Source organism: Amycolatopsis sp. cmx-8-4 (assembly GCF_046548675.1).
Classification (GTDB): Bacteria; Actinomycetota; Actinomycetes; order Mycobacteriales; family Pseudonocardiaceae; genus Amycolatopsis.
Map to the genome: position 1 here is coordinate 55,780 of NZ_JAEBDZ010000010.1, position 224,704 is coordinate 280,483.

The 224,704-nt window shown below is 71.4% G+C and carries 214 protein-coding genes and 1 pseudogene (2 of these 215 running past the window's edge); 99 read left to right on the forward strand and 116 right to left on the reverse strand.

Going from position 1 to position 224,704, the window contains the following annotated elements; translation table 11 throughout:
* The 4 genes from ACLJQZ_RS22425 to ACLJQZ_RS22440 form a co-directional block, all read right to left on the reverse strand.
* A protein-coding gene (locus ACLJQZ_RS22425; protein WP_410621864.1) for a phosphodiester glycosidase family protein crosses the window boundary here: on the reverse strand, positions 1-2,468 show its 5' portion. It extends 880 nt beyond the left edge of the window; only the first 2,468 of its 3,348 coding nucleotides appear in the window; the start codon lies at positions 2,466-2,468; its stop codon lies beyond the left edge, outside the window.
* A gap of 111 nt (positions 2,469-2,579) precedes the next feature.
* The gene (locus tag ACLJQZ_RS22430) at positions 2,580-3,311 is read right to left on the reverse strand and encodes a maleylpyruvate isomerase family mycothiol-dependent enzyme (protein WP_410621865.1); all 732 of its coding nucleotides are present in this window, start codon (positions 3,309-3,311) and stop codon (positions 2,580-2,582) included.
* Between the two features lie 49 nt (positions 3,312-3,360).
* Positions 3,361-3,771 carry a nucleoside-diphosphate kinase gene (ndk, locus tag ACLJQZ_RS22435; RefSeq protein ID WP_247055230.1) on the reverse strand — a complete coding sequence of 137 codons (411 nt, stop codon included), beginning with the start codon at positions 3,769-3,771 and terminating at the stop codon, positions 3,361-3,363.
* Between the two features lie 162 nt (positions 3,772-3,933).
* Positions 3,934-5,481, reverse strand: coding sequence for an alkaline phosphatase D family protein (locus ACLJQZ_RS22440; RefSeq protein ID WP_410621866.1), 1,548 nt, complete (start codon positions 5,479-5,481; stop codon positions 3,934-3,936).
* Positions 5,482-5,604: 123 nt separating this feature from the next.
* Here ACLJQZ_RS22440 and ACLJQZ_RS22445 point away from each other — a divergent pair, with 123 nt between their 5' ends.
* Positions 5,605-7,965 carry a penicillin acylase family protein gene (locus ACLJQZ_RS22445; protein ID WP_410621867.1) on the forward strand — a complete coding sequence of 787 codons (2,361 nt, stop codon included), beginning with the start codon at positions 5,605-5,607 and terminating at the stop codon, positions 7,963-7,965.
* Between the two features lies 1 nt (position 7,966).
* Here the strand turns inward: ACLJQZ_RS22445 and ACLJQZ_RS22450 are convergent, their stop codons facing one another.
* Both ACLJQZ_RS22450 and folC read right to left on the reverse strand, forming a co-directional pair.
* Complete coding sequence (locus ACLJQZ_RS22450) at positions 7,967-8,326, reverse strand: DUF4233 domain-containing protein (protein ID WP_247064493.1); 360 nt, start codon at positions 8,324-8,326, stop codon at positions 7,967-7,969.
* A gap of 47 nt (positions 8,327-8,373) precedes the next feature.
* Positions 8,374-10,029, reverse strand: coding sequence for a bifunctional tetrahydrofolate synthase/dihydrofolate synthase (gene folC / locus ACLJQZ_RS22455; protein ID WP_410621868.1), 1,656 nt, complete (start codon positions 10,027-10,029; stop codon positions 8,374-8,376).
* A 73-nt stretch (positions 10,030-10,102) separates the two neighbouring features.
* Between folC and ACLJQZ_RS22460 the strand changes: the two genes are divergently transcribed.
* Both ACLJQZ_RS22460 and ACLJQZ_RS22465 read left to right on the forward strand, forming a co-directional pair.
* The gene (locus ACLJQZ_RS22460) at positions 10,103-10,732 is read left to right on the forward strand and encodes a class I SAM-dependent methyltransferase (RefSeq protein ID WP_410621869.1); all 630 of its coding nucleotides are present in this window, start codon (positions 10,103-10,105) and stop codon (positions 10,730-10,732) included.
* 85 nt (positions 10,733-10,817) lie between these two features.
* Positions 10,818-11,702 (forward strand): SGNH/GDSL hydrolase family protein, encoded by an 885-nt coding sequence (locus ACLJQZ_RS22465; RefSeq protein ID WP_410621870.1) that lies wholly within the window; start codon positions 10,818-10,820, stop codon positions 11,700-11,702.
* Between the two features lie 64 nt (positions 11,703-11,766).
* Here ACLJQZ_RS22465 and ACLJQZ_RS22470 read toward each other — a convergent pair whose 3' ends face one another.
* Together ACLJQZ_RS22470 and ACLJQZ_RS22475 are read right to left on the reverse strand one after the other, a co-directional pair.
* Positions 11,767-12,570, reverse strand: coding sequence for an alpha/beta fold hydrolase (locus tag ACLJQZ_RS22470; protein ID WP_410621871.1), 804 nt, complete (start codon positions 12,568-12,570; stop codon positions 11,767-11,769).
* Positions 12,571-12,586: 16 nt separating this feature from the next.
* Positions 12,587-13,363 (reverse strand): alpha/beta fold hydrolase, encoded by a 777-nt coding sequence (locus ACLJQZ_RS22475; RefSeq protein ID WP_410621872.1) that lies wholly within the window; start codon positions 13,361-13,363, stop codon positions 12,587-12,589.
* Positions 13,364-13,467: 104 nt separating this feature from the next.
* Here ACLJQZ_RS22475 and ACLJQZ_RS22480 point away from each other — a divergent pair, with 104 nt between their 5' ends.
* Positions 13,468-14,355 (forward strand): LysR family transcriptional regulator, encoded by an 888-nt coding sequence (locus tag ACLJQZ_RS22480; protein ID WP_410621873.1) that lies wholly within the window; start codon positions 13,468-13,470, stop codon positions 14,353-14,355.
* A gap of 456 nt (positions 14,356-14,811) precedes the next feature.
* Here the strand turns inward: ACLJQZ_RS22480 and ACLJQZ_RS22485 are convergent, their stop codons facing one another.
* Positions 14,812-17,436, reverse strand: coding sequence for a valine--tRNA ligase (locus ACLJQZ_RS22485; protein ID WP_410621874.1), 2,625 nt, complete (start codon positions 17,434-17,436; stop codon positions 14,812-14,814).
* A 56-nt stretch (positions 17,437-17,492) separates the two neighbouring features.
* On the opposite strand from ACLJQZ_RS22485, the gene ACLJQZ_RS22490 reads away from it, so the two are divergent.
* From ACLJQZ_RS22490 to ACLJQZ_RS22510, 5 genes are all read left to right on the forward strand, one after another.
* Positions 17,493-17,813, forward strand: a complete 321-nt coding sequence (locus tag ACLJQZ_RS22490; RefSeq protein WP_410621875.1) for a hypothetical protein — start codon at positions 17,493-17,495, stop codon at positions 17,811-17,813.
* Positions 17,814-17,832: 19 nt separating this feature from the next.
* Entirely contained in the window at positions 17,833-18,888 is a 1,056-nt protein-coding gene (locus ACLJQZ_RS22495) for a hypothetical protein (protein ID WP_410621876.1), read from the forward strand.
* Positions 18,889-18,962: 74 nt separating this feature from the next.
* Entirely contained in the window at positions 18,963-19,400 is a 438-nt protein-coding gene (locus tag ACLJQZ_RS22500; protein ID WP_410621877.1) for a MarR family winged helix-turn-helix transcriptional regulator, read from the forward strand.
* A gap of 69 nt (positions 19,401-19,469) precedes the next feature.
* A complete protein-coding gene (locus ACLJQZ_RS22505) occupies positions 19,470-20,789 on the forward strand; it encodes an MFS transporter (RefSeq protein ID WP_410621878.1) in 1,320 nt (439 codons plus the stop codon).
* A gap of 133 nt (positions 20,790-20,922) precedes the next feature.
* Complete coding sequence (locus ACLJQZ_RS22510) at positions 20,923-23,229, forward strand: FdhF/YdeP family oxidoreductase (protein ID WP_410621879.1); 2,307 nt, start codon at positions 20,923-20,925, stop codon at positions 23,227-23,229.
* A gap of 3 nt (positions 23,230-23,232) precedes the next feature.
* On the opposite strand, the gene ACLJQZ_RS22515 is transcribed toward ACLJQZ_RS22510, so the two are convergent.
* From ACLJQZ_RS22515 to ACLJQZ_RS22540, 6 genes are all read right to left on the reverse strand, one after another.
* The gene (locus ACLJQZ_RS22515) at positions 23,233-23,808 is read right to left on the reverse strand and encodes a hypothetical protein (protein WP_410621880.1); all 576 of its coding nucleotides are present in this window, start codon (positions 23,806-23,808) and stop codon (positions 23,233-23,235) included.
* Positions 23,809-24,087: 279 nt separating this feature from the next.
* Entirely contained in the window at positions 24,088-25,476 is a 1,389-nt protein-coding gene (locus ACLJQZ_RS22520; RefSeq protein WP_410621881.1) for an LCP family protein, read from the reverse strand.
* Positions 25,477-25,524: 48 nt separating this feature from the next.
* Entirely contained in the window at positions 25,525-26,286 is a 762-nt protein-coding gene (locus ACLJQZ_RS22525) for an SDR family NAD(P)-dependent oxidoreductase (RefSeq protein WP_410621882.1), read from the reverse strand.
* Positions 26,283-26,702: a VOC family protein gene (locus tag ACLJQZ_RS22530; RefSeq protein WP_410621883.1), complete on the reverse strand. Its 420-nt coding sequence runs from the start codon at positions 26,700-26,702 to the stop codon at positions 26,283-26,285. The genes ACLJQZ_RS22525 and ACLJQZ_RS22530 overlap by 4 nt, the downstream gene beginning before the upstream one ends.
* Before the next feature lie 115 nt (positions 26,703-26,817).
* Positions 26,818-26,943, reverse strand: a complete 126-nt coding sequence (locus ACLJQZ_RS22535; protein WP_410621884.1) for a hypothetical protein — start codon at positions 26,941-26,943, stop codon at positions 26,818-26,820.
* Positions 26,943-28,298, reverse strand: coding sequence for an OFA family MFS transporter (locus ACLJQZ_RS22540; RefSeq protein ID WP_410621885.1), 1,356 nt, complete (start codon positions 28,296-28,298; stop codon positions 26,943-26,945). Before ACLJQZ_RS22540 ends, ACLJQZ_RS22535 begins: the two co-directional genes overlap by 1 nt.
* A 104-nt stretch (positions 28,299-28,402) precedes the next feature.
* On the opposite strand from ACLJQZ_RS22540, the gene fdhD reads away from it, so the two are divergent.
* Positions 28,403-29,227, forward strand: coding sequence for a formate dehydrogenase accessory sulfurtransferase FdhD (gene fdhD, locus ACLJQZ_RS22545; RefSeq protein ID WP_410621886.1), 825 nt, complete (start codon positions 28,403-28,405; stop codon positions 29,225-29,227).
* Here fdhD and ACLJQZ_RS22550 read toward each other — a convergent pair.
* Both ACLJQZ_RS22550 and ACLJQZ_RS22555 read right to left on the reverse strand, forming a co-directional pair.
* Positions 29,224-30,357: an alpha/beta hydrolase family protein gene (locus ACLJQZ_RS22550; protein WP_410621887.1), complete on the reverse strand. Its 1,134-nt coding sequence runs from the start codon at positions 30,355-30,357 to the stop codon at positions 29,224-29,226. The genes fdhD and ACLJQZ_RS22550 overlap by 4 nt on opposite strands.
* Positions 30,358-30,456: 99 nt before the next feature.
* Positions 30,457-31,899, reverse strand: coding sequence for a carotenoid oxygenase family protein (locus ACLJQZ_RS22555; protein WP_410621888.1), 1,443 nt, complete (start codon positions 31,897-31,899; stop codon positions 30,457-30,459).
* A gap of 73 nt (positions 31,900-31,972) precedes the next feature.
* Between ACLJQZ_RS22555 and ACLJQZ_RS22560 the strand changes: the two genes are divergently transcribed.
* Together ACLJQZ_RS22560 and ACLJQZ_RS22565 are read left to right on the forward strand one after the other, a co-directional pair.
* Positions 31,973-32,764 (forward strand): TetR/AcrR family transcriptional regulator, encoded by a 792-nt coding sequence (locus ACLJQZ_RS22560; protein WP_410621889.1) that lies wholly within the window; start codon positions 31,973-31,975, stop codon positions 32,762-32,764.
* A gap of 230 nt (positions 32,765-32,994) precedes the next feature.
* Positions 32,995-33,915 carry an alpha/beta hydrolase gene (locus ACLJQZ_RS22565; protein ID WP_410622072.1) on the forward strand — a complete coding sequence of 307 codons (921 nt, stop codon included), beginning with the start codon at positions 32,995-32,997 and terminating at the stop codon, positions 33,913-33,915.
* Between the two features lie 173 nt (positions 33,916-34,088).
* Here the strand turns inward: ACLJQZ_RS22565 and ACLJQZ_RS22570 are convergent, their stop codons facing one another.
* From ACLJQZ_RS22570 to ACLJQZ_RS22600, 7 genes are all read right to left on the reverse strand, one after another.
* Positions 34,089-35,006 (reverse strand): anti-sigma factor RsbA family regulatory protein, encoded by a 918-nt coding sequence (locus tag ACLJQZ_RS22570; RefSeq protein WP_410621890.1) that lies wholly within the window; start codon positions 35,004-35,006, stop codon positions 34,089-34,091.
* Between the two features lie 56 nt (positions 35,007-35,062).
* On the reverse strand, positions 35,063-35,431 hold the full coding sequence (locus tag ACLJQZ_RS22575; RefSeq protein ID WP_410621891.1) for a hypothetical protein: 369 nt from the start codon (positions 35,429-35,431) through the stop codon (positions 35,063-35,065).
* A 99-nt stretch (positions 35,432-35,530) separates the two neighbouring features.
* Positions 35,531-36,826: an ATP-dependent Clp protease ATP-binding subunit ClpX gene (gene clpX / locus ACLJQZ_RS22580; RefSeq protein WP_247055283.1), complete on the reverse strand. Its 1,296-nt coding sequence runs from the start codon at positions 36,824-36,826 to the stop codon at positions 35,531-35,533.
* Between the two features lie 231 nt (positions 36,827-37,057).
* Positions 37,058-37,711, reverse strand: coding sequence for an ATP-dependent Clp protease proteolytic subunit (locus ACLJQZ_RS22585; protein WP_326943370.1), 654 nt, complete (start codon positions 37,709-37,711; stop codon positions 37,058-37,060).
* Positions 37,712-37,739: 28 nt separating this feature from the next.
* Complete coding sequence (locus ACLJQZ_RS22590) at positions 37,740-38,345, reverse strand: ATP-dependent Clp protease proteolytic subunit (protein ID WP_326943371.1); 606 nt, start codon at positions 38,343-38,345, stop codon at positions 37,740-37,742.
* Between the two features lie 138 nt (positions 38,346-38,483).
* Positions 38,484-39,875, reverse strand: a complete 1,392-nt coding sequence (tig, locus tag ACLJQZ_RS22595) for a trigger factor (RefSeq protein ID WP_326943372.1) — start codon at positions 39,873-39,875, stop codon at positions 38,484-38,486.
* A gap of 129 nt (positions 39,876-40,004) precedes the next feature.
* Positions 40,005-40,595, reverse strand: a complete 591-nt coding sequence (locus ACLJQZ_RS22600; protein ID WP_410621892.1) for a TetR family transcriptional regulator — start codon at positions 40,593-40,595, stop codon at positions 40,005-40,007.
* A 138-nt stretch (positions 40,596-40,733) separates the two neighbouring features.
* Here ACLJQZ_RS22600 and ACLJQZ_RS22605 point away from each other — a divergent pair, with 138 nt between their 5' ends.
* Complete coding sequence (locus ACLJQZ_RS22605; protein WP_410621893.1) at positions 40,734-42,824, forward strand: fatty acid desaturase; 2,091 nt, start codon at positions 40,734-40,736, stop codon at positions 42,822-42,824.
* Positions 42,825-42,839: 15 nt separating this feature from the next.
* On the opposite strand, the gene ACLJQZ_RS22610 is transcribed toward ACLJQZ_RS22605, so the two are convergent.
* Entirely contained in the window at positions 42,840-43,445 is a 606-nt protein-coding gene (locus tag ACLJQZ_RS22610; RefSeq protein WP_410621894.1) for a hypothetical protein, read from the reverse strand.
* Between the two features lie 189 nt (positions 43,446-43,634).
* Here ACLJQZ_RS22610 and ACLJQZ_RS22615 point away from each other — a divergent pair, with 189 nt between their 5' ends.
* The 3 genes from ACLJQZ_RS22615 to ACLJQZ_RS22625 all read left to right on the forward strand — a co-directional run bounded on the left by ACLJQZ_RS22615 (position 43,635) and on the right by ACLJQZ_RS22625 (position 47,797).
* The gene (locus tag ACLJQZ_RS22615; protein WP_410621895.1) at positions 43,635-45,200 is read left to right on the forward strand and encodes a sensor histidine kinase; all 1,566 of its coding nucleotides are present in this window, start codon (positions 43,635-43,637) and stop codon (positions 45,198-45,200) included.
* Positions 45,201-45,204: 4 nt separating this feature from the next.
* The gene (locus ACLJQZ_RS22620; protein ID WP_410621896.1) at positions 45,205-47,139 is read left to right on the forward strand and encodes a glycosyltransferase family 39 protein; all 1,935 of its coding nucleotides are present in this window, start codon (positions 45,205-45,207) and stop codon (positions 47,137-47,139) included.
* A 100-nt stretch (positions 47,140-47,239) separates the two neighbouring features.
* The gene (locus ACLJQZ_RS22625; protein ID WP_410621897.1) at positions 47,240-47,797 is read left to right on the forward strand and encodes a GNAT family N-acetyltransferase; all 558 of its coding nucleotides are present in this window, start codon (positions 47,240-47,242) and stop codon (positions 47,795-47,797) included.
* Here the strand turns inward: ACLJQZ_RS22625 and ACLJQZ_RS22630 are convergent.
* Positions 47,742-48,908: a hypothetical protein gene (locus tag ACLJQZ_RS22630; RefSeq protein ID WP_410621898.1), complete on the reverse strand. Its 1,167-nt coding sequence runs from the start codon at positions 48,906-48,908 to the stop codon at positions 47,742-47,744. The genes ACLJQZ_RS22625 and ACLJQZ_RS22630 overlap by 56 nt on opposite strands.
* Complete coding sequence (locus ACLJQZ_RS22635; protein ID WP_410621899.1) at positions 48,905-49,975, reverse strand: helix-turn-helix domain-containing protein; 1,071 nt, start codon at positions 49,973-49,975, stop codon at positions 48,905-48,907. The genes ACLJQZ_RS22630 and ACLJQZ_RS22635 overlap by 4 nt, the downstream gene beginning before the upstream one ends.
* A 237-nt stretch (positions 49,976-50,212) precedes the next feature.
* Between ACLJQZ_RS22635 and ACLJQZ_RS22640 the strand changes: the two genes are divergently transcribed.
* The 6 genes from ACLJQZ_RS22640 (at position 50,213) to ACLJQZ_RS22665 (ending at position 56,261) form a co-directional block, all read left to right on the forward strand.
* Positions 50,213-50,830, forward strand: a complete 618-nt coding sequence (locus ACLJQZ_RS22640; RefSeq protein WP_410621900.1) for a hypothetical protein — start codon at positions 50,213-50,215, stop codon at positions 50,828-50,830.
* A 27-nt stretch (positions 50,831-50,857) separates the two neighbouring features.
* Positions 50,858-51,520 (forward strand): Crp/Fnr family transcriptional regulator, encoded by a 663-nt coding sequence (locus ACLJQZ_RS22645; protein WP_410621901.1) that lies wholly within the window; start codon positions 50,858-50,860, stop codon positions 51,518-51,520.
* 79 nt (positions 51,521-51,599) lie between these two features.
* Positions 51,600-51,866 (forward strand): hypothetical protein, encoded by a 267-nt coding sequence (locus ACLJQZ_RS22650; RefSeq protein ID WP_410621902.1) that lies wholly within the window; start codon positions 51,600-51,602, stop codon positions 51,864-51,866.
* Entirely contained in the window at positions 51,863-52,489 is a 627-nt protein-coding gene (locus tag ACLJQZ_RS22655) for a hypothetical protein (RefSeq protein ID WP_410621903.1), read from the forward strand. The genes ACLJQZ_RS22650 and ACLJQZ_RS22655 overlap by 4 nt, the downstream gene beginning before the upstream one ends.
* A 674-nt stretch (positions 52,490-53,163) precedes the next feature.
* Complete coding sequence (locus ACLJQZ_RS22660) at positions 53,164-54,420, forward strand: glycosyltransferase (protein WP_410621904.1); 1,257 nt, start codon at positions 53,164-53,166, stop codon at positions 54,418-54,420.
* Positions 54,420-56,261, forward strand: coding sequence for an ArnT family glycosyltransferase (locus ACLJQZ_RS22665; protein ID WP_410621905.1), 1,842 nt, complete (start codon positions 54,420-54,422; stop codon positions 56,259-56,261). The genes ACLJQZ_RS22660 and ACLJQZ_RS22665 overlap by 1 nt, the downstream gene beginning before the upstream one ends.
* Before the next feature lie 51 nt (positions 56,262-56,312).
* Here the strand turns inward: ACLJQZ_RS22665 and ACLJQZ_RS22670 are convergent, their stop codons facing one another.
* Positions 56,313-56,741, reverse strand: coding sequence for a nuclear transport factor 2 family protein (locus ACLJQZ_RS22670; protein ID WP_410621906.1), 429 nt, complete (start codon positions 56,739-56,741; stop codon positions 56,313-56,315).
* A gap of 81 nt (positions 56,742-56,822) precedes the next feature.
* On the opposite strand from ACLJQZ_RS22670, the gene ACLJQZ_RS22675 reads away from it, so the two are divergent.
* On the forward strand, positions 56,823-57,569 hold the full coding sequence (locus ACLJQZ_RS22675) for a hypothetical protein (protein WP_410621907.1): 747 nt from the start codon (positions 56,823-56,825) through the stop codon (positions 57,567-57,569).
* Here the strand turns inward: ACLJQZ_RS22675 and ACLJQZ_RS22680 are convergent.
* Entirely contained in the window at positions 57,548-58,279 is a 732-nt protein-coding gene (locus ACLJQZ_RS22680; protein WP_410621908.1) for an AfsR/SARP family transcriptional regulator, read from the reverse strand. The genes ACLJQZ_RS22675 and ACLJQZ_RS22680 overlap by 22 nt on opposite strands.
* Before the next feature lie 112 nt (positions 58,280-58,391).
* Between ACLJQZ_RS22680 and ACLJQZ_RS22685 the strand changes: the two genes are divergently transcribed.
* The gene (locus ACLJQZ_RS22685; protein ID WP_410621909.1) at positions 58,392-59,099 is read left to right on the forward strand and encodes a PP2C family protein-serine/threonine phosphatase; all 708 of its coding nucleotides are present in this window, start codon (positions 58,392-58,394) and stop codon (positions 59,097-59,099) included.
* A 167-nt stretch (positions 59,100-59,266) separates the two neighbouring features.
* Here ACLJQZ_RS22685 and ACLJQZ_RS22690 read toward each other — a convergent pair whose 3' ends face one another.
* A complete protein-coding gene (locus ACLJQZ_RS22690; RefSeq protein WP_410621910.1) occupies positions 59,267-59,752 on the reverse strand; it encodes a DUF2127 domain-containing protein in 486 nt (161 codons plus the stop codon).
* Between the two features lie 95 nt (positions 59,753-59,847).
* A complete protein-coding gene (locus ACLJQZ_RS22695; RefSeq protein WP_410621911.1) occupies positions 59,848-60,420 on the reverse strand; it encodes a TetR/AcrR family transcriptional regulator in 573 nt (190 codons plus the stop codon).
* A 48-nt stretch (positions 60,421-60,468) separates the two neighbouring features.
* Here ACLJQZ_RS22695 and ACLJQZ_RS22700 point away from each other — a divergent pair, with 48 nt between their 5' ends.
* Together ACLJQZ_RS22700 and ACLJQZ_RS22705 are read left to right on the forward strand one after the other, a co-directional pair.
* Positions 60,469-60,828, forward strand: a complete 360-nt coding sequence (locus ACLJQZ_RS22700) for an MFS transporter (protein ID WP_410621912.1) — start codon at positions 60,469-60,471, stop codon at positions 60,826-60,828.
* Positions 60,825-61,856 carry an MFS transporter gene (locus tag ACLJQZ_RS22705; protein WP_410621913.1) on the forward strand — a complete coding sequence of 344 codons (1,032 nt, stop codon included), beginning with the start codon at positions 60,825-60,827 and terminating at the stop codon, positions 61,854-61,856. The genes ACLJQZ_RS22700 and ACLJQZ_RS22705 overlap by 4 nt, the downstream gene beginning before the upstream one ends.
* A gap of 62 nt (positions 61,857-61,918) precedes the next feature.
* Here ACLJQZ_RS22705 and ACLJQZ_RS22710 read toward each other — a convergent pair whose 3' ends face one another.
* Positions 61,919-64,258, reverse strand: a complete 2,340-nt coding sequence (locus ACLJQZ_RS22710; protein ID WP_410621914.1) for a GH92 family glycosyl hydrolase — start codon at positions 64,256-64,258, stop codon at positions 61,919-61,921.
* Positions 64,259-64,708: 450 nt separating this feature from the next.
* On the opposite strand from ACLJQZ_RS22710, the gene ACLJQZ_RS22715 reads away from it, so the two are divergent.
* On the forward strand, positions 64,709-65,494 hold the full coding sequence (locus ACLJQZ_RS22715) for a hypothetical protein (RefSeq protein ID WP_410622073.1): 786 nt from the start codon (positions 64,709-64,711) through the stop codon (positions 65,492-65,494).
* Between the two features lie 115 nt (positions 65,495-65,609).
* On the opposite strand, the gene ACLJQZ_RS22720 is transcribed toward ACLJQZ_RS22715, so the two are convergent.
* The 4 genes from ACLJQZ_RS22720 to ACLJQZ_RS22735 all read right to left on the reverse strand — a co-directional run bounded on the left by ACLJQZ_RS22720 (position 65,610) and on the right by ACLJQZ_RS22735 (position 70,413).
* Positions 65,610-67,067 (reverse strand): amidohydrolase, encoded by a 1,458-nt coding sequence (locus ACLJQZ_RS22720; protein ID WP_410621915.1) that lies wholly within the window; start codon positions 67,065-67,067, stop codon positions 65,610-65,612.
* Positions 67,068-67,301: 234 nt separating this feature from the next.
* Positions 67,302-68,876: an ABC transporter permease gene (locus ACLJQZ_RS22725; RefSeq protein WP_410621916.1), complete on the reverse strand. Its 1,575-nt coding sequence runs from the start codon at positions 68,874-68,876 to the stop codon at positions 67,302-67,304.
* Positions 68,873-69,781 carry an ATP-binding cassette domain-containing protein gene (locus ACLJQZ_RS22730; protein WP_410621917.1) on the reverse strand — a complete coding sequence of 303 codons (909 nt, stop codon included), beginning with the start codon at positions 69,779-69,781 and terminating at the stop codon, positions 68,873-68,875. The genes ACLJQZ_RS22725 and ACLJQZ_RS22730 overlap by 4 nt, the downstream gene beginning before the upstream one ends.
* Positions 69,782-69,783: 2 nt before the next feature.
* Positions 69,784-70,413 (reverse strand): TetR/AcrR family transcriptional regulator, encoded by a 630-nt coding sequence (locus ACLJQZ_RS22735; protein ID WP_410621918.1) that lies wholly within the window; start codon positions 70,411-70,413, stop codon positions 69,784-69,786.
* 236 nt (positions 70,414-70,649) lie between these two features.
* Between ACLJQZ_RS22735 and ACLJQZ_RS22740 the strand changes: the two genes are divergently transcribed.
* Both ACLJQZ_RS22740 and ACLJQZ_RS22745 read left to right on the forward strand, forming a co-directional pair.
* Entirely contained in the window at positions 70,650-73,886 is a 3,237-nt protein-coding gene (locus tag ACLJQZ_RS22740; RefSeq protein ID WP_410621919.1) for a S8 family serine peptidase, read from the forward strand.
* Between the two features lie 184 nt (positions 73,887-74,070).
* Complete coding sequence (locus tag ACLJQZ_RS22745; RefSeq protein WP_410621920.1) at positions 74,071-75,468, forward strand: discoidin domain-containing protein; 1,398 nt, start codon at positions 74,071-74,073, stop codon at positions 75,466-75,468.
* Here the strand turns inward: ACLJQZ_RS22745 and ACLJQZ_RS22750 are convergent.
* Positions 75,456-76,619, reverse strand: coding sequence for an ROK family protein (locus ACLJQZ_RS22750; protein ID WP_410621921.1), 1,164 nt, complete (start codon positions 76,617-76,619; stop codon positions 75,456-75,458). The genes ACLJQZ_RS22745 and ACLJQZ_RS22750 overlap by 13 nt on opposite strands.
* Positions 76,620-76,717: 98 nt before the next feature.
* On the opposite strand from ACLJQZ_RS22750, the gene xylA reads away from it, so the two are divergent.
* Together xylA and ACLJQZ_RS22760 are read left to right on the forward strand one after the other, a co-directional pair.
* Positions 76,718-77,866: a xylose isomerase gene (xylA, locus tag ACLJQZ_RS22755; protein ID WP_410621922.1), complete on the forward strand. Its 1,149-nt coding sequence runs from the start codon at positions 76,718-76,720 to the stop codon at positions 77,864-77,866.
* Between the two features lie 104 nt (positions 77,867-77,970).
* A complete protein-coding gene (locus tag ACLJQZ_RS22760) occupies positions 77,971-78,702 on the forward strand; it encodes an SDR family oxidoreductase (RefSeq protein ID WP_410621923.1) in 732 nt (243 codons plus the stop codon).
* A gap of 67 nt (positions 78,703-78,769) precedes the next feature.
* Here the strand turns inward: ACLJQZ_RS22760 and ACLJQZ_RS22765 are convergent, their stop codons facing one another.
* The 16 genes from ACLJQZ_RS22765 to rfbB form a co-directional block, all read right to left on the reverse strand.
* The gene (locus tag ACLJQZ_RS22765) at positions 78,770-82,660 is read right to left on the reverse strand and encodes a carbohydrate-binding protein (RefSeq protein ID WP_410621924.1); all 3,891 of its coding nucleotides are present in this window, start codon (positions 82,658-82,660) and stop codon (positions 78,770-78,772) included.
* 257 nt (positions 82,661-82,917) lie between these two features.
* The gene (locus ACLJQZ_RS22770; RefSeq protein WP_410621925.1) at positions 82,918-83,919 is read right to left on the reverse strand and encodes a sugar phosphate isomerase/epimerase family protein; all 1,002 of its coding nucleotides are present in this window, start codon (positions 83,917-83,919) and stop codon (positions 82,918-82,920) included.
* Positions 83,920-83,938: 19 nt separating this feature from the next.
* The gene (locus ACLJQZ_RS22775) at positions 83,939-85,306 is read right to left on the reverse strand and encodes an alkaline phosphatase family protein (protein WP_410621926.1); all 1,368 of its coding nucleotides are present in this window, start codon (positions 85,304-85,306) and stop codon (positions 83,939-83,941) included.
* Entirely contained in the window at positions 85,306-86,430 is a 1,125-nt protein-coding gene (eboE, locus tag ACLJQZ_RS22780; protein ID WP_410621927.1) for a metabolite traffic protein EboE, read from the reverse strand. The genes ACLJQZ_RS22775 and eboE overlap by 1 nt, the downstream gene beginning before the upstream one ends.
* Entirely contained in the window at positions 86,427-87,278 is an 852-nt protein-coding gene (locus ACLJQZ_RS22785) for a TatD family hydrolase (protein ID WP_410621928.1), read from the reverse strand. Before ACLJQZ_RS22785 ends, eboE begins: the two co-directional genes overlap by 4 nt.
* The gene (locus ACLJQZ_RS22790) at positions 87,278-87,823 is read right to left on the reverse strand and encodes an EboA domain-containing protein (RefSeq protein ID WP_410621929.1); all 546 of its coding nucleotides are present in this window, start codon (positions 87,821-87,823) and stop codon (positions 87,278-87,280) included. The genes ACLJQZ_RS22785 and ACLJQZ_RS22790 overlap by 1 nt, the downstream gene beginning before the upstream one ends.
* Positions 87,820-88,641: a sugar phosphate isomerase/epimerase family protein gene (locus ACLJQZ_RS22795; protein ID WP_410621930.1), complete on the reverse strand. Its 822-nt coding sequence runs from the start codon at positions 88,639-88,641 to the stop codon at positions 87,820-87,822. Before ACLJQZ_RS22795 ends, ACLJQZ_RS22790 begins: the two co-directional genes overlap by 4 nt.
* Complete coding sequence (locus ACLJQZ_RS22800) at positions 88,638-89,465, reverse strand: SCO3242 family prenyltransferase (protein WP_410622074.1); 828 nt, start codon at positions 89,463-89,465, stop codon at positions 88,638-88,640. The genes ACLJQZ_RS22795 and ACLJQZ_RS22800 overlap by 4 nt, the downstream gene beginning before the upstream one ends.
* Positions 89,462-90,583: an inositol-3-phosphate synthase gene (locus ACLJQZ_RS22805; RefSeq protein WP_410621931.1), complete on the reverse strand. Its 1,122-nt coding sequence runs from the start codon at positions 90,581-90,583 to the stop codon at positions 89,462-89,464. The genes ACLJQZ_RS22800 and ACLJQZ_RS22805 overlap by 4 nt, the downstream gene beginning before the upstream one ends.
* A gap of 18 nt (positions 90,584-90,601) precedes the next feature.
* Entirely contained in the window at positions 90,602-91,765 is a 1,164-nt protein-coding gene (locus ACLJQZ_RS22810; protein ID WP_410621932.1) for a Gfo/Idh/MocA family protein, read from the reverse strand.
* Entirely contained in the window at positions 91,762-92,787 is a 1,026-nt protein-coding gene (locus ACLJQZ_RS22815) for a substrate-binding domain-containing protein (RefSeq protein WP_410621933.1), read from the reverse strand. Before ACLJQZ_RS22815 ends, ACLJQZ_RS22810 begins: the two co-directional genes overlap by 4 nt.
* Positions 92,784-93,788 carry an ABC transporter permease gene (locus tag ACLJQZ_RS22820; protein ID WP_410621934.1) on the reverse strand — a complete coding sequence of 335 codons (1,005 nt, stop codon included), beginning with the start codon at positions 93,786-93,788 and terminating at the stop codon, positions 92,784-92,786. Before ACLJQZ_RS22820 ends, ACLJQZ_RS22815 begins: the two co-directional genes overlap by 4 nt.
* Positions 93,781-95,286, reverse strand: coding sequence for a sugar ABC transporter ATP-binding protein (locus ACLJQZ_RS22825; RefSeq protein ID WP_410621935.1), 1,506 nt, complete (start codon positions 95,284-95,286; stop codon positions 93,781-93,783). Before ACLJQZ_RS22825 ends, ACLJQZ_RS22820 begins: the two co-directional genes overlap by 8 nt.
* On the reverse strand, positions 95,283-96,554 hold the full coding sequence (locus tag ACLJQZ_RS22830; protein ID WP_410621936.1) for an ROK family protein: 1,272 nt from the start codon (positions 96,552-96,554) through the stop codon (positions 95,283-95,285). The genes ACLJQZ_RS22825 and ACLJQZ_RS22830 overlap by 4 nt, the downstream gene beginning before the upstream one ends.
* 431 nt (positions 96,555-96,985) lie before the next feature.
* Positions 96,986-97,879, reverse strand: coding sequence for a dTDP-4-dehydrorhamnose reductase (rfbD, locus tag ACLJQZ_RS22835; protein ID WP_410621937.1), 894 nt, complete (start codon positions 97,877-97,879; stop codon positions 96,986-96,988).
* Between the two features lie 5 nt (positions 97,880-97,884).
* On the reverse strand, positions 97,885-98,874 hold the full coding sequence (gene rfbB, locus ACLJQZ_RS22840) for a dTDP-glucose 4,6-dehydratase (protein ID WP_410621938.1): 990 nt from the start codon (positions 98,872-98,874) through the stop codon (positions 97,885-97,887).
* 136 nt (positions 98,875-99,010) lie between these two features.
* Between rfbB and ACLJQZ_RS22845 the strand changes: the two genes are divergently transcribed.
* Both ACLJQZ_RS22845 and ACLJQZ_RS22850 read left to right on the forward strand, forming a co-directional pair.
* Positions 99,011-100,543, forward strand: a complete 1,533-nt coding sequence (locus ACLJQZ_RS22845) for an LCP family protein (RefSeq protein WP_410621939.1) — start codon at positions 99,011-99,013, stop codon at positions 100,541-100,543.
* Positions 100,544-100,581: 38 nt separating this feature from the next.
* The gene (locus tag ACLJQZ_RS22850; protein ID WP_410621940.1) at positions 100,582-101,835 is read left to right on the forward strand and encodes an LCP family protein; all 1,254 of its coding nucleotides are present in this window, start codon (positions 100,582-100,584) and stop codon (positions 101,833-101,835) included.
* 84 nt (positions 101,836-101,919) lie between these two features.
* On the opposite strand, the gene ACLJQZ_RS22855 is transcribed toward ACLJQZ_RS22850, so the two are convergent.
* Positions 101,920-102,756 carry an NAD(P)H-binding protein gene (locus ACLJQZ_RS22855; RefSeq protein ID WP_410621941.1) on the reverse strand — a complete coding sequence of 279 codons (837 nt, stop codon included), beginning with the start codon at positions 102,754-102,756 and terminating at the stop codon, positions 101,920-101,922.
* Positions 102,757-102,863: 107 nt separating this feature from the next.
* Between ACLJQZ_RS22855 and ACLJQZ_RS22860 the strand changes: the two genes are divergently transcribed.
* The gene (locus ACLJQZ_RS22860) at positions 102,864-103,574 is read left to right on the forward strand and encodes a TIGR03089 family protein (protein ID WP_410621942.1); all 711 of its coding nucleotides are present in this window, start codon (positions 102,864-102,866) and stop codon (positions 103,572-103,574) included.
* Between the two features lie 64 nt (positions 103,575-103,638).
* Here ACLJQZ_RS22860 and ACLJQZ_RS22865 read toward each other — a convergent pair whose 3' ends face one another.
* Positions 103,639-104,079 (reverse strand): DoxX family protein, encoded by a 441-nt coding sequence (locus ACLJQZ_RS22865; RefSeq protein WP_247060946.1) that lies wholly within the window; start codon positions 104,077-104,079, stop codon positions 103,639-103,641.
* A gap of 255 nt (positions 104,080-104,334) precedes the next feature.
* Here ACLJQZ_RS22865 and ACLJQZ_RS22870 point away from each other — a divergent pair, with 255 nt between their 5' ends.
* Positions 104,335-106,191, forward strand: a complete 1,857-nt coding sequence (locus ACLJQZ_RS22870; protein ID WP_410621943.1) for a GTP-binding protein — start codon at positions 104,335-104,337, stop codon at positions 106,189-106,191.
* On the opposite strand, the gene ACLJQZ_RS22875 is transcribed toward ACLJQZ_RS22870, so the two are convergent.
* From ACLJQZ_RS22875 to ACLJQZ_RS22885, 3 genes and pseudogenes are all read right to left on the reverse strand, one after another.
* Positions 106,188-107,003, reverse strand: a complete 816-nt coding sequence (locus tag ACLJQZ_RS22875; RefSeq protein WP_410621944.1) for a DUF1206 domain-containing protein — start codon at positions 107,001-107,003, stop codon at positions 106,188-106,190. The genes ACLJQZ_RS22870 and ACLJQZ_RS22875 overlap by 4 nt on opposite strands.
* A gap of 75 nt (positions 107,004-107,078) precedes the next feature.
* Positions 107,079-107,505 (reverse strand): annotated as a pseudogene (locus ACLJQZ_RS22880) (hypothetical protein).
* A gap of 67 nt (positions 107,506-107,572) precedes the next feature.
* The gene (locus ACLJQZ_RS22885) at positions 107,573-108,502 is read right to left on the reverse strand and encodes an esterase/lipase family protein (RefSeq protein ID WP_410621945.1); all 930 of its coding nucleotides are present in this window, start codon (positions 108,500-108,502) and stop codon (positions 107,573-107,575) included.
* Positions 108,503-108,656: 154 nt separating this feature from the next.
* Here ACLJQZ_RS22885 and ACLJQZ_RS22890 point away from each other — a divergent pair, with 154 nt between their 5' ends.
* Positions 108,657-108,893, forward strand: coding sequence for a hypothetical protein (locus ACLJQZ_RS22890; protein ID WP_410621946.1), 237 nt, complete (start codon positions 108,657-108,659; stop codon positions 108,891-108,893).
* Positions 108,894-109,689: 796 nt separating this feature from the next.
* On the opposite strand, the gene ACLJQZ_RS22895 is transcribed toward ACLJQZ_RS22890, so the two are convergent.
* Positions 109,690-110,847 (reverse strand): acyl-CoA dehydrogenase family protein, encoded by a 1,158-nt coding sequence (locus ACLJQZ_RS22895; RefSeq protein WP_410621947.1) that lies wholly within the window; start codon positions 110,845-110,847, stop codon positions 109,690-109,692.
* Between the two features lie 116 nt (positions 110,848-110,963).
* Between ACLJQZ_RS22895 and ACLJQZ_RS22900 the strand changes: the two genes are divergently transcribed.
* Positions 110,964-112,637 carry a class I adenylate-forming enzyme family protein gene (locus tag ACLJQZ_RS22900; RefSeq protein ID WP_410621948.1) on the forward strand — a complete coding sequence of 558 codons (1,674 nt, stop codon included), beginning with the start codon at positions 110,964-110,966 and terminating at the stop codon, positions 112,635-112,637.
* 9 nt (positions 112,638-112,646) lie between these two features.
* On the opposite strand, the gene ACLJQZ_RS22905 is transcribed toward ACLJQZ_RS22900, so the two are convergent.
* Entirely contained in the window at positions 112,647-113,657 is a 1,011-nt protein-coding gene (locus ACLJQZ_RS22905) for an Lrp/AsnC family transcriptional regulator (protein WP_410621949.1), read from the reverse strand.
* A 101-nt stretch (positions 113,658-113,758) separates the two neighbouring features.
* On the opposite strand from ACLJQZ_RS22905, the gene ACLJQZ_RS22910 reads away from it, so the two are divergent.
* Positions 113,759-114,454, forward strand: a complete 696-nt coding sequence (locus ACLJQZ_RS22910; RefSeq protein ID WP_410621950.1) for an SDR family NAD(P)-dependent oxidoreductase — start codon at positions 113,759-113,761, stop codon at positions 114,452-114,454.
* Positions 114,455-114,469: 15 nt separating this feature from the next.
* On the opposite strand, the gene purE is transcribed toward ACLJQZ_RS22910, so the two are convergent.
* From purE to ACLJQZ_RS22935, 5 genes are all read right to left on the reverse strand, one after another.
* The gene (purE, locus tag ACLJQZ_RS22915) at positions 114,470-114,967 is read right to left on the reverse strand and encodes a 5-(carboxyamino)imidazole ribonucleotide mutase (protein ID WP_247060933.1); all 498 of its coding nucleotides are present in this window, start codon (positions 114,965-114,967) and stop codon (positions 114,470-114,472) included.
* Positions 114,968-114,977: 10 nt separating this feature from the next.
* Positions 114,978-116,162: a 5-(carboxyamino)imidazole ribonucleotide synthase gene (locus ACLJQZ_RS22920; RefSeq protein ID WP_410621951.1), complete on the reverse strand. Its 1,185-nt coding sequence runs from the start codon at positions 116,160-116,162 to the stop codon at positions 114,978-114,980.
* Between the two features lie 12 nt (positions 116,163-116,174).
* Positions 116,175-117,371: a glycosyltransferase 87 family protein gene (locus ACLJQZ_RS22925; protein WP_410621952.1), complete on the reverse strand. Its 1,197-nt coding sequence runs from the start codon at positions 117,369-117,371 to the stop codon at positions 116,175-116,177.
* Positions 117,346-118,698: a glycosyltransferase 87 family protein gene (locus tag ACLJQZ_RS22930; protein WP_326946244.1), complete on the reverse strand. Its 1,353-nt coding sequence runs from the start codon at positions 118,696-118,698 to the stop codon at positions 117,346-117,348. The genes ACLJQZ_RS22925 and ACLJQZ_RS22930 overlap by 26 nt, the downstream gene beginning before the upstream one ends.
* 71 nt (positions 118,699-118,769) lie before the next feature.
* Complete coding sequence (locus tag ACLJQZ_RS22935) at positions 118,770-119,618, reverse strand: GGDEF domain-containing protein (protein ID WP_410621953.1); 849 nt, start codon at positions 119,616-119,618, stop codon at positions 118,770-118,772.
* Between the two features lie 268 nt (positions 119,619-119,886).
* Between ACLJQZ_RS22935 and ACLJQZ_RS22940 the strand changes: the two genes are divergently transcribed.
* The 8 genes from ACLJQZ_RS22940 (at position 119,887) to ACLJQZ_RS22975 (ending at position 127,437) form a co-directional block, all read left to right on the forward strand.
* A complete protein-coding gene (locus ACLJQZ_RS22940; RefSeq protein ID WP_410621954.1) occupies positions 119,887-122,112 on the forward strand; it encodes a sigma-70 family RNA polymerase sigma factor in 2,226 nt (741 codons plus the stop codon).
* Between the two features lie 10 nt (positions 122,113-122,122).
* Positions 122,123-122,632, forward strand: a complete 510-nt coding sequence (locus ACLJQZ_RS22945) for a GtrA family protein (protein ID WP_326946241.1) — start codon at positions 122,123-122,125, stop codon at positions 122,630-122,632.
* 38 nt (positions 122,633-122,670) lie between these two features.
* Positions 122,671-123,198, forward strand: a complete 528-nt coding sequence (locus ACLJQZ_RS22950) for a GtrA family protein (protein WP_410621955.1) — start codon at positions 122,671-122,673, stop codon at positions 123,196-123,198.
* Positions 123,199-123,437: 239 nt separating this feature from the next.
* Positions 123,438-124,781, forward strand: a complete 1,344-nt coding sequence (locus ACLJQZ_RS22955) for an MFS transporter (protein WP_410621956.1) — start codon at positions 123,438-123,440, stop codon at positions 124,779-124,781.
* Entirely contained in the window at positions 124,778-125,632 is an 855-nt protein-coding gene (locus tag ACLJQZ_RS22960) for an NAD(P)H-binding protein (protein ID WP_410621957.1), read from the forward strand. The genes ACLJQZ_RS22955 and ACLJQZ_RS22960 overlap by 4 nt, the downstream gene beginning before the upstream one ends.
* 20 nt (positions 125,633-125,652) lie before the next feature.
* On the forward strand, positions 125,653-126,303 hold the full coding sequence (locus ACLJQZ_RS22965) for a response regulator (RefSeq protein WP_410621958.1): 651 nt from the start codon (positions 125,653-125,655) through the stop codon (positions 126,301-126,303).
* A gap of 93 nt (positions 126,304-126,396) precedes the next feature.
* Entirely contained in the window at positions 126,397-127,029 is a 633-nt protein-coding gene (locus ACLJQZ_RS22970) for a response regulator transcription factor (protein ID WP_410621959.1), read from the forward strand.
* Between the two features lie 3 nt (positions 127,030-127,032).
* Positions 127,033-127,437: a hypothetical protein gene (locus ACLJQZ_RS22975; RefSeq protein WP_410621960.1), complete on the forward strand. Its 405-nt coding sequence runs from the start codon at positions 127,033-127,035 to the stop codon at positions 127,435-127,437.
* Here the strand turns inward: ACLJQZ_RS22975 and ACLJQZ_RS22980 are convergent.
* Complete coding sequence (locus ACLJQZ_RS22980) at positions 127,434-128,717, reverse strand: ATP-binding protein (protein ID WP_326946236.1); 1,284 nt, start codon at positions 128,715-128,717, stop codon at positions 127,434-127,436. The two genes, ACLJQZ_RS22975 and ACLJQZ_RS22980, sit on opposite strands and share 4 nt — an antisense overlap.
* A 3-nt stretch (positions 128,718-128,720) precedes the next feature.
* Positions 128,721-129,416 carry a response regulator transcription factor gene (locus tag ACLJQZ_RS22985; protein ID WP_247063947.1) on the reverse strand — a complete coding sequence of 232 codons (696 nt, stop codon included), beginning with the start codon at positions 129,414-129,416 and terminating at the stop codon, positions 128,721-128,723.
* A gap of 42 nt (positions 129,417-129,458) precedes the next feature.
* Between ACLJQZ_RS22985 and hisN the strand changes: the two genes are divergently transcribed.
* Entirely contained in the window at positions 129,459-130,244 is a 786-nt protein-coding gene (hisN, locus tag ACLJQZ_RS22990) for a histidinol-phosphatase (RefSeq protein WP_410621961.1), read from the forward strand.
* Between the two features lie 363 nt (positions 130,245-130,607).
* Positions 130,608-133,856 carry a GH92 family glycosyl hydrolase gene (locus ACLJQZ_RS22995; protein WP_410621962.1) on the forward strand — a complete coding sequence of 1,083 codons (3,249 nt, stop codon included), beginning with the start codon at positions 130,608-130,610 and terminating at the stop codon, positions 133,854-133,856.
* A gap of 58 nt (positions 133,857-133,914) precedes the next feature.
* Here the strand turns inward: ACLJQZ_RS22995 and ACLJQZ_RS23000 are convergent, their stop codons facing one another.
* From ACLJQZ_RS23000 to ACLJQZ_RS23020, 5 genes are all read right to left on the reverse strand, one after another.
* Positions 133,915-134,175, reverse strand: coding sequence for a hypothetical protein (locus ACLJQZ_RS23000; RefSeq protein WP_247060908.1), 261 nt, complete (start codon positions 134,173-134,175; stop codon positions 133,915-133,917).
* Positions 134,172-135,131: a TNT domain-containing protein gene (locus tag ACLJQZ_RS23005; protein WP_410621963.1), complete on the reverse strand. Its 960-nt coding sequence runs from the start codon at positions 135,129-135,131 to the stop codon at positions 134,172-134,174. The genes ACLJQZ_RS23000 and ACLJQZ_RS23005 overlap by 4 nt, the downstream gene beginning before the upstream one ends.
* Positions 135,132-135,241: 110 nt before the next feature.
* Positions 135,242-136,171 (reverse strand): hydroxymethylglutaryl-CoA lyase, encoded by a 930-nt coding sequence (locus tag ACLJQZ_RS23010; RefSeq protein WP_410621964.1) that lies wholly within the window; start codon positions 136,169-136,171, stop codon positions 135,242-135,244.
* Entirely contained in the window at positions 136,171-136,737 is a 567-nt protein-coding gene (locus tag ACLJQZ_RS23015) for a PH domain-containing protein (protein WP_328613747.1), read from the reverse strand. Before ACLJQZ_RS23015 ends, ACLJQZ_RS23010 begins: the two co-directional genes overlap by 1 nt.
* 85 nt (positions 136,738-136,822) lie before the next feature.
* Positions 136,823-137,623 (reverse strand): biotin--[acetyl-CoA-carboxylase] ligase, encoded by an 801-nt coding sequence (locus ACLJQZ_RS23020; RefSeq protein WP_410621965.1) that lies wholly within the window; start codon positions 137,621-137,623, stop codon positions 136,823-136,825.
* Between the two features lie 81 nt (positions 137,624-137,704).
* Between ACLJQZ_RS23020 and ACLJQZ_RS23025 the strand changes: the two genes are divergently transcribed.
* The gene (locus tag ACLJQZ_RS23025) at positions 137,705-138,778 is read left to right on the forward strand and encodes a C40 family peptidase (protein ID WP_410621966.1); all 1,074 of its coding nucleotides are present in this window, start codon (positions 137,705-137,707) and stop codon (positions 138,776-138,778) included.
* A gap of 1 nt (position 138,779) precedes the next feature.
* On the opposite strand, the gene ACLJQZ_RS23030 is transcribed toward ACLJQZ_RS23025, so the two are convergent.
* Entirely contained in the window at positions 138,780-139,208 is a 429-nt protein-coding gene (locus ACLJQZ_RS23030) for a hypothetical protein (protein WP_410621967.1), read from the reverse strand.
* A 104-nt stretch (positions 139,209-139,312) separates the two neighbouring features.
* Here ACLJQZ_RS23030 and ACLJQZ_RS23035 point away from each other — a divergent pair, with 104 nt between their 5' ends.
* Positions 139,313-139,651 carry a VOC family protein gene (locus tag ACLJQZ_RS23035; protein ID WP_410621968.1) on the forward strand — a complete coding sequence of 113 codons (339 nt, stop codon included), beginning with the start codon at positions 139,313-139,315 and terminating at the stop codon, positions 139,649-139,651.
* On the opposite strand, the gene ACLJQZ_RS23040 is transcribed toward ACLJQZ_RS23035, so the two are convergent.
* On the reverse strand, positions 139,652-140,677 hold the full coding sequence (locus tag ACLJQZ_RS23040) for an alkene reductase (protein WP_410621969.1): 1,026 nt from the start codon (positions 140,675-140,677) through the stop codon (positions 139,652-139,654). It lies immediately after the preceding gene.
* A gap of 64 nt (positions 140,678-140,741) precedes the next feature.
* Here ACLJQZ_RS23040 and ACLJQZ_RS23045 point away from each other — a divergent pair, with 64 nt between their 5' ends.
* Positions 140,742-141,629, forward strand: a complete 888-nt coding sequence (locus ACLJQZ_RS23045; RefSeq protein WP_410621970.1) for a sigma-70 family RNA polymerase sigma factor — start codon at positions 140,742-140,744, stop codon at positions 141,627-141,629.
* Here the strand turns inward: ACLJQZ_RS23045 and ACLJQZ_RS23050 are convergent.
* A complete protein-coding gene (locus ACLJQZ_RS23050; protein ID WP_410621971.1) occupies positions 141,586-141,876 on the reverse strand; it encodes a hypothetical protein in 291 nt (96 codons plus the stop codon). The genes ACLJQZ_RS23045 and ACLJQZ_RS23050 overlap by 44 nt on opposite strands.
* Before the next feature lie 51 nt (positions 141,877-141,927).
* On the opposite strand from ACLJQZ_RS23050, the gene ACLJQZ_RS23055 reads away from it, so the two are divergent.
* Entirely contained in the window at positions 141,928-142,068 is a 141-nt protein-coding gene (locus ACLJQZ_RS23055; protein ID WP_410621972.1) for a hypothetical protein, read from the forward strand.
* 34 nt (positions 142,069-142,102) lie between these two features.
* Here the strand turns inward: ACLJQZ_RS23055 and ACLJQZ_RS23060 are convergent, their stop codons facing one another.
* Entirely contained in the window at positions 142,103-143,044 is a 942-nt protein-coding gene (locus ACLJQZ_RS23060; protein WP_410622075.1) for a GlxA family transcriptional regulator, read from the reverse strand.
* A gap of 197 nt (positions 143,045-143,241) precedes the next feature.
* Here ACLJQZ_RS23060 and ACLJQZ_RS23065 point away from each other — a divergent pair, with 197 nt between their 5' ends.
* Positions 143,242-144,009 (forward strand): NAD(P)H-dependent oxidoreductase, encoded by a 768-nt coding sequence (locus ACLJQZ_RS23065; RefSeq protein WP_410621973.1) that lies wholly within the window; start codon positions 143,242-143,244, stop codon positions 144,007-144,009.
* Between the two features lie 58 nt (positions 144,010-144,067).
* On the opposite strand, the gene ACLJQZ_RS23070 is transcribed toward ACLJQZ_RS23065, so the two are convergent.
* Positions 144,068-144,817 (reverse strand): SDR family oxidoreductase, encoded by a 750-nt coding sequence (locus ACLJQZ_RS23070; RefSeq protein ID WP_410621974.1) that lies wholly within the window; start codon positions 144,815-144,817, stop codon positions 144,068-144,070.
* On the reverse strand, positions 144,814-145,749 hold the full coding sequence (locus ACLJQZ_RS23075; protein WP_410621975.1) for an NAD(P)-dependent oxidoreductase: 936 nt from the start codon (positions 145,747-145,749) through the stop codon (positions 144,814-144,816). The genes ACLJQZ_RS23070 and ACLJQZ_RS23075 overlap by 4 nt, the downstream gene beginning before the upstream one ends.
* Here ACLJQZ_RS23075 and ACLJQZ_RS23080 point away from each other — a divergent pair.
* Entirely contained in the window at positions 145,748-146,107 is a 360-nt protein-coding gene (locus ACLJQZ_RS23080) for a winged helix-turn-helix transcriptional regulator (protein ID WP_410621976.1), read from the forward strand. The two genes, ACLJQZ_RS23075 and ACLJQZ_RS23080, sit on opposite strands and share 2 nt — an antisense overlap.
* On the opposite strand, the gene ACLJQZ_RS23085 is transcribed toward ACLJQZ_RS23080, so the two are convergent.
* Positions 146,079-147,269: an FAD-dependent monooxygenase gene (locus tag ACLJQZ_RS23085; RefSeq protein ID WP_410621977.1), complete on the reverse strand. Its 1,191-nt coding sequence runs from the start codon at positions 147,267-147,269 to the stop codon at positions 146,079-146,081. The genes ACLJQZ_RS23080 and ACLJQZ_RS23085 overlap by 29 nt on opposite strands.
* A 73-nt stretch (positions 147,270-147,342) precedes the next feature.
* On the opposite strand from ACLJQZ_RS23085, the gene ACLJQZ_RS23090 reads away from it, so the two are divergent.
* Complete coding sequence (locus ACLJQZ_RS23090) at positions 147,343-147,915, forward strand: TetR/AcrR family transcriptional regulator (RefSeq protein ID WP_410621978.1); 573 nt, start codon at positions 147,343-147,345, stop codon at positions 147,913-147,915.
* Here the strand turns inward: ACLJQZ_RS23090 and ACLJQZ_RS23095 are convergent.
* Positions 147,912-148,475 carry a flavodoxin family protein gene (locus tag ACLJQZ_RS23095; protein WP_410621979.1) on the reverse strand — a complete coding sequence of 188 codons (564 nt, stop codon included), beginning with the start codon at positions 148,473-148,475 and terminating at the stop codon, positions 147,912-147,914. The genes ACLJQZ_RS23090 and ACLJQZ_RS23095 overlap by 4 nt on opposite strands.
* 80 nt (positions 148,476-148,555) lie before the next feature.
* Here ACLJQZ_RS23095 and ACLJQZ_RS23100 point away from each other — a divergent pair, with 80 nt between their 5' ends.
* Genes ACLJQZ_RS23100 through ACLJQZ_RS23120 form a run of 5 tightly spaced genes read left to right on the forward strand, consistent with a single transcriptional unit; the run spans position 148,556 to position 152,813 of the window.
* Positions 148,556-148,972: a MarR family winged helix-turn-helix transcriptional regulator gene (locus tag ACLJQZ_RS23100; RefSeq protein ID WP_410621980.1), complete on the forward strand. Its 417-nt coding sequence runs from the start codon at positions 148,556-148,558 to the stop codon at positions 148,970-148,972.
* A gap of 56 nt (positions 148,973-149,028) precedes the next feature.
* On the forward strand, positions 149,029-149,820 hold the full coding sequence (locus tag ACLJQZ_RS23105) for an SRPBCC family protein (RefSeq protein ID WP_410621981.1): 792 nt from the start codon (positions 149,029-149,031) through the stop codon (positions 149,818-149,820).
* Positions 149,821-149,854: 34 nt separating this feature from the next.
* The gene (locus ACLJQZ_RS23110) at positions 149,855-150,946 is read left to right on the forward strand and encodes a sensor histidine kinase (RefSeq protein ID WP_410621982.1); all 1,092 of its coding nucleotides are present in this window, start codon (positions 149,855-149,857) and stop codon (positions 150,944-150,946) included.
* A complete protein-coding gene (locus ACLJQZ_RS23115; protein ID WP_410621983.1) occupies positions 150,943-151,584 on the forward strand; it encodes a response regulator in 642 nt (213 codons plus the stop codon). Before ACLJQZ_RS23110 ends, ACLJQZ_RS23115 begins: the two co-directional genes overlap by 4 nt.
* A 29-nt stretch (positions 151,585-151,613) precedes the next feature.
* The gene (locus ACLJQZ_RS23120) at positions 151,614-152,813 is read left to right on the forward strand and encodes an FAD-dependent monooxygenase (protein WP_410621984.1); all 1,200 of its coding nucleotides are present in this window, start codon (positions 151,614-151,616) and stop codon (positions 152,811-152,813) included.
* 1 nt (position 152,814) lies between these two features.
* Here ACLJQZ_RS23120 and ACLJQZ_RS23125 read toward each other — a convergent pair whose 3' ends face one another.
* Positions 152,815-153,612 carry a GNAT family N-acetyltransferase gene (locus ACLJQZ_RS23125; RefSeq protein WP_410621985.1) on the reverse strand — a complete coding sequence of 266 codons (798 nt, stop codon included), beginning with the start codon at positions 153,610-153,612 and terminating at the stop codon, positions 152,815-152,817.
* A 55-nt stretch (positions 153,613-153,667) separates the two neighbouring features.
* On the opposite strand from ACLJQZ_RS23125, the gene ACLJQZ_RS23130 reads away from it, so the two are divergent.
* Both ACLJQZ_RS23130 and ACLJQZ_RS23135 read left to right on the forward strand, forming a co-directional pair.
* Positions 153,668-155,305 (forward strand): acyl-CoA carboxylase subunit beta, encoded by a 1,638-nt coding sequence (locus ACLJQZ_RS23130; protein ID WP_410621986.1) that lies wholly within the window; start codon positions 153,668-153,670, stop codon positions 155,303-155,305.
* A complete protein-coding gene (locus tag ACLJQZ_RS23135) occupies positions 155,302-155,526 on the forward strand; it encodes an acyl-CoA carboxylase subunit epsilon (protein WP_410621987.1) in 225 nt (74 codons plus the stop codon). The genes ACLJQZ_RS23130 and ACLJQZ_RS23135 overlap by 4 nt, the downstream gene beginning before the upstream one ends.
* Here ACLJQZ_RS23135 and ACLJQZ_RS23140 read toward each other — a convergent pair.
* From ACLJQZ_RS23140 to ACLJQZ_RS23150, 3 genes are all read right to left on the reverse strand, one after another.
* Positions 155,519-156,904 (reverse strand): hypothetical protein, encoded by a 1,386-nt coding sequence (locus ACLJQZ_RS23140; RefSeq protein ID WP_410621988.1) that lies wholly within the window; start codon positions 156,902-156,904, stop codon positions 155,519-155,521. The two genes, ACLJQZ_RS23135 and ACLJQZ_RS23140, sit on opposite strands and share 8 nt — an antisense overlap.
* A gap of 140 nt (positions 156,905-157,044) precedes the next feature.
* Complete coding sequence (locus ACLJQZ_RS23145; RefSeq protein ID WP_410621989.1) at positions 157,045-157,485, reverse strand: MarR family winged helix-turn-helix transcriptional regulator; 441 nt, start codon at positions 157,483-157,485, stop codon at positions 157,045-157,047.
* Between the two features lie 9 nt (positions 157,486-157,494).
* Positions 157,495-158,388: an LLM class flavin-dependent oxidoreductase gene (locus ACLJQZ_RS23150; RefSeq protein WP_410621990.1), complete on the reverse strand. Its 894-nt coding sequence runs from the start codon at positions 158,386-158,388 to the stop codon at positions 157,495-157,497.
* A 98-nt stretch (positions 158,389-158,486) separates the two neighbouring features.
* On the opposite strand from ACLJQZ_RS23150, the gene ACLJQZ_RS23155 reads away from it, so the two are divergent.
* On the forward strand, positions 158,487-158,987 hold the full coding sequence (locus ACLJQZ_RS23155; RefSeq protein ID WP_410621991.1) for a DinB family protein: 501 nt from the start codon (positions 158,487-158,489) through the stop codon (positions 158,985-158,987).
* Here the strand turns inward: ACLJQZ_RS23155 and ACLJQZ_RS23160 are convergent.
* Together ACLJQZ_RS23160 and ACLJQZ_RS23165 are read right to left on the reverse strand one after the other, a co-directional pair.
* The gene (locus ACLJQZ_RS23160; protein ID WP_410621992.1) at positions 158,968-159,303 is read right to left on the reverse strand and encodes a hypothetical protein; all 336 of its coding nucleotides are present in this window, start codon (positions 159,301-159,303) and stop codon (positions 158,968-158,970) included. The genes ACLJQZ_RS23155 and ACLJQZ_RS23160 overlap by 20 nt on opposite strands.
* Before the next feature lie 23 nt (positions 159,304-159,326).
* Positions 159,327-159,950 carry a nucleotidyltransferase domain-containing protein gene (locus ACLJQZ_RS23165; RefSeq protein WP_410621993.1) on the reverse strand — a complete coding sequence of 208 codons (624 nt, stop codon included), beginning with the start codon at positions 159,948-159,950 and terminating at the stop codon, positions 159,327-159,329.
* A gap of 173 nt (positions 159,951-160,123) precedes the next feature.
* On the opposite strand from ACLJQZ_RS23165, the gene ACLJQZ_RS23170 reads away from it, so the two are divergent.
* The gene (locus ACLJQZ_RS23170) at positions 160,124-160,750 is read left to right on the forward strand and encodes a PadR family transcriptional regulator (RefSeq protein WP_247060859.1); all 627 of its coding nucleotides are present in this window, start codon (positions 160,124-160,126) and stop codon (positions 160,748-160,750) included.
* Positions 160,731-162,347: a DHA2 family efflux MFS transporter permease subunit gene (locus ACLJQZ_RS23175; protein ID WP_410621994.1), complete on the forward strand. Its 1,617-nt coding sequence runs from the start codon at positions 160,731-160,733 to the stop codon at positions 162,345-162,347. Before ACLJQZ_RS23170 ends, ACLJQZ_RS23175 begins: the two co-directional genes overlap by 20 nt.
* 321 nt (positions 162,348-162,668) lie before the next feature.
* Here ACLJQZ_RS23175 and ACLJQZ_RS23180 read toward each other — a convergent pair whose 3' ends face one another.
* Complete coding sequence (locus tag ACLJQZ_RS23180; protein WP_410621995.1) at positions 162,669-162,803, reverse strand: hypothetical protein; 135 nt, start codon at positions 162,801-162,803, stop codon at positions 162,669-162,671.
* A gap of 105 nt (positions 162,804-162,908) precedes the next feature.
* Here ACLJQZ_RS23180 and ACLJQZ_RS23185 point away from each other — a divergent pair, with 105 nt between their 5' ends.
* Positions 162,909-163,541, forward strand: a complete 633-nt coding sequence (locus ACLJQZ_RS23185) for a Maf family protein (RefSeq protein WP_410621996.1) — start codon at positions 162,909-162,911, stop codon at positions 163,539-163,541.
* Between the two features lie 99 nt (positions 163,542-163,640).
* Entirely contained in the window at positions 163,641-164,993 is a 1,353-nt protein-coding gene (locus ACLJQZ_RS23190) for a dicarboxylate/amino acid:cation symporter (RefSeq protein WP_410621997.1), read from the forward strand.
* Between the two features lie 106 nt (positions 164,994-165,099).
* Here the strand turns inward: ACLJQZ_RS23190 and ACLJQZ_RS23195 are convergent, their stop codons facing one another.
* Positions 165,100-165,822 (reverse strand): hypothetical protein, encoded by a 723-nt coding sequence (locus tag ACLJQZ_RS23195; RefSeq protein ID WP_410621998.1) that lies wholly within the window; start codon positions 165,820-165,822, stop codon positions 165,100-165,102.
* A gap of 158 nt (positions 165,823-165,980) precedes the next feature.
* Between ACLJQZ_RS23195 and ACLJQZ_RS23200 the strand changes: the two genes are divergently transcribed.
* The 9 genes from ACLJQZ_RS23200 (at position 165,981) to ACLJQZ_RS23240 (ending at position 173,787) form a co-directional block, all read left to right on the forward strand.
* Positions 165,981-166,265 carry an SAV_915 family protein gene (locus tag ACLJQZ_RS23200; RefSeq protein ID WP_247060851.1) on the forward strand — a complete coding sequence of 95 codons (285 nt, stop codon included), beginning with the start codon at positions 165,981-165,983 and terminating at the stop codon, positions 166,263-166,265.
* Positions 166,266-166,371: 106 nt separating this feature from the next.
* On the forward strand, positions 166,372-168,168 hold the full coding sequence (locus ACLJQZ_RS23205) for an acetyl/propionyl/methylcrotonyl-CoA carboxylase subunit alpha (protein ID WP_410621999.1): 1,797 nt from the start codon (positions 166,372-166,374) through the stop codon (positions 168,166-168,168).
* Positions 168,169-168,226: 58 nt separating this feature from the next.
* Positions 168,227-168,769, forward strand: a complete 543-nt coding sequence (locus tag ACLJQZ_RS23210; RefSeq protein ID WP_410622000.1) for a DUF1707 domain-containing protein — start codon at positions 168,227-168,229, stop codon at positions 168,767-168,769.
* A 7-nt stretch (positions 168,770-168,776) separates the two neighbouring features.
* Entirely contained in the window at positions 168,777-169,166 is a 390-nt protein-coding gene (locus tag ACLJQZ_RS23215; RefSeq protein WP_410622001.1) for a DUF1707 domain-containing protein, read from the forward strand.
* An 18-nt stretch (positions 169,167-169,184) separates the two neighbouring features.
* The gene (locus tag ACLJQZ_RS23220; RefSeq protein ID WP_410622002.1) at positions 169,185-170,372 is read left to right on the forward strand and encodes a sensor histidine kinase; all 1,188 of its coding nucleotides are present in this window, start codon (positions 169,185-169,187) and stop codon (positions 170,370-170,372) included.
* On the forward strand, positions 170,369-170,980 hold the full coding sequence (locus ACLJQZ_RS23225; RefSeq protein ID WP_410622003.1) for a response regulator: 612 nt from the start codon (positions 170,369-170,371) through the stop codon (positions 170,978-170,980). Before ACLJQZ_RS23220 ends, ACLJQZ_RS23225 begins: the two co-directional genes overlap by 4 nt.
* Before the next feature lie 65 nt (positions 170,981-171,045).
* The gene (locus ACLJQZ_RS23230) at positions 171,046-172,068 is read left to right on the forward strand and encodes a hypothetical protein (RefSeq protein ID WP_410622004.1); all 1,023 of its coding nucleotides are present in this window, start codon (positions 171,046-171,048) and stop codon (positions 172,066-172,068) included.
* 90 nt (positions 172,069-172,158) lie between these two features.
* On the forward strand, positions 172,159-173,175 hold the full coding sequence (locus tag ACLJQZ_RS23235) for a hypothetical protein (protein ID WP_410622005.1): 1,017 nt from the start codon (positions 172,159-172,161) through the stop codon (positions 173,173-173,175).
* An 81-nt stretch (positions 173,176-173,256) separates the two neighbouring features.
* The gene (locus ACLJQZ_RS23240; protein WP_410622006.1) at positions 173,257-173,787 is read left to right on the forward strand and encodes a GNAT family N-acetyltransferase; all 531 of its coding nucleotides are present in this window, start codon (positions 173,257-173,259) and stop codon (positions 173,785-173,787) included.
* A 228-nt stretch (positions 173,788-174,015) separates the two neighbouring features.
* On the opposite strand, the gene ACLJQZ_RS23245 is transcribed toward ACLJQZ_RS23240, so the two are convergent.
* Positions 174,016-175,755 carry a glycerol-3-phosphate dehydrogenase/oxidase gene (locus ACLJQZ_RS23245; protein ID WP_410622007.1) on the reverse strand — a complete coding sequence of 580 codons (1,740 nt, stop codon included), beginning with the start codon at positions 175,753-175,755 and terminating at the stop codon, positions 174,016-174,018.
* 244 nt (positions 175,756-175,999) lie between these two features.
* Here ACLJQZ_RS23245 and ACLJQZ_RS23250 point away from each other — a divergent pair, with 244 nt between their 5' ends.
* Together ACLJQZ_RS23250 and glpK are read left to right on the forward strand one after the other, a co-directional pair.
* On the forward strand, positions 176,000-176,752 hold the full coding sequence (locus tag ACLJQZ_RS23250; protein ID WP_247060835.1) for an MIP/aquaporin family protein: 753 nt from the start codon (positions 176,000-176,002) through the stop codon (positions 176,750-176,752).
* Positions 176,753-176,784: 32 nt separating this feature from the next.
* Complete coding sequence (gene glpK / locus ACLJQZ_RS23255; RefSeq protein WP_410622008.1) at positions 176,785-178,299, forward strand: glycerol kinase GlpK; 1,515 nt, start codon at positions 176,785-176,787, stop codon at positions 178,297-178,299.
* 49 nt (positions 178,300-178,348) lie between these two features.
* Here glpK and ACLJQZ_RS23260 read toward each other — a convergent pair whose 3' ends face one another.
* The 5 genes from ACLJQZ_RS23260 to ACLJQZ_RS23280 all read right to left on the reverse strand — a co-directional run bounded on the left by ACLJQZ_RS23260 (position 178,349) and on the right by ACLJQZ_RS23280 (position 182,780).
* On the reverse strand, positions 178,349-179,152 hold the full coding sequence (locus tag ACLJQZ_RS23260) for a VOC family protein (protein ID WP_410622009.1): 804 nt from the start codon (positions 179,150-179,152) through the stop codon (positions 178,349-178,351).
* Between the two features lie 80 nt (positions 179,153-179,232).
* Positions 179,233-179,880 (reverse strand): class F sortase, encoded by a 648-nt coding sequence (locus tag ACLJQZ_RS23265; RefSeq protein WP_410622010.1) that lies wholly within the window; start codon positions 179,878-179,880, stop codon positions 179,233-179,235.
* A gap of 280 nt (positions 179,881-180,160) precedes the next feature.
* Positions 180,161-180,685, reverse strand: coding sequence for a hypothetical protein (locus ACLJQZ_RS23270; protein WP_410622011.1), 525 nt, complete (start codon positions 180,683-180,685; stop codon positions 180,161-180,163).
* A gap of 163 nt (positions 180,686-180,848) precedes the next feature.
* The gene (locus ACLJQZ_RS23275; protein WP_410622012.1) at positions 180,849-181,304 is read right to left on the reverse strand and encodes a hypothetical protein; all 456 of its coding nucleotides are present in this window, start codon (positions 181,302-181,304) and stop codon (positions 180,849-180,851) included.
* Positions 181,305-181,376: 72 nt separating this feature from the next.
* Positions 181,377-182,780 carry an NAD(P)H-quinone dehydrogenase gene (locus ACLJQZ_RS23280; RefSeq protein ID WP_326946189.1) on the reverse strand — a complete coding sequence of 468 codons (1,404 nt, stop codon included), beginning with the start codon at positions 182,778-182,780 and terminating at the stop codon, positions 181,377-181,379.
* Between the two features lie 128 nt (positions 182,781-182,908).
* Here ACLJQZ_RS23280 and ACLJQZ_RS23285 point away from each other — a divergent pair, with 128 nt between their 5' ends.
* Entirely contained in the window at positions 182,909-183,361 is a 453-nt protein-coding gene (locus tag ACLJQZ_RS23285; protein ID WP_247060826.1) for a gamma-glutamylcyclotransferase, read from the forward strand.
* Between the two features lie 62 nt (positions 183,362-183,423).
* Here the strand turns inward: ACLJQZ_RS23285 and ACLJQZ_RS23290 are convergent, their stop codons facing one another.
* From ACLJQZ_RS23290 to ACLJQZ_RS23315, 6 genes are all read right to left on the reverse strand, one after another.
* Positions 183,424-184,266, reverse strand: coding sequence for a DUF559 domain-containing protein (locus ACLJQZ_RS23290; RefSeq protein ID WP_410622076.1), 843 nt, complete (start codon positions 184,264-184,266; stop codon positions 183,424-183,426).
* Between the two features lie 220 nt (positions 184,267-184,486).
* Positions 184,487-185,788, reverse strand: coding sequence for an amidohydrolase (locus tag ACLJQZ_RS23295; RefSeq protein ID WP_410622013.1), 1,302 nt, complete (start codon positions 185,786-185,788; stop codon positions 184,487-184,489).
* Positions 185,789-186,014: 226 nt separating this feature from the next.
* Positions 186,015-186,317 (reverse strand): hypothetical protein, encoded by a 303-nt coding sequence (locus ACLJQZ_RS23300; protein ID WP_410622014.1) that lies wholly within the window; start codon positions 186,315-186,317, stop codon positions 186,015-186,017.
* 59 nt (positions 186,318-186,376) lie between these two features.
* The gene (meaB, locus tag ACLJQZ_RS23305; protein WP_410622015.1) at positions 186,377-187,372 is read right to left on the reverse strand and encodes a methylmalonyl Co-A mutase-associated GTPase MeaB; all 996 of its coding nucleotides are present in this window, start codon (positions 187,370-187,372) and stop codon (positions 186,377-186,379) included.
* A gap of 3 nt (positions 187,373-187,375) precedes the next feature.
* Positions 187,376-189,556, reverse strand: a complete 2,181-nt coding sequence (scpA, locus tag ACLJQZ_RS23310) for a methylmalonyl-CoA mutase (protein ID WP_410622016.1) — start codon at positions 189,554-189,556, stop codon at positions 187,376-187,378.
* Positions 189,553-191,388 carry a methylmalonyl-CoA mutase family protein gene (locus tag ACLJQZ_RS23315; RefSeq protein WP_410622017.1) on the reverse strand — a complete coding sequence of 612 codons (1,836 nt, stop codon included), beginning with the start codon at positions 191,386-191,388 and terminating at the stop codon, positions 189,553-189,555. Before ACLJQZ_RS23315 ends, scpA begins: the two co-directional genes overlap by 4 nt.
* A 97-nt stretch (positions 191,389-191,485) precedes the next feature.
* Here ACLJQZ_RS23315 and ACLJQZ_RS23320 point away from each other — a divergent pair, with 97 nt between their 5' ends.
* Both ACLJQZ_RS23320 and ACLJQZ_RS23325 read left to right on the forward strand, forming a co-directional pair.
* Entirely contained in the window at positions 191,486-193,222 is a 1,737-nt protein-coding gene (locus ACLJQZ_RS23320; protein WP_410622018.1) for a serine/threonine-protein kinase, read from the forward strand.
* Positions 193,222-194,229 carry a ketopantoate reductase family protein gene (locus ACLJQZ_RS23325; protein ID WP_410622019.1) on the forward strand — a complete coding sequence of 336 codons (1,008 nt, stop codon included), beginning with the start codon at positions 193,222-193,224 and terminating at the stop codon, positions 194,227-194,229. The genes ACLJQZ_RS23320 and ACLJQZ_RS23325 overlap by 1 nt, the downstream gene beginning before the upstream one ends.
* On the opposite strand, the gene ACLJQZ_RS23330 is transcribed toward ACLJQZ_RS23325, so the two are convergent.
* The gene (locus tag ACLJQZ_RS23330; protein WP_410622020.1) at positions 194,226-194,855 is read right to left on the reverse strand and encodes a MerR family transcriptional regulator; all 630 of its coding nucleotides are present in this window, start codon (positions 194,853-194,855) and stop codon (positions 194,226-194,228) included. The genes ACLJQZ_RS23325 and ACLJQZ_RS23330 overlap by 4 nt on opposite strands.
* A gap of 130 nt (positions 194,856-194,985) precedes the next feature.
* On the opposite strand from ACLJQZ_RS23330, the gene ACLJQZ_RS23335 reads away from it, so the two are divergent.
* From ACLJQZ_RS23335 to ACLJQZ_RS23345, 3 genes are read left to right on the forward strand one after another with little or no spacing between them, the layout of a single operon-like run.
* Positions 194,986-195,942, forward strand: a complete 957-nt coding sequence (locus tag ACLJQZ_RS23335) for a hypothetical protein (RefSeq protein ID WP_410622021.1) — start codon at positions 194,986-194,988, stop codon at positions 195,940-195,942.
* Positions 195,942-196,361 carry an ABA4-like family protein gene (locus ACLJQZ_RS23340; RefSeq protein ID WP_410622022.1) on the forward strand — a complete coding sequence of 140 codons (420 nt, stop codon included), beginning with the start codon at positions 195,942-195,944 and terminating at the stop codon, positions 196,359-196,361. Before ACLJQZ_RS23335 ends, ACLJQZ_RS23340 begins: the two co-directional genes overlap by 1 nt.
* Positions 196,358-197,137 (forward strand): purine-nucleoside phosphorylase, encoded by a 780-nt coding sequence (locus tag ACLJQZ_RS23345; protein ID WP_410622023.1) that lies wholly within the window; start codon positions 196,358-196,360, stop codon positions 197,135-197,137. The genes ACLJQZ_RS23340 and ACLJQZ_RS23345 overlap by 4 nt, the downstream gene beginning before the upstream one ends.
* Positions 197,138-197,220: 83 nt before the next feature.
* On the opposite strand, the gene ACLJQZ_RS23350 is transcribed toward ACLJQZ_RS23345, so the two are convergent.
* Complete coding sequence (locus ACLJQZ_RS23350) at positions 197,221-198,396, reverse strand: glycosyltransferase (RefSeq protein WP_410622024.1); 1,176 nt, start codon at positions 198,394-198,396, stop codon at positions 197,221-197,223.
* Positions 198,397-198,425: 29 nt separating this feature from the next.
* Here ACLJQZ_RS23350 and ACLJQZ_RS23355 point away from each other — a divergent pair, with 29 nt between their 5' ends.
* The 9 genes from ACLJQZ_RS23355 to ACLJQZ_RS23395 all read left to right on the forward strand — a co-directional run bounded on the left by ACLJQZ_RS23355 (position 198,426) and on the right by ACLJQZ_RS23395 (position 207,553).
* Positions 198,426-200,060 carry a phospho-sugar mutase gene (locus ACLJQZ_RS23355; protein ID WP_410622025.1) on the forward strand — a complete coding sequence of 545 codons (1,635 nt, stop codon included), beginning with the start codon at positions 198,426-198,428 and terminating at the stop codon, positions 200,058-200,060.
* Complete coding sequence (locus tag ACLJQZ_RS23360; protein ID WP_410622026.1) at positions 200,060-200,512, forward strand: flavodoxin family protein; 453 nt, start codon at positions 200,060-200,062, stop codon at positions 200,510-200,512. The genes ACLJQZ_RS23355 and ACLJQZ_RS23360 overlap by 1 nt, the downstream gene beginning before the upstream one ends.
* Positions 200,513-200,812: 300 nt before the next feature.
* Positions 200,813-201,220, forward strand: coding sequence for an XRE family transcriptional regulator (locus tag ACLJQZ_RS23365; RefSeq protein ID WP_410622027.1), 408 nt, complete (start codon positions 200,813-200,815; stop codon positions 201,218-201,220).
* Entirely contained in the window at positions 201,217-201,738 is a 522-nt protein-coding gene (locus ACLJQZ_RS23370; protein ID WP_410622028.1) for a hypothetical protein, read from the forward strand. The genes ACLJQZ_RS23365 and ACLJQZ_RS23370 overlap by 4 nt, the downstream gene beginning before the upstream one ends.
* Complete coding sequence (locus ACLJQZ_RS23375) at positions 201,735-202,850, forward strand: MAB_1171c family putative transporter (RefSeq protein ID WP_410622029.1); 1,116 nt, start codon at positions 201,735-201,737, stop codon at positions 202,848-202,850. The genes ACLJQZ_RS23370 and ACLJQZ_RS23375 overlap by 4 nt, the downstream gene beginning before the upstream one ends.
* A gap of 1 nt (position 202,851) precedes the next feature.
* A complete protein-coding gene (locus ACLJQZ_RS23380; RefSeq protein ID WP_410622030.1) occupies positions 202,852-204,018 on the forward strand; it encodes an amidohydrolase family protein in 1,167 nt (388 codons plus the stop codon).
* Positions 204,019-204,500: 482 nt separating this feature from the next.
* Positions 204,501-204,890 (forward strand): hypothetical protein, encoded by a 390-nt coding sequence (locus ACLJQZ_RS23385; protein WP_410622031.1) that lies wholly within the window; start codon positions 204,501-204,503, stop codon positions 204,888-204,890.
* Positions 204,891-204,915: 25 nt separating this feature from the next.
* The gene (gene hisS, locus ACLJQZ_RS23390) at positions 204,916-206,205 is read left to right on the forward strand and encodes a histidine--tRNA ligase (protein ID WP_410622032.1); all 1,290 of its coding nucleotides are present in this window, start codon (positions 204,916-204,918) and stop codon (positions 206,203-206,205) included.
* 58 nt (positions 206,206-206,263) lie between these two features.
* A complete protein-coding gene (locus ACLJQZ_RS23395) occupies positions 206,264-207,553 on the forward strand; it encodes a hypothetical protein (RefSeq protein ID WP_410622033.1) in 1,290 nt (429 codons plus the stop codon).
* Between the two features lie 134 nt (positions 207,554-207,687).
* Here the strand turns inward: ACLJQZ_RS23395 and ACLJQZ_RS23400 are convergent, their stop codons facing one another.
* The 6 genes from ACLJQZ_RS23400 to ACLJQZ_RS23425 form a co-directional block, all read right to left on the reverse strand.
* Complete coding sequence (locus ACLJQZ_RS23400; protein ID WP_410622034.1) at positions 207,688-208,896, reverse strand: sensor histidine kinase; 1,209 nt, start codon at positions 208,894-208,896, stop codon at positions 207,688-207,690.
* Entirely contained in the window at positions 208,893-209,540 is a 648-nt protein-coding gene (locus tag ACLJQZ_RS23405; protein ID WP_247063938.1) for a response regulator transcription factor, read from the reverse strand. Before ACLJQZ_RS23405 ends, ACLJQZ_RS23400 begins: the two co-directional genes overlap by 4 nt.
* Before the next feature lie 64 nt (positions 209,541-209,604).
* Positions 209,605-210,885: a cation:proton antiporter gene (locus ACLJQZ_RS23410; RefSeq protein ID WP_410622035.1), complete on the reverse strand. Its 1,281-nt coding sequence runs from the start codon at positions 210,883-210,885 to the stop codon at positions 209,605-209,607.
* Entirely contained in the window at positions 210,882-212,207 is a 1,326-nt protein-coding gene (locus ACLJQZ_RS23415) for a cytochrome P450 (protein ID WP_410622036.1), read from the reverse strand. Before ACLJQZ_RS23415 ends, ACLJQZ_RS23410 begins: the two co-directional genes overlap by 4 nt.
* Positions 212,204-213,274 carry an alpha-hydroxy acid oxidase gene (locus ACLJQZ_RS23420; protein WP_410622037.1) on the reverse strand — a complete coding sequence of 357 codons (1,071 nt, stop codon included), beginning with the start codon at positions 213,272-213,274 and terminating at the stop codon, positions 212,204-212,206. The genes ACLJQZ_RS23415 and ACLJQZ_RS23420 overlap by 4 nt, the downstream gene beginning before the upstream one ends.
* Positions 213,274-214,839, reverse strand: a complete 1,566-nt coding sequence (locus tag ACLJQZ_RS23425; RefSeq protein ID WP_410622077.1) for an NAD(P)-binding domain-containing protein — start codon at positions 214,837-214,839, stop codon at positions 213,274-213,276. The genes ACLJQZ_RS23420 and ACLJQZ_RS23425 overlap by 1 nt, the downstream gene beginning before the upstream one ends.
* A 170-nt stretch (positions 214,840-215,009) precedes the next feature.
* Here ACLJQZ_RS23425 and ACLJQZ_RS23430 point away from each other — a divergent pair, with 170 nt between their 5' ends.
* Positions 215,010-215,774, forward strand: a complete 765-nt coding sequence (locus tag ACLJQZ_RS23430) for a DddA-like double-stranded DNA deaminase toxin (protein ID WP_410622038.1) — start codon at positions 215,010-215,012, stop codon at positions 215,772-215,774.
* The gene (locus ACLJQZ_RS23435; protein WP_410622039.1) at positions 215,771-216,181 is read left to right on the forward strand and encodes an Imm1 family immunity protein; all 411 of its coding nucleotides are present in this window, start codon (positions 215,771-215,773) and stop codon (positions 216,179-216,181) included. The genes ACLJQZ_RS23430 and ACLJQZ_RS23435 overlap by 4 nt, the downstream gene beginning before the upstream one ends.
* Positions 216,182-216,217: 36 nt before the next feature.
* On the opposite strand, the gene ACLJQZ_RS23440 is transcribed toward ACLJQZ_RS23435, so the two are convergent.
* Entirely contained in the window at positions 216,218-217,141 is a 924-nt protein-coding gene (locus ACLJQZ_RS23440; RefSeq protein WP_410622078.1) for an aldo/keto reductase, read from the reverse strand.
* Between the two features lie 50 nt (positions 217,142-217,191).
* Positions 217,192-217,593: a MerR family transcriptional regulator gene (locus ACLJQZ_RS23445; RefSeq protein WP_247060795.1), complete on the reverse strand. Its 402-nt coding sequence runs from the start codon at positions 217,591-217,593 to the stop codon at positions 217,192-217,194.
* Between the two features lie 84 nt (positions 217,594-217,677).
* On the opposite strand from ACLJQZ_RS23445, the gene ACLJQZ_RS23450 reads away from it, so the two are divergent.
* Positions 217,678-218,292 carry a TetR/AcrR family transcriptional regulator gene (locus ACLJQZ_RS23450; RefSeq protein WP_410622040.1) on the forward strand — a complete coding sequence of 205 codons (615 nt, stop codon included), beginning with the start codon at positions 217,678-217,680 and terminating at the stop codon, positions 218,290-218,292.
* Here ACLJQZ_RS23450 and ACLJQZ_RS23455 read toward each other — a convergent pair.
* Genes ACLJQZ_RS23455 through ACLJQZ_RS23475 form a run of 5 tightly spaced genes read right to left on the reverse strand, consistent with a single transcriptional unit; the run spans position 218,265 to position 222,118 of the window.
* Positions 218,265-219,506: a hypothetical protein gene (locus ACLJQZ_RS23455; RefSeq protein WP_410622041.1), complete on the reverse strand. Its 1,242-nt coding sequence runs from the start codon at positions 219,504-219,506 to the stop codon at positions 218,265-218,267. The two genes, ACLJQZ_RS23450 and ACLJQZ_RS23455, sit on opposite strands and share 28 nt — an antisense overlap.
* On the reverse strand, positions 219,503-220,078 hold the full coding sequence (locus ACLJQZ_RS23460; RefSeq protein ID WP_410622042.1) for an RNA polymerase sigma factor: 576 nt from the start codon (positions 220,076-220,078) through the stop codon (positions 219,503-219,505). Before ACLJQZ_RS23460 ends, ACLJQZ_RS23455 begins: the two co-directional genes overlap by 4 nt.
* On the reverse strand, positions 220,075-221,049 hold the full coding sequence (locus ACLJQZ_RS23465) for a pentapeptide repeat-containing protein (protein ID WP_410622043.1): 975 nt from the start codon (positions 221,047-221,049) through the stop codon (positions 220,075-220,077). Before ACLJQZ_RS23465 ends, ACLJQZ_RS23460 begins: the two co-directional genes overlap by 4 nt.
* Before the next feature lie 2 nt (positions 221,050-221,051).
* Positions 221,052-221,675 (reverse strand): uracil phosphoribosyltransferase, encoded by a 624-nt coding sequence (upp, locus tag ACLJQZ_RS23470; protein WP_247060790.1) that lies wholly within the window; start codon positions 221,673-221,675, stop codon positions 221,052-221,054.
* 5 nt (positions 221,676-221,680) lie between these two features.
* Entirely contained in the window at positions 221,681-222,118 is a 438-nt protein-coding gene (locus ACLJQZ_RS23475; RefSeq protein WP_326946155.1) for a protein-tyrosine phosphatase family protein, read from the reverse strand.
* Between the two features lie 93 nt (positions 222,119-222,211).
* Here ACLJQZ_RS23475 and ACLJQZ_RS23480 point away from each other — a divergent pair, with 93 nt between their 5' ends.
* Entirely contained in the window at positions 222,212-222,826 is a 615-nt protein-coding gene (locus ACLJQZ_RS23480; RefSeq protein ID WP_410622079.1) for a DUF1707 domain-containing protein, read from the forward strand.
* Between the two features lies 1 nt (position 222,827).
* Here ACLJQZ_RS23480 and ACLJQZ_RS23485 read toward each other — a convergent pair whose 3' ends face one another.
* The gene (locus ACLJQZ_RS23485) at positions 222,828-223,400 is read right to left on the reverse strand and encodes a Uma2 family endonuclease (protein ID WP_410622044.1); all 573 of its coding nucleotides are present in this window, start codon (positions 223,398-223,400) and stop codon (positions 222,828-222,830) included.
* Between the two features lie 168 nt (positions 223,401-223,568).
* Between ACLJQZ_RS23485 and deoC the strand changes: the two genes are divergently transcribed.
* Positions 223,569-224,543, forward strand: a complete 975-nt coding sequence (gene deoC, locus ACLJQZ_RS23490; protein ID WP_410622045.1) for a deoxyribose-phosphate aldolase — start codon at positions 223,569-223,571, stop codon at positions 224,541-224,543.
* Between the two features lie 92 nt (positions 224,544-224,635).
* A protein-coding gene (locus tag ACLJQZ_RS23495; protein ID WP_410622046.1) for an aldehyde dehydrogenase family protein crosses the window boundary here: on the forward strand, positions 224,636-224,704 show its 5' portion. It continues 1,365 nt past the right edge of the window; 69 of the gene's 1,434 nt are visible here — the first part of the coding sequence; it begins with the start codon at positions 224,636-224,638; its stop codon lies beyond the right edge, outside the window.

Below are 224,704 nucleotides of genomic sequence, written 5' to 3' on the forward strand. Positions count from 1 at the left end.
AGCGTGAAGTCGGGCGGGGTGCCGCGGTCGACGAAGTCGCCGTTGAGCAGCACCAGGTCCGGCTTCGCCGCGACGGCCTCGCGCAGCGCCCGCCGCGCCTGGGCGACCAGCGGGCCCGTGGGGTCGTCGGCGGTGAACTGCGCGTCGCTGACGACCGCGACGCGCAGGCCGCCGGCGAGCGTGCCGTCGGTGACCAGCGCCGGGTCGTGCGGCGCCGGGTCCGCGGGCACCGTCGCCGACGGCGCCACCTCGAACGTCAGGTCGTCGAACACCAGGTGACCTTCGTACTGCTGGTCCGGCACGTTTTCGACGGCGTAGAACCGCGCCAGCCGCTGCCCCGCGGGCAGCCCGGCCGGCACCGCGGCGGTGACGTAGCGCCAGCCCGTCCAGTCCACGCTCAGCGACAAGTCCACAATGGACGCGACGTTCGCGGCGTCGCGCAGTTCGGCCCGCAGCCAGGCGCCCTTGCCGTCACCGTTCACCCACAGGCCGACCTTCTGCGTGCCCGTCGGTACCGGCAGCGACGCCGAAGGCGTGACGTACGCGGCGCGCGTCGCGGTCGTGCCGGTCAGCCGGTAGTCCAGCGCGAGACCGGCGCCGCCGTCCCGCCCCGGCGCCGCGGACAGCGCCGCGCCGACGACCGCCGGGAACACCGTGGCGGTCCAGCCCGCCGGGCCGTCCAGCGGCGCCGCGACCTGCGCGACCGTGCCCACGGATACGGCCAGGTGGGTGGTCAGGCCGGCTGCCGTCGCGGTGATCGCGGACGCGCCGGACGCGGTCAGCGCCGTCACCGAGAACCCGTCGCCCGCGGGGATGACCTTCACGACGGAGTGGTCGTAGCCGAGCTTGACGTCGTCGGGCTCCAGCCAGGTGCCGTAACCGTCGGCGTCGTAGCCGTAGACCTTGAACGTGCTGGTCGCGCCGGCCGCCGACAGCGCGACCTGCTCGGTGCTGGTGCCGAGCCGGACCGGCTTGCCCAGCACCGAAAGCGCCGTCTTCCCGGCCGCCCGGCCGGACTTCGCGACGACGTCGACCCCGCCCGGACCGTGCCCGGTGACGACCCCGTGCGTCACGGAGGCCCGCCGGGGGTCGGACGTCGTCCAGCGCGGGTCGGCGGCGACCGCGGCGCCGGTCTCGTCGTGCCCGTCGGCGACCAGGTGCCGGGTCAGGCCGGTCAGGACGCGGGTCGCGTCGGCCGTCGCCACCGCGGGCGCCGGCGCGAACGCCGTCAGCCGGCCGCTGCCGGGCACCGTGCCGAAGCCGATCCCGTTGGGCACCAGGCGTTCCCCGCCGTCGGACGGCGCGTTGCGGATGCTCGGCGCGGCCTCGCCCTCGGTGCGCGCCAGCAGCGTCGACGAGCCGCCGCCGTCGAGGTTGATCGCGTCGTCGGCGCCGAGGCTCTTCAGGTGCCGCGCCAGTTCCAGCTCGGTCATGCCGCGGCTGTCGACCTGCCGTCCGTCCACAGTGGCCAGCCACAGTTTCGTGCCGTCGGCGGAGAAGCCGACCGCGGTCCGCGGGTGCATCGCCACGTTGTCGACGGGCTGCACGACGCCGTCGCGCAGCAGGACTTCGTTGCCGCCCACCGCGACCGCGATCTTCCCGGCGTCGGAGCGCGGCGCGTACGTGACGCCGACCGCGTCACCCGGCTTCAGCGCGGCGAGTGCGTCCGCGCCGGCTTCACGGGCCAGGAGCACGGTCGTCCCGGCCGCGATCGGGCCGTCCGCCGGCGCGGTGCGCACCTGGGTGACGACGCCGTCGCGCAGCTCCACCTCGAGGACCCGCGCGGCTCCGGCCACCGACGTCGCGCGGCCGGAGCGGCCCCACAACGGCGTGTAGACGCCGATCGCGTCGCGGTCCAGGACCGGGCTGTTGAAGTTCGTGGCCTTGACGGCGCCGCCGGGCAGCGTGACCGTCGCTTCGAGGAAGACCGAAGCCAGCCGGGCCTTGCCTTCGTCGGTAATGGCGGCGGTCAGGTTGTGCCCGGCCGCGGGCGCCGTCTGCAGCTGGCCGTGGTCGACGCCGACGCCGATCGGCGCGCCGGTGGCGTTGATGTCGAAGAAGTCGCCGTTCACGCCGGCGACCGCGCCGGCGCGCGCGACCTGCTGCGAGAGCGGTGTGCGCGCGGAAACCGTGCCCGGGCTGAGGTACGTCGGCCGGAGCACCTTGCTGCCCAGGTCGACGGCGAGGGTGTCGCCGCGGATCCAGCCCGCCGGGTCGTACCGATCGAACTGGGTGAGGTCCAGGCCGGGCGCGACCTCGGTGGTCGCGCTGCCGGTGACGAGGCCGTCGTCGGGGTCCGCGGCGGCGGACGTCGCCGGGCCCTCGTGGGCCGACGACGCGGCGGGCGCGCCCTCGATCGGCGGCGTCCCCAGCGGCGCCGCGAGCGGGTCGGCGTGGGCCGGGACGACGAGACCGGACGTGAACAGCGCCAAGAGCGCGCCGGAGAGCACAAAACGTGACTTCTTCACCGGGTACCCCAGTATCGAGTGAGCGTGAACCGGACCAGCACAGCGCAGCGGCACGGCCACGGGAAGGCTTCGCGGTGAACGCCGCCTGAATGGTCTAGAACAGCTACCGGGTCAGGGCGTGAAAGGGGCGTCGAGGAACGCCTGCGCGACGTCCGCCGAACCGGTGACGCGAGGTGGGGTGCCGGATCGCTTCCACAGGCGCAGCAGCAGGTCCTGCGCGGTCGCCTCGGCGGTCGCGGCGGCTTCGGCGGCCGGGCCGAGCGCGGGCGGCTCGCCCGGGTGCAGCGTCCAGGCGTCGCCGGTGTCGGTGGCGCGCAGGGTGAGCGGCGCGGCGAGCGGCGGCGGGGCGTACCAGCGCGTGACGCGCGGGAGCAGGGCGGTGAAGACCTCGTCGACGCCGTCCGCGGCGACGGCCGGGTCGAGTGCGAGGGACGAACCCGCGGCGGCGTGCGCGTCGGCCAGGTGGACGGCGGTTTCGTGGACCTGGCGGCGGAACCAGAAGGCCTTGACCTTCTCCGTGCCCGCGAAGTGCCAGCAGCGGTCCTCGGGGCTGACGGCCTCGAGCGCGTCCAGGAGCTGCTTCGCACTGTCGGCGTACCAGGACGCGAGGTCGGCGCCCGGGCCGTCGTCGAAGCTCTGCCGTTGCGACTCCCCGGAGATGACGACGGAGGTGGCCCAGCGGTGCACGTTGCCCAGGTGCGTGCCGAGGTCGCGCAGAGTCCAGCCGCCGCAGTCCGGCACGGACGCGGCGGGGTCGGCGGTGCGCAGGACGTCGGCGAACCCGTCGGTCAGCTCCCGCAGCACGGGGAGGTAGTCGCGGGCCGGGAACGGCATCGTCGTCATCGGGTCTCCGGGGCGGGCCGGGGCCACCCGCGGGTGGCCCCGGTGCCGATCACAGGTCGGGGAACCAGAGCTTCAGCTCACGCTCGGCCGACTCCGCGGAGTCCGAGCCGTGGACCAGGTTGTACTGGGTCTCCAGCGCGAAGTCGCCGCGGATGGTGCCCGGGGTGGCCTTCTCGACCGGGTCGGTGCCGCCGGCCAGCTGGCGGAACGCCGGGATCGCGCGCGGGCCTTCGACGGCGAGCGCGACCAGCGGGCCCGAGGTGATGAACTCCAGCAGCTCGCCGAAGAACGAACGCTCCTTGTGCTCGGCGTAGTGTTCCTCGGCCAGGGCCTGGGGCACGGTCCGCAGTTCGACGGCGACGAGCTTGAGGCCCTTGCGCTCGATCCGCGAGATGACCTCGCCGACGAGGCCGCGCGCGACGCCATCGGGCTTGACCAGGACCAGCGTGCGTTCAGTCACGACGGTGTTTCTCCTTGTTGCGGTTAAGTGTCGGTGCGCGGAGCCTAGCCGACGGTCTTCCGGCCCTTCGTAGTCGACGTCACAAACCGGCCTGAAAGCCGTGAAGGCCTCCTTCCCGGCTCTTATGGCCGGGAAGGAGGCCTTCACGGCTTTGGACTCACTTCAGCGGCCTTGCGGGTGCAGCTTCTTCGACCACAGCGACGCGCCCGTGGCGTCGCGCAGGTCCACCGTCAGGTCGCCACTGGCGCCGTCGATGTTCAGCTCGCCGAAGTGCTGGAAGCCGTCGATCGGGGCCGTGTTCGCGACCGGCGGGGCGTGCACGAACACGGCCTCCGGACCGAACGTCGGATCCAGCGTGTTCGGGCCGAACGCGCCCGCGTTCAACGGCCCGGACACGAACTCCCAGAACGGGTCGAAGTCCTGGAACGCCGCGCGGTCCGGCGAATAGTGGTGCGCCGCCGTGTAGTGGACGTCCGCCGTCAGCCAGACGACGTTGCGGACGCGACGGCGCTGGATCTCGCGCAGCACCCAGGCCAGCTCCGTCTCGCGGCCGCCGGGCGCGCCGGGCAGGTTGTTCGCCACGGCCTCGATCGCGGTGCCGTCCGGGACGACCAGGCCCAGCGGCATGTCCGCCTGGACGATCTTCCACGTCGCCGTGCTGCGGCCGAGCGCGTCGGCCAGCCAGCGGGCCTGGCGGTCGCCGAGGATGTAGCCCGGCTTCGTCTGGTCGGCCGTGTTGGCGTTGCGGTAGGTCCGCATGTCCAGCACGAAGATCTCGGCTCGCGTGCCGTACTGGAAGCTCCGGTAGACGCGGCCGTCGACGGCCCGGCGCGAGTCGATCGGGTGCCATTCGTGGAACGCCTGGTAGGCCCGCGGCGCGAGGACGTCGACGCGCTTCTCGGTGTACGCCGGGTTGTCGAGGATCTTGCCCGGGTACCAGTTGTTCAAGACCTCATGATCATCCCACTGGACGTAGCTGGGCACCTGCGCGGCGAAGCGGCGGAAGTGCTCGTCGAGGCGGTTGTACGCGTGCTGGCCGCGGAACTCCGCCAGCGTCTCGGCGACCTTCGCCTTCTCCGCGGTGACGACGTTGCGCCAGGTGCGGCCGCCGGGCAGGGCGACGGTCTCGGTCAGCGGGCCGTCGGAGTAGACCGTGTCGCCGCTGTGCAGGAACAGGTCCGGGCGGCGGGCGGCCATCGCCGAGAAGATCGTCATGCCGCCCAGGTCCGGGTTGATGCCCCAGTTCTGGCCGACGACGTCGCCCGACCACAGGATCCGGGCGCTGCTGCGCCCGACCGGCGCCGTGGCGAACGTGCCGGTCAGCGGCTCGCTCGTGGCGCGCCCGTCCGGCGACTCCGCCGTGACGCGGTAGTGGAACTCCGTCCCCGGCGTCAGCCCGGCGACGCGCACCCGGCCGGTGCCGTCGCTGTCCGGGCCGACGGCGGGGCCGGTGATCCGGCGGGCGCGCCGGAACGAAGGGTCCCGCGCGATCTCGACGACCAGGCGCGACGGGCGGTCCGCGCGCGACCAGACGACGGCGGACCCGGGCGTGACGTCGCCGGACTGGACGCCGTGGGTGAGCACGGGCCGGTCGCGGCGCACGAGCGGCGTCGCGGCGAAGGCGGTCGACGGCAGCACGAGACTCGCGGCCGCGCCGGTCAGGCCGGCCTTGAACAGCGTGCGGCGGGAGTGGCAGGTCGGTTCGGTCATGCGCGGATCCAACCCCGCCCCGGCCAACGCCGGATGGCCTGCGGGTGAACGGATCCCGGGGGTTTCCCCCATGTCCGAGGCGGCTCGCCGTCGGTAACGTGGCGATCACGACAAGGGGGTCAGATGAGACCATTCAGGAAAACCCTGGCGGTGCTGACGGCGGCGCTCGCCGTCACCACGCTGGGCACCGGCATCGCGGAAGCGGGACAGGACGGCGGCAAGGCCGTCCTGCGCTACACCGAACACGGCGTCCCGCACATCGTCGCGAAGGACTTCGCCGGGCTCGGTTACGGCTACGGCTTCGCGGCGGCGACCGACAACGTCTGCGAGCTCGCGAACATCTACCTGACGGTGAGCGCGCAGCGCTCGAAGTACTTCGGCCCGGACGGCGAGGGCTACCCGTCGCTGTCCGACGCCGGGAACAACCTGCACAGCGACCTGTTCTTCCAGCAGCTCAACGACTCCCACGTCGTCGACCGGCTGGTCGCGCAACCCGCGCCGCTGGGACCGCGGCTCGAGGTCCGCGACATCGTCTCCGGCTACGTCAAGGGCTTCAACGCCTACCTCGCCCGCACCGGCCGCTCCGGGATCAGCGACCCGGCCTGCCGCGGCGCCGGCTGGGTCCGGCCGATCACCGAGCAGGACTTCTACCGGCACTACTACGCCATCGCGATCACCGGCGGGCAGGGCGCCATCACCGACGGCCTGTTCACCGCGCCACCGACCGGCGCGACGTCGACCAAGACCGGCACCGCGGATCAGCTCGCGACGCGCGTGCGGGAGACGCTCGGCGGGGGCGGGCTCGGCAGCAACGGCATCGCGATCGGCGCCGACAGCACCGCGGCCGGCCAGGGCAGCGTCCTGCTCGGCAACCCGCACTACCCGTGGCAGGCCGGGCGCCGGTTCTGGCAGAGCCAGCTGACCATCCCGGGCCGGTTCGACGTGGCCGGCGCGAGCCTGCTCGGCATGCCGTTCGTCCAGATCGGGCACACCGCCGACGCGGCCTGGACGCACACGGTGTCCACGCCGATCACCTTCGGCCTGTTCGAAATCCCGCTGAAGCCGGGTGACCCGACGACCTACCTGGTCGACGGCAAGGCCGAGAAGATGACCTCGCGCGACGTCTCGGTCCAGGTGCGCCAGGCCGACGGCTCGCTGAAGCCGGTCCGCCAGACGTTCTGGTCGACGCGGTACGGGCCGGTGATCGGGGACGTCGGCGGGATTCCGGTGCCGTGGACGGCGAAGTCGGCCTACGCGGTGCGCGACGCCAACGCCACCAACCTGCGCGGCCTCAACACCTGGTTCGAGCTCGACCAGGCGCGCAGCACAGCCGACATCACCCGCGCGCTGAGCCGCACGCAGGGCGTGCCGTGGGTCAACACGATCGCCACCGACCGGGCGGGCCACGCGCTGTACTCCGACGTCCAGGTCGTCCCGCACGTCACCGACGAGCAGGCGAAGACGTGCAGCACTCCGCTGGGGCAGCAGACGTTCCCGGCCGAAGGACTGTCCATCTTGGACGGTTCGAAGTCGTCGTGCAACTGGGGTTCCGACCCCGGCGCGGTGGAGCCGGGCATCTTCGCGCCGTCGCGGCTGCCGCAGCAGCAGAGCCGGGACTACGAGCTGAACACGAACGACAGCGCGTGGCTCGCGAACGCGGCCACCCCGATCACCGGCTACCCGCGGATCGCCGGCGACATCGGCACCGAACGCTCGCCGCGGACCCGGGAAGCGCTGCTGATCGCCGAAAAGGGCGGGTTCACGACGGACTCGATGAAGCAATTGCTCTTCGCCGACCACAGCCTGCTCGCCGACCTGACGGCGGCGGACCTGGCGAAGCTGTGCGCGTCGTTCCCCGGCGGGCAGGCGCCGTCGTCGTCCGGCCCGCAGCCGGTCGGGCCCGCGTGCACGACGCTGGCGAACTGGGACCACACGTACTCGCTCGACAGCCGCGGTTCGCTGCTGTTCCACCGGTTCGGGACGCGGCTCGGCGGCGTACCGGCGCGCTTCGCGGTGCCGTTCGACCCGAAGGCGCCGCTGACCACGCCGAACACGCTCAACACGGCGGACGCCGGCGTGCAGAAGGCGTTCGGGGACGCGCTGGCCGACCTGCGCAAGGCGGGGCTCGCGCCGGACGCGCCGCTGCGCGACGGCCAGGCCGTCACCCGTGACGGCGAGCGAATCCCGATCCACGGCGGCCCCGGCCAGCTCGGCATCCTCAACGTGATGACGCCGCTGTGGGACCCGTCGCGCGGGGTCGTCGACATCCAGCACGGGTCGAGCTACATCCAGGTGGTCGGGTTCAACGGGCACGCGTGCCCCGACTCCTCGACGTTGCTGACCTACTCGCAGTCGGCGAACCCGGAGTCGCCGTACTTCAGTGACCAGACGAAGCTCTACAGCCGGGGTCAGTGGGTGAAGGACCGCTTCTGCGAAGCCGACATCCTGCGCTCCCCCGCGCTGCGGGTCGTCGTCCTGCGGTGAGTCAGGGCTGGGGCTGCTGCTGGCTCGCGAGGGTGCCGGCCGCCATCCGGCGGGCGACGTCCTTGCGCAGCCACAGCAGCCACAGCCAGACCGCCAGGAAGATCACGCCCAGCACGGCGATCGCGGGCAGCCAGAACACCAGCGCGATCAGCACGACCTGCAGCGCGAGGAGCACCGGGACCGTCCACGGCCGCTTGACGAACCCGCAGAGCACGACGTGCAGGAGCGCGACGGCCAGCACGGTCCAGCCGGTACCGGTGCTGATCCCGCCGCCGAGCTTGTTCACCACCGGCAGCGCGAGGGCGACGGTGATGCCCTCCAGGATCAGCATCCCCGACATCACGCCGCGGAACCCCTTCATCGGGTCCTTCGGCTTCGGTGCGGTTTCCGTGGTTTCCGGGGTCTCACTCACGCCGGCTCCTTCCCGAACAGCGTGCGCGCCTCACCCGCGGTGACGACCGAGCCGGTGACCAGCACGCCGCCGCCCGCGAGGGGCTCTTCGGGGTCGTCGCTGGTCTCCACCAGCGCGATCGCCGTCTCGGCGGCGGTCTCCAGGTCGGTTTCGGCGACGACCCGGTCCTCGCCGAAGATCGAGATCGCCAGGTCGTTGAGCTCCTCCAGCGGCATCGACCGCGGCGACGAGTTGCGCGTGACGACGACGTCGGACAGCACCGGCTCCAGGGCCTCGAGGATGCCGCGGGCGTCCTTCTCGGCCATCACGCCGACGACGCCGACCAGCCGGCGGAACGCGAACTCCTCGGCCACGGTCGCGGCCAGCGCGCGGGCGCCGTGCGGGTTGTGCGCGGCGTCGAGCAGCACTGTCGGCGCCGCGCGGACGCGCTCGAGCCGGCCCGGGTTCTCGACCTCCGCGAACGCCTCGCGCACGGCCTCCATGACCAGCTGCTTGTCCTTGCCCGCCCCGAAGAACGCCTCGACGGCGGCCAGCGCGAGCGCGGCGTTCTGGGCCTGGTGGGCGCCGTGCAGCGGCAGGAAGATCTCGTCGTAGACCCCGCCGAGGCCCTGCAGCTTCAGCATCTGCCCGCCGACGGCGATCTCGCGCTCCAGCACGCCGAACTCGCTGCCGGCGCGCGCCACCGAGGCGTCCACCTCGACGGCGCGGTCCAGCAGCACCTTCTGCACCTCGGGGTCCTGCTCGGCGATCACCGCGACGGACCCGGGCTTGATGATCCCGGCCTTCTCCCTGGCCGCGCCGAGGATGTCGGGGCCGAGGTACTCGATGTGGTCCAGGCCGATCGGCGTGATGACGGCGACCTCGGCGTCCGCGACGTTCGTGGCGTCCCAGGCGCCGCCCAGGCCCGCCTCGATCACGGCGGCCTCGACGGGCGCGTCGGCGAAGGCGGCGAAGGCCATCCCGGTGAGGATCTCGAACTTGCTCATCGCCACGCCGTCGGCGGCGGCGCCGTCGACCATGGCCACGTACGGCGCCAGGTCGTGCCACAGCTCGGCGTAGCGCGCGGCGGAGATCGGGTGTCCGTCCAGCGCGATCCGCTCGGTGACCAGCTGCAGGTGCGGGCTGGTGTAGCGGCCGACGCGCAGGCCCATCCGGGTCAGCAGCGCGTCGATCATCCGGGCCGTGGAGCCCTTGCCGTTGGTGCCGGCCACGTGCAGCACCGGGTAGCCGCGGTTCGGCTCGCCCAGCAGCTGGACCAGGGCGGAGATGCGGGTCAGCGACGGCTCGATCTTCGTCTCTGGCCAGCGCTGGTTCAGCTCGGCCTCGACGGCCATCAGCTCGCGCCGCGCCTCGGGGCCGTCCGGGTGGCCGTACGCCTCGGGGACGCCCTGGTCGTCGAGCTCGTGCAGCTCGGCGTCCTCGGCGGTGATCATGTCGGGCACCGGGCCGGTGGCCAGGTTGTCACCCAGCTGGCCGACCCCGCCGATCCCGCCGCGCGAGCCGCCGCCCGCGTCGAACGCGGTGTCCCGGGCGTTCAGTTCGGGGTCGGTGTCGTCGTCGTCCTCGTACCCCTGGGCGCCCAGTTCGTCGACGCCCGCGAAGCTGTCCAGATCCGACAGGTCCGGCCTGCGACCTGTCTCATCCTGCGGCACTGAATCTCCTCCGGCCTGGGGTTTTCGGCTTGCCTTGCGAGTCTACGTGCGCCTCAGGTGGCACTCTCGACGCATGCCGTTCAACCACAACGACCACTACCACCCGCTGCTGCTGGACCAGCTGCCGCCGGGGCCGGGGATCGCGCTGGACGTCGGCTGCGGCACCGGCCGGTTCGCGCGGCGGCTGGCCGCGACCGGGATGGCGGTGGAGGCCCTCGATGTGTCGGCGGCCATGGTGGAGGCGGCGTCCGGCCTCGGGTCGCCGGGCCCGGGCAAGATCGTCTACCGGCAGGCGGACATCACCACCGACGACCTGCCGGAGCAGCACTACGACTACATCTCGTGCCTCGCGTCCCTGCACCACGTGCCGTTCGGGACGGTCACCAAGCTGCGCCGCGCTCTGGTGCCGGGCGGGGTGCTCGTGGTGCTGACCCCGGCCCGGCCGAGCGGCCCGCGCGACTGGCTGCGGGAGCTGGCGGCCGTGCCGGCCAACGCGCTGGCCCGGCTGGTCGTCCACGCCGGCGAGCGGCTCAACGGCGGCGGGGACGACGGGCCGCAGGCGCCCACCCTGGTCCGGTTCCCGGCGATGGCCGAGGTGCGGCGCGACGCCGCCCGGCTGCTGCCCGGGAGCACGGTCCGGCCGCTGTTGTTCTGGCGCACGCTGATCACTTACCGTGAGCCGGAAGACGATCACCCGTTGTGACACCACGGGCGGGTGAAGTCCGCCCCCGCACCACCCCGGGCTCGCTAGATGTGGAGGGAGTTCCGCAGAACAGAACGGGGTCTTCATGCGCATCGCCCGGCTGCTCGTCGCCGTCGTCTCGGCAGCCACTCTCCTCGCTGTCACCGCCACCGCGGCTTCGGCGGCGCTGTCGGTTTCTCGCATCCACCACTACGTCGCGCTCGGCGACTCCTACACCTCGGGGCCGTTCATCCCGGTCCAGCGGACCGACCCGCTCGGCTGCGGCCGGTCGACGGCGAACTACCCGTCGGTGCTGGCGGACGCGCTCCGCGTCGGCGACTTCGACGACGTCAGCTGCGCCGGCGCCGACACCACGAACATGACCCGGCCGCAGTCCGTGCCGTTCAGCGGCACCAACCCGCCCCAGCTGGGCGCCCTGCGGATCGACACCGACCTGGTCACCCTCGGCATCGGCGGCAACGACTTCGGCGTCTTCGGCGGCATCGTCGGGACGTGCCCGGGCCTGCGGCAGGCCGATCCGACCGGCAGCCCGTGCGAAGAGCACTTCACGACCAACGGCGTCAACACGGTGAAGACGGCCATCGGGAACATCGTGCCGCGGGTCGAGGCCGTGCTCGCCGCCATCCACGAGCGCTCCCCCGGCGCGCGGGTCCTGGTCGTCGGCTACCCGCGGATCGCGCCGCCGAGCGGCTACTGCCCGGACGTCCTGCCGTTCGCCGACGGCGACTACGCCTGGCTGAACGAGGTCGAGCAGGAGCTGAACCAGGCCCTGTCGGACGCCGTCGAGGCGGACGGCAAGGCCGCCTACGTGGACACGTTCGGCCCGTCCCGCGGGCACGACGCCTGCGCGCGCGGCGGCTCGGCGTGGATCAACGGCAAGGACCAGAACATCTTCGTCGCGGCGGCCTACCACCCGCTGAAGGCGGGCATGGCCGGCGTGGCCGCGGTGGTGCTCAAGCAGGCCCGCTGACCCGTGCCGTGAGGGGCACCCTCAGGGACTCCGTGTCCCTGAGGGTGCCCCTCACGGCTTTGGGTCAGACCGAGACCGTCGCGGACACGAAGTCCAGGACCAGCCGCGCGAACTCGGCCGGCAGCTCGGCCGGGGCGCCGTGGCCGGCGTCGATCGTGGCGGCGCGGGCGCCGGGGATCGCCGCGACCAGCTCGCGCTGCTGCTCCGCCGTGACGATCCGGTCGTGGGCACTGCCGAGCACCAGCGTCGGCGCGGTGATGGCGCCGAGGATCGGCCGCAGGTCGACGTGGCGGTCGGCTTCCGTCTGACGGTCCGTGCCCGGCTGGATCATAGTCGTCAGGTCCGCGACGAGCTGGTCGTTGCCCGCAGCGGTCGCCGTCGACCAGTAGCGCGGGCCGAACGCCATCAGCGGCAGCATCCGGGCGAACGCCGCCGGGCCGCCGGCCAGCAGCTCCAGCCAGTAGCGGAACTCGGCGTCCTGCCGGACGTCGGTGACCGGCCAGGCCGCGTGCAGCACGGCGGAGCGCACCCGGTCCGGGTGGGTACCGGCCAGGTGCGCGGCCACCACGGCACCGAGCGAGTGCCCGACGACGTGCGCGGCCGCGACCCCGGCGTCGTCCAGCACCGCCAGCACCTCGGCGGCCAGGTCGGCGACGTCGATCGGCCCGCCGTGGTCGGTGGTCAGCCCCGAGCCGGAGAAGTCCGGGGCGAGCACGGTGAAGCGGTCGCGGGCCAGCGCCGTCAGCGGCGCCCACTGCTCGCGGGACGCGGCCGTCCCGTGGAGCAGGAGCAGCGCGGGGCCGTCGCCCTCGACGTCGTAGTGCACGGCGGCTTCCCCGCCGGCGAGGGTCACGGGGACCGTGGGCATGGCTTTCCTTCCGGGTTCAGGCGGCGACCGGGACGACCGCGCGCAGGGCCGCGGTGAACGCGCGGGGGTTCTCCTGGTGCGGGATGTGCCCGCAGCCGGCGATGACGTGCACCCGGGCGCCGGGCGTCAGGGCCGCGCACGCCCGCGGGACTTCGAGGGGGATCTCGGTGTCGAGCTCGCCGTGCAGGTAGGTGATCGGGACGGACAGCCGCGGCAGCCGCGGCCGCGGGTCGTACCGCGTCACTTCGGTGAACATGTCGTCGAGGTAGACGCTCGAGTCGGCCAGCTGGCGCACCGTCCAGTCGACCAGCTGCGGCGAGACGCCCGGCGCGAACCAGTACGGTACCCACTCCGCCAGGGTGCCGATGCGGTCGTCGAGCATCCGTTCGCGCAGGTCGAGGACCTTCTCCAGCATCGCCGCGGCCGGCCAGTAGGCCGGGCCGTCGACCGCGACGACCCCGCCGACGAGCTCGGGGCGGGCCAGGGCGAGCTCGGTGCCGAAGACCGCGCCGAACGACGAGCCGACGACGACGGCCTTCTCCAGCTCCAGCGCCTCGATCACGGCAGCGACGTCGGCCGTGACGCCGTCGATCGTGTTGCCCTCGGCCGGCTGGTCCGAGCGGCCGCACCCGCGCCAGTCGAAGGTGACGACGCGGTGGTCGCGCACCAGGTCGGGCAGGCACGACTGCCAGACGCGGCCGCTGGTCCCCCAGCCGTGCAGGAGGAGCAGGGCGGGGCCGCGGCCGGCGTCGTCGTAGTGGAGGCGGGTGCCGCGAACGTTCAGGGAGGGCATGGCGGGTTCCTTTCGCTCGGGTTCGAGCCAACCGCCCGGACGTGCGTTTTCCGATGAGCACTCCGCTCGTACACTCATCACGAACGCTGATGAATGGAGGCCCGGTGGAGCTACGGCAGGTGCGGTACTTCGTCGCGGTCGCCGAGGAGCTGCACTTCGGGCGCGCGGCCGAGCGGCTGCACATCGTCCAGCCCGCGGTGAGCCAGCAGGTGCGGCGGCTGGAGCGGGAGCTGGGGGTCGCGTTGCTGAGCCGGACCACCCGGAGCGTGTCGCTGACCGAAGCGGGCCGGCGGTTCCTGCCGCACGCGCGGGCGGTGCTCGCGGCGACAGACCGGGCCGCGGACTCGGTCGCGGAGTTCCGCGCCTCCGGCACACTGGTCCGCCTGGGCACGAGCGAAGGCCTCGGCGACCGGCTGGATGTCCTTCTGAACGCGTTCGCCCGGCTCGCGCCGTCGGCCGCGTTGGAACTGGTCCACGCCCCGACACCCCAACGGCTGCAACGCGTCCGCGACGGCTCCCTGGACGCGACGATCGTCCGCGGCTCGTGGCCGGGATCCGGGCTGGACTTCACTCCCTTGTGGACGGACGAGGTGATGGTCGCACTGCCCGCGTCGCACCCGCTGGCTGCCGCTTCGGAGGTTTCATTCGCCGCGCTGGCTTCGCTTCCCGCGCGCCTGAGCCCGCCTTCCCGGAACCAGCCGCTGTACGACCTGGTGCTCGCTTGCTGTCGCGAAGCGGGCTTCGAACCGGTGCTGGGCAAGGATTTCACCACCGCACAGGACACCTTGGGCACCCTGGGCTTCGGCCGTCCACACTGGACGGTCTTCTACCGGGCACACGCGAACCTGCTGCCGGTACCGGGGGTGGCGTTCCGCCCACTGCGCGACCCGGCACCACGGATGCCGACGTACCTGGCGACGCCGGCGGACCGCCGGCTCACGCCGGAACTGGTGGCGCTGATCGAAGCCGCGCGGGCGACCGAAGCCGGCTGAGCAGCCCCCGTTTTCCAACCTAACGAAGGGGTACGACAGTCCCGGCCTTTCCCGGCAACGCGAACGGGCGCTGTCCACAGGGAACAGCGCTCGTTCGGGTCGGTCGCCCGGCGGCACTTTCACGTGAAAGTGCCGCCGGGCGCATCACATGGGCGCGTTCTTGACCAGGTGCCCGAGCGCTACGAACCGCTGTGAAGCGCGCTGGTGGCGCCGAAGGACACCGGCTCGCCCGGCAGTGGGTTCCCAGTTCACACCCGGAGGCTACGCTCGGCCGTCGCACGACAAGGACTGTTAGTTCAGGAGACCGGCTGAGCAGCCCCCGTTTTCCAACCTACCGAAGGGGTACGACAGTCCCGGCCTCTCCCGCCAGCGCGAACGGGCGCTGTCCACAGGGGAACAGCGCCCGTTCGGGTCGGCGGGAGAGGCGGCACTTTCACGTGAAAGTGCCGCCGGGCGTCAGGAAGCCGGGAGGGCTGCCAGGCGCGCCGTGATGCGGTCGATGTCCGTAGCCGCCGTTTGCTTGCGGGTCTTGATCTTGTCGATCACCGGGGCCGGGGCCTTGGCGATGAAGGCCTCGTTGCCGAGCTTGGCCTCCGTCTGGGTCAGCTCCTTCTGGGCCGCCGCGAGGTCCTTCTGCAGGCGCTTGCGCTCGGCCTCGACGTCGACCGTGCCCGAGAGGTCCAGCTCCACCGTGACCACGCCGTCCGCCAGGGCCACCTCCAGCGACGCGCTCGCCGCGAAGTCATCCGACGGCTCGGTCAGGCGCACCAGGGAACGGACCGCCTCCTCGTGGCCGCCCGCGTAGCCGCCGAGGCGGGCCGCGACCTTCTGGCCCGGCTTGAGGCCCTGGTCGGCGCGGAAGCGGCGGATCTCCGTGACCAGCTTCTGGACGTCGGCGATGTGCGCGTCCGCAGTCGTGTCCGCGTAGCCCGCGAAAGCGACCGGCCACGATGCGACCACCAGGGACTCGCCGCCCGTCAACGCCTTCCACAGCTTCTCGGTGATGAACGGGATGAACGGGTGCAGCAAGCGCAGCACCGTGTCCAGCACGTGGCCCAACACGGCTCGGGTCGCGGAGACGCGCGCGTCGTCACCTTGGTACAGCTGGACCTTCGCCAGCTCCAGGTACCAGTCGCACAGCTCGTTCCAGGTGAACTGGTAGAGCGCGCCGGCCACCTTCGCGAACTGGAAGTCCTCGAACAGGCCGTCCACTTCGGACACCAGCGCGCCCAGGCGGCCGAGGATCCAGCGGTCGGACTCCGTCAGCTCCGAAGCAGCCGGGAGAGCGGAAGAGACCGAAGCGCCGTTCATCATCGCGAACTTGGTGGCGTTCCACAGCTTCGTGCAGAAGTTGCGGGAACCCGCGGCCCACTCGTCGGCCAGCGCCATGTCCGCGCCCGGGTTGGCGCCGCGGGCCAGGGTGAACCGGGTGGCGTCGGCGCCGTAGGCGTCCATCCACTCCAGCGGGTCGATCACGTTGCCGCGCGACTTGGACATCTTCTTGCCCTGCGCGTCACGGATGAGACCGTGCAGGTAGACGTGGTCGAACGGCGGGCGGCCGTCCATCTGGTGCACGCCGAACATCATCATCCGGACGACCCAGAAGAACAGGATGTCGTAGCCGGTCGACAGCACGCTGGTCGGATAGAACTTGGCCAGGTCCTCGGACGACGACGAGGGCCAGCCCAGCGTCGACATCGGCCACAGGCCCGAGGAGAACCAGGTGTCCAGGACGTCCGGGTCCTGCGTCCAGCCCTCGCCCGCCGGCGGCTGCTCGTCCGGGCCGACGCAGACGACTTCGCCGTCGGGGCCGTAGAAGACCGGGATCCGGTGGCCCCACCACAGCTGGCGCGAGATCGTCCAGTCGTGCATGTTGTCGACCCAGTCGAAGTACCGCTTGCCCAGCTCCGGCGGGTGGATCTTCGTGCGGCCGTCGCGAACCGCGTCGCCGGCCAGCTTGGCCAGCTCCTCGACCTTGACCCACCACTGCAGCGACAGCCGCGGCTCGACGACCGTGTCGCAGCGCGAGCAGTGCCCGACGGCGTGCACGTACGGCCGCTTCTCGGCGACGATCCGGCCGAGCTCGCGCAGCGCCGCGACCACCGCGGGCCGCGCCTCGAAGCGGTCGAGGCCCTCGAACGGGCCCGGGACGGTGATTTCGGCGCGCTCGTTCATCACCGTGAGCATCGGCAGGTCGTGCCGGCGGCCGATCTCGAAGTCGTTCGGGTCGTGCGCCGGGGTCACCTTGACCGCGCCGGTGCCGAACTCGGGGTCGACGTGCTTGTCGGCCACGATCGGGATGCGGCGGCCGGTGAGCGGCAGCTCGACGGTCGTGCCGACCAGGTGCGCGTAGCGCTCGTCGTCCGGGTGGACGGCGACCGCGGTGTCGCCCAGCATCGTCTCGGCGCGGGTGGTGGCCACCACGATCGCGTCGTCGCCGTCGCCGTAGCGGATCGACACGAGCTCGCCGTCGTCGTCGTTGTGGTCGACCTCGATGTCCGACAGCGCGGTCTGGCAGCGCGGGCACCAGTTGATGATCCGCTCGGCGCGGTAGATCAGGCCTTCGTCGAAGAAGTTCTTGAACACGGTCTGGACGGCCTTCGACAGGTTCTCGTCCATGGTGAAGCGCTCGCGCGACCAGTCGACGCCGTCGCCGAGGCGCTTCATCTGGCCGAGGATCCGGCCGCCGTACTCGGCCTTCCACTCCCAGACGCGCTCGACGAACTTCTCGCGGCCCAGGTCGTGGCGCGAAAGGCCTTCACCGGCGAGCTGGCGCTCGACGACGTTCTGCGTCGCGATGCCGGCGTGGTCCATGCCCGGCAGCCATAGCACCTCGTAGCCCTGCATGCGACGGCGGCGGCTCATCGCGTCCATCAGGGTGTGGTTGAGCGCGTGGCCCATGTGCAGGGAACCGGTCACGTTCGGCGGCGGCAGTACGATCGAGAACGGCGGCTTCTCCGACGAGGCGTCGGCCGTGAAGTACCCGGCCGCTACCCAGCGGTCGTACATCGGTGCTTCCTCGGCGGCCGGGTCCCAGGCACCCGGAAGGTCGGTGGTCTGCTGCGGAGCGTTCTCGGTCACAATGGACAAGTCTACGAACCCGTCACGGCGGGTCACCCAGGGGGAAGGCACTCGGGATGGCACAGCCTCAGCAACCGCAGGATCCGGACGACCGGCGCCTCGAGACGCACCCGGACCTGATGAACCCCGACTGGCAGAAGTACGCCGAGCGGGACGCCTGGCTGGGCGCCAAGAAGGACCTGAGGAAACGCCGCAAGCGCGACCGCCGGACCGGCGGCACCCAGCAGCCCGGCAGCAGCCGGTGGCCGGGGCTGCTCGCGCTGCTCCTCGTCGTCGCGCTGGTCGCGGCGGCCGTCGTCGTGCACCAGGTCCAGGGCGTCGGCGTCAACGAGGACCCGTTCCTGTTCTTCGGCGCCTCGCTGCACACTTCCGCGTAACGAACGCGTCCTTCCGTCGATGATCAGTCATCGACTGTGGGGGAAGCACGTGGACGAGGACAACCTGCTCGAAACGCACCCGGACCTGATGGACCCGGAGTGGCGCAAGCACGCCCAGACCGACGCCTGGCTGGGGGCGAAGAGCGACCGGAAGAAGTTCCGCAAGCAGCAGAAGCGCGCCCGGCGGAATGCACCTTCGCCCGGCCGGGGACGCCGGTGGGGCCTGATCGCGTTCGTGCTGATCCTGGCCGTGACGACGGCGGTGGTCGTGGCGCTCGGGCAGCGCACGCCCGCGAGCGAAGCGGGCACCCCGGACACGCCGGTGCCGACGACGGTCAACCCGACCTCGGTCGCCCAGTACGCGCCGGTGGACCTGAAACACGCGTACGCGCGGACCCCGGCGGACGTCTGGCGCAAGGGCATCGACGGGATCACCGTCCCCGCGCCGGCCGCGATGGGGTCGTTCACCGCACCGCAGGTCGGCGACGCCTACGCGAAGGTGAAGCAGGCGATCACGGCGTCCCGGCTCGACCCCGCCGTGCTCGACCGGCACGACACCGCGGCCTACCTGGCGCTGTTCGCGAAGGACGCCCAGGGCGCCATCGCGAAGGAGCTGGGGACCAAGCCCGACTTCTCGGCCTACGTCACCGAGCTGGCCGACGGCTACCACCTGCTCGACCAGGGGCCGCGCACGTTCGGCTCGATGACCGCGAAGGCCGGCGCGAAGCCGGGCGAGCTGGTGGTCGACGTCAAGTACGTCACCGCGTACGCCTTCGACAACGTCCACCCCGACGGGCTGCAGGGCCCGTGGGAGATCGTGAGTTTCGTGCGGTCGGACGAGAGCTACGTCGTCCGCCAGGGCAAGAACTTCGCGGCGGGCAGCCGCGGCCTGTGGCCCGGCGACGGCGGGGGGAGCTTCTACGACTCGATCGGCTGCGAGGCGCTCAAGCAGGGTTATCTCGCACCCGCATACGCCAACCCGGACCAGCCCGGGCTGCCCGGCGACGACCAGGAAGTGCCCGGCGCCTACGACCCGAGCCTCCCCATGCCCGACGTCCACGGCTGCAAGGACTGACCCTCCCGCACTCCCGCCGAGGAGTGCGTCACAGCCAGATGCACAGTCTGGACTGTGCAGTCTAAGCTGTGGGTATGGGTGAAGTACCAACGCACGTCGCCGAGAACGCCGGCTGGATCCGCGGGGTCGTCGGGCAGCTGCACCGGCGGCTGCGCCAGGTCGACAACGCCGGGATCCTGACGCCGTCGCAGTCCGCCGTGCTCAACCGGCTCTACCGCAGGGGCCCCGCCACGCAGGGCGAGCTGGCCGCCGCCGAGCACGTGCGGCAGCAGTCGATGGCCGCCACCCTCGGCGTCCTCGACGAGCTGGGCTACCTCGCCCGCACCCCCGACCCGGGCGACCGGCGCCGCGTGGTGATCAGCCTGTCCGACGCCGGCACCGACACCGTGCGCGGCGTCTTCCAGCACCGCGAGGAATGGCTCGCCCAGGCGCTGGTGGACGAGCTGTCCCCCGCCGAGCTCGAGACCGTCGTGCGCGCCCTGCCGCTGCTGCAGCGCGTCGCCCAGCACTGACCCGAAGGAGTCCTCACGACCACCCTCACCGCTCCCGCCAAGTTCGGCGCCCGCCTGGTCACCCCGCTGGTGGCCGGGGCGGTGCTCAACCCGATCAACTCCACGCTCATCGCCGTCGCGCTCGTGCCGATCGGGCGGAGCTTCGGCGCCGGCCCCGGCCAGACGGCCTGGCTGATCTCCGCGCTCTACCTGGCCACCGCGGTCGGGCAGCCGGTGGTCGGGCTGCTGGTGGACCGCTACGGCGCCCGCCGGGTGCTGCTCGGCGGGGCGGTGCTGGTGATCGTCGCCGGGATCGCCGGCATGATCCCGCTCTCGGTCGGCTGGCTGACCGGCGTGCGCGTGGTCCTGGGGCTGGGCACCTGCGCCGGGTTCCCGGCCGCGATGGCCGTATTGCGCCACCACGCCGAAGCGAGCGGCCAGGGCGTGCCCGCGAGGGTGCTGTCGCTGCTGTCGATGTCCGCGCAGACGGTGATGGTCATCGGCCCGACGCTGGGCGGACTGCTCATCGGCCTGTTCGGCTGGCCCGCGATCTTCGCCGTGAACATCCCGCTCGCCGGGTTGTCGCTGGTGCTGGCCCTGCTGTGGGTGCCGAAGGACGACCGCGGCGCGCGCACGGCGGCGCCGATCGACGTCCTGGGCATCGCGCTGTTCTCCGCGACGCTGCTGGCGTTGCTGCTCTTCCTGATGAACCCCGGCGCGGACCTGTGGCTGCTCGCCGTGGTCGCCGCCTTCGCCGTCGCGTTCACGCTGGTCGAGCTGCACCGCGCCGCCCCGTTCCTGGACCTGCGGATGCTCGCGGCCAACGGCGCGATCCTGCGCACCTACCTGCGGCAGGCGCTGAGCTTCATGGCGATCTACGCGATCATGTTCGGCTACGTCCAGTGGCTCGAAACCGCGCGGCACCTCAGCGCGGAGGCCGCCGGGCTGATGCTGCTCCCGATGTCGGGCACGGCGGTGTGCGCCGCCGCGTTCTCCGGCCGCGGCACCGGCATCAAGGCCCGGCTGGTCACGGTCGCCATCGCGCTGCTCGGCGGCTCGGCGCTGCTGCTGGTCGTCCACGACGGCACGTGGATCGGCGCGCTGCTGGCCCTGACCGCGCTGTTCGGCCTGGCGCAGGGCCTGACCAGCGTGGCGAACCAGACGACGCTGTACCAGGAGGCACCGGCCGAGCAGATGGGCACGGCGAGCGGCCTGTTCCGCACTGCCCAGTACCTGGGCGCGATCGTGGCCTCGACGCTCATCGCGCTCTGTTATGGCCCGCACGCCGACTCGGCCGGGCTGCACCGGCTGGCGATCGCGCTGATCGTCATCAGCGCCGCCCTGCTCATCGTCACCGTCGTCGACCGCGGACTGCGCGCCACCACCGCCGCCGGCGTGAAATCCGCGTGAGGCGATGCATCTTTCCTAGGGAAAGTGACGTCTCACGGGGCTGACGGCGCATCTTTCCCAGGGAAAGTGACGTGTCGGTGGTGTGACCGACCCCCTGGTCGCGTGAACGGTCATCGGGGCGCACCATGAACACATGACCCGTGAGGCGCCGGCACAGGACGTGGACGAGGACCGGCTCGAAGTGCACAAGCCGAAGGGCTGGGCGGCCGGTATACCCGGCGTGGCCGTGTCGCTCCTGCGCAGCGTCGAGCAGATGGGCACCGGCCGGACGGTCAAGGCGCTGCGGCTGCTGAACCAGCGGCAGGGCTTCGACTGCCCGGGCTGCGCGTGGCCGGAGCCCCGCGAGGTCGACGGGGAACACCGCAAGCTGGCCGAGTTCTGCGAAAACGGGGCGAAGGCCGTCGCCGAGGAGGCGACGAAAAGGCGGGTCGGCCGGGAGTTCTTCGCCGCGCACCCGATCGCCGAACTGCGGGAGAAGACCGACTACTGGCTGGGCCAGCAGGGCCGGATCACCGAACCGTTCGTGCTGCGCGAAGGCGCGTCGCACTACGAACCGATCTCCTGGGACGACGCCTTCGAGCTGGTCGCGGGCGAGCTGAAGGCCCTGACCGACCCGAACGAGGCGTTCTTCTACACCTCGGGCCGGACCAGCAACGAAGCCGCGTTCCTCTACCAGCTGATGGTGCGCTCGTTCGGCACCAACAACCTGCCGGACTGCTCGAACATGTGCCACGAGTCCTCGGGCGCGGCGCTGCAGGCGACCACCGGCATCGGCAAGGGCTCGGTGAGCCTGGCCGACATCCACAAGGCCGACCTGATCGTCGTCGTCGGACAGAACCCGGGCACCAACCACCCGCGCATGCTCTCGGCGCTGGAGGAGGCCAAGGGCAACGGCGCGAAGATCATCGCGGTCAACCCGCTGCCCGAAGCCGGGCTGATGCGGTTCAAGAACCCGCAGAACGTCCGCGGCGTCGTCGGCAAGGGCACGCCGCTGGCCGACGAGTTCGCCCAGATCCGCCTCGGCGGCGACCTGGCGCTGTTCCAGGCCGTCGGGCACCTGCTGCTGACCTGGGACGAGCAGGCGCCGGGCGCGATCGTCGACCGGGAGTTCGTCCAGCACTCGACCGAGTACTTCGACGACTACGCCAAGCACCTGCGCGAGATCGACTGGGCCGAAGTCGAGCGGGCGACGGGCCTGGAGCGGGAGCAGATCGAGCGCGTCGCGCGGATGATCGCGTCGTCGGAGCGGACGATCTACTGCTGGGCGATGGGCCTGACGCAGCACAAGCACGCGGTCCCGACGATCTCCGAGATCGCGAACCTGGCGTTGATGCGCGGGATGATCGGCAAGCCGGGCGCGGGCCTGTGCCCGGTGCGCGGGCACTCGAACGTCCAGGGCGACCGGACGATGGGCATCTGGGAGAAGATGCCGCAGTCCTTCATGGACGCCCTCGCCGGCGAGTTCGGCATCGACGTCCCGCGCGAGCACGGCCTCGACACCGTCGACTCGATCCACGCGATGCGCGACGGCCGCGGCAAGGTCTTCTTCGCCGTGGGCGGCAACTTCGCCTCGGCTACGCCGGACACGGAGGCGACCGAGAAGGCGCTCCAGTCGTGCTCGCTGACCGTGCACGTCTCGACGAAGCTGAACCGCTCGCACGTCGTGCACGGCCGCACGGCGCTGGTCCTGCCGACGCTCGGCCGCACCGAGCGCGACGTCCAGGCCGCGGGCGAGCAGTTCGTCACGGTCGAGGACTCGATGTCGCAGGTGCACGCCTCCCACGGACGGCTGAAGCCGGCGAGCGAGCACCTGCTGTCCGAGGTCGCGATCGTCTGCCGGCTGGCGGAGAAGCTGCTCGGCGCGGGGCACGCGGTGCCGTGGCGGACGTTCGAAGGCGACTACGACCTGATCCGCGACCGGATCGCGCGGGTCGTGACCGGCTGCGCCGACTACAACCGCCGCGTCCGCGAGCCGGACGGGTTCGTGCTGCCGAACGCGCCGCGCGACTCCCGCGAGTTCAGCGGCACGGCCAACGGCAAGGCCAACTTCACGGTGTCCGGACTGGAGTACCCGAAGGTGCCCGAAGGCCGGCTGCTGCTGCAGACGATGCGCAGCCACGACCAGTACAACACCACGATCTACGGCCTGTCCGACCGCTACCGCGGGATCGAGAACGCCCGCCGCGTCGTGCTCGTCAACCCGGACGACCTGGCCGCGCTGGGGCTGGCGGACGCCGCGATGGTCGACCTCGTGTCGGAATGGCACGACGGCGACCGCCGCGCCCCGGCGTTCCGGGTGGTGTCCTACCCGACGGCCCGCGGCTGCGCGGCGGCGTACTTCCCCGAGGCGAACGCGCTCGTGCCGCTCGGCTCGGTGGCCGACAAGTCGAACACGCCGGTGTCCAAGGCGATCGTGGTGCGGCTCGAGCCGCAGCCCTGATGGTCAGCCTTGGTAGTCCCGGCGCAGGGTGCCGGTCATGTCGGTGACCATGGCCTGGACGTTGTCGAGCGTGGCCGGCGGGATCAGCGCGGCCTCGGTCCCGCCGTCGGCGATGGCCAGGCCGAGCACGACGTTGCCGGTGCGCACGGCCGCCCACTGCTCGGAGAACCCGGCCTCGTCGCCGACGCCGGTGGCGAGCCGCACGCCCGAGTGATCGCCGAGGGCGTCGGTCATCAGCTGGGTGGCCTTGGCGGCCGCTTCGGCGGCGTCGGACGCGGTGAACCGCACGACGGCGATCGTCACGATCCGGTAGTCCTGCAGGTTCGCCTTCCCGCCGCCGAGATCGCGGGCGAACAGGCGCTTGCAGCTGGTCAGCTCGTTGCCGGCGCTGGAACGGTCCTCGGGCACGACTCTGGTGTCGACCGTCTTGATCGAGCCGGCCGGGATCTCGACGGTCCCGGGCGCGAGCTGCTTGAGGATGTCCGGCCCGGGCAGCTTGCAGGCGTCCACGGCATCGGGGTAGTGCACCGTCCCGGACGTCGACTGGCAGCCGGCGAGCAGAACGGCTGAAGCGATCATCGGAAGTGTCCACCACCATTGGCGGACGGAGCTTCTGCGCATTCGGTTTTCCTGGGACGAAAACGGTGGAAATTGGTTTTCCTGATGATCGCCGATCCGGTGATCAGTCGCGGTGGAGCGGCGCCGAAACCGTTCGGCACCCGAGGTTTCACGGTTCGATGAACCCTGCCTCACCAGGACAGCAGCGTCAAGGACCACCATCGCAAGTGGTCCACTGTGGTCCGGTCCCCGCCAGGAGAAAACAACTTCGACGCGTTTCGGGAAAATGACCAGCGCGGCTCAGTCCACGCAGACGACTCCGCCCGATGTGATCGGTTCGTCGCCGCCCGGCGCACCGCCGCCGCCCGCGATTCCGGGGCCCGAATACACTGTTCCCAGCACCACCTCGATGTGGCCCGCCGGGACCGAGGACGCCTGCTGGGTCGTCAACCCGCCCAGGAGCTTCGCCACGTCCGCGCCCCGGTCCGCGAGGTCCGGGCCGAAACGGACCAACGACGTCCGGCGCGAGGCCGTGTTGCCCGCCGTTCCCGGCGCGAATCCGTTGTCCCGCAGAAGATCCCCGACTCGTGCGGCCAGGCCCGAGCGTCCGCTCGCGTTGGACACATCGACGATCGGCGCGGGCGCGGCGGGCACGGGCGCGCCGATCAGCCCCGCCGCGAACGCCTTGACCTGAGCCGGATCCACCTGCACCGCGGTCGCCTGCGGGTTGGCCGGGTTGTACCGGTAGTCCACGTTGACCGTCGGGATCGTCGCGAACTCGATGCCACCGCCGGAAACCCCGCGCATCTGCGCGACGAAGTCGAGCAGGTTCCAGGACCCGTCGAGGACCACCGAGCGCTTCACCGCGTCGATGAGGTCCGACAGCTTGCCCGGGTCGCTCAGCGTCCCCGACGACAGCACCTGCTTCGCCAGCCCCGCCAGGAAGACCTGCTGCCGCCGGGCGCGGCCAAGGTCGCCGCCCTTGACGTAGTCGCGCTGGCGCACGAAGGCCAGCGCGTCCGGGCCCGCGATCCGCTGGGGGCCCGCCTTGAAGTCCGCCCCCGAGTTCTTGTCCTTCGTGTCCGCCTTCAGGCAGACGTCGACGCCGCCGACCGCCTTGCTGATCTCGGAGAAGCTCAGCAGGTTGACCTCGGCGAAGTGGTCGATCGTGACGCCGGTGAGGTCCTCGACCGCCTGCCGCGTCGCGCGGCGGGCCGCGGTCAGGGCCTCCTGGTCGATCTTCGCCTTGTCCGTCTCCCCCGCCTCCCGGCGGTTGCGCGCTTCCGCGGCCTTGGCACGCCCGAACGCGGCGTTGATCTTCCCCTTGCCGCCCGGCATCGAGACGTAGCTGTCCCGCGGGATCGAGAACGCCTTGACCTCCTTCGTGCCGTTCGGGATCCGCAGCACGATGAGGGTGTCGGTGAGGTCGTCGCCGTTCGGGCCCACGCGCAGCTCCCGCAGCATGTCCGCCGGCAGCGGGTTGCCCTGCAGGTCGGTCCGCGAGTCGCGGCCGACCAGCAGGATGTCCAGCGAGCCGTCGGCCGGCTGCTCGCCCGGTTTCGCCGCGGCGCCGATCACGTCGTCGCGGGTGACCTCGTCGAGCGAGCGCAGGTTCGCGTAGCCGTAGGCCGTGCCGCAGAAGACGATCACGGCGACCCCGGCGACGACGACTTTCCCCAGTGGATGCACGCCCTCCTGACGTCGTCGCCGCCCGATCTGCTGCACCGGTGAGCCACGTCACATACGCAGGTGGGACGCTCCGTTGAGGTCGAGGATCGCGCCGGACGCCCAGGTCGCGTCGGCGGAAGCCAGGTACAGCACGGCCGCCGCGACCTCCTCGGGCGTCCCGACGCGACCGAACGGGCTCTGCGCGCGCAACGCGTCGTCGATGCGGTCCAGCTGGCGCTCGGTGGCGGTGAAGCCGGGCGCCACGGACGTCACCGCGATCCCGTGCGGCGCCAGCGAAACCGCGAGGGACTGGCCGAACGCGTGCAGGGCGGCCTTGCTCGCGCCGTACGCCGGGTTGTCGGGCTCGCCGCGGAACGCGCCGCGTGAGCCGACGTTGACGATCCGGCCGGGCACCCCGCGGGTCATCAGGTGCCGGGCGACGCAGTAGCTGAGGTTGGCCGCGCCCAGCAGGTTGACGTCGACCGTGTGCCGCCAGATCCGCTGCCAGTCCGCGTAGGACACCCCGGTGACGGGGTGGGCGGTCTCCGGCGTCGGCGCGACGCCGGCGTTGTTCACCAGGATGTCGACGCCGCCGAGCCCGGCCTCGGCCGTGTCGGCGATCCGCTGGGCGGCCGCCGGGTCGGCGAGGTCACCGGTGACGAGCACGTGCCCGTCGCCGGGCAGGGCGGCGAGCGTCGCCTCGGCGTCGGCCCGCCGGGTGCCGTAGTGGACGGCGACGCGATGGCCGTTCGCGGCGAAGGCGCCGGCCACCGCGCGCCCGATCCCGCGGGACGCCCCGGTGACGAGGACGCCGTTCCCGAGTCCGCTCACAGCGCGAACAACTGCGACTCGTCGCGGAACGCCTTGAACTCCAAGGCGTTCCCGGCCGGGTCGTGCAGGAACATCGTCCACTGCTCACCCGGCTCCCCGGCGAAGCGCTGGTAGGGCTCGATGACGAACTCGGTGCCCGCGTCGCGCAGCCGTTCGGCCAGGACGTGGAAGTCCTCGACGGTCAGCACCAGCCCGAAGTGCGGCACCGGGACGTCGTGGCCGTCGACGGGGTTGCGCCCGGCTTCGGCACGCGCGCCGGCGACGACGTGCGTGACGACCTGGTGACCGCGGAAGTCCCAGTCGACCCACTTGCCGGCGGAGCGGCCTTCGCTCAGGCCGAGCACGCCGCCGTAGAAGGCGCGGGCGCGGCCCAGGTCGTCGACGGGGATGGCGAGATGGAAGGCGGGACGGGTCACAGCGGTCCTCCAACAGGGTCGGCTGTCACCAGCCTGGAGCGATAATGTCTTAATGTCAACATTGAGACATCAAAGGTGTGCCCGGGACCACTCGCGGTGGTCCCGGGCACGCCGGTCAGCCGAAGAGCTGCACCAGTTTCAGGAACAGCTGGTAGATGCCGTAGGCGAAGGGCAGCACGACCCACGCCCAGGCCAGCACGATCAGCGGGACGCGGTTGGGCCCGGCTTTCTGCTCGCTCATCACGCCTCGCTCTTCGCGGTCTCGCCCGCCGCGGCGGGCTCGTGGAACTTCGCCTTCACCGGCCGCACCAGCTCGTTGGCCACGAAGCCGACCACCAGCAGGCCGATCATGATGTAGAACGACGTCGCGTAGAGGTCCGGGCCGGACTTGCCGGCCGACTTCTCGCTGTCGGCGATGGCGTTGACGATCAGCGGGCCGAGCACGCCGGCGACCGACCACGCCGTGAGCAGCCGGCCGTGGATCGCGCCGACCTGGTAGGTGCCGAAGAGGTCCTTCAGGTACGCCGGGATCGTCGCGAACCCGCCGCCGTAGAACGACAGGATCACCATGGCGCACAGGATGAACACGAGCTTCGACGAATTCGACGTCAGCGCGATCACCAGGTACAGCACCGCGCCGACGCCGAGGTAGGTGCGGTAGATGTTCTTGCGCCCGATCGCGTCCGATGTGGACGACCAGACGAACCGGCCGAGCATGTTGCACAGCGACAGCAGTGCGACGAACCCCGCTGCCGCGGCCGTGCCGACCGGGGTCGAGGTGCTCTTGAAGAAGTCCACGATCATCGGGGACGCCTTCTCCAGGATCCCGATGCCCGCGGTGACGTTGAAGCACAGCACCACCCACAGCAGCCAGAACTGCGGCGTCTTGATGGCGTTGGCCGCCGAGACGTTCGCGGTGGAGATCATCGCCCGGCCGTGGTCGGCCTTCGGCTCCCAGCCCGCCGGTTTCCAGCCCTCGGCCGGCACCCGCACGATCAGCCAGCCGAGCGACATGAACGCCGCGTAGACGACGCCGTGGATCAGGAACGCCGTCGCGATGCTGCCGGTGGTCGGCGTGGTGCCGATCATCGACGACGACCACGGCGACGCGATCAGCGCGCCGCCGCCGAAGCCCATGATGGCGATGCCGGTGGCCATGCCCGGCCGGTCCGGGAACCACTTGATCAGCGTCGAAACCGGGGAGATGTAGCCGATTCCGAGGCCGACGCCGCCGATCGCGCCGTATCCGACGACGACGAGCCAGAACTGCCCGGTCGCGACACCGAGTGCCGAGACGAGGAATCCGGTGGCGAAGCAGCACATCGAGACGAACATGGCCCAGCGCGGGCCGTTCTTCTCGACGAGCGTGCCGCCGAACGCGGCGGACAGCCCGAGCATGACGATGCCGAGCTGGAACGGCAGCGAACTCTGCGTGCCGGTGAGGTGCATCGTCTTTTCGAGCGGGGTCTTGAAGACGCTCCACGCGTAGGCCTGCCCGATCGACAGGTGCACCGAGAGGGCCGCCGGGGGCACCAGCCAGCGCGTCCAGCCTGGGGGTGCGACGATCCGGGAACGGTCCAGGAAGCCGAGAGCCATCGGATCCCTCTCCTAGAGTGGGGATGATGGAGGGAATGTATTACTAAATACCCGGTGTTGCACCATGCGAGTGTCAAACTTTCCGGCGGCGAAGGGTGCGAGCGATGGGCAGGGTGACCGTGCGGCGGCCGGTGCGGCGGATCACCGCGACCGGGGACCGGCGGCGGCCCGACTCGCTGGCCGCCGAAGAACCCCTGGAGCTGCGGGTCGGCGGCCGCGCGCTGTCGGTGACCATGCGCACCCCGGGCCACGACGTCGAGCTGGCCCACGGCTTCCTGCTGTCCGAAGGCGTGATCGGCGGCCGCGAGGACATCGCGGTCGCCCGCTACTGCGACGGCGTCGACGACCAGGGCCGCAACACCTACAACGTCCTCGACATCGCGCTCGCGGCCGGCGTGCCGCCGCCGGACGTCGGCGTCGAGCGCAACTTCTACACGACGTCGTCGTGCGGGGTCTGCGGCAAGGCCGCGCTCGACGCGGTCAAGCTCAAGACGCGCTACTCCCCCGCCGACGCCCCCTTCGCGGTGAAGAGCGAGACGCTCGCCACGCTGCCGGACGCGTTGCGCGCTCAGCAGAAGGTGTTCGCCAGTACCGGCGGGCTGCACGCGGCGGCCCTGTTCACCACCGGCGGCGGGCTCGACGTCGTGCGCGAGGACGTCGGCCGGCACAACGCGGTCGACAAGGTGCTCGGCTGGGCCGTCATGGCGGGCCGGATCCCCGCGCCCGGACACGGTCTGCTGGTGTCCGGGCGCGTGTCCTTCGAGCTGGTGCAGAAAGCGGCGATGGCCGGGATCGGCTTGCTGGCCGCGGTGTCCGCGCCGTCGTCGCTGGCCGTCGAACTGGCCGAGGAGAACGGCATGACCCTCATCGGCTTCCTGCGCGGCGAGTCGATGAACCTCTACACCGGCGACCACCGGGTCCTGACCTAGGAACACCCTCCCGGGTCGCAGAAGGCGACTTCGGGGTGGGCCGCCGACGGCCCGTCCAGCACGGGCCGCGGCCGGTGGCGCAGGTGCAGGTCGAGGAAGGCCCGCGTGTAGTCCCGCGTGATCGCCAGGCCCCGCGCGCCGGGCAGGGTGGCGCCGGTGGGGATACCGACTTCGTCGGTCAGCAGGGCGAGGTCGCTGAACGACTGGTGCACCGCGCCGTCGACCAGGATCCAGCGCTTCCAGCCCGTCAGCCGCGGCCAAGCGGCCTCCCAGGTCGAAGCGGCCGGGCCGCTCCCGGGCGTGTACTGCTCGACGCGGCCCAGCAGCAGGAACGGCCCGGACAGGTCCCGTGGCACGGGGTTCGGGGAGCCGTCGAGGTCGATCCCGGCCTTGATCCGGGGATCGGTGAGCATCGCGATGATGGCCGCCGTCCCGCCCGCCGAGTGCCCGGCCATGGCGATCCGCGACCGGTCGATCAGGCCCGCGCCGGCCCACTCCGGCCGGGCCCCGGTCAGCTCGTCGAGCACGAAGGAGACGTCCTTCGCCCGTCCTTCATCCACTTTCCGCCAGTAGGCCTCGTCGCGCTCCGGGACGTCGCAGGCGGCGCAGGTGGTGACCCGGCCGCCGGGAAAGCTCGTGCCGACGCTCTCGTAGGTGTGGTCGACCGCGGCGACCACGTACCCGTGGCTCGCCAGGTCCTCGGCGAGGCCGGTCATAGTGCCGCGCCCGTGCTTGAACCCGGGTGAAAGCACGACGAGCGGCAGGCTGTGCTCGCGTCCGGCGGGCCGGACGTCGGTGTAGGCGTTGGTGCGGGTCGTGCTCAGGATGTCCGGCGGCAGCGTGGTGATCCCGCCGTCGGCGAGCAGGAGCCCGGACTCCTCGGGTGTCATGTACTGGGACCGGTGCCGTCCCGGCGCGGCTGCCGGGTACCACACGGACACCATCAGTTCCCGCGCTTTCACGCTCGGGACCCACGGATCGGGCCGCGAGGTGTCGGTCAGGTCGAGGGTGGTCACGCCGACCGGCTGCGCGCCGGTCGGCTTCGGCAGGTACGGCGTCTCGCTCGCCGACGCCGGTGCGGGCAGGGCCAGAAGTCCCGCCAGCACGGCCAGAACCGCCGTGAATCGCATGTCGTCCCCCTTGCTCGGTGCTGGTGAGGCACCGACGTCAGGAGCGCGCGACGGCGGGCCGCGTCGGCCGCGGGACGCATTTCCCCCGCGGCGTCATCCTCAAGGCGTAGCCGGCACCCAGTTGCCGTGGAAGCCGTGGGGCACGCGGTCCGGCAGGTGGACCGCGGCCACCGTCTCCAGCGTCCCCGCGTCGAGCAGGGTCAGGTCGCTGCGCTGCGTCGCCGGGTCGAAGACGAAGCCGATCAGCACGCCGTCGTCCTCGGCCGCGTCGTCGTGGCACGGGACGAACACGAACTCGCCGGGCTGACGTCCGCCGCCGAACGCGCGCTCCTGCGCCGAACCGGTCCGGAAGTCGTGCTTGAACAGCGAGCCGGCCGGGGTCGCGCCGCCGTCCGTGGCGATCGCGTAACCGTAGCGGTGGCGGCGGCCGACGAGCCGCTCGTCCACGCGCGGGAACTCCTGGCCGCGGTCGTCGAGGCGCTCCTCGATGACCTTCCCGGCGGCGAGGTCGACGGTCCAGCGGTCCAGCGTCGGGCCGCCCTCGTCCGGGCCGTGCAGCTCGCGGTCGAACATCCGCGGGTGGCGGACGACCTCCAGGACGATGCCGTCACCGTCGTCGTAGGCGTTGAGCGGGTGGAAGACGTAGCAGGGCTCGACGTCGAACCAGCGGACGTCGCCGTTGCCGCCTTCGCGCGGCATGACGCCGATCCGCGCCGGGTACTTCGGGTCCCAGCGGTAGGGCAGGCCGCCGTTCGCGCCGATCTTGCGGGCCATCATCGCGGAGACCGGGTCCGGCACGCGCACCTTGCCGACCATGGCCGAGAGCACCAGCTTCGCGGGCGTGCGCAGCGCACTGGGCACGTTGGCGGCCACGGCCATCTCGGCGTTGAACGTCACGGGCAGGTCGTAGAACACGACGTACCGCTCGGTCAGGGAGAAGTCGTGCATCATCGGCGAGCCGGTGACCTCGACGTCGACCGTGCGGCGGGCGCGGCCGGCGGCGTCGATCACGGAGTACTGGACCTTGTTGCCCATGCCGAAGAAGTACGAGACGGCGTGCAGCTCGCCGGTGCGCGGGTCGCGCTTCGGGTGGGCGGTGTAGCCGCCCGGGAGCGTGCCGTCGAAGTCGCACCGGCCGGCGGTGTCGAGCTCGTCGGTCAGCTCGTAGATCGGCGCGCCCGCCTCGACCAGGGCGAGGGTCTTGCCGGCGTGGCCGATGACGTTGGTGTTGGCACCGAGCGCGTCCAGCCCGCAGTAGCGGCTCGTGTCCTCGCCGGCCAGCGTCGCCGAGACGGCCGGGTTGCGCACCCAGCGGTTGCGGTACCACTCGGCCTTGCCGTCGCGCAGGCGGACGCCGTGGACCATGCCGTCGCCCATGAACCAGTGATAGGCCGCCGGGTCCACTTCGGACAGCGGGTTCGGGCCGTTGCGCAGGTAGCGGCCGTCGAGGAAGTCCGGGATCGACCCCGTGACGGCCAGCTCGGTGATCGTGTGCTCCCGGCTGACCGGGGCGAAGTTGCCTTCGAGGAACTTGGTGCCCATGGCTGACCCCTCAGAACGTGCCATAACTCGGTTATAGCTTCATTTATAACAGGGTTATGGGATACTGGCAAGCATGAGCCCGAAACCGCGCGCGACCGAAGTCAAGGACCGGCTCGTCGACGCCGCTATCCGGCTGCTCGACGACGGCGGCCCCGAGGCGCTGCAGGCCCGCAAGCTGGCCGCGGAGGTCGGCGTCTCGACGATGGCCGTCTACACGCACTTCGGGGGCATGGCGGCGCTGGTCGACGAGGTGGCGCGGGTGGGGTTCCTGCGGCTGTCCGCGTGGCTGGGCGCGGTCACGGCGACCGACGACCCGGTGGCGGACATCTTTTCCCTGGCCCGCACCTACCGGCAGGCCGTCGCCGAGCAGCCGCAGCTGTTCGCCGTGACGTTCGGGCAGAGCGCGCCCGGCGGCAAGCGCGCGACGCTCTCCGACCTCACCACCGAGGAGGGCCGCGAAGCCGCTCAGGAGGGTCTGGAGGCGTTCGAGCACATCGTCCGGGCGACCGAACGGGCCATCGAGGCCGGGCGGTTCCGGCCGGCCGACAAGTACCAGGCGGCGGCGCAGTTGTGGAGCGCACTGCACGGTTTCGTCACATTGGAGGCGTCCGGGCACTTCGGGCCCGGCGAACAGGGTATAGACCACATCTTGATACCCCTGGGCGTCACCCTCGCGGTGGGGCTCGGGGACACTGTGGACCAGGCCGGACGCTCGTCCGAGGCCGCGAAAGCGGCTTGGCGCGCGCGGATCGGAAACGCCGGGCAGGGTGGGAACGACCAACCCGGCGGAGGGCAGGACGCGGGGGAACGCGGAGCGGGTGCGCGGCGTCCCAGGAAGTGGCAAGCGGGGGACGGAGACAGGTGAACGAGGAAGACGGGGACCGGGGCGACGCGCCGCGGCCCGAGGCCGAGCCTCAGGCCGCGGCCGGGGCACGCCCCGAAGCGGGGGTTTCCGGGGCCGGGGAGGGCCCCGAGACGCCGATCGGTGCCGGCTCTGACACGGCGGCCGGGACGAAGCCCGGCGAAAGCCCCGCTGAGGCGCGAGCCGAAGGCGGGGTTTCCGATTCCGGAGAGGGCCCCGAAGCGCCGCCGACGCTGGGGAGCGCGGCGGTCCGGGACGCCCGGCGGTGGCTGAGCCGCCGTTCGGTGCTGATCGCGGGCGCGTCCGGGGTGGCCGTGGCCGGCCTCGCCGCGGGCACCGCCACCGGCAAGCTGCCCTTCAGCCAGGCCCTGCAGCGGGCGCTGGGCGTGGCGTCCTCGAACCCGACGACCCAGCTGGGCAGCACGCGCGTCGAGCGCGTCTACTCCGCGGCCCGCGGCCGGATGGTCGACCTGGTGTTCCTGCTGCCGTCGAAGACCCCGCCACGCGGGCTGCCGATGTCGCTGATGCTGCACGGCCTGCACGGCAACGCCCGCAGCGCGGCCCCAACCGGCACGCTCAAGCAGCTCTCCAGCGACGTCGCCCGCAAGGCCGTCCCGGCGTACGGCTTCGTGGCCGTCGACGGCGGCGACAACTACTGGCACCAGGTGCACCCGAACGACGACCCGATGGCGATGCTGCTCGAAGAGGTCCCCCAGTGGCTCCGCGCGCGCGGCTTCGCGGGCGACACGGGCCAGCCGTTCGCCTGCACGGGCGTCTCGATGGGCGGGTTCGGCGCGCTGCTGTACAGCCGCCGCCGGGTGGAACGCCGTCAGCCGCCCGCGGCGGTCGCCACGCTGGCACCGGCCCTCATCACGAACTGGCCGGAGATGGAGAAGCGCCACATCTTCACGGGCATGGAGGACTGGGTGTCCCTCGACCCGCTGCGCCACATCGCCGAGACGGCGAGCGTGCCGAACGCCATCTGGTGCGGCACGGAGGACTCGTTCATCACCGGCGTCCGCCGCTACATCGACGCGGCCCACCCGGCGGTCGCCCACACGGCCCACGGCAAGCACGGGGACACGTTCAACAAGACGGTGGTGCCCAGTCTGGTCAGCTTCCTGGGCAAGCACGTCCCCCGCACCAGCGCCTGACCCACGTACCCAGAGAGTCGGCCCACGTACCCAGAGGGTCGGCTCGCGTACCCAGAGGGTCGGCTCGCGTACCCAGAGGGTCGGCTCGTGGTCCGACCGTCCGGGTACGCGAGCCGACTGTCCAGGTACGTGGGCCGACTGTCCAGGTACGTGAGCCGACCCTCTGCGGGCCTTCAGCAGCGGAAGTGGACCCGGGTCGTCGTGCGGCCCGGGACCCAGTACGTGCGGACCAGGTCGGCCAGGCGGTTGACCAGCAGCAACCCGCGCCCGCCGAGGGTCGCGGCCGGGGGTGGGACGCGGCCGGCCAGTGGCTCGGTGATCGTGCCGTCGTCGGTGACCTCCGCGACGACGTGCTCGTCCTCCGCCCATAGCCGCAGGATGCCGGTGCCGCCGCCGTAGAGCACGCTGTTCGTGGTCAGCTCGGCGATCGCCAGCGCGAAGTCGTCCCGGCGCGGGCGGCGCAGGCCGTGGCGGGCCGCCCAGATCTCCGTGAAGCCCCGCAACGTCGCCAGCTGGCCCACGTCGAACTCGCGCTCGACGGCGGCCGCCGGGGATTCGAGGGGCCGTGTGAGGTCGGCGCGGACGCGGTCGGGGTCGTAGTGCGGGCTGACCGACCGGCCCGCCGGCTCCCACAGCTCGGGGTGAGTGCGGCCGGCGTCGGCCAGGACGCCGGGGGCCAGCGCCGTGTCGTACGGGCAGAGGACCGCGACGGCCCGCCCCGCGAAGGCCGTGTTGATGAGCGCTTCGTGCAGCACGCACGCCGGGTACTCGGCGGCGGTCCGGCCGCGCCAGATCGGCTCGACCACGATCCGCACCGGGCCCGCGTGCTCGCCCGCGAAGGCGAGCAGGACCGTCGGCAGGATCGCGCCGGGGTTGCGGCCCGCTTGGTGCAGGTCGATCAGCCGGACTTCGCCCGAACGGGGACCGAGGGCCTTCTCGGCGAGCAGGAGGTTGCGGCCGGGAACGGCGACGGCGACCGGTTCGCCCCGGTCGAGGCCTTCGAGGAGGAACGGAACGACGCCGTCCAGGTACTCACTGTCACCGCTGTAGAACAGTGCCGGATGCCGAAAGGGGCCGAGGGCATCTACCACGGGAGGGTGCTACCCCGGCACCGTGAACTTCAAACGGACCGGGCGGAGGAATCCGGTCACTCCACCCAGCGGCCGACGACGGAGATCAGCCAGAAGCCCACGATGGTGGCGAGGCCGAAGAGGAGGATCCAGCTGAACAGCTGACGCCGGTCCCGGACGCCGCGGGCCTGCCAGAGGCCGTAGCCGGCGACGAGGAACAGCGGCACCGGGATCAGGGGCAACGGCGACAGCCGGGCGACGACGGCCACCACGCAGGTGCCCGTGCAGACGGCCAGCACGCCCATCAGGACGCGGTTCAGCCACCGGTACCCCTCGAAGGCGGACGCGATCACGCGTTCGCTCAGCTCACGGAACCCGAGCGGCCTCCCGGCCGGAGCGTCCCCGGCGAGCACCGGGGACGGCTCCGGCGGAGGCGGTGCCTGCACGCCTCCGCCAGGGGCCGTACCCCCGGTACCCGGGAAAGAGTCAGCAGTCATTCAGCTTTCCTGTCGGGTCTCCGGGCCGGGTGCCCGGAGACGGCCGGGTCAGGCCGACTTCTCGCCACGCTCGCTGCGAGCGCGCCGAGTCGGCTGCCGGGCGACGATCGTCGGGTTCACGTTCTCCCGGACGGTTTGCTCGGTGATGACGACCTTCGCCACGTCGTCGCGGCTCGGGATGTCGTACATCACCGGCTGGAGCACTTCTTCCATGATGGCGCGCAGCCCGCGAGCACCGGTCCCGCGCAGGACCGCCTGGTCGGCGATCGCTTCGAGCGCGGTCTTGGTGAACTCGAGCTCGACGTTGTCCATCTCGAAGAGCTTCTTGTACTGCTTCACCAGGGCGTTGCGCGGCTGGGTGAGGATGCTGACCAGCGATTCCTTGTCCAGGTGACTGACCGTCGCCACGACCGGGAGCCGGCCGATGAACTCCGGGATCAGCCCGAACTTGATCAGGTCCTCGGGCATGGTGTCCGAGAAGACGTCGCTCTCCTCGATCTCGGACTTGGTGCGGATCTCCGCGCCGAAGCCGAGGCCACGCTTGCCGACCCGCTCGTTGATGATCTTCTCCAGCCCGGCGAACGCGCCGGCCACGATGAACAGCACGTTCGTCGTGTCGATCTGGATGAACTCCTGGTGCGGGTGCTTCCGGCCGCCCTGCGGCGGGACGGAGGCGGTGGTGCCTTCGAGGATCTTCAGCAGCGCCTGCTGCACACCCTCGCCGGAGACGTCCCGCGTGATCGAGGGGTTCTCCGACTTGCGGGCGATCTTGTCGACCTCGTCGATGTAGATGATCCCGGTCTCGGCCCGCTTGACGTCGTAGTCCGCCGCCTGGATGAGCTTGAGCAGGATGTTCTCGACGTCCTCGCCGACGTACCCGGCTTCGGTGAGCGCCGTGGCGTCCGCGATCGCGAACGGGACGTTCAGCATCTTCGCCAGGGTCTGGGCGAGGTAGGTCTTGCCGCACCCGGTGGGGCCGAGCATCAGGATGTTCGACTTGGCGAGCTCGACGGACTCCTCCTTGGAGTCCTTGGGACCGGCCTTGTCGTCCGCCTGGATCCGCTTGTAGTGGTTGTAGACCGCTACCGCGAGGGTCCGCTTGGCGTCGTTCTGGCCGATGATGTACTGCTCGAGGAACTCGTGGATGTCGGCGGGCTTGGGCAGCTCGTCGAGTTTGACGTCGCCGGCTTCGGCCAGCTCCTCCTCGATGATCTCATTGCAGAGGTCGATGCACTCATCGCAGATGTAGACCCCGGGGCCGGCAATGAGCTTCTTCACCTGCTTTTGGCTCTTCCCGCAGAAAGAACACTTCAGCAGGTCTCCGCCGTCACCGATCCGTGCCATGGCCGTTGACCTCGTCCCCTCCGGCGCGGTTGTCCGCGCCTGACGTGTGTTGCGACGGTGCGACCCCTCGGCCGCGAGCGACCGGGCGGAGCCTCACGCATTGCCACTGACGGTACCCGTCCGATGCCGTGGGCGGGAACACCCACGGGCACCGGGAGCACGTCAGAAGGACGACCCTAAACCAGAGTGCCGGTGTATGTCGTCTTCCTGACACACACCGGCCTGGCGGATCTACAGAGCCGACGCCTTACGGTACGGCAGCACTTCGTCGATGATGCCGTACGACTTGGCCTCTTCGGCGGTGAGGATCTTGTCCCGCTCGATGTCCTTGCGGATCTGATCCGGGTCCTTGCCGGTGTGCTTGCCGAGGATGACCTCCATCTGGCGCCGCACCCGCTGGATCTCGTTCGCCTGGATCTCCAGGTCGGAGACCTGGCCGTAGGTGCCCTCGGTGGCGGGCTGGTGGATCAGCACCCGCGAGTTGGGCAGCGCGTAGCGCTTGCCCGGGGTACCGGCCCCCAGCAGCACCGCGGCCGCGGAGGCGGCCTGGCCGAGGCAGTAGGTCTGGATGTCCGGGCGGACGAACTGCATGGTGTCGTAGATCGCCATCAGCGAGGTGAACGAGCCACCCGGCGAGTTGATGTAGATCAGGATGTCGCGGTCCGGGTCCTCGTGCTCGAGGTGCAGCAGCTGGGCCATCACGTCGTTGGCCGAAGCGTCGTCCACCTGCACGCCGAGGAAGATGACGCGCTCCTCGTACAGCTTGTTGTACGGGTTCGACTCCTTGACGCCGTAGCTGGTGCGCTCGACGTACGACGGGAGGATGTACCGCGACTGGGGAACGGACGGAGCCCGGAAGTCACCCGGGAGCCTGAAGTTGCTCATGATCGACTCTCCTGTGTGTACTTCGCGCTCAGTTCGAGGCCGGACGGGCGATGTCGCGGGTGAGGACGTGGTCGACGAACCCGTAGTCCTTCGCCTCCTGCGCGGTGAACCAGCGGTCGCGGTCGCCGTCCGCGATGATCTGCTCGACCGTCTGCCCGGTCTGGTCCGCGGTGATCTGGGCCAGTTCGCGCTTCCACTTGTTGAACAGGTCGGCCTGGATCGCGATGTCCGAGGCCGTACCGCCGACGCCTGCCGACGGCTGGTGCATCAGGATCCGCGCGTGGGGCAGCGAGTACCGCTTGCCCGGCGTGCCCGAGGAGAGCAGGAACTGCCCCATCGAGGCCGCCATGCCCATCGCGTAGGTCGCGACGTCCGGGCGGATGAGCTGCATGGTGTCGTAGATCGCGAACCCGGCCGTGACCGAACCACCCGGCGAGTTGATGTAGAAGCGGATGTCGGACTCGGCGTCGTCCGCGTCGAGCAGCAACAGCTGCGCGGTGATCCGGTTGGCGATCTCGTCGTTCACCTCGGAACCGAGGACGACGATGCGCTCCTGGAGCAACCGCTCGAACACCGAGTCGGTGAGGGTGAGCCCTGCGGTTCCGGTCCGCGCCTCGGGCGTGTGCTGCGTCACGTCTGCCTGCCTTTTCGCCGACGGCGGTCTCGTGCTGACGACCGCCGCTGTCGTTTCAGATGCTTGAGATCTTGCAACCGACCCTAACGAACTTGGGCGGTGCAGAATGCCTGACACCGCCCAAGTTCGCTCACAGCTTCACTCCGCGGGAGTCTTCGCCGCCTCTTCGGTGGCCGGCGTCTCCTCGGTTGCGGCGTCGGCGGCCGGTTCCTCGCCACCGAACAGCTCGGCGAGGTCGACCTCGGCACCCGAGCCGTCGGTGACGGTGGCCTTCCGGACCACGGAGGCGAGCGCCTTGCCGCGGCGGACGTCGGCGTAGATCGCGGTCAGCTGGCCGGACTGCTGGGCGCGCTGGACGTACTCGTCCGGGCTGATCCCGAAGCGCTGGGCCTGGTAGATGATCCGCTCGGTCAGCTCGCCGTCGTTGACCGAGACCTCTTCCTTGTCGGCGATGGTGTCCAGCAGCAGCTGCGTGCGGACGGCCTTCTCCGACTCGGTGCGGGTCTCCGCGTCGAACTCTTCCAGCGTGCGGCCTTCGGCCTCGAGGGCCTGAGCGAACTGGGCCTCGTCGTGGTCGAACGGGTGGATGGCGTCGTGCTTGCGGTTCTCGATCTCGGCGTCGAGCACCTTCTCCGGGATCGGCACCTCGGTGCGCTCGAGGAGCTCGTCGAGCACCTTGTCGCGCGCCTGGACGCCCTGCTGCATCTTCTTGACGCGGGCGAGCCGCTCGCGAAGGTCGGTCTTCAGCTCGTCGATCGTGTCGAACTCGCTGGCCATCTGGGCGAACTCGTCGTCGGCCTCCGGCAGCTCGCGCTGCTTGACCGACTGGACGGTCACGGTCACCTCGGCCGCCTTGCCGGCGTGGTCGCCGGCGACGAGCTCGGTGGTGAACGACCGGGTCTCGCCGGCGTTCGCGCCGACGATCGCCTCGTCGATGCCGTCCACGAGCTGGCCGGAGCCGATCTCGTAGGACAGCCCGCTGGTGGCGGCCTCCTCGACGGCCTCGCCCTCGACGGTCGCGGCCAGATCGATCGAGACGAAGTCGCCGGTCTCGGCCGGGCGCTCCACGCCGGTCAGCGTGCCGAAGCGGGCGCGCAGCTCGTCGAGCTGCTCGTCGACCTCCGCGTCGGTCAGCTCGACGTCGTCGACGGTGACCGCGAAGCCTTCGAGGTCGGGCAGCTCGATCTCCGGGCGCACGTCCACCTCGGCGGTGAACTCGAGGACGTCGCGGTCCTCGAGCTTCGTGACGTCGAACTCCGGGTTCCCGAGCGTGCGGACCTCGTTCTCGCGGACCGCCTCGATGTACTTCGCCGGGATGGCCTCGTTGACGACCTCGTCGAGCACCGGGCCACGCCCGATCCGGCTTTCCAGGACGCGAGCGGGGGCCTTGCCGGGCCGGAAGCCCGGGATGCGCACCTGCTGGGCGATCTTGCGGTAGGCGCGGTCGAAGTTCGGCTTGAGCTCGTCGAACGGCACCTCGACATTGATCTTGACTCGCGTCGGGCTCAGCTGCTCGACGGTGCTCTTCAAGGTCTTCTCCTCGAGCGGTAACGATTGTGGTGGACAATCCTGCGGAAATGCCCCCGGTCACCTGTCAGACCGGGACGTCCGAGTCTAGGCCAGTGGCCCGCGCCGCCCGGGCGGGGGCCACCTGCGGCGTCACGCGCCCAGCATGCGGCCGATCACCCAGCGCGTCTGGCCGGTCGCGTGCTCGACCGAGCCGCTGGGCTGCACCAGGTGGGAAAGCAGCAGCCGCACGACGGCCTCGACCGCGACCGGCCACTCGGAGGCGGTCAGCGGGGCTTCGGGGTAGTGGCTCGAGAACAGCTCCGCCACGGCGTCGACGGCCCGGCCGAGCACGGCCTCGGGCCGGGAGGTCAGCGGCGGGAGGAAGTCGTCGCGGCCGCCCGGCCGGCCGCCGAGCGCGAGGGCGGCCAGCGGGTTGCCGCGAGCGGTCTCGAGGGTCTCCCGGAAGGCGGCGGTGACGCCGTCGAGGGGCCGGCCGGGGTGCGCGGCGACGATCCGGGTGACGTCCTCGACGAACCGGTCGGTCTCGCGCACCATCAGCGCCTCGGCGAGCTCGGCCTTGGACCCGAGTTCGTTGTAGACGGTCTGGCGGCTGACCCCGGCGTGCGCGGCCAGCTTGCCCATGGTGACGCCGGCCCAGCCGGCGGTGGTGGTGAGCTCGGCCGCCGCGGCCAGCAACCGCTCCCGGGTCGTGGCCGGCGCGGAGTGGGTGACGGCGTTCACAGGCCGATCTTAGCCAGTGGTTCCGCTCCCCAGGCCGGCACCTTTTTTCGAAGCGTGCCGCACCGTTTACAAAACGCGGCGCGTTGTCTACGGTGACTCCCGCCTCACCAGGAGCTTCTCGACCGAGGAGACCGTGCGATGTCCGTCGTCGACACCCCGGCGCGCGGCTCCCTGGAGCCCGCGCGCGGGCGGCCGTCCCCCCGCGCGGTCCCCGCTCCCCGGCTCCCGCTGCCCACCGTCTCGATGCCCGCCGTGCTGCTGTTCGCCGGCGCCCTCGCGGTCTGGGTGGCGTCGACCTGGCTGCTGCTGGCCGGGCTGGTGCCGGCCGTCGTGACCGTGGTGCTGAACACCGCCGTCACCTTCGCGATGTACACCGTGGTGCACGAATCGGCGCACCACTCGGCCGGGAAGCTCACCTGGGTCAACGAAACGCTCGGCCGGCTGGCCGTCCTGTTCGTCGCGGCGTACGCGTCGTTCCCGTCGCTGCGGTACGTCCACGGTGAACACCACCGCCACACGAACGCGTCGGTCCGCGCCGACCCGGACGCCTGGACGTCACGGGGCCCGGCCTGGCTGCTGCCGCTGCGCTGGCTGACCCTCGACGTCTCCTACGCGCGCTGCTACGTCTCGCGGCTGCGCGCCCGGCCGCCGCACGAGCTGGCCGAGACGCTGGTGGTGCTGTCGGTGGCCGTGTCGGCCGGGGTCGCGCTGGTCGCGGCCGGCCACGGCCCGGAGCTGGTGCTGGTCTACCTGCTGCCGCAACGGCTCGGGATCGGCCTGCTCGCCTGGGCGTTCGGCTGGCTGCCGCACCACGGCCTGCCCGCCGCGGGACCGCGCGGCCGGTTCGGCACCACCCGGGTGCGCGTCGGCCTCGACCGGCTGCTGACCCCGGTGCTGCTGGCGCAGAACCTGCACCTGGTGCACCACCTGCACCCGGCCGTCCCGTTCCACCGGTACCGCCGGGTCTGGCTCGACAACCGCGAGGCCTACCTGGCCCGCGACGTCCCGATCAGCACGGTGTGGGGCCGGGACCTGACGTCGGCGCAGTACCGGGCGGAGGCGGGCCTCACCGGCGGGCCGGAGGACGCCGTCCCCGCGCCCGCGCCGCCGCCCCCGGGACCGAGCCGGTTCCACCGGCTGCGCGTCGCCGACGTGCGCCCGCTGACCGCCGACGCCGTCGCGGTGACCTTCGACGTCCCGCCGGACCTGGCCGCGGAGTACCGCTTCACGCCCGGGCAGCACGTCGCCGTGCGCGCGGTGCTGGACGGGCAGCCGGTGCGGCGGACGTACTCGATCTGCGCCCCGGCCGGTTCGGGCGACCTGCGGATCGTGGTGAAGAAACGCCCGGGCGGCGCGTTCTCCGGCTTCGCGACCACGGCGCTCACGGCCGGCCAGTTCCTCGACGTCCTCCCGCCTTCGGGCGGCTTCACGCTCGTCCCGGACCCGGCGCGCACGGCGCACTACGTCGCGCTGGCCGCGGGCAGCGGCATCACGCCGGTGCTGTCCATCGTGGTCAGCGCGTTGCGGGCGGAGCCGCACAGCCGGGCGACTCTGTTGTACGTCAACACTTCCGGCGCGACGACGCTCTTCGCCGCGGAACTGACGGCGCTCGCGGAGGGGTTCGGCGGGCGGCTGCACGTCGTCCACTACCGCACCGACGAGCGCGACCCGGACCTGCACACGCACCGGCCGGCCCGGCACTTCGACACGGTCGGCGAGGCGCTGGCCATCTCCCACGAGCGGTACCAGCGCGGCCGCCTCGACGGCACGCGGCTGCGCGCGCTGCTGCAGAACCGGCTCCACCCGGCGAAGGTCGACGAGTGGTTCCTGTGCGGCCCGCGCGGCCTGACCGACCTGGCGCGGCGGACGCTCGCCGACGCCGACGTCCCGGAGGAGGACGTCCACTTCGAGCTCTTCCGCGGCGCGGCGCCCCTGCGCGACCCGGCGGGCTTCCCGGCCGAGGTGACGGTGACGCTGGGCGCCACGACGACGCGGATCGCCGCGCGGGCCGGGGAAACGGTGCTGGACGCGGCGTTGCGGGCCGGGTTCGAGGTGCCGTACTCGTGCACCGGCGGCGCGTGCGGCACCTGCCGGGCGACGCTCCTGCAGGGCCAGGTCGACATGGACGTCCGCTACGCCCTCACGGTGGACGACGTCGCGGTGGGCCGGATCCTGACGTGCCGCGCCCGCGCGACGACCCCGGAGGTCGCGGTCGACTACGACCGCTGACCCCCGGGACGCGCGTCAGCCCGTGGGCGGCTGCCCCTGCCCCTGCTGCCCTTGCCGGCCCTGGCCCGCGCCGGTGGTGCCTTCGGTCACCGAGGTCGCCGTCGCCGCGGTGCCCGACTCCGTGGCCACCACCGTGACCGTGTCGCCGGACGTCACGCCCGTCGCCTGGGCCGAGGTGATCGTGTACGTCTTCGAGAAGCCGTCGTCGCTCTGGGCGGTCAGCGACGTCGCGCTCAGCGCCGTCACCTTGCCGGTCTGCATGATCTTCGTGACGTAGCCGCCGTTCCCGTCCGAAGAGACGTACTCGCCGTGCAGCGCCGAACCCAGCCCGCCCGCGCCGCCGGGGCCGCCCTGGGTCCCGCCGGGGCCACCCTGCATGCCGCCCGGGCCGGCCGCGCTGTCGGTGGTGGCGGACGACGACGAAGCGGCCCAGATCGCCGCTCCCCCGCCGGCCACGATCACGGCCGCGACGGCACCCGCGGCGACCTTCTTGCCGGTGGACCAGGCCGGGCGCGCGGGGCCGGGCGCACCGCCCCAGCCGCCGTCCGGGGCGGTGGGCGCGGCACCCCACGCCGGGTCCGAAGTGGACGGTGTCTGCTGCGGGGCCTGCGGTGTGGTCATGGTGTTGCTCCTTCACGGGATGCGTTGCCGCAACCCACAGTCCGGCCCCACGCTGTGTGCGCACTGTGCTGACCGTCAGCCGTTCCTGTGACCGGAGGAACCGGACATCCCGCGCCGGGCCGATCACCGCACAGCCGCCTCACAGGCAGCACACAAGCCGCGCACACGGCCGCGGCGGACGCTGAAGCCATGGCCGCGCGTACCCTCACGCCCCGCCCCCACCGGTCCGGCCGGCCGGGGCGCCTTTCGCTGCGCACGAAGCTGACCGGCTCGATGGTCGTGCTGCTCACCGTGGTGTGCCTGATCGTCGGGGTCGTCAGCGAGTTCGCGCTCGACGTGTTCCTCACCCGCCAGGTCGACCAGCAGCTGACGGCCGCGGCCACCCGCTCGCAGGTCTTCGCGAGCAACGCCGGGCGGCAGAACGGCCTGCCGGGCCAGCCGCCGCCCCAGGACCTGAGCACGGGCGAGCACCCGCTCGGGCAGAACGTCGGCACGGTCAGCGGCACCTTTTCCGGGACGTCGCTGGTGCACGACGACAGCATCTCCGAGCACGGGGACCGGCTGCACCTGTCCGCGGCCCAGCAGGGCGTGCTGCTGTCGGTGCCCGCGGACGGCAAGCCGCACACGGTCTCCTTCGACGACCTCGGCGAGTACCGGCTGATGGCGCTGCCGGTCACCGGGTCGGCCGACGTCGTGGTCACCGGCCTGCCGATGAAGCCGGTCAACGACACGCTGCTCACCGTCGGGCTCATCCTCTTCGGCGTCGCCGCCGCGGGCGTGCTGGGCGCGGCGTTCCTCGGCGCGTTCGCGGTCCGCCGCACGCTGCGGCCGCTCGAGCGCGTCGCGGCGACCGCCGGGCGCGTCACCGAGCTGCCGCTGGACCGCGGCCAGGTGGCGCTGTCCATCCGCGTCCCGGAGTCCGAAACCGACCCGCGGACCGAGGTCGGCCAGGTCGGCTCGGCGCTGAACCTGATGCTCGGGCACGTCGCGCAGGCCCTCGAAGCGCGCCACGACAGCGAACTGCGCGTCCGCCAGTTCGTCGCGGACGCCAGCCACGAGCTGCGCACCCCGCTGGCCGCGATCCGCGGGTACGCCGAGCTGGCCGCCCGCGGCAGCTCGCTGGTGCCGCCGGACGTCGCCCACTCGATGACCCGGATCCAGTCCGAGGCCGTCCGGATGACGACGCTCGTCGAGGACCTGCTGCTGCTCGCCCGGCTCGACGCGGGCCGCCCCTTGGACGTGCGCGAAGTCGACCTCACGCGGCTCGTCGCGGACACCGTCGGCGACGCGCGGGTCGCCGGGCGCGACCACCGGTGGCAGCTGGCGCTGCCGCCCGACCCGGTGCTCGTGCACGGCGACGTCCAGCGCCTGCACCAGGTGCTGGCGAACCTGCTGGCCAACGCCCGCACGCACACCCCGCCCGGCACCACGGTGACGACCGCGCTCGCCCGCTCCAAGGACACCCACAGCGCCGTCGTGACGGTGACCGACGACGGCCCCGGCATCAACCCCGACCTGCTCCCGGACGTCTTCGACCGGTTCGCTCGCGGCGACACGTCGCGCTCGCGCCACGCCGGCAGCACCGGTCTCGGGCTGGCGATCGCGTCCGCCGTCGTCGTCGCCCACCACGGCTCGATCGAGGTGCACAGCCGCCCCGGCCGGACGGAGTTCGCGGTGCGGCTGCCCGTGGCCGTCCCCGCACAGCGCGTGCACAGCATCGGCACAACCCGGCCCCAGCTGGGCACCGGAAGCTGATCTCATGACCGCTGTGACGTCCGGGGGCTCCGCCACCCGTAGCCCCCGAAAAGAAGCCGGTGCCGCGTCGCGCGAAACCGCCGTACCCGCCCGCTCCACCTGGCACCGGCCCGCGCTGGCCGGGCTGCTGCTGGCGACGGCGGTGCTCTACCTCTGGGGCCTCGGCGCGTCCGGCTGGGCCAACGCCTTCTACTCGGCGGCCGCGCAGGCGGGTTCGCAGAGCTGGAAGGCGCTGTTCTTCGGCTCGAGCGACGCGGCGAACGCGATCACCGTCGACAAGACCCCGGCCGCGCTGTGGGTGCTGGGGCTCTCGACGCGGGTGTTCGGCGTGAGCGCGTGGAGCGTGCTGGTGCCGCAGGCGCTGATGGGCGTCGGCTCGGTCTGGCTGCTGTACGCGACGGTGAAGCGCACGTCCGGCCCGGCCGCGGGCCTGGTCGCCGGGCTGGTGCTGGCGCTGACCCCGGCGGCGGCGCTGATGTTCCGGTTCAACAACCCGGACGCGCTGCTGGTGCTGCTGCTCGTCGCGGCCGCGTACTGCGTCGTCCGCGCGCTCGAGAAGGCGGGCCCCGGCTGGCTGGCCTTGGCCGGCGTCGCGGTCGGGTTCGGGTTCCTGGCGAAGATGCTGCAGGCGTTCCTGGTGCTGCCCGCGTTCGCCGTGGCGTACCTGGTGGCCGCGCCGGTGCCGCTCGGCAAGCGGCTGCTGCACCTGCTGGGCGCACTGGGCGCGACGGTCGCCGCCGCGGGCTGGTACCTGGTCGTCGTCGCGCTGTGGCCGGCGGCGGACCGGCCGTTCATCGGCGGCTCGCAGACGAACTCGCTGTGGGAGCTGGTCTTCGGTTACAACGGCTTCGGCCGCATCACGGGCGACGAGGTGGGCAGCGTCGGCGGCGGTGCCGGCCGGGGCTGGGGCTCGACCGGCCTGACCCGGCTGTTCGGCGGCGAGATGGCGGGCGGCATCGCCTGGCTGATCCCCGCCGCGCTGCTGGCGCTGGGCGCGGGCCTGTGGTTCACCCGCCGCGCACCGCGCACCGACCGCTCCCGCGCGGCCCTGATCGTCTGGGGCGGCTGGTTCCTGGTGACGGCCCTGGTGTTCAGCTACATGGGCGGCATCATCCACCCGTACTACACGGTGGCGCTGGCCCCGGCGATCGCCGCGCTGGTCGGCACGGCGGCGGTCCAGCTGTGGCGCCTGCGCTCCCGGCCGTCGGCGTCGGGCCTGCTCAGCGGCGGCGTGGCGTTGACGGCGGTCACGACGTACCTCTTGCTGTCCGGCTCGACGTGGCAGCCGTGGCTGGCCCCGACGGTCCTGATCGGCGGTCTCCTGGCGGCGGTGGGCCTGTTCTTCGCGGCCCACCTGACCCGCTGGGCGGCGTCCTCGGTCGCGGCCCTGGCCCTGGTGGTGCTGCTGGCCGGCACGGGTGCGTACACCCTGGCCACGGCGGCCACCACGCACAGCGGCGCCATCCCGTCGGCCGGACCCACGTCGGGCTTCGGCGGCCGCGGCGGCGGTTTCGGCGGCGGCCCGGGCGGCGCTCCCGGCGGCTTCGGCGGTGGCGGACGCGGCGGCGGCCCGGGCTCCCTGCTGACCACGACGCTGCCGGGCGCCCAGCTCACGGCGTTGCTGAAGCAGGACGCCGCGAAGTACACGTGGACGGCGGCCACGGTGCTGTCGAACGCGGCCGCGGGCTACCAGCTGGCAAGCGACGCCCCAGTGATGGCGGTGGGCGGCTTCAACGGCACGGACCCGTACCCGACGCTGGCGCAGTTCCGGCAGTACGTCGCGAGCGGCCGGATCCACTACTTCCTGGGCGAAGGCATGACGATGCAGGGCAGCAGCGGCTCGGACGCGGCCCAGCAGATCGCCGATTGGGTGGCGTCGACCTACCAGTCGACGACGGTGGACGGCGTGACCGTCTACGACCTGACCGCGGCTGTCTGAGGGACGGACCGACGAAAGCAGGGTCAGGGCCGGATGACCTGGTCAACGCCGTGCCGCCTCCGGCACTATGGAAGTAGTCCGGAGAACGGAGTCGCTGCAGATGACCGAGCCCCATGTATGGCGGGCCCGATCCGCAGACCTGATTCCGTTCGCCACGGCCCTCGGCGACGGCGGATTCCTCATCGATCGCCTGGCGCGCCAGGCGAATGATCAGGGCGTCCTGTTCTTCGGGTGGTCGGGCACCCGCCCGGCCGGCGTCGTGTACCTGTGGCTGGAGGAGGCCGAAGAGCCGCCGATCCAGGACCACCTCCCCGGCGTCGCGCTGCTCACTCACCTGCAGGTTCACCCCGAGCTGCGCGGACTCGGCGTCGGCACGGCCCTGGTCGGCGCGGTGGAGCAGCACCTCGCCGAGCTCGGCCACGAGCGGGTCGCGTTGGCGGTCCGCACGGACAACCCGGCCGCGGCGCGCCTGTACGACCGGCTCCACTACCGGGATTGGGGCCACGGCACGGTGACCTGCTACGCGCGGGTAACCTTGCGAAACGGCGGCGTCCTCGAGGTGCCGGAACTCTGCTACGTGCTGGTCAAGGACCTGACGACGATCACACCCGCGCCGCGGACGGAGTGCCGGACGATCGGCGCCGCACAGCAGAGCTGATCCGGCCGCCGGGACCGGGCTGGGCCAAGGTGTCGATCTTCAGAGCGGCCAGCGCGGCCTCGATGCCGATGCCACGAGGGTGCCGGCCGAGGTGCTTGCGCCAGCGCAGGCAGTCCGTCTGCCACGCGCGCAGGTACTGCACGCACAGTTCCGGGGTGATCAGGTGACTGCGCCCGATCGCCGCTTTGAGGCAGGCGACCATCCTGGCCTTCTGCGCCGCGTCGAGCTCGGCGACCTGCACGCGTTCGATGGTGGTCTGGATGATCCGCCGCCGGTCGGGCAGGAACTCACGCCAGTACTTCACGTCGGCGTCCTCGAGACCGCCACCGTTGTCCAGCAGGCCGTACACGCCCTCGGCGAGGGTGTCGCCCAGCTCTTCACCACGAGCGCGCCGGGCATCCCGGTACGGGTCGTAGGGGTGCTGGATCGCGGTGCCGGTGACCGCCGACGGGCGTAGCCGCAGGCCGTCCAGCAGGAAGAACCAGTCCTCGTTGTAGATGTTGGGGAAGAACGAGCCGAACGCCGCCTCACCGACGACCAGCGCACCACCGCCGATGAAGGTCTCCTGCGCCGCGCCGATGTCGCGAAGCGCGTGACACACCACGGAGTTGTCCGGCATACCCGAGTTCGCCAGCCCGACCACGGCGTGCTCGCCGAGCAGCCCGGCCGCCGCGCCGACGTCCGCGGGATGAGGCAGCACGATGTCGTCGTCGAGGAAGAGGATCCGTTCCCACCCCGCGAGGCGCGCGATGAGCAAGCCGAGGTTCCGCTTCAGGCTGGTGTCGACCTTCCGGTGGAACCGCTGCTCGATCAGCAGCTGATCGGTCGCGAAGGTGGGCACAAGCCCGGCAGGCAGCTCGTCGATGTCGATGGCCGCTGCCCGCACTCCGGCACGTTTCGCCTCCAGAGCCGCGCTGGAGGCGTCGCCGAGCATGCTGCACAACACGAGCAGGAAGACGTCGTTCTCCTTCGCCGCGGCGATCGCCTGCCGCAGGTAGGGAGCCGTACGCCCGTTCGGCACGATGATCGCGTCCAGCGCCGCACGCGGAGCCTCGTCGGCTTCGACGTTGGTCAGCAGGTCCTTGTGCGACGGATGTTGCCGCGGGCTCATCCGACCTCGGGCCATTCGTGCAGGAGGTTCTCCGGCACCGACCAGTCCGGGGTCAGGCCTTTGCCCGCCACGACGGGCACCCGGCTGATGATGCTGAACGACTCCGCGTCGCCGAAGCGCTGCCGCAGGTAGATGCGGTTCCGATCACGGAACCGGATGTCGGTGAGGGCGCGAACCGCGCCGAGAGTGCCACGTCCGTACATACCATTGCACACGGTCACCGTGCGCTTTCGGTTGAACGGACTGACCCCTCTGTAAAAGTGCGCCACGTCTTCCAAGAGGTGACCTTCGCTGTCCAGCTGCGGTGGAAAGAGCTCCGACCCGCTCTCCCGCTCCACGCGGAAACCGCCAGGTTCGCTGGTCGGCGCCGCGTCGTTGCGTACGAACTGGTGCACCGGCAGGTCCACGCGTTCGATGACATCGCGGGTGACGGTGTTCCAGTCGACGCCACCGAGCAGGACGAGGTGGGTCGTGTAGTCGTCAGGAGTCAGCTCTTCCGTGGTGTGGAAGCTGACCTGGTTCTGGGGGTTCACGGACCTGATGTGGCCGAACAGTTCGATCAAGGCGTCCGGATCGGCGTAAGTGTACAGAGACGTGAAGTCCGCGCTTTCCGGGTCCGCATAGGACAGATGCTGCCGCAGTTCCCGCGGGAGGCGGGCACAGACGATCGTGATGTCCTCGTTCTCCGGGAACCGCCAGGCGTCGTCCGCGGGCTCGGCCGTGGACCGCTCCCGCCCGTCCCGGAGCCACAACAGCTCGTCCAGCAGTTCGTCGCGCTCGGCCCGCTCGTCGTCCGTCAGCTCTTCGGGTGAGAGGATCCGCAGGGTTCCGCCGTCCTCGGACCGGCGCGTCGCGAACAACGTCGCGTAGGCCTCGAGCCGCCGGACCGGTGGCCGGACGGGCCGGTCGGTGTTCTCCCACGACGAGATCAGGGAGATGCTCAGCGGCTTGCCGCCGCCGAGCGCTTCGGCGAGCAGCGCCTGGGTGATGCCGGCATCAGGCCAGTGCGTTTCTCGCAGCGCCCTCAGGCGGCGGGCGAGCGCAGGCCGCGGCGCAGCTGGGGACACGACTCCCGCCACCTTTCAGTAAATTTCAGTAACGTGAGTGAGTGGTGCGATCGTACTCCCGAGCCCTCGAAGCTCGGTCGGCGACCCGCCGAAGCGAGGACTGAAACGTTACGCGACGCGGAACTTCCTCACACCAAACAGATAACGGCGATTCATCTCAGTTGTTCCAGGGCACTCCAGAGCCTACAGTCAACTTGACTGAACTTCAGTTCACACCTGAAGACAGGGAGCGGGCCAATGAGTACACCCACGGACATACCCCGGCACCGGGCCATCGTGGCGGTCGACATCGAGGGGTCGACATCGCGGACGAACTCGGTGCGCGCCCTGCTCCGGAACGTCCTCTTCCAGCTGCTCGAAGAAGCCTTCACCACCGGTGGAGTCGACCGGAGGCACCGGGAGCCGTTCGTCGACCGGGGAGACGGCGCGCTGTGCCTCGTCCGGCCCGTCGACCAGGTGCCCAAGACCCTGCTGCTCACGACGGTCGTCCCCGCACTGGCCGACCTGCTCGAGAAGCACGCCCAGAACCTCCCCGACCTCGCCTTCCGGCTCCGCGTCTCGGTGCACGCGGGTGAAGTGCACCGAGACAGCCGCGGGCCGTACGGCGAAGACGTCGACATCGCGTGCCGGCTCGTCGACGCCCCCGAGCTGAAGCGGCGGCTGCGCGAGACCGCCGAACCACTCGCACTCGCCGTGTCGCAGGAGATCCACCGCGCGGTCGTGCGGCACGGCTACCCCGGGATCGACCGCGGCGCCTTCGTCCAGGCCGTCCAGATCAAGTTGGGCGAAGAACGGCTCAGAGGCTGGCTGTACACACCCGAGGCAGGCCGGCCCGAGGAGGGTCTCACCGCGTAACGCCGGACGACCAGAGGAGGTGAGGACATGGGACCAAGTGGCTTCTGGGACGAGCTGGATACCGCCGATCGAGAGGTGCTCGCGAAGTCCGCGCGCCGGCGGAGCTTCCGGCGTGGCGAGACGGTCTGCCGCGAAGGGGACCTCTCCAGCGGGGTGCTGCTGGTGCTGTCCGGGCACGTCCGGATCGTCAACGGCACACCCGACGGGCGCGACGTGGTCGTCGGGATCCGGGGGCCGGGTGACGTCGTCGGTGAGCTCGCGGCGATCGACGCCATGCCCCGCTCGGCGACCATCGAGGCGCTGGAAGACCTCGAAGTGCTGGAGATTCCCGGCGACCGGTTCGTTTCGTTGTGCCGGACGGAGTCCCGGATCTCCTGGGCCCTGCTGCTCGTCCTCACCTCACGCCTGCGATCGGTCGGCAGGCAGTGGCTGGACCTCGGCAGCGGGGCCGCGTCCCGGCGGGTCGCGGCGCAGCTGATGCAGCTGGCCGTCCAGCACGGTGTGCGGCGCGGCGAGGACATCGAAATCACCGTTCCGGCCACGCAGGCGGAGCTGGCGATGACCGCGGCGATCTCCCGCGAGTCCTGGGCGCGCGCGACGCGGGACCTGCGGCGACAGGGCGTGATCAGCACGGGCAGGCGCCAGGTGACGATCCACCGCCTGGGCGAACTTCGACGACTGGCGAGCTGAATTCTTCCTTGTGTGTCAGCTGACACACAAGGAAGAGCGAGCCGGAGGTTTCCTGGATCCACGGCAGAGGAGGGCTTTCATGGACCCGTACATCACCGCTCCACGCAGCAGCCGCTGGCGCAGGGGCGTCTACGCGGCCGGTCTCGTCATCCCCTTCACCGCTTCACAACTGTGGGCACTGCTGGTGCTCCTGCGGCTCGCGCCACTCGACGGCCTGGTGGGGCAGGCCCTGGTGCTGGTCCTGCTGGGCTCCGTCGCCGCGATCTGGGCGGGCTGGCGCTGGACCTGGCGGCTCGGTCGGGACAAGGACCGGCAGCCGGCCCCGAAGACGCGGATCCCGACATGACACCCGCGTTCGCGATCGTCTCGGCCCTCGTGCTGGGCATCGCGGCCGGACGTCTCTCACGCCACCTCGGCGGCCTCCTGCGCCGCCGGTTTTCCGGAAGGAGCAAGGAAATGACGACGCACGCACCCTCGCGATTCCCGATGCGGGTGTACCACTGGCGGTGGGAGCTCTTCGCCGTGACGCTTCTCCCCTTCGGCCTGGTGATGTTCGCCGTCTGGGCCGGCCCGGCGTGGTCGTCGGCGACACTGGCCGCCGTTCTGCTCCTGGCCGTCCTGCGACGCCGTCAGGTGCGAACCCGACTCCAGGCGGTGGTGGTGCAACACCGCCTGCGCGCGGCGTTCCCGTCGTTGCGCCTGCCCGGCGGCCACCGCCCGGCGATCCTCTGGACCCGCCCCCGCGGCGGCGACATCGTGGTCTCGCTGTACGGCCGCGAAGCGTTCGAGCACCTGCACCGCCACCGCACGGTCCTCGCCGCCGCGTGCTCGGTACCGGAGGTCTACGTGGACCGGCACCCGAGGTTCGCGAGCTTGGTGACGCTGACGATCAGCCCGGTGGCGGCTTACCGCGAGCCGGGACGTGCGGTGCTGCCGAGCAACGTGGTTCCCCTGCGGGTCCACAGCTGAGCATCAGCGCGCCTTGAACATGTCGGTGATCAGCGTGGACGGATCTCCTCCGTGCCACGAGCTGGCCGAGAACCGCTCCTGCGCGATCCCCCGCCAGGGAGCGGTCTCGGGCCCCAGCGTCAGTTCCCGGTCCGCGGTCGGGGTCCCGAACTCCTGAGCGACGACGCCTGCAGATACTGGACCCGCAAAACACGATCCGCTGCCGGGAGTACGCCGAATATCGCGCCAAACTCTCCCGCCGGCCGGACAACGCACTTCAGTACAACTGGACTACCGAGGCCGTTCAGATGGGTTGTCTCGCGACGACATTCGCCGCTCACTGGCACCAGCAGCACGAGTTCCTGGTCATCGACAGTCGGCTGAGGTCGGAGTTTTCGACACTGTGCTACGACATTTCACCGGACTCGATCATCATCACGAACGAAGACAGCCAGTTCCCCGCCCTGCACATACGCCGGCTGACCGAATCGTCGGTTCTCTACCACGCGTTTCGCGCGGACTTCGACTCTCCGTGACGTGGGCGTCGCCGAGCAGACGCTCGAGGGTCTCCCGATGGGCTCGATCCGCGAGCTCGCGATGCGGCCTCGAAACCCGTACTTCTGATCTCTTGCTACACAGCAAGCGCACAGGGCGATCACACGGTCACCAAAGCGGGACCCACGACTGTAGTCGTCATGACAGCCACCGCCTCCGCTTCACGGCCCGGGACCGTCCCGGTCGACCTGGCCGGCCCGCAGCCGGTTCTCGACGTCGTCATCCCGGTCTACAACGAAGAGGCCGACCTCGAACCGTGCATCCGCCGGCTGCACGCGCACCTGGCCGAACACGTCTCCTACCCGTACCGGATCACCGTCGCCGACAACGCGAGCACCGATGCGACGCTGCCGGTCGCGGAGCGGCTGGCCCGGGAGTTCCCCGAGGTCGAGGTCTACCACCTGGACGAGAAGGGCCGCGGCCGCGCGCTCAACGCCGTCTGGCGGGCCTCGGACGCCGCTGTCCTCGCCTACATGGACGTCGATCTCTCGACCGACCTGGCCGCGCTGGCGCCGCTCGTCGCGCCGCTGCTGTCCGGGCACTCCGATCTCGCCATCGGCAGCAGGCTCGCCCGGGGAGCGCGAGTCGTGCGGGGGCCGAAGCGCGAGTTCATTTCCCGCTGCTACAACCTGATCCTCCGCTCGACGCTCGCCGCGAAGTTCAGCGACGCGCAGTGCGGTTTCAAGGCCATCCGCGCCGACGTCGCCCGGGAACTGCTGCCGCACGTCGAGGACACCGGCTGGTTCTTCGACACCGAACTGCTCGTCCTCGCGCAACGCGCCGGGCTGCGGATCCACGAGGTGCCCGTCGACTGGGTCGACGACCCGGACTCGTCGGTCAACATCGTGAAGACGGCCACTGCGGATCTCAAGGGCATCGCCCGCGTCACGAAAGCGACGTTCACCGGCGAGATCCCGATCAGCCGGCTGCGTGAGCAGCTCGGCCGGCAGCCGATCGGGGTCGAGGCACCCGGGGTGCCGCCGCGGCTGGTGACGCAGCTCGTGCGGTTCGCCGCGATCGGCGTCAGCAGCACCCTCGCCTACCTCGTCTTGTTCCTGCTGCTGCGCACGGCCGTCGGCGCGCAGCCCGCGAACTTCACCGCGCTGCTGGTCACGGCGATCGCGAACACCGCGCTCAACCGCCGGCTCACGTTCGGCATCCGGGGCCGCGGCGGCGCCGGGCGCCACCAGTTCGAAGGGCTGATCGTGTTCGGCCTCGGCCTGGCGCTGACCAGCGGCGCGCTCGCCCTGCTCCACGGATCCACCACCCCCGGCCTGGTCCTGGAGATCACCGTGCTCGTGCTGGCGAACCTCGCCGCCACGGTCCTCCGGTTCCTGCTCCTGCGCGGCTGGGTGTTCAACCCGCGCCGCCAGGGCGCCACCCAGAAGGAGTACTGATGACCGCCGTCCTGTCCGACCCCGTGACGCAGGAACCGCGCCACCGCAAGGACTCCGCGGCGCCTGCACCCCCGCGCTGGGTCCGCCCGTCGGTGTTCGGGCTGCTGGCCGCGACCGCGGTGCTCTACTTCTGGAACCTGACCGCGTCCGGCTTCGGCAACTCCTTTTACGCCGCCGCCGTGCAGTCCGGGACGCAGAGCTGGAAGGCGTGGCTGTTCGGCTCGCTCGACTCCGGCAACGTCCTGACCGTCGACAAGCCGCCCGCCGCCCTGTGGGTCGGGACGGCGTTCGCGCGGATCTTCGGCTTCTCCAGCTTCACCGTGCTGGCACCGCAAGCGCTGATGGGCGTCGCGTCCGTCGGCATCCTCTACCTGGCGGTGAAGCGGACGTCCGGCCCGGTCGCCGGGCTCATGGCGGGCGCGTTGCTCGCGGTGACGCCGGTGGCGGCGCTGATGTTCCGGTTCAACAACCCGGACGCGCTGCTCGTGCTGCTGATGGTCGCGGGCGCCTACTTCGTCGTGCGCGCCACGGAAAAGGCGTCTCCCGGCTGGCTCGCGCTGGCCGGTGCGGCGATCGGGTTCGGCTTCCTGACGAAGATGATGCAGGCGTTCCTGGTGCTGCCGGCGTTCGGCCTGGTGTACCTGATCGCGGCGCCGACGCCGCTCGGCAAGCGCTTGCTGCACCTGGGCGGCGCGGTGGTGGCGCTGGTCGTCTCGGCGGGCTGGTTCATCGCGCTGGTCGACCTGTGGCCGACGGCGTCCCGGCCCTACATCGGCGGGTCCGAAGGGGACAGTCTGCTCGAACTCGCCTTGGGCTACAACGGTCTGTCGCGCATCTTCGGCGGCGGCGAGGGTGGCGGCCCGGGCGGCGGTGGCGGTATGGGCGGCAACACCGGCTTCGGTGGCACGTCCGGGCTGTTCCGGATGTTCGGCGCCAGCTTCGGCGTGGAGATCTCGTGGCTGCTGCCGGCCGCGTTGATCGGCCTGGTCGCCGGGCTGTGGTTCACCCGCCGCGCACCGCGTACGGACCAGACGCGCCTGGCGCTGGTGCTGTGGGGCGGCTGGCTGGTCGTGACGGCGCTGGTGTTCAGCTACATGAGCGGCATCGTCCACCCGTACTACTCGGTCGCGCTGGCCCCGGCGATCGCCGCGATGGTCGCGATTTCGGGCCGCGCGCTGTGGCAGGGCCGGGGGAACCTGGCGCCGCGGGCCGTGCTGGCCGGCATGGTCGTGGCGACGGCGGTGTGGTCGTTCATCCTGCTGGACCGCACGCCGGACTGGTTCCCGGCGCTGCGCTGGATCATCGCGGTGCTCGGCGTGCTGGTCGCCACGGTGCTGGTGATGGGCGTGCCGCCGGTGCGCCGCGCGGTGGCGGTGGTGGCCGCGGCGGTGGTGCTTTCGCTGGGCGCCTCAACTGTCGCCTACGGCGTCGAGACGGCGTCGGTGGCCCACAGCGGATCGATCCCGACGTCCGGCCCGACGTCGAGTGCGATGGGCGGCTTCGGCGGCGGCGAAGATTCGGCTTCCAGCGCGGTCGGCAAGCTGCTGGCTTCGACGACGACCGAGTGGGCGGCGGCGACGACGGGTTCGCAGAGCGCGGCGTCGCTGGAGCTGGCGAGCGGCAAGGCGGTGATCGGCATCGGCGGCTGGAGCGGCTCGGACCCGGCACCGACACTGGCCGAGTTCAAGGCGTACGTCGCGGCGGGCGAGGTGAAGTACTTCATCGACGGCGGTCGCGGCGGCGGCCCTGGCGGCGGGTCGAGCGAGATCACCGAGTGGGTGACGGCGAACTTCACGGCCACGACGGTGGACGGATCCACGGTCTACGACCTGCAGAAATGAGCGCGCGCTAGGGTCGTGAGTGGTAATTCGGGTTAGAACCCGAATTACCACTCACGACCCCTTTGCGCGCAGGTGGTGGCTGACGTCGCCGACCAGGTCGACCGTGGCCTGGCGTTCGGTGAACTGCCACTCGCCCGCGGACCGGCTGAACGTGTCGCGGTAACTGCCCGCCGCGATCGTTTGCAGTGGGAAGCCAGGGACCGCCTGTAGCACGGTGAAGTACGCCTGCGATGCAGCCGCGTCCCCGGTGACCGAGATCGACACATTCGTTGTCACGTGCTTCGTGCGCGGAGTTCCGTCGTCGTACCGGATCACCGTCGACTGCAGCATTCCGGCGACTTCCGGAGCGCCGCGCGCCACGCCGCCGCTGCCTGCGAACGCGCCTGACGCGAACAACTCGCCGACCGCTGCGAAGTCCCCTGCGTCCACCAGTGACGCGTACCGGTAGATCAGGTTCTCGATTGCCCGGGCGTCATCCACGGAATGATCGTACAGAAAAAGTATAGAAACCCTCCGTACGGTGGCGGCGAGGGCGGCGGGGGTCGCCCACAGGGGGTAACCATGGATCGCCGGAGCCTGCTCAAAATCACCGCCGGGGCCGCCGTCGCCACGGCCGGGTCCGTCCTGCTGAGCGGGACGGCCGAAGCCGACACGAACGGATTGCCGCCCGTGCCCGGGATGCTGGGTGATCGGCGGGCCAACGAAGTCTGGTACCAGCTCGACGAAATCGCGCTGTACCACCCGGCGCCGGAAACCAGTGCCGCCTACACCGCGTTGTTCGGGTACCTCGGCCAGGAAAGCATCGCCGGCAGGTGGCTCGCCTTCAGCAAGGAACCCGCCTACCCGCGGAACTACCTCGAGTTCGTCAAGCCCGTCGAGGCGCCGCTGCGGACGCTGTCGAAGCTCCAGCTCGGGAACTTCGACCGCTTCTACCGCGGGGACGAAGCCGGCCTCATCAGAGCCTTCGCCGACTTCGGGCAGGGCGTGCTCTTCGACCCTCGACGCGAACCCGTCGAGTCCGAGGTGCACACCATGGACGGGAACCCGCCCTCCAGCTACCACTTCTGGCACGCGATCCAGCGCGCGCAGATGCTGCTCGGGATCGATCGGCAGCGGTGGACGCGGATCGATCCCGTGCTCGGCTTCGCCTGGGCCCTGCAGTCCGTCGCGAAACCCGACCACCGTCACGTCAACCCAAGGCTGCCCGCGGGGCAGGTCCGCGCCTTCGCCCGCTATTGGCTGCCGCGGGAGCCCGCGCAGCTCGACCGTGACTTCCAGTCCTCGCCCTATCCCTCCGGGCTGGGCTGAAGCACCCGCTCATAAGCCGCTCGCAACGCCAGGCCCGGCGTGATCCCCAGCTTTTCGTCGAGGACGCGCCGGCCCCGGTGGTACACCTCCACCGCGTCCGCCGACCGCCCGCTCGCGCACAGCGCGGCCATCAGCAACGCGAGCGCGCGCTCGCGCAGCGGGTGTTCGAGGACGAGTCCCGTCGCGTCGGGGACGGCTCGCAGGTGGTCGCCCAGCGCGATGTCGGCTTCGATACGGCCTTCCAGCGCGGCCAGCCGGAGTTCCTCGAACCGCGCCGCGGAGCCCGCGCGGAGCGATTCGGCGACGTCGGCGAGGACCGGACCGCGCCACAGGTCCAGCGCGGCGCGGAACAACCCGGCCGCGCGGGAAGCCGAGCCCGCCCGGAACGCCGCGGCCCCGGCCGACGCGAGCCGTTCGAACTCCTGCGCGTCGAGGGTGCCGCTCGGCTCCAGCAGGTAACCGCCACCCGTGCGGACGAGCCGGGCCGGTAACGCCCGCCGCAGCCGGGACGCGTACGTGCACAGCTGCGCGTCGACCGTCGAGGGCCGGACGCCGTCCCACACCAGGGAAATCAGCCGCTCGTCGGGCACCACCCGGCCGCGGGCCAGCAGCAACGCCGCCAGCAGCGTCCGCGGCTTGCGCCCGCCGAGCACGGCCGGGCGGCCGTCGGCGCGGCACACCACCAACGGGCCCAGAATCCGGAACTCCATCCCCCCACCCCGTTCCCACCGTACCGGGACTGACACCGGCGGCACAGGAAAGTCTCAGACCGCCCACAGGAACGGCGCGGATCATGGAGGTCAAAGGGATGAGGAGGCCGCGATGATCACCACCCGTCCGGGCTACCCGCGCTGGCACACCGCGAGTGCGCAGGGCCCCCGTTCGCACAACGCCGACGCCGTCGGTGCCTACGCCGCGGCCGGCGCGCCCGGCATCGTCTTCGCCCTCGCCGACGGCGTCGGGGACGACCCGGCCGCCGCCCAGGCCGCGCGCGTCGCCGCCGCGGCCGCCGCCCGCACGCCGGTCCACAAAGGACCGGTCGAAGCCGTTCTCGCCGCACAGCGGGCCGTCCGGGAGCGCAGCTACGGCGACGCCGTGCTCGTCGTCGCCGTGCCGGTCGCCGGCGGCTACCGCATCGCCTGGGTCGGCGACGCCCGCGCGTACGCCTGGGACGGCACGGCGCTGCGCCGCCTGACCACCGACCACACGCTCGCCGAGTACTTCCGCGCCCGCCGCCAGCCGGTGACGCCGCGGATGGAACACGTGGTCACCACCAGCGTCCGCACAACGAAACCGCACGAGATCGGCACGGCCGAGGTCACCGGCGGCGGGCTGCTGCTGACCAGTGACGGCGTCCACAAACCGCTCACCGGCAGCGCGATCCGCGCCGTTCTCGCGGATCCGGCGCACGGGGCCGCGGAACTCGTCGAGGCCGCGATCGCCCACGGCGGATCCGACAACGCGACCGCGCTCTACGTCGAAGCAGTGGAGGCCGACAGCACGACGGTGCGATTTCCCGTTGCCGCGTGAACCGGGCGCTGCCGGAGTGAGTCTGCTCGATGGGCTTCGTGATCCAGGTGGTTCCTGGCGGTGCGGGCGGGTCGCCCTCGTACCGGGGTTGTACTCGGGCGGGCCGCCCGTGCCGTCAGGGGCCACCTGGGCGCGAAGACCGCGAGCGTGACTCGCTCCGGTAGCGCCTAGCCAGCTCGTTCGCGCTTCAGCTGTCGGTATTCGCGCAGTACCAAGACGATGATGATGACGTCGAGGGCGGCGAAGAACGGCAGCGCGATCGAGTGGGTGTGGATCGCGCGCCAGACCTCGTAGACGACGAACGCGGCGAGGATCACCGCGGCGATCGGGTAGGCGGGCACGATCTTGCGCGCCAGCGCCCAGACCAGGCCGAGCTTGATCAGGCCGTGGGCCAGCAGGTAGGCGACGGCGAAGGTCTTGGTGTCGCCGTGCAGGAAGTTCTCGGTCGCCGATTCCAGGTGCCGCGCGAGGGTGCCCGACGGGTCACCGAGCAGGTCGCGGGTGATCACCGCGTGGGTGAACCCGCTGACGGTCGACGCCGGGATGAACGCGAGGATCAGCGCCCCGACGACCTGCAGGGCGCCGTCGAGCCCCTTGATCGCGATCGCGATCCGGAAGAACCGCTCGGTCGCCGTCGGCTTGGTTTCCGCCATGCCCCCCACCTCAGCACGAACGACGGATCCGCGCACGTGCAGGCGGCTTTCGTGCCGGGCTGTCCGGCCGGTCCGGTCCGTCCGGTGCCAGCCGATCAGCCGGCCGTCTCCGAGCGCACCACGTCCTCCACGAACGCGACCGCCGTCTTCATTCCCTCTTCGCCGAAGATCGGGCCGTTCGTGTACAGGCCGTCGATGATGAACATGACCCGGTCGGCCAGGCGGTCCGGCTCGGCCGCCGGCGTCGAGCGGGCCAGCTCCCGCAGCTGCGTCCGGACCCGCACGAAGTGGTCCAGCGAGACCTGGTGCGCCGGGTGCTCGCGCTCGGGGAACTCGGCGAAGGTGTTGCGCAGCGGGCAGCCGCGTGTGCCCGGGACGTTGACGCGGATCCCGACCTCGCGCACCAGCTCGACCAGCTGGCCCTCCGGGCCGTCGGCGGCGGCCTTCGCGTCCGCGACGATGTGCTCCCAGTCCCCGCTGCAGCGCCGCAGGTAGGCCACGACCAGCTCGTCCTTGCTCGCGAACTGGCTGTAGAGCAGGTTCTTGCCGCAGCTGCACTCGTCGATGATCTGCTGCATCCCGACCGCGTGCACCCCCTGCTGGTTGAACAGCCGGGTGGCGGTTTCGAGGATGCGCTCTCGGGCGTCCGGCGTGGGCATGCGCGGCATGCGCCCCATCGTACCGGACCGATCGGTCCGTCTCACTTGGGGGTTCCCTTGACCGTCACCACGTCTCCGGCCGCGGTCCACGACCGCATGACGCCCCGCGCCCGCGGCCTGCTCCTCGTCCTCTGCGGCGCGATGTTCCTCGACGCGCTCGACGTCTCGATGAAGGGCGTCGCGCTGCCGTCGATCGGCGCCGAGCTCGGTTTGACCACCGCCTCGCTGCAGTGGGTGGTCAGCGGTTACGTCCTCGGCTTCGGCGGTTTCCTGCTGCTCGGCGGGCGCGCCGCCGACCTGCTCGGACGCCGGCGGATGCTGATCGGCTCGCTGGTGGTGTTCGCCGTCGCGACCGCGCTCGGCGGCTTCGCCACCGATGGCCCGTTCTCATCGCCGCGCGGTTCGTCACCGGCGTGAGCGCCGCCTTCAGCGCCCCGGCCGGCTTCTCGATCATCACGACGAGCTTCACCGAGGGCCCGGTCCGCAACAAGGCGCTCTCGATCTACAGCGCGACCGGCGCGGCCGGCTTCTCGCTCGGGCTCGTCGCGGGCGGGCTGCTCACCGAGGTCAGCTGGCGGTGGGTGTTCCACGCGCCGGTGGTCGTCGCGCTCGCGACCCTGGCCGGCGCGCTGGCCGTGGTGCCGCGCGCACCGCGTCCCGCCCGGACCGGCGGCTTCGACGTCGCCGGCTCCGCGACCATCACGGCGGCGATGCTGCTCCTGGTGTTCACGCTCGTCGAGGCGCCGGACGCGGGCTGGGCGTCGGTGCGCACGCTCGGCTCGCTGGTCGCGGTCGTGGTGCTGCTGGCCGCGTTCGCCGTGATCGAACGGCGGGTTTCGGCGCCGCTGGTCCGGCTGGGCGCGCTGCGGTCGGGCGCGCTGGTGCGGGCCACCATCGGGGCGCTGTCGCTGCTGGGCGGCTGGGTGAGCGCGCTGTTCATCGTCACGCTCTACCTGCAGGACTTCCGTGGCTGGTCGGCGCTGGAGACCGGGCTCGCGGTGGCGCCGAGCGGCCTGGTCGTGGCGCTGCTCGCGCCGCGGATCGCCGCGCCGCTGGTCGGCCGGTTCGGCTCGGGGCGCGTCGCGCTGGCCGGCCTCACCTCGTCGGTGGCGGCGTACGCGCTCCTGCGGTTCCTGGACGCGACCAGCGGGTACGTGACGCTGATGCTGCCCGCGTTCCTGCTGGTCGGGCTGGCGTTCACGCTCACCTACGGCCCGCTGACGATGGCCGCGGCGGACAGCGTCCCGGCCGCGGACCAGGGCTTGGCGGGCGGGCTGGTGAACACGTCGTTCCAGGTCGGGCCGGCGGTGGCGCTGGGCGTGGTGTCGGCGGTGACCGCCACCGGCGCCGACCCCTTGAGCGGCCTGCAAGCCGCGCTGGTGGTCCCGCTGATCGTGGCCGCACTCGGCGTCGCCGCGATGCTCCCCTCCCTGCGCCGCGCCTGAAAGCCGTGAAGGCCTCCTTACCGGCCATAAGAGCCGGTAAGGAGGCCTTCACGGCTTTGGGATCACATCGCGGGCGGGGCGGACTTCGTACCCCACGCCGTCGGGGTGTCGCTCAGGGTGAAGCGGATCGTGCCCGCGCGGAGCAGGTCCTCGTGCGAGATCCAGCTGCGGTCGTAGCCGCGGTGTCCGATGTGGACGTCCGTTGTGTACTGGAGTTTCGACGCGCTCGCGCCGGGCGCCTCGATCTCCAGCTTGCGGCCGTGCTCCGGGTGGATCTCGACCTTCTCGAACATCGGCGTGCTGAGCAGGTACGTCCCGGAGCCGGGCTGGGCCTCGAAGACGCCCGTCATGCCGAAGACCAGCCACGACGAGATGGTGCCGAGGTCGTCGTTGCCCGGCATGCCGTACGGCGTGTCGGTGAAGAGCGTCCGCGCCGCGCGCAGGACGGCCGACGTCTTCCACGGCGCGCCCGTCCAGCTGTACATCCAGGGCGCGTGCAGGTCGGGTTCGTTGTTGGGGTTGAAGGCGAAGTTGTTGTGGTAGTCGTACGCGCCGTGGACCCAGGAGTCCTTGGCGGCCTTCGCCGGGTCGGTGAGCAGCAGCGGCGTGTCGAAGAACGTGTCGAGCCGCTTCTCCGCCTGCCCCGCGCCACCCATCAGGCCGAACAGCTTCGCGGTGTCCTGCTGGGCGAGCCACTGGTACTGCCACGGCGTGCCCTCGTGGAACCCGGTCGACTGGGCCGGGTCGGGGTCGCCGACGCCGGTGCCGTCCGCCGCGCGGGTGCGCGGGAAGCCGGTGAAGCCGTGGGACTCGACGCTGGTGTCCCAGAGCTTCGAGAAGTTGCCGCAGCGCGCGGACAGCGTCCTGGCCTTGTCGCGGTAGCCCAACCCGGACGCCATCGTGGACAGTGCGCAGTCGGCGAGGGCGTACTCGAGCGTCGCGGAGCCGGCCTGGCGGGTGTCGCCGAAGGTGTAACCGGGCACGTCCTGGTAGCCGATCCAGCCGTTCTTGACGTAGTTCGGGTTGCCGTCGCGGCCGCGGAAGATCGACTGGTCGGCCGGGACTTCGGTGGCGTTGCGCCACAAGGCGTCGAACAGCTGCCGGGCGGTGCGGTCGTCGAGGAGGCCGCGGCGGTAGTTGTCGACCACCCACGGCGTCACCGGGTCGCCGCTCATCACGTTCGTCTCGCCGCCGGCCAGCGCCCAGCGCGGCACCCAGCCGCCGTCCTGGTAGATCTTGAGGACGGACTTGGTCATGTCCGCGGCCTTGTCCGGGTGCAGCAGCGCGACGAGCTGGTTCTGCGAGCGGTAGGTGTCCCACAGCGAGAACATCTGGTAGTAGGTGTCCCGGCTGCGGTGCACGGCGTCGTCGAAGCCGCGGTAGGAACCGTCCACATCGGACCCGACGGACGGGTGCAGCAGCGACCGGTAGAGCGCGCTGTAGTAGGTGCGCTGGTCGGCGGGGGTCCCGCCGGCGACGCGCATTCGGTTCAGCTCGTCCGCCCAGGTGTCGTGCGCGGACTTGCGGGCCTTGTCGAACGACTTGGGCTGCTCGGTCTTCCGGTTCAGCCGGGCGCCGTCGACCGAGGTGTAGGAGACGCCGACGGACGCGCCGACCTGATTCTTGTCCGTGCCGAAATTCAGCCACGCACCGGCGCGCTGGCTGCCGAGGCTCGCGTCGCGCTGGTTCGGCGTGAGCTTGTTGTCGGTCCAGGTGCCGAAACTCGTGAACTTGCGATCGAACTTGGCGCTGAAGAAGACCTTGTAGCGTTCTTTCTGCGTCTCCCAGCAGAAGTTGCCGCCCTGCAGCCAGCCCTCGACGGTGTCGTCGCCGACGACGTGGACGTCACCGGCGTAGGTGTAGCCGTTGCTCTCGCCGACCTCGACGAGGACGTTCTCACTGGTGGCGCCGTCCGGGTAGGTGTAGCGGTGCTGGCCGGTCCGCTGGGTCGCGGACAGTTCCGCGTCGATGCCGTTGTCGAGCTTGACGCCGTAGTAGCCCGGCTGCCGGGTTTCGTTGGCGTGGCTGAACTTCGCGCCGTACTGCGCGGGGTCGCTGCTGGTGACGGCGCCGGTGGTCGGCATGAAGCGGAAGTTGCCCATGGTCTGGCAGCCGACGCCCGAAAGGTGGGTGTGGCTGAAGCCGAGGGTGGTGTCCTGCGCGTAGTCGTAGGACGCGTACTTCTTGAGCTGGGTGTCCGGGCTGAGCTGGACCATGCCGAACGGCGTCGTCGCGCCCGGGAAGGTGGTGCCGTCCCCGTTGTTGCCGATCGAGGTGTCGACGAGGGTGGTCGGGTCGTCGGCGAACTTCGGCCCGTGTGGTGCCGCCTGCGCGGGGGTCGCGAGGGCGACGGCGGTCACGCCGGCGAGCGTGACGGCCAGGACGCGCTTGCGCGCTCTCATCCGGTTCCTCCTGTGACAACGTTGTCAGACTGTGAGTGAATCCTTGACGCTGTCCACCGGACAGGTCAAGACCCACGAGCGACCTAAACGCCCCAATGTGGCGTTGGGTGCATCTGACGCACCGAACGCCACATTGGGTGCGTCCAGCGCACCCAACGCCACATTGGGGCGCTCGGGGCTGGAGCACCGCAACTGGACGCCGACAGCGAAGAGTGGCGCGAACGGACCGTTCGCAACGCTCTGAGCTGGAGTTTTGTCGGCAAGTGTGGTGATCCTGGAACTGTGAAGAGGGGAAACTGGGCACGGCATCCATTGGTTGTCGGCCACGCAGACAATCCGGACGTCGTACGCACAGCCGAGCTCGAGGAGATCGGCATGCCACGCAGCAGCGTGTACCGGCGCTGCCTGCCCGGCGGGCCGTGGCGAAGGCTCCTACCGGGGATCATCCTGTTGCATCCCACTGAGCCGTCGGCCGAGCAACGATTGCGGGCGGCACTCCTTCGAGGCGGTGCATCCGCCATGATCACCGGTATTTGGGCGCTGCGAAGACACGGGCTCCGGCAAATCCCGGAGCCCGACGACGTACACATCCTGATCCCGGACGAGCGCGAAATCACCAGCAGTGGCTTCGTCCTCGTCGAACGCACGACTCGCCTGCCTGACCCGCTCGAGCGAGACGGCGTGCCGATTGCGCCGATCCACCGGGCGGTGCTCGACGCATCGCGTCGAATCCGGAACTTCGACACCGTGCAAGCCATGCTCGCCGAGAGCGTTCAACGCAAGCGTTGCCCACCTGACCGGCTCGACAAGGAACTTCGCCTCGGCAGCCAACGAGGCTCGGCGATCCCCCGCCGTGCGCTGCAGGCGATCCTGCACGGCGCGGAATCGGTCGCGGAGGCCGATGCCTGGGAAATCTGGAAGCTCGCCGGGCTGCCGCCCGCCGAGTGGAACGTCCGGGTCTTCGACGAGCACGGCACCTTCGTCGCCAAGCCCGACGCATGGTGCGACGAAGTCGCCTTCGCCTGGGAGATCGACTCCCGCAAGTGGCACAGCGAATGGAACGACTATTCGAACACCCTCGATCGCAACGCTCGCTACGCCGCTGGCGGGATCGCCGTCCTTCAGACCCTGCCGATCCGACTGCGCACGGAGCCCGACCGGGTGATCGCCGAACTGCGCGCTGCCTACGCGGCGGCCCAGCGGCGCCCACGCCCTCCGCTCACCCGCCGTCCATAGCGCGAGAGTGGGCGCCCCAATGTGGCGTTGGGTGCGTCTGACGCACCCAACGCCACATTGGGTGCGCAGGACGCAACCAACGCCACATTGGGGCGTTTGGGAGCCGGGAGGCGCGTCAGGACTGGTGGGTGACGTGGCCGCCCAGGATCGTCGCCGTCACCGGGAGGCGGCGGAGATCCTGCGGTGACAGGGAAGCCGGGTCCGCCGCCGTCACCATCAGGTCCGCGACGTCGCCCACCGCGACGCCGCGGCGGCCGCCCGAGGCCGCCGCCAGGGCGTCGGCGAACGGGATCGACTGCTCCGGGTGCCACGGCGGGCGGTCGTCGTCGGTGCGGGAGATCGCCGACGCGATGCCGTCCCACGGGTCCAGCGGCGCGACCGGCGCGTCCGAGCCCAGCTCCAGCCGGGCGCCCGTTTCCAGCAGGGAGCGGTACGGGAACGCGCGCGCCGTCCGGCCGGTCCAGTGGCGGTCCGCGACGTCGCGGTCGTCCGGCTGGTGGGCCGGCTGGACCGCCGCGACGACGCCGAGGGCCGCGAACCGCGGGACGTCCGCGGGCGAGAGCAGCTGGGCGTGCTCGATCCGGCCCGGGCAGCCGACCTCCTCGAACGCGTCCAGGGCGATCGTGTTGGCCTGGTCGCCGATCGCGTGGACCGCCGGAAGCAGGCCGTGCCCGGACGCGCGGCGCATCAGCGGCACCAGCTCGGTCGGCGGGAGTTCCAGCAGCCCCAGCGAATCCCCGCCCGGGTAGGGGTCGTGGCAGTAGGCCGTGCGGGTGTTGAGCGAGCCGTCGACGAAGAGCTTGAACGGGCCGACCGTGAGGAGCCCGCCGGAGTCCGGGAGGACGTCGTCCGTGCGGTAGCCGCGCTCGATGGCCTGATCCAGCAGGTACCGCGCGATGACGCAGGAGACCCGCGCCGCCGGGGCGCCGCGTTCCAGCCGGCGCAGCCAGTCCGTGACGGTGTCGGCGTATTCGTAGTCGACGATCTGGGTGACCCCGCGCACGGCCGCCGCGCGCACGGCTTCGGCGACCCACCGGTCCTGGACGTCGACGGCGGCCGTGGGCAGCTCGGCCGTCGCGCTCATGCAGTCGTTCTCCAGCAGCACGCCCGTCGGGTGCTCGCGCCCGATCAGCTTCAGCGCCGCCGGGCTCAGCCACAGCGTGTGCAGGTCCGCGCTGAACAACGCCACCGCCCGCCCGGGCAGCGCGCGCTGCAGCAGCTCCTTGTGCGGCTTGTCCGGCCAGAGCGCGTCGCGGAAGCCCGCGCCCACGACCAGTTCCGCCGGCCGCGACGGCGTCGCCAGCAGGTGCGCCAGCAGCAGCTCGACCGTCTCCCCCGCCGACCGCGCGGCTTCGAGCGGGATGCGGCGGCGGAAGGTGGCCCACTGCACGACGTGGACGTGCGCGTCGACCAGGCCCGGCAGCAGCGTGCCGCCGTGGCCGTCGACGATCCGCGCCGCGAAACCGGCCGACCCGGGCTCGGTGATCGAGGCGACGCGGCCGTCGGTGACGCGCACGTCCGCGAGCTCGCCGCCGAGTCCCGGGCGCACGCGGCGCAGCAGAAGATCGTCCATGGCCCTACCTTGCCAGGCAGGTCACGTCCGGGTGAAGCACAGCGTGAGATGGGAAATTTCTGGGTATTGGCTACCGTTGAAAGAGATGGCAGCCGTCGCCCGCCGAAGGGTCAGGGCCGGTCCATGGGCGCCGCCTTCACAAGCCGCGCAGGGTTCGACTCCCTCGGTTGCCGCCGAAGTCCGTGAATGGCACATCGAGGGACTCTGAGTCCCTCGATGTGCCATTCACGGCGTTCAGCCCACGGGCATGTCGCGGCGGCGCAGTGCGGCCAGGCCGGCGACGCCCGCCACCGCGGCGATCAGCACCAGCCAGAGCAACGGGGTCACCGAGAACGTGCCACCCGGCAGCCGCGGCAGGTGCTGGAACGGTGAGATGCCGAGCACGGCGTCGTTCCACCGCAACGCCGAGCCGACCAGCGACAGCAACAGGAACGCGCCCAGCAGCCCCCACGCCGCCGCCGCGAAGCGCGGCAGGAACCCGATCAACGCCGCCGCGAGCCCGGCCAGGACCCACACCGCGGGCAGCTGCGCCAGGGCCGCGGGGATCAGCCGCGCGCCGTCACCGTAGGCCAGGCCGGTCGCCAGCCCCGTGACCGCCAGCACGAACGCCGACCCCAGCAGCGCGAACACCAGGTGCGCCGCCGCCCAGCCGAGCCGGCCGACCGCCGTGGCCAGCACCGGTTCCGCCCGGCCGGCCGCCTCCTCGGCGCGCAGCTTCAGTGTCGCCTGCACCGCGTAGCCCGCCGCCGCGAGGCCGAACAACGTCATCGTCCCGGCCAGGTACGCGTCCATCACCGCGCCCCCGCCGCCGAGCCGCTCGAAGACGTCGGCGACGGCTTTGTTGTCCCGCACCATGTCCGAGACGTTCTGCGCGACCCCGCCCATCAGCAGCCCGACCAGCGCCAGGCACACGGTCCAGACCAGCAGCGTCCCGCGCTGCAGCCGCCAGGCCAGCGCCAGCGGCGAGCGCAACGACGCCTTCGCCGCGGGACGCCCGAGCCGCGCGGGCAGCAGCGCCGCGCCGAGGTCCCGCCGGGCCGACAGCCCGGCCGCGGCAACCACCAGCAGGCCCGTGGAAACCACGCCCAGCAGCAGCACCCACCACCGCTCCCCCGCGAACGGGCGCAGCCGGTGCGCCCAGCCGATCGGCGACAGCCAGGCGAGCCAGCTCGCCGACCCGCCGGTCGTCTCGCTGCTGTCGCCGGCGGCGCGCAGCAGGAACGCCAGCACCAGCAGGCCGATCCCGATGCCGCGGGCGCCGCTCGCGCCCCAGGTGAGCTGCGCGGTGACCGCGCCGACGGCGGCGAACACCCAGCCCGTCATGGTGAAACCGAGCCCCAGCACCAGCGCTCCGGCCACCGGGACGCCCTGCGCGGACACGCCGAGCGCGACCAGCAGGCCGTACACGAGGCACGCACCGCACGCCGCGATCACGGCGGCGACGAGCCCGGCGTGGCGGCCGACGACGGTCGCGCCGGTCAGCTCCCGGCGTCCGGCCTCCTCCTCGGTCCGGGTGTGCCGGACGACGGTGAGCAGCGCGATCAGCCCGACGACCACCGGGATGAACCCGCACTGCCAGGCCAGCAGCTCGCCGAGGTCCGGGCCGTACAACGGGCCGTTGCGGACGGCGAACGTCGCGCTCGTGACGTTCAGGTCGTAGAAGTGCTGCCGCGCCGCGGCGTCCGGGTACGCGGCCTTGATCGACGACAGGTAACCCAGCGGCGCGACCGTCAGCACGACGATCCACACCGGCATGAGGAACCGGTCGCGGCGCAGCACCAGCCGCAGCAGCGACCAGGTGCCGGTCATCGCGCCGCTCCGACCGGCTCGTCGTGCTGGTAGTGGCGCAGGAACAGTTCCTCGAGCGTCGGCGGGCGGCTCACCAGGTTGCGCAGCCCGGCGTCGGCGAGGTGCCGCATCACACTGTCCAATGCGGACTGGTCGACCGACAGGTGGACGTGCGAGCCGTACGTGCTCAGGTCGTGGATCCCGGGCAGCGACGCCAGCTCCGCCGGGACGCGCTCGAGCGAGGCGTCGATGGTGATCCGGCCCAGGTGCCGCAGCTCGTCGAGCGAGCCGGACTCGACGGTCCGGCCGGCGCGGATGATCGTGACGCGGTCGCACAGCGCCTCGACCTCCGAGAGGATGTGCGAGGACAGCAGCACGGTCCGGTCGCCGCGGTCGCGCTCTTCCTCGACGACCTGGCGGAAGACCTCTTCCATCAGCGGGTCGAGCCCGGACGTCGGCTCGTCGAGCACCAGCAGCTCGACGTCGGACGCCAGCGCGGCGACCAGCGCGACCTTCTGCCGGTTGCCCTTCGAGTACGTCCGGCCCTTCTTGCGCGGGTCGAGGTCGAAGCGCTCGACGAGCGCGTCCCGGCGCCCGGCGTCGAGGCCGCCGCGCAGCCGGCCGAGCAGGTCGATGACCTCGCCGCCGGTGAGGTTGGGCCAGAGCGTGACGTCGCCGGGCACGTACGCGAGCCGCCGGTGCAGCTCGGTGGCGTCGCTCCAGGGGTCGCCGCCGAGCAGGGTGGCCCGGCCGCCGTCGGCCCGCATCAGCCCCAGCAGGACGCGGATCGTGGTGGTCTTGCCGGCGCCGTTGGGTCCGAGGAACCCGTGCACCTCGCCGGTGTGGACGGTCAGGTCGAGCCCGTCGAGGGCCCGTGTCCGGCCGAACGCCTTGGTGAGGCCGGCGGCGGTGATCGCTTCGGCCATCGTCATTCCTTCCGGGAGTTCTTGGCCAGCGCTTCGCGGGCCTTCTCGAGCAGTTCGGGGGTGGCGAGCGGATGGGTGAAGATGTGGCCGGCGGCGGCCATCGTGCGGAGCATCGCCTCGGGGGTGCCGGGCTCCTCGCCGAGCGCCCGCGCGATGTGGTCCTGCAGGATCATCAGCCCGCCGGTCATGGCGGTGAGCGCGGCGGCGGCGGCCCGCGGATCGGGCATGTCGAGCCCGGAGTCGACGAAGTACTGCTCGGTCCCGTCGACGACCTCGCGGAACTGCTCGGCGGCGGCGTCGGAGCCGTCGATCATGCCGCGGCCCACATAGCGGCGGTAGAGCAGCTGACGGGCGTCGAACGTCGGGATGAACCCCGGGTTCGCGTGGCCCTTCTCCAGCGCCTCCTCCTTGAACCGCATCAGCTCGGCGAAGACGTGGGTGTCGCAGGCCTTGCGCAGGCCGTCCTTGGAGCCGAAGTGGTGCCTGATCAGCCCCCCGGAAACGCCCGCGGCCTGGGCGATGTCGAGGATCGACGTCTTCTCGGCGCCTTGCTCGGTGAACAGCCTGATGGCGGCGTCGCGGATGCGGGCGCGCGCGGTGAGGTCCTCGAAGGCGGAACCACTCTCGGTCATGGAACGGCCTATCTCTCGACGCAGCTTGCTACACGTGAACATAGCCTCTTATACGTACATATAGTAAGGTGGGCACATCACGCCGCGACGTCGCATCCGGTTGCCCCCTAACCGGTGATCCCGTTAGGCCATTCGGCCCGCAACCAATTGCGGGTAATGGGCTAAGTGTCTTATTGCTGCGGATCATCCCGCGATGTGTACTGCTCGCAAGCATCTCTTCACGAAGGGCTCACGCAGTGACACAGCTCAGATCCAGCTGGAGACGGCGGGCCGGGATCACCGTCCTCGCCACCGCTCTCGGCGCCTCCGTCCTCGGCATCGCCGTTCCGGTGGCGTCCGCCCAGCAGGCCCCGCTCACCGCCGGGGCCGCCGACGGCAGCAAGGCCCTCGACGAGCACGACCGCACGCTCGTCGCCGAAGCCGAGAAAGCCGGCAAGCCCGACGTGACCCTGCTGGTCGCGGCCGAGAAGGGCCAGACCGGCGCCGCCGTCACCGAGCTCAAGGCCCTCGGCGGGGTCGTCCAGTCCACCGACAGCAAGCTCGACTACGTCAAGGTGAGCATCCCGACCGGCAACGCCGGCAAGGCCGCGAAGCTGAAGTCGGTCAGCGCCGTCGACGTCGACGGGCTCATCGTGCGCGACGACCCGAAGCCCGACGGCACGATGACCCCGCTGCCGCAGCCGGCGCCGGGGAAGAACACGCCGCGCGTGAACCCCTACCTCCCGACCGGTGACACCTACGCCGCGCAGTTCGGCCAGGTCCTGCCCAACTGGGACGGCAAGGACACCACGGTCGCGGTGCTGGACTCCGGCGTCGACCTCGACACCCCCGCGCTGGCGAAGACCAGCCACGGCGAGCGCAAGATCGTCGACTGGTACAACGCCAACGCCACCAACTCCGGTGACGGCACCTGGGTCGCGCAGTCGACCCAGACCTACACCGGCGCGTTCACCGCGAACGGCAAGAGCTGGACGGCCCCGGCCACCGGCGGCCCGTACACGTTCGGCTCGTTCAGCGAGACCGCGGGCGACCTCGGTGCCGCCGACAGCGAGACCGGCGGTGACATCAACCGCGACGGCGACCGCGCCGACTCCTGGGGCGTGCTGCTCGACCCGGCGACCAAGCAGGTCCGCGTCGACCTCAACGGCAACGGTGACTTCACCGACGAGAAGCCGATGACCGACTACAAGACCAACTACGACGTCGGCTTCTTCGGCACCGACAACCCGGCGACCGACATCGCCGAGCGGATGGCCTTCGTCGTCCAGACCGACAAGCCGGGCTTCGTCGGCATCGGCATCGCCGGCGCCGAGCACGGCTCGCACGTCGCGGGCATCGCCACCGGCAATGACCTGTTCGGCGGCAAGATGGACGGCGCGGCCCCGGGCGCGAAGGTCCTGGCCGTCAAGGTCTGCCTCACCGGCGCGGCCTGCACCTCCAGCGGCCTGATCGACGGCGTCGTCTACGCGGCCAGCCACGGCGCGGACGTCATCAACATCTCGATCGGCGGCCTGCCCTCGCTCAACGACGGCAACAACGCCCGCGCGGAGCTCTACAACCGCACGATCGCCGAGTACAACGTCCAGATCTTCATCTCGGCCGGCAACAGCGGCGCCGGGGCGAACACCGTCGGCGACCCGTCGGTGGCCACGGACGCGATCTCGGTCGGTTCGTACATCACCAAGGAGACCTGGCTCGCGGACTACGGTTCGAAGACCCAGGCGCCCGAGTCGATGCACCCGTTCTCCTCGCGCGGCCCGCGTGAAGACGGCGGCTTCAAGCCGGACATCGTCGCGCCCGGCGCGGCGATCTCGACCACCCCGCGCTGGGAGGCGCCGGGCCCGGTGGCCGGCACGTACAGCCTGCCCGCCGGCTACGCCATGCTGCAGGGCACGTCGATGGCCTCGCCCCAGGCGACCGGTGCGGCCGCCCTGCTGGTGAGCGCGTACAAGGCGACGCACAACGGGCAGCGGCCGCCGGTCGCGGCCCTGCGTTCGGCGATCAAGTCGACCGCGCGGTTCGTGCCGGGCATCGACGCCTACGCCCAGGGCGCGGGCCTGTTCAACGTCCCGGCCGCGTTCGTCGCGCTGTCGCTCAACCCGAAGCCGGACGCCGTCTCGACGTCGGTCGAGGTGCACACCGTGCAGTCGAACCTGCTGGCGACGCCGAACACCGGTGTTGGCATCCACGACCGCGAGGGCGTGACCACGGGCCAGGCCTACACCCGCACGTACACGATCACGCGGACGTCGGGTTCGGCGAACCCGGTGCTCTACTTCGCGCGGTGGATCGGCAACGACGGCACGTTCTCCTCGACGGGCACCGTCGCGGTGCCGCTGAACAAGCCGGTGACCTTCCAGGTCAAGGTGAACCCGAAGAACAGCGGCGCGCACTCGGCCCTGCTCTACCTGGACAACCCGCTGACCATCGGCATCGACGTGCAGACCCTCAACACGGTCTTCGCGCCGCAGGAGTTCGTGACCGCCAAGGGTTACCAGGTCGACGTCTCCGGCAAGATCGCCCGCAACCAGGCGACCAGCTACTTCGTGAAGGTGCCCCAGGGCGCCAGCGCGCTGAAGGTGGACCTGGACGCCGGCGCCGGCGCCCCGGGCAAGGGCCAGGTGCGGTTCCTGCGCTACGACCCGACCGGCGTGCCGGCCGAGGCGAGCACGGCGACCACCGCCTGCTACCTGCCCGACGCGGGTGCGGGCTGCGCCGGCGGCACGCCGACCAGCCGGACGTTCGCCAACCCGCAGCCGGGGGTCTGGGAGATCGTCGTCGAAGCGCGCCGGACGTCCGATGTGGACAGTGCGGCGTACAAGCTGAGCGCTTCGGTGCTCGGCACGACGATCACGCCGAACCCGGACACGATCGCGGCCGCCACGCTGAACACGCCGATCGCGCGGTCCTACACCGTGACGAACACCCTCGGCGCGTTCACTGGGCACCTGCTCGGCGCCACGCTGGGCAGCGCGAAGGTGGCGCGGCCCACGATCGCCGAAGGCGCGCAGGCGCAGTACCAGATCGCGGTGACGCCGGGCTCGACGTCGCTGACGGCCACGATCGGGAAGACGTCCGACGTGGGCGCCGACCTGGACCTGGTGCTGTACAACTGCACCACCGGCACCTGCGTGGTGGCGGGCCAGAGCGCGGACGGTGACTCCGAGGAGTCGGTGACCATCGCCAACCCGGCGGCGGGCACCTGGGTCGCGCTGGTCGACGGCTACGCGGTGCCGACCGGCACCACCGAGTACGACTACGTCGACGTGTTCACCAACCCGGCGTTCGGTTCGGTCGCCCTGACCGACCCGGTCGCGGCGCACGCCTCGGGCAGCACGTGGACGGTGCCGGCGACGGTCACCGCCACCGCCGCCCCGGCGGCCGGGCGCGTCCTGCGCGGTCAGCTGACCGTGCAGACCGACACCGGTGTCACGGTCGGCAGCTCGCTGGTGCAGATCAACGCCGTGAGCTAGTTCCGTCCCGCTCAACGGAAACCGCCCCGGGTTCGCCCGGGGCGGTTTTCGCTTTCCGAGCAGCGTTCCGGGTGGTTCCGGGTGGGTTTCCGACGCAAGTTTGCGTATGTCGGTGGAAGTGTTGCGGGATTTCGCGTGGCGTCCGTATGGTCTGGAACACCCCGAATCCCCCGAGAGGGTCCCCATGCGACGGATTTCGACGCTGTTCGCCGCACTTCTCCTGCTGGCGGCCACTTTGCCGGGAGCCGCGCACGCCGCGGCGCTCTCCACCCGGACCCACTTGTTCTACTACCCCTGGTACGGCAACAGCGGCGGCGCCTACCGCCACTGGGACCAAGGCGGGCACACGCCGCCCGCCGACATCGGCGCGAACTTCTACCCCTCGCTCGGCCCGTACGACTCCGGCGACTTCGCGGGCGCGGTCGAGCAGCACATGCGGTGGATCGAGCAGTCCGGCGCCGGGGTGATCGTCTACAGCTGGTGGGGTCAGGGGTCCTATGAGGACGGTCTGGCCGCCGGCGTGCTCGAAGCCGCGGCCCGGCACGGGATCGAGGTCGCCTGGCACCTGGAGCCCTACAGCGGTCGGACGGCTTCGTCCACTGTGGCCGATATCGGGTACCTGACCAGCCGGTACGGTGCGAGCCCGGCGTTCTACCGCGAGGGCGGCCGCGGCGCGTTCTACGTCTTCGAGAGCCTGCGGATCACCGACTGGACGGCGCTGGACCAGGTGCGCTCGTCGGCGATCGTGCTGGCGCAGACGACGGACACGAGCAAGGTCGCGCACTTCGGCGGGATGTACACCTACGACGCGATCGCCGGGGCGACGGCGCCGGGGTGGCGCGAGGCGAGCGCCTACTGCGACGCGAACGGCCTGGTGTGGGCGCCGTCGGTCGGCCCGGGGTACAACGACGACCGCGCGGTGCCGGGCAACACGACACCCACGCTCGCGCGCGACAACGGCGCCACCTACGACCGCGAATGGCAGAACGCGCTTTCCTCGAACGCCGACTGGGTCTCGGTGACGTCGTTCAACGAGTGGCACGAGGGCTCGATCATCGAGCCGGCCCGCTCGTCACCGCCGTCACCGGCCTACGAGACGTTCGCGGGTGCTTACGGGACGTCGGGTGCCGCGTCGGAAACCGCTTACCTGGACCGGACGCGCTACTGGGCCGCCCAGCTCGGCGGCACCACCCCACCGCCGGCTTCGACGAATCTCGCGCTGGGCAAAGCGGTCTCGACGACTGGTTCGCAGGGCGGGTTCCCGCTGGGCAACGCGGTGGACGGAAACGCGTCGAGCTACTGGGAGAGCACGAACAACGCGTTCCCGCAGACCCTGACGGTGGACCTCGGCCCGGCGGCCACGGCCGGGCGGCTGGTGCTGAAGCTGCCGCCCGCGTGGGGTCGTCGCACGCAGACGATCGCGGTGAACGGCGGCACGCCGGCGGGGTACGTGTTCGACCCGACGACCGGCAACAGCGTGACCCTCACGATTCCGGCGCAGCGGTACCTGAAGCTCACCTTCAGCGGCAACACCGGCTGGCCCGCCGGGCAACTGTCCGAAGTGGAGGCTTACGCCTCCTGAGCCCGCACCAGGAACGGCGCCGGGTCGGCGAGCACGCGGTGCACGACCCGGCCCGCCGCGCCGAGTGTCGCGGCGTCGCCGCCCAGGCGTGACGCCGTGAGCACCGGCGGCGCGCCGCGGAGGCCGCCGAGCCGGGTGGCCAGGACGTCGGCCACCGGCTCGGCCAGCCACGGGTACAGCGGCGTGAAGACGCCGCCGAGCACGATGCGGTCGAGGTCGAGCAGGTTCACCGCCGACGTCAGCGCGACGCCGAGGGCGCGGCCGGCGGCGTCACACGCGGCCAGGGCGGCGCGGTCGCCGCGGTCGAGTGCGGCCAGGAGCGCGGCCACCGTCGGGGTGTTTCCGGCCGCCAGCAACGCTTCCTGGCCGGCGTAGGTTTCCAGGCAGCCGTTGCCGCCGCAGCGGCAGTCCGGGCCGCCCGGCGTCACGACGACGTGGCCCAGCTCGCCGGCCAGCCCGCGGGACCCAGCGAACAGCTCGCCGTCGACGACCAGGCCGGCGCCGATGCCGACCTCGCCGGAGACGTAGAGGAAGTCGCGTTCGCCGTCGCCGTACCAGAGCTCGCCGAGGGCGGCGAGGTTCGCTTCGTTGTCCAGCTCGACCGGGACGGGCAGCCGCAGCAGGTCGGCCGCGCGGACGTCCTGCCAGCCGAGGTTGGGCGCGCTGAACAGCACGCCGGCGCCGACCGGGCCGGACACCGCGAGCACCGCGCCCGCGAGGTCGAGCCCGAGGCGGCGCGCTTCGGTGATCGCCTCCTCGGCGAGCGCCTGCAGCTCGGCCAGGACCTTCTTGGGCCGGGAGCCGCGGTTGTCGCGGTCGCGGCGGGCGGCGAACCGGACGGCGCCGGTGAGATCGAGCACACGCACGGCGAGGTAGTCGACGTTGATCTCCAGGCCGAGGGACGCGATCCGGGCGCCGCTGAGCACGACGTCCACGCCCGGCCGGCCCCGCTCACCCACGCGGGCGGGTCCGGTCTCGGCCAGCAAACCGGCGTCCACCAGGTCGCCGACGAGCTTGCTCACCGTGGACTTCGTCAGCCCGGTCAGCTCGGCGAGGGCGGCCCGGGTCAGCGGACCGCCGCGGCTGACCGCGCCCAGCACGACCTCGAGGTTGCGGGCGCGCATGGAGTCGTGCCGCACGGCCTGGGTCATCGTGTCCCTCCTGCCGAGCACTCTATCCGGGCTCTTGACGCCCGGGACCCCGCGGCGCACTATTTAGTCTACAACGTGAACTAAATGAAGGGACAGTCATGGACGACTACGCCCCCCAGGCGGCCGACAAGTTCACCTTCGGCCTCTGGACCGTGGGCTGGCCGGCGAACGACCCGTTCGGGGTCGCCACGCGGCCGGCGCTGGACCCGGTGGAGAGCGTGCACCGGCTGGCGGAGCTGGGCGCCTACGGGGTGACGTTCCACGACGACGACCTGCTGGCCACCGAACCCGACCGCGACAAGGCGATCGAGCGGTTCCGCAAGGCGCTCGCCGAGACCGGGCTCAAGGTGCCGATGGCCACGACGAACCTGTTCACCCACCCGGTGTTCAAGGACGGCGGCCTGACCAGCAACGACCGCGACGTCCGCCGCTACGCGCTGCGCAAGGTGCGGCGCAACATCGACCTGGCGGCCGAGCTGGGCGCGCAGACCTACGTCGTCTGGGGTGGCCGCGAGGGCGCCGAGTCCGACGGCGCGAAGGACGTCCGCGCGGCCCTGGACCGGTACAAGGAGGGCCTCGACGCACTCGCGGAGTACGTCGTCGAGAAGGGCTATTCGCTGCGGTTCGCGCTGGAGCCCAAGCCCAACGAGCCGCGCGGCGACATCCTGCTGCCGACGATTGGGCACGCGCTCGGCTTCATCTCGCAGCTGGAGCGCTCGGAGATGTTCGGGCTCAACCCGGAGGTCGGGCACGAGCAGATGGCCGGGCTGAACTTCGTGCACGGCATCTCGCAGGCGCTGTGGCAGGGCAAGCTGTTCCACATCGACCTGAACGGCCAGCACGGCCCGAAGTTCGACCAGGACCTGATCTTCGGCCACGGCGACGTGAAGAGCGCGTTCTTCCTCGTCGACCTGCTGGAGAACGGCGGCTACGACGGCCCGCGCCACTTCGACTACAAGCCGCTGCGCACCGAGGACACCGAGGACGTCTGGATCTCCGCGGCCGCGAACATGCGGACGTACCTGATCCTGAAGGAGAAGTCCCGCAAGTTCCGCGCGGACCCGGAAGTCGTGGAAGCCCTGGCGGCGTCCCGCGTCCCGGAGCTGTCGACCCCGACGCTGGCCCCGGGCGAGTCCCTGGACGACCTGCAGAAGGACGACTTCGACGTCGAGGCGGCCGCGACCCGCGGCTACCACTTCACGCACCTGAACCAGCTGGCGCTGGAGCACCTCCTCGGCGTGCGCTAAAAGCCGTGAATGGCACATTGAGGGACTCTGAGTCCCTCAATGTGCCATTCACGGACCTCCGTTCGGCGGACCCGCGGGGCCTGGCGGCTCACTAGGGTTTCCGCATGACAGTTGCCTTGGTCACCAACGTGACGCAGTACGCGGGGCCCGCCGGTGCGGAAGCGCTCGCCGCCGACGGGTTCGACGTCGTCTGCCACGACCAGACGTTCACCGATTCCGAAGTACGCGGCAAGTTCGTGGCCGAGAACCCGGAGCTGACGCCGATCGCCGAGCAGGAGCCCGAGGCGATCCTCGCCGCCGCGCGGGAGCACGGCCGCGTCGACGTCGTGCTGAGCAACGACTACGTGCCGCCGTCCGCCGTCCAGAAGCCGTTCGACGGCGCGCCGCTGGGCGACCTCGAGTTCCTGATGCGGGAGCTGGTGTACCGGCCGTTCGAGCTGATCCAGGCCGCGACCCCGGCGATGAAGGAGGCGCGGACCGGCCGGATCATCCTGGTGACGTCGGCGGCCGCCGTCCGGCCGCTCGCCACCGCGGTCCTCTACAGCGCGGCGCGCGCCGCGGCCACCACGCTGGTGGCCGGGGCCGCCAAAGCGCTGGGCGAGTACAACATCCAGTTCAACGCCATCGGCCCGAACTGGTTCGAGAACCCGACCTACTTCCCGCCCGGGCTCTGGGAGTCCGATGCCGAGCTGCGCGCGACCGTCGCCAAGGAGGTCCCGCTCCAGCGCCTCGGCCGGCAGGAGGAGATGGGCGCGCTGATCGCATTCCTCGCCTCGGGCAAGGCCACCCCGGTGACGGGCCAGTTCTTCGGCTTCACCGGCGGCTGGCTCCCGTGACCCGCTAAAGCCGTGAAGGCCTCCTTACCGGCCATAAGAGCCGGTAAGGAGGCCTTCACGGACTTTCCTAGGACACCGTCAGGGTGTCGATGTCGAACAGGGAACCCGCGCCGCCCCGGAAGACCAGGTGGAGCGGGCCCGTGCCGGACGACACCGTGGTGGTGACCGTCTGGAACGTCTCCCAGCTGCCCGTGTTCGGCACCGCGACCGTGCCCAGCAGGGTGCCGGTCGCCGAGCCCGAGCGGATCTCGATCGTGCCGCCCGCGCCCGCCGACGAGACGACCGCGCTGAACCGCGTGATCCCGGCCGTGCTCACCGAGGCGAACCCGGCCCAGTCACCGTTCTCGATGTAACCGAGGGTCTGGCCTCCACTGGCCGGCGCGTGCGCCGCGATCTGCACACCCGAACCCGACGTGAACGACTCACCCTCCACTGTGGACCCGGAACGGACACCGCAGTCCGCCGAGACGACACCGGCGGCGTAGCGGATCCCGCCGACCAGCTCGGCGCGGAACGCACTGTCCGAATAGGACTCGATCGTGTGGCCCAGGCCGGTGTAGAACGCCCGGCCGCCGCCCTGCGGGTGGCACCACGTGATCGGGTGGTCGGCGCCCATCTCGCCGCCGGTGTAGCTCGACTCGTCCAGCGTCTGCAGGACGTGCACCTGACCGCGCGGGTTCGTGCGGTAGTTGTACAGCTCGTCCGTGCGGTTCCAGACGGCCGGCAGGTGCGCGGTCGCCGGATGGGTGTTGTCCTCTGTCACGAAACGAGCCGCCTGGATCGCCGGGTGGCTCTTGAACCACGCGCCGACGAGCTGCCCGTACCACGGCCAGTCGTACTCGGTGTCGGCCGCGGCGTGGATGCCGAGGTAGCCGCCGCCACCGTTCACATAGGACTCGAACGCCGCCTGCTGCGTCGCGTCCAGGACGTCACCGGTGGTCGACAGGAACACGACCGCCTTGTACCCGGCGAGCGAGGAAGCCGTGAACACGGACGCGTCTTCGGTCGCCGTGACGCCGAAGCCGTTGGCCGTGCCCAGTTCGCGGATCGCCTGGATCCCCGCGGGGATCGAGTCGTGCCGGAACCCGGCGGTCTTCGAGAACACCAGCACGTTGTACGCGGGATCCACCTGGGTCGGCATGCTGCTCAGGCTAAACGAATCGACGTCGAACAGGGAACCGGAACCACCGTGGAACACCAGGAACAACGGGCCGGAGCCGCCGGTCACCGACGTCGTGACGTTCTGGAAGACCTCCCAGTCTCCCGTCGAAGGCACCGAAACCGTGCCCAGCAGTGTCCCCGTCGCCGAACCCGAGCGGATCTCGATCGTGCCGCCCGGGCCGGCCGACGACACCCGCGCGGTGAACGTCCGCGCGCCCGACGTGCTCACCGACGCGTACCCGGCCCAGTCGCCGTTGTCGATGTAGCCCAGGGTGTTCCCGCCGCTCGCCGCGGCGTGCGCCGCGGCCTGGACGCCGGACCCGGACGTGAACGACTCGCCCTCGATCGACCCCGCCTGCGTGGCGGTGGCGAAGGTGAACGAGTCCAGGTCGAACAGGTTGCCCTGCCCGGTGACGCCCTTGAACACCAGGTACAGCGACGTCGACCCGGACGGCCGGTTGGCCAGGGCCGTCGTCACGTCCTGGAACGTCTCCCAGCCACCGGTGTTCGCCACGGTCATCGTGCCCAGCAGGGTGCCGGTCGGCGAACCCGCGCGGACCTCCAGCGTGCCGCCGGGGCCGCCCGAGGAGACGTGCGCGCTGATCGACGTCGCGTTGCCCAGCGCGTACGGCGCGAAGGAGATCCAGTCGCCGTTGTCGGTGTAGCCGACCGTGCGACCGCCCTCCGCCGAACCGTGGTCGGCGAGCTGGATCCCGGACTGCGCTGAGAAGTGCTCGCCCTGGCGGTGCCGCGGTTGCAGCTTGCGGACGCTGTGCGAGACGAGGCCGCCGTTGTCGGTGTACTGCGCGTCGAAGACGCCGAAGATGTTCGCCGCGGCGTCGTGCTCACCGTCGACCGGGACGGCGATCGAGCCGCTGCAACCGGTCGCTTGGGTGATCTGGTGCTGGTGGCTGTCGTGGCCCAGGAGATAGGTCACCTTGACCTTCGAGCAGTCCAGCGCCCCGTCCTCCGGGTCACTGCCGGTCACCTGGAACGGCACGGTGTCGCCGAAGGAGAACAGCTGCCCGTCGGCCGGCGTGGTCAGGTTCACCGTCGGCGCGGTGTTCCCGACCGTGACGACCAGGCTCGCGGTGCCGGTGAGGCCGGCCGGGTCGGTCACCGTGAGACTCGGTGAGTACGTCCCGTTGGTGGTGTAGGTGTGCGCCGGGTTCGCGGCGGTCGACGTCTGGCCGTCGCCGAAGTTCCAGCGGTAGGTCAGGGCACCGCCTTCGGGATCGCTGCTGCCCGCGGACGAGAAGGTCACGGTCAGCGGGTTCGGCCCCGACGTCTTGTCGGCCGCCGCCTTGGCGACCGGGTTGCGGTTGGTGCCCGCGAGGTACTCGACCCGGTACAGCGCCTGGTTGTCGCTGCCGGTGCCGTAGTCGAGGACGTAGAGCGCGCCGTCCGGGCCGAAGGCCATGTCCATGACCTGCGTGCCGGTCCACGGGAAGTTGTCGATCGTGCCGCGGCTGCCGTCGGCGTTGACGGTCACCGCCTTGATCCACTTGCGCCCGTACTCCCCGGCGAAGAACTTGCCGTCGAGGGACTGCGGGAACTTGACCGTGGACGTCGAAGCGGCGTCGTACCGGTAGACCGGCCCGCCCATCGGCGACTCCGAGCCGCTGCCGAACTCCGGCGGCGACCCTTCGTCACCCGCGTACTTGATCCACGCGGCCTTCGGCACCGGCAGCTTGGCGACGCCGGTGTTGCGCGGCGAGGAATTCGTCGGCCCGCCCGCGCAGTCGTACTTCGCCCCGGACGGCCCGCTCGGGAAGGTGTAGTGGTTGTACGACTCGGTGGTCGTGTTCGAGCCGGTGCAGTACGGCCAGCCGAAGTTGCCCGCGCTGGTGATCCGGTCGAACTCGACCTGGCCCTGCGGCCCGCGGTTGGCGTCGGTGACACCGGCGTCCGGGCCGTAGTCGCCGAGGTAGACGACGCCGGTCGCCTTGTCGACACTCATCCGGAACGAGTTGCGGAAGCCCATGCCGTAGATCTCCGGCCGGGTGTTCGCGGTGCCCGGCGCGAACAGGTTGCCCGACGGGATCGTGTACGTCCCGTCGGCCTGCGGGTGGATCCGCAGGAGCTTGCCGCGCAGGTCGTTCGTGTTGCCGGCCGAGCGCTGCGCGTCGAACTGCGGGTTGCGCGTGGTGCGTTCGTCGATCGGCGAGTAGCTGTCGGAGGAGAACGGGTTCGTGTCGTCGCCGGTGGTCAGGTAGAGGTTGCCGGCGGCGTCGAAGTCGATGTCACCTCCGACGTGACAGCACTGGCCGCGGTCGTTCTGCACGGCCATAACGACCTTTTCGCTGGCCAGGTCGAGGGTGTTGTCCGTCTTGAGGACGAACCTCGACAGGTGCAGCTCGCCCTTGAACGGCGCGAAGTCGGCGGCGGTGCCGTCGGTCGGCGCGTCACCGTCCGGTGTGGACAGTCTCGGCGAGAAGTAGAGCCAGACGTAGCGGTTGGCGGCGAAGCCGGGATCGGCGGCGACGCCCTGGAGGCCTTCCTCGTCGTGGGTGTAGACGTTCAGCTTGGCCGCGACGGACGTCGCGCCGGCCGCGGTGGTGACGCGGACGGTGCCGTCGCGGGAGGTGTGCACGACCGAGCGGTCGGGCAGCACGGCGAGCGACATCGCCTCGCCGAGCTCGGCCGCGCCGGTGGCGAGGGCGACCTGCTGGTAGTCCGCGGCGGGGATGTCGGCGCGGGCCGGGGTGTCGAGGGTGAGCAGGAGGCCGGCGCCCAGGAGTGCGGTGCCGAACAGCCTGGTCCATTTCGCAGGGGACCTTGGGGAAGGCAGGGTCATGCTGGTTCCTTCCTGAATTTGAGCGTGCTTCGCCCCGGATTGGCGCGAAGCCGGTTTCGATCACCTTCCGACGGGGCTGGCGGCCACCCGTGCACAGAAGTCTCGGGCGCGCGCCGGTCCTCCCGGCGCGCGTGCTCGGCGGGTCGGCCGGCGTACCTGGACGGTCGGCCGGCGTACCCGGAGGGTCGGCTCGCGTGCCTGGAGGGTCGACACGCGTGATCAGGGGGTCGACACGCGTGATTCGCGCGCCGACACGGTTACTTCGAGGAGAACGCGGCGTCGAACGCCGCGGTGGGTGGGGTGAAGTTGAGCTTGCGGACGAACTCCAGGGCCTCGGGCGCGCCGGTCAGGCGGTCCATGCCGGCGTCCTCCCACTCGATCGAGATGGGGCCGGCGTAGCCGATCGCGTTGAGCATGCGGAAGACGTCCTCCCACGGGACGTCGCCGTGGCCGGTGGAGACGAAGTCCCAGCCGCGGCGGGGGTCGGCCCACGGGAGGTGGGAGCCGAGCCGGCCGTTGCGGCCGTTGAGCTGCTTGCGCGCTTCCTTGCAGTCGACGTGGTAGATGCGGTCCTTGAAGTCCCACAGGAACCCGACCGGGTCGAGGTCCTGCCAGACGAAGTGCGACGGGTCGAAGTTGAGCCCGAACGCCGCCCGGTGCCCGATCGCCTCCAGCGTCCGGACGGTGCTCCAGTAGTCGTAGGCGATCTCGCTCGGGTGCACCTCGTGGGCGAAGCGCACGCCGACCTCGTCGAAGACGTCGAGGATCGGGTTCCACCGCGTGGCGAAGTCCGCGTACCCGCGTTCGATCATCGACGGCGGCACCGGCGGGAACATCGCCACCGTGTGCCAGATCGACGAGCCGGTGAAACCGACCACAGTGGACACCCCGAGCTTCGCCGCGGCGCGGGCGGTGGCCTTCATCTCCTCCGCCGCCCGCTGCCGGACGCCCTCGGCCTCGCCGTCGCCCCAGATCCGCGCCGGCAGGATGGCTTCGTGCCGCTCATCGATCGGGTGGTCGCAGACGGCCTGGCCCACCAGGTGGTTCGAGATGGTCCACACCTTGAGGTCGTACTTGGCCAGCGTGTCCAGCCTCGCCTGGACGTAGCCGTCTTCGGCGAGCGCCCGGTCCACCTCGAAGTGGTCGCCCCAGCAGGCGATCTCGAGGCCTTCGTAGCCCCAGCCGCTCGCCAGCTCGCACACCTCCTCGAACGGAAGATCGGCCCACTGTCCGGTGAACAGCGTCAACGGTCGTGCCATGTCTGACCTCCTGGGTGCGTTATTCGGTACGGACAGCCGCGAGCAGCAGATCCTTGACTTCGGTGGCGTGGACCTTCTCGCGCGCGAGCGCGGGGTCCGAGCACAGCAGCACGGGCCCGTCCTCGGCCGAGTCGGGCAGCCGGCCGTGGCTGCCGCGCACCGGCGCGGGGTCGAGCGGGACGACCTGCATCGAGTACCGCAGGCCGAGCTTCTTGCGGGCCAGCGCGGACGCGGCCTTGAGCTTGACCATCGGGTCTTCCGGGTCGAAGAACAGCTCGGCCGGGTCGTAGCCGGGCTTGCGGTGGATCTCGACGGTCTTCGCGAAGTCCGGCGCGCGGTCGTCGCTGAGCCAGTAGTAGTACGTGAACCAGGCTTCCGGCTCGGCGATCGCGACCAGCTCCCCAGCGCGTTCGTGGTTGATCCCGATGCCCGCCTGCGCCGCACGATCCAGCACGACGTCCACTCCGGACAGTCCGGCGACGAGGTCCCGCACCCGCGGGATGTCCGCCGGGTCGGCGACGTAGACGTGCGCGACCTGGTGGTCGGCGACCGCGAACGCCCGCGACGTCCACGGGTCGAGGTACTCCATGCCCGCCTGGACGTACACGTTGAGCAGGCCTTCACGGCGCAGCGCGCGGTTGATGTCGACCGGCCGGCTCGCGTTCGTGATGCCGTACTCCGACAGCGCGACGACGGTGTGCCCGCCCGCGGCCGCGAAGTCCAGCAACGGCTTCAGCGCGGTGTCGATCTCCCGCGCGGCCGCCGCGGCCTGCGGTGCGTCCGGGCCGAAGCGCTGCAGGTCGTAGTCGAGGTGCGGGAGGTAGACGAGCGTGGTGTCCGGCTTGTCCTCGGTCATGATCTTCCGCGCGGCGGCGATGATCCACTTCGACGACGTGATCGCGGCCGTCGGGCCCCAGTAGGTGAACAGCGGGAACTCGCCGAGGTCGCCGACCAGGCGGTCGTGCAGCTGCGGCGGGTGGGTGTAGGCGTCCGGGGACTTCTTGCCGTCGGCGTGGTAGATCGGCCGCGGGGTGACGGTGAGGTCGACGTCCATCCCCATCGCGTACCACCAGCACACGTTGGCGACCTTGTGCCCGGCCTGGGCGCGCCGCGCCGCGGCCCAGAACTTGTCGCCCTGGACCAGGTTGTTGTGCTGGCGCCAGAAGAACACCTCGCCGAGGTCGCGGAAGTACCAGCCGTTGCCGACGATGCCGTGCTCGGCCGGCTGCAGGCCGGTCAGGAAGGTGGACTGCACCGAGCACGTCACGGCGGGGAACACGGTGTCGAGCTGCGCGGTGAAGCCGGGTTCGGCCATCTTGCGCAGGTTCGGCATGTGCGGGAGCAGCCGGGGCGTCAGGCCCACGACGTCGAGAACCAGCAAACTCATCAGTGAACCTCTTCCAAGCCCAGTTCGATCAGGGAACGCCGGGTCCAGTCCAGCTCGGCGGTGATGCCCGCGACGAGCCCGGCGTCGTCGGCGGGTGCGTCCGGGAGCACCTGCCAGGTGTAGGTCTCGACCTCGATGTGGTCGGTGCGCGCGGTGGCGCCGCCGAACAGCTCGGCCAGCGTCCCGGCCAGCACGGGCCGGGTGGACGTCAGCGGCGGCGCCGGGTCGGCGTGCAGCGGCACGTGGAAGTGCACCCGCCACGGCGCCTCACCGGGCAGTTCTCCGGCCAACGCGAGATCGAGGTCGTCGGCGCCCGGTGGGGCACCTTCGTTGCTCTGGTGGAGGAACCGAGGTTCCACAAAGGACTCCAGCGCCTTCCGGGTGGCCGGATCGGCCGGGTCCGCCGCCTCCAGGGCAGCGGACGCCTGGAGCTTGACGACGTCGAGGCCCGCGGCTTCGAGTCGGCCGAGCGCGGCCGCCGGGTCCTCGAAGCCGACCGCTAGATGGCACGTGTCAAGACAGACGCCGAGCCACTCCTTGTCCACTTCGGACAGCAGGGACGCCGCCTGCGCCGTCGTCTCGATGACGCAGCCCGGCTCCGGTTCGAAGGCCACCCGCACCGGGCGGTCCTGCTTCGCCAGGCCCTTGGCCAGCAGTGCGAGCTGACCGCCGTCGTCCCGCCACTCGGTGCGCCAGCCCAGCGGCAACGTCGAGACGCTGCCGCGGACGGCGTCCTCGGGCAGCAGCTCGCCCAGCAGCCGGGCCAGATCGAGGGTGTACTGGGTCCGCTCGGGCGTCGACCAATCCGGCCGGTACACCTTGTGCTTGACGACCGGGTCGTGGAAACCCTGGTACGGGAACCCGTTGAGCGTGACGACCTCGAGGCCGCGCGTGGCCAGCTCACTGCGCAGCCGCGCCACCGCCGCCGGATCGGAGACCAGCTCGGTCGCCACCGGACGGGCCAGCCACAGGCCCAAGCCGAGCCGATCCACGCCCAGGCGTTCCCGCACCGGCTCGCCGAAGCGGGCCAGCTGGGTGAGCACGCCGTCGAGGTCCTCGGCCTGGTGCACGTTGGTGCAGTAGGCGAGGTGGACGAGCGTGCCGTCGGGATGCCGGAACCTCACTTGCGCGCACCTCGCAGGATCGAGTTGCCCGCGAACTCGGCGTCCGGCGCCTCGCCCTCCAGCGAAAGGCGCCCGCTCTGCCCGTAGAACTCCACTGGGTTGCGCCACAGCACGAGGTCGACGTCGTCCTCGCTGAACCCGGCGGCCAGCATCGCGTCACCGGTCTTGCGGGTCTTGAGCGGGTCGCTCTTGCCCCAGTCGGCCGCGGAGTTCACCAGCACCCGCTCGGTGCCGTACTCCCGGAGGATCGCCACCATCCGCTCTTCGTCCATCTTCGTGTCCGGGTAGATCGAGAACCCCATCCAGGACCCGGAGTCCTTGACCATGGCGACGGTCACCTCGTTGAGGTGGTCGAGCACCACGCGCTCGGGCGCGATGCCCGACTCGCGGACGACGGCGATACTGCGCTCGGTGCCGGCCGCCTTGTCGCGGTGCGGGGTGTGCACCATCGCGGGCAGGTCGTGGTCGATGGCCAGGGCCAGCTGCGCGGCGAACGCCTTGTCCTCCTCGGCGGTCATCGAGTCGTAGCCGATCTCGCCGACCGCGACCACGCCGTCCTTCTCCAGGTACCGCGGCAGCAGGTCGAGCACGGGCGCGCAGCGGGGATCGTTGGCCTCCTTGGGGTTCAGCGCGATCGTGCAGTGGTGGGCGATGCCGAACTGGCTCGCGCGGAACGGTTCCCAGCCGACCAGCGCGTCGAAGTAGTCGGTGAAGCTGCCGACGCTCGTGCGCGGCTGGCCCAGCCAGAAGGCCGGCTCGACGAGCGCGCGGACACCGGCGGCGTGCATCGCCGCGTAGTCGTCGGTGGTCCGGGAGCTCATGTGGATGTGCGGGTCGAAGATGCGCATCAGACGTCCTGTTCGGTCAGCAAGGGGAGGAGGTCGGCGGGCACGTCACGGCCCGCGGCGGTGCGCTCGGCGGCGAACGACCGCATCATGCGCAGCAGCTCCTCGTCGGTCCGGCGGTCCAGCCCGGCGATCCCGGCCAGGGGGATGCCCATGAAGACGCACTTGAGCACACCGTGGCGGTAGGCGGAGTCGTCCAGGCGCGCAGCGCCGTACTCCCCCATCGCGGCGGTGACGAGCCGGGTGTCGTTGGTGCGCAGCGCGTCCGCGACCAGCTCCAGTCCGGCGTCCCCGGTGTCCACCACGGACAGTCCACGAAGGACCGCTCGTTTCTCGGCGGTGTCGCCGTAGCGGTAGAGGTCCGGCATCTCGGCGGCGGCCCCAGGAGCCGCTTTGAGCAGCTCCACCCGGGCGACGTCGTCGACCGTCCACCCCGGGACGTCCGCGGGTCCCCGGCCGACCCGGCGGCCGACCCCGGGGAACAGCGTCCGCAACGCCGTCGCGTCGGACGCGACCTTCGTCAAGGCTTCGTCGAGCCACGCGGTCACGCGGTCACCGCCTTGCGCAGGAACTCCAGGGACTCGCGGGCGATCCGCGGGGCCGCGTGGCTGTCGCGCGGCAGTTCGACGGCGACCAGCCCGGGGTACGGCGACAGCGCTTCGAGCACGGGCGGGAAGTCGATCTCCCCCTGGCCGAACTCGAGGTGCTCGTGCGTGCCGCGGCGCATGTCGTCGATCTGGACGTTCACCAGCCGCGGCAAGGCGCGGCGGACGCAGTCGGGCACGGACGCGGACTCGTTGCACCGGCAGTGCCCGATGTCCAGCGTGAGCCCGAACCGCGCCGGGTCACCGAGGCGTCGGGCCAGCTCGAAGTAGCCGTCGAGGTCTTCGACGAGCATCCCCGGCTCCGGCTCGAACCCGAGCTTGACGTCGTGCTCGTCCGCGGCCTTGAGGACGTCCGAGCAGCCCGCGACCAGGTGGTCCCAAGCGTCCTCAGTGGACAGATCCGCGGGCTTGTTGCCGCTCCAGAACGAGACGGCCTCGGCCCCGAGGTCCGCGGCGATCTCGACGGCCCGGGTCAGGAACTCCACGCGCAAGGACCGGTCCGGGTCGAGGAACGTCGGCGAGTGCTTGCGCCACGGGTCCAGCAGGAACCGCGCACCCGTCTCGATCACGACGGCCAGTCCGAGCCGGTCCAGGTCCGCGGCGACGTCGGTGACGCGGCGGGCGAGGTCCGGGCCGAACGGATCGAGGTGCTGGTGGTCGAGCGTCAGCGCGACGCCGTCGTAGCCGAGGTCGGCCAGGACGCGGAGCGCGTCGCCGAGGCGGTGGTTGGCGAAGCCGTTGGTGCCGTACCCGAACCTCATGTCGGCGACACCTTCCGGCTCAGCGCCCGCGCCAGCGGGAACGCGGCGGCCACGGCCAGCGCCGAGCGCCACGCGCCGGTCCGCGCGATGAGCCCGGCCTGCAGCGGGATCATCCCGTGGATGCCGGCGCCGACCGCGCGCCGGATCACCGGCGCCTTCGGGTCGCGGACGGCGTCGTACTGCGCCCGCCCGGTCGTCACCGCGTACGTCCCGAGCAGCGCCGAGGCCAGCGGCCCGACGCGCCCGGCGGCGACGCGCACCCCGGCCGTCGCGACCAGCGTGGCCGCCGGAAGGGCGGGCGTGGCACCGTCCACTTCGGACCGGGACAGCGTCGTCACGGCCATCGTGTGCGCGCCGACCGTCAGCGCGGCGGGCAGGGCCGCCCGGGCGCCACCCGCCCCGAGCAGGACGTCCAGGGTCCGGGCCGCGGCCATCGCGATCGGCCCCAGCGGCGTCGACTTGAGCACGAAGTCGTACGCCCACACGGTCGCGGCCAGCGGCACCGCGACCCGCAGCGCGCGCTTGCCCCCGGCGACCGCCGCGATGCCGAGACCACCCGCGGTCAGCCCGGTCGCGACGCCCAGGGCCGTGCCCGGCGAGACCCGGCCCGACGGGATCGGCCGCTCGGGCCGTTCGACCGCGTCGAGGTCGCGGTCGGCGTAGTCGTTGAGCGCCATGCCCGCCCAGTAGATGCAGACGGACGCGCCGGTCAGCGCGAGCGTCCGGCGGCCGAAGGGCCAGCCCGACGCGGCGGCGCCGGCGACGGCGTCCCCGGGCACGGTCAGCGCGGCGGGCGCGCGGACGAGTTCGATCAGCGCCTTCACCGGTTCGCCCACTCGCGCAGGGCCGCGTACTGCGACGCGAGGTCGTGCGGGCCGTCGCCGGCCGGATCCTTGAAGAAGAACCCGAACTCGGCCACCGGCCCGGCGACGCCGTCGCGGCACGCCTTCGCGGTGAGCCGGGCGAGGTCGAGCACCAGCGGCGCGGCGAGCGCGGAGTCGCAGCCCTGCCAGGTGAGCTGCAGCGTCATGCGGGCGCCGAGGAAACCCTCGAACAGCACGTGGTCCCAGGCGGTCTTCCAGTCGCCGAGCGCGGGGACGTAGTCGATGTGCACCTCGCCGTCGACGTCCCGGCCGAGGTTCTGCGAGAGCACCTGCTGCTTGGACGCGTTCTTGCTCGACGCCGCCCCGGGGTCGGCCAGCGTGGCGCCGTCCCCGCCGCCGAGCAGGTTGGTGCCCGACCACGACAGCACGTTCAGCGCGCGCTGGGCGAACATCGGCGCGAGCACCGACCGCAGCAGCGTCTCGCCGGTCTTGCCGTCGCGGCCCGCGTACGGCAGGCCGGCGGTGCGGGCGAGTTCGTCCAGCGCGGGCAGCCGCGCGCCGGTGGACGGCGTGAAGTCGACAAAGCCACACCCCGCGCGGAATGCGGCGTAGGCGTACAACGCGCTGGGCGGGAGCACCTCCAGGCCCGAGTCCAGCGCGTCTTCCAGCGCGGCCAGGGATTGATGCGCCGGATGCGGCGCGCAGGGCGGCTCGGTGGAGGCCACGTTGACCACGACGACGTGGTCCAGACCCGCACCGAACGCCGTCAGGTCCGCGACGATCCGGTCGGCCGCCGCGCGCCCGGTCCCGGACGGCGCCGGGCGCAGCCGGGCCTCGGCCGCCTCCAGGTCGGCCGTGACCGGCCCCGGCAGCGTCGCGGGCAGCACGCCCGCCGCCACCAGGTGCTCCGCCCGCTTGACCAGCGGCGTGTCGACCACGTCGTGGCCCCCGAAGACCAGGTCCCCCAAGCCGGGCAGCTCCGCCCCGGCGAAGTCCGGCAGTTCGGTCACGCACCCGGTGCGCGTGGTCAGCCCCGCGCGCATCGCGGCGGCCCCGGCTATGGCCGTGGTGGCCACCGATCCCCGGGCCCCGATCAGCCAGACACCGAACTTCCCCATGATTCTCTCCCTGTTGGTTCAGCCCGCGCCCGGCACTCCGGTTTCGACGCGGGTCCAGACACTGCGCGCCGCGGCGCTTTCCTCGACCGCCGCGAGTACCCGCTGCACTTGCAGCCCGTCCGCGAAAGACGGAGAAGGGTCCTCGCCCGCGGCCAGCGCGACGAGCAGATCACGCACCTCGTGGGTGAACGTGTGTTCGTAGCCGAGCCCGTGTCCCGGCGGCCACCAGGCGCCGACGTACGGGTGACCGGGCTCGGTGACCTGGATCCGGCGGAAGCCGCCGAGCTCCGGGTCTTCGGTGTGGTCGTGGAAGGCCAGCTCGTTCATCGCCTCGAAGTCGAACGCGAGGCTGCCCGCGGAGCCGTTGATCTCCAGGCGCAGCGCGTTCTTGCGGCCGCTCGCGAACCGCGTCGCCTCGAAGGTGCCGACGGCGCCGCCTGCGAACCGCGCCAGGAACAACGCGGTGTCGTCGACCGTGACCGCGCCGCGCTCGGCCGATCCCGGCAGTGGCCGTTCGCCGACGAACGTCTCGGTCAGGCCGCTGACGCCGGTGATGAGCGAGCCGGCGACGAACTGGGCGAGGTCGATCGCGTGCGCCCCGATGTCCCCGAGGGCACCGGATCCGGCCTTGTCCTTCCGCAGCCGCCAGACGAGCGGGAACTCCGGGTCGACGATCCAGTCCTGGAGGTACTGGGCGCGAACGTGACGTATCTCGCCCAGCCGGCCTTCGGCGACGAGCCGCCGCGCCAGCGCCACGGCCGGCACCCGCCGGTAGTTGAAGCCCACCATGGACCGCACCCCGCGGGTGGCCGCCTCGGCGGCCGCGGCGGCCATCGCCTCGGCTTCGGCGACCGTGTTGGCCAGCGGTTTCTCGCACAGCACGTGCTTGCCCGCGGCGAGCGCGGCCAGCGCTATGTCCGCGTGCGTGTCGCCGGGCGTGCAGATGTCCACCAGATCTACATCGCCGGACTCGAGCAAGCGTTTCCAGTCGGTCTCCACCGACGCCCAGCCGAGCTTCGCCGCGGCCGCCTCGGTGGCCGTTTTGTCTCTTCCGCAGAGCACCGCCATCCGCGGCGCGCGCGGGACGTCGAACGCCCGGTGCACGGTCCGCCACGCCTGCGAGTGCGCGGCCCCCATGAACGCGTACCCGACCATCCCCACGCCGAGGGTCCCGCCGCTCATTCGAACGACCCCGGCAGGTACTTGTCCACGTTGTCCTTGGTGACGACGGCGGAGAACAGCGTCACGGTCGCCGGCACCTCCTGTTCGGCCAGGTCACCGAGCCCTTTCGCCTGCCCGAGCAGCCGGGCCAGCCGGATCGCCGACGCCGCCATCGTAGGCGGGTAGAGGACCGTCGCCTTCAGTACCGACGAGTCCGCTTTGATCTGCTCCATCGCCGCCTTCGATCCGGCCCCGCCGACCATCAGGAAGTCCGACCGGCCGACCTGCTTCACCGCCTGGAGCGCGCCCACGCCCTGGTCGTCGTCGTGGTTCCAGATCGCGTCGAACTTCGGGTGCGCCTGCAGCAGCTCGGCCATCCGGGCCTGCCCGGTCGGCACGGTGAACTCCGCGGCGGCCCGGCCGATCTTCCGGATGCCGGGGAAGTTGGCCAGCGCGTCGTCGAAGCCCTGCGAGCGCTGCCGCGTCAGCTCCAGGGTGTCGATCCCGGCCAGCTCCAGCACCGTGCCCTTCCCGCCGAGCTTCTGCCCGATGTAGTTGCCCGCGTTGACGCCCATCCGGTAGTTGTCGCCGCCGATCCAGGTGCGGTAGCTCTGCGGCGAGTCGAAGATGCGGTCGAGGTTGATCACCGGGATCCCGGCGTCCATCGCCTTGCGCCCGGCCGGGGTGAGCTGCTTGCCGTCGGCCGGCAGCACGACCAGGACATCGACCTTGCGGTTGATCAGCGTCTCGACCTGCGCCGACTGGGTGGCGGCGTCGTTCGAGCCCTCGGCGACGACCAGTTCGACGTCAGGGTGGCGCGAGGCCTCCGCGCGGGCGTTGACGGTGATCGCGTTGAGCCAGCCGTGGTCGGCCTGCGGCCCGGCGAACCCGACGGTCACCTTCTTGCCCGGGGTGTCGGCCGCGCCCTGGGTGACGGTCGCGGCGGCGGGCTCGTCGCTGTTGCTCGTGCACGCGGCGAGCGCGCCGACGCCGACAGCGGACGCGCCGGCGAGGAACGCGCGTCTGCGGAGGGGGTTGTTCATGAGGATTTCCTCTCGGTCGAATACCGGCGCTGGACGAGGACGGCGAGCACGATGAGCACGCCCTTGGCGAGCTGCTGCACCGCCGTGGGCAGGTTGTTGAGGGTGAACAGGACGCTGATCGTGGTGAACACGAGCACGCCGAGGACGGACCCGGCGAGCGTGCCGCGCCCGCCCGAGAGCAGGGTGCCGCCGATGATCACCGCGGCGATGGCGTCGAGCTCGTAGAGGTTGCCGTTCCCGCTGGTGCCGGAACTGGTCAGGATGATCAGCATGACGCTGGCGATGCCGCAGCAGAGCCCGGAAAGCACGTACAGCAGGCAGGTGTGCAGCCGGACGTTGATGCCGGCCAGCCGCGCGGCTTCGAGGTTGCCGCCGATCGCGTAGGTGCGGCGGCCGAACGTGGTGCGGTTGAGCAGGATCCAGCCGAGCACCGCGACCGCGGCGAAGATCAGCACCAGCGGCGGGATCCCGAGCACGTAGCTGTCCTGGTAGCCGAGGTCGACCAGCGCCTGGTTCTTCGGCGTGACGGTCTGCGTGCGGCCCTGGGAGAGCTGGATCGCCAGGCCGCGTGCCGAGGCGAGCATGGCCAGCGTGGCGATGAACGCGACCAGCTTCCCGTAGGCGATCAGCAGTCCGGTCACCAAGCCGGCGCCGAGACCCACGGCGACCGCGCAGAACACGATCCCGCCGATGCCGAACGACTGCGTCGCCTTCGTCGTCGCCCACACCGTCGCGAGCGCGACCACCGCGCCGACCGACAGGTCGATGCCGCCGCCGATGATCACGAACGTCATGCCGACGGTGATCACGCCGATCACCGACGCCTGGGTCAGCAGCAGCACGAGCGTGCCGGTGGACAGGAACTGGCCGGGCTGGGTGATCGCGCCGATCACCGCCAGCAGCACGAGCACCCCGACGAGGCCGAGGTTGCGGATTTCGCTGATCCGTCTCCGCTCCGGAGCGGCTCGTGGCACCGCTTGTTCCGACGCCTGTTCAGTCATGGACGCGCTCCTCCAGGATGAGATCCAGCACGCGGCGCTCGTCGAGTTCGCGTGCGTCGGCTTCGGTGACGAGCTGGCCTTCGCGCAGCACCAGCACCCGGTCGGCCAGCCCGAGCACCTCCGGCAGTTCGCTGGAGACCAGCAGGATCGCGACGCCGGAGTCGGCGAGGTCGCGGATCACGCGGTACAGCTCGGCCCGCGCGCCGACGTCGACGCCGCGGGTCGGCTCGTCGAGCAGCAGCACCCGGCAGCCCTTCAGGAGCCAGCGCGCGACGACGGCCTTCTGCTGGTTGCCGCCCGAGAGCTTGCCGACGGTCCGGCGGACGTCGGCCGGGCGCAGGTCGAGCGCCTCGGTGTGCCCGCGCACGGCGTCGATCTCGGCCTTCCCGCTGAACCAGCCGAACCGCGCGTACCGCCGCAGCGACGGCAGGGAGACGTTGCGCGCCACGGAATCGTGCAGCAGCAGCGCCTGGCTCTTGCGTTCCTCCGGCGCCAGGCCGAGCCCGCCGCGCACGGCCGCGCCGACGCCGTTCTTCAACGGCTTCCCGGCCAGCCGGATCTCCCCCGCCGTCGCCTTGCGCGCGCCGTAGACGGTTTCGAGGACCTCCGAGCGGCCCGAGCCGACCAGCCCGGCGATCCCGAGGATCTCCCCTTCCCGCACCGAGAAGGTGACGTCGCCGAACGCGCCGGCGAGGCTCAGGCCGGTGACGCCGAGGACTTCGGGTTTGCCGTCGTGGGCACCCGGTTCCGGGCGCGGCGGGAACGGGAACTCGACGCGGCGGCCGGTCATCCGGGCCACCAGGTCCCCGGTCGGCGTCGTGCGCGCGGGCAGCCCGGCGGCCACGGTCCGGCCGTCCTTGAGGACGCTCACCCGGTCGCCGATCTCGCGGATCTCGGCCAGCCGGTGGGAGATGTAGAGCACCGCGACGCCGCGCGCGGTCAGCCCGCGGATCACCCGGAACAGGTTGGCCACCTCGTCGGCGGCGAGCACCGCGGACGGCTCGTCGAGCACGATCAGCCGCGCGTCGAGCGAAAGGGCGCGGGCGAGGCTGACGATCTGCTTGCCCGCCGCCGACAGCGTGCCGACCTCGCGTTCGACGCGGATTTCCTGGTGCCCCAAGCGGTCCAGCAGCTTGCGCGCCTCGGCCCGCATGGTGGTGCGGCGGACGAACCCGCCGCGGGCCTGCTCGTGGCCGAGGAAGACGTTCTCCGCCACGGAAAGCCCGTCGACGAGGTCGAGCTCCTGGTACAGCGTGGCGATGCCGTGCCGGATCGCCGCGGTCGGGGTGGGCAGCCGCACCGGCGACCCGTCGAGCCGGATCTCGCCGGTGTCCGGCCGGTGCGCGCCGGCGAGGACCTTGATCAGCGTCGACTTCCCGGCGCCGTTCTGCCCGAGCAGGCAATGGACTTCGCCGGCTTCGACGCTCAGCTCGACGTCGTCTAGAGCGCGCACACCGGGGAACTGCTTGCCGATCCCGGTCATCTCCACGAGCGTCATCCGCTGTCCCTTTCCGCGCGCACCGGCACCAGCGCCGGGTCGTCGAACACCGCTTGCAGCGCGACGTGCGCGCCGCCGCGCGAAGCCGCGGAGAACCCGAGCCAGGACAGCTCGACGCGGCAGCCCCCGATGCCCGGCGCGATCACGCGGGCCTCGAGCTCGGTCATCATCGGGCCGAGCAGGTACGGCCCCAGCTGGGCGAAGTAGCCGCCCAGCAGCACCACCCGCGGGTTGAAGACGTTGATCAGCACGGCCGCGCCGACTCCGAGACCGGTGCCGACCTGGGCCAGCGCGTCGAGCGTGCGCTTGTCCTTCAGCTGCGCCCGGCGGCGGATCATGTCGAGCCGCTGTTCGAGGTCGAGCGACGGGTCGTGCACCGGGTCGTTCGGCGACGCCGCCAGCCGCAGCATCCCGGCCAGCCCGACGAGCGTCTCCCAGCAGCCGCGCCGCCCGCAGCCGCAGACGCGCCCGGCCGGGTCGAGCTGGATGTGCCCGATCTCGCCGGAGAACCCTTCGGCGCCGCCAAGCAACCGGCCCCCGGAGATCACGCCGCCGCCGACGCCGATTTCGCCGGTCAGGTACACGAGATCGGCGGTCCCGGCGACGCTGCCCATCGCGTATTCGCCGAGCGCGCCGAGGTTCGCGTCGTTGGCCGTGCGGATCGGGAACGCGGGCGGCCCGAGGCGGCGCGTCAGCCGTTCGGTGATGCCGCGGACGACCGGGACGTCGGTCCAGTGCAGGTTCGGCGCGAAGGCGACGGTCCCGCTCGCGACGTCGACCAGCGCCGGGATCCCGACGGTGACGCCGGCCGGGGTGACGGCGAGGCGGCGGCATTCCCGCAGCGCCCGCGCGGTCAGCTCGGCGCCGGCGTCGAGCACCTTCTCGACGGGAAGCGCTTGCACGTCGAGCGCGACGCGTTGTTCGAAAAGGACGGTGCCGGTCAGGTCCAGCGCGAGGGCGGTGAGGTAGTCGACGTTGATCTCGACGCCGATCCCGCCGACGCCGCGGCCGTCGAGCTCGACGATCGTGCCGGGGCGACCCACCGAACCGGCTCGTTCGCGCTCGCCTTCGCGGGCCAATCCGCGTTCGACGAGCTCGGAAACCAGGCTCGACACGGTCGCCTTGTTCAGCCCGGTGTCCGCGGCGATGCCCGCCCGGGACCGGGATCCCGCGTCCCGCAGGTGCCGCAGCACCAACGCGAGGTTCGTCCGGCGAACCGCGGCCTGGTCGGCCGGGCGCACCGGTTTGAGCGAAAAGGAGGAGTCCACGCCGACACCGCCCGAGTTCGTCTGGTGGGACAACAAATTAGGGCGGGCGGAACGAACGGGTCAACGAGGTAACCGGGCACCGGTGCCGGACGAAAGCCGCAAAAACCGAGCTGACCAGCGAAACTATCGAACCGGGGCGGGAATGCCGTCCCACGGATGGAGCACGGGTTCGGGTGCGTGGCCGCCGTAATCCCGCCGCCGAACGGGAGCGGTTGCGCAATGCCCCGCTGATCGGGACGTTCCACCGAAAAGCGCAGTCACGCAAGGACTCCGCCATTCGGCTTGCACAATTGCCGGGCGGACCGACGAAACTTTCCGCAAGTCCGGGCAAGCGCCCCAATGTGGCGTTGGGTGCGTCCAACGCACCCAATGTGGCGTTGGGTGCGTCCAGCGCACCCAACGCCACATTGGGGCGCATGAGAAGCCGGGTGTCAGGGAGCCGCGAAGTACGCGGCCAGTGCGTCTTCCCACGGCCGCAGCGGCGTCAGCCACGCTTCCTTCCATGACGCCGGCGACAGCACCGAGTACGCCGGCCGCGGCGCCGGCCGCGGGAACTCCTCCGTCGTACACGGCTTCACCCGCGACGGGTCCGCGCCCAGCTGCGTGAAGACGGCGCGCGCGAAGCCGCACCAGCTCACCGAACCCGCGTTCGTGCAGTGCAGCACCCGCTGCTCCGGCCCGTCGCCCGTGGCCGCCCGGGACGCCAGCTCCAGCAGGCCCGCCGCCAGGTCCGCCGTCCACGTGGGACCGCCGACCTGATCGTCCACAACGGACAGTTCCGGGTTCGAGGCCTCCAAGCGGGCCATGGTCTTCACGAAGTTCGTGCCCGACTTGCCGTACAGCCAGCCGGTGCGCACCACCCAGGACGACGCGCCCGAGCCGAGCACCGCGTCCTCGCCCGCCGCCTTCGTGCGGCCGTACGCGCTGCGCGGGCCCAGCTCGTCCGAAGGCTCGTACGGCGCCGAAGCGTCGCCCGGGAAGACGTAGTCCGTGGACACGTGGATCAGCGGCACCCGCCGGGACGCGCACGCCGCGGCGAGCACGCGCGGGCCGTCGGCGTTGACCGCGAACGCGCGCTCCTCGTCCGTCTCCGCCGCGTCGACCGCGGTGTAGGCCGCCGCGTTGATCACGACCGCGGCCGAACCCGCTTCGCGCGCGCGGTCGGCGAGCGCGCCGACCGCGGCCAGCACCTGGCCGGTCTGCGTCAGGTCCAGCTCCGCCGACCCCGGCGCGACGACGTCCACGTCGTCACCCGAGAGAGCGGCGAGATCCCGGCCGAGCTGTCCGGAACCGCCGGGCACGAGCACCGTCAGCCGCACGAGCACATCCTCTACTTCTTGAGCGCGGCCCGCTCCGCCAGGGGCTCCCACCACGCGCGATTGTCCGTGTACCAGGCCACTGTCGCGGCCAGACCGTCCTCGAAGGACACGCGCGGAGCGTACCCCAGCTCGTCGCCGATCTTCGTGACGTCCACCGAGTACCGGCGGTCGTGGCCCTTGCGGTCCTCGACCGGCTCGACGCTGTCCCAGCCCGCGCCGAGGGCGTCCAGGAGCCGCTCGGTCAGCTCGCGGTTCGTCAGCTCGAGGCCGCCGCCGATGTTGTAGATCTCGCCCGGCCGGCCCGCCTCGGCGACCAGCTGGATGCCGTGGCAGTGGTCGTCCACGTGCAGCCAGTCACGGACGTTGAGCCCGTCGCCGTAGAGCGGCACCTTCCGGCCGTCGAGCAGGCTCGTCACGAACAGCGGGATGAGCTTCTCGGGGAACTGGTACGGACCGTAGTTGTTGGAACACCGGGTGATGCACACCGGCAGCCCGTGGGTGCGGAAGTACGACCGCGCCACCAGGTCGGAGGACGCCTTGGACGCCGAGTACGGCGAGTTCGGCTCCAGCAGCTGGTCCTCGGTCCAGGACCCGGTCTCGATCGAGCCGTACACCTCGTCGGTGGACACGTGGACGAACTTGCCGACGCCGGCTTCGACGGCCGCCTGCAGCAGGTTGTGCGTGCCCAGCACGTTCGTCAGCACGAAGTCCGCGCCGCCGAGGATCGAGCGGTCCACATGCGACTCCGCGGCGAAGTGCACCACGAGGTCCACACCACTCATGACCTCGGCGACCAGCGCGGTGTCACAGATGTCGCCGCGGACGAACTCGAGCCGCGGGTCGGCGGCGACGGGGGCCAGGTTGGCCTCGTTGCCGGCGTAGGTGAGCTTGTCCAGCACGACCACCTCGGCGTCACGCAGTGCCGGGTACGCGCCGCTCAGCGCCTGCCGGACGTAGTGCGACCCGATGAAGCCCGCACCACCGGTGACCAGGACCCGCATCTTCCCGCCTCTCCTCGGCCCCCGTCGGGGGCAACCGGACCCCAGCCTACGGAGGCCCCACAACGCCCTCAGTAGAGTCCGGGTGGAGGCACACGGGTGCCCTGGGGGAAGCACGGGGTTCGCAGGGAGGAAGCGCGTGACCGATTGGCCTGCGCCGCCCGTCCCGGTGCGCCGTCGCCACGGTGTCGCCATCTTCGCCCGCCGCGGCGGCAAGGTGGTCGTCTCGTTGCTGTCCGTCGCGATCCTGGCGCTGACCTGGTACGGCTGGCACTTCATCGGCGACCCGAACACCGGCCTGACCACCACGAACGTCTTCGCCGACACCGAGGCGCACGCCAAGCCGCTCGACGGCGCGGTCGACATCCTCCTCGTCGGGCAGGACAGCCGCACCGACGCGCAGGGCAACCCGCTGCCGCGCGAAGTGCTGGACATGCTGCACGCCGGCGTCTCGGACGGCGAGCTCAACACCGACACGATGATCCTGGTGCACATCCCCCAGAACGGGAAGCACGCCGTCGCGATCTCGTTCCCCCGCGACTCCTGGGTCGAGCTCGCGGGCGGCTACGGCAAGCACAAGCTCAACAGCGCGTTCGTCTACGCGTACACGGACACCTACAAAACGTTGCAGCGCCAGGGCATGACCGACCTGAAGCAGGCCGACGCGCAGGCCAAGGTCGCCGGGCGGAAGAACCTGATCGCGACGATCGAGAAGTTCATCGGCAAGCCGGGCATGATCGATCGCTACGCCGAGGTCAACCTGGCGAGCTTCTACGAGATCACGCAGTCGATCGGCGGCGTCGAGGTCTGCCTCAAGGGCCCGGTCAAGGAGAAGAAGTCCGGCGTCGACCTGCCGGGCGGGCGCCAGAGCATCGAAGGCGTGCAGGCGCTCGCTTTCGTCCGCCAGCGCTACGACCTGCCCAACGCCGACCTTGACCGGATCGCGCGCCAGCAGGCGTTCCTGTCCGGCCTGGCCCGCAAGGTCATCTCGACCGACGTGCTGACCAGCCCGACGAAGATCGCCGACCTGGTATCCGCGGTGAAGAAGTCCGTGGTCCTGTCCCAGGGCTGGGACCTGAGCGAGTTCGCCGAGCAGATGCGCGGGCTGACCGGCGGCAACATCGAGTTCCACACCATCCCGACCCAGGGCAACGCGGTCATCGGCGGCGCCGACGTGCTGCGCGTCGACCCGGCCGCGGTGCAGGCGGAGGTGACGCGCCTGACGTCCGACGGCGACACCCCGGCCGGCCCCGCGCAGGCGCAGCTGCCCGGCGCGAACGCCGTCACGGTGGAGCTGTTCGACGGCTCGGGCTCGCCGACGCTGGCCACCCAGACGCACTCGACACTGCAGAGCAAGGGCTTCACGCTCCCCGCCGACCAGAAGCTGAGCACCCGCAACACCACCGTCGTCCGGTACAACCCGGCCGACGACACCGCGCTGGGCCTCGTCAAGCAGGTCCTGGGCACGGCGATCCAGGCCGAGCCGGACAAGGATGTCACCGCCGGGCACGTGCGCGTGCTGCTGGGCAAGGACTTCAAGAGCTCGTCCGCCGGCTCGGGCGGGGCGCCGTCGACGACGCCGTCGAAGCCACCGGTCCAGACCTCCACCCCGTCGAGTGCTCCCCCCGCCGCGCCGCCGATCACGGCGGGCGACGTCCCCTGCGTCAACTAGACTGAGTACTCAGTGTGCCCGGGGGAGGGGAACAAGGGGTGGATGACGAGCAAGAACAGCAGGAACAGCCGGAACCGGCCGCCGAGGCGGTGACGCAGAGCGACGAGCCCGAGTGGAAGCCGTCGCCGTTCCCGCGTCAGCCGATCCCCGAACCGCCCTCGCCGTCCCGCGCGCGCCGCGCCGGCCGGGTGACGCGCCGGATCGCCGTCGGCCTCGTCTCGCTGATCGCCCTGGGCGCGAGCGGCTACGCCTACGTCACGAAGGACCAGCTGCAGAGCACCGTCCCGACGACCGACGCGCTGACGCCGCGGGCCGGCGAGCCCGCTCCCCCGCCGGCCGACGACGGCGCGGACGACATCCTGCTCGTCGGCAGCGACGCGCGGACGGACGCGCAGGGCAACGCGCTGCCGGCGCGGGTGCTGCGCGAGCTGCGGACCGAGGCGAACAACGGCGCCGTCAACACCGACACCGTGATCCTGCTGCGGGTGCCGAAGGACGGCGGGAAGCCGTCGGCCGTCTCGATCCCGCGCGACACCTGGACCGAGATCCCGGGCCGGGGCAAGGCCAAGATCAACTCGGCGTACGGCATCGCGAAGGCGCACTACGCCCAGACGTTGCGCGGCCAGGGCGAGCGCGACCAGGCGAAGATCGAGCGCGACTCCGACACCGAGGGCCGCCGGGTCCTGGTGCAGGCCGTGCAGGACCTCACGCAGGTGCGGATCGACCACTACGCCGAGGTCAACCTGCTGGGCTTCTACCTGCTCACGGAGGCACTCGGCGGCGTCAAGGTGTGCCTGAACCACGCGACCGAGGACAAGGACTCCGGGGCGGACTTCCGCCGCGGCGAGCAGACCGTGTCGGGCGGCGAAGCGCTTTCCTTCGTCCGGCAGCGCAAGAACCTGCCGCGCGGCGACCTCGACCGGATCGTGCGGCAGCAGGCGTTCCTGTCTTCGGCGCTGCACCAGGTGCTCTCGGCCGGGACGCTGACGAGCCCGGGGACGCTGAGCAACCTGACCGACGTCGTCCACCGGTCGCTCACCCTCGACCCGGGGCTCGACCTGCTGCAGTTCGCGCAGCAGGCCAAGGGCATCGCGTCCGGCGACCTGGCGTTCGCGACGATCCCGGTGATCACCGCGAACGGCCGCAGCGAAGACGGGCAGAGCATCGTCGAGATCGACCCGCAGGCGGTCCGGCAGTTCGTGGCCGGCCTGGCCGGGCGCAGCACGGCTCAGCCCGCGGGCGGCGGCTCGGCAAGCGCCGCAGCAACCCCAACCGTCACTTGCGTCAACTAGAGCCCCAAAAATCGTCACTTTCATAGGGAAAGATGCGTCTCCAGGGCCTCCGGACGCATCTTTCCCGATGAAAGTGCGGCATTGTCACGCGAAGTCGGCGCGGTGGTCTTCGGCCCACTGGCGGAAGGTGCGCGGCGCGTTCCCGGTGACCTCGCGGACGACGTCGGTGACCACCGAGGGCTCCCGCGTCGTCCGTTCCATGGCCCGGAGGACCTCCGGCGGCACCTCGGGCGGCCAGCCGAGCGCCGTCATCTGCGCGGCGGCCTGCTCCGGGGTCAGCTCCTCGACCCGCAGCGGCCGGCCGAGGACGTCCGCCAGGACCGCCGCCTGTTCCCGGAAGCTGATCGGCTCCGGCCCGCTCAGCTGCAGGGCGGCGCCGACGTGCGAGCCGTCGACGAGGATCCTGGCCGCGACGTCGGCGATGTCCCGCTCGTGGATCGCGCCACTGCGCGAGTCGGGGTAGGCGGTGCGGACGACGCCGTCGGCGATGCCCGCGCGCCAGCCCAGCGCGTTGGTGGCGAACGCGCCGGGGTTGAGCAGCGTCTCCCCGAACGACGCCGCGATCAGCGCCTCCTCGACCACGCGGTGCAGCTGGGCGATCCGGCTCTGCGCGGACCGCGGCTCGAGCGTCGCACCCGACGACAGCAGCACGACGTGCCGCACCCCGGCCGCTTCGGCCGCCTTCACGAATCCGTCGACCCCCTGCCGTTGCGTGTAGAGGAACACCGAGCGGACGCCGTCGAGCGCGGCGTCCAGGGTTTCCGGGCGTTCGAGGTCGGCGCTCACCGTCGCGACGCCGTCCGGGACGCCGAGCGCAGTCGCGTCGCGGCTCGCCGCGCGGACGTCCTGGCCTGCGGAAACGAGCGCGTCGACGACGGCGTGGCCGACGTTCCCGCGCGCGCCGGTGACAAGGATGGTCATGGCTGTCCCCAGTCCGTCAGATAGCTTTGCTTGCAAAGCAAAGCTACTCAGCGGCGTGATCCGGTGTCAACCGGCGAGGCGGGTGGTCCGCGCTTTAGCCTTGGCGCATGAGCCTCACCGACGAGCTGCTGCGGCCGCTGCAGGCCTCGCCCGCCAAGCCGTTGATCACCCACTACGACGACCAGCTCGGCAGCCGCGTCGAGCTGTCCGTGGCGACGACCGTGAACTGGGCCGCGAAGACGGCCAACTGGCTGACCGAGGAGTTCGACGTCGAGCCGGGCGACGCCGTAGCCGTGCAGCTGCCGGCGCACTGGCAGACCGTCGGCGTGCTGCTCGGCGCGTGGTGGAGCGGCGCCCGCGTGGTGCGCGAAGGCACCGGCGCGCGGGTGGCGTTCGTCGGGCCGGACGACCCGGAACCGACCGGCGCGGCCGCGACCGCCGTCGTGACGCTGGACCCGATGGGCCGCGGCCTCGACGAGCCGCCGGGCGGCGGCGCGTTCGACTACCTCACCGAGGCGCGGATGGCGGGCGACCAGTACCGGCCGCTGTTCCCGATCCCCGGCGACACGGCGGCGCTGTTCGAGTCCACAGTGGACGAGATCCTCGCGGAAGCCCGCGCCCGTGCGGCGAAACTCGGCCTGAGCGCGGACGACCGCGTGCTGTCCACGCGGGACTGGAGCGGGCCGGAGGGCATCCTCGACGGCCTGCTCGTCCCCCTCGCCGCCGGCGCGCACCTGGTGCACGTCAGCAACGCGGACCCGGCCAAGCTGTCCGCCCGCCGCGAGGCCGAGCGCACCACCGCCGACCTCCCCGCCTGAAAGCCGTGAAGGCCTCCTTCCCGGCTCTTATGGCCGACAAGGAGGCCTTCACGGCTTTACGGGGTTACGCGTTCTGGAGTTCGCCGACCTCGGTGTCGCGGCGGGCGCGTTTGCGGCCCCACAGCAGGTGATCCAGCGTCAAGCGGCCGCCGTTGAAGCCGAGGGCGAGGCCGGCGAGCGCGAGCACCAGGACCAGCTCGTAGCCGCCCTGGCCGGTGAGGCCGTTATCGATGTGCACCGAGAGCAGCGCGCCGACCGAGATCACGACGTAGCCGACGCCGACCAGCGGCATCAGGAACCCGGCGATGAACGCGATCGAGCCGAGGATCTCAACGGTCATGGCGAAGATCGCGGCGACCGTGGGCAGCGGGATGCCCGTCATGGCGAAGAACTTCGCCGTGCCGTCGACGCCGCTGTTCCACTTCTGGATCCCGTGCGCGAGGAAGACGACCGCGACGCCGATCCTCCCCAGCAACAGGGCCACGTCCTTGAATCGTCCGAACATCCGTGCTCACTCCCGATCGGTGAAATTTCAACTGACCCGACCCAAAGTAGGGCACCCGGCACCCGTGATCGAAGCTCCGGAGGGTGATCGACAGGGAACCGACAGGGACGACGGAGGCCTGAAACCGGTTTCGCGCGGGCCTGCCGCGGGCTATTTTCAGCCTGACCTGCGTCCACGACCGCGAGGAGACCCCGATGCGCCGACAGACCGTCCGACCCGGCCTGTCCACCGCATCCCAGAGGACCTCCCGCACCCGTGAAAACCCTGAACATCGGCATTCTCGCGCACGTCGACGCCGGTAAGACCAGCCTGACCGAGCGCCTGCTCTTCGAGGCCGGCGCCATCGCCCGGCTCGGCAGCGTCGACGGCGGCGACACCCAGACCGACTCCCTGGACCTCGAACGCCGTCGCGGCATCACCATCCGCTCCGCGGTGGCCTCCTTCGTGACCGGCGGCACCCGGATCACGCTGATCGACACCCCGGGCCACTCCGACTTCATCGCCGAGGTCGAACGCGCCCTGCGGGTGCTCGACGGCGCCGTCCTCGTGGTGTCCGCCGTCGAAGGCGTCCAGGCCCAGACCCGCGTGCTGATGCGGACGCTGCGCCGCCTCGGCATCCCGACGCTGATCTTCGTGAACAAGATCGACCGGCCGGGCGCGCGCGACCTGCTCGACGACGTCCGCGCGAAGCTGGCGCCGCGGGCGATCGCGCTGAGCGCCACCACGGCGTCCGACGAGCTGGCCGAGCTGCTGGCCGACGGCGACGACGCGTTCCTGGAGTCCTATGTGGACGACCGCGTCGACGCCACGGCCTGCCGCGCCGAGCTGGCCCGCCAGGTCGCCCACGGCACGCTGCACCCCGTGCTGTCCGGCTCGGCGATCACCGGCGCGGGCGTCGCGGACCTCGTCACGGCGATGGCCGAGCTGCTCCCGGCCACCGAGCGGACCGGCGACGGGCCGCTTTCCGCGACGGTGTTCAAGATCGACCGCGGCCGCGCCGGCGAGAAGATCGCCTACGCCCGGCTGTACTCCGGCGTGCTGGCGCCGCGGCAGCGGATCTCTTTCTACCGCGGCGAAACCGAGCTCACCGGACGCGTCTCGGCGGTCGAGGTCGCCGGGGACGAGGTGGCGCTCGCCGGGGACGTCGCCCGGCTGCGCGGCCTGCGGGACGTCCGGATCGGCGACCGGCTCGGCTCCCCCGGCGGCGCGCGCGAAGGCGTGTTCGCGCCGCCGAGCCTGGAGAGCGTGGTGCGGCCGGTCCGGCCCGAGCAGACCACGGCGCTGTTCACGGCCCTGACCCGACTGTCCGAAGAGGACCCGTTGATCGACGTCCGGCGTCGCGGTCACGACATCTCCGTGCGGCTCTACGGCGAAGTGCAGAAGGAGGTGCTGCGCTCGATGCTGGCCGAGGGCGCCGGGATCGACGTCGAGTTCGAGCCGACAAGCACCCTGTACGTCGAGAAGCCGGTCGGCCGCGGGGAGGCGGTCGAGGAGATGGATCCCGCGCAGCGGCTGTACTTCTTCGCGACGGTCGGGCTGCGCGTCGAGCCGGGGCCGGGCGTCACGTTCGGCCTGTCGGTGGAGCTGGGCTCGCTGCCGCTGGCGTTCCACAAGGCGATCGAGGAGACCGTCCACAGCTCGCTCGAGCAAGGGCTGCACGGCTGGGAGGTGCTCGACTGCGCGGTGACGTTGACGCACACGGCGTTCTTCAGCCCGCTCAGCGCCGCCGGCGACTTCCGCAAGATGACGCCGTTGGTGCTGATGGCGGCGCTGCGCGAGGCCGGGACGCGGGTGTACGAGCCGGTGCACCGCTTCGAGCTGGAGATCCCGCCGAACGCCGTCAGCGCGGTGCTGCTCAAGCTGGCGGAGCTGCGGGCGGTGCCCGGCGAACCCGCCATGGGCCCGGCGTCGTGCACGCTGCACGGCACCATCCCGGCCGGTCACGTCGACGAGTTCGCCCAGGCCCTGTCCGCGCTCACCCAGGGCGAAGGCGTCTTCCTGAGCGAGTTCGACGACTACCGGCCGTACCCCGGGAAGCCGCCGGTACGCCCGCGCACGGGCGAGAACCCCTTGGACCGCAAGGAGTACCTCGCCCAGCTGGCGCGGCGTTAGCGCTTGTGGGCCCAGGCCGCGCCGAAGCAGTAGGCGCCGAACGCGGCGAAGCCGAGGGCCACCACACTCAGCAGCACGGTGCCGAAGGGCTGGGCGGCGAGCGTCTTCAGGGCGGCGTCCAGCCCGCCGGCCTTGTTCGGGTCGGCGTTGAACCCCGCGTAGGCGAGGAGGATCGCGACGATCGCCAGCACGACGCCCTTGGCGAGGTAGCCGGCCTGGCCGAGCCAGGTGACCCAGCGCTTGGTCTTGCCCGGCAGGTCGTTCATGTCGAGGTCTTCCAGGAACTTCTTCTTGACGCCCTTGACCCCGGACGCGATCGCGACGCCGAGCACGGCCGCGGCGGCGATGACCACCAGCGCCGGCCCGAACGGGAGCTGCAGCAGCTTGGCGGTGAACTCCTGCTGGGTCTGGTTGCTCGAGCCCCCGCTGCCGCTGCCGATGGCGATCTTGAAGGCCGAGAAGCCGAGCGCGATCACGACGACGCCGCGCGCGCCGGCGCCGATCCGCTTGCGCGTCCGCTTGCCGCCGCTGACCCACGTGTACCCGACGGCGGCCATCATGAACTGCCAGAGGCCGAAGAGCACCAGCCCGAGGGCGAGCACCCAGAGCAGGACCTGCCCGTACGCCTTCGAGCCGATCTCCTGCAGGGCACCTTTCTGGTCGGCCTGTTCGCCGCTGCCGAACGCGACCTGCAGGGCGAGGTAGGCGAGGACGAGGTGGACCAGGCCGTAACAGGCCATCCCGACCCGGCCGAGCAACTGCGCGGTATCGGTCTTTTCGCCTCGTTGGGCCGTGGCCTCTGTCCGGTTCATGCCTGCTGGGTACCCAGTGCGAAGCCCGATCGGCTGCGCCATGCGGCCTAATCACCTGCTGTGGCGAGCCGTTCGCTAGGCGGGACGGCGGCGCTCTTCGTCGAGGCGGGTCCAGCCGCCGTTGACGGCGAGCAGCGTCAGCACCTCTTCCGCCTGCTCGGCGAACCGCGCGAGGTCGTCGTGGAGCAGTGCCGCGCGTTCGCTGTCGAGCTGGTCGAAGTCGTCCCACCAGAGGCCGATCGCGGTGCCGGCGGTGAGGACGAGCCCCTGCACGAGGCGCAGGAAGCCGGCCGACGGCTCGTCGGTGGCGTCGCGGTAGGACGTCTCGATCTCGTCGCAGGCCGCGAGGAGGTCCCGCAACTGGCCGACCGCGCCGGCCGGGGTACCGTCCCAGGCCGCCGTGGGCCAGGCGCGGTCGGACAGCTCGAGCCACAGCCGCCCAGCCGGCGACCAGCTCGGCTTCGTCACGGGGTGTCCAGGACGCGGGGACCGGCCAGTACATGCTTCGAGCGTGACACCGCCGGGACGGAAATCCGCCCCGGCGGTGGTTATATCTCATGTGGCGTAGCTCAGCTGATCACCGGCGGCACCAGCACGCAGGGCGGCGTCTTCGCGTGCGCCGGGTCGAGCGCGTTGAGCACCAGCCCCTGGGCGACCGGGTCGTAGGTGATGCCGAGGTGGTCGGTGAAGTCGAGCCCGCAGACGTTCTGCAGCAGGATGTTCTTCACGTTCGGCGCGGCCTTCAGGTAGGCGCTCGTGTACGGCGTCACGACGTCGTCGTAGCGCGTCTGGATCACGGTGTAGTCGATGCCGGGCACGGTCTCGCCGCCGGCGTTGAGGTCGGCGAGGAAGGCCGACCCGACGGCCTGCTCGTTGCACGACTGGCACACGCTGCCGAGCACGGCCGGCACCCCCGGGATCATTTCGAGCGTGCTCAGCAGGCCGAAGAGGTCGGTCCCGTGGTTGGACGGCGACAGCCCGACGAGCCGGCTGATCTTGTCCGCGCCGCCGAGGTACTTGATCCAGTACCGGATGTTCATCCCGCCCTGCGAGTGCCCGACGACGTCGAGCTTCGTGGCCCCAGTCGCGTTCAGGATCTTGTCCCCGAAGGCGGCAAGCGCTTTCGCGGTGTCGGCGATCGGCCCGACGGTCTGCAGGAACGTCCCGGGCGTCCCGCCGAAGTTCCCGGCGAAGACGCAGTACCCGGCGTTGGCGAGCTTCTGGGACAGGTTGGCCCAGTTCTCGTAGGCGTTGGCGGTGGTCCCGTTGGATAGGAGCACGGGATTGGGGTGCTTGCTGGACGGCTTGCAGTTCCAGTCGTTCGTCCCGGGCGGCGCGATGGTCGGCGCCCCCAGCGAGTAGACGGCGGCGGTGAGGATATTGGGCTGCACGGGCCCGGTGGGTTCCCTGACCGCTGCTTGGGCCGTCGTGGCCCCCAGTACGAGCGCGGCCGTCACGGCCATCCCGGCGACCAGCCACCGGCGCGTCCTCAAGCCCATCCAATTCACCTCTCTGTGAACCGACGGTGACCTGCATCACCACACTCATTAACGCGCGGGTAACTTGTTCGGACACTCCCCCTGGTGAGTGATTTTCATTCGCTCGCTGACCTGCTATGTGTGACACAAGACGGGCCGAGTGACACTCACGAACATGACAAAACGCTTTGACGACCCGGGCGCGGCACAGTTGGCTCCCGGCATGGCCAAGCGGCGTTATGTGGCGAGAGGCGTGCCGGGCGGCTACCGGATCTGGGACAACAAGGGCCACCGCTGGTGGGGCGACCACTACGACCTGTGCCCCGACGACCTACTGGCCGAGCTCAACGGCGCGAAGGACCCGGCGAAGATGACGGCGCTCCTCAAGGACCACCGAGCCCAGCGCCGATGAAGCCGAACGCAGGGTTCGCAGGCGGCGGGCTCGAACCTCCGGCGCTAGCGGCCGCCGATCTTGATCGCGATGTAGGCCAGCAGGATCACGGCGATGCCGAGCAACACGACGATCGCGATCATGCCGAGCACGAAACCGTCCGCGGAAGTGGTCACGATCATCGAGTAGTGCTCCTGTCGCCGGTGGTCGACCGGTAGTCGACTTCCTGGCGCAGCGCGTTTCAGCCGATCCGGACCGGCAGGCACCCGCGGCGCGGGTCCCGCGCCGCGGCGAAACGCTGAACGCCCCAGCACCAGCAGGCACCGGGGGCGTTCGGGGTTCGCCGTGACTTCGGCGTTAGTACGATGCGCGCGGGTCCGGCAGGGGATACGCAGGTGCCGTTCGCGCACCACGCGTGCGACATCCGCCACGTCGCTGCTTACCCTGCCGGTTCGGCTGTGCCTCGGGCGCCCCGTGCACCTGTTGAGGCGGATTGGACCAAAGTATGGCGCCACGGTCCGCCGGTCCTCAACGGGATTACCGGAAACGCTAGGTCAGCGCTTCAAAATGCTCCGAATGACTACCGGATTCGCTGCATTGAGAACCGCGGGCACTTCCTCCAGGCGGCATCGATCAAGAGCAAGGCAGACGATCAACACCCGGACGGCCTCACGAACACCGGGTGTTACAGAACCCCCGATACGCCAGTCGAGCGTGTAGGTCGCGCGATGTTCGGGCGGCCTGGTGCCGATGACGGCCTGGAGGCGGCCTGATCATGGACCACCAGGGACACCCGAACTACCGGATCAAGATCTATTTACCCCTTGAGCAGGGCGCGGGCCATGACGACCTTCTGGATCTGGTTCGTGCCTTCGTAGATCTGCGTGATCTTGGCGTCGCGCATCATGCGCTCCACCGGGAAGTCGCGGGTGTAGCCGGCGCCGCCGAAGAGCTGGACGGCGTCCGTCGTGACCTCCATCGCGATGTCCGACGCGTACATCTTCGCCGCCGAGGCCATGAAGCCCGCGCGCTTGTCGCCGCGCTCGGTTGCCGCCGCGGAGGCGTAGACCAGGTGGCGGGCCGCCTCGATCTTGGTGCCCATGTCGGCCAGCATGAACTGAACGCCCTGGAACTCCGCGATCGCCTTGCCGAACTGCTTGCGCTCCTTGACGTACGCGATCGCCGCGTCGAGCGCGCCCTGGGCGATGCCCAGCGCCTGCGCGCCGATCGTCGGGCGGGTGTGGTCCAGCGTGCGCAGCGCCGTCTTCAGGCCGGTGCCGGGCTCGCCGATGATGCGGTCCGCCGGGATCGTGCAGTTCTCGAAGTAGATCTCGCGCGTCGGGGAGCCCTTGATGCCGAGCTTCTTCTCCTTCGGGCCGACCGAGAAGCCCGGGTCGTCCTTGTGGACCACGAACGCCGAGATGCCGTTGGCCTTCTTCTCCGCGTCCGGGTCGGTCACGACCATCACGGTGTACCAGGTCGATTCACCCGCGTTGGTGATCCAGCACTTGGTGCCGTTGAGGACCCAGTGGTCGCCGTCGAGCCGCGCGCGGGCGCGCATCGACGCGGTGTCCGAGCCCGCTTCGCGCTCCGACAGCGCGTACGAAGCCGACGCCTCGCCGGACGCGATCGAGGGCAGGACCTGCTTCTTCAGCTCTTCCGAGGCCGACAGGATGATCGGCTGGGTGCCCAGCTTGTTGACCGCCGGGATCAGCGACGCCGAAGCGTCGACCCGCGCGACCTCTTCGATGACGATGCAGGCGCCGACGGCGTCCGCGCCCTGGCCGCCGTACTCTTCGCCGATGTGGACGGCGTTGAAGCCCGACTTGACCAGCGCGTTGTACGCCTCGATCGGGTAGCGCTCGTTCTCGTCGACCTCGGCCGCGTACGGCGCGATCTCCTTCTCGGCCAGGGCCCGGACCGCGGCCCGCAGCTCCTCGTGCTCCTCGGCAAGCTGGTACAGGCCGTCGGTCACTTCCGGTCACCTTCTCTACGACGTCGGGAGGGGTTCCGTCGATGTTAGCGCTCGTTCACTGACTGCGTCGGCCGTCGTCCTTGTGTCCTTGACCGCAGAATTCGTATGGTCGAGTGATGCCGCTCACCGCGCCGACGACGCCGCCCGGTTTGCCCGTCTCCCTCGACTACCCCGAAGTCCCGGTCGGTTCGATCCTCACCGCGGGCGCCACCCGCTGGGGCGACCGGACCGCCTTCGCCCAGGACGGCCGCAGCCTCACCTTCACCGAGACCTACCGCGCCGCCTGCCGGTTCGCGAACGCCCTGATCGAGCGCGGCATCGGCCGCGGCGACGTCGTGGCGCTGCACCTGCCGAACTGCCTCGCGTTCCCGATCGCCTACTACGGCACGCTCATGGCCGGGGCCACCTTCAGCCCGACGAACCCGCTGCTCCCGCCGGACGACCTCGCGTTCCAGCTCGCCGACTGCGAAGCCGCGGCCGTCGTGACGTTCGGGCCGGTCGCGGGCGCGCTGGCGAGCGTCGCCGGCCGGATCCCGGCGAAGTTCGCCGTCGTCGTCAATCCGGCGGGTGACCTGCTCGACGGCCAGGTCGAGTTCGAGGCGTTCCACGCCGGGCAGCCGGAGACGCGCCCCGAGGTCGCCATCGACGTCCACGAAGACCTCGCGCACCTCGCCTACACCGGCGGCACCACCGGCCGGTCGAAGGGCGTGCGGCTGACGCACCGCAACGTCGTGGTCAACACCCTCCAGCACTCGTGCTGGGGCTCCGGCTCGGTGCCGGCGCTCGACGCGGACGGCGAGATCACGATCGACCAGATCGGCGGCGAGGACGAGTGGCCCTCGCGGCTCGGCACCGGGATCGCGATCAACCTGACGCCGTGGTTCCACGCGATGGGCATCATCGGCGGGATGAACGCGGCGATCATCGGCGGCACGACGACGGTGCTCCACGCGCGTTTCGACCCGGCCGCCTACATCGCCGACGCCGAACGCCTGCGCGTCACCGGTCTCGGCGGCGCGCCCGCGCTGTTCGCGGCGCTGCTCGCGACGCCGTCCTTCCACACCGCGGACCTGTCTTCGGTGCGGTCGATCGGCTCCGGCGCGGCGCCGATGAACCACGCGATGATCAACGCGCTGCGCGAGCGCTTCCCCGGTGTGGTCGTCGCCGAGGGCTACGGCCTCACCGAAGCGACGATGGGCGCGATCATCTCGCCGACGTACCGCTCGGGCACCCGCAAGGTCGGCTCGGTGGGCGTCCCGATCTTCGACACGCAGGTCAAGGTCGTCCCGGCCGAGGGCGGCGAGGACCCGGTCCCGGCGGGCGAGCGGGGCGAGGTCTGCCTGCGCGGCCCGCAGATCATGCAGGGCTACCGCAACCGCCCCGAGGAGACGGCCGCCGCCCTGGTCGACGGCTGGCTCCACACGGGCGACATCGGCATCCTCGACGAGGACGGCTATCTGTCCATCGTGGACCGCAAGAAGGACATGCTGCTGTACAAGGGGTACAACGTCTTCCCGCGCGAGCTGGAGGAGCTGCTGATCACGATGCCGGGCGTCGCGGCGGCCGCGGTCGTCGGCCGCCCGGACGTCGAGGTCGGCGAGCTGCCGGTGGCGTTCGTGGTGCCGCACGGAGAGCTCGACGCGGACGAGCTGATGGCCGCGATCAACGAGAAGGTCGTGCCGTACAAGCGGTTGCGGGAGATCCACGTCGTCGAGCAGATCCCGGTGTCCGCCGCCGGGAAGGTGCTCAAGCGCCAGCTGCGGGAGCAACTGCCGGCCAAGCTCGACTGAGGCCGGCGGTCAGGCCAGGCGGTCGCCGGAGAGGTGGGTGGCCGCCTGCTTCACGTGCCTGAGCAGCGGGGAGACCTCCATGCTCTGCAGGCCCGGCAGGGAGCCGACGTGGTCGGAGGTGAACTCGAACAGTTCGTCCAGGTCCCGGCAGTGGGCGACGGCGTGGAGGTTGTGCGGACCGGTCACCGCCGCGGCGAAGGCGATCTCCGGCAGCTGGGCCAGGGCTCGGCCCAGGGTCTTGACCGCCGACGGGTGCACGCGCAGCCAGAGGTTCGCTCCCGCGTGGTAGCCCAGCGCCGTCGCGGCGAGCTCGACGTCGATGTGGACGGCGCGCCGCTCCAGCAGCGTCCGCAAGCGGCGTGACGCGCGCCCGGGCGTGAGGTCCGCCGCCGCGGCCAGGTCGACCAGGCTCGCGCGGCCGTCCTCGGCCAGCACGGCGAGCAGCCGCTCGTCCCCGGGCGTGAGGCGCACCGGCTCGCGGGCCACGACCGGGGCCTCCGTGAACGGCTCGCCGCCGGTCCCCAGCGCGGCCTCCTGCTCCGGCGTCAGCGTGCCGCGCAGGGCGGCCCAGTAGTGGCCGCGGCCGCCCATGAACTGGCGCAGCATCGCGGACGCCTGGATGTCCAGGACGGCCGCCGTGCGCGGGAGCTGCCTGCCGAGCAGGTCGTCGCGCTGTTCCTGGGTGCGGGACCGGACCGCGCAGGTGATCTCGGCCCCCGCGGCGCACAGCGCCACCCAGCTGACGTCCTCGCGCTTCGCGAGCGCGTCGGCGATGGCCGCGACGCTGCCCGGCCGGCAGCGCAACCGCACCAGCCACTTGCTCTGCCCCAGCGCACCCGGGTCGACGATGCCGGCCACCCGGACGATGCCGTCGGCCCGCAGCCGCCGGTAGCGTCGGCCGACCGCGGCCTCGGTGAGCCCGAGCGCCTCGGCGATCGCGGCGAACGAGGCCCGCGGAGCGACCTGCAGTGCCCGCAGGAGACACACATCTTCCGGCGAAGCCACGACGGATTCGGCCATCAACATTCCTCCTGTCGAGGCAATCCTACAAATCACCCCGGCGAATGCGCTGCGAAGACGCCATCGCGGTGAGACTGGGAAGCCGAACCCGAGGAGACGAAATGACCGAACCCACCGCCCTCATCGTCGGCGCGTCCCGCGGCCTCGGCCACGCGATCGCCACCGAGCTCTTCGACCGCGGGTGGCACGTCATCGGCACCGTCCGGGACACCACCGCCCGCACGCCCCTGCACGACCTGGCGGACCGCTCGGGCGGGCGCGTCGAGGTCGAGCACCTCGACATCACCGAACCCGATCAGCTGCCGCCGCTGCACGAGCGGCTCGCGCACCGGCGGCTCGACGTGCTCTTCATCAACGCCGGGACGACCAACAACCCGCAGACGCCGGTCGGCGAGGTCTCCACCGCCGACTTCGTCGACGTGATGGTCACCAACGCGCTCAGCCCGATGCGCGTCGTCGAGGCGCTCCGGGACCTCGTGCCGCCGGACGGGCTCATCGGCGCGATGTCGTCCGGCCAGGGCAGCATCGCGAACAACACGGCCGGCTCGCGCGAGGTCTACCGCGGCAGCAAGGCCGCGCTGAACATGTTCATGCGCAGCTTCGCGGCCCGCCCGGCCGAGGCCGAGCGCGCGCTCGTCGTCATCGCCCCCGGCTGGATCCGCACGGCCCTCGGCGGGCCGGACGCGCCGTTCACCATGGAGGAGACGGTCCCGCTGGTCGTCGACGTGCTCCTGGCGAAGCGGGGCAAGCCCGGCCTCGAGTTCCTGGACCGCAACGGCGAGACCGTGCCGTGGTGACCGGCGAGTGACCGGCTAGTGGCCGGCCTTCGCGCGCAGGGCCGCGTCCTTGTCCAGGACCAGCTTCTCCAGGTCCAGCTGGAACTGCGTCATCTTCGACCGCAGGCCCTCGTCGGAGGCGGCCAGGATGCGGACCGCCAGCAGGCCCGCGTTGCGCGCGCCGCCGACGGAGACCGTGGCCACCGGGACGCCCGCCGGCATCTGGACGATCGACAGCAGCGAGTCCAGGCCGTCCAGGTACTTCAGCGGCACGGGGACGCCGATCACCGGGAGGACGGTCGCCGAGGCGACCATGCCCGGGAGGTGGGCCGCGCCGCCCGCGCCCGCGATGATCACCCGGATGCCGCGCGCCACCGCCGACGTCGCGTAGTCCAGCATGCGCTGCGGGGTGCGGTGCGCCGAGTAGACGCCGACCTCGTAGCCGACGCCGAACTCGTCCAGCGCCGCGCCGGCCGCTTCCAGCACCGGCCAGTCCGAGTCGCTGCCCATGATCACGCCCACCTGCGGCGCCATAGCTGTTCTCCTAGTGGATCTCGTGGCCGTCGAGCCAGACGGCGTGGGACAGCCAGTGCGCCGAGAGCAGCGCGCGGTTGCGCAGGTCGTCCAGGCGCTCGCCGGTGAAGTTGACGTGCCCGAGCTTGCGGCCCGGCCGCTCCTGCTTGCCGTACAGGTGCACCCGCGCCTCCGGGTACCGCGCGAAGAGGTGGTGCAGCCGCTCGTCCGGCCCCATCTCGGGCAGCACCGACGCGCCAAGGACGTTCGCCATCACGCACGCGGGCGCGACCATGTCGGTGCGGCCCAGCGGGTAGTCGAGTACCGCCCGCAGGTGCTGCTCGAACTGCGAGGTGCGCGAGCCGTCCATCGTCCAGTGCCCGGAGTTGTGCGGGCGCATCGCGAGCTCGTTGACCAGCAGCCCGGTGTCGGTCTCGAACAGCTCGACCGCCAGCAGGCCGGTGACGTCCAGCGTCGACGCGACGCGCAGCGCGAGGTCCTGCGCCTCGTGGACCCGCGCGTCCGAAAGCCCCGGCGCCGGCGCGAGGACCTCGGTGTTGATGCCGCCGGTCTGGACGGTCTCGACCACCGGGTACGCCGCGCCCTGGCCGAAGGGCGAGCGGGCGACGAGCGCGGCCAGCTCCCGCCGCATCGCCACCTTCTCCTCGACCAGCAGCGGCGTGCCCGCCGCCAGGAGCTCCGGCACGGTCTCGCGCGCCTGCTGCGCGGTGTCGAGCATCCAGACGCCGCGGCCGTCGTACCCGCCGGTGGACGCCTTGAGCACCACGGGCCAGCCGTGCTCGCCGCCGAACGCCAGCACGTCGTCCACAGTGGACACCTCGGCGAAGGCGGGTCCCGGCACGCCCATGCCGGCCATCATCTCGCGCATCACCAGCTTGTTCTGCGCGAAGCCCAGCGCGGACGGCGCCGGCCGGATGACGTAGCCCTCCATCGCCAGCGTCAGCAGGTGCTCACCCGGCACGTGCTCGTGGTCGAACGTGAGCACGTCGACCGAGGCCGCGAACTCCCGCAGCGCCTCGAGATCGGTGTGGTGCCCCTGCACGACGTCGCCGGCGACGAGCCCGGCGGACTCGTTCTCGCCCGCGGCGAGGACGCGCAGTGACTGACCGAGGGAGATCGCCGCCTGGTGGGTCATCCGGGCGAGCTGCCCGCCGCCCACCATGCCCACGACGGGCAGACCGGTGTGTTTGTCCATAGCGACACCAGACTAAACGGTGACCACCTGCGGTGACAGCCGGACCAGCCGTAGCTCACGTACCGCGAGCCCGAGGATCCCGGCCGCCGCCGCGAGCACGTAGGCGTTGCCGAGGACCGAAAGGCCCAGGCCCCAGCCGAACTCCGTGTCACCGCCGTTGGGCACGAGCATCACGATCTGCGAGGCGAACAGCACCGCGACGGCCGCCGCGGCCCAGCGGCGGCCCTTCACCAGCAGCAGTGTGATCAAGGGCACGCACCAGACCCAGTGGTGCGACCACGACACCGGCGACAGCAGCAGCCCGTAGAACGCCGTCACCAGCAGCGCCGCCGCGTCCTCGCCGCGCCGGTGCAGCCGCACCACCAGCCACACCGCGGGCCCGGCCAGCACCGCCGCCACCCCGGCCGCCACCGCCAGCGACCAGGGCGCGAGCTCCGAAGCCCGGCTGACCAGCCCGTTGAGCGACTGGTTGAAGATCCAGTGCACCGACCCGACCCGGCTCGGGTCGGTCGCCGAATCCCGCCAGAACCGCAGCGCGTCGACCGGGATGACCGCGAACATCACCGCTTCCAGCACGACGAACGTGCCCAGCGCGCGCAGCCCGTCCTTCCACCGGCCGGTGAAGAACAGGTGCGGCACGAAGATCAGCGGGGTGAGCTTGATCGCCGCCGCCACGCCGATCAGCACGCCCGCCCAGCGCGATCGCCGCGCCGAGAGCACCAGGACGTCCAGCACCACGAACGCCATCAGTATCAAGTTGATCTGGCCCAGGAACAGCGTCTTCCACACCGGTTCCAGCGCCAGAGCGGCAGCCGTTCCCGCCGGCAGCGCCCACCACGCGAGTGAGCGCCCCGGCGACGACGAAACCACCGTGATCACGACCATAAGGGCGACCACCGACAAAAACGCGATCACGCCCCAGACCAGGCCGGACGGCACGAGCGCGAACGGCAGGAACAGCGGCGCCGCGGCCGGGGTGTAGGTGAACGGCAGCCGCACCCAGCCGGGCAGCGCGGTCAGCACGTCGCGGGTGTAGAGCGGGTCGCCGTGGACCAGCGTCAGCGCGCCGGCGCGGTACACCGCGCTGTCCGCGCCCAGGTGCCACCCGGCCAGCCAGGCGAGGACCCCGAACGCGAGGACGACGAGTGCGAGGATCCCGGCGAGAACCCGGCCGGTGCGGGCCTCAGACGCCGGTGGGGACGTCGACATGCTCGCCGGCCGCCGCCTTCTTCTTCCGGGCCCGGCGCTGCAGGCCCCAGCGCAGCGCCAGCGCCAGCGCGAGCACCACCGGCATCAGGATGTACGCGTCGCCCAGCACGTTCTGCCAGACCGTCCAGTGCAGCTCGACGTTGCGCCCGTTGGGCAGGATCAGCAGCACGCAGCTGACGAACACGAACGCCGCCAGGAACGTCCCGACCCAGCGCTTCCACGCCGTCGCCGGGGTCGTCTTCGGCAGCCGCGACACCAGCAGCACGATCAGCGGGACCACCCACACCCAGTGGTGGGTCCACGAGATCGGCGAGATCAGCAGCGTCCAGAACGCGGTCACCAGCAGCGCGGCCAGCGCCTGGCCCTTGCGGTGGAACCGGATGAGCAGCCAGAGGGCCGGGATGGCGAGCAGGAAGCCGATGCCCATGGCCGCCTTGGACGCCCACGGCGCGAGGTCGGTGGCCCGGTTCATCAGCGCGTTCAGGGACTGGTTGCCGGCCCAGTGCACCGGCCCGATCCGGCCGGTGTCGGGCAGCGTGATGGTCCAGTACTTGGCCGCGTCGTGCGCGTTGATCAGGAACATCAGGCCCTGGAGCAGCACGAACGTCGCCAGCCCGCGCAGCGCGTCCTTGCGGCGGCCGGTGATGAACAGGTGGCCGAGGAACACCAGCGGCGTGAGCTTGATCGCCGCCGCGACGCCCACCAGCACGCCGCCCCAGCGACTGCCGCGCGCGCCGATGACCAGCATGTCCAGCAGGATCATGGCCATCAGGATCAGGTTGATCTGGCCGAGGAAGATCGTCCGCCACACCGGCTCGAGGCCGAGGAAAACCAGGAAGAACACGATGGTCGAGCGGGCGGGCGAAGCCCACCAGCGCGGGCCGTCGGCGGCCGGGCGCGGCAGGGCGCCGATCGCGATCCGGATCGAGAGGGCCATCGCGCCCAGCGAGATCGCGGTGATCAGGCCCCAGGAGATCTGCGTCGGGAACGCCGCGAGCGGGACGAAGATCAGCGCCGCCGTCGGCGGGTAGGTGAAGGGCAGCAGCGCCCACCACGGCTCGTTGGCCAACGTGTTGGAGTCGTAGAGGGAGTCGCCGTGCAGCAGGGTCAGCGCGCCCGCGCGGTAGACCGCGCTGTCGACGCCAAGCACCCAGTCGTGCTGCCAGCCCCAGATGCCGTACCCGATCGCGACCAGCGGGATCACCGACAGGATCAAGATCGACCGCGGGCGCACGGACAGCCGGGCGAGTGACCTCCGCAGGGCCAATCGGTGCGTGGATCTGGCCGCGACTTCGCCGTCGACGTCGGTGGATACGGTCCTGGTCACCGCACCAGGAAATCATGGCGGCCCGGGTCCAGGTCAGAAGGGTCCGGACGGAACCGGACTTTCCGGGTGTTCTACACCCTCGCGAGGCGCGCCAGCAGGTCGCAGGCCGATTCGTGGGTGGCCGGCAACCGCACCGCCGAGACGCGCGCCTGACCGGCGTCCGCCAGCTGCGCGTCGACCGACAACCGTTCGTGCAACGCCCTTCTCAGCGCGACGCCGTGGGACGCGACCTTGTCGTCGCGCTGGACGAGCGCGGCGACGACCGACGGCCCGAGCGAGGCGACGCTCTGCCCGCTGTCGAACACCGCCCGCAGGGCGTCCGCGACCAGGATCATCCCGGTCAGCCGCGGGAAGCCGGCGACGGTGCTGAGGTCCAGCGAGACGACCAGCAGCATGTGCTCCTCGGCCGCCGGCCGCTCGCGCGCCGCGGCGGCCTGGTAGAGCTCGGCCAGCCGCGTCCGCAGGTAGGCGGCCGAGGGCAGGCCGGTCAGCGGGTCGGTGACCTCGGTGTGCACGAGCTGGTCGGTGGCGACGTCCGCCCAGGCCAGCGCCGTCACCCGGAGCAGCCGGGACGGCGTCGCATCGACGTCGGGCGAGACGAAGCCGTCACCGACGTGGTCGAGCACGGCGTGCAGCGCGGCCAGGTCGGCGAGGGTTTCGGCGAGTCCCGCGCCGGCCGCCGCGCGGGCCCGGGCCAGCCCGGCCAGCGCGGTTTCGGCGGCTTCGACGCGGCCCTTGTTCAGCACGGCCGCGCAGACGGCGTCGACCTCGGGCAACGCCCAGTCGCTCGGGAAGCGCCAGCCCGCGGCGAGACTCGCCGTGCGCCAACGCCCGCGCAGGGCGCGGAGGGTGCGGTCACGCTCGGCGGTGGACGGAACGTCACCGGGGCCGGAACGCGTGCCGGTTGCCGGAACATCCACTGGCCATCCGCCCCTTTCGTCGAACTTGTCGATCTTGCTCGGTGCTTCACGATGAGGACGGTCGACGGAGTACCCCGTGACGGCGTACTCACCAGTTTTGTTAAGAAGCTTTTCTCCGAAGCTCGCGAAAGTCGGGTGATTTTCTTGCGCCGTCGGTGTCTTCACCCCCACCACGACGTGACCGCTCAGGGTGGGTCAGTCACACTTGCCTCGTGCCCCGGGCCCGCCTGTAAGGGCAGGTCCAGGCCTTAGCCGACCGAGGAGTGCCGTGTCCACCATTCCCGCCGATCTCAGCGGAAAGAGTGACGCCGAGCTGATCGCGGAGGTCCGCGCCGGGAAGATCGCGTCGTACGGCGGTCTGTACGAACGCCACACCGGCGCGGCGCACAACCTCGCCCGTCAGCTGGCCCGCTCGAGCTCCGAGGCCGACGACCTGGTGTCCGAGGCCTTCGCGAAAGTGCTGGACACGCTCCGTGGTGGCAAGGGACCGGATACCGCCTTCCGGGCGTACCTGCTGACCGCCCTTCGCCACACCGCGTACGACCGGACGCGCAAGGAGCGCCGGGTCGACCTCAACGAGGACATGACCGAGGTCGGCGGCGCCGCGGCCGAGGCGCTCACCGTCCCGTTCTCCGACACCGCCGTCGCCGGGCTCGAGCGGACGATGGCCGCGAAGGCGTTCGCGCGGCTGCCCGAACGCTGGCAGGCCGTGCTCTGGCACACCGAGATCGAGCAGCAGAGCCCGGCCGAGGTCGCGCCGCTGCTGGGGCTGACCGCGAACGGCGTCTCCGCGCTCGCTTACCGCGCCCGCGAGGGCCTGCGGCAGGCGTACCTGCAGGTCCACCTGCAGGAGAACGCCGAGGAACGCTGCCGCGCCTGTGCCGAGCGGCTCGGCGCGTGGACCCGGGACGGCCTCTCCAAGCGGGAACGCGCCCAGGTGGAGTGCCACCTCGACGAGTGCGACAACTGCCGGGCGCTGGCCGCGGAACTGGCCGACGTCAACGGCGGGTTGCGCGCGATCATCGCCCCGATCGTCCTGGGCGGCGCCGCGCTGGGTTACCTCGCGACCATCGGCGCGGCCAAGGCGAGCGCGGCCACCGCGGCCGCGGCCGGTGCGGCCGCCGCCGGGGCCGCGGCCGCCGGTGGCAAAGCCGGCGCGGCCGCCGGGGCCGCCGCCGCGGGCCCCCGCCAGTTCGCCGGGGTCGCCGCGTCCGGGACGGCGGTCGTCGCGGCCGTCGTCATCGCGCTGACGGCCGGGGGCGGGGCGCAGGACATCCCCGCCGCGGCCCAGGTGCCGCCGCCGATCGTCCAGCCCGTCGTGCCGCCCGCACCGCCGAAACCGGCACCGCCCGCGCCACCCGCTCCCCCGGCCCCACCGGCGCCGCCCGCCGCGCCGCCGGTGGAACCTCCGCCCGCACCCGTCGTGCCGCCGCCGGCGCCCACCCCCGCTCCGGAGCCGGCCCCCACACCGGCGCCGCCCGCGCCGGCCCCGCCGAAGATGTCCGCGACGACCCCGGCCGACGGCCTCGAGCTGCAGCCCGGCGCCGGGCCCGTCAGCCTGCCGATCACCGTGCGCAACGACGGCGGCAGCGTCTCCGAGCCGGTGGCCGCGGCCCTGAAGCTGCCGCCGGGCGTGCACGCCGTAGAGTCGGGCGGTGGCGGCGCGCCGATGGCGTTCGCTCAGGACGCGGCCGCGCCGATCTCGGTCAACTGCCCGGGTGGTGAGGGCACGGTGACGTGCAAGACGGGCGCCGGCCTGCAACCCGGCCAGAGCGCCACGCTCAACTTCCGGCTCGAGGCCGACGAGGACGCCACGGGCGGCACGGTGACCGGCTCGGTCACCGCCGGCGTGCAGATCAACGTCGCCGTCAGCGTCAAGGTCACCGTGAAGCAGCCGCCGGACGCCGTGGTCCTGGAAGCCCAGGGCGACGGGCTTTCGGCGTTCCCGTGGACCCGCAACCCGCTGGTCTACGTGCGCGTCCGCAACACCGGCGAGACGACCCGGCCGGTCACGGTCACCTTCGACCACGCTCTCTGGCAGTGGTGGAGCCTGCGCGGCTTCCCGTGCACACCGACCGCCGAGGGCGCGAGCTGCACGACGACCGGCTCGGTGGCGCCCGGCCAGCACGTCAACCTGTGGGCGCGGCTGAAGGGCCGCCCCGACGACGGGCAGGTCACGATCGGCGCGCAGCTCGGCAAGGCGTCGGCCGGACCGGTGACCGTCGACTTCGGCTGCTGGCACCACTGGTGCGGGAAGGACCCGTTACCGACGACCACGCCCACTGTGCCTTCTACGTCGGCCACGACGACGCCGTCGAAGCCCAAGCCGTCGCACACTCCGGCCACCACACCGCCGGCGACGAGCGAGCCCGAGCCGACAAAAACCCCACCGCCGTCGTCGACGACCTCAAGCGCCCCACCGGTTCCCGGCAAACCGGGCGACAAGCAGCCGACGGTCACCCCCGAAAGGGCTTTCGGCTGGTTGACCGGGTAGCGTCCGCGCGGTGCGCGAGCTGCTGAAAAAGCATCGCGAGCTCCTCCGCTTCGCCGTTGTCGGCGGGATCAGCTTCGTGATCACGATGTCCGTCAACTACGGCTTGAAGTTCACGGTGCTGCGGACCCACCCGGTCACGGCGCTGATGATCGGTGTCCTGGTCGCGACGATCTTTTCCTACGTCGCCAACCGCGAGTGGTCGTTCCGCACCCGCGGCGGCCGCGAGCGTCACCACGAGGCCGCGCTGTTCTTCCTGATCAGCGGGATCGCGCTGGGCCTGAACGCGCTGCCGCAGTGGTTCTCGCGGTACGTCCTGCACCTGCAGGCGCCGCAGCTCTCCCCGCTCGGCGTCGAAGTGGCCGACTTCGTCAGCGGCATCATCATCGGCACCCTGCTCGGCACGGTGTTCCGCTGGTGGGCGTTCAAGAAGTGGGTCTTCCCGGACGAGGACGCCCGGACCGTCGCGGTGGCCGCCGAAGCCGCGGAAGATCCGGACATTCACGGCAGCAAGGCCGCCTGAACCACAGGTCACGGCGGTGTGCTCCTAGACTGGGTCGTGTGACCGTTGTGGAGACCGTGCTCAAGCGCACGCCGGAACCACTGCGTTCGGTGCTGATCAAGCACCGGGAGCTGCTGAAGTTCGCGATCGTGGGCGGCACGACGTTCGTGGTCGACAACGGCGTCTGGTACTTCCTCAAGCTGAGCGTGCTGGAGTCGAAACCGACCACGGCGAAGGCGATCGCGATCATCGTCGCGACGATCGTGTCGTACATCCTCAACCGCGAGTGGTCCTTCCGCACCCGCGGCGGCCGGGAACGCACCCACGAGGCCGCGCTGTTCTTCGTGATCAGCGGCATCGCCGTCGTGGTGAACCTGATCCCGCTGTACGTCTCGCGGTACGTGCTGGACCTCGAAGTCCCGCACGTGACGCGGCTGGTGATGGAGGTCGCGGACTTCGCGAGCGGGTCGATCATCGGCATGCTGCTGGCGATGTTCTTCCGCTTCTGGGGCTTCAAGAAGTGGGTCTTCCCGGATGAGCTGGGCGAGCGCCGGCGCGACAACGGCGACGTGACCCGCCTGCGCTGATCGCTCTCCGAAAAGTACTTGTCTCCTGACATGTAGTTGTCTACAGTCAACTCCGTCAGTGTTCCTTCGTGAGGACGCCGTCCGGGTTCGGCCGGGCGAGCGGGACGATTCGAGGTGGTTTCCGAGCGCGAAGAGGTCGCACCCGTCCGCGGGTGACGATGGAGCCTTTTCCCGACTCGACGGGACGCGTTTTCCGACGCGTCCGGACATCTCTCGTCCCTTCTTCACGAGGACATCCCTTGATCACAACCGCGCCTTCGCGCGTCAAAAAACCGGCCCTCGTCGGGCTGTTCCTGTCCGTTTTCCTCGCGATGCTCGACGCCCAGGTCGTCGCCACCGCGCTGCCGCGGATCGCCGCCGAGTTCGGCGGGACCGGGGCCTACGCCTGGGTCACCACCGCCTACCTGCTCGCCGGGAGCGTCACCGCGCCCCTCTACGGCAAGCTCGGTGACGTCTTCGGGCGCAAACGTGTGCTCCTGGGCGCGCTCGCCCTCTTCCTGCTCGGTTCGCTCGCCTGCGGCCTGGCGCCGTCGGCCGGCCTGCTGGTCGCCGGCCGCGTCCTACAGGGCGCCGGCTCCGGAGGCCTCTTCGTCTCTGTCGGCGCTTCGCTCGGCGAGATGTTCACGCCTCGCGAAGGCGCGAAGTACTTCGGGTGGTTCTCGATCTGCTTCGCCGTCGCCTCGCTCGCGGGTCCGGTCGTCGGCGGGGTGCTCACCGGCCTGACCGGGTGGCGGTCGATCTTCCTGGTCAACCTGCCGCTCGGCCTGATCGCCGTCGCGTTGCTGTACCCACTCGACCTGCCGAGACGTCGTCGCGAAGCGCCGTTCGACTTCGCCGGCGTCGCTCTGCTCGGCGTGACGATCACCGGGCTCACCCTGCTCACGCCGTGGTCGATCAGCCTCGGGATCGCGGCGGCCGCCGCCTTCGTGTTCGTCGAACGGCGCGCGAAAGCCCCCGTGCTGCCGTTGCGGCTGTTCCGCGACCGGACGTTCACCGTGGCCGTCCTGCTGAGCGTGCCCGCCGGGTTCGCCTTCCTCGGCTCGATCAACTACATCGCGGTCTTCCTGCAGATCGGCGCGGGTCCGGCGGAAGGCGGCCTGCTGCTGGTGCCGATGACGCTCGCCGTGGCCGTCTCGTCCGTCGTCGCCAGCCGGGTCATCGCCCGCACCGGCCACTACCGCTGGGCACCGCGGCTGAGCATGGCGCTCGGCCTGCTCGCGATGCTCGGCCTGACGACGCTGGACGAGCACAGCCCGCTCGCGCTGATCCTCGGCTGCCTCGTCGTCTTCGGGCTCGCGGCCGGACTGAACATGCAGGTCCTCGCCGTCGCCACGCAGAACACCGCGCCCCGCGCGGACCTCGGCGCGGTGTCCGCGACCGTCAACCTCGCCCGCGCGCTCGGCTCGGCGCTCGGCCCGGTCGCGCTCGGCGCCGTCTTCACCGCCGGCCTGCCCGCCGGTCCCGGCCACGCCACCCACGGCGTGTTCCTCACCCTGCTGCCCGTGCTCGCGCTCGCCATCGTCACGGCGTTCGCGCTCCCGCACGTGCCGCTCCGCGACCACCACCAGGAGAAACTCCGATGATCTTCGTCCTCGGCGCCACCGGCAAAGTCGGCCGCGCCCTCGTCCCCGCCGTGCTCGACGCCGGTGCCGCGGTCCGCGCGCTGACGCGTGACCCGGCCAAGGCCCGGATCGACCCGCGCGCCGACGTCGTCCAGGCCGACCTCGACACCGCCGACCTGCCCGCGCTGCTCGACGGCGCGGACCGCGTCTTCATGCTGACGCAAGGCGACAGCGTGGCCCGCGAACGCGCGGTCGCGCAGGCCGCCGCCCGGGCCGGTGTCACCCACCTCGTCAAGCTGTCCACCACCGGTGTCCACTTCGGACAGATGGACCCGATCACGCTGGCCCACGCCGAAGCCGAGCAGGCCGTGCGCGAAGCCGGTCCGGCGTGGACGATCCTGCGGCCCGGCGCGTTCATGGACAACCGCTTCGCCTGGCTGCGCACGATTCGCGAGGAGAACGCCGTGTACGTGCCCGAAGGCGACCCGGCGTCCGCGCTGGTGCACGTCCGGGACATCGCCGCGGTCGCGACGCTCGCGCTCACGACCGCCGGCCACGAAGGCGCGACCTACGAGCTCACCGGCGGCGAAGCCCTCACGACCGAACGGCAGGTCGCGATCCTGTCGGACGCGCTCGGCCGCGAGATCGAGTACGTCGAAGAGCCGGAAAGCGCGGCCCGCGAACGCATGACGCGCATGTACGGCTGGCCCGCCGAAGCCGTCGACGGCTTCTTCGCGCTGAAGCGGGCGTCCGCCGATCGCGAGCACGTCGTCTTCGGCACCGTCGAGCGGCTGCTCGGCCGGCCGCCGCTGACCTTCGCCGATTGGGCGCGTGAGAACGCGGCCGCGTTCACCTACCATTACCGGGGGTGACGGCGGGGAGGTGAGGCGGGGTGGCCGACGGCCTGCGCGTCCTCGTCGTGGACGACCACCCGCTGTTCCGCTTCGGCGTGTGCACGCTGCTGGCCGCCGAGCCCGGCATCGAGGTCGCGGGCGAGGCGGCGAGCGGCGCGAACGCGATCAGCGCGGCCGCGGCGCTGCGCCCGGACGTCGTGGTGATGGACCTGCACCTGCCCGACCTGTCCGGGATCCAGGCGACCCGGCACATCGTGGCCGAGTGCCCGGACGCCGGCGTGCTGATGCTGACGATGGCCGACGAAAGCGAGTCGGTCTTCGCGGCGATGCGCGCCGGCGCCCGCGGTTACCTGCTCAAGGACGCCGAGCCGGACGAGATCGTGCGGGCCGTGCGCGCTGTGGCGCGCGGCGAGGCGATCTTCGGGCCCGACATCGCCAACCGCGTCCTCGGTTTCTTCAGCCGGCCATTGCCGGTCAGCGACCCGGTGTTCCCGGAGCTGACCGGCCGCGAGCGCGAAGTGCTTTCACTCATCGCGGCCGGGCACAACAACGGCGTCATCGCGAACATGCTGTGCCTGAGCCCGAAAACGGTGCGCAACCACATCTCGAACGTCTTCGCCAAGCTGCACGTCGCGGACCGGGCCGAGGCGATCGTCCGGGCCCGCGAAGCCGGCCTCGGACTCCCCTAGACCCGGGCGGCATCGGGACACCGGTCCCATGCGCCCGGGACACCCCGGCGGGCAGGCTGGAGAGCCTGCACCGTGCGAGGGGAATGGGGGGCGATGTTCGAATCCGACCGGACGCCGGTGGTGGTGCGTGCCACCGATCCGATCCTGCACAACGGCGTCTGCGTGGCGCTGCGTTCGCGTGATGACGTCCGGGTGGTGGACGGGGACCCGGCGGCGTCGGCCGGGGTCGCGCTGCTGGTCGCCGACCGGCTCGACGAGCCGATGACCCGGCTGCTGTCCGCGCTGCACCACCAGGGCTTCACCCGGATCGTGCTGGTCGCGGGCGAGGTCGACGACAACGAGGTCTTGGGCGCCGTCGAGCACGGCGTCTGCGCGGTCGCCCGCCGCGCCGACGCCGGCCCGGAGGTGCTCGTCCGGCTGATCAAGGCCGCCGCGGCCGGCGAGGGTGCCCTGCCGCCCGACCTGCTCGGCCGGCTGCTGAACCGGGTGTCCCGCCTGCAGCGCCAGGTGCTCGAACCACGCGGCCTGTCCGCGGGCGGCATGAGCGACCGCGAGACGGAGGTGCTGCGCCTGGTCGCGGCCGGGTATTCGACGCAGGAGATCGCCGACCGGCTCTGCTACTCGCAGCGCACGGTGAAGAGCATCCTGCACGACGTGACCAACCGGTTCCAGCTGCGCAACCGGTCGCACGCGGTCGCCTACGCCCTCCGCGAAGGGCTGATCTGACCCATGATCGCCCAGGTCGACGAGGCCTTGTGCCGGCTGCTGCGCCCCTGCCTGCCCGCCGGGACGCAGATCCGGCTCGATCCGCCGAAACCGACCTGGCAGACGGAGTCGCAGGTGCGGAGCGTGGAGCTGTTCCTCTTCGCGCTGCGCGACGCCGTCGGGGCGGAAGAAGAGAGGGAGGGGAAGCGCGCGGCCCGGCGCTGCGCGCTTTCCTACCTCGTCACCGCGCGGGCCGGGGCGATCCGGGAGGAGCACGACCTGCTCGACGCCGCGCTGAACGCCGTCCTCAGCACCGAATCGCCGTTGCGGGTGGAGCTGGGCGCGACCGATCCGGCCCAGCTGTGGACGAGCCTCGGCATGCCCGCGCGAGCCGGGTTCGTCCTGCTCGTGACGGCCGACATCGGTTAACGCGGGACGCGCTCGGCGGGCCAGCGCACCTCGGGGACGTCGCTCGGCTTGGGGACCTTGAGGAACAGGCTGAACACGGCCGGACGGCGGTTCGACAGCTCGAGCCGGCCGCCGTCGGCCTCGACCAGGGCCCGGGCCAGCGCCAACCCGACGCCGGTGGAGCCGCCGCCGGAGAAACCGCGTTCGAAGATGTGCGGGGCGAGCTCGTCGGGGACGCCGGAGCCGGTGTCGCTGACCTCGACGACCACCGTGCCCTCGGCGTCACCGCGGCGGGCGACCACGCTGACCGTGCCCGAGCCGTGGCGCAGCGCGTTGTCCAGCAGGACGCCGATGACCTCGCGCAGGCGCCCGGGCGTGGCCCGCGCCATCAGGCCGTCGGCGACGCGCATCCGCAGGTTGCGGCCCTCCGAGCGGAGCAGCTCACGCCACTCCTGCGCCATCTTGGGCAGCTGGTTCGGCAGGTCGACGGGTTCGGCGCCGACCTCACGCGCGGCGCGCGCGGCCGCCAGCAGCCCTTCGAGCGCCTCGGCGAGCCTGTCCGCCTGCTCCTGGGCCGCCTTCGACTCGTCGGCCACTTCGCCGTCCGGGTGCACGGTGAGCGGCTCGAGCCGCAGCTGCAACGCCGTCAGCCGGCTGCGCAGCTGGTGCGAGACGTCCCCGACCAGCTGCCGTTCCCGCTGCACGAGCTGGGCGAGCGCGGTGCCGGAGGCGTCCAGCGCCTCGGCGACCATGTCGAGCTCGCCGACGCCGTAGCGGCTGGGGTCGGGCCGGAAGTCACCGCCGCCGAGCCGGGACGCGCGTTCGGCGACGTGCCGCAGCGGTTTGGCCAGCCGCCGCGCCGTCACCAGCGCCACCACCGCGCCGGTGGTGATCGACAGCAGCACCAGCAGGATGACGACGAGCGTCACGGTTGTCTGCCGCTCGTGCATCGGGCCGGCCGGGACGGCGATCTCGACCTTGCCGTCGCGGGCCAGGTCGGCCGTCTCGGTGACGGTGTCGGCGCCCGGGTCGCTGCCGTAGCGCTTCTCGATCTGGTTGCTGGCGCGGACGGTCAGCAGGCCGTTGACCGGGACCGCGGCCCGCACCTGGTCGAGGTCGATGTCCTGGCCGTTCGCGATCTCGGTGTCGAGGATCGCCGCCGCGGCGCGCGCGTTTTCCGCGAGCGTCTCGCGGTAGCTCGACTCGATCTGCCAGCTCGCCACGATGCCCAGCGGGATGCCGAGCACCGCCGCGGTGACCGCGACGGCGAGGAGGATGGCCAGCAGGATGCGGCGGCGCACGGCTTATTCGGCGTTGAAGCGGAAGCCGACGCCGCGGACCGTGGCGATCCGCCGTTCGCCGTCGTGGGTCTTGCTGGTGCGCCCGGCGGCCTCGTCGGCGGCGATGGCGAGCTTCCGCCGCAGCCACGACATGTGCATGTCGAGCGTCTTGGACGTCTTCGACTCGAGGTCGTTCCACACCTCGGCGAGGATCTCGTCGCGGCTGACGACCTGCCCGGCGCGGGTCATCAGGACGCGCAGCAGCTCGAACTCCTTGTTCGCCAGCTGCACCTCGTGCAGGTCGACGGTCACGAGCCGGGCGCCGAGGTCCATCCGGACCCCGCCGGCCTCGAGCACCTCGGGCACCCGGCGGCGCAGCAGCGCGCGGATCCGGGCGAGGAGCTCGGCCAGCCGGAACGGCTTGGCAACGTAGTCGTCGGCCCCCGCGTCGAGGCCGACGACGAAGTCGACCTCGTCGGTCCGGGCCGTGAGCATCAGGACGGGCAGCTCGGTGCCGTTGGCCCGGAGGCGCCGGCAGACCTCCAGCCCGTCCATCCCGGGCAGCCCCAGGTCCAGGACGAGCAGGTCGACGCGCTGGGCGGCGGTGGCGTCGAGCACCGAAGGGCCGTCGGTGACGACGTGGATCTCGTATCCCTCACGTTCGAGGGCGCGGGAGAGCGGTTCGGCGATAGCCGGATCGTCTTCGGCGAGTAGGACCATGCTCACCTGGCCAACTCTACGGCGGGGAGGCGTGAAACCATCGTGACCGTGCCTGGCTACGGAGATGATCTGGCCCTCGCCACCCGGCTGGCTGACGCCGCCGACGCGATCACGACGGCGCGCTTCCGCGCCCTGGACCTGAGGGTGGAGCGCAAGCCCGACCGCACCCCGGTGACCGACGCGGACACCGCCGTCGAAGACGCGATCCGCGCGGTGCTGGCGGCGGAGCGGCCGGAAGACGCCGTGCTCGGCGAGGAGCGCGGCGGCTCGGCCGCGACCGGCCGGGCCTGGGTGCTCGACCCGATCGACGGCACCAAGAACTTCCTGCGGGGTGTACCCGTCTGGGCGACCCTGATCGCCCTGGTGGTCGACGGCGACCCGGTCGTCGGCATGATCAGCGCGCCGCTGCTGGGCCGCCGTTGGTGGGCGGCTTCGGGCGCCGGGGCGTTCTCGTCCGACTCCGCCGGGACCCGGCAGCTGTCGGTTTCCGGCGTTTCCTCCCTCTCGGACGCCTACCTGTCCACCACGGACGTGAACTCGTGGCGCGAGTACCACTCGCGCGAGAAGTACCTGGACCTGCTCGACGCGTGCTGGGAGTCCCGCGCGTTCGGCGACTTCTGGCAGCACGTCCTGGTCGCGGAGGGCGCGATGGACGTCGCCGCCGAGTGCATCGTGAACCCGTGGGACGTCGCGGCGGCGCAGGTGATCGTCACGGAAGCGGGCGGCCGGTTCTCGGACCTGGACGGCGCGGGGCGCTACGACAACGGAAGCGCACTGTCGACGAACGGCCTCCTGCACGACGACGTACTGGGGATCCTCAAGCGTTGACCCGGGCTCGCGCTGCGCCCGAGCGCCCCAATGTGGCGTTGGGTGCGTCAGACGCACCCAATGTGGCGTTGGGTGCGTCAGACGCACCCAATGTGGCGTTCGGTGCGTCCAACGCACCGAACGCCACATTGGGGCGCTGGCAAGCGGCCAACAGCGTCGGCCGCCCCACTGCGCCGACGGACCGGGCGCCGCATCCCGCTCAGGCGCCGACCTCGGAGCGCGCTGACGGGATAGGCCGCTTGGCGGGCACTTCTTGACCGGCCCGAACCGCCGGTGATTCACTCCCAGTGCTCGCCGGGTCACCCCTGCTCTCTGACAACGTTGTCAGGCCTGCGGTGACCCGCTCACCCCGGGAGGAAGAGCATGCGCAGAGTCGTCACCGCGGCTTTGATCGTTCCCCTCATCACAGCCGTGGCCACCCCCGCCTACGCCGAGCCCGACCACGCCAAGGACCTCGCCGCCTACGTCAATCCCTTCGTCGGCGCCAAGGCCGGCGACACCCCCGAGACCAACACCTACGCCGGCGACACCTTCCCCGGCGCCGACGTCCCCTTCGGCATGGTCCAGTGGAGCCCCGACACGCCCCTGCAGCCCAAGCCGCCCGCCGGGCAGGGCCGGTACTACGCCCGCGACCGCGACGGCGGTTACGCCTGGGAAGAGAACCGGCTCCGCGGCTTCAGCCTCACCCACTTCAACGGCGCCGGCTGCGGTGGCGCGGCCGGCGACGTCCCGTTCCTGCCGTTCGCCGGCACCATCACGACGTCGCCCGCGGTCGACGCCACCAAGTACTTCCCCACCTTCAGCCACGCCGACGAGTCCGCGTCCCCCGGCTACTACAAGGTGACCACCGGCTCCGGCATCACCACCGAGCTGACCGCGACGCAGCGCTCCGGCCTCGGCCGGTTCACCTTCCCGAAGAACTCCCCCGCGACGCTCCTGATCGACGTCGCCCAGTCCGCGATGGGCAGCGACGACGCGTCCGTGACGGTCGACCCGGCCACGCGGACCGTCGAAGGCTGGGTGTCGAGCGGGCACTTCTGCCGCGGCCCCAACACCTACAAGGTCTACTTCACCGCCTCCTTCGACCAGCCGTTCACGACGTCCGGCACCTGGCAGAACGCCGCTGTGACGCCGGGCGCGACCACCGCCCGCGGCGGCGACCTGAGCAAGGACACCTGGGACAAGCAGGTCGTCACCGCCGACGGTGGCGCGGGCGCCTACCTGAGTTTCGACCCGGCCAAGCCGGTGCAGGTCCGCGTCGGACTGTCCTATGTGGACACCAATGGCGCGCGGCTCAACGCGAAGACCGAGCAGCGTCAAGACTCCTTCGACACGGTGAAGGCCAAGGCCCGCCAGACCTGGAACGCGCGCCTGAACCAGATCGCCGTCGAAGGCGGCACGGACGCGGCCACGCGCACCTTCTACACCGCGCTGTACCACACCCTCCTGCAGCCGAACGTCTTCTCCGATGTGGACGGTCGTTACCCCGGTTTCGACAAGGCGATCCACCGCGCGAAACCGGGCCACGCGCAGTACGCGAACTTCTCCGGCTGGGACACCTACCGCGACGAGGTCCAGCTGCTGTCGATGCTCGCGCCGCACGAGGCCGCCGACATGGCGCAGTCCATGCTCAACCAGGCGAACCAGGCCGGCGGGGTCTGGGACCGGTGGTCGCAGAACAACGACTTCATGGGCGTGATGGGCGGCGACCCGTACCACTCGATCATCGCCAGCACGTACGCCTTCGGTGCCACGGATTTCGACGCCGGTCAGGCGCTGAAGTCGATGGTCACCGGCGCCACCCGAGTCCAGCAGGCGGGTGAACGCGCCCTCGAACGCCCGGGTCTGTCCGACTACCAGACACTGGGCTACCACCCGAACAACGTCTCCGACATGCTCGAAGACACGACGGCGGACTTCGGCATCGCGCAGCTGGCGCAACGGCTCGGTCAGCAGCACACCTACCAGCAGTTCATGACCCGCGCGCAGTACTGGGAGAACGTCTACAACCCGGCCACCGGCTACCTGCAGACCCGGATGCGCGACGGGCAGTTCCTCTCACCGTTCGATCCCGCGGAGTACCAGGAAATGCGCTACCAGGAAGGGAACGCGGCGCAGTACACGTGGATGGTGCCGTACAACGTCCGCGGCCTCTTCGACGCGATGGGTGGCGACGACGCCGTCAAGAAGCGCCTCGATTTCTTCTTCACGAAGCTGAACAGCGACGCCAGTTCGCCGTACGCGTTCATGTCGAACGAGCCCTCGTTCGAGGTGCCGTGGGAGTACGCGTACGCGGGCGCGCCGTCGAAGACGCAGGACATCGTGCGCCGCTCGGCGGAGCTGCTGTTCAAGCCGACGGAGGACGGCCTGCCCGGCAACGACGACCTCGGCGCGACGTCGGCGTGGTACGTCTTCGCCGCGCTCGGCATGTACCCGGAGGCGCCGGGGCGCGCCGAGATGGTGCTGGCCAGCCCGATGTTCCCGAAGGTCACGCTCACCCGGGCGACCGGGCAGCGGCTCACGATCACCGCGCCCGGCGCGTCCAGCTCGGTGAAGTACGTGAAGAGCCTGAAGGTGAACGGGAAGGCGAGCACGAAGCCGTGGCTGCCGGAGTCGTTCGCGGTGAACGGCGGCCGGCTGGACTTCACGCTCGGCGCGTCGCCGACGTCGTGGGGTTCCGGCGCTTCGGACGCTCCGCCGTCCTTCCGCGACGGCGAGGTGCCGGTGCGCGGCCGCGTCGGCCCGGGCCGGATCGTCGTCGCGCCCGGTGGCGCGGCGACGGCGGCCACCGTGACGGCGGAGGGCATCACCGGATCGGGCCGGGTGACCTGGCACGCCAAGCCGCCGGCCGGGATCACCGTGACGCCGTCGAGCGGGACGCTCACCGTGGGCGCTCACGGCACGGCGTCGCAACAAGTGAAGGTGACGGCCGCCGCCGGGACGCCGGACGCCTACGCGAGCGTGCCGGTGGAGTTCAGCGGGCAGCTGCCGTCGTACCTGCCGGTGACCGTCGGGAAGCCGGGGACGCTGCACGCGGCGAACACGAACGTCGGCGTCACGGACGACCGGTTCGTCCAGTACGGCGACTTCGGCGAGACGGATCTCTACCCCGGCCAGTTCGCCTACTCCGCGCAGGGCCTGGCCAAGAGCGGCGTCAAGCCGGGCGAGAAGGTGCGGGAGTTCACCTGGCCGTCGAGCCCGGCCGGGGCACCGGACAACGTGATCGCCTCAGGGCAAACGCTTGCGGTCGACGCCCCGGCGGGTGCGACGAAGCTGTCGTTCCTCGGCTCGGCGACCGGCGGTGACGCGCAGGGCAGCGTGACCGTCACCTACACCGACGGCTCGACGCAGCAAGGCGCGCTGGGCCTGTCGGAATGGCTGCTCCAGGGCGGCGCGGAGACCCCGCAGTTCGGGAACACCGTCGTCGCGCAGGTGCCGTACGTGAACTCGGCGTTCCCGCGGTACATGTTCCGGCTGTCGCGGCCGTACACGTCGTACCTGTTCGCGACGGCGCCGATCGCCCTGGACCCGGCCAAGCAGGTCCGCAGCGTCACCCTGCCGACGTCCACCGGCACAGCCGCGGCGCACGTCTTCACCTACGCCGTGTCCTGAGGTCCGTGAATGGCACATCGAGGGACTCAGAGTCCCTCGATGTGCCATTCACGGCTTTTCACTTGCCCGGGAGCAGGCCGACGGCGCCGCGGGCGACCTGCGCCCAGGCCAGCCGGCCGAAGAGGTAGTGGCACGCGACCTGTTCGCTGGTGAACCGGGCCCAGTCGTAGCGGTTGCCCTGTTCGCGCCAGAACACCTCCCACGCCCCGTCTTCGCCCTGCATCAGGCACCAGGCGTTGTCGACCTCGGCGCCGAGCGAGACGACCTCGGTCGGCACCCCCAGCACTCCGAGCCAGCGCTGGATCGACTGCGTGTTCATGCGTCCTCCCCCTTGGCCTCGGCCAGGTAGCCGAGGGTGACGAGTTCGTCCGCTCCCAGCAGGGCCCGGTACCGGGTGCCACCGCCGACCTGACCGAACCAGTGCGCCGATTCCGAGCGCCACATGGGCACCTTGCGCACCACGACGTACCGCCGGTACTCGGCGTCGCGCGTGCCCGGTGGCAGCGAGCGTTCCCCGAACGGCGTGCCGTCGGCGGCGAAAACGCGCCCGTACGCCGGTCCGAAGCGGTCGAGCACGGTGTCGACCGGGACCATCACCGGCTGGGCGGGGTACAGGCTGCCGTCGGGGTACTGCTCACCCGGCGGCCAGGCGTATTCGGGCCCGAGCGGGCCGTCGCCGAGGACGAACCGGCGGATCCACACGGCCTGCGTCGCGTGCGCGTACGGCACGTAGTCCGCGGTGACGTACCGCGGGACCGGCAGCGGCGCCGCGGTCGGCGACCGGCGGAACCCGGCGGTGACGTTGGTGAGGGCCTGGTCGTCGAAGATCAGCCGGGCGTCCGGGTGGTCGTTGGGCGGGAAACCGTCCGGGTCGTCGGGCAGCGGCAGCTGCAACGCGGGCTTGTCCATCGCGATCGGCAGGTGCCCGATCGGGAACATGTGGACCAGGAACAGCGCGACGACGCTTTCCCGTTCCGTGCGCGGCGAGCCGAGCGGTGGCAGCGGCGCGGGCGAGCCCGGGCTCATCGGCGGGCCCGCGACCGGCGGAGGCGGGCCGGCGGGCGCCGGCGGGGCCGGGGGCAGCGGGTACGGCGGCAGCAGTGGCGACACCGCGTGCGGCCACGGCGCGGGGCTGCCCGAAGGCGGCGTCGGGGCCTCTTCGAACGCGCCCGAGTCCGTCAGGCCGTAGCCGGGCAGCCGGATCGGCCCGGTATCCAGGTCCGGGTCGAGGTCGACCTCGACCGGCTCGGAGCCCGCCTCGGAAGGCTCGGTCACACCCATCCTCCGGCTCGGTCGGTGCCCACGGGCACAGAACTCTTCGACGCGGCCGCGGCGCTGCCGGTCCCCCTTGATACCGCACCCCGCCACAGCCGGGTCAACCGAGGTCAGCTCAGCGCGGCGACCACCCGGGACGGGCTCGGGCGGCCGAGCTGTCCCGCCATCCACGTACTGGTCGCCACCAGGGCGGCCAGGTCGACGCCGTGGGCGACGCCGAGCCCGTCCAGCAGCCACACGAGGTCCTCGGTGGCGAGGTTGCCGGTGGCCGACTCGGCGTACGGGCAGCCGCCGAGGCCGCCCGCCGACGAATCCACAGTAGACACTCCACATCGGAGCGCCGCGAGGGTGTTGGCCAGAGCCTGACCGTAGGTGTCGTGGAAGTGCACGGCCAAAGTACCGACATCGCCGAACAGCCCGATCAGCGTCTCGACCTGCCCCGCCGTCGCGACGCCGATGGTGTCGCCGAGCGAGAGCTGCGTGCAGCCCAGCTCCAGCAGCCGGCGGCCCGCGTCGGCGACCTGCTTCGCCGGCACGACGCCTTCCCACGGGTCGCCGAAGCACATCGACAGGTAGCCACGGACGTCCAGCCCGGCCTCGCGGGCCCGCGTGACCACCGGCTCGAACATCGCGAACTGCTCGTCGAGCGACGAGTTGAGGTTCTTGCGCGCGAACGTCTCCGTCGCGCTCGCGAAGATCGCGATGTGCTCGACGCCGGCTTCGAGCGCGCGGTCCAGGCCGCGCTCGTTCGGCACCAGCACCGGGTAGCGGACGCCGTCGCGGCGGTCCAGCCCGGCCAGCAGCCGCTCGGCGTCGGCCAGCTGCGGCACCCACTTCGGGTGCACGAAGCTGGTCGCCTCCAGCGTCGTCAGGCCCGCCGCGGCGAGCCGGTCGAGGAACTCCAGCTTGACCTCGACCGGGACGATCGTCTTCTCGTTCTGGAGGCCGTCCCGTGGGCCGACCTCCCAGATCGTGACCCGCTCCGGTAATTCACCCGTGGCGGGGACCCGTTCCGGCAGGCCCAGTTCACGCGTGCCCATCAGCGTCGTCGGTCGCCGCGCGGTTGCGGCGGCAACGGCTCGGTCTGCTGGGGCGCCGGCGCGTGGTAGTCGTCGTTCGGGTTGTCGTTGACCTCGCGGTAGATCACCGTGTGCACCCGCTCGACGTGCGGGATGTCCTCGAACCGCAGCGGCTCGTGCGACGCCGACTCGATGATCAGCGTGCCGCAGCCGAAGACCCGGTCGAGCAGGCCGTGCTCGAACTGGACGCTGTTGATGCGGCTCATCGGGATGTCGATGCCGGTGCGCTTCAGCACACCCTCACGGGCGATGAGGCGATCGGTCGTCACGATGAAGTGGGTGGTGCGCCAGCGCACGAACGGCGTGAGGAACAGCCACACGACCAGCACGAGAGCGACCACCCCGATGGCGATCAGCCCGACCGTGTTCCACGGCGAGCCGGCGTCCCTCGCGAGGATCGCGAGCCAGGTGCCCGCGCCCAGGGTGAGCAGCAACGCGAGCGTCGGGAAGATCAGCATCTTGAAGTGCGGGTGACTGTGCACCACGACGTGCTCTTGCTCGCTGAGCAAATCGTCCGGATAAGCCACGGCGGACGCTCCCAAGGTCGGTGCGGCGGTGTCGTCCCACCGTACCGGCGAGACGCCTGGCCGGTACGTGCAACGCCCCAAACTTTCAGGCCGGGCGGACGTGCACCACGTCACCCGCGAAGACGGTGTGCCGCTGACCGCCCGCCATGTCGACCTGGAGCTGCCCCGCGGCGTCGATGTCGGCCGCTCGGCCGACGAGGGACGTGCCGTCCGGCAGCTGCACCTCGACGTCCTGGCCGAGGGTCGCGCAGTGGGCGCGGTAGTCCCCGAGCAGGCCCGCTTCGGTGAGGTCGCCCGCCGCGTAGCGCCAGCGCCGTTCGAGGTCGTCGAACTCCGTGAGCAGCGCGACGGCGACGTCGGTGCGGTCGGTGGTCGTGGCGCCGTGCTCGGCGAGCGACGTCGCGGGCAGCCCGCCGGGCCCCGGCCGGACGTCGCCGAGCGGCAGGACGTTGAGCCCGATCCCGAGCACGATCGAGGGGTCCGTGCCCCCAACGGCCTCGGCCAGGATGCCGGCGCACTTCGCGCCGCCGATGAGGACGTCGTTCGGCCACTTCAGCACGGCGTCGACGCCGAGACCGGCGGCGGCCGCGCGGACGGCGAGCCCGGCGACGACGGACAGTGACCCGAGGGCCGAGAACGACACGCCGGACGGCCGCAGCGCGACGCTCAGGTACAGCCCCGCGCCCTTCGGCGAACTCCACGATCGCGCGCGCCTGCCGACCCCCGCGGTCTGCGTCTCGGCCAGCAGGACGGTCCGGTCCGCGGCGCCGTCGTCGACGGCTTTGCGCAGGTCGGCGTTGGTGGACCCGGTCGTGTCGACGACGTCGATCTTCGCGTAGCGGTCCTTGAGCGCCGCGCTCAAGCGGGCGGCGTCGATCTCAGGCATGTGCCCACCATATGGGAGTCCCCCTAACGTGCACGCCGCTCGCTCGTTCACACAGAGGTGCGCTCTTCTAAGTTGGACCCCGTGACGACCAAGCCGACTTCCTGGGCTCGTGGCGCGGCCCTGCGCGGCCTCGTCGCGCTCCCGCTCGTCGCCGGGCTGGTCACGGCGGGCTGGCTGCTGGCGGACCGCACCCCGGAGCCCGCACCGGCCCCCGCGCCGCCGCTGCCGACGGCCGCCGGCGCGGCGTCGGGCCCCTCGGTCCTCGAAGTGAGCGCACCGGTGAAGGCCCAGGAGCCGGGTCAGGGCGCGTCCGGCGCGGGCGGCAAGACCCCGCTGCAGCAGTGGGCCGACCAGCTGGCCGGGCCCCTCGACATCCCCGCGAACGCGCTCATCGGCTACGCCAACGGCGAGCTGGCGCTGCGCGGCGAAGATCCGTCGTGCCACCTGTCGTGGGTCACGCTCGCCGGCGTCGGCTCGGCCGCGTCGAACCACGGCCGCGGCGGCGAGAGCCTGCTCGGGCTGTCGGCGGCACAGTTCAAGAAGTACGGCGCGAGCATCCCGGGCGTCGCGAAGCCTGCCGCGGACGACCCCAGCTCGGCGTCGGTCGCGGCCGGCCGGTCGCTCTGCGCGGGCGGCACCGACCTCGGCGCCGGCGCGGGCTGGTGGAAGGCGATCGCGAGCTACCACCCGGGCGGCGAGGCGGAGCTGTTCCGCCAGCGCGTGCTCGGCACGGCCCAGCTGTACGCGACGCTCTCGCTCGACCCGGCCCGCGCGGGCACCCCGTCGGTCCAGGCGGCCCGGTTCGCCCTCGGCCAGCTGGGCCTCCCGTACGTCTGGGGCGGCAACGGCCCGGACGCGGGCGCGGCCGGCTTCGACTGCTCGGGCCTCACGAAGGCGTCGTACGACAGCGCGGGCGTCGCGCTGCCGCGGACGGCCGACAGCCAGTTCCGCTCGATCCCGGCGGTCCCGCCGTCGCAGGAGCCGCGGCTGGGCGACCTGGTGTTCTACGGCAGCCCGGCGACCCGGATCCACCACGTCGGCCTGTACCTCGGCAACGGCCTGATGATCAACGCGCCGACCGAGGGCCAGGCCATCCAGATCCACACGTACCACTCCAAGGGCGACGACTACGCGGGCGCGGGCCGCCCCGCTTGAGTCACGGCTTCTGCTCGATCGTCTCCGGCTTGTAGGCGAACACCGCGCCGTCGGCGGCGAAGACGTGCCAGTCCTCGCAGATCCGGTCGGTCCGGGTCTCCGCGCCGCGCGGCCACCAGTCGGCGGTCAGCGTGGCCGCCGTCTTCGTCGGCGCGCCCAGCACGCAGGTCGGCGGCAGTGCCGCGGTCGTGAACTTCAGGAGCCGCTCGGAACCCGTGGTCCGGATGACCTCGGCGACCGCCTTCGCCTGGTCCGGCACCCAGCCCGGCAGCCGCGCGTCCTGGTTCTTCTTGCCTTCCGCGCCACTCTCGTAGCCGACGGTCTTGACGTGCCCGTTCGCGTTCTCGTCGATGCCTTCCTTGAGACCGCACCCGGTCAGGGTGACCACCAGTGCCGCGCCGACGCCGATCATCTTCGTGCTCGTGTTCATGGGACGAGCTTCGCGGGCCGGCGGCCTCGTCACATCGGTCGTCCGGTCGTGGACGAATGGCCATCCGGCCGATTTTGTCGGTGGTCGCCGCTAGCGTCGGTGGCATGTACGAAGTCGACTTCGTCGAGTTCCCGTCCACGTCGTCCGCGGCGTCGGGCCGGTTCTTCGAGCACGCGTTCGGGTGGGCGGTCACGCCGTACGGCCCGGAGTACGCGGACGTCCGCGCGGCCGGGATCACCTTCGGGTTCCAGGCGGACACGGCCGCGCAAGCCCCCGCGCCCCTGGTCACGATCCGCACGGACGACCTCGCGGCGGCCCGCACCGCCGTCGAGGCGGCCGGTGGGGTGGTGACGGTCGAGCCGTTCGGTTTCCCCGGCGGGCGGCGGTTCCACTTCCGCGAGCCGGGTGGGAGCGAGCTGGCTCTCTGGTGTCCGGCGGAGTGATCAGCCGTGGCACAGGTATCCCCTGACCCCGCCGCCGTAGTACGTCGCCGGGTCGCCGGCGGCGAGGTCGCGGCCGAGCGCGAACCGCGTCACCAGGTCCGGGTTCGCGACGAAGTGCCGTGCGTACGAAACGGCGTCGGCGATCCCGGCCTCGACCACGGCGCTTCCCGAGTCCCGGTCGAAGCCGTTGTTGACGATCAGCGGTCCGTCGAACAGCCGCCGATAACGCGCGAAGGCGGCGAAGTCCGGTCCGGTGTCCGGCCCCCGCAGGTGCAGGTAGGCGAGCGAGCCCAGTTCGCGGACCAGCTCGTCGAGGTCGGCCCGGACGCCATCGTCCACAGTGAACAGTCCCCCGGTCCAGTACGGCGCGAGCCGCACGCCCACGGCGATCCCGGCACCGGCCACGGCGTCGACGACGTCCAGCACCGGCTTCCGCCGGGCCCGCGCCGAACCGCCGTACGCGTCGCGGCGCCGGTTCAGCCGCGGGTGCAGGAACTGCGCGAGCAGGTAGACGCCGTGCGCGGCGACCTCGACGCCGTCGAACCCGGCGCGCCGGGCGTTCACGGCCGCCGTCCGGTAGTCCTCGACGGTCCGCTCGATCTCGCCGGCGCTCATCTCCCGCGGCGTCACCGTGGGCCGCCGGCCGCTGGGCGTGTGCACGGACTCCGCCGGATCGACCGCGGACGGCCCCGCCGGCCGCGCGCCGAGGAACTCCGTGTGCGACACCGCGCCGGTGTGCCACAGCTGCAGCACGATCCGGCCGCCGAGCGCGTGCACGACGTCCGTGACCCGCCGCCACCCGGCGACCTGCTCCTCGGTGTACACCCCGGGGACGTCCGGGAAGCCGACGGCCCGGTCGCTCACCCAGGTCCCCTCGGTGATGACGAGCCCGGCGCCCGCTCGCTGCGCGTAGTACTCGGCGTGCAGGTCCGTGGGCACGCGGCCGCGGGCGCGGGTCGTCGGCGCCAGCACCACGCGGTTCGGCAGGCGCCAGTCGCCCAGGTCGGCTGGGGTCAGCAAGCTCATCGGTCACCTCGGGTCGCGGGGATTCGTCAGGAGAGCGACGGCTGACGCGAGCGGAAGGTGACCGATGGACGAGCTGGCGGAACGGTTCGAGGCCGAGCGCGGCAGGCTGCGCGGGCTGGCGCACCGAATGCTGGGCTCGGCGGCCGAGGCGGACGACGCGGTCCAGGAGGCGTGGCTGCGGTTGAGCCGGGCGGACGGCGTCGACAACGTCGCGGCCTGGCTGACCACGGTCGTCGCCCGCGTCTGCCTCGACGCCTTGCGCTCGCGCAAGGCACGCCGGGAGGATCCGGTCGAGCTGTTGCCCGAGCCGGCCGCCGACGCCGACCCGGCGGGCGAGGTGGAGCTGGCCGACTCGGTGGGCCGCGCGCTGCTCGTGGTGCTTGACGCGCTGGGCCCCGCCGAACGGGTCGCGTTCGTGCTGCACGACCTGTTCGCGGTGCCGTTCGACCGGATCGCGCCGGTGCTGGACCGGACGCCGGTGGCGGCGAAGAAGCTCGCCAGCCGCGCGCGGCACCGCGTCCGGGGCACGTCTCCCCTGCCCGCCACCGACCTCGCCCGGCACCGCCGGGTCGTCGACGCGTTCCTGACCGCGGCCCGCGGCGGCGACCTCGACGAGCTGCTCGCGGTGCTGGCCCCGGACGTCGTCCGCCGTGCCGACGCGGCCGCGTTGCCGGTCGGTGCGCCTCGCGAAGTCCGCGGCGCCCGCGCGGTGGCGGAGGAGACTCAGGTGTTCGGCAAGCGCGCCCGGTTCGCGGAACCGGCGCTGATCGACGGCTTCGTCGGCGTGGTCGTGGCCCCGCGCGGCCGGCTGACACTCGCTTTGCTGGTGACGATCGAGGACGAGCGGGTGGCCGGCTACGACGTGATCGCCGACCCGGCGCGGCTGGCTGCCCTGCGGATCACCCTGGTCACCGCAGCACGACCTCGACCGGAACCGGCCCCGGCGGGATGACCGAACGGATCATCGGCGGCACGCGGACGTCGTCGGCTTCGAAGACCACCCGGAGCTGCTCGAGGTCCGGGTCGGCGAGCAGCTCGGCCAGCTCGTCCGCGCGGGCCGGCTCGGCCGGGATGCCGTGGTGGCGGGCCAGCGAGACGAACAGGAGGGTGAAATCACGGCAGCAGCCGACGATCCGGCTCACGGGCTCGCGCGGGCCGCCGGGCGGCGCCGGGTCGAGTTCGCGCAGGCGGGTGAACATGTCCTCGGCGTAACGCAGGTTGATCTCCCCGCCGCGCGCAGCGGGGAAGCCGTGCTGCGTGATGTCGCCCTGCGCCCAGTAGTGGAAGACGAGCTGCGCGGCGGCTTCACGCAGCGCGGCGACGTCGCTCGGGGTTCCGTCGAGCCAGCCCGCCTGCGGGCCCGGGTCGTGAACCGGCTGTGGCTGACGTAGAACTCGACGGACATGCCGGCCACGCTAGCGGGACTCAGCCGGCCTGCGCGGCCAGTTCGCCGCGGAAGGTGACGCGGTAAGCGCTCGGTGACACGCCGAGTGCGGCCTGGAAGTGCTGGCGCAGGGACGCCGCCGTGCCGAAGCCGGCTTCGGCCGCGACGCGGTCGACCGGCAGGTCCGACTCCTCCAGGAGCTGGCGGGCGCGCTCGACCCGTTGCTGCGTAAGCCATTGCAGCGCCGAGATGCCGACCTCTTCGCGGAAGCGGCGGGTGAACGTGCGGGTGCTCATGGCCTCGCGGGCGGCGAGCTCGCGCAGCGTCAACGGCCGGTGCAGGTTCTCCAGCGCCCACGCGCGAGCGGCCTTGGTCGACGACGTCCGCGGCTCAGGCACCGGCCGCCGGACGAACTGGGCCTGGCCGCCTTCGCGGTGCGGGGAAACGACCGTGCCGCGCGCGACCTCGTTGGCGACGGCCGTGCCGTGGTCGCGGCGGATCATGTGCAGCACCAGGTCGATCCCGGAGGCGACCCCGGCGGACGTCAGCACGTTGCCGTCTTCGGTGTAGAGCACGCACGGGTCGACCCGGACCTCGGGGAACCGCTCCTGGAGCTCCTCGGCGGAGCGCCAGTGCGTGGTGGCCGGGCGGCCGTCGAGCAGGCCGGCCGCGGCGAGCACGAACGCGCCCGTGCAGATCGACGCGATCCGCGCGCCCGCCGGGATCAGCTCCAGCGCGGTCTTGAGGGCCGGCGTCAGCACCCGGGCCATCGGCTCGTACTCGGCGCGGGAAGCCGGGACGATCACCGTGTCGGCCTCGGCGATGACCTCCGGGCCGCGGTCGACCGGAATGGTGAAGTCGGAGTCGGTGCGGACGAGTCCCGGCTCGAGTGCGCAGGTCACGACCTCGTACAGCGGCTCACCCGCCGCGGAGCGCGCCTGCCCGAACAGGCGGTGGACGATGCCCAGCTCCATCACGAGCATGCCGTGCCGGACCAGCACGGCGACGTGGTGGCGCTCGGGGTGCAGGAACACCGACGTGGTTGGGGGGTCCAGGGGGGCTTGCCCCCCGGTTGGGGTCTGGGGCTCAGCCCCAGGAGACAGAGCCATGGCTCGATTCTTGCACAGGTTGGCCATCGGGCCACTCGATCGCGCCCGCCGGCGGCGTGATGATCGAGGTCATGAACGTCTTGTGGGTATTCGCGCATCCCGAGCCGCGCTCGCTGGGCGGGGCCCTCCGCGACGACGGGCTCCGGACGCTCCGGGAGCTCGGTCACGACGTCCGGGAGTCGGATCTGTACGCGATGAAGTGGAACCCGGTCGTCGACGCGGCCGACTTCGGCACAGCGGCCGGGGACGAGCGGCTGGTCGTCGGGGCGACGTCCGCCCGCGCGTACGCCGGCGGTGAGCTGAGCGCGGACATCGTGGCCGAGCACGGGAAGCTGGCCTGGGCGGACGCCGTCGTCGTGCAGTTCCCGTTGTGGTGGTACGGCCTGCCGGCGATCCTCAAGGGCTGGTTCGACCGGGTGTTCGTGAAGGGTTTCGGCTACGGCGTCCGCGCCGGGGACGGCCGCACGCTCCGCTACGGCGAAGGCAAGCTCGCGGGCAAACGCGCGATGGTGGTCCTGAGCGCGGGCGCCCGCGAACCCGCCCTCGGCCCGCGCGGGATCAACGGCCCGCTGAACGACATCCTGTTCCCGCTGCACCACGGGACGCTGTTCTACGCGGGGATGTCGGTCCTGCCCCCGGTCGCGGTGTACGGCGCGGACCGCGTGTCGCCGGAGGAGTTCGCCGAGTCACAAGACCTGCTGCGCACCCGATTGCGCACGCTGGAGACGGCAGAGCCACTGGGGTTCCGCACCCAGAACGGCGGTGACTACGACGACGACCTCGTCCTCCGCCCCGCCCACGCACCCGGCGGCACCGGCCTCGCCATCCACCTCGGCTGACGTGCCGTGAGGGGCACCCTCAGGGCTCGGAAGTCCCTGAGGGTGCCCCTCACGGCGTCTACGCGGGCAGGGTCAGGCGCTGGCCGAGGCCGCCGTCCACCGGGAGGTCCGCGCCCGTGGTGAACGTCGCGTCGAAGGCCAGGAACAGCACCGCCGTCGCCACCTCCTCCGGGGTCGCGTGGCGCTTCAACGGCGTCACCTCGTCGCCCGTGGCCTTGAACGCCGCCAGGACCTCGGCGGGGACACCGGTCACGCCCATCGTCGGCGTATCGGTGTAACCCGGGCTGACCACGTTCACCCGGATCCCGCGCGGGGCCAGCTCGGCCGCGTACGTCCGGGCGAACGACCGGACCGCCGCCTTCGCCGCCGAATACGGGCCCATGCCGGCGATCCCCGCCCCCGCAGCGACCGACGTCGTGAACACGAACGAACCCCCGGGCCGCACCAGGCCCGCCAGCCGCTGGGCCGTGAAGTACGCGCCCTTGGTGTTGACGTCGAACGTGCGGTCGTAGACCTCGGGCGTCGCCACCTCGTACGGCGTCAAGGTCGCGAACCCGACGTTGACGAACACCAGGTCCAGCTCGCCGAGCGTCTCCGCGGCGACCGCGCCCAGCGTGTCGATGTCGGCCAGGCTGGCCGCGTCCGAGGACAGCAGGTGCGCTTTGCCCGGCAGCTTTCCGCGCGACGACGAGACGTCGCGGCCGGTCAGCAGGACCTCCGCGCCGCCGCCGAGCAGCGCGCGGACCACCGCCAGGCCCATCCCGTGCGTGCCGCCGGTGACGACGGCCTTCTTTCCCAGGTACTTCACCGGATCTCCTCGATGACGCTCGCGATCGCGTGCGCGCCGTGGCCCGCGTCGACCGCGCGGGTGAACAACTCCGCCAGCGGCGCGGGCACGACCGTGCTGATGCCCTGCGCCCGGCTCGTCTCGACCAGCAGCTTCAGCCCCGCCGCGTTGATGTCCAGGGCCGAGACGTCCGTTGTGTAGTCGCCGCTCGCCACCTGGGCGCTCATGCTTGTCAGGAACCCGCCGACCGCCGCAAGCCACGGCAACGCCATCGGCGTGAACCGCTCCGGCGTGACCCCCTCGGTGCCGACCAGCGCGAGCGCGTGCAGGTAGCCGCTCATCGTCGACCACATGATGCCCAGCAGCGCCAGGTCGTACAGCGCCGCGAGGCCGGCGTCCTCGCCGAGGAACACCGGCTCCCCCAGCACTTCCAGCACCTCGCGGTGCGCTTCGAACGCCGTGGCCGAGCCGCCGTAGAGGATCCGCGCGGCCGGCGTGCCGATGCCTTGCGGGACGGCCATGATCACGCCGTCCACGTAGTCGATGCCCCGCGAGGCCGCCCATTTCGCGGCGTCTCGGGCCTGCTCCGGTGTGCCGGAGGTGAGATTCACCAGCACCGCCGGCGTCAGCTCCTCCAGCACCGGTTGTTGAGTGTCGTGTGTGGACAGACAGCTGAGCACGACGTCCGCCGTGGCGACCTCCGCGGGCGTGGCCGCGAGCCGGGCGCCGCGGTCCAGCAGCGGGCCGGCCTTGAGCGGCGACCGGTTCCACACCACGACGTCGTGGCCCGCCCCCAAGAGCGCGCCGGCGAGGGCGGCGCCCATCCGCCCCAGGCCGAGCACGCCCACCTGTTTTTTGCTTTCTCCCATGCCCATCATGCTGCTGAAGCGCTTTACACTGGACAAGTACCGACTAAATAGTCGGGTACCCACCAAAACGTAAGGATCCTGCATGCTGACCCGAAGCTACCGGTGCGGGCTGGACGCCGCGATCGACGTCGTCGGCGGCCGCTGGAAGGCCCTGATCCTGTGGGCCCTGCACGCCGAGCCGCTGCGGTTCGGTGAGCTGCGGCGCAAGGTGACGGGGATCAGCGAGAAGATGCTGATCCAGGCGCTGCGGGAGCTGGAGGCGGACGAGGTCGTGCACCGCGAGGTGTTCCACGAGGTCCCGCCGAAGGTCGAGTACTCGCTGACCGGCCTGGGTCAGCGGCTGAACACCGCGCTGCTGCCGCTGGGCGACTGGGGCGAGGAGAACATGGCCGGCATCGCGCGGCGCCGGGGCGTCACGCCGGCACCTTCGCATACTCCTTGAGCGTGATCGCGTTGCCCGCCTTGAGCGGCAGCTGCTCGATCACCTTGCGCCACGGCAGGTGCGGCAGCAGCCGCAGGTTGAGGTTGCGCAGCCGGATCCACGCGCGGGTCGGCGGCACGAACCACTTCCCGTTGCCCTCACCCAGTTTCTGGCACACGGCGACGAACTCGCGCATCTCTTCGTGGTAAGCGGTGAACGCCGTCGCGTGGTCGCCGTCGGCCGCCGCGAGCTCGCCCGCCAGCACGTACGCGCCGACGACCGCCAGGCTCGTCCCCATGCCCGAGAGCGGCGCGGCGCAGTACGCGGCGTCGCCGACCAGCGCGACCCGGCCGGTCGAGTACGTGTCGAGCTTGATCTGGCTGGCCGAGTCGAAGTAGAAGTCCGGCGCCCGCCGCATCCCGTCGAGCAGGGCCGGCGCCTCCCAGCTCGCGTCCGCGAAGGTCTCCTCGACGATCCGGCGCTGGGCTTCGACGTCGCGGTGGTCGTACGCGAGCGGCTCGGAACCGAACCAGAACAAGGCTTTCGCTTCCGCGTGGTCGCGGGCGCTGTAGACGCCGATCGTGCGGTTCGGCTCGTTGTAGAACCGGCCGACGTGGTCGAGGCCGAGGTGGTTCGGCACGGTGAAGATCGAGACGTAGTAGCCGAGGTCGCGGCGGTACCGGGACTCGTCGCCGAAGACGAGGGAGCGCACGTTCGAGTGCAGCCCGTCGGCGCCCACGACCAGGTCGAACTCGCGCGGCGCACCGTGTTCGAAGGTGGCCGTGACGCCGTCGCCGTGCTCGGTTACGCCGGTGATCGAGTCGCCGAAGACGTACTCGACGTCGTCCTTCGTGGCGTCGTACAGGATGCGTGAAAGGTCGCCGCGCAGGATCTCCAGCTCGCCGCTCTGGAACGTCGGCGGCGTGACGACCAGCGGCCGGCCGTCTTCGTCCACATAGGTCACTTCGCCCATGTTCGTCGCCGCGGCCTCGACCTGGCCGAGCAGGCCCATCCGGTCGAGGACGCGCAGGGAAGCGCCGCGGAAGTCGACGGCGTAGCCGCCTTCACGGAGCCGAGGGGCGCGCTCGACCACGGTCGGGGTGAAGCCGTAGCGGCGGAGCCAGAAGGCCAGGGCGGGGCCGGCGACGCTGGCGCCGGAGATGAGGACTCGTCTGTTCTGCATGCCGGGAACGGTAACCCGGATTTGGGCGATCGCGCAAGGCGATCGCCTAAGACGTTCGTGCTAACCTCGGGACATGGGCAACAAGGACGCACTGCTGGCGGGCGCGAAGCGCTGCCTCAACGAGAAGGGCTACGCCCGCACGAGCGTGCGGGACCTGGCCTCGGCGGCGAACGTCAGCATGGCCGCGATCGGCTACCACTTCGGCTCCCGCGAGGCACTGCTCAACACCGCGCTGATCGAGGCGAACGAGGAGTGGGGCGAGACGCTGGCGAAGACACTGCAGGTCGAGACGCCGCCGGACGCGTCACCGGCCGAGCGCTTCGAGCTGATCTGGCAGCGGGTGATCGAGTCGTTCCCCGCGCACCGGCGGATGTGGGCGATGACGTTCGAGGCCTACACGCAGCCGGATCTCGACCCGGCCGTCCGCGCGCAGCTGGCGAAGGCGCTCGAACTGGCCCGCTTCGGGCTGGCGAACCTCTTCCAGGGCCTCGACGACGGCAGCGCCGAGGCCCGGGCCGTCGGCACCGTGCACCAGGCCCTGCTTTCGGGCGTGGTGCTGCAGTGGCTCGCCGACCCGGACCACGCCCCCTCGGGCGCCGACCTGATCCACGGCCTGCGCCTGCTCACGAAGGACGTCCTGGCTTAGGCGGTGACCAGGTCGGCGCCGGTGAAGAAGGTCGACGCGGCCGTCATGGCCGACTCGTCCAGCAGGACGTCGCCCGGGCGGCTGCCGTTGCCCAGCAGGACACCGCCCCAGTTCATGCTCAGGTACTCCGCGCACAGCTCGAGGGTGCCGATCAGCGGCTGGGCCTCGCGCGCCGTCTCGCTCAGGACGCTCACGCCCCACAACGACTTCCCGCGCATCCGCGGCTTGAACTCCACCGGCAGGCGCATCCAGCCGGACCAGTAGTCGAGGTACAGCTTCACGCTCGCCGCGACCGAGTACCAGTACACCGGCGAGACGATCACGATGTCCGTCGCGGCGAAGGTCGCGTCCATCAGCAGCTGCTCGTTCGCACCGGGCGTGGGGTGTTCGCCGGCGCCGTGACGGCGATCTTCGAACGGCGCCAGCGGCACCTCGGGCAGCCGGATCCAGCGCTGGTCCGCGCCACTCGGCAGCTCCTTCGCGGCCCGCCGGGCCAGCATCTCCGTGTTGCCCCCGGCCCGCGCGGCGCCGACCAGGAACAGGAAGCTGCGGTCGCTCATGATCAAGTCCCTCCAGTTACTTGCATGTACATATAAAGAGTGTCCCTACAGGTATCCTGAAGTCAAGAGGAGGTCGCGAGATGACCGTCGACGAACAGGCCTGGGGCCGGGTTCTGGTGCTGCACGCCCGTATCGAGCAGGAACTGGGCAAGGCGCTGCACCGCCGCCACGGGCTCGGCCTGTCCGAGTACCGCGCGCTCGGCAAGCTGGCCGCGAGCCCGAAGGGCGAGTTGCGGATGCAGGAGCTCGCCGAGGCGATCGGGCTCAACCAGAGCTCGGTCAGCCGGATGTGCGCGCGCCTCGAAGACGCCGGGCTGACCGTCCGCGACCTGTGCGAAGACGACCGTCGCGGCGTCTATTCGGTGATCACCGACGCCGGCCGCCGGCGCTACGGCGAGACCGAGCCGACCTACGGCGACGTCCTGCGCACCGCGCTCGACAAGGCCGCGAGCGACCCGGAGCTGGCCACGGCGGTCTCCGCCGTCCGCGGCGCTTGACCCTCATATTCCGCAGTGGTTATATACCGGCACAGGCAACCTACCAGGAGGACGCCGTGCCCGCGAAGCTGCAGACCGTCGACGACCGCCCCGCGCTCAGGCTGGAACGCCGCCTGAAGCACGCGCCGGAGAAGGTCTGGCACGCCATCACCGACCCGGCCGAGCTGGCGCACTGGTTCCCGGCCGCGGTCGACGTCGACCTGCGCGACGGCGGCGCGATCCGGTTCACCTTCCCCGGCGCGGACGACGTCACCACGGGCCAGGTCCGCACCGTCGACCCGCCGCGCGAGTTCACCTTCACCTGGAACGACGACACCCTGCGCTGGCTGATCTCCCCGGACGGCGAGGGCAGCCTGCTGGAGTTCACGCACACCTTCGGCCGCGGCGACCCGGCGATCGCGAAGCTCGCCGCGGGCCGCACGGCCGCGGGCTGGGACGTCTGCCTCGACACCCTCGACGCCCGCCTCGCCGGTGAGAAGCACGAGCCGCCGGCGGACTGGCACGCCCCGATGGCGTCCTATGTGGACGATTTCGGCCTCGGCGACGGCGAAGTCCTCGCAGACGGCACGATCCGCTTCCGCCGTGACCTCGTCTGGAAGCCTCTCGACGAAGTCCGCGCGCTGCTGCCCGACGAGGCCGGCTGGCACGTGATCCGCGACCCCCTGGACGGCGTCCGCGTCGAGTTCACCGAGGCGCCCGAGGAAGACGTCGCCGCGCAGCTGGCCCGGCGGCACGAGCAGCTCGACAAACTGTTCGCCGCCACCCACGGCGTCGCATTGCCGGACTGGCCGGCCGAGCGCGTCGAGGCCGTGCGCAAGCACTACGCGGAGCGTCCGACTCAGGGTTGACGCGCGGCATGGGCGGCCGCATTACCGTCGGTTCATGCGATTTCGGACGGTCCTGGACGTCCTGGCGGCGGTCCTGCTGGGGCTCGGCGCCGGCGGCAACCTCGCCGCCGGGGCGTGGGCGCTGCCGGCTTGGCTGCCCGCCTGGCTCGGCTGGACGATCCTCGTCTCCAGCGTGGTCCCGATCGTCACGCGCCGGTGGTGGCCGCGGGTCACCTACGGCGGCTCCCTGGTGCTGACGGCGGCGGCGATCCCGATCGGCGGGCCGGTGCTCGGCGTCGCCGTCGTGGGTGCGGCCTGTGCGCTCTACATCGTCGTGATCCGGCTGGACAACCGGATCGTCCGCATCGCGTTCGTGGCCGGGCTGGCCGACGTCGGCGGGCTCCCGTTCGCGCTGCCGACGCCGAGCGTGTCGCAGGCGGTGAACATCGGCGCGGGGGCGCTGATCACCGGGTACGCGTTCGGCCTCACCGTGCGCGCCCGCCGGGAACACGCGGCCACCGAACGGGACCAGGCGGTTTCGGCGGAACGGCTGCGGATCGCGCGCGAGATGCACGACGTCGTCGCGCACAGCATGAGCCTGATCGCGGTGAAGGCGGCGGTCGGCCACCACGTCGCGCCCGACCAGCCCGGCGAGGCGCGGGAAGCGTTGCGCGTCATCGAAGAGACCAGCCGCGAGACCCTCGCCGAGCTGCGGCGGATGCTCGGCGTGCTGCGCGACGGCACCGGCGTCCCGGCGCTGGCCCCCGCCCCGACGCTCGCCGACCTGCGCGCGCTCGCCGGCCGCGCCGAGCAGGCGGGCCCGGCCGTCGACCTGGTCGTCGAGGGTCTCGACGAGCTGCCGAACGGCGTCGGGCAGTCGGTGTACCGGATCGTGCAGGAGGCGCTGACCAACGTCGTCAAGCACGCGGGCGCGACGACGTGCCGGATCCGCGTCACCGGCGAGGACGGCGAAGTGCGCATCGAAGTCCGCGACGACGGCCGCGGCGGCTCCGCGGAACCCGGCCACGGCTTGATCGGGATGCGCGAACGCGTGGCCGTCTACGACGGCGAGTTCAGCGCCGGTCCCGGCGAGCGCGGTTTCCGCGTTTTCGCGCGCCTGCCCTACGAACCGGCCGTGGCCCGGTGACCCGCGTCCTCATCGCCGACGACCAGGCGTTGCTGCGCGGCAGTTTCCGCGTGCTCGTCGACAGCGCGCCCGGGCTGACGGTGGTCGGCGAGGCCTCCGACGGCGTCGAGGCGGTGGCCCTGGCCCGGTACGAAAAGCCGGACGTCGTGCTGATGGACGTCCGGATGCCGGAGATGGACGGCATCGAGGCCACCCGCCGCATCTGCGCGGAAACCGAGGTGCGGGTGCTGATGCTGACGACGTTCGACCTCGACGAATACGTCTACGCGGCGCTGCGCGCGGGCGCGAGCGGCTTCCTGCTCAAGGACACGCGCCCGGCGGACCTGCTGGCGGCGATCGGGATCATCGCCGGCGGCGACGCGCTGCTGGCGCCGTCGGTGACCCGCCGGCTGGTGGCGGAGTTCGCGCGGCTGCCGTCGGGTCCGGTGACGCGGCTGGACGGCGTGACGGCCCGCGAGCAGGAGGTCCTGACGCTGATCGCGCGCGGCCTGTCGAACGACGAGATCGCCGAGCGGCTGCACCTGGGCATCGCGACGGTGAAGACCCACATCGGCCGGTTGCTGCACAAGCTCGCGGCGCGGGATCGGGCCCAGCTGGTGATCGCGGCGTACGAGTCGGGGCTCGTCCGCACCGCCTGACGGCTACGGTGGGTCGAGGGAGGTACACCTTGAGTCGCAGCATCCTGATTTCCGGGGCCAGTATCGCCGGGCCCACGCTCGCGTCGTGGCTTTCCCGAGCGGGCTGGGCGGTGACCGTCGTCGAGCGCTTCGACCACGTGCGCGAGCAGGGCCAGAACATCGACGTCCGCGGGGTCGGGCGCCAGGTGATCCGCCGGATGGGCCTGGAGGACGCCGTCCGCGCCGCCCACACCGGGGAGACCGGCACGGACTTCGTCGACGAGCACGGCCGCGCGATCGCCGCGTTCGCCGGTGGCACCGACGACACCTCCGGCGGCACGGCCGAGCTGGAGATCCTGCGCGGGCAGTTCGCCAAGATCCTCCACGCGCACTCCAAGGACGCCGAGTACGTCTTCGGCGACCAGATCACCGCCCTGCACGACGACGGCGCCGGCGTGGACGTCGAGTTCCGGCAGGGTTCGCCCCGCCGGTTCGACGCCGTCGTCCTCGCCGAAGGCCTGCGCTCACGCAGCCGCGCGCTGGTCATGCCGGACGCGCGGATCGACGAACTGGGCCTCTACAACGCTTTCCTCGCGATCTCGCGCACCGGCGACGACACCGACCGGTGGCGCGTGCTGCCCTGCGGGCGCGGGCGGCTGCTCTCGCTGCGCCCGGACAACCTCGGCACCATCCAGGCGTCCCTGAGCTTCACCTCCGACGTCCGCGGCCTGGACCGGCTCGGCCACGACGACGTCGCCGCGGTCCTGCGGGCAACCTTCGCCGACGTCGGCTGGGCGGCCCCACGTGTGCTCGCCGAACTGGACAACGGCTCGCTGTACTTCGAGGACATCGGCCAGGCGAAGCTCGCCGAGTGGAGCCGCGGCCGGGTCGCGCTGCTCGGCGACGCCGCCTACTGCGCGTCCCCGGTCAGCGGCATGGGCACCACCCTGGCGCTGGCCGGCGCGTACGTCCTGGCCGGGGAGCTCGCCGGCCACGACGATCCGCGCGACGCCTTCGCCCGCTACGAGCAGGTGCTGCGGCCGCTGGTCACGAAGGCGCAGCAGCTCCCGCCGGGGGCGCCGCAGATCGCCCACCCGCGCAGCCGCCTGCAGCTCGCCGCGTTCCGGACCGCCGTGCGCGTGGGGTCGTCGCCGCTGCTCGGCCGGGTCTCGGGCCTGGCGGGCAGGTTCATGACGCCGCCGGCCGAGGCGATCACGCTGCCGGAGTACCCGATCCCGGCCCCCGCGTAGGTCAGCCCACCGCCCGGGTGAACGGGGCGAACCTCATCGTGGGGTCGCCGGGGAGCGGCCGGCCGTCGAGGACCAGCCGGGGTGCGGGTGCCGTCGGGACCAGGCCGCGCTCGCGCACCCACGCCGTCAGCCCCGGGAAGCGGAAGTCCGGGTCGACGCGCACCTCGCCGGACGCCGACCGCGCGACCCCGCGGATCAGCGCCCGGGCCTGGTCCTCGGCGGTCGCGACCACCGGGCCGATCACCGTCACGTGGCCGATGTCGAAGCCGAACGCGAATCCGCCGTCGACCACGTGGGCCGTCCCCAGCCGCTCCAGCAACGGCCGCCGGTCCACGCCCTGGGCCGCGAAGTCGAGGCGGGCGACTGCGGCGAGGTCGGACGTCTCCCGCGCACCCGGGCCGCCGTCGTCGAGGAACGTGCCGACGTGACCCTGGCACCCGCCGTCGACCTCAAAGCCCATCGACTCGTACAGCGGGCGGCCGAACTTCGACGCGTGGAGGCAGACCACCCGGTCCCCCGCCGCGTCGACGGCGTGCCGGGTGATCGCCCGGCCCAGACCGCGCCGCTCGAACCGGGGCGCGACCAGCACCATCGAGATCGAGGCCACGCGATCAAACGACACCAGGACGGCGGCCGCGGCCAGGCCGGCGCCGTCCGGGGCGTCCACTCCGAACACCCGCCCGACCTCGTGCAGCAGCCGCCACTTGGGCGGCTCGCGCGGCCAGGAGCGGGATTCGGCCAGGTCGGAGCAGGCGGACAGGTCGGCGGGGCCCAGGAGCCGGATCGGCGGGAAGGTCATGGACGTTGCCTACGCCACACGCGAAGTGACCGGCAAGTAGCTAAGCTCCCGTGGCATGAGCAGTGCGACGGAGCCGCTCGGGACACCGCCCGAGGATGAACCGGACATCCACACCACGGCCGGCAAGCTGGCCGACCTGTACCGCCGGTACGACGAGGCGGTGCACGCGGGCTCGGCCCGCGCGGTGGAGAAGCAGCACGCCAAGGGCAAGAAAACCGCCCGCGAGCGCATCGAGCTGCTGCTGGACGAGAACTCGTTCGTGGAGCTCGACGAGCTGGCCCGGCACCGCTCGACCAACTTCGGCCAGGAGAAGAACCGGCCGTACGGCGACGGCGTCGTCACCGGCTACGGGACCGTCGACGGCCGTCCGGTGTGCGTGTTCAGCCAGGACGTGACGATCTTCGGCGGCAGCCTCGGCGAGGTGTACGGTGAGAAGATCGTCAAGGTGATGGACCTGGCGATCAAGACCGGCCGGCCGATCGTCGGCATCAACGAGGGCGGCGGCGCGCGCATCCAGGAGGGCGTCGTCTCGCTCGGTCTCTACGGCGAGATCTTCCGCCGCAACGTGCAGGCGTCCGGCGTCATCCCGCAGATCTCGCTGATCATGGGCGCGAACGCGGGCGGGCACGTCTACTCCCCCGCGCTGACCGACTTCGTCGTGATGGTCGACGAGACGTCGCAGATGTTCATCACCGGCCCGGACGTCGTCAAGACCGTCACCGGCGAGGACGTCACCTTCGAGGAGCTCGGCGGCGGCCGCACCCACAACACGAAGTCGGGCGTCGCGCACTACCTCGGTTCCGACGACGAGGACGCGATCGCCTACGTCAAGGAACTGCTCTCCTACCTGCCGCAGAACAACCTCTCGGACGCGCCGGTCTTCGAGCCGTCGGACACGCCGCCTGGGTTCTTCGAAGACGTCACCGACGCCGACCGCGAGCTCGACACGCTCATCCCGGACTCGCCGAACACGCCGTACGACATGCACGAGGTGATCAACCGCGTCGTCGACGACGGCGAGTTCCTCGAGGTCCACGAGCTGTTCGCGCCGAACATCATCGTCGGCTTCGGCCGCGTCGACGGCCAGAGCATCGGCGTCGTGGCGAACCAGCCGACGCAGTTCGCCGGCTGCCTCGACATCGACGCGTCCGAGAAGGCCGCGCGGTTCGTCCGCACCTGCGACGCGTTCAACATCCCGGTGCTCACCTTCGTCGACGTCCCGGGTTTCCTGCCGGGCACCGAGCAGGAGTGGAACGGCATCATCCGCCGCGGCGCGAAGCTGATCTACGCCTACGCGGAGGCCACGGTCCCGCTGGTCACGATCATCACGCGCAAGGCGTTCGGCGGCGCGTACGACGTCATGGGCTCCAAGCACCTCGGCGCCGACATCAACCTCGCCTGGCCGACCGCGCAGGTCGCGGTGATGGGCGGGCAGGGCGCGGTGAACATCGTGCACCGCAAGACGCTGGCCAACGCGGCGAACGAGGGCAAGGACGTCGACGAGCTGCGCGCCGAGCTGCTCCAGGAGTACGAGGACACGCTGCTCAACCCGTACGCGGCGGCCGAGCGGGGTTACGTCGACTCGGTGATCGTGCCGGCGCACACCCGCGGGCACGTCGCGCGGGCGTTGTCGTTGCTGCGCAACAAACGCGAGTCGCTGCCGCCCAAGAAGCACGGGAACATCCCGCTGTGAGCGAGGAAACGGAACCGCGGCCGCTGCTGCGGGTGGTCCGGGGCAACCCGAGCGACGCCGAGCTGGCGGCGCTGACGGCGGTCGTCGCCGCGGCGTCGGCCGCCCGGGCTCCGGAGAAGCCGAAGCCGCGGACGTCGTGGTGGGGCGACCACGCGACTTCGCTGCGCCGGCCGCACCACCCCGGCGAAGGCGCTTGGCGCGCCTCGGGTCTGCCTAACTGACGTTGAGCGCGGTGTCGTCCACGATGAACGACGTCTGCAGCTGTGAGCCCTCGACGCCGCTGAAGGCGAGCGTCACGGACTGACCCGCGAACGCGGACAGCGAGAAGGTTCGCTGCTGATAGCCGCCGGCCGCGTTGAGGTTGCTGTACGTCGCCAGCGTGGTGCTGCCCGCCTTCACGGTCAGTTTGTCGTACGCCGTCGTGCCCGTCTCGGCGGTGGTGACGCTGAGCCAGAACGAAAACGTGTACGACGAGCAGCCGGTCGGCAGCGTGACGGTCTGGCTCAGCGTGTCCGTGTGGGCGGTGCCGTAACCGTCGAGCCAGGCGTTCCACGAGCCGCTGCGGGCGGGCGCGTCGGAGGCGTGCTGGCCGATGACGCTCGCCGACGCCGTCCAGCCGGTGTTGCCCGACTCGAAGCCCGGGTTGACCAGCAGCTGACCGGCGGTGCAGCCGGTCGGCGGCGGCGTGGTCGTCCCGCTGCCCGCGAGCCACGCCGTCGCGTTGAGGCCGAGGGCGTCGTTGTCGGCCGTGGTGTCGCTCCAGCCGTTGTAGAGCGTGTTGCCGGACTGGCCGGTGCCGTCGTCGATGGTCGAGCTGTCACCCCAGATCGCGACGCGGCCCGAGCCGAAGGTGCTCGTCACGAAGAAAGCGTTGCTGTTGCCCGGAGACGACGTGCTCAGGAACGCGAGCCCCTTGACGTTCGGGTTGTCGGCGGGCTTGAGGGTGAACGTCGTGCCGTTGGCGATCAGGCTCTTCTTCACCGCGCCGAACGCGCCGTTCAGCACGGGGTTCGAGGAGTCGGTGATGGCCACCGGGTGATCGCTGGCGACGTTCTTGAGGTCGACCGAAAAGCCGAACGGATCGGTGTTGTCGACGCCGTTGTTGGTCAGCAAGTCGTTGATGATCTTCGGCGAGTCCCAGCCGTCGTTGTTGCGGTCGCTGCCGGTGTGGTCCGAGATCAGGAACAGGCCGCCGCCGTTCTGCACGAACTTCATGATCGCCGTCTTTTCGGCGGTGCTCAGGACGACGTTCGGTTCCGGCAGCACGAATTCGTCGAAGTTCTTGAGGTCCAGCGCGTTCGACGTGCCGTAGGTGATCGTGTTGCCCGCGGGCAGCGTCTTCAGGCTGTACTGCCCGGTCTTCTGCAGCGCGACGCCCCACGCCGAGAGCGCGCCGGTCCAGTCGCTTTCCTTCTGTGGCGCGGAGTTCTGCCCGGTCGGGTCGGGCTGCGAGGTGCCGACGATCCAGTCGGCGTTGCCGGCGGTCTCGGCTTTGGTGTTGTCGAAGAGGATCCGGTGGGTGACGGCGGCGTGCGCGGGAACGGCGGTCAGCAGACCCGCGGCGAGCGTGGCGACAGCGAGCGGGATGAGGCGCTTCATGGTGCTCCTCGGCGATGGGGACCTGGACGGCATCGGTGACATCACGGTGACGAGCGGAGAAGAGGTCCTCCCGGCGGCAGGCGGACCAGCCGGTGAACTTCCGGCAACGTACCCCCGCCACGGCCCGACGAAAGTCGGGATCAGCGCGCGTCGAGGAACACCGTCGGGACCTCGTTGTCCTGGACCACGCGCCCCAGCAACGTCGCCAGCAGATCGCGTTCGGCGGGCGGCAGGCCGCTCGCGAGCTCCTCGACCCGGCGGCACGTCGCCGCGTAGAAGTCCGCCGCCAGTTCGCGGCCTTCGCCGGTCAGGACCACCTGCACCGCACGGCGGTCGTCCGGGACGGGCTCGCGGCGCACGAGCCCGCGCCGGACCGCGCGGTCGACGAGGCCGGTGAGGCTGGACTTCTCGAGGCCGAGCGTCGCGCCGAGGTCGCCCATGCCGTACGGCTGCGCCATCAGCACGCACAACAACTGCCCGTGCTGCACGGTGAGCCCGTACTCGCGCGCGGACTCGGCGTAGACGGCGTTCACCAGGAACGACGACCGCACGAGTCCGGCCACCACACCGAGAGCCTCCATCGGGCCACCCTACTTCGCGACCGCCTCGCGCACGGCGGGCGCGATCTCCCCGGCCCAGCGCGCGACGTCGTCGTCGGCGGGCGGCCGGCCACCCGGGCCGAAGAGCACGAAGCCTTTCGCGTCGTGGTCCAGCACCGCGCCGGTCAGCTCCGCTACCCACTGCGCCGGCGAACCGCCGATCCAGCGGCCGTCGTCACCACGGGTCTTCGTGAGCGGCTCGGCCGTGATGCGCCCGGGGAAGTTGTAGACGGTGACGATGTCCGCGGGCTCGCGGCCCGCTTCCTTCGCGGCCTGGTCGATCACCGGCCTCGACGTCCGGTAGCGCTCGCTGAGCCAGTCCGCGGCGTGGCCGGGCATCCACCCGTCGGCGACCCGCCCGGTGACGGCGAGGGACTTCGGCCCGACCGAGCCGGTCCACACCGGCGGGATCTCTTCCTGCGCCGGCTCCAGGTCGGTGACCTGGTAGAACTCGCCGTCGAAGGTCACCGGTTCCCCACCACCGCCGAGGGCTTTGACGAGCCGGATCCCCTCTTCGAAGGCGCGCACGGCTTGTCCCGGACTGAGCTTGGTCACGCCGAGCCGCGCGATGTCGTCCCAGAGCCCGCCGACGCCCATCCCGAGCACGATCCGCCCACCGCTCAGCGCGGACAGCGAAGTGACGGCCCGGGCGAGCATCGGCGCGGGCCGCGTCGGCAGGTTGGTGACGCTGACCAGCCCGGAGATCCGTTCGGTGCGCCCGAGAACGACGCCGATCTCGGCGTAGGCGTCGAGGCGGTCGGCGTGGTAGGGGTGATCGGAGACGCTGAACAGGTCGAGCCCGCCCCGATCGGCCAGCACGGCCTGCCGCAGGGTGCTTCGCGCCGACGTCACCGCCGTCGAGCCGCCGATGCCGAAGAGCACCATGATTCCTCCCAGTTGTTAGTTCGTGCTACGAACTGACTATACATAGTTCTTACCACGAACTTCCAGTAAAAGATTGCCCCGGCCGCTAACGTGGGCGCATGACCGACCCCCACCTGGACCTCGCGGCGCGCGCCGGTGTCGCCGGCGAGCGCGAACTGCTCTCGGCGTTCGCCGACAACTACCGGGCGATCTTCCGCGCGAAGGTCTCGGGCCTGTCCGAGGCGGACGCACGCCGCAGCCCGGTGCCGACCGGGACGTCGATCGGCGGGTTGCTCAAGCACCTGCGCTGGATGGAGCAGGCGTGGTTCCAGCGCGTCCTGGCGGGCGAAACGAACCTCCCCGACCGCCCGGCCGGCGAGTTCTTCCCCACGGCCGAAGACACGGTCGAGTCACTCCTCGCGGAGTACGACGCGCAGTGCGAGATCTCGCGGCGCACAGCGGCCGCGCACGAGCTGTCGGACACGGGCGTGCACCACAACCTGGGCGAGGTGACCCTGCGCTGGATCTACGTCCACGTCATCGAGGAGACGGCCCGCCACGCCGGCCAGGCGGACATCATCCGCGAGCAGCTCGACGACGTCACCGGCCCGGAGATCTAGCCGCGCGCTCGCGGGCGCGCAGCACAAGGGCCTCGGCGTTCCGGCCGGCCCGCTTGAACTCCTCTGCCGTGGCCGAGGTGTGGCTGTAGCCCGCCTTCGTCTTCAGCGCCAAGAGCGCCCGCAACGCCCGGCCGGCGTCCTTGTCCACCCTGGCCAGGAGTTCCACCGCGTCGTTGTGGTTCTCCCCCTGGGCGTGTTCGCCCAACCCGGCGCAGCAGAGCGCGTCGGCGGCCGCGATGCCCGCGTGCACGCAAAGGGTCACGTACGCGTCCCCGATCTCGCTGGGATCCTGTTCATCGACGAGGCCTCGCACCATGTCAGCCACTCTTCGTCCGCACTTCAGCTCTTTCCCTTGCGCACCTGCCCGGCCAGCCACGAGTGACGACCGGCGACGGTGAGCCCCTCGCGCAGCACGTCGGCGAGCACTGGCTCGTCGCGGCCGCGAGTGGCGACCTCGGTCACGGTGAATTCGAGGATCCGGGCGTCATTACCCGTCCAGCGGGAAACATCGGCAGCCAGACCGTCGACCTGAAGGGCCCAGCGATCTTCGTCGACGTCGTCCGGGCGGATCAGCACGAGGTCGATGTCGCTCTCGACGGTCATCGAGCCGCGCGCGGCCGAACCGAACAGCGCGCCGTACTTCGGTTGCGGCCGCCAGGAATCCAGCGCGGCTTCGATGCGCTGGAGCAGTTTCCCGCGCAGCCCCGCCAACGCGATGATGTGCTCCGCGGCGAGGTGGTCGCGGTTGAACCGGTAGGCGAACGCGTTGCCGACGCGGTCCGCACCCACGATTCCCTGCAGCACCAATCGCCGCAGGACCTTCCGGATCCCCTCCTCCGAATGCGCGCCCAGCACCCGGTGCAGCTGACCGGTCGTGAACGTGCCCTCGTAGCCGGCCAGGGCGGCCAGCACGTCGCCGTCCAATGTCGGGGTCACCGTGGCCAGCGGCCTGCTCAACTCCATCGCTGCCTCTCCATTACCCGTACTATAGTACGGCTACCCGTAGCATAGTACAGGTAAAGGCTTTCGCACCGTGTACGCACGGTCACAGAAATCGGCGTGGACTGCTGAATAGTCTGCGTCGTATAGTCCACGTGGAATAACCGACCCGGAGTCACCCGGAGGGACCAACGATCATGGCTTCGGCCAAGCTGACCCCCCTCGGCCTCGCCGTGCTGGAACTGCTGCACGAGAAGCCCATGCACCCGTACGAGATGGCCCAGCTCATGCGCGAGCGGTACGTGAGCACCCGCGTCAACGTGAAGGCGGGCTCGCTCTACCACACCGTGGAGCGCCTCCAGCGGGACAACTACATCCAGGTCGTCGACACGCAGCGCGACGGCCGGCGGCCCGAACGGACCGTCTACGGCATGACGCCGACCGGGCTCGACGTGTTCAACCAGCGTGGCCGCGAACTGCTGGGCGACCTCGCCCAGGAGTTCCCCGCGTACCTCTCCGGGCTCGCCGTGATCGACGAACTGGGGCGCGAGACGTCGCTCATCGAGCTCGAGAACCGGCTGGTGCACCTGCGCGCCGCGGTCGCCGCCGACGACGCGGTCGTGCGGAGCCTCGTCGAGGACCAGACGCCGGAGATCTACTGGCTGGATTGGCGCTACAGCTGCGACCACCGCAAGTTCGAGCTCGAGTGGACCGAACGGCTCCGCGACGACCTGCGCTCCGGGCGGATCCCGTTCCAGGAGTGCGACGCACCCCACCTCACGCTCATCACCAGGGAAGACGACGATGAACGCAAGACAAGCTAACCCCTGGGCCGCGCTCAGCGCGCTGTGCCTCGGTTTCTTCATGATCCTGCTCGACACGACCATCGTGTCGATCGCGATCCCGACCATGCTGCGCGAGCTGAACGCCGGGCTGAACGCCGTCGTCTGGGTGATCAGCGTCTACCTGCTCACCTACGCCGTGCCGATGCTGTTCACCAGCCGCCTCGGCGACCGCTTCGGCCCGAAGCGCGTGTTCCTCGCCGGCCTGGTCGTGTTCACCGGCGCGTCGCTGTGGTGCGGCCTGTCCGGCAACGTCGAGATGCTGATCGCCGCGCGCGCCGTGCAGGGTCTCGGGGCCGCGCTGATGACGCCGCAGACGCTGGCGTTCATCACGCACCTGTTCCCGCCGGCCAAGCGCGGCCCGGCGATGGGCATGTGGGGCGGCGTCGCCGGGCTGGCGACGATCGCGGGCCCGCTGCTCGGCGGCGTGCTGGTGGACCACCTCGGCTGGGAGTGGATCTTCTTCGTCAACGTGCCGATCGGCGTGATCGCCATCGTCCTGACGCTGCTGCTGGTGCCGGACTGGCAGCCGAAGCACTCGCACGCGTTCGACGTCGTGGGCATCGTGCTCTCGAGCCTGGCGCTGCTCCTGATCGTGTTCGGGGTCCAGAACGGCCAGCAGTACGACTGGGGCACGGTCTGGGGCGGGATCACCGTGTTCGAGATCATCGGCGCGGGCGTGCTGCTGCTGGTGGCTTTCGTGGTGTGGCAACGGTTCAACAAGCGTGAACCGCTCCTGCCGCTGCAGGTGTTCTCGAACCGGAACTTCTCGGCCGGGACGCTCACCGCGACGACCGTCGGCTTCGCGATGACCGGCATGTTCCTGCCGCTGGTCATCTACATCCAGTCGGTGCTGGGGCTGACCCCGACCATGGCCGGCCTGCTGACCGCGCCGATGTCGCTGCTGTCGGGGATCGTGGCACCGTTCGTCGGGCGCGCGTCGGACAAGGTCAACGGCAAGTACCTGGTGATGTTCGGGCTCGCCGCGCTCGCGGCCGGGCTGGGCATCATCGCGCTGCAGGCGTCGCCGGACAGCAGCCCGTGGAGCTTCGTCCCGGCACTGCTGGTGTGCGGCCTGGGCATCGGCTGCATCTTCTCGCCGATGAGCAACATGACGATGGGCTCGGTCGAGCCGCGGCTGGCCGGCACGGCGTCGGGCATCTTCAACACGTCGCGCCAGGTGGGCGGCGTGCTCGGCAGCGCCGCGATCGGCGTGATGCTGCAGGCGCAGGTCAGCTCGTCCATCGCGGACGAAGCCACGAAGGCGGCTTCGCAGCTGCCGGAGCAGTACCGGGCGCCGTTCGCGGAGGGCATCGCCAAGGCCGCGGCGAACACGGGTGAGTTCGGTTCGTCGGGCGGCCCGTCGCCGATGCCGGGGCTGCCGGCGGAGATCGCCGCGCAGGCCGGGCGGCTGGCCACCGAAGCGGTCCACAGTGGACTGACGGACGCGGCCCGCGCGACGATGCTGCTGCCGATGGGCGTGCTGCTGCTGGGCGTCATCTCGGCGTCGATGCTGCGGAAGGTCAAGCCGCGCTGGGAAACCCCGGCTCCGGCGACCGCCGAGGCCGCGACGGCCTGAGGCTCGAAACGTCCGGAGGCCGGCATCCCGCAGGGGGTGCCGGCCTCCGGTCGTCTCCGGGGCTGAGAACGGGCCGTTCGCACAACCGCCCCGGCACGAACGGGCCACTCGCGACCGAGACACCGGCACCACCACAAGGGAAACCCGACTCCGGCGACCGCCGAGGCCGCCTGAGGCTCGGAACGTCCGGAGGCCGGCATCCCGCGGGGGAAGGTGCCGGCCTCCGGTCGTTTCCGGGGGAGAAACCGGGTGGGCCCCCGTTCCGGAGGTCGGGTTCCGGAGCGAAGGCCCACCCGGACCGCGGGAGCGGTGGTCTGCCGGTCAGGTCGTCGCGGGAGGCGACGCCGCGGGCACCGAACCCGGCGACGAGCGAGCCGTCCGGGACTTCGAGGTCCGGCGTTTCGCCCACCACGGCGCTCGCGACGTCGCGGGCCAGTCCGTCACGCGCACGGTCATCAGCCACCTCCGCGCATATGTTGCGAGCCACAACAAAATAACTCGTCTCAGGGTGTGGCGCCGGTCACAATTCGGTCACGACGGGCGCCCCGGTACGTTCCGGGGGTGCATTCGCTCATCCTCGCCTCGCAGTCCCCCGCCCGGCTCGCCCTCCTGCGCTCCGCCGGTCTCGACCCGGCCGTGTTCGTCTCCGGCGTCGACGAGGACGCCGTCGCCGCTTCGCTGCCCGATCCGACGCCCGCCGAGCTGGTCATGGCGCTCGCGGCGGCCAAGGCCGAAGCGGTGCTGGACCAGGTCGCCGCGGCGCACCCGGACGCCGTCGTCGTCGCCTGCGACTCGATGCTGAACATCCACGGCACCATGGTCGGCAAGCCGGGCGATCCGGACATCGCGCGGCGGCGCTGGGCCGCGATGGCGGGGACAACCGGTGAACTGTTCACCGGGCACACGGTCGTCCGGCTCGACGGCGGCGTGCGCGCGAAAGAGGCGTCCGGCTCGATGTCGACGACCGTCCGGTTCGGCACGCCGAGCGAAGCGGAGATCGACGCCTACGTCGGCACCGGGGAGCCGCTGCGGGTGGCCGGCGGGTTCACGATCGACGGCCTGGGCGGCTGGTTCATCGAAGGCCTCGACGGCGACCACACCAGCGTCATCGGCCTCAGCCTCCCGCTGACGCGCCGCCTGCTGGCCGAGGTCGGCGTGAGTGTCGTGGATCTCTGGCGGCCTCCCGCATCCTGAGAAGAACGCCACACGATGGGGTGATTTGGAAGAGTCCAGTTCTGCTTGACGTCGTCTTTACCCGGCAGGACTGAAACTTTCGAGCACCTGAGTCGCCCCGTGTCTTTCGTACGGACATACACCAAACCGCGGGTGTTCGCGGCCGCGGTTCTCGGCTCGCTCGTCGTCGGCGCCCTCCTGGGCATCGTCGCACGGCAGACCGAGGCCGGCTGGCTGACCGATCTCCTCGACCAGATCGGCACCATCTTCACCACGCTGCTGCAGGTCGCGGTGATCCCGCTGGTCTTCACGGCGATCGTGGTCGGCATCACCAGCCTGCGCGGGCTCGGCGGCGGCCGGACGGCCGCGCGCCTGGGCGGCAAGACGGTGCTGTGGTTCGCGATCACGTCGTTCATCGCGTCGCTGATCGGCATCGCCGTCGGCCGGCTCTTCGACCCCGGCGCGGGCGGCCTCGGCGGCGTCGAGGCGACGGCGAAGAACGCCGACCGGGCCGCGAAGAGCGTCGACAGCTGGGGCTCGTGGAGCGCGTTCGTCAAGGGCCTGCTGCCGGAGAACTTCTTCTCGGCGTTCTCGGACGGTGAGACGCTGCAGGTGCTGTTCCTCGCGCTGGTGATCGGCGCCGCCGCGTACAGCCTCGGCGACCGCGCGAAGCCGTTCGTGGACTTCACGACGAGCGTCTTCGAGATCATCCAGCGCTACCTCGGCTGGATCGTCCGGCTCGCCCCGCTCGGCATCATCGGCCTGATCGGCGCGGCCGTGTCCAACTACGGCGACACCCTGTTCCGCCCGCTGTTCTCGACGACGCTCGCGGTGTACGTCGGCTGCCTGCTCGTGCTGTTCGTCGTCTACCCGATCCTGCTGCGGTTCGTCGCGAAGGTCAGCCCGCTGAAGTTCTTCGCCAAGGCGGGCACGGCGATCCAGTTCGCGTTCGCTTCGCAGTCCTCGGCCGCGACGCTGCCGCTGACCCGCCAGTCCGCGGTGAACCTCGGCGTCCAGCCGGCGTACGCGGCCTTCGCGACGCCGCTCGGCAGCGCCACGAAGATGGACGGCTGCGCGGCGGTCTTCCCGGCGATCGCGGCGATCTTCGTCGCGAACCTGGCCGGGGTGTCGCTCAACTTCTGGCAGTACGCCGGCATCGTGGTGGTCGCGGTGGTCGGCGCGCTGGCGACGGCCGGCACCACCGGCTGGCTGACGGCGTTCACGCTGACGACGTCGTTCATCGGCCTCGACGCCAAGCAGGTGGCCGTCGGGCTGGCGCTGATCTACTCGGTCAACCCGATCATGGACATGATGCGGACGGCGACGAACGTCGCCGGCCAGATCGCGGTGCCGGTGATCGTGGCGCGCGGCGAAGGCCTCCTCGACGACGAGGTCCTCAACGCCCCGACCGACACCCCCGAACACAGCGACGACGGCACCACCGCCCGCCAGACCGAACCCGCTCCCGTCTGACCCCATGCGCCCCAATGTGGCGTTGGGTGCGTTGGACGCACCGAACGCCACATTGGGTGCGTCAGATGCACCCAACGCCACATTGGGGCGCTCGGGTCAGGTCGGGTCAGGGGCAGGCGCGCAGGTCGGCGCGAGTGAGGCGGACGTCCGGCCAGCCGCGCAGGTCCGACGGCGCGGTCACCTTCCGGGTGCAGCCTAGCGACTTGCCCGTCACGTCGTACACCTCGCCCAGCACCGGCGACGCCTGGCACTCGGGTGTGCCCGACGCCGCGTCCGGGCAGTCGTGGCGGACCACGATCACGTCCGGGCGGCCGTCGGCCGTGACGTCGTAGAGCGCGAGCGTCCCGGCGTCGGCGAAGTATGGCTTGCCCGGGTCGCGCCACACCCCGCCGCCGCGGACCAGCAGCTCGCCGTAGGCACCGGTGCCGTCGTCCCCGACGTCGCCGCGGATCAGGCACGTCGGCGCCACGCCGTCGATGCAGGTCAGCGAGTTCGCGTCGAGCCGGGCCCCCAGCTGCGCGAGCGACAGGTCGAACACGGTGCCCGGCTCCGGGCCGACGCGCACCTGCGCCGAACCGCCCGCCGCGTCGGTCAGCAGCACCACCGGCGTCCCGCCGACCGTCATCGCCGCGAGCTGGCGGCACGGGCCGCCGCCGCAGGTCACGGCAGGCGGCTCGGTGCCGGCCGCGGGCTCGGAGACGGTGTCCGCCGGCGCGTCCGGGCGCGGGCGTAGCAGGAACACGGCGCCGATCGCGCCGAGCGTGATCACCGCGGCCAGCACGGCGGTGAGCAGCGCCGACCGAGGCGTCCGCACTGCCGAAGTCCGCATAAGACAGAGCGTAAGCCGCTTCGCCACCGTGCGTGGGCAGCGCCCCGGCGGGTGTGGCTGAAATCCCCCAGGGGTGCACCACCTCACCGCGACCCCACGAAAGAGGGACGCTCCGAAGGGGTCATGAATAACGGAGAGTGTCCGGTTATGTTGTCCGGGTGACGAACCCCAGCCTTCCCCCCGCGCTGTACCTCCCCACCGGCCCCGCCAGCCGCGAAGCCCAGGGCGCGTCGATCGAGCTGCGCCGCACGCCGGACGGCCGGACGGCGCTGGTCGCCTTCACCGCGCTGGACCGGCTGATCGACTGCTGCGGCGAGCACCAGCCGTGGGTGCTGGTCAGCACCGAGCACCTGCCGAAGGTGCACGCCGCCAACCCGTACGACGTGATCGTGCTCGACTCGCCGCTGCCGGACGACCTGCGCCACAGCCCGACGCTCGTCTGAGCGTGGTTCAGCTCTCACTCCGGAGACTCGTGCCGTCCTGTCCGTAGACTCCCCCGTACCGCGTGAGCGGTCAGCAATGCAGCTGTCGGGACGCAGGAGGTGCGGGGTGGCCGAGCAGGTCGGCGAATCCACCGGTGGACCGGTGACCAAGATCCTGGTCGCCAACCGGGGCGAGATCGCGGTACGCGTGATCAGAGCCGCCAAGGACGCTGGCCTCGCCAGTGTCGCGGTGTACGCCGATCCGGACCGCGACGCACCGCACGTGCGCCTGGCCGACGAGGCCTTCGCGCTGGGCGGCACCACAGCCGCCGAGAGCTACCTGTCCGTCGACAAGCTGCTCGACGCCGCGAAGCACGCCGGCGCCGACTCCGTGCACCCGGGCTACGGCTTCCTCTCCGAGAACGCGGACTTCGCCCAGGCGGTCATCGACGCCGGGCTGACCTGGATCGGGCCGAGCCCGCAGGCCATCCGCGACCTCGGCGACAAGGTCACCGCGCGGCACATCGCGACGCGCGCGGGCGCGCCGCTGGTGCCCGGCACCAAGGAGCCGGCGAAGGACGCGAGCGAAATCGTCGCGTTCGCCGACGAGCACGGCCTGCCGGTGGCCATCAAGGCCGCGTTCGGCGGCGGTGGCCGCGGCCTCAAGGTCGCGCGCACCCGCGAAGAGATCCCGGAGCTGTTCGAGTCGGCCACGCGCGAGGCCGTCGCGGCGTTCGGCCGCGGCGAGTGCTTCGTCGAGCGCTACCTGGACAAGCCGCGCCACGTCGAGGCGCAGGTGCTGGCCGACCAGCACGGCAACGCGATCGTCGTCGGCACCCGCGACTGCTCGCTGCAGCGGCGGCACCAGAAGCTCGTCGAAGAGGCGCCCGCGCCCTTCCTGTCCGACGACCAGCGCGCCCGGATCCACGAGTCGGCGAAGGCGATCTGCAAGGAAGCCGGCTACTACGGCGCCGGCACGGTCGAGTACCTCGTCGCCACCGACGGCACCATCTCCTTCCTCGAGGTCAACACGCGCCTGCAGGTCGAGCACCCGGTCTCCGAGGAGACCACCGGCCTCGACCTGGTCCGCGAGATGTTCCGCATCGCGCGCGGCGAGAAGCTCCGGATCACCGAGGACCCCGAGCCACGCGGTCACTCGATCGAGTTCCGCATCAACGGCGAGGACGCCGGCCGCGGCTTCCTGCCCGCGCCGGGCACGGTCACGAAGTTCCTCGCGCCGAGCGGCCCCGGCGTCCGCGTCGACTCCGGTGTCGAGTCCGGCAGCGTGATCGGCGGCCAGTTCGACTCGATGCTGGCGAAGCTGATCGTCACCGGTTCGGACCGGAACAACGCCCTCGAACGCAGCCGCCGCGCCCTGGCCGAGATGGTCGTCGAGGGCATGGCCACGGTGCTGCCGTTCGACCGCGTGATCGTCGACGACCCGGCGTTCATCGGCGACGAAAACGGCTTCAGCGTGCACACGCGCTGGATCGAGACGGAGTTCGACAACAAGATCGAGCCGTTCGTGGCGCCGGACGTCGAGACGCCCGAAGAGGAGCCCCGGCACAACGTCGTCGTCGAGGTCGGCGGACGCCGCCTCGAGGTGTCGCTGCCCGGCGGGTTCGCGCTCGAAGGCGGCGGTGGTGGCGGTGGCACGGCCGTCAAGGCGAAGCCGCGCAAGCGCGCCGGTGGTGGCAAGGCCGCGGTGAGTGGTGACGCCGTCACCGCGCCGATGCAGGGCACCATCGTCAAGGTCGCCGTCGAAGAGGGCCAGTCGGTCGAGGCCGGCGAGCTGATCGTCGTCCTCGAGGCGATGAAGATGGAGAACCCGGTCACCGCGCACAAAGCGGGCACCGTCACCGGTCTTTCGGTCGAAGTCGGCGCCGCCGTGACGCAGGGCACGCAGCTTCTCGAGATCAAGTAGGACAGTTCGTTACGGATGTCGTGGTGGGCCGCCCCCGAGGCGGCCTACCATCGGCAAGGTGACCGAAGTCCCGTCTCCGCAGCTGCGGATCAGCGACCAGAACCGCGAGTCCGCGTTGACCGCGCTCGGTGAGCACATGACCGCGGGGCGGATCGACATCGACGAGTACGGCGAGCGCTCGGCCCGCATCACCGCGGCCAAGACGCGCGGGGAGCTCACCGAGCTCTTCGCGGATCTGCCCTCGCCCCACCCCCACTACGACGAAACGCCGCAGGCCGCCGTCGCCGCGCCCGAGCCGGACAAGCAGGCTGTGCCCGCGCAGCAGCGTTCCGGCTCACCCGAGAACTGGGCGCCGGCGCAGCGGTTCCTCGCCGCGATCGTGCCGCTGGCCTTCATAGCGGCGATCGCGCTGATCGCCACCGGCACGCTGGCCTGGCCGATCATCTTCGTCCCGATCGGGCTGACCGTGGTCGGCAAGTCGATGTGGGGCCACGGCTGGAACCACGACCAGAACCACCACGAGCGGCACCTGCACGACCGGGAGCGCCGCCGCGAGGTGCGCGACTCCTACCGCGACCGCCGGCGCGAACTGGGCCGCTGACGCCGCCGTGAGCGACCTCCGCCTGAGCGACGCCGAGCGTCAGGACGCCCTCGACGTCCTCGAAGAACACGTCCGCACCGGACGCCTCGACATCGACGAGTACGGCACCCGCTCCGCGCAGGTCGCCGCGGCCAAGCGGGTCAGCGAGCTCATCCCGCTGTTCGACGACCTGCCCTCACCCCGGCCCAGCGCCCTGGTGGGTGGCGCCGCCGCGCCCGGGGTCCCGGTGGTGACCGGCGAAAGCCCCGTGACGCGCTTCCTGAACGCGAGCGCGGTGCCGATCGCCATCGTCGTCGCGATCGCGGTGCTCATCCTGAGCCGCGGGCGGCTGCTGATCATCTCGATCGCGCTGCCACTGGTGATCGCGATGCTCGCGGGGCTCCGCCGCCGGCGCTGAACCTGCGAGAATCGGCCCATGATGGGCGTGGTGCCCGGCGCGCTCGACGCCCGGGGTGAGCGGCTGGCCGGGCCGATCTTCACCGGCGTCGGCCTCGTGGCGCTCGCCGTGTGCACGTTCTTCGCGGCCCGCCGCGACGCGGACGGGGGCGCCACGCTGGTCGTCGTCGTGGCCACCGCGCTGTGGCTGCCGCTGCTGATCCCGCTGTTCCCGCGCCGGAAGGCGCACCCGTGGCTGGCCGCCGGCTACTACGCCGGTGTCCTCGCGGGCGCGCTCGTGCTGGTGGCGCGCAACGACCTGTTCACCGGGTTCGCGTCGTTCGGCTACCCGCTCGCGTTCGTGCTGTTCCCGGCCCGCTGGGGGTTCTTCGCGGTGGCGGCGACCGCCGTGCTGCCGATGCTCGTCAACGGCTCGGACCCGCGGAGCCCGACGTGGGTGCTGGTCGCGTCGGTCGCCGGGCCGCTGCTGTACGCGGCCTGGTTCGTCGGCGCGGAGAGCGAGAAGCGGCGCAAGACGAACACCCGGCTGGAAGCGGCGCTGGCGGAGAACGCGGGCCTGCACGCGCGGCTGCTGACCCAGGCGCGCGAGGCCGGCGTGCTCGACGAGCGGCAGCGGATGGCCCGCGAAATCCACGACACCCTGGCCCAGGGCCTGACCGGGATCGTCACGCAGCTGCAGGCCGCCGACCTCGAGGACGGCCCGGACCGCGACCGCCGGCTGGCCCAGGTGCGCACCTTGGCTCGTGACAGCCTCAGCGAAGCGCGTCGCGCGGTGCAGGCGCTGCGCCCCGAACCACTGGCCGGCTCCCGGCTGCCGGAAGCGCTTTCCGACCTGGCGGGCCGCGTCGCCGAGACGTCCGGGGTGGCCGTGCGCGCCGAAACCACCGGCGACGTCCGGCCGCTGCTGCCCGAAGTGGAGGTCACGCTCTACCGCGTCGCGCAGGAAGCGCTGGCCAACGCGGAGAAGCACGCGAAGGCGTCCCGGATCGGGCTGACACTGTCCTATTCGGACGACGTCGTGCTGCTGGACGTCGTCGACGACGGTGTCGGGTTCAGTCCTGGTGACCGCGGCGACGGCACCGGCTTCGGGCTGGCGGCGATGCGCCACCGCGTGCAGCGGGTGGCGGGGACGCTGGCGGTCGAGAGCACCCCGGGCGGCGGCACGGCGGTCAACGCCCAGGTCCCGGCGCTGCCGGCGGCGTCGTGATCCGGGTCGTCGTCACCGACGACCACCCGGTCGTCCGCGACGGCCTGCGCGGCGCGTTCACCGGCGAGGCCGACATCGAGGTCGTCGGCGAAGCGGCGTCCGGGGTGGAGGCACTGGCCCTCGTGGCCCGGCACCACCCCGACGTCGTGCTGATGGACCTGCGCATGCCGGAACTGGACGGCGTCGGCGCGATCCGCCGGCTCGCCGTCTCCCATCCCGCCGTGCGCGTCCTGGTGCTGACGACGTACGACGCGGAGACAGACGTCCTCCCGGCGATCGAGGCCGGCGCAACGGGTTACCTGCTGAAGGACGCTCCTGTCGCGGACCTGCTGAACGCCGTCCGCGCGGCGGCCCGCGGGGAGCCGGTGCTGGCGCCGAGCGTCGCGAGCCGGGTGCTGGGCGGCTTTCGCGAAGCCGGGCCGCTGACCCGCCGTGAGCTGGAGGTCCTGCGCCTGGTGGCGGCCGGGGCGACGAACCGCGCGGCGGCGCGGCGGCTGTTCGTCAGCGAGGCGAGTGTGAAGACCCACCTGCTGAACGCCTACGCGAAGCTCGGGGTGAACGACCGCGCGGCGGCGATCGGCGAGGCCTACCGCCGCGGCCTGCTCTGAACCCGCCCTAAACCCGTCGCGGTGCTGACGCGTGTCGGTCACATCGAACCCGGGGAGGGAATCGGATGACATTCGGATTCGCGAGACGTGTCGCCGTGCTGGCGGCCGCGGCCTTGCTCACCACCACGCTCACCCAGTCCGCGGAGGCCTCGCTGGGCACCTGGCGGGTGGAGCTGCTGCCGTCGCCGGCCGGGTACCCGGGCGCGACGGGCTGGGTGCGCGGCACCGACAGCCACGGCGGCTTCGCCGGGAACCTGGTGCTGGACGGGGCGTCCCAGGTCGTGACGTGGTCGGGTACGCAGGCGACGGTCCACCCGCTGCCGGCCGGGCTCCAGTCGCCCGGGGTCGCGGACGAGAACTCCGCGGGGACCGTGCTCGGCGACGTCGCCGACGCCTCGTTCCAGCGGCAGGTGTTCCTGCTGGAGGCCGGGAAGTTCCGGCTGCTGCCGCGGCCCGCCGACCGGCCGTACGTGTCGGCGGCGGCCATCAACGAACGGGGTGACGTCGTCGCCACCGCGTCCGGGTGGTCCGCCGAAGACCCGGAGGTGCTGCTCTGGCGCGCGGAAGACCGGGAGCACCCGGTGGTGATCACCGGGGGCCCGTACCTGACGGCGACCGACATCGACGACGACGGGAGCGTGCTGGCCGACTCGTTCCCGGGCGCCGTGCTCTGGAAGGACGGCACGTTCACCCGGCTGACGGCCCCGCCGGGCGCCGGCTCCCTGCACGCGGCCGCCGTCCGGACCGGCCAGGTGGTGGGCAACTTCGCCACCGCGGACCAGACCCCGGGCGGCGTCCAGTGGCGCACCCCGGCCGACCCGGTGGTGCTGCCGGGCTCGGGCGCGGCGTTCGGCGTCAACCGGACCGGCCTGGTCGTCGGCTACGGCGACGTCTCGACGGGCCGGTTCAGCCCGCTGCGGGTCTGGCTGGGCACGCAGCCGTACAGCACGCTGCCGCCGGCCCCGGGCTTCGCGGCGGCCTGGGCGGAGGTGGTCGGCGACGACGGCGTGGTCGCGGGCACCGTCGCCAACAGCGAGCCGACGACGAACACCGGCCGGCCGGCGGTGTGGCGGTACTCCTTGCGCTGACCCGTTTCGGCAGATTGCTCCTTGCGCCGGGCAACCGGGCCCCGGCCTGCGACGTGGTGATCTTGCAGGTCGGGGGAAAGGGAAAAGCCGATGAAGAGCAAGTTCTGGGTGCGGGCCGTGGCGCCCGTCGTCGCCACGCTCACCGTGGCGGCGCTGGCGCAGCCCGCTGAAGCCGTGACGAGCCGCCTCCCGTGGCAGCCGACGGTCCTGCCGCTGCCGCCGGGCAGCAGCGGCGGGTTCCTGACCGGTTCGGACGGGAAGGGCGAGTACACCGGGACGTTCCGGGTGAACGACGTGACGCAGGTCGTCAGCTGGCGCGGCGGGCAGCCTGTCGTGCGCGGCCTGCCGAGCGGGTACGAGCGAGCGGACGCCAACGACGAGAACCCGTCCGGGCAGGTGGCGGGCACCGCGCACGACTACCAGACGATGATCAGCCGGGCGTTCGTGCTGGACGCGACCGGGTTCCACCTCAAGGACGTCCCGGCGGGCTACGACTACGTGTTCGGCCTCGCGATCAACACGAACGGCGACCTGCTGGGCCAGGCCTACCGGGCCGGCAACGGGCCCGGCGCCGTCGTCCTGTGGCGGGCCGGCGGGAGCGCGCCGGTGATCATCCCGCAGTCGGCGGACGTCTCGTCCGCGCGTGACCTGGACGACGACGGCACGATCCTGGTGAACTCGGGCACCGGCTCGGGCCGGTGGAAGGACGGCGTCTTCCGGCGGCTGTCGCCGAGCCCGTCCTCCCAGGCGACCGCCCTGGCGATCCGCAAGGGCGTGGTCGTCGGCGTCCGGAACTGGGGCGGCGAGCAAGCGGCCCGCTGGACCACGCCGGACACGACCGTCGGGCTGGAGGGCGGCGGCCTGGCCTTGAGCGTCAACTCCGGGGGCTTGACGGCGGGGCTGGTGCCCAACCCGTCGGGCCCGGTGATCGTCGGGAACGGCGCGGTGTGGCGCGGCACGACCCCGGGCGTCGTCCGGGGCCCGAGCGGCTACGCCGTCTTCGAAACCCGCGTCGCGGCCGACGACGGCTCGCTCGCCGGGTTCGCCACGAACGGATCGCGGGACGCGGGCGGGGTGCCGGTGATCTGGCGCCTGCTACCTGCGTAACCGGGCAGTCTTCTTGCCTTGACCGCGCCTTGATCGCCAGGCCGGGGGCGGTGTGCCGCCGGCCTGGCTAGGCTGGGCGGAGTGGAACCGGTGGAGATCAACGCGGGCACGTACTACCTGCGCCAGCTGCGCGCCGACCGGCACATCGACGACCGCGCGGTGCTGATGGAGGCGTTCGCCGACCCGACGCACCGCAAGTACGTCCTGAACTACCGCCTGCGCACCCTCGACGAGGCCACGGAGTACGTCACCCTGCGCGCGGCCCAGTGGGCGGGCGACGAGCGCTGCTCGTGGGCGATCGCCGAGCCGACATCAGGACGGCTCCTGGGCGAGGTGGGCCTGCGCGAGCTGAACCTGGACGCGGAGTACGCGGAGGCGACGATCTGGATCCACCCCGCCGAGCGCGGCAAGGGGATAGCGACAACGGCGTTGAACGCGGCCCTGCGCTTCGGTTTCGGCGGCCTGGGGCTGACGGAGGTCAGCTACCGCTACGAGGAGAGCAACGCGGCCTCGGCGATCGTCGCGGAACGCTGCGGATTCACCTTGCTGGGCCCCGAAGACCACCCGGCCCCCACGGGCGAGCGCCTGATCCGCTGGCACCGCACGTCCTAGCCGCACCGGCCATCCAACGTCGCCGGCCATCACCGCCACCGGCCGAAACTCCCCCCACCCTTCCCTGGGGGGCGGCCCCTAGGCCAGTCTATCGGCGCCCTCGGCCGAAACCCGCCCGGAAGGGCGTCGGCGCCCGAGTTGCCCACAAGCCGGGGAGCCTGTGGACAACGCCGTGGCGAACCGCCTGGCAGCCAGGCCGCAGGCGGTTCGACCACGGAAAAGCCGCGATCAGCTGACCGGCGTCACGATGCCCGAGCGGGCCTCCGGGGCCGCGATCCGCAACGCGTCCGCCGCCTCGTCGCTCGGCTGGGACTGGGACTCGCGTTCCGCCTCGACCCGCGCGCGGTAGACCTCCACCTCGCGCTTCACCGTTTCGGGTGACCAGCCGAGGACCTCGCCGACCAGGTCCGCGACCTGTTCCGCGCAGTCGACGCCGCGGTGGGCGTACTCGATCGAGATGCGCGTGCGGCGGGCCAGGACGTCCTCGAGGTGCAGCGCGCCCTCGTGCGCGGCCGCGTACACCACCTCGACGCCCAGGTAGTCCGGCGCGTGCTCGATCGGCTTGAGGAGCTCCGGCCGGCCCTCCGCGAGCGCCAGCACCTCGTGCACCAGCGAGCCGTAGCGGTCCAGCAGGTGCCTTACCCGATAGGGGTGCAGGCCGTGCTCCGCGGCCAGGTGGTCGGCCTGGTTGACCAGCGCGTGGTAGCCGTCCGCGCCGATCAGCGGGACCTTGTCCGTGATCGACGGCTGCGAGCGGCCCGGCAGGTCGACCGCCGCCGCGTCGACGGCGTCCGCCGCCATCACCCGGTAGGTCGTGTACTTGCCGCCCGCGATCGCGACCAGGCCCGGCGCCACCCGCGCCACCGCGTGCTCGCGCGAAAGCTTCGACGTCTCTTCGCTCTCCCCCGCCAGCAGCGGGCGAAGGCCGGCGTACACACCTTCGATGTCGTCGTGCGTCAACGGCGTCGCCAGGACGCTGTTGACGTGCTCCAGCAGGTAGTCGATGTCGTGCTTGGTCGCCGCCGGGTGCGCGAGGTCGAGGTTCCAGTCCGTGTCCGTGGTGCCCACGATCCAGTGATTGCGCCACGGAATGACGAACAGCACCGACTTCTCGGTGCGCAGGATCATCCCCGACTCCGACACGATCCGGTCGCGCGGGACGACGATGTGCACGCCCTTGCTCGCCCGCACCCGGAACCGCCCGCGGCCGCCCGAAAGGCGCTGCAGCTCGTCGGTCCAGACGCCGGTGCAGTTGATCACGACGGCCGCCGAGATCTCCGTCTCGCGCCCGTCTTCGACGTCGCGCACGCGCACGCCGGACACCCGGTCGGCTTCGCGCAGGAACCCGACCACCTGGGTCGACGTCCGCACGATCGCGCCGTAGTGCGCCGCGGTCCGCGCCACCGTCATGGTGTGGCGGGCGTCGTCGGACTGCGCGTCGTAGTAGCGGATCCCGCCGATCAGCGCGGACCGCTTGAGCGCCGGCACCATCCGCAGCGCGCCCGCGCGGGTCAGGTGCTTCTGCCCCGGGACGCTCTTGGAGCCGCCCATCGTGTCGTACATCAGCAGGCCGGCGGCGGTGTACGGCCGTTCCCAGACGCGGTGCGTCAGCGGGTAGAGGAAACTGACCGGCTTCACCAGATGGGGTGCGATCGTCGTCAGCATCAGCTCACGCTCGCGAAGCGCTTCCCGGACGAGCCCGAATTCGAGCTGTTCCAGGTAACGCAGGCCGCCGTGGAAGAGCTTGCTCGACCGGCTCGACGTGCCCGAAGCGAGATCCCGCGCCTCGACGAGCGCGACCCGCAGCCCGCGGGTGGCGGCGTCCAGCGCCGTGCCCGCGCCGACCACGCCGCCGCCGATCACGACGACGTCGAAGGTCTCCTTGCCCAGCCGCTGCCAGGTCTCCTCCCGCTTGCGCGGGCCCAGTCGAGCCGGGTTCGTCTCCGCTGCGTGCTGCGCGCTTGCCACGTGACAGTCCTCCTCGAGCCGGCGAGGCTTCCAGCATCGCACGACCTGATGATCCTGCGCCCGTTCGCGGAGGACACATGTGGCGTAACCCTCCGCGATCTTGAAAAGATTGCGCTAGCCGGTCCTTGGACCAGGCTTCTACGCCCGGGTAACGTCGCCCGGACGTGGGTCGGCAACGGTGCCGTGGCACGCCGTGATCGGCCTTGCGCAGAGTGTCCAGTGTGGCCAGTGTGGAGGTACAGCGGTGAGTGCTGGAGCAATAATCGTCTGGGAACTACTGGGAACAGCGGCGCTGATCCTGCTCGGCAACGGTGTGGTGGCCAACCACGTGCTGCGCAAGACCAACGGCAACAACGGCGGAATCCTGTTCATCAACTTCGGCTGGGCGTTCGCCGTCTTCACCGGTGCCAGCATCGCCGCGCCGAGTGGCGCGCACCTGAACCCCGCGGTGACCCTCGGGCTCGCCATCGCGGACAAGACCAAGTGGGCCGACGTGCCCTTCTACTTCATCGGGCAGATGGCCGGCGCCATCATCGGCGCCCTGTTGTGCTGGGCGACCTACAAGCTCCAGTTCGACGACCACCCCGAGCCGGAGAACACGCTCGGCATCTTCTCCACGGCACCGCAGATCCCGAACCGGGTCTGGAACCTCGTCACCGAGATCATCGGCACCTTCGTCCTGGTGGCCTGGATCCTGCTCAGCCCGACCTTCGCCACCACCGGGGACGGCGGCACGCCGAACTTCGGCAACTCGGCGCTCGGCTACGCGGGCGTCTCGTTCGTGGTCCTCGTGATCGGTACCTCCCTCGGTGGGCCGACGGGCTACGCCATCAACCCGGCTCGTGACCTCGGCCCGCGTATCGCGTACGCGTTCCTGATGCCGATCCGGAACAAGGCGAACGCCAACTGGGGCTACTCGTGGATCCCGGTCGTCGGCCCGCTCATCGGTGGCGCTCTCGCCGCGCTCGTCTACCTCCTCGTGCACAACCTGACCTGATCGCCTCCCCCCACGGAATTCCTGGAGCACAGATGACTTCGTACGTAGCCGCGATCGACCAGGGCACCACCTCGACGCGGTGCATGATCTTCAACCACGAAGGCCGCGTGGTCTCGGTCGACCAGCGCGAGCACGAGCAGATCTTCCCCAAGGCGGGCTGGGTCGAGCACAACGCCGAGGAGATCTGGGAGAACACCCGCCAGGTCGCCGCGGGCGCGCTCGCCAAGGCCGACCTCAACGCCAGCGACATCGTCGCCGTCGGCATCACCAACCAGCGCGAGACCGCGCTGGTCTGGGACAAGTCCACCGGCAAGCCGGTGTACAACGCGATCGTCTGGCAGGACACCCGCACCGACCGGATCGTCACCGAGCTCGGCAACCTCGGCGGCGGCCAGGAGCGCTACCGCGACAAGGTCGGCCTCCCCCTCGCGACGTACTTCTCCGGGCCGAAGATCAAGTGGATCCTCGACAACGTCGAGGGCGCGCGCGAGAAGGCCGAGGCCGGCGACCTGGTGTTCGGCAACATGGACACCTGGGTGCTGTGGAACATGACCGGCGGGCCCGACGGCGGCGTGCACGTCACCGACCCGACCAACGCCTCCCGCACCATGCTGATGGACCTCGACACGCTGCAGTGGGACCCCGAGATCGCCGCCGAGATGACGATCCCGCTGTCCATGCTGCCGGAGATCCGCTCCTCGTCCGAGGAGTACGGCAAGGTCCGCGAGAAGGGCGCGCTGGCCGGCGTGCCGATCGCGGGCATCCTGGGCGACCAGCAGGCCGCGACGTTCGGCCAGGCCTGCCTCTCTCCCGGCGAAGCCAAGAACACCTACGGCACCGGCAACTTCATGCTGCTCAACACCGGTACCGAAAAGGTGATGTCGCAGAACGGGCTGCTCACCACGGTCTGCTACAAGATCGGCTCAAACGACACGATCTACGCGCTGGAAGGCTCCATCGCCGTCACCGGTTCGCTGGTGCAGTGGCTGCGCGACAACCTCGGCATGATCGGGACCGCGGCCGAGATCGAAGAGCACGCACGCAGCGTCGAGGACAACGGCGGCGCGTACTTCGTCCCGGCGTTCTCGGGTCTGTTCGCTCCTTACTGGCGATCCGACGCTCGCGGTGCGATCGTCGGGCTCACCCGGTTCGTCAACAAGGGACACCTGGCCCGCGCGGTGCTGGAGGCGACCGCCTTCCAGTCGCGCGAGGTGATCGACGCGATGAACGCCGACTCCGGTGTCCCGCTGAAGTCGCTCAAGGTGGACGGCGGCATGGTCGTCAACGAACTGCTCATGCAGTTCCAGGCCGACATCCTCGGCGTGCCGGTGATCCGCCCGGTGGTCAACGAGACCACCGCGCTGGGTGCCGCCTACGCCGCCGGGCTGGCGGTCGGGTTCTGGAAGTCCGAAGACGACATCCGCACCAACTGGGCCCAGGACAAGCAGTGGGACCCGTCGATGGACGACGCCCGCCGCGAATCCGAGTACCGCAACTGGAAGAAGGCCGTCACCAAGACCTTCGACTGGGTGGACGACGAAGACTGACCGTCAGGGCCGGGGGCACGCGTCGAAAAGGTGCCCTCGGCCCGCCCGCTCAGTCGTCCCAGCCCTCCGGTTTGCCGGATTGCTCGTTGGGCGCGATGACCAGGAACGGCACGCCCTGGTCGTCGACCAGCCGCACCTGCCGGCCGTGCGGTGAGTCGAACGGCTCGCCCACGGTCCGGCCGCCGAGCTCGACCGCCTTGGCCGCGCTCGCGTCGGCGTCCGCGACCCAGAAGTACACCGACCAGTTCGACGGCACCTCGGACGGCACATCGGCGGGCATGCCGCCGATACCGCCGATCGGACGGCCGCCGAGCAGCAGCACCGAGTACGTGAAGCCGCCGCCGGAGATGTCTTCGACGCCGTAGCCGAAGACCTTCTCGTAGAACGCCTTGGCCGCCGGGTAGTCCCGGCTCATGCACTCGTTCCAGGCCGACGTGCCCGGCGCCGCCGTCACCTGCGTGCCCGTGTGGTTGCCGGGCTCCCAGAGGCCGAACGCCGCGCCGCCCGGGTCGACCGCGACGGCCATCCGGCCTTCCTTCATCACGTCCATCACCGGCACCACGATGTGGCCGCCGGCCTCGGTGATCGCCGCGGCCGCCTTGTCCACATCGGACACCGACAGGTAGGTCGTCCACGTCGCGGGCATTTCCTGACCCGCCGGGGTCTGGCCGATCCCGGCGACCGGACGTCCCCGCAGCATCGCCATGCCGTAGAAACCGGTCTCCTCACCGCCCGCCTGCACGTCCCAGCCCAGCAGGCCGCCGTAGAAGGCGACCGCCTTCGCCTGGTCGGGCACCATCAGGTCCACCCAGCTGGGTGTCCCGTCGGGCCATGGCTCGTCGTGGAACAACATGTCGGCTCCCTACCCTCGTCTGCGCCGCCTCGGGTGACGGCCGACACAGTGTGGCACCGGGGTCCGACAAAAACGGAAAATCAGCTCTGGACCAGGCGTGCGTAGACGACGATGTTGTCCACGTAGTTGCGCGCGCTCCGGTCGAAGACGCCGCCGCAGGTGATCAACCGCAGCTCGGGGCCGGCCGTGTCGTCGTACGCGCCTTCGGCTTCGAAGTCCTTTTTGGGCACCTGGTGCACTTTCGTCACCTCGAAGAGCGCCGTCGAGCCGTCCTTGCGGGCGACCGAAACCCGGTCGCCGGTGGCCAGCTCCTTGAGGCGGAAGAAAATCCCCTTCTGGTGGTTGCCGTCGACGTGCCCGAGGACGACGGCCGGGCCGACCTCGCCGGGCGTCGGCGCGTAGGTGTACCAACCCGCCTGCAACGGCGTCGTCACCGGCGGGACCTGAATGGTGTCGTCCGGGTTGAGGCCGAGCGGGACCAGCGACGAATGCGCGCCGATCTTCGGGATGTCGATCGAGACGGGCTCGGACTTGGGCAGCGCCGCGACGGCGTCCTGCGCGGCGCTCGTGGGCTGCGGCCGGATCGCGACCGGACGAGGGGCCGGTGGCTGCGCCGTCGACGGCTGCGGCCCGCCGCCGAGCGTCAGCGCGAGCACCGCCAGCGCGGCCAGCAGCGCCACGACCAGCGTGATCAGGACGGCCCGTCTGCGGCTGATCTTCGTGGTCATGCTCTCCCCCGGGATGGTGGTGCGGTACCTGCGCACCAGGCACACGCCCGGCGCCTCCGCACGGTTTGGCCGGCGGGGTCACGAACCCGTCGCGATCGGCGCATCGCTGCCCCGACGGTACCGCCGACCCCGGCGTGAAAGCACCCGGCCGGGTGAACTTCCCGGCCGGGTGCTTTCCTTCGGCGCTCCCCCTCGAAGCGCCGACGCGGTTCACGCGGCCGGGTGAACCTCCCAGCCGTCGCTCAGTCCTGATCCCTGCCCCCGGAACGAGCTCACGGCATCAGTCGCGGCGGGACCGGCGGGCCAGCACGAGACCGCTGCCGCCGAGCGCGAGGATCCCCATGGCCCCGGCGGCCGCCGGCGGGCCGGTCGGCGCGCCGTCCGCCGGGCCGTCGGTGCCGCCGGTCTGCGGTGCGCCCGCCGGGACCTTGGCGACCTGCTTCCTCGCCCCCAGCACCTCCAGGTAGGCCGTCGACTTCTCCGGGCCGCAGTGCAGCGTCACCGCGTACTTGCCCGGCTTGACCTGGTTGACCTTCGCCGTCTTGCCCCCGGTTTCGTAGGCGATCGCCGCGGCGGTGACCGACACCTGTTCGCCCGGCCCACGGGTCCGGCACGCGAAGTCCACCTTCACCAGCGCCCCCGGGGCCGCCCGGCCCGGCAGCACGGTCAGCTGCCGGGTGATCCGGGTCATCGGGCCGTCCGGGTGCTCCGGGTGTTCCGGGGTCGACGTGGCCGCGAGCGCCGCGGCCGGCGTCAGCACCAGGAAAGCCGCGGCCGCGCCGGTGGCGAACAACGTGTTCTTCATTCTTTCTCCCCTGCGAAAACAGAATGCGGTAAACGACCCTTCGCGATCCCCATGCCGTTTACCTGTACCCCAAAGACGTGCTTGACCAGCAAGGGTTGCGTCCGGGGGAACCAACGAAAAAACCGCCCCGGAGCGTGTGATCCGGGGCGGTTTTCGTAGTTTTTCAGCCGGCCATGCTGCCGTCGCCCGCTTTCGCGGCGCCGGACGGCACCTTTGTCACCTGGGCGGCCGGCACCGAGAACTGGGTGCTGTAGGACTTGTCGCCGCACGTCACGGTAAGCGGGTACGTCCCGGCCGCGGTGCCCGGCTTCAGGGTGGCGTCGGCGCTGATGTTCGCGTCGGCGCCCATGAACGGGCCCGGGGTGTAGTTGGCGAACGTCAGCGCGGGCGAGGAGAAGGCCGGCGCCGCGCCCTCGCACTTCGCCAGCGCGACGTTCGGCGCGTCCCGGACGTACTTGTCCACGAGCGACTGGTTGATCGCGGTGTTGACGTTGAGCTGGACGCTGCCGGCGCCCGGCGCGGGCGAGGGGGTCGGACCGGTGCTCTGCGGCGCCGCCGGCGCCGCCAGCGCCGTCGCCCCGATCACCGCTGCCGCAACAAAAACCAACGTCTTGCGCACCTTCGCACCCTTCGCGTCCTTCAGCCTTACAACCGACAAGACGCGACGGGGGCGATGGGGTTGCGTCGTGGATCAGTCGAGATCGTCGTGACGCATCAACTGGCGCCCGGCCTCGGTGATCGAGCCCGACAGCGACGGGTAAACCGAAAATGTCAGTGCCAGGTGGTCCACTGTGAGCTGGTTCTGGACGGCGAGCGCGATGGGAAGGATGAGCTCGCTCGCCTGCGGCGCCACGACGACACCACCGACGACCACGCCGGTGGCGGGGCGGCAGAACAGCTTCACGAAGCCTCGGCGGAGGCCCTCCATCTTCGCGCGCGCGTTGGTGGCCAGGGGCAGCATGATGGTGCGCGCGGGCACCTCGCCGGAGTCGATCGCGTGCTGGCTGATGCCGACGGTCGCGATCTCCGGGTGGGTGAAGACGTTGGCGGCGACGGTCTTGAGCTTGATCGGCGCGACGCCCTCGCCCAGCGCGTGCCACATCGCGATGCGGCCCTGCATGCTCGCCACCGAGGCGAGCATGAGCACGCCGGTGCAGTCGCCGGCGGCGTAGATCCCGGGAACGGAGGTGCGCGAAACGCGGTCGACGGTGATGAACCCCCCGGGGCCGGGCGAGATGCCGACCTTGTCGAGGCCGAGGTCGGCGGTGTTCGGGACCGATCCGACGGTCATCAGCGCGTGGCTGGCTTCGATCACGCGGCCGTCGGCGAGGTGGATCTCGACGCCCTTCTCGGTGCGCTCGACGCGGTCGGCGCGCGCCTGCTTCGCGACGGTCGTCCCGCGCTGCGAGAAGACCTCCTCGAGCACGGCGGCGGCGTCGGCGTCCTCGTGCGGCAGCACGCGGTCACGGCTGGAGACGACGGTGACCTTGACGCCCATCTCGGTGTAGGCGGACGCGAACTCGGCGCCGGTGACGCCGGAGCCGATCACGGCGAGGTGCTCGGGCAGCTCCTGGAGCTCGTAGAGCTGGCGCCAGTCGAGGATGCGCTCGCCGTCCGGCACCGCGCCGGGCAGCACGCGCGGGGTGGCGCCGGTGGCGATCAGGACGACGTCGGCCGGGAGCTTCTCGGTCTCGCCGTCCTGCTTGGTGACGGAGACCTTGTGCGTGGCGAGGCCGGGCTCTTCGTCGCAGAAGCGGGCTTCGCCGATGATCACGCGGACGCCCTCGCGCTGGACGCGCGCGCGGATGTCGGCGGACTGCGCCAGCGCGAGGCCCTTGACGCGGCCGTGGACGGTCGGCAGGTCGATGCTGGTGTCGGCCATGTCGGTGTTGATGCCGAGCTCGCCGAGGTCGTGCATCTTCGCCAGCGCGCCCGAGCTCGCGATGAACGTCTTCGAGGGAACGCAGTCGTAGAGGACACAGGCGCCGCCCAGGCCGTCGCGCTCGACGATCGTGACGTCGGCGCCGTGCTGGGCTGCGACCAGCGCGGCTTCGTAGCCGGCCGGGCCCCCGCCCATGATCACGATCCTGGTCACCTGGGTCCTCCTCGAAGTGCGTGATAACGGTGGTCTCACCGTACGCGGCGAAGGTGGCCGGACACTGAAGTGGGCGAACACGCCGAGTGCGTCCACTCGGGTGAGCTGTGGGTCGCTACGCTGTCGGCGTGCCGTTGTATGCCGCTTACGGATCCAACATGGAGCCCGCCCAGATGCTGGAGCGCGCGCCGCACTCACCGATGGCCGGCTCCGGCTGGCTGGAGGGGTGGCGCCTGACCTTCGGTGGCGAGGACCTCGGCTGGGAAGGTGCCCTGGCCACGATCGTCGAGGACGCCGGTTCCCGGGTCTTCGTCGTTCTCTACGACGTCACGTCCCTGGACGAGACGGGCCTCGACCGCTGGGAAGGCGGCGAGCTGGGGATGCACAGCAAGATCCGCCTGAGAGTCCAAACCATGGACGGCTCGGTGCTGGCCTGGCTCTACGTCCTGGACGCCTACGAAGGCGGCCTGCCCTCGGCCCGCTACCTGGGCGTCCTGGCGGACGCCGCGGAAGCGGCCGGAGCCCCCGCCGACTACGTCGACGACCTCCGAACCCGCCCCTGCTCCGGCATCACCGGCTAGCCGCCGTGTCGTCCCTCTAATCACGCGTGTCGACCCTTCAATCACGCGTGTCGACCTCCTGATCACGCCGCTCGACCGGATCGCCGGTCGAAGGCGCTCCGCAGGTCGGTCAGCAGCCGACTGGGGTCACGGAGGTCAGCCGCGGCCGCACGGACGGTGACCCACCCCCGGCCCTGCATCTGTTCGTCTCGTTTGAGGTCGTAGTCGCGCCGTTCCTCGTGCGCGGCGAACCCGTCGTACTCGAGGGCAATGCGCCGGGTCGGCCAGGCCATGTCGAGCACGAAGAGCTTCCTGCCGTCGATGGCGGTGATCTCGTACTGAGGCTCGGGCACGGGAAATCCGGCCTCGACCACGAGGAGCCGGAGCACGCTCTCGGGAGGCGACTCCGCCTTGCCCGTGGCGAGGTCCAGCAGCATCAGCGCCCTGTGGATACCTCGCCGGTCCCGGCGATCGTCAAGGCGGTCCCGCACATTCTCCCGAAGCTTCGCGCAGTGGTCAGGAGGCAGGCCTCTCATCGCCTCGTCGACCGCCGCGAAGGCCTCACGCTTGTCGCCGTCGCAGAGAAAATCTGCCAGCGCGCGATCGATCGAAAACATGGCCAGGCCATCGATCTCGATCATGTCCTCGTCCCGGAAGCCGCCTTGGTGCACGATCAAGCCGGTGCGCGAACGGATACGGCGCGAATAGGGCACCGTCACGTGGACATCGTGGTCGCCGGCGGCGGAGATACCATGCAGCGCAAGGGAAGTAGCGCCGGACAGAGTCACCGGTCGCCCTACGGCAAGCAGCGCTGCCGCGGCTCTCGTCGGCAGCTTCAGCAGGTCGGAGGCGTGCACCACGACACCCCGCCACGGCTGAGTCAGTACGCCTCGCTCAAGCCCCTCGAGGACCTTGCGCCGACCCAAAACCCGGTCGGCCTCGCTCCGCGAGAGGACTCCATGTCGCCTTGCCCAATCGATCACGAAGTCAAGAATGAGGCCCTTCCATCGTGCGACGGAAGGGCCTCATCCCCAGCCTGTGGATAACTACCGGCCTGTGGATAACCCTGTGTATGCCTCAGCCGTGACTGAGGCGCCGACACGCGTGATCAGGAGGTCGACACGCGTGATTGAAGGGTCGACTCGGTTAGGCGAGGGTGGCTAGGGCGGTGTGGACCAGGGTTCGGACTCCGCAGGCCAGGGCCCGCTCGTCGAGGATGAAGGTCGGGCGGTGGATGTCCGATTGCGGGGCCGGGTCGCCCGGCCAGACGCCCAGGCGGGCGAAGGCTCCCTGGACGTGCTCCAGGTACCAGCCGAAGTCTTCGCCGCCGGAGGACTGCTCCGTGCCGGCCACCGCTTCCTCGCCCAAGGCCGCCTCGACGCCCGCGCGCATCAGGGCCGTGGAGTCCGCGTCGGAGACGACCGGGGGGACGCCTCGGCGGTAGTCCAGCTGGAAGCCGACGCCCGTGGGGGCCAGCAGGGACTCCACCGACGACGCCACCAGGGGCTCCAGCGCCGTCCAGACCTCGTGGTCCGCCGTGCGCAGGGTGCCGCGCAGGACGCCGTCCTGGGGGACGGCGTTGGCCGCCTGGCCCGCGTGGACCGCGCCCCAGACCAGCACCGTGCCGGACCGGGGGTCGACGCGGCGGGACAGCACCGACGGCAGTGACGTGATCACCGTGCCGAGCGCGTGCACCAGGTCGGCCGTCAGGTGGGGGCGGGACGTGTGCCCGCCCGGCGACGTGAGGCGCAGCTCGATCAGGTCCGCGGCCGACGTCAGCGCGCCGACGCGCATGCCGACCTTGCCGACCTCGAGCCGCGGGTCGACGTGCAGGCCGTAGATCCGGTCGACGCCGTCCAGCGCGCCCGCCGCGATCATGTCCAGCGCGCCGCCGGGCATGACCTCCTCGGCGGCCTGGAAGATCAGCCGCACCTTGCCGGGCAGCTCCGGCGCGCCGGCCAGGGCACGGGCCGCGCCGAGCAGGATCGCCGTGTGGGCGTCGTGGCCGCACATGTGCGCCGCACCCTCCACAGTCGACGCGTAGGGCAGCCCCGTCGCCTCCGTGAGCGGCAGCGCGTCCATGTCCGCGCGCAGCGCGACGCACCGCTCGCCGCGGCCGATGTCGCAGACGACACCGGTGCCGCCGGGCAGCACCCACGGCTTGAGGCCGACGGCACGCAGCAGCGTGACGACCAGCTCGGTGGTCGCGAACTCGTGCCGCGACAGCTCCGGGTGCGCGTGGATGTGCCTGCGCCACGCGAGCACGTCGGTCGCGTTGGCGCGAAGCCAGTCGTCAAGCCAGAACGGGCCGCGGCCCGCACCAAGGTCCTCCACGGGAGCCATGCTTACGCCGGCTTCGGAAATGAGCGCCTCCGGCCCCTCGATAGGGGTGATGATGCGCCCGTGGGGGTCGCCTGGAACGTCCGGTCGTGAGTCGAGCACCGTCACGCCGCACCTCCTCCCGCAACACGGGTAACCCGCGCAGCGGCTGGGGTCACGCAACGTGCCGATCGTTCTTTCGTACGCATTTGCAGACGATCGTGCACCATGCAGGAGGCAAGCCGCGCCTCGAAACGAGGCGTCCTAGACGGCCGGTAGCTGATCTGCGTTGAACGGTGTGCAGTAGTTCGGCCAAGGCGAACGCCGACGGCTGCTCGCCCGTCCGGACGCAGGGTTACGACCCTTTGGCCTTCTTCGACCGGATCCGCCGGCCCCAGACGACGATGCCGAGCAGGACCACCGCGACCAGGCCGGCGATCAGCTTGGTCTTGGTCTTCTCGGCGTTCGCCTTGTCGGTCTGGGCCGGGTCGAGCACCGGTCCGGGCGCCTGGGTCTGCGTGAGCACGGGCGCCGCGCCGGCGTGCGCCACGGTCACCGTGACAGCCGCCGGACGCACCGGTGACGCCTGGGCGGGCGACGCGGTGAACAGCACCGCCCCCAGCAGGCCGGCAACGACCAGAGCACGCAGTATCGCCATGTCATCCCTTCGCCACGACCGGCGGTCAACCGGCATTCTGCCCGCGCGGCGCCCGCGGGTCAGCCACCACGTGGTGGACCGAACGCGTCGAGGATCCGCTGTGCACCGAGGGTAGCGGTCAGTTCACCGGCACGCACCGCCCGTTCGACGTCGGGAACGACCGTTCGCACGTCCGGATGCGCCGCCAGCCGACTCAGCAGATTTTCGCGCACCATCGACCACGTCCAGTCGACCTGCTGCTGCCGGCGCCGGGCGGCCAGCTCGCCGGACGCCAAGAGCGCGTCGCGGTGCTCCTCGATCGCGCCCCAGACCTCGTCGAGCCGCAGGTTGTGGAGGCCGCTGCAGGTCAGCACAGGTGGCGTCCACGCCGCGTCGGGCCCGTAGATCATCCGCAACGCGCCGGCCAGCTCCCGCGCGGCGCGGCGCGCGTCCTTCTCGTGATCACCGTCGGCCTTGTTGACGGCGATGACGTCGGCCAGCTCCAGGACGCCCTTCTTGATGCCCTGCAGCTGGTCACCGGTGCGCGCGAGCGTCAAGAACATGAAGCAGTCGACCATGTTCGCGACGGCCACTTCGGACTGTCCCACCCCGACGGTCTCGACCAGGACGGTGTCGTAGCCGGCCGCCTCCATCAGCACGATCGTCTCGCGGGTGGCGCGGGCGACGCCGCCCAGCGTCCCGGACGTCGGCGACGGGCGGATGAACGCCCGCTCGTCGACGGCCAGGCGCGCCATCCGGGTCTTGTCGCCGAGGATCGACCCGCCGGTGCGCGTCGACGACGGGTCGACCGCCAGCACGGCCACGCGATGCCCGGCGGCCGTCAGATCCGTGCCCAGCTGGTCGATGAATGTCGACTTGCCGACACCGGGGACGCCGGTGATGCCGACGCGCCGGGCGCCGCCCGCCGACGGCAGCAGCTCGACGAGCAGCTCCTGCGCCTGCGCGCGGTGGTCCTCGCGCTGGGACTCGACCAGCGTGATCGCCTTCGACAGCGTGCCGCGGTCACCCGCCAGCACGCCCTTGGCGTAGGCGGGGACGTCGATCTTGCGCGGCAACGCTCAGGACTCCTGCGCCGACAGCTGGCCGAGCAGGTCGATGGCCGCGTCCGCGAGGACCGTGCCCGGCCCGAAGATCGCCGCCGCGCCGGCTTCGCGCAGCGCCGGGTAGTCCTGCGGCGGGATGACGCCGCCGACCACGACCATGATGTCCGCGCGGCCCAGCTCGGCGAGCTCGTGGCGCAGCGCGGGCACCAGCGAGAGGTGCCCGGCGGCCAGCGAGGACACGCCGACGACGTGGACGTCCGCCTCGATCGCCTGGCGGGCGACCTCGGCCGGGGTGGAGAACAGCGGGCCGACGTCGACGTCGAAGCCGATGTCGGCGAAGCCGGTGGCGATCACCTTCTGGCCGCGGTCGTGGCCGTCCTGGCCCATCTTCGCGACGAGGATCCGCGGCCGGCGGCCCTCCTCCTCGGCGAACTCCTCGACCAGCGAGCGGGCCTTCTCGACGTTCTGCGACTTCCCCACCTCCTCGCGGTACACCCCCGAGATCGTGCGGATCTGGCCGGAGTGGCGGCCCCAGAGCTTCTCCAGCGCGTCCGAGATCTCGCCGACGGTCGCCTTCGCCCGGGCCGCGTTGATGCCCAGTTCCAGCAGGTTGCCGCCGTTTCCGGCGCCCTCGGTGAGCCGCCGCAACGCGTCCTCGGTGGCGTCGGAATCACGCTCTTCGCGCAGCCGCCGCAGCTTCTCGAGCTGCTGCGTCCGGACGCCGGCGTTGTCGACCTTCAGGACTTCGATGTCTTCATCGCTGGTGACCTGGTACTTGTTGACGCCGATCACCGGCTGCCGGCCCGAGTCGATCCGGGCCTGGGTGCGGGCCGCGGCCTCCTCGATCCGCAGCTTCGGGATGCCCTCGTCGATCGCCTTGGCCATGCCGCCGGCCTGCTCGACCTCGCTGATGTGGCCCCACGCCTTGCGCGCGAGGTCGTAGGTCAGCTTCTCGACGAAGGCGCTGCCGCCCCACGGGTCGATCACGCGCGTGGTGCCGGATTCCTGCTGCAGTAGCAGCTGCGTGTTGCGGGCGATGCGGGCGGAGAAGTCGGTCGGCAGCGCGAGCGCCTCGTCCAACGCGTTGGTGTGCAACGACTGCGTGTGCCCCTGGGTCGCGGCCATCGCCTCGACGCAGGTGCGCACGACGTTGTTGTAGACGTCCTGCGCGGTCAGCGACCAGCCCGACGTCTGCGAGTGCGTCCGCAGCGAGAGCGACTTCTGCGACTTCGGGTCGAAGCCCTTCACGAGCTTCGCCCAGATCAGCCGGGCCGCGCGCAGTTTCGCGACCTCCATGAAGAAGTTCATCCCGATCGCCCAGAAGAACGACAGGCGCGGCGCGAACTTGTCGACGTCCAGCCCGGCTTCGGTGCCCGCGCGGATGTACTCGACGCCGTCCGCGAGGGTGTAGGCCAGCTCGAGGTCGGCGGTCGCGCCGGCTTCCTGCATGTGGTAGCCGGAGATGGAGATCGAGTTGTACTTCGGCATGTGCTGCGAGGTGTAGGAGAAGATGTCGGAGATGACCCGCATCGAGGGCTGCGGCGGGTAGATGTAGGTGTTGCGGACCATGAACTCTTTGAGGATGTCGTTCTGGATGGTCCCCGCGAGCTGCTCGGGTTTGACCCCTTGCTCCTCTGCCGCCACCACATACAGGGCCAGTACCGGCAGCACGGCTCCGTTCATGGTCATCGACACGCTCATTTTATCCAGCGGGATGCCGTCGAAGAGCTGGCGCATGTCGTAGATGGAGTCGATCGCGACGCCCGCCATGCCGACGTCGCCGGAGACGCGCGGGTGGTCGGAGTCGTAGCCGCGGTGGGTGGCCAGGTCGAAGGCGACCGACAGGCCCTTCTGCCCGGCCGCGAGGTTGCGGCGGTAGAAGGCGTTCGACTCCTCGGCCGTGGAGAACCCGGCGTACTGGCGGATGGTCCAGGGCTGGTTGACGTACATCGTCGGGTACGGCCCGCGCAGGTAGGGCGCGATGCCGGGGTACGTGCCGAGGAAGTCCACATCGGACAGGTCGGCCGCGGTGTAGACCGGCTTGACGCCGATGCCCTCGGGCGTCTCCCAGGCCAGCGCGTCCGGGCCCTTGCCGGTGGCGTCCTGCACGGCCTTGGCCCAGGCCTCGCGGTCGCCCGGCTCGGGCGAACCGAGGTCGACGTCGGCGAAGTTCGGGATCGTCCCAGAATCCTTCACAGTGCAACTCCCAGCTGAGTGTGCAGACCGGTGAGGACTTCCAGGGCGTCGCAGCCGGCGAAGACGTTGCCGTCCACGCCGTCGAACTTGCCCTTTCCGGCCAGTAGTACGTGTTCGGCACCCAAAGATGCCGCGACTTCGGCTGCCTCGGCCGCGTAGGCGTCATCGGTGCCGCAGATACAGGCGACCTTCGCGCCGCTCTCACGGAACGCGCCGGGCAGGTCGTCGGTCGCGCCCGGGTTGACCACCTCGAGCCCGCCCGCCTGGAACAGGTTGGCGGCGAACCCGGCCCGCGCGGTGTGCGCGGCGACCGGGCCGAGCGTGGCCAGGAAGACCTTCGGCCGCTCGCCGTGCTCGGCGAGGTACGCGTCGGACGCGTCGCGCAGGGCCTCGAAGCCCTCGGCGTAGCGGTGCCGCGGCAACCCACCGTCCACAGGGGACTCCAGCGGCTCCCGCTTCACGGGCTTCTCGGTCAGGTTCGGGAACTCGCTGACGCCGGTGAGCGGGTCGCGCCGGGTGGCGAGCCGCTTCGCGCGCTTGTCCCACGTCTCGGCGAGGCGGCCGGCGAGCGCGCCGGACGCCAGCTCCGCGACCAGGCCGCCCGCGGCTTCGATCGCGGTGAACTCGGCCCAGGCGACGCGGGCCAGGTCGTCGGTGAGCTTCTCGACGTACCAGGAGCCGCCCGCCGGGTCGACCACGCCGGCCAGCTTGGACTCCTCCAGCAGCACCGCGTGCGTGTTGCGGGCGATCCGCGCGGAGAACGCGTCGGGCCGGCCGATCGCGGCGTCGAACGGCAGGACGGTGACCGCGGCCGCGCCGCCGACGCCCGCACCGAAGCAGGCGACGGTCGTGCGCAGCATGTTCACCCACGGGTCGCGCTGGGTCAGCATCGCCGGCGACGTCACGGCGTGCTGGCGCATCGGCGACGAGAAGCCGCACACCTCGGCGACGCGCGCCCAGAGGCGGCGGGCCGCGCGCAGCTTGGCGATGGTCGAGAACTGGTCGGCGGTCGCGGCGATCCGGAACTCCAGCTGCCCGGCCGCGCTTTCGACGTCGAGGCCCGCGTCCGTCAACGAACGCAGGTAGGTGACGCCGGCGGCGACCAGCGCGCCCAGCTCCTGCGCGTCCGACCCGCCCGCCTCGTGGAACGGCAGGCCGTCGGCGACGATCGTGCGCACCTTCGGGTACTTCCCGGCGACACGCGCGGCCAGCGCGGCGGCCGGTTCCAGCGCGACGTCGGCGCCGGTCCGGGCCGCGAGCCCGATCGGGTCGGCGCCCAGCACCGCGGTGGCTTCGCTCGCCGGGATCTCGCGCTCGTCGAAGATCTCGAACAGCGCGGCCGCGGCGGCTTCGTACCCGGCGCCCGCGTCGAGGACCACCGGCGCCAGGTCGACGTAGACGTCGTTCAGCGCGTCGGCCATGGCCGCGGGCGGCACGGTCAGCCAGATCGACGTGACGCCGCCTTCGAGGTCCGCGAGGATCGCCTTGTTGACGGCCTTGGCGTCGGTGCCGGCGAACCGGGCCCGGACGTCCCAGCCCGTGCTGACCTGCCCTTCCGGGCTCGCCCCGCGCACGAACGGCGACAGGCCGGGGAAGCCGGCGTCGCCCGGCACGTCGTCCGCGGTGTAGAGCGGCTGGATGTCGATGCCGTCGTAGGTCCGCGTGACGAGCTTGCTCTCCGGGGCGCCCGTGAAGTCCTCCGGCAGCCTGCCGCTCTTGCGCAGCACGCCGGCCACGAGCTCCTGCCACTGCTCGCGCGTCGCCTGCGGAAACTCGGCCGCCAGGTCGAATTCGGAGATCGGCGCTGACTCCGGACCGGCCAGTTCAGTCATACCCAGTGATGGTAGAGGCACTCGACACGGACAGCCTGTGAGTCTGGTCGCCCCCGGGGGTGGTAGGGGTCGGAGCGGGGTACGACACAATTGGCGCGTGCCCCCCTCCAGCGAAGAGACACGACTGGTCGCCGGTCGCTACCGGCTGCGCTCGGTGCTGGGCTCGGGGTCCATGGGTACCGTCTGGTCGGCCTACGACGAGTTCCTGCACCGCCAGGTGGCCGTCAAGGAGATGAAGGTGCCGCCGGGCATCCCGTCGTCGCAGGCGGACGAGCTGCGGGAACGCACGTTGCGCGAGGCCCGCGCGATCGCCGTGCTGTCCCACCCGAACGTGATCATCCTGCACGACGTCGCCCGCGAGAACGACCAGCCGTTCGTGGTGATGGAGCTGCTGCCCTCGCGCAGCCTGGCGCACATCCTGCGCGACCACGGGCCGCTGACCTACGAGCAGGCCGCCGCGATGGGCATCGCGGTCGCCTCCGCGCTGGAGGCCGCGCACGCCGCCGGCATCACCCACCGCGACGTCAAGCCGGGCAACGTCCTCGTGGCCAGCGACGGCCGGATCAAGCTGACCGACTTCGGCATCGCCCGCAACGTCTCCGAAGCGACCATGACGCGTACCGGGATCATGCTCGGCTCCCCCGCCTACATCGCGCCGGAGGTCGCCTCGGGCGGCGCCGTCACCCCCGCGGCGGACCTGTGGGGCCTCGGCGCGACGCTGTTCGCCGCGGTCGAGGGCGCGCCGCCGTACGACGCCGACGGCGATCCGCTGGAGACCGTCGGCAAGGTCGTCAACGGGAAGGTGCCCAAGCCGAAGGCCGGGCCGCTGGCCGACGTCATCTCGGCGCTGATGAAGAAGGAGCCGAACAAGCGGATCACGCTGCGCGACGTCCGGCACCGGCTGTACCCGCTGCAGACGAAGACCGCGCTCGACCTGTTCGGGCCCGAGCTGTTCCGCACGCCGGACGGCAAGAAGACGTCCGCCCAGCCGGACGCCACCGACACCCAGGTGATCAAGACCGTCCTGCCGGAGAAGGTGGAGAAGCAGGCCGAGAAGAGCGCCGAGCTGGCGTCGGACCCGGGCCCGCTGCCGTTCCTGAAGCCGCCGCCCGCCGCGCCGGCCCCGGCACCGCCGGCCGCCACGGTGTTCGTCCCGCCGCCGCCCCTGCCGCGGTCGGGACGGCGGACCGGTAAGGCCACCGCCGTGCTCATCGGCGTGGCGATCCTGCTCTTCCTGGTCGCCGCCGGCGGCGGGTTCGCGCTGGCCCGGACGGTCGGCGGCGAGTCGCTGCTGCCGCCGGCCGCCGAGCCGCGGCCGGCGTCGAACGGGCCCACCGAGGTGCCGCCGCCCGAGCTGGTGCGCCAGTCCGGCGACGCGAACGTGGCGACCGGGGTGAAGGGCGGCGAGTTCGGCCTCGGCGTGCCGAAGGGCTGGCAGAAGTTCGTCGCCCCGCACGACACCCGGTTCGGGCTGAGCACGGTCGTCCAGTACGTCTCGGACGACGGCCGCCGCGCGATCCGGCTGGAACGGCTGACGAACTACTTCAGCGACTACCCCAGCGACCAGCCCTACATCGACCAGCTGAAGCAGCTCTACCCGTCCGACGGGTTCCAGCTCTTCCCGCCGCAGCCCCTGGCGAACGGGACCACGCTGACCTTCCGCACGACCGACAGCGGCGACTCGACCAGCGTCACCCGCGTGACGTTCATGAACCTGCTCAAGGCGGGCTCGAGCCTCTGGATCTTCTCGGTCACCGCCCCGACCGAGCAGGAGGACGCGACCCGCAAGGACGTCTTCGAGCCCGTCGCCCAGTCGCTGACCATCTCCGACTGATGACCCGGTACGTCTTCGTCGGCGCGGGCGCGATCGGCAGCGCGCTCGGCGGTCTCCTCGCCCAGCACGGCCGCTCGGTGCTGCTGGTCGCCCGTGGCGCGCACGCGGCGGCGATGGCGACCGGCGGCCTGACGCTGCGGTGCCCGGACGGCACGTCGGCGCTCCGCGTGCCGGTGGCGACCGGGCCCGAGGGCGTGCGGCTGACGGTCGACGACGTCCTGGTGCTGACGACCAAGACGCACCAGGCCGAAGCCGCCGTCGAGCAGTGGGCGGACGTGCCGGTGCACGACCACGCCGGGGCCGTCGCCGGCAGCGCCGCCGAGCTGCTGCCGATCTTCACCGCGCTGAACGGGGTCGCCGGCGAAGAGATCGCGTTGCGCGCCTTCGAGCGGGTCTTCGGCGTGTGCGTGTGGTTCCCGACGGTGCTGACCGAACCCGGCGAGGTCATCGTCCGCACCCGCTCGCCCCGCGGCGTCTTCCACATCGGCCGGTACGGCGCCGGTGACGACGACCTCGGTGCACTCCCCGCGGACTGGACCGCGGCCGGCTTCGGCGTCGTCCCGGTGGCCGAGGTCATGCGGTGGAAGTACCGGAAGCTGCTGTCCAACCTGAGCAACGCGCTGCAGGCGCTGCTCGGCGACACCACGGGCGCGGACGACCTGCGGCGAGCGGCCGAGGACGAAGGCAAAGCCGTCCTCGCGAGCGCCGGGATCGGCTACGCCGACGACGACGAGGTCGAAGCCGGCTGGGGTGGCCTGTCGTTCGAGCCGGTGCCCGGTGAGCCCGCGCAGCTGGGCGGTTCGAGCTGGCAGTCGCTCGTCCGCGGCACCGGCACGATCGAAACCGGCTACCTCAACGGCGAGATCGCCCTGCTCGGCCGCCGCGTCGGGCAGCCGGCGCCGGTCAACGCCAAGCTCACGGCACTGGCCCGCCACGCGGCTCGCGCGGGACTGCGGCCGGGCTCGCTCGACGTCGAGGAGCTTCGGCGGCTCCTGGGCCTCGGTTAGTCGGGAACGTCGCCGAGGACCTCACGGGACACCAGTTCCTGGCCGAGGTGGCGCAGGCCCGCGAAGATCCGGTCACCCAGCACCGTCACCACCAGCCCGGCCTCGATGATCTTGTCGTATGAGGTCAGGCCCGTCACCGTGTCGACGTCCAGCTCCGCGACGCGGATCGCCAGGTGCGCGTACTCCTCGAGGTGCTCCGCCAGCTTCTCGTGCCCCAGCTCCTTCGCCGTGGCCAGCGCCGCGACGAGGTTCTCGACCGCGACGTGCTTGCGCTTCAGCTCGCCCCAGCCGTTGCGGCGGACGATCCCGTCGAGCAGTTCCCACGCCCACTCGGCGGCCTCGTCGGACACCTGCGGCGCCGGGCCGGCCAGCTCCTCCTGGACGACGCCCATCGTGCGGTGCGGGGTCTTGTCGCCGTCGATCGCTTCGAGCACCGTGCCGACCGAGGCCAGCGACATCCCGCCGACCTCGGTGAGGGCCTTGATCAGCCGCAACCGCTGGACGTGCGTCGCCGAATACCGCGCCTGGTTGGGGCTGGTGCGCTCGCCTGGCGGCAGCAAACCTTCGCGCAGGTAGTACTTGACGGTCGCGACCGGCACCCCCGACTCGGCGCTCAGTTCGGCCATCCGCATGCGTTTCCGCTCCGATCGCGCGTTCGATTCAGGGTCCGCCTCCGGGGCAACCCTGAAGACTTCTCAGTATGGATACCTTAACTTCCCATAACGGAGAGCTTGACTATCCATTCTGGGAGGAACCATGACCATCCTTGCCGATCTCCGGACGAGAACCCGCGGGTGGCACCCGCCATCGCGGTACGCCGGCGCCGCCTTCGGCGTGGTCGCCGTGCTCTGCGTCGCCGCGCTGCTCGTCGACCACCGGACCCTCGAAGGCGCGCCGATCTGGGTCAAGCCGCTCAAGTTCGCGATCTCCGGCAGCCTCTACTTCCTCACGTGGAGCTGGCTGGTCTCGCTGCTGCCGCGGTTCCGCCGCACCGCGGGCTGGCTGACGAACGCGCTCGTGGTGATCTTCACCGGCGAGTACGTCCTGCTGGCGCTCCAGGCCGCCCGCGGCCGGGCGAGCCACTTCAACAACTCGACCCCGCTGGACACCACGATCTACGACGTCATGGGCAAGATGATCATCGGGCTCTGGCTGGCGACGTTCGCGCTGACCGTCCTGGTCATGTTCACGAAGGTCGCCGACCGCGCGAGCTTCTGGGCCGTGCGCGCCGGCGCCGTCCTGTCGCTCGCCGGGATCTCGCTCGGCATGCTGATGACGAGCCCGACCGCGCAGCAGCTGGCGCAGTGGAAGTCCGGTGGCACACCGGACATGGTCGGCGCGCACACCGTCGGCCTGGCCGACGGCGGCCCCGGCCTGCCGATCCTCGGCTGGAGCACAGTCGGCGGCGACCTGCGGATCCCGCACTTCGTCGGGATGCACGCACTGCAGGCGCTGCCGCTGCTCGCGATCGCGCTGCTCGCGCTGACCTCGCGGTTCCCGCGGCTGCGCGACGACGTCGTCCGCGCGCGGCTGGTCCTGATCGGCGCCGCCGGGTACACGGGCCTGATCGGGCTCGTCACCTGGCAGGCGCTGCGGGCGCAGTCGATCGTGCACCCGGACGCCGTGACGCTGGGCGCGGCCGCGACGCTCGCGGTCGCCGTCGGACTGGCCTCGTGGGCCGTCGTGCGGACCCCTGATCGGGTGGCCGTGTGATGGCCCTGTTCACCTGGGCGTTCCCGCTCGCGACGCCGTTCTGGGCGCTCATGATCCTGCTGCCGAAGTGGCGCTGGACGGCCCGGATCATGCGGTCGCCGTGGGTGCCGCTGCTGCCGCTGATCTGCTACTTCGGGCTCGTCCTGCCGCACTTCGCGGAGTGGGGGCGGGCGATGCTGCGGCCCGACCTCGGCGTGCTGCAGACGCTGCTGGCCACGCCGTGGGGCGCCGGGCTCGTCTGGGCGCACCTCATCGCGTTCGACCTGTTCATCGCGCGGTGGATGTACTTCGAGGCCCGCTCGCTGGAGATCTCGCCGTGGATCGTGAGCCCGATCCTGCTGCTCACGATCTTCCTGTCGCCGTTCGGGCTGGTGGTGTTCCTGGCCGTCCGCAGCGTCCGGATACGCTCCCTCGCATGAGCGCACAGGAAGCCGCGGCCGTCATCGCCGACCGCACTGGGGTGGACAAGCACGACATCGCCGTCGTGCTCGGTTCGGGCTGGCGCCCGGCCGCGGACGTCATCGGGGAGGCCGACGCGGAGATCCCGCTGGGCGAGCTGCCCGGGTTCGAGGCGCCGAAGGTGCCCGGGCAGGGCGGGACGGTGCGCTCGGTGCGCGTCGGCGACCGCCGGGCGCTGGTCCTGCTGGGGCGCACGCACTTCTACGAGGGCAAGGGCATCGACCCGGTGGTGCACAACGTGCGCACCGCCGCGGCCGCCGGCGCCCGGACGGTCCTGCTGACCAACGCGGCGGGCGGGCTGCGCCAGGGGTTCCAGGTCGGCCAGCCGGTGCTGATCGCCGACCACCTCAACCTGACGGCCCGCTCCCCGATCGTCGGCGCGAACTTCGTCGACCTGACGGACCTCTACTCGGCGCGGCTGCGGTCCCTGGCCCGCGAGATCGACCCGTCGCTGGAGGAAGGCGTCTACGCGGGCCTCACCGGCCCGCACTTCGAGACGCCGGCCGAGATCCGCATGCTGCGCACGCTGGGCGCGGACCTGGTCGGCATGTCGACGGTCCTGGAGGCCATCGCGGCCCGCGCCGCCGGCGTCGAGGTCTTCGGCCTCTCGCTGGTGACGAACCTGGCCGCGGGCATGACCGGCGAGCCGCTCAACCACGAAGAGGTGCTGGAAGCCGGCCGCGCGGCCGCGACCCGGATGGGCTCGCTGCTGCGCGACCTCGTCGCCCGCGCCTGACCCGACCCGTCACTTTCGTAGGGAAAGATACGTCCGAGGGCCCTCAAAGCGGCACTTTCACGTGAAAGTGCCGCTTTGGGGACTCAGGCGAACGACGGGAGCTGGGCGGCCACCTCGGCCGGGGACGGCATCGCCGCGACCTCCGCGGCCAGCACCGTGGCCGAGGAGCGGACGGTCGGGTCCGTCAGCAGGTGGCGGGCCTTCTCCGCGACGGCGTCCGGGGTGACCTCGGCGGCGAGCAGGCGGGCGCCGACGCCCGCCGCGAGCACCGCGTCGGCGTTGCTGAACTGGTCGGCGCCCTGCGGGAGCAGCAGCTGCCCGACACCCGCGCCGAACGCGCCGAGCGTCGTGCCGCTGCCGCCGTGGTGCACCACCAGGTCGACGTGCGGGAGCAGCGCCGACTGCGGCACCCACGCCGCGAGCCGCACGTTCGACGGCACTTCGCCCAGCGCCGCCGGGTCGACGGTCGGGCCGGTGGCGACCAGCACGTCGACGTCCAGCCCGAACAGCCCGGCGATCGCCGCGCCGAGGACGCCGGCGTGGCCCATCGCGGTGCCGAGCGTCAGGTAGACGAGCGGGCGCCGCTTGTCCAGCACACCCGCGGGCAGCTCACCGGGCTCGCTCCAGCCGACCGGCCGCAGCGGCACGCGCCGCGCCCGCGCCCGCGCCAGGAAACCCGGTTCCTGCACCGATTCCGGGCAGATGTCGATGTACGGTCCGCCGAACGAAAGGTCGTCGCCGACGGTGATGCCCAGGCCGGCGGCGTGCGCCCGGATCGCGTCGCGGATGTGCGTGACCATCGGGTCGTCGCTCGACACTCGGCCGAAACCGTGCGCCACCACGGGAATCCCGGCCTGCATCGCGGCGAACGCGCCACCGGAGTTGCCGGCCTCGCTCACGACCAGGTCGGGCCGCGCGTGCTCGAACAGCGGCAGCAGGTCGGCGACGAACCGCTTCGGCATGAGGTCGCCGAAGACCTTCGCGACGATCGGGCCGAGGACCTCCGGCGGGATCTCACCCGGCTGCCGCCGCGGGCCGGACGGGCTGGGCGGGCCGGACGTGGCGAACGCCTGGCCGAAGGCGTCCTTCATGGCGAGCCCGGCGGCGGCCGTCTCGAGCCCGGATTTCCGCAGCTGGGGCAGGAAGTCTTCCGAGGTGGCGAACACGACGTCGTGGCCCGCGTCCCGCGCGGCCAGCGCCAGCGGGACGAGCGGGAACGTGTGGCCGAAGGACCCCAGTGAGGTGAAGAGCAAGCGCACCCGCCCGACCCTAGCCGTAGGCTGGCGCGGTGACTTTGACCTCCACGCTGCGGGACGCCGCGTTCCGCTGGATCGCCGACGACCCGGACGCCGCCTCCCGCGCCGAACTGCAGGAGGTCGTCGCCCGGGCACTGGGCGGCGACGCCGCGGCCGCCGACGAGGTGGCCGACCGGCTGGCCGGGCCGCTGGAGTTCGGCACGGCCGGGCTGCGCGGGCCGGTGCGCGCCGGACCGAACGGGATGAACGTGGCCGTCGTCACGCGCACCACCGCGGGGGTGGCGGCCTGGCTGACCGCGCAGGGGCACGCGGGCGCGCTGGTCGTCGTCGGCCGGGACGCGCGCCACGGCTCGGAAGACTTCGCCACGGCCGCCGCGGAGGTGCTGACCGCCGCCGGGTTCACCGTCCAGGCGCTGCCCCGCCCGCTGCCGACGCCGTTGCTCGCCTACGCCGTGAAGCACCTCGGCGCGGTGGCCGGGATCCAGATCACGGCGTCGCACAATCCCCCGGCGGACAACGGGTACAAGCTCTACGACGCGACCGGCGGGCAGATCGTGCCGCCGTCCGACGGCGAGATCGAGCGGGCCATCCAGGCCGCGCCGGGCGCGGTCGACGTGCCGCGCGAGCCGGGCGCCGGGGTCGTCGACCTGCTCGGCGGCTACCTCGACGAGATCGCCGCGCTCCCGCTCGGCGCCGAGCGGATCGTGCGGGTGGCCGCGACGGCGTTGCACGGCGTCGGCGCCGAGACGCTGCGCGCGGCCTTCGAACGGGCCGGGTTCACCGACCTGCACCTGGTTGAGGCGCAGTCCACGCCCGACCCGGACTTCCCGACGGTGTCGTTCCCGAACCCGGAGGAGCCGGGCGCGACCGACCTGCTGCTGGCGCTGGCGGCCGAAGTGGACGCCGACCTGGCCATCGCGCTCGACCCGGACGCCGACCGCTGCGCGCTGGGCGTGCGCGAGCGGGACGGCTCGTGGCGGATGCTGCGCGGCGACGAGACGGGCGTGCTGCTCGGCTCGACCATCCTGTCCACTGTGGACCGCACGATGATGCCGGATCCCTTGGTGGCCACGACGATCGTCTCGTCGTCGCTGCTGGGCGAGATCGCCAAGGCCGAGGGCGCCCGCTACGCGGAGACGCTCACCGGGTTCAAGTGGCTGGTCCGCGCGGGCGACGACCTCGTCTTCGCCTACGAGGAGGCGCTCGGCCTCTGCGTCAACCCGGGGTTCGTGCGGGACAAGGACGGCATCGCCGCCGCGACGCTGGCGGCCGGGCTGACGGCGCGGCTGCGCGCCGAGGGCCGCACGCCCCTGGACGTGCTGGACGAGCTGGCGCAGCGGCACGGCGTGTACGTCACCGACCAGGTTTCGCTGCGCGTCACGGACCTGTCGGTGCGCGGCCGCCTGATGGGCAAGCTGCGCGAGGCGCCCCCGGCCGAGGTCGGCGGCGTCGCGGTGACGCTGGAGGACCTGCTTCCCGACGCGGACGTCCTGCGCCTCACCGGCGACGGCGTCCGGATCGTGGTGCGCCCGTCCGGCACCGAACCGAAGCTGAAGGCGTACCTGCAGGTCGTCGAGCCGGTGCGCGGCTCGCTGGCGGACGCGCGCGCGGCGGCGGGCACCCGGCTGACGGCGTTGCGGACCGACGTGGCGGCCCTGCTGTCCTGATGCCGAAGCTGCTGATCGTGCACCACACGCCGTCGCCGTCGACCCAGGCGATGTTCGAGGCCGTGCTGGCGGGCGCGGCCCACCCGGACGTCGAGGGGGTCGAGGTGGTCCGCCGCGCGGCGCTGGCGGCCACGGTCTCCGACGTCCTCGATGCGGACGGCTACCTGCTGGGGACGCCGGCGAACCTGGGCAGCATGAGCGGCGCGCTGAAGCACTTCTTCGACACGGTCTACTACCCGTGCCTCGACGAGACGCGGGGCCGGCCGTTCGGGTACTGGATCCACGGCAACAGCGACACGTCGGGGACGGAGCGCCAGCTGCTGGCCATCACGACGGGGCTGGCCTGGGTGAAGGCGGCGGACCCGGTGATCGCGACGGGCGAACCGGACAAGACGGTGCTGGCGGCGTGCACCGAGCTGGGTGGCACGCTGGCCGCGACGGTGATGCCTTAGCCCGAGAAAGTAAGAGGCCTGTCACCGGAAGCCCTGGGGGTCGACCTCCGGCAACAGGCCATGCCAAGGGTTCGCCGTGAGGCGATCAACCTTGGTGCTACGAAGCGTACTACAGACGGCCGATCATGACGAGTCGGAGGCGCGCTTGCCTCTCGCCTTGTGGTTCCGTACACCCCCAGGGTACGGAAGAGCAAGGCGAGAGGCGAAGCAACTGTAAACCACTGCATACGATAGCTGTCAACATGTGCGTACAGTGGTTTCCCGGCTAGAATTTTCACGGTGGAAACTTAGGGGGCGGGGATGGCACAGGAACGCACCTTCGCGGAACGCCTTACTGCCCTGATCGAGGCGGCCCGCCTCGACGGCCGGGCGCCGCACAGCTACCGCGAGATCTCGGCGGCCGTCGAGCGCGCCGGCGGGCCGGCGATGTCGCCCGCCTACCTGCAGCAGCTCGCGACCGGCAAGCGCGTGAACCCGAAGATCCACTACGTCGAGGCACTGGCCAGACTGTTCGGCGTGCCCGTCACCTACTTCTTCGACGCCGAAGCCACCGGCCCGGCCCCGACCGGCGAGGCCCAGCTGATGGCGATGCGCGCGCAGGAGCTGTCGCCGCAGGGCCGCCGGCAGGTGATGGACCTGCTGGACCTGGTCGAACGGTACGAGCGGGCCGAACGCGACGGCCGAAACCCGGAGGACGCGCCGCGATGAAGGAACGCGAGCTGCGCCGCCGGTGCCGGAAGCTGCTGAAGGACCTCGACATCGGGCCGCCGCTGGACGTCGAGCAGCTGTGCGCGCGGCTGGGTGAGCAGCGGGGTAAACCGATCCGGCTGATGCCCTACCCGCTGGAGGTCCCCGGGCCGTTCGGCTGCTGGATCGCGACGTCGGCGGCCGACTACATCTTCTACCAGGCCGAAACGACGAAGTCCCACCAAGATCACATCATCCTGCACGAGCTCGGCCACATGCTCGCCGACCACCACCCGCAGGGCGACGCCGAGCCGGCGGACTTCCTGCGCGGCCCGGCTCCGGATCTTGACCCGGATGCAGTACACCGCGCCCTGCGCCGGACGTCTTACGATGACGCCCACGAGTGGGAAGCCGAGACCGTCGCGACCATCATCCTCGAGTGGGCGTCGGTCCTGAACTACACGATCCCGCGGCGCGCTGCGGACCGGGATCTTCGCCGGATCCAGGGGGCGCTCGGCGATCACCAAGGGTGGTTGTGAGCACACTTTTCAGCCCCGTGAACGTTCTCGCGATGGTGCTGTTCGCCGCTGCTTTGGCGTGGCGGATCTACCAGCTGGTCCGGGCGCCGACCCTGCCCAACTGGTCCGTCACCGCGTGCATCGCCGGGTTCGCCGCCGCGTTCCTCCTCCAGCAACAGGTGATCTCGGACGCCTTCGACGCCGTCTTCGGCCTCGGCAGCGCGCGGGTGGCGAACAACGCGCTGCTCGCCTGCGCCGTCTGCGCGCTGGTCCTGTTCTTCCTCGGCTCGGCGCTGGGGCCGATCCGCCGCTACGGGCGCGTGGTCGTCGAGCTGGTGCCGCTGGCCGCGGCGATCGCGCTGATGATCGTCGCGATGGACCTGACGCCGCCGGAGCTGCGCGGCGCCGCGCTCGGGCCGGCGACGATCCACGACAGCGGCGTCGCGCTGTTCTACCTGGGCGCCGGGCTGTACCTGATCTACGGCCTGATCGCCTGCACGGCGTGGATCGTGCGCTACCTGCGCGTCGCCGACCGGAACCTGCGGATCGGGCTGCGGATGAGCGCGGTCGGCCTCGCGAGCGCGGCCGTGGGCAGCATCTTCCGCGCGCTGTACATCGTGGTGGCGTGGGCGTTCGGGCCGGTCGTCCGGATCCTGCTGCTGCTCGGGGTGCCGTTCGTGATCATCGGCGGCGCGTTGTTCCTGGCCGGCGTCACCTACCCCGGCGTCCGGGCGCGGCTGTCCGCGATGCGGCGGCGCCGGCGGCACCGGCACGAGCACCAGGCCCTCGATCCACTGTGGACGGTCTTGGTCGGCGCGTTCCCCAGCATCGTGCTGCGGACCCCGCCGCGCGAACGGTTCTCGCCGCGCACCGTGCACCGCGTCTACTACCGCCGGGTGATCGAGATCCGCGACGGCCTGGTGCAGCTGTCCCCGTACCTGGACGCGGACTTCGGCGAGGTCGTCGCCACCGACCCGGGCGCCGCGGCGGCCGCGTTGAAGACGGCGTTGCGGCGGCACGCGGCGGGCGAGGAGAGCGACGGCCGCGCCAAGCAGGTGCTGCCCGCGGGAGCCGACGACATCGAATCGGACGTCCGGCCGCTGCTGGCGCTCTCGGCCGCGATGGGCGCGTGACGTGGACACCCTGATCACGGCCGGCCGGGTCCTGCCACGGCCGTCGACGCCGGTTCTCGACGGCGCGATCCTGGTGCGCGACGGTGTCCTCGTGGCGGTGGGGCCGCGCGCGGAGGTCCTGCCGCAGGCCGCGCCCGGCGCGTCGCGGCACGACTTCCCGACCGGCACGGCGCTGGCGGGGTTGTTCAACGTCCACGTGCACCTGGCCTTCGACGCCTCACGCGAGATGCTGGCCCACTTCCTGGTGGGCCCCTCTTTGGAGGACACTCGCGCGCGGCTGGCGTCGATGCTGCGCAGCGGCGTGACGACGGTCCGGGACCTGGGCGACCGCGGCCACCTCGGCGCGGCCGTGCGTCGCTCATTGGCGGGTGTGGCCGCCCCGCGGCTGCTGGTGTCCGGCCCGCCGATCACGGTGCCGGACGGCCACTGCCACTTCTTCGGCGGCGCCACGACGTCCGACGCGTCGATCCGGTCCCTGATCGACGAGAACGCCGCGGCGGGCGCGGACGTCATCAAGGTGATGGCCACCGGCGGCCAGATCACCGAGGGCGGCGCGGACATGTGGGAGCCGCAGTTCGACGCCCGGCAGCTGGCGCTGATCGTCGCGCACGCGGCTTCACACGGGTTGCCGGTCGCCGCGCACGCCCACGGCGCCGACACGATCGAGGCGGCGGTCGAAGCCGGGGTGTCGACGATCGAGCACTGCAGTTTCATGACGGGCCCCCGCACGTTCGACCGGCGGGATCCGGTGGCGGCCGCGATGGCCGCCCGGGGGATTTCAGCGTGCTCGACGAGCAGCCGCAACTGGCGGACGATCGTCGAGAAGCTGGGTCACGAGGTGGCGCAAGCGATGTACGGCCGGTTGCCGTGGCTGGAGGAGCACGGGGTCCGGCTGCTGGCCGGTACCGACGCGGGCTTGCCGGGATCGGTGTTCGACGACCCGGTCGGCGCGCTGGAGCTGTACGAGTGGCTCGGGTTCGGCCGCCGCCGGATCCTGGAGATCGCGACGGAGGACAGCGCGGCGGGGCTTGGTCTTTCGGCCGTGACCGGGCGGCTCGAGGCCGGGCTGGCGGCGGACGTGCTGGTGGTCGAAGGCGATCCGCTGGCTTCGCTCGCGGCCCTGCGGAACCCGTTGCTGGTGCTGGCCCGGGGACGCGCCGCCGCGTAGGCCGGTCGGGCGCGAACGGGCCACTCACGCCTTTTGCGGCACGAACGGGCCGCTCGCGCCCCAACGCCGAGCGCACGAACGGGCCGCTCACGCCCGTTTCGGCACGAACGGGCCACTCGCGCCTGTGTTCGCGGCACCAAAGGGCCACTCGCACCGGTTCGCCAAGCGCGCGAACGGACCCCTTGTGCCCTCCGCGGCACGAACGGGCCGCCCGCACCGCTGCAACACGAGTGGTCCACTCGCGCCCTTATGGCACGAAGGGGTCTACTCGCGCCCCTACGCCACGAACGGGCCGCTCGCGCCCCCAATGTCACCCGCCAGGCTGGAACCGCACCCGGCCCACGCGTCGCCACCGCCATCCACCTCTCCCCTGCGGCAAGGTCACCCCAGCCGCTTCCCCGATCAGGGAACGCCCAGTTCCGTGACACCGTTTTAAAACAGTGTTACCTTAGCCCTCACCACCCCACCACGAAGGAGTCCCGATGCACGGCCCCATCCAGCTCTTCACCGTGATCGCCCTGGTCTCGCTGCCCACCGTGATGTACGGCGGCTACGCGCTGATGGGCGTCATGCGCGACCGGAAGCTCACCGAGCACCAGCGGGCGATGTTCCGCGCCGGGCACGCGCACGCCGGCGTTCTGCTGATCCTCGCCCTGGTCGCGTTGCAGATCATGAGCCGCACCACCTTCTCCGACACCACCCTGTGGGTCGGCAGTTTCCTGCTGCTGTTCGGGATCCTGGCGCAGTCCGGCGGGTTCTTCCTGCACCTGATCCCGAACCGGGGCAAGCTCGGCGGGCGGGTGACGTCCGTCGGTGCCGTGCTGCTCGGTACGGCGACGCTGCTCACCGCGTACGGGGTCGCATTCCCCTGACAAAACCGGTCGTTAAGCTGGTCACGTGCCTGAATACCTGCCGACCGCGCCCTACAAGGGGACCCGGGACTTCCTGCCCGCCGAGATGTCCGTGCGCACGCAGGTGTTCGGACATCTCTACGACGTCCTCGAGCGCCGCGGCTTCCTCCGCTACGACGGCCCGATCCTCGAGTCCGCCGAGATCTACGAGCGCAAATCCGGTCAGGAGCTCGCCGACAAGCAGCTGTACACGCTCACCGACAAGGGCGGACGACGTCTCGCGCTGCGTCCGGAGATGACGCCGTCGGTGGCGCGGATGATCGCCGGGAGCGCGAAGTCCCTTTCCTTCCCCGTGCGGTGGTACAGCCACCCGAACTGCCACCGGTACGAGGCGCCGCAGCGGGGCCGGGTGCGGGAGCACTGGCAGATCAACGCGGACATCTTCGGCTCGGACAGCGCCAACTGCGAGATCGAGATCTTCGAGCTGGTGCACGACATGATGGCCGCGCTGGGTGCGACGCCGGACATGTTCGTGCTGCGCGTCAACGACCGGAACCTGCTGACGTCGGCGCTGACCGACGTCGCCGGCGTCTCCGAGGACCACCTCTCCCAGGTGTTCGCGCTGGTCGACCGCTGGGAGAAGTACCCCCGCGAGAAGCTGGCGGAGGGCGCCGGCGAGATCGGCCTGTCGGACAAGCAGTTCGACAAGCTGGCCGAGACGCTCGACATGGGCGAGGCGCTCCTGGAGGAGCTGCCGGCGGCGGTGCGGGAGCAGTCGAACCTGGTGAAGGTGCTCGACAGCAGCGCCGGTTCGCTGGTGAAGTACGAGCCGATCATCGTGCGCGGGCTGGCGTACTACACGTCGACCGTGTTCGAGGTCTTCGACACCGCACCGGAGAACCGCCGCGCACTGTTCGGCGGCGGCCGCTACAGCGACCTCGCGTCGATGTTCACCGCGCAGCAGATCCCGGGCATCGGCTTCGGCATGGGCGACGTCACGCTGATCGACTTCCTCGAGACGCACGGCCTCACCCCGGCGCCGCGCAGCGAGGTCGACGTCATGGTCATCCCGGTCACCGAAGACCTCTCGGACGCCGCCCGCACGGTCGCGCGGTCGCTGCGCCAGGCCGGGCTGCGGACGTCGACGCCGATCGAGCACCGCAAGCTGGGCAAGGAACTCACCCGCGCGGACAAGGCGGGCGCGGTCGCGGTGGTGATCGTCGGCCAGGAGGACTGGGCGGCCGGCAACGTGACGGTCCGCAGCCTCGCCACGCGCGAGCAGAACCCGGTCGCGATCGCGGACGCCCCCGCGGCGGTCACCGCGCTGCTGGCCTGAAATCGGTTCGACTCCCCCTCGGCGCCTGGGCATCCTGGGCGCTGAGGGGGAATGCCGGATGCCGGAAACCGAGCTGACCGTCGAGGATCTCGACGCGGTCGCCGCGGGTGACGCCGCCCGCTGGGCGGACTTCGACCTGGCGTACCGGAGGTCCTGGTGGATCGGCCGCGACGCCCAGCTGAGCCGCCGTCCTTCGCGGACCGAACTGGCCGCGGCCGCGTGCCACGGGAACGGGCGGCTGCGCGAGGCCGCCGTCGAGCGGCTCGCGGTCCGCGCCGATCCCGAAGTACTGCCCCTGCTGCTGATCCGCTGCGTCGACTGGGTGCGGCCGATCCGGGATCTCGCGCGGCCGCTGACACTGTCCAAACTGGACGAACCGGCGTTCCGCGCGATGCTGCCGCTGATCGGCGTGCTGCGACGGCGGCAGGTCGACGACTGGATGACCACACTGTTCCGCCAGGCGCTGACCCCTCGGCTGCTCGACGACGCGCTGGCGTTGCGGGACAACGAAAGCCGCCGCTTCGCCCACCACGAGGCGATCGGGCTGCTCCCGGCCGGGCGGCTGCTCGACATCGCCGCCGGGGACCGGGACGTGCGGATCCGGACGTTGTGCGGTTCCGCGTTGCTCGACCGCGGAGAGGCCGTCGAGGAGCTGCTCGCCGCCGGGACGCCGAAGATCCGGATGCGGGCCCTGACCCTTCTCGGCGAAGACACCGCGGTGGCGCACCTCGCCGACCGGGCATCGGCCGTGCGCTCCATGGCCCAGGCGCTGGTGCTGAAGGCGGGCGGCGACCCGGCCGCGCACTACCGCACCCTGCCGGTCACGCCCGGGGTGCTCGCGGGACTCGGCGAGACCGGCACCGCGGCCGACGCCGAACCGCTGGAGCGGCACCTCGTCGACGAGCGGCCGCGGTTCCGGGCCCTGGCCGTCCGCGGCCTGCGCCGGGTGGCGCCGGAGTCGGCGGCGGTGCGCCCGCTGCTGACCGACCCGTCCCCCGCGGTGACCCGGCAGGTCGTGGAGTTCCTGCGCGGCAAGCTCGCGCTGGTCGACGTGCCCGCGCTCCGGGCCCTGCTGAGCCCGGAGCACCCGGTCCACACGCGACGGGCGGCCGCCGCCCTGCTGCGCGACCGTGACACGTGGCTGCGGCTGCACACCGACCTCGGCCTGCTGCACGACCCGGACCTGGGCGAGGACGCCCACCAGGACCTGCGGGCCTGCCGCGACCACCTGACGAACGTCTACACGAAACCGTCCGCGGAGGTGCGCGCGGACATCGAGGCGATCTACGCCGACCTCGACCCCGCACTGGCCCGCGAGATCCGCCTCGCACTGGGCTTCAGCACGTAACTCGCATGATCAGACCCGGATCTCGCGTGATCGGGCCCGGAACTCGCGTGATGGGAGCCGTAACTCGCGAGTTCCGGCTTCCATCACGCGGGATCCGGCTTCCGTCACGCGGGATCCGGCGTTGATCACGTGGGTTACGCGAGGTCGGCGCGCAGCAGGCGGAGGGTGAACGTCGCCCCGGCGCCGGGGCGGGCGACGGCGGCGATCGTGCCGCCGTGGCCCGTCACCACCTCGCGGACCAGCGCCAGGCCCAGGCCGAAGCGGCGGCCGTCGCCCTCGGTGCCGCGGGCGAAGCGCTCGAAGATGCGGTCCGCGTCCGCCGCCGGGAAGCCGACGCCCGTGTCGCGGACCCGCAGCTCCACGTACCGGTCGTCCGGCTGCCCGAGCCACACCTCGATCGAGCCGCCCGGCGGGGTGTGGCCCAGCGCGTTGTCCAGCAACGCCGAAAGCACGCGCCGCAACGCCGTCGGGACACCCTGGACGACGTACGGCCCGCGCTCGCGCGTCACCGCGATCCGGACCTGGCCCGCCCCCGCGCGCACCGCCTCGGCCGCGACCGCTTCCTCGGCCAGCACGCCCAGCTCCACCGGCACCAGCTCCGGCCGGCCGCCGCACGCCTGCGCGGACAGCAGCAGGTCTTCGACGACTTCGCCGAGCTCCCGCGTCCCCCGCACCAGCTGCTCCAGCCCGTCGCGGTCCCGCTCCGACGACCGCCGGGCCAGCAGCTGCGCCCGGGTGTGCAGCCGGGTCAGCGGGGCGCGCAGCTCGTGCGAGGCGTCCGAGACGAACGTGCGCTGCCGCCGCAGCGCGTCGGCCAGCGGCCGGATCGCGCGGCACGCCAGCACCCGGCCGCACACCACCGCCGCCAGCAGCGCCAGCAGCTCGGCGATCCCGAGCCCGAACAGCAGCGACGAGCGGTCCTGGATCTGGTACCGCTCCTCGAAGTACGCCTGCGAGACGACGCCGCCGTGGTTCTCCACGCGGATCGTGTACGTCATGTCGCCGAGCGAACGCCGTTCCGTGTGGACGTCACCCGGCGACGGCGTGAGCGCGGCCAGTCCGGCGACCGGCACCCCGGCCGGCGACGGCCCGGCGGGCGCGTGCAACGCGGGCGTGAACAGCCAGACGCAGCCGGGCGGGGTCGCGGTGGGGCCGAGCTCGATCGTGCGGGCCAGCGTCCGGTCGGCGTCGGCGTGCTGACCCGACAGCAGCATCCCGTAGGCGATCCCGCCCGCGACGGCCACCAGCAGCGACACCACCACGGCGATCTGCGTGGTGATCACCCACCGCGCCCGGCGCAGGGCGCGGGCTTCGGGGTCTCCGGGGTCGCCGCGGGGTCTCACACCGCGCCGATCTGGTAGCCGAGCCCGTGCACGGTGCGCACGACGTCCCGGCCGAGCTTGCGCCGCAGGTAGTAGACGTAGGTGTCCACAATGGACTCACCGGTCGAGTCGGCGAACACGCGGGTGCGCAGCGCCGCCCGCGGGTGGATCGCCTTCGGCCGCTGGGCCAGCGCCCGCAGCAGCTCGAACTCGCGCCCGGACAACGTGATCCGCTCGCCGCGCGGCAGCACGACCTCGTGGCGCTGCAGGTCGAGAGCGGCGGTGCCGAGCGGGATGCACTCGGCGCCGTCGAGGTCACGGCGGCCCAGCGCGCGCAGCCGGGCCAGCAGCTCCTCGGTCTCGAACGGCTTGACGAGGTAGTCGTCGGCGCCGGCGTCGAGCCCGCCGACGCGGTCGGCGAGCGTGCTCAGCGCCGACAGCACCAGGACGCGCGTGGTCACCGCCCGGGCCCGGAGCCGGGCGAGCAGCTCCAGGCCGTCGAGCACCGGCAACCGGCGGTCGATGATCATCACGTCGTACCGCCCGGTGAGCCCGAGGTGCAGGCCCCGCTGCCCGTCGTACGCCGCGTCCGTCTCGTAGCCTTCGTCCGCGAGCAGCTCGGCGAGCAGGCCCGCGAGTTCGCGGTCATCCTCGACGAGGAGCACTCTCGGTTTCTCCGCCGCATCGTGCACGACCCCATACTGGCAGTTATTTTCTGGTATTGAACCCTCAACTTTTCCCGGTTAGCGGGACCGGTTCCGCCATCAAGACCACTTCGGTGGTCCCTCTGCGGGCATCGCGGCGGTCGAGCCAGCTGAGCACCGGCGCGGTCATGACGGTCGTCACCAGAGCGACCAGCACCAGCACGGTGAACAAGGCGGGCGAAACGATCCCCGCGGCGAGCCCGACGTTGAGCGCGATCAGCTGCATCAGCCCGCGGGCGTTGATCAGCGCGCCGACGCGCAGCGCGACCGGCTGCGACTCCCCCACCAGCCGGGCCGCGCCCCAGCAGGCGCCGAACTTGCCGATGATCGCGACCGCGACGCACAGCAGCGCGAACAGCAGCAGCTTCGGGTCGGCGAGCAGCGCGAACCGGGTGTTCAGGCCGGAATAGGTGAAGAACAGCGGGAGGAACACGATCCGCCCGATCGGGAGGAACTTCGCGAGCACGGCGTCCGCGGCGGGCACTCGCGGGAACACGATCCCGACGCAGAAGGCGCCGAACACCGCGTACAGCCCGATGATGTCGGTGAACCAGGCGGCCGCGAACAACGTCAACGCCGTGATCAGCATCTTCTGGTCGGCGGAGATCCGGTCGCTGCCCATCGCCTTCGCGAGCACCCGGCGCCCGACGAGCACCAGCAGCAGCGCGAACAGCAGCCCGCCGCCGACGGCGAGGGCCACCGGCCCGGCCGAGTCCGCGTGCATGCCGAGCACGACGGCCAGCAGGACCCACGCCAGGACGTCGTCGAGGGCGCCGCAAGCCAGTGCCAGCGAGCCGAAGCGGGTACCGCCGAGCCCGCGTTCGGTGATGATCCGGGCGAGCATCGGGAACGCCGTGATGGCCAGCGCGACGCCGACGAAAGCCGCCGACGTCGTCAGCGACACCCCGGCCTTGCCGATGCCGGCCCAGCTTGAGCCGAACACCGCGACCCCGACGCCGAGCGCCAGCGGGACGACCGTGCCGGCCGCCGAAATCGCGCCGACCGACTTCGCCGAGCCGCGGATGCTGCGCAGGCTGAACTCGTAGCCCGCGCCGAACATGTAGATGACCAGGCCGATCTGGCCGCCGACGTAGAGCAGCGGGCGGACGCCGTCCGGGAACAGCCCCGTCTGCACGGCCGGCAGGACCAGCCCGAGCAGCGACGGGCCGAGCAGCACGCCGGCGATCATCTCGCCGACCACCGGTGGCTGGCCCAGCCGCACCGCGACCATGCAGACGACCCGGCAGACCACGAGGATGACCGCGACGGCGAGGAAGAACGCCGGCGCCGCTTCGGTGGGGGTCATGACTTTCCTCCGGCGAAGTAGGTGCTGCAGAGGGCTTGGCGACGGGCGTCGATGACCATGTACGTGCCGAACACGAGCTGGGCGAGGCTGCGCCAGACGTCTTCCCAGCGGTCGCGCACCGCGAGCCACACCAGCGGCGCGCGCTTGCGGCGGACGCCGACGGGCGTGAGCAGCGCGGGACCGCGGTTGGGGATCGAGCGGGTGTGCCCGGCGGTCGAGGCGAGGCTGAACCGGCGCAGCACCTCCCGCGCCACGACGCGCATGGTCAGCGGCGCCAGCCCGCGTGCCGGGCAGGCGCGGTTCTGCGCGATGCCGAACGGGACGAAGTTGACGTCCTTCTTGGCCTGGACGGCGTGCGAGCACCAGCGTTCCGGGTCGAACTCCTCCGGGTGCTCGAAGCCGGCGTGGTGGAAGTCGGGGTAGCTGAAGCAGAGCACGGTGCCGGCCGGGATGGTCAGGTTCGCCAGCTCGATGTCGGCCGTCGAGATCCGGTGCGCGATGCCGAAGAGCGGGTACGTCCGCAGGCCTTCGTCGATGACGCGGTCGAAGTAGGCGTCGTCATCAGGGTTTTCGGCGAGGCGCCGCTGCACGTCCGGGTGCTGCGCGACGATCATCAGCAGGTGCGCCATCGCCTCGGACATCTGCACGACGGCGGTGTTGAAGAACGTGCCCTGCAGGTAGTAGACCTGCTCCTGCGGCGTCAGCGACTCCGGCAGCGGGTGCGGGACGTCGTCGAGGCGCCGCCGCAGGTACTTCGTCAGGCGCGCGCGGCGGCGCATGTTCCGCGGCCGCACGCACTTCAGGGCCGAGACGACGTCGTCGGCGTTCGCCACGATGAGGTCGCGCGCCTCCGGCGGGCAGGGTTCTTCGAAGACCAGCTCGTAGTACAGCTCGGCCCAGATCGGCATCATCTCGTCGCGCAGCCGGATCAGGCCGCCGTCCAGCCGGTCCAGCACGTGCGTCGCGACGCGCCGGGTCAGCTCCTCGGAGTCCTTTTTGGACTTCACCAGGATGTGCCGGGTGCACTTGGCGACCTCGTCGTAGCGCGGGCCCGGTTCGAGGTGCTCCTGGTGCACCTCCGGGCCCGGCGCGAGCCAGTACCAGAACAGGTCCGACAGCGCCGCGCCGCGGCTGCGGCCGTTCGCCGCCGGGTCGGCGTAGACGCGCCGGAAGTCCTCGGCGCCGACCTGCTCACCCGGGATCGTCACCGTGTCCTCGCCGTTGACCAGCGAGAAGATCTTCACCCGCAGTGCGACGACCCGGCCGGGCAGCCACGCGGGAGCCGTCGCCAACGCGGCTGCGGCAAGCGCTTTCCCGATCATCGCCGCACCTGGTCCGGCGTGAGGTCGGCCGGCCGCCGGCCGCCGCACATCGCCAGGGCCTGGTCGAAGTCGTCGCGGAGCAGTTCGAGCACCTTCGAGACGCCTTCGCGGCCACCGGCGGCCAGGCCCCACACCACGGGACGGCCGACGCCGACCGCGTCCGCGCCCAGGGCGAGGGCCTTGACGACGTCGGTGCCGCGCCGGATCCCGCCGTCGAGCAGCACCGGCATCGCCCCGCCGACGGCCGCCGCGATCTCCGGGAGGACGTCGATCGTGGCCGGCACGGTGTCGAGCTGGCGGCCCCCGTGGTTGGACACGACGATCCCGGCGACGCCGTGGTGCACCGCCAGCCGCGCGTCCTCGGGGTGCAGGACGCCCTTGATCAGCACCGGGAGTTTCGTCTTCGACCGCAGCCAGGCGATGTGCTCCCAGTTCAGCCCGGCCGACATGACGATGTCGCGGACGTGGCTGGCGTTGCCGCCGCTGCGGTTCTCGCCGATATCGCGCAGGTTCTCGACGGCGAATCCCGACGGCAGGTCGTGGAAGTCGTTGCGGTCGTCGCGCTCGCGGCGGCCGAGCACCGGCGAGTCCACGGTGACGACGAAGGCTTTGACGCCCGCGGCTTCGGCGCGGCGCACGATCGCCTCGGTGAACTCGAGGTCCGGTTGCAGGTAGAGCTGGAACCACAGGGCCGGGTCGGGCGCGACCTCACGTGCCGCCGCGGCGACGTCCTCGATGGCGGTGGTCGAGGCCATGCTGACGATCATGATCGTGCCCGCGAGCGCCGCGGCCCGGGCCGTCGCCAGCTCGCCGTCGGCGTGGGCGAGCCGGTGGAACGCCGTCGGCGCGATCAGGATCGGTATGGACGCCTGGGAGCCGAGCAGCTCGATGCTCAGGTCGCGCTTGTCGCTGCCGCGCAGGACGCGGGGCAGCAGCTTCAGCTTCCGGAACGCGGTTTCGTTCTCGGCGAGGGTGATCTCGTCCTGGGCGCCGCCCGCGTAGTAGTCGTAGTGCGCCGGTTCGAGCCGTTGCCGCGCCACCGCCTCGAACTCCGCGATCGTGCACATCACAGTTCCTTGGTGAAGAACGCGGTCAGCGGTCCGATGTGGACTTCCCGGTCCCACTCGTTCTCGAGGTTCTCGGTCACGTGGTGGGTCGCGACCAGCTCGCCGCGGCGGTAGTGCCGGACGATCGGGTGCAGGTAGTGCCCCTCGCCGTGGTCGTTGGCCTGGTCCTGGCTGGCGCGCGCGACGAAGTCGAACGGATCGATCTTGTCGTGGTCCGGGCCATAGTCGAGGGTGATGACGAAAGCGTTCTCCGGCGGGTCGTCCAGCACCCGCGCCACCGGCACCTCTTCGAGGTAGCGCGCGGTGTCGCCGTCGATCGTGAGGACGTCACCGAGGAAGCCGAACTGCTGGTACAGCGCGGAAGTCCGGTTGATCCGGGTGATCACGGCCTCGGTCAGCGCGTCCGGTTTCGCGGGCAGCTCGGTGCTCGGCCACGGCGTCTCGTGGTAGCGCTCGCCGAGGACCTTCGCCAGCGCGCGGACGCCGTAGCGGAAGCCGTGGATGAACGCGCTGGTGGCCTTCTTGAAGTCGCGGACCTGCGTGATCGTGCCGGCGAAGTAGAGGCCGGGCACGTTGACCGACTCCCAGCTGGACGTCTGCGCCGGGAAGCGGTCGTTGATGGTGAGCTGCGGGCGGGTGTCGTCGTCGAAGACGTCGGCGTCGAACCGGAAGCCGGTGCAGATGATCACGCGGTCGTAGCGGATCTCCTTGACGATCTCGTCGACGCGGGCGAAGGCGTACTTGACGTGGTAGCCGTCGGCGTCCTTGCGGATCTCGCGGACGTCGCCGTCGAGGATCGCGTGCTGCAGCTTGAGCTGGTACATGTCGAGGATGCCCGCGTTGTACGCGCGGAGGTGGCCGACGAAGTGCGTGCGCCAGGCCAGTTTCACCGGCCGCGGGCCGCCGACGTGCACGATCGCGGCCGTCTCGATCAGGTTGTCCGCCGTCTCGAAGGCGGAGTTCCCCTTGCCCAGCACCAGGACCCGCTGGTTCTTGAACTCCTGCGGATCGACGGAGACGTCCGAGTACTGATCGGCCAGCTCGATCCCCGGGATGTCCGGGGTGTAGGACTTGCTGACGCCGGTGGCCATGACCAGCCGGCGCGCGCGGAACTCTTCGTCACCGGCGGTGACCACGAAGATCTCGCCGTCCCGCCCGATGCGCGTCACGCGCGTGTCGTAGCGGACGTCGATCTGGTGCTTCGCTGTGTAGTCGGCGAGGTAGCGGAGCAGATCCTCGGCGACCGGGAAGAGCTTCTCGCTGTAGTCGGTGAAGAGCACCGGGTCGTCGTCGCCGTCGGCGAGGATCGAGTTCCAGTCCATCCGGAGGTTCAGCTCCGGGTCGGTCCAGCCGGTGTACTTCTTGTTGATCGAGATGAGCGTCCGGTGCCGCGGGTAGGTGCCGAAGAACGTGCCGGGCGCGGACCCGGCCTCCAGCACGAGGTACCGGCGGCCGGCGTGGCCGAGGAACTGCCCCAGCTGCAACCCGGCCGGCCCCGCGCCGACGACCAGATAGTCGAGAACTTCCTCGGACACGAAGACCTCCAGGCTCGGCACCGACCGCATGATCGGCACCGAGCCTTCCCCGGAGATCTCAGAAAACCTTCAGAGGCAACTCCCAGCGTGCCCGGTTCCGGCTTTCGCCGTTCGCGGTCTCACCGGGTGAGGATGGCGGTCAACGGAGTGGTCGAGTGGCCTGATCGTTCCCCCACCTGGCAGCCGTCCTCGATCGATCCGTGAGTGATCTCGACGACCTCGCCGACGCGGTCTCCCAGGGGATTTCCGCGATCGAAGCTGCACAGCGAGCGGCCACTGATGCTGCAGGAAGCTGCAACGCAGCGTCCACCACATTGGCTGCTCTGACGACCGGAAGCGCCATCGCGGGCCTTCCGGCGATGTTCGATCAAGCTCGGCAAGCCCTGGAGACACAGACTGAACAGATCGGCCGGATAGCCGATGGACTCCGCACCTACCTGGTCGGTCTCGGGCGCGTCTTGAGCGCTCCACACCCGGGACAGAGCAGTCCCGATCGTGGCCGTCCTCGAGTAGACGCCACAAGACACCAAGGCGGTCCGCCGAAAGATGAGCGAGCGGAGGCCCTGCGGGACGAGCTACCGCCGCCGATACAGAAGAACGGCTCGGGACAGAAAACGCACGGCCGTTGGCTGGCACTCACACCCGACGCCGGGGCAAAGACGATCGTGAGCGGCAAGGACGAGATGTCCGAGGCAGTGGAGCGGTACCTCCGTGACCACGACTTGGTGAAACGCGGGATGCCGTCGGCTGTGTACGACGTCGAAATGAAGCTGGCCGTCCACATGGCTACGAACGGGATCACGCACGCGGCCGTTACGATCAACAACCCCCCGTGCAAAGGACCGTTCAGTTGTGACCGCCTGGTGCCAAGGATCCTGCCACCGGGAAGCACGATCGACGTGCACGGGACAACCGCGGACGGCAGCAAGACCTACCAGCGCTACGGAGGGAACGGCGAAACGTGATCGAAGCCTGGTACGACGAAGAAGCCAACGAGCCGGTCGTGATCGAGACGGCCGCCGAGCTTGATCCGGTCTTGGACGACATCGCCGCCGTGGGCGGCCCCACGCTGGTGAATCTCCATGTCGACGGCGAGTACCCATGGCTGGAGGTCGGGCTGAACGACAACCGAGGCACTCTTCGCTACGTCGGCGACGACGCTCCGGAGGGCGCGTTCAGCCGGAACACCGAAGCTCCGTTTCCGCTCCCCGAGACAGGCGAAGTCATCTATTACTACATGCGCAACGAACGGCCCTACCCCAACGACGCGGAGATCCCCGCGGAGGTCGTGCGGAGGGCCGCGCACGAGTTCGTGGCCAGTGGCGGATCTCGACCTTCCGGCGTGTCCTGGACGGAACAGGCGGGGTCGTGAGTGGGACACCGTGTCCCACTCACGACCCACAGGCCCTTACTTGCCGGCCGCGCGGGCCAGGCGTTCCGGGTAGCGCTCTCCGGCGATCGCGTCGGCCGGGGCCGCCGCTTCGATGGCTTCGATGTCCGCCGCCGTCAGCTCCAGGGAAGCCACCGCGACGTTCTCCTCCAGGTACTTGCGCCGCTTCGTGCCCGGGATGGGGACGACGTCCTCGCCGTGGGACTGCACCCAGGCCAGCGCGAGCTGCCCGGCGGTGACGCCCTTCTCCTCGGCGAGCTTGCGCAGCGCGTCGACGATCGCCATGTTGCGCTCGATGTTGCCGTCGGCGAAGCGCGGCAGGCCGCGGCGCATGTCGCCCTCCGGCAGGTCCTTCACCGACGTCACGGCGCCGGTCAGGAAACCCCGGCCCAGCGGCGAGAACGGCACGACGCCGATCCCCAGCTCGCGGCACGTGCCGAGGATTTCGCCTTCGATGCCGCGCGTCCACAGGGACCACTCGCTCTGCAGCGCGGTCACCGGGTGCACGGCGTGCGCGGCGCGGATCGTCGCGGCGCTCGCCTCGGAGATGCCCGCGTAGCGGATCTTGCCCGCCTCGACGAGGGACGCCAGCGCGCCCCAGGTCTCCTCGATCGGCGTGTCCGGGTCGACGCGGTGCTGGTAGTAGAGGTCGATGTGGTCGACCCCGAGGCGCCGCAGCGACTCGTCGCACGACTGCTTGACGTACTCGGCGTCGCCGCGGGCGCTCATCGCGCCGTCGGTCCAGACGATGCCGAACTTCGTCGCGAGCACGACCTCGTCGCGGCGGCCGGCGATCGCGCGGCCGACGAGCTCTTCGTTGACGCCGCCGCCGTAGACGTTCGCCGTGTCCAGCAGCGTGACGCCGAGTTCGAGGGCCCGGTGGACCGTCGCGATCGACTCGTCTTCGTTGTCGAAGACGCCGTAGGCCTGGCTCATGCCCATGCAGCCCAGCCCCTGGGCACCGACTTCCAGTCCGCCGAGCTTCCTGGTCTTCACGCGGAAATTCCCTCCATGTCGGGTTCGACGCCGAACGCCTTGCGCTCGATCTGCGCGTAGTTGTCGATCTTGTAGTCGAGGACGTCGAGGCAGCCCTGCAGCTCGGCGATCCGCTCGGCGACCGACCGGCGCTGTTCCACCAGGAGCGCCTTGCGGCGGCCCGCGCTGGCGACGCCGTGGCGGCGCAGCGACGCGTACTCGCGCATGCTCTTGATGGGCATCCCGGTCGTGCGGAGCTTGGTCAGGAACCCCAGCCAGCTGAGGTCGTCGTCGGAGTACGCCCGGCGGCCCGCGGTGTCGCGGGCGGGCGGGTCGAGCAGTTTGATGCGCTCGTAGTACCGGAGGGTGTCGATGGACAGCCCGCTACGTCGAGCGGCTTCCGCTATCGAGTAGCTCATGACCTCGACACTACGACCTGGAGTGCACTCCAGGTCAACTACGGGCTCTGGCCATTCATAACAGCGTTCCGATACGCTGCGTGCATGGCTCGACCACGTACGCACGACGAAGCGCTCCGGCTGAAGCTCCTCGACCGCGCCGGTGAGCTGATCGCCGCCGACGGGCCGAAGGCGCTTTCCCTGCGGAAGCTGGCCGCCGACGCCGGGACGTCGACCACTGCCGTGTACTCCCTGTTCGGCAGCAAACCCGATCTGGTGAACGCGCTCTACACGGAGGGGTTCCGCCGGTTCGGCGCCCGGATGGCCAGGACCCGGCTGTCCGGCGACGCGGTCGAGGACCTCGTGACGCTGGGAAGCGCTTACCGGGCGAGCGCGCTGGCCGACCCGAATCTCTACGGGATCATGTTCACCAGGTCCGTCCCCGGGTTCGAGCCCAACGAGGACGCCGAAGAACTCGCCCGCGAGACGCTCAAGCCGCTGGAACGCATCATCCGCCAGGCCATCGCCGACGGCGTCTTCGTCGACGTCCCGCCGGAGACGGTCGCGGTGGCCTGCTGGGCGTTCGTGCACGGGCTCGTCTCGCTGGAGCTGACCGGCAACCTGCCGGAGGAGTTCGACGTCACGAGCACGTACGAGACGGCCCTGCGCGCGAACGCCTCCGGCTGGCTGGCTCACCCCAGCGGCAGCGTCCCGTCGTAGACGACCTCGCCGTGCGCGTCGAACGCCCGGACGTGCACCTGCGCGTCGGCCTTCCCCGCGTGGCTCCGCGGCACCCAAGCGAGGGCCATCCCGTCGGTGACCACCAGGTCGCCGCCGCTGTCGGTGCCGAACTCGAAGCCCGCCGCGGTCGCCGAGGCGGGCAGCACCACGGCGAGCGGCACGCGGGCCTGGCCCGGCGCCGCTCCCGCTTCGGGGCTGCCGAGCGTGTCCACCGGTAACACCCGGGCCGGGACCTGGCGGTTGCCGGCCAGATCGGGGTAGGCGCGGGCCTGCGTCCCCGGCCGCCAGTAGTCCGGCTCCCGGGTGCAGACGATCACCCGGTCGCCCCGGCGCCCCATGACGACCTGGTAGCCGCCTTCCGCCAGCAGCGGTCCCGGCCGGTAGGCCGCGGCATCCGGGATCACCTCGCCGGCGTCGGTGAGGCAGTCGCCCAGGGCCCGGCCCGCGGCCGAGGTGCGGTCGGCCGGTTCCGGGCGGTCGGTCACCGCGAGCAGCGGCGCCGGCGCGTCCGGCAGGATGCTCGCCCGCCCGTTTCCGATGGCCAGTTGCGCCTTCGCCGGTATCGCGCCGGTGAACGCCACGAACTGGCGGCTGACCGGCGAGAAGCCGAGCCGCCACGAACTCGCGGAGCCACCGCCCGTCTTCACGATGAAGTCCGCCCGCGGCAAGGCCGGATCGAGGACCCCGGCCGCCAGCCCGGTCGCGCTGCGCAGCAGCAGCCCGGTCCGCGTGCCGGGCGCGTACGCGGGCGTGGCTCCCGGGTCCGACAGCGTGACGGTCGTCGCGGTCGTCTCGCAGAACATCGGCCGGCCGGCGGCGGTGGCCGCGACCACCGCGTCCCCGTTCTGCTCATCGGTGAACAGCGGGACCCACTCCGCACGCGGGGGCACCCGGTCGGTCTTGCCCGCCGCTCGGACCGCGGCCCAGCAGCGGTCCAGCGACGCGGTCGCCAGCTTGGCGTCGAGCGTCAGACCACCACCGCCGGTGACCGCCGGCGCGGTGCCGGCGGGCGGCCGCACCTGCCGCGTCACGACCACGGCACCGGCGGCCAGGACGAGCACCGCAGCCGCTGCGGCGTACCAGACGTGGGGCTTCCGGCGGGGCTTCGCGATGCCTTCGCGGACGTTCGCCCGCAGCCGGTCGCGGACATCGTCCGGCAACGCACGCCGCGCCGGGAGGCCTTCGATGCTCATTTCTCCTCCAGCAAGGCACGCAGCCGGGCGCGGGCCCGGGACAGGTGGGAGCGGACGGTGCCCTCGGCGACGGTCAGCAACGCGGCCGCGTCACCGATGCTCAGGTCGCCGAGCAGGCAGAGTTCGACGACTTCGCGCTGCGCCTTCGGCAGCGTCCGGACGGCCTCGACGACCCGCTGCAGCCGCTGCTCGCCGTCGAGCTGCTCGGCGACGGCGTCGGCGTGGTCGGACACCACCGGCGGGTCCGGGATCCGCCGCAGCAGCCGCGACCGCCGTTTCGCGCCGCGGTACTCGTCGCGGGCGGCGTTGCCCGCGACGGTGTAGAGCCACGGCAACGCGCTGTCGCGCACCAGGGTGACGTCGGCGCGGCGGCGCCACGCGGTCAGGAACGTCGTGGACGTCAGGTCTTCGGCGCCGGACCACGAGCCGGTCAGCCGGTACGCGTGGTTCCAGACGGCCTCGGCGTGCCGCTCGAACAGCTCGCCGAACGCGCCTTCGTCACCGCCGGCCGCCCGGTCCCACAGTTCGCGGTCACCGGCCTGGTCCACCGGTACCCCCAGATGGCTGCTCACACCTCGTCTGTGGCCGGCACCGCTGCGGTTGTTGCGCCGAACCGCGCGTCACCGAGGTCGATGTCCGCGTGCTCGCCGCCGTCGAAGAGGACTTCGGCGTCGAAAGCCGTGTGGGAGAACTGGAACCGGCCACCTGAGCGCGTCCGGGTGAAGCGGACTTCCCGCGCGAAGTGCGCCCAGGAGAAGAACGCGCCCTCCGCGAAGACCGACTGGTCGAAGTTCGCCGTCGAGGTGAACTCCGTGCCGTAGAACCCGGCCTGGCGCGTGAAGTTCGTGCCGCGGATGTGAACCGCGCCGAGGAACGTCGCGCGGCTGAAGTCCGCGGCCGCGACCGTGCAGCCGCTCAGCCGGAAGTCCACGAGGACGGCCCGCTGCAGGTCGATCGCCAGCCCCGGCCAGTAACCCGGTTCGTCGTGACCCAGGTGCGTCTTGAGCAGTTCCTGGGCGGCCAGCCGGACCTGCAGCTCGGCGTCGTCGTATTCGGGCGTCTTGCTGAGTTCCGCGGCGGACCGGCCGCGCAAGCCCTCGGGCGGGCCGGCGAAGGGCATCCGCAGGTAGGCGCACAGCACGTTGACGATCGTCTGTCGCTGCTTCGGGTTGTCCTGGCCGAGCCGCTCCAGCGCGTACAGCCCGCCGAGCCGGACCGGCGCCTTGTCGTTGCCGAGCTGCTCCACGGCCTTCGTGTACAGCTCGGTGACGCGCCGCTCTTCGAGGTCCCGCTCGGTCACGCCCGCGACGCGGGTCGTCTCGGCCAGCTGCAGCTCCATCGTGCGCTGGCGGCGTGTCGCCAGCCACAGCGCGAACACCCCGCCGGCCCCCGCGCCGACGCCGAACGCCGTCTTGACCGCGTCGATCCGCACCGGCGCGTCGGGCCGCCCGGACCAGGCCAGGAACAGCCAGAGCAACGCGCCGGTGACGACCGCGACGGCGGCCGCGACCACCGCGATCCACCGCCACCGCAGGACCGGCAAGGCTAGACGGCGCCGTACTGGCGGTCGCCGGCGTCGCCGAGGCCCGGGACGATGAAGCCCGAGTCGTTGAGGCGCTCGTCGATGCTGGCCGTGACCACCCGGACCGGCAGGCCGGTCCGCTCCAGGTGGGCGAGGCCCTCGGGCGCGGCCAGCGCGCAGATCGCCGTGACGTCGTCGGCGCCGCGGTCGGTCAGCAGCCGGATCGTGTACTCCATCGAGCCGCCGGTGGCGAGCATCGGGTCGAGCACCAGCACCGGCCGGTTCGCGAGCGACTCGGGCAGCGACTCGAGGTAGGGCGTCGGCTTCAGCGTCTCCTCGTCGCGCGCGAGGCCGACGAAGCCCATCTGCGCGTCCGGGATCAGCTTGTGCGCCTGGTCGGCCATGCCCAGCCCGGCGCGCAGCACCGGGACGAGCAGCGGCGGGCTGGCCAGCTTGTAGCCCTCGGTGCGCGCGACCGGCGTGTGGATCCGCTCGGTCTTCACCGGCACGTCGCGCGTGGCTTCGTAGACCAGCATGACGGTCAGCTCGTGCAGCGCGGCCCGGAACGCGGCGCTGTCGGTGCGCGCGTCGCGCATCGTGGAGAGCCGGGCCTTCGCGAGGGGGTGATCGACGACGTGCACATCCATGCGGGTCAACTTAGCCGGTCGGCGAACCGTTTCACCCAGCCGCGCTGCCAGGGCGTTTCGACGGCGCGTTCGTCGTAGTTCGCGCGCACCCACGCCACGGCGTCTCCGGCCGGGACACCGGAGAGCGTCGCGAGGCACGCCATGACCGTCCCGGTCCGGCCCGCACCGCCGTAACACGCGACTTCGACGTTTTCGCCCGCCTTCGCCCGCTCGTGCAGCGCGACGATCGACGCCCGTGCGGCCTTCGGGTGCAGCGGTAGCAGGAAGTCCGGCCAGGTGACCCACTCCTGCGGCCAGGTGACGCCGCCGCCGTGCTTGCGCCGCAACCGGCGCGTCCCCAGGTACAGCCCGAAATCCGGGTCCGGCCCGCCCGGCGCGGGGCGGGCGAGACCGCGCCCGCGGACCTTGGTGCCGTCCGGGAATTCGACCGTGGGTGCGCCCATCGGCCCATCGTGCCCGTGTCCGCCGGAAGATGGACACGCAGTGTCGCGTTCGCCGCTAGGCTCCCCCGGGTGAGCGAACTGACGCCCGACCAGATGCGGGCCTCCGACGCCGACCGTGAGCGCGTCGCCCAGGTGCTGCACAACGCCCTCTCGGAAGGGCGAATCACGGTGAACGAACTCGAAGAGCGGCTCACCACGGTCTACGCGGCGAAGACGCTGGGGGAACTGAAACCGGTGACGGCGGACCTCCCGTCGACCGGCGGGGCGATGGAGCAGGCGACGACGCGCGCGCTGGGCTTCCCGGACCAGCGGATCGGCGGCTACCCGGGCTCCCCGGTGTCGATCGGCGTCATGTCCGGCGCGATCCGCAAGGGCAGCTGGGTCCTGCCCCCGCAGCACAACAGCTTCGCGTTCTGGGGCGGCGCGGAGATCGACCTCCGCCAAGCGCGTTTCGCCGAGAAGCACTGCACGATCACGGCGGTCGCCATCATGGGCGGCATCCAGATCACGGTCCCGGACGACATCAACGTGGACGTCACGGGCATCGGCTTCATGGGCGGCTTCATCCTGGAGGACAAGTCGGGAGCACCGCCGGCCCCGCCGACAGCGCCGACGGTGAAGATCAACGGCCTCGGCTTCTGGGGCGGCGTGGTCGTGTACCGGAAACCGGCGCAGCGCAGCGAACCACCGCGCATCGAAGGCGCCTGAATCAGAGCAGCCCAGCGAGGTCCACCTTCACCGTGAACGGGTCGGTCACGGCGAAGGGCCCGTCGTGCACAGCGGCGGGCGTGTAGGTCTTGGTGGTCGGGTCGAGCTGGTAGCGGAACAGCTTCAGCTTCGCTGCATCGTCGGTGTTCTCGATCCGCCAGAAGTGCTGGATGCCGCCGGCCGCGTACTCGCCGGGCTTGTCGATCTGGTCGGCTGTGACCGAACCCGGCGACATGACCTCGACCACGAGTACGCAGTGCTCGGGCTTGAGCACAGCATCACTCGGCAGGGCTGCGCTGTACACCACGATGTCGGAACGACGGTTGAGCAGCGGAACGTCGCGTAGCCGAAGATCGACATCGGTGGCGACCTCGAAGCCAGGACCGCCCGCCGCCTCCAGCACGTTCGCCAGCCGTCTGGCGAAGATCTGATGCGGACGCCGAGGTGCGGGGTTCACAACGATGGCTCCATCCACGATTTCGATACGCCGGCAGATCTCTTCCGGCAACGCATCGTAATCGTCCGCGCTCAGCCCCGCGGACGGCAGATCCATCCAATCCGGCAGAGCGGTCATCTCGACTCCCAACATAGAGTTCATACCGTTCACTGGAATAGAACCACAATTGTGGCGATTTACCTCGACCGGAAGCCGCACATGTGACACGTTCCGCCCAGAACGTCACACCGGGTGACCTCCGCCGGACGCCGCGCGTTGTCGGACCCGCCGCCTAGACTCAGGCCCATGACAGCCACGACCAGCACGTCAGCGGCGCCGGCCACCCCGGCACCGCTGGCGGACGCGACTCGCGACGAAGCGAGCCTGCGCCGCTTCCTGCTCGGGCTGCCCGGTGTCGACCAGGTCGGCGTCGAGCAGCGCGCGGCGGGCCTCGGCACGCGCAGCATCAAGAAGGACGCCAAACGGTGGGCCATCGACACCGCCATCTCCATGGTCGACCTGACCACGCTGGAGGGCGCCGACACCCGCGGCAAGGTCCGGGCGCTCGCCGCGAAGGCGGTCCGCCCCGACCCCGAACGCCAGGACACCCCGCGCGTCGCCGCCGTCTGCGTGTACCCGGACATGGTCGAGACGGCCGTCGAGGCGCTGAAGGGCAGCGGCGTGCACGTCGCGAGCGTCGCGACCGGCTTCCCCGCGGGCCGCACCAGCCGCGAGATCAAGCTGGCCGACACGAAGATCGCCGTCGACGCGGGCGCGCACGAGGTCGACATGGTGATCGACCGCGGCGCTTTCCTCGAAGGCCGCTACATGGACGTCTTCGAGGAGATCCAGGCCATCAAGGCCGCCTGTGGCGACGCCCACCTGAAGGTCATCCTCGAAACCGGCGAGCTGGCGACCTACGACAACGTGCGGCGCGCGTCGTGGCTGGCGCTGCTGGCCGGCGGCGACTTCATCAAGACGTCCACCGGCAAGGTCTCCCCCGCCGCGACGCTGCCGGTCACGCACCTCATGCTGCAGGCGGTCCACGACTGGCACGTGACGACGGGCGAGTTGCGCGGCGTCAAGCCGGCGGGCGGCATCCGGACCACGAAGGACGCCATCAAATACCTGGTCGCGGTACACGAGGTCGCCGGCGAGCAGTGGCTGACCCCGGACCTGTTCCGCTTCGGCGCGTCCAGCCTGCTCAACGACCTGCTGCTGCAACGCCGCACCCAGGTGGACGGCCACTACAGCGGCCCCGATTATGTGACAGTCGACTGAGCCGGGATGCCTGAAATGACCACCACGCTTGCTGCCCCGGCGAGGGAGATCCCGCTGAGCCTGCGAAGCGGAAACGTATTGGACACCGACTGATGCCTGTTTTCGAGTACGCACCGGCGCCTGAGTCGCGCGCCATCGCGAACCTCAAGGACCACTACAAG

Excerpts from the sequence above, each read along its gene's own strand:
- ACLJQZ_RS22430 (WP_410621865.1), bottom strand. The coding sequence starts at position 3,311 with ATGACGACGATGCCGTTCCCGGCCCGCGACTACCTCCCCGTGCTGCGG.
- ACLJQZ_RS22440 (WP_410621866.1), bottom strand. The coding sequence starts at position 5,481 with ATGACCGAACCGACCTGCCACTCCCGCCGCACGCTGTTCAAGGCCGGC.
- ACLJQZ_RS22445 (WP_410621867.1), top strand. The coding sequence starts at position 5,605 with ATGAGACCATTCAGGAAAACCCTGGCGGTGCTGACGGCGGCGCTCGCC.
- ACLJQZ_RS22450 (WP_247064493.1), bottom strand. The coding sequence starts at position 8,326 with ATGAAGGGGTTCCGCGGCGTGATGTCGGGGATGCTGATCCTGGAGGGC.
- ACLJQZ_RS22460 (WP_410621869.1), top strand. The coding sequence starts at position 10,103 with ATGCCGTTCAACCACAACGACCACTACCACCCGCTGCTGCTGGACCAG.
- ACLJQZ_RS22465 (WP_410621870.1), top strand. The coding sequence starts at position 10,818 with ATGCGCATCGCCCGGCTGCTCGTCGCCGTCGTCTCGGCAGCCACTCTC.
- ACLJQZ_RS22470 (WP_410621871.1), bottom strand. The coding sequence starts at position 12,570 with ATGCCCACGGTCCCCGTGACCCTCGCCGGCGGGGAAGCCGCCGTGCAC.
- ACLJQZ_RS22475 (WP_410621872.1), bottom strand. The coding sequence starts at position 13,363 with ATGCCCTCCCTGAACGTTCGCGGCACCCGCCTCCACTACGACGACGCC.
- ACLJQZ_RS22490 (WP_410621875.1), top strand. The coding sequence starts at position 17,493 with ATGGCACAGCCTCAGCAACCGCAGGATCCGGACGACCGGCGCCTCGAG.
- ACLJQZ_RS22495 (WP_410621876.1), top strand. The coding sequence starts at position 17,833 with ATGATCAGTCATCGACTGTGGGGGAAGCACGTGGACGAGGACAACCTG.
- ACLJQZ_RS22500 (WP_410621877.1), top strand. The coding sequence starts at position 18,963 with ATGGGTGAAGTACCAACGCACGTCGCCGAGAACGCCGGCTGGATCCGC.
- ACLJQZ_RS22510 (WP_410621879.1), top strand. The coding sequence starts at position 20,923 with ATGACCCGTGAGGCGCCGGCACAGGACGTGGACGAGGACCGGCTCGAA.
- ACLJQZ_RS22515 (WP_410621880.1), bottom strand. The coding sequence starts at position 23,808 with ATGATCGCTTCAGCCGTTCTGCTCGCCGGCTGCCAGTCGACGTCCGGG.
- ACLJQZ_RS22535 (WP_410621884.1), bottom strand. The coding sequence starts at position 26,943 with ATGAGCGAGCAGAAAGCCGGGCCCAACCGCGTCCCGCTGATCGTGCTG.
- ACLJQZ_RS22540 (WP_410621885.1), bottom strand. The coding sequence starts at position 28,298 with ATGGCTCTCGGCTTCCTGGACCGTTCCCGGATCGTCGCACCCCCAGGC.
- fdhD (WP_410621886.1), top strand. The coding sequence starts at position 28,403 with ATGGGCAGGGTGACCGTGCGGCGGCCGGTGCGGCGGATCACCGCGACC.
- ACLJQZ_RS22550 (WP_410621887.1), bottom strand. The coding sequence starts at position 30,357 with ATGCGATTCACGGCGGTTCTGGCCGTGCTGGCGGGACTTCTGGCCCTG.
- ACLJQZ_RS22555 (WP_410621888.1), bottom strand. The coding sequence starts at position 31,899 with ATGGGCACCAAGTTCCTCGAAGGCAACTTCGCCCCGGTCAGCCGGGAG.
- ACLJQZ_RS22560 (WP_410621889.1), top strand. The coding sequence starts at position 31,973 with ATGAGCCCGAAACCGCGCGCGACCGAAGTCAAGGACCGGCTCGTCGAC.
- clpX (WP_247055283.1), bottom strand. The coding sequence starts at position 36,826 with ATGGCACGGATCGGTGACGGCGGAGACCTGCTGAAGTGTTCTTTCTGC.
- ACLJQZ_RS22585 (WP_326943370.1), bottom strand. The coding sequence starts at position 37,711 with ATGAGCAACTTCAGGCTCCCGGGTGACTTCCGGGCTCCGTCCGTTCCC.
- ACLJQZ_RS22605 (WP_410621893.1), top strand. The coding sequence starts at position 40,734 with ATGTCCGTCGTCGACACCCCGGCGCGCGGCTCCCTGGAGCCCGCGCGC.
- ACLJQZ_RS22610 (WP_410621894.1), bottom strand. The coding sequence starts at position 43,445 with ATGACCACACCGCAGGCCCCGCAGCAGACACCGTCCACTTCGGACCCG.
- ACLJQZ_RS22615 (WP_410621895.1), top strand. The coding sequence starts at position 43,635 with ATGGCCGCGCGTACCCTCACGCCCCGCCCCCACCGGTCCGGCCGGCCG.
- ACLJQZ_RS22620 (WP_410621896.1), top strand. The coding sequence starts at position 45,205 with ATGACCGCTGTGACGTCCGGGGGCTCCGCCACCCGTAGCCCCCGAAAA.
- ACLJQZ_RS22625 (WP_410621897.1), top strand. The coding sequence starts at position 47,240 with ATGACCGAGCCCCATGTATGGCGGGCCCGATCCGCAGACCTGATTCCG.
- ACLJQZ_RS22630 (WP_410621898.1), bottom strand. The coding sequence starts at position 48,908 with ATGAGCCCGCGGCAACATCCGTCGCACAAGGACCTGCTGACCAACGTC.
- ACLJQZ_RS22640 (WP_410621900.1), top strand. The coding sequence starts at position 50,213 with ATGAGTACACCCACGGACATACCCCGGCACCGGGCCATCGTGGCGGTC.
- ACLJQZ_RS22645 (WP_410621901.1), top strand. The coding sequence starts at position 50,858 with ATGGGACCAAGTGGCTTCTGGGACGAGCTGGATACCGCCGATCGAGAG.
- ACLJQZ_RS22650 (WP_410621902.1), top strand. The coding sequence starts at position 51,600 with ATGGACCCGTACATCACCGCTCCACGCAGCAGCCGCTGGCGCAGGGGC.
- ACLJQZ_RS22655 (WP_410621903.1), top strand. The coding sequence starts at position 51,863 with ATGACACCCGCGTTCGCGATCGTCTCGGCCCTCGTGCTGGGCATCGCG.
- ACLJQZ_RS22660 (WP_410621904.1), top strand. The coding sequence starts at position 53,164 with ATGACAGCCACCGCCTCCGCTTCACGGCCCGGGACCGTCCCGGTCGAC.
- ACLJQZ_RS22665 (WP_410621905.1), top strand. The coding sequence starts at position 54,420 with ATGACCGCCGTCCTGTCCGACCCCGTGACGCAGGAACCGCGCCACCGC.
- ACLJQZ_RS22675 (WP_410621907.1), top strand. The coding sequence starts at position 56,823 with ATGGATCGCCGGAGCCTGCTCAAAATCACCGCCGGGGCCGCCGTCGCC.
- ACLJQZ_RS22680 (WP_410621908.1), bottom strand. The coding sequence starts at position 58,279 with ATGGAGTTCCGGATTCTGGGCCCGTTGGTGGTGTGCCGCGCCGACGGC.
- ACLJQZ_RS22685 (WP_410621909.1), top strand. The coding sequence starts at position 58,392 with ATGATCACCACCCGTCCGGGCTACCCGCGCTGGCACACCGCGAGTGCG.
- ACLJQZ_RS22690 (WP_410621910.1), bottom strand. The coding sequence starts at position 59,752 with ATGGCGGAAACCAAGCCGACGGCGACCGAGCGGTTCTTCCGGATCGCG.
- ACLJQZ_RS22695 (WP_410621911.1), bottom strand. The coding sequence starts at position 60,420 with ATGCCGCGCATGCCCACGCCGGACGCCCGAGAGCGCATCCTCGAAACC.
- ACLJQZ_RS22710 (WP_410621914.1), bottom strand. The coding sequence starts at position 64,258 with ATGAGAGCGCGCAAGCGCGTCCTGGCCGTCACGCTCGCCGGCGTGACC.
- ACLJQZ_RS22720 (WP_410621915.1), bottom strand. The coding sequence starts at position 67,067 with ATGGACGATCTTCTGCTGCGCCGCGTGCGCCCGGGACTCGGCGGCGAG.
- ACLJQZ_RS22725 (WP_410621916.1), bottom strand. The coding sequence starts at position 68,876 with ATGACCGGCACCTGGTCGCTGCTGCGGCTGGTGCTGCGCCGCGACCGG.
- ACLJQZ_RS22730 (WP_410621917.1), bottom strand. The coding sequence starts at position 69,781 with ATGGCCGAAGCGATCACCGCCGCCGGCCTCACCAAGGCGTTCGGCCGG.
- ACLJQZ_RS22735 (WP_410621918.1), bottom strand. The coding sequence starts at position 70,413 with ATGACCGAGAGTGGTTCCGCCTTCGAGGACCTCACCGCGCGCGCCCGC.
- ACLJQZ_RS22745 (WP_410621920.1), top strand. The coding sequence starts at position 74,071 with ATGCGACGGATTTCGACGCTGTTCGCCGCACTTCTCCTGCTGGCGGCC.
- ACLJQZ_RS22750 (WP_410621921.1), bottom strand. The coding sequence starts at position 76,619 with ATGACCCAGGCCGTGCGGCACGACTCCATGCGCGCCCGCAACCTCGAG.
- xylA (WP_410621922.1), top strand. The coding sequence starts at position 76,718 with ATGGACGACTACGCCCCCCAGGCGGCCGACAAGTTCACCTTCGGCCTC.
- ACLJQZ_RS22760 (WP_410621923.1), top strand. The coding sequence starts at position 77,971 with ATGACAGTTGCCTTGGTCACCAACGTGACGCAGTACGCGGGGCCCGCC.
- ACLJQZ_RS22765 (WP_410621924.1), bottom strand. The coding sequence starts at position 82,660 with ATGACCCTGCCTTCCCCAAGGTCCCCTGCGAAATGGACCAGGCTGTTC.
- ACLJQZ_RS22770 (WP_410621925.1), bottom strand. The coding sequence starts at position 83,919 with ATGGCACGACCGTTGACGCTGTTCACCGGACAGTGGGCCGATCTTCCG.
- ACLJQZ_RS22775 (WP_410621926.1), bottom strand. The coding sequence starts at position 85,306 with ATGAGTTTGCTGGTTCTCGACGTCGTGGGCCTGACGCCCCGGCTGCTC.
- ACLJQZ_RS22785 (WP_410621928.1), bottom strand. The coding sequence starts at position 87,278 with ATGCGCATCTTCGACCCGCACATCCACATGAGCTCCCGGACCACCGAC.
- ACLJQZ_RS22795 (WP_410621930.1), bottom strand. The coding sequence starts at position 88,641 with ATGAGGTTCGGGTACGGCACCAACGGCTTCGCCAACCACCGCCTCGGC.
- ACLJQZ_RS22805 (WP_410621931.1), bottom strand. The coding sequence starts at position 90,583 with ATGGGGAAGTTCGGTGTCTGGCTGATCGGGGCCCGGGGATCGGTGGCC.
- ACLJQZ_RS22810 (WP_410621932.1), bottom strand. The coding sequence starts at position 91,765 with ATGAGCGGCGGGACCCTCGGCGTGGGGATGGTCGGGTACGCGTTCATG.
- ACLJQZ_RS22815 (WP_410621933.1), bottom strand. The coding sequence starts at position 92,787 with ATGAACAACCCCCTCCGCAGACGCGCGTTCCTCGCCGGCGCGTCCGCT.
- ACLJQZ_RS22820 (WP_410621934.1), bottom strand. The coding sequence starts at position 93,788 with ATGACTGAACAGGCGTCGGAACAAGCGGTGCCACGAGCCGCTCCGGAG.
- ACLJQZ_RS22825 (WP_410621935.1), bottom strand. The coding sequence starts at position 95,286 with ATGACGCTCGTGGAGATGACCGGGATCGGCAAGCAGTTCCCCGGTGTG.
- rfbB (WP_410621938.1), bottom strand. The coding sequence starts at position 98,874 with ATGCGGGTCCTGGTCACCGGTGGTGCGGGCTTCATCGGGTCGCACTAC.
- ACLJQZ_RS22855 (WP_410621941.1), bottom strand. The coding sequence starts at position 102,756 with ATGACCATCCTTGTCACCGGCGCGCGCGGGAACGTCGGCCACGCCGTC.
- ACLJQZ_RS22860 (WP_410621942.1), top strand. The coding sequence starts at position 102,864 with ATGAGCCTCACCGACGAGCTGCTGCGGCCGCTGCAGGCCTCGCCCGCC.
- ACLJQZ_RS22865 (WP_247060946.1), bottom strand. The coding sequence starts at position 104,079 with ATGTTCGGACGATTCAAGGACGTGGCCCTGTTGCTGGGGAGGATCGGC.
- ACLJQZ_RS22875 (WP_410621944.1), bottom strand. The coding sequence starts at position 107,003 with ATGAACCGGACAGAGGCCACGGCCCAACGAGGCGAAAAGACCGATACC.
- ACLJQZ_RS22885 (WP_410621945.1), bottom strand. The coding sequence starts at position 108,502 with ATGGGCTTGAGGACGCGCCGGTGGCTGGTCGCCGGGATGGCCGTGACG.
- ACLJQZ_RS22890 (WP_410621946.1), top strand. The coding sequence starts at position 108,657 with ATGACAAAACGCTTTGACGACCCGGGCGCGGCACAGTTGGCTCCCGGC.
- ACLJQZ_RS22900 (WP_410621948.1), top strand. The coding sequence starts at position 110,964 with ATGCCGCTCACCGCGCCGACGACGCCGCCCGGTTTGCCCGTCTCCCTC.
- ACLJQZ_RS22905 (WP_410621949.1), bottom strand. The coding sequence starts at position 113,657 with ATGGCCGAATCCGTCGTGGCTTCGCCGGAAGATGTGTGTCTCCTGCGG.
- ACLJQZ_RS22910 (WP_410621950.1), top strand. The coding sequence starts at position 113,759 with ATGACCGAACCCACCGCCCTCATCGTCGGCGCGTCCCGCGGCCTCGGC.
- purE (WP_247060933.1), bottom strand. The coding sequence starts at position 114,967 with ATGGCGCCGCAGGTGGGCGTGATCATGGGCAGCGACTCGGACTGGCCG.
- ACLJQZ_RS22920 (WP_410621951.1), bottom strand. The coding sequence starts at position 116,162 with ATGGACAAACACACCGGTCTGCCCGTCGTGGGCATGGTGGGCGGCGGG.
- ACLJQZ_RS22925 (WP_410621952.1), bottom strand. The coding sequence starts at position 117,371 with ATGTCGACGTCCCCACCGGCGTCTGAGGCCCGCACCGGCCGGGTTCTC.
- ACLJQZ_RS22960 (WP_410621957.1), top strand. The coding sequence starts at position 124,778 with ATGATCTTCGTCCTCGGCGCCACCGGCAAAGTCGGCCGCGCCCTCGTC.
- ACLJQZ_RS22970 (WP_410621959.1), top strand. The coding sequence starts at position 126,397 with ATGTTCGAATCCGACCGGACGCCGGTGGTGGTGCGTGCCACCGATCCG.
- ACLJQZ_RS22975 (WP_410621960.1), top strand. The coding sequence starts at position 127,033 with ATGATCGCCCAGGTCGACGAGGCCTTGTGCCGGCTGCTGCGCCCCTGC.
- ACLJQZ_RS22985 (WP_247063947.1), bottom strand. The coding sequence starts at position 129,416 with ATGGTCCTACTCGCCGAAGACGATCCGGCTATCGCCGAACCGCTCTCC.
- ACLJQZ_RS22995 (WP_410621962.1), top strand. The coding sequence starts at position 130,608 with ATGCGCAGAGTCGTCACCGCGGCTTTGATCGTTCCCCTCATCACAGCC.
- ACLJQZ_RS23000 (WP_247060908.1), bottom strand. The coding sequence starts at position 134,175 with ATGAACACGCAGTCGATCCAGCGCTGGCTCGGAGTGCTGGGGGTGCCG.
- ACLJQZ_RS23010 (WP_410621964.1), bottom strand. The coding sequence starts at position 136,171 with ATGGGCACGCGTGAACTGGGCCTGCCGGAACGGGTCCCCGCCACGGGT.
- ACLJQZ_RS23020 (WP_410621965.1), bottom strand. The coding sequence starts at position 137,623 with ATGCCTGAGATCGACGCCGCCCGCTTGAGCGCGGCGCTCAAGGACCGC.
- ACLJQZ_RS23030 (WP_410621967.1), bottom strand. The coding sequence starts at position 139,208 with ATGAACACGAGCACGAAGATGATCGGCGTCGGCGCGGCACTGGTGGTC.
- ACLJQZ_RS23035 (WP_410621968.1), top strand. The coding sequence starts at position 139,313 with ATGTACGAAGTCGACTTCGTCGAGTTCCCGTCCACGTCGTCCGCGGCG.
- ACLJQZ_RS23040 (WP_410621969.1), bottom strand. The coding sequence starts at position 140,677 with ATGAGCTTGCTGACCCCAGCCGACCTGGGCGACTGGCGCCTGCCGAAC.
- ACLJQZ_RS23045 (WP_410621970.1), top strand. The coding sequence starts at position 140,742 with ATGGACGAGCTGGCGGAACGGTTCGAGGCCGAGCGCGGCAGGCTGCGC.
- ACLJQZ_RS23050 (WP_410621971.1), bottom strand. The coding sequence starts at position 141,876 with ATGTTCACCCGCCTGCGCGAACTCGACCCGGCGCCGCCCGGCGGCCCG.
- ACLJQZ_RS23060 (WP_410622075.1), bottom strand. The coding sequence starts at position 143,044 with ATGCTCGTGATGGAGCTGGGCATCGTCCACCGCCTGTTCGGGCAGGCG.
- ACLJQZ_RS23065 (WP_410621973.1), top strand. The coding sequence starts at position 143,242 with ATGAACGTCTTGTGGGTATTCGCGCATCCCGAGCCGCGCTCGCTGGGC.
- ACLJQZ_RS23080 (WP_410621976.1), top strand. The coding sequence starts at position 145,748 with ATGCTGACCCGAAGCTACCGGTGCGGGCTGGACGCCGCGATCGACGTC.
- ACLJQZ_RS23075 (WP_410621975.1), bottom strand. The coding sequence starts at position 145,749 with ATGCAGGATCCTTACGTTTTGGTGGGTACCCGACTATTTAGTCGGTAC.
- ACLJQZ_RS23085 (WP_410621977.1), bottom strand. The coding sequence starts at position 147,269 with ATGCAGAACAGACGAGTCCTCATCTCCGGCGCCAGCGTCGCCGGCCCC.
- ACLJQZ_RS23090 (WP_410621978.1), top strand. The coding sequence starts at position 147,343 with ATGGGCAACAAGGACGCACTGCTGGCGGGCGCGAAGCGCTGCCTCAAC.
- ACLJQZ_RS23095 (WP_410621979.1), bottom strand. The coding sequence starts at position 148,475 with ATGAGCGACCGCAGCTTCCTGTTCCTGGTCGGCGCCGCGCGGGCCGGG.
- ACLJQZ_RS23100 (WP_410621980.1), top strand. The coding sequence starts at position 148,556 with ATGACCGTCGACGAACAGGCCTGGGGCCGGGTTCTGGTGCTGCACGCC.
- ACLJQZ_RS23110 (WP_410621982.1), top strand. The coding sequence starts at position 149,855 with ATGCGATTTCGGACGGTCCTGGACGTCCTGGCGGCGGTCCTGCTGGGG.
- ACLJQZ_RS23125 (WP_410621985.1), bottom strand. The coding sequence starts at position 153,612 with ATGACCTTCCCGCCGATCCGGCTCCTGGGCCCCGCCGACCTGTCCGCC.
- ACLJQZ_RS23130 (WP_410621986.1), top strand. The coding sequence starts at position 153,668 with ATGAGCAGTGCGACGGAGCCGCTCGGGACACCGCCCGAGGATGAACCG.
- ACLJQZ_RS23140 (WP_410621988.1), bottom strand. The coding sequence starts at position 156,904 with ATGAAGCGCCTCATCCCGCTCGCTGTCGCCACGCTCGCCGCGGGTCTG.
- ACLJQZ_RS23145 (WP_410621989.1), bottom strand. The coding sequence starts at position 157,485 with ATGGAGGCTCTCGGTGTGGTGGCCGGACTCGTGCGGTCGTCGTTCCTG.
- ACLJQZ_RS23150 (WP_410621990.1), bottom strand. The coding sequence starts at position 158,388 with ATGGTGCTCTTCGGCATCGGCGGCTCGACGGCGGTGACGTCGGCGCGA.
- ACLJQZ_RS23155 (WP_410621991.1), top strand. The coding sequence starts at position 158,487 with ATGACCGACCCCCACCTGGACCTCGCGGCGCGCGCCGGTGTCGCCGGC.
- ACLJQZ_RS23160 (WP_410621992.1), bottom strand. The coding sequence starts at position 159,303 with ATGGTGCGAGGCCTCGTCGATGAACAGGATCCCAGCGAGATCGGGGAC.
- ACLJQZ_RS23165 (WP_410621993.1), bottom strand. The coding sequence starts at position 159,950 with ATGGAGTTGAGCAGGCCGCTGGCCACGGTGACCCCGACATTGGACGGC.
- ACLJQZ_RS23170 (WP_247060859.1), top strand. The coding sequence starts at position 160,124 with ATGGCTTCGGCCAAGCTGACCCCCCTCGGCCTCGCCGTGCTGGAACTG.
- ACLJQZ_RS23175 (WP_410621994.1), top strand. The coding sequence starts at position 160,731 with ATGAACGCAAGACAAGCTAACCCCTGGGCCGCGCTCAGCGCGCTGTGC.
- ACLJQZ_RS23180 (WP_410621995.1), bottom strand. The coding sequence starts at position 162,803 with ATGACCGTGCGCGTGACGGACTGGCCCGCGACGTCGCGAGCGCCGTGG.
- ACLJQZ_RS23195 (WP_410621998.1), bottom strand. The coding sequence starts at position 165,822 with ATGCGGACTTCGGCAGTGCGGACGCCTCGGTCGGCGCTGCTCACCGCC.
- ACLJQZ_RS23220 (WP_410622002.1), top strand. The coding sequence starts at position 169,185 with ATGATGGGCGTGGTGCCCGGCGCGCTCGACGCCCGGGGTGAGCGGCTG.
- ACLJQZ_RS23230 (WP_410622004.1), top strand. The coding sequence starts at position 171,046 with ATGACATTCGGATTCGCGAGACGTGTCGCCGTGCTGGCGGCCGCGGCC.
- ACLJQZ_RS23235 (WP_410622005.1), top strand. The coding sequence starts at position 172,159 with ATGAAGAGCAAGTTCTGGGTGCGGGCCGTGGCGCCCGTCGTCGCCACG.
- glpK (WP_410622008.1), top strand. The coding sequence starts at position 176,785 with ATGACTTCGTACGTAGCCGCGATCGACCAGGGCACCACCTCGACGCGG.
- ACLJQZ_RS23260 (WP_410622009.1), bottom strand. The coding sequence starts at position 179,152 with ATGTTGTTCCACGACGAGCCATGGCCCGACGGGACACCCAGCTGGGTG.
- ACLJQZ_RS23265 (WP_410622010.1), bottom strand. The coding sequence starts at position 179,880 with ATGACCACGAAGATCAGCCGCAGACGGGCCGTCCTGATCACGCTGGTC.
- ACLJQZ_RS23270 (WP_410622011.1), bottom strand. The coding sequence starts at position 180,685 with ATGAAGAACACGTTGTTCGCCACCGGCGCGGCCGCGGCTTTCCTGGTG.
- ACLJQZ_RS23300 (WP_410622014.1), bottom strand. The coding sequence starts at position 186,317 with ATGGCGATACTGCGTGCTCTGGTCGTTGCCGGCCTGCTGGGGGCGGTG.
- ACLJQZ_RS23315 (WP_410622017.1), bottom strand. The coding sequence starts at position 191,388 with ATGACTGAACTGGCCGGTCCGGAGTCAGCGCCGATCTCCGAATTCGAC.
- ACLJQZ_RS23325 (WP_410622019.1), top strand. The coding sequence starts at position 193,222 with ATGACCCGGTACGTCTTCGTCGGCGCGGGCGCGATCGGCAGCGCGCTC.
- ACLJQZ_RS23330 (WP_410622020.1), bottom strand. The coding sequence starts at position 194,855 with ATGGCCGAACTGAGCGCCGAGTCGGGGGTGCCGGTCGCGACCGTCAAG.
- ACLJQZ_RS23335 (WP_410622021.1), top strand. The coding sequence starts at position 194,986 with ATGACCATCCTTGCCGATCTCCGGACGAGAACCCGCGGGTGGCACCCG.
- ACLJQZ_RS23340 (WP_410622022.1), top strand. The coding sequence starts at position 195,942 with ATGGCCCTGTTCACCTGGGCGTTCCCGCTCGCGACGCCGTTCTGGGCG.
- ACLJQZ_RS23345 (WP_410622023.1), top strand. The coding sequence starts at position 196,358 with ATGAGCGCACAGGAAGCCGCGGCCGTCATCGCCGACCGCACTGGGGTG.
- ACLJQZ_RS23360 (WP_410622026.1), top strand. The coding sequence starts at position 200,060 with ATGCCGAAGCTGCTGATCGTGCACCACACGCCGTCGCCGTCGACCCAG.
- ACLJQZ_RS23365 (WP_410622027.1), top strand. The coding sequence starts at position 200,813 with ATGGCACAGGAACGCACCTTCGCGGAACGCCTTACTGCCCTGATCGAG.
- ACLJQZ_RS23370 (WP_410622028.1), top strand. The coding sequence starts at position 201,217 with ATGAAGGAACGCGAGCTGCGCCGCCGGTGCCGGAAGCTGCTGAAGGAC.
- ACLJQZ_RS23385 (WP_410622031.1), top strand. The coding sequence starts at position 204,501 with ATGCACGGCCCCATCCAGCTCTTCACCGTGATCGCCCTGGTCTCGCTG.
- ACLJQZ_RS23395 (WP_410622033.1), top strand. The coding sequence starts at position 206,264 with ATGCCGGAAACCGAGCTGACCGTCGAGGATCTCGACGCGGTCGCCGCG.
- ACLJQZ_RS23410 (WP_410622035.1), bottom strand. The coding sequence starts at position 210,885 with ATGACCCCCACCGAAGCGGCGCCGGCGTTCTTCCTCGCCGTCGCGGTC.
- ACLJQZ_RS23415 (WP_410622036.1), bottom strand. The coding sequence starts at position 212,207 with ATGATCGGGAAAGCGCTTGCCGCAGCCGCGTTGGCGACGGCTCCCGCG.
- ACLJQZ_RS23420 (WP_410622037.1), bottom strand. The coding sequence starts at position 213,274 with ATGTGCACGATCGCGGAGTTCGAGGCGGTGGCGCGGCAACGGCTCGAA.
- ACLJQZ_RS23425 (WP_410622077.1), bottom strand. The coding sequence starts at position 214,839 with ATGCGGTCGGTGCCGAGCCTGGAGGTCTTCGTGTCCGAGGAAGTTCTC.
- ACLJQZ_RS23440 (WP_410622078.1), bottom strand. The coding sequence starts at position 217,141 with ATGGGCATGAGCCAGGCCTACGGCGTCTTCGACAACGAAGACGAGTCG.
- ACLJQZ_RS23445 (WP_247060795.1), bottom strand. The coding sequence starts at position 217,593 with ATGAGCTACTCGATAGCGGAAGCCGCTCGACGTAGCGGGCTGTCCATC.
- ACLJQZ_RS23450 (WP_410622040.1), top strand. The coding sequence starts at position 217,678 with ATGGCTCGACCACGTACGCACGACGAAGCGCTCCGGCTGAAGCTCCTC.
- ACLJQZ_RS23455 (WP_410622041.1), bottom strand. The coding sequence starts at position 219,506 with ATGAGCATCGAAGGCCTCCCGGCGCGGCGTGCGTTGCCGGACGATGTC.
- upp (WP_247060790.1), bottom strand. The coding sequence starts at position 221,675 with ATGGATGTGCACGTCGTCGATCACCCCCTCGCGAAGGCCCGGCTCTCC.
- ACLJQZ_RS23475 (WP_326946155.1), bottom strand. The coding sequence starts at position 222,118 with ATGGGCGCACCCACGGTCGAATTCCCGGACGGCACCAAGGTCCGCGGG.
- ACLJQZ_RS23480 (WP_410622079.1), top strand. The coding sequence starts at position 222,212 with ATGCGGGCCTCCGACGCCGACCGTGAGCGCGTCGCCCAGGTGCTGCAC.
- ACLJQZ_RS23485 (WP_410622044.1), bottom strand. The coding sequence starts at position 223,400 with ATGACCGCTCTGCCGGATTGGATGGATCTGCCGTCCGCGGGGCTGAGC.
- deoC (WP_410622045.1), top strand. The coding sequence starts at position 223,569 with ATGACAGCCACGACCAGCACGTCAGCGGCGCCGGCCACCCCGGCACCG.